The sequence below is a fragment of the Sphaerisporangium flaviroseum genome (assembly GCF_039537005.1).
Classification (GTDB): Bacteria; Actinomycetota; Actinomycetes; order Streptosporangiales; family Streptosporangiaceae; genus Sphaerisporangium; species Sphaerisporangium flaviroseum.
In genome coordinates, this window is sequence record NZ_BAAAZR010000001.1 from 830461 (window position 1) to 1056042 (window position 225582).

Below are 225582 nucleotides of genomic sequence, written 5' to 3' on the forward strand. Positions count from 1 at the left end.
TAGTCGTTGCTGTAGGTCTTGATGCCGCCGGCGCGCATCGGCACGTAGTAGCACTGGAAGCCATGCGCGGAGGCGGGGTCCTGTGAGGCGAGGATGTGGTTGTACAACGCCCTCTCGTAGAAGTCCATCCGGTCGGCGCGGGAGGGATCGGTGAAGAACAGCTGCCGCGAGAGCTTGAGCATGTTGTAGGAGTTGCAGCACTCGCAGGTGGTGTCGGACAGCTCGGAGGCGATGCGGTCGGGACCCTTGAAGTACTCGCCGTTGGAGTTGCCGCCGATGGCGTAGCTGTGGTGGCGGGTGACGATGTCCCAGAACGCGGTGGCGATGTCGCGGTAGCGGGTGTTCCCGGTGGCGTGGTACTCGCGGATCGCGCCGATCGCCTTCGGGATCTGGGTGTTGGCGTGGTAGTTGTTCAACGCGTCGGTGCCGGCCGCCAGCGGGTCGAAGATCTCGGCGTGGTCGAAGTACTGCGCCGTGACGAGATGGCCGGCGTCGCCGGTGAGCTGGTAGAGGTTGGTGAGCACTTCGTTCATCCCGCCGAACTCGGTGTCGAGCATGTTCTGCCGCTGCGTGTAGCTGAGCCGGTCGTTACGCAGCTTCACCCAGGAGGCCATGCCGAGCAGGACGGTGAGGGCTTGGGCGTTGCCGGTGAGCAGGTGCGCGTCGAGCAACCCTGCCATGATCTTGTGGAGGGTGTAGTAGGGCGCCCAGACCGCCTGGCGGGCCTCGACCCGGTCGATGAAGCTCTCCGGGAACGCCGACAGGTACCCGGCGTTGAACCCGGCGGCGGTGGCGCGGGCCTGGCACTTGGCCAGTTCCGCCACCAGGTGGTCGCTTTTGGCCTTGAAGGACGCGGTGCCGGTGGCGAGGTACGCCTGCGACAGTGCGGAGAGCACGTGCCCGGTGGAGTGTCCGCGTAGTTCGGTGCTGGGCGACTCCCAGCCGCCGCAGGCGGTGGCGCTGGAGCCGAGTCCGACGTTGAGCCGGAAGGTGTGCAACAGGCGGTCCGCGTCCAGGAATGACAGGTAGCCGTGCGTGCGCGCCGTGTTCGCCGCGAACGGGCCGCTGAGCAGGCGTACCGCGTTGAGGGGGAAGGGGAAGACCGACACCCCGACGTCGGCACGGGCGGCGGCCGCGGTGGACAGGGTGGACACGCCGGACAGGCCGGCGCCCGCGGTGCCGGCGAGGGCGAGCCCGGCCGCACCGGCCCGCAGGATCGCTCTGCGGGAAAGGGCGGGTGATTCTGGCATGGCTGTCTCACCTCGGTGAAGAAGGGACGCGGATGGGGTGGCGGAGGAGGCTCGTGGCCTCCTCCGCCACGCGGCGGAAGCCGCTACGAGCCGTACGCCTTGACCTCGAGCAGCCCGACGGAGAAGCCGGTGGCACTCTGCAGCAGCACCCGTAGCCGGGTGGTGCTCACGGCGGTGAAGGTGACGGAGTTGTACTGGTTGCCGGCGACGGGATAGCCGCCGGCGCCGGGGACGTCCACATAGGCGCTCCCGTTCCAGTACTGCAACTTCCACGATGCGGGCAGGTCGATGCCCTCGTCATCGTCGAAGAAGTAGACCTGTGCCCTGTTGAGCGACACCGCCGACGGCCAGGTCAGCTCTCCCCACTGCTCGCCCTGGTCGGGCCAGGTGCCCCAGCGCGGGTTGACCGTGTCGTTGGAGGAGGGCGGGTCGATGCCGTCGTTGAGGGCGGCGACCGACTCCCAGTCCGAGGTGGAGGAGGCGGAGGGCGTCGCCGTCAGCGCCAGGTTCGAGTCGACCGGTGGGTTGGTCCCACCGCGGTTGTAGATCTTGATTTCGGTGAGGCCGCTCTTGGCGCCGGAGGCATTGGTCATCAGCACCCTGACCCGTTGTGCGGTGATCGGAGTGAATCGGACCAGGTTGTAGTTGCCACGCGGAGTGCTCGGCGTCTTCACCTGGGCGGCGGCGTTGGTCCAGGTGCTGCCGTTGAGGTACTGGATCTGGTAGGCCGACGGCGGCCGGTAGGTGGCACTGGCCGGACGGCTGTCCTTGAAGTAGAGCCGGACCTCGTCGAGTGTCCTTGCGGTGCCGAAGTTCACCTCGTACCAGTCCTGGGCGTTGGGTGAGCCGCCCGCGCCCCAGTAGGGCTCGTTGATGGGATACCCGTCGACGGCGGAGGCGGTGGTGGTGCCGGAGCCGGTGTGGGAGGCCGACACGGTGGCGCCCTGGGCGAGGTTGGTCAGGTTGGCGGTGAGATCGACCCCGGCCTTGGCGAGCGCGTCGACCACCCGCGAGTCGGACTGGACGACCTGCTGCGGCGCCTGCAGCCCGGGGACGGCGGTGTTGTAGGCGACGGTGCCGGTGGCGCCGGTGAAGGTGATCGCGCCGGTGGCCGGGTCCCAGATGAACGGCACGAGCTGGTTGACGGTCGCGACGCGGCTGCCGTTGATGAAGATGGAGTATCCCTGGGGGACGCCGCTGTACCTGACGACGCCGTCTGCGGGGTCGTCCCAGATGACGGACAGGTCGGCGTTGCGGTAGCGGATGTTGTTCACCGCGAAGTTGGGCCATCCGATGTTGATCGGTGAGAGCTCCACCTTGTTGTCGTTGCGGGGACGTAGCCCGGCCACGTCCTCGATCAGCGTCCAGTTGGAGCTGCCGAGGATGTTGTGGTGGATCCAGGATCGGTAGGTGATGGACGAGCCGTTCCAGTTCGCCCAGAACTCGTTGGCGTCGGGCCACTGCGTGTTGCCGCCGACGTACTGCGCCCAGGTGTTCCAGTAGAGAAGCTTCTTGTAGTCCTCGGTGGTGATGTAGGTGCTGGGGTAGTTGCGAAGGACCGAGGAGAAGAGCCGGAACTGCACGGTGGAGTTGATGGTGGAGAAGTTGTTGCTGCCGGGGTTGCCCGCCGCCGCGGCGGCCGCCTTGTCCCTCTGGTTGGCGGTGTAGAAGGGGAAGACCGGGTACTCGGCCGGGTCGGTGAACAGCCGCAGCGCCTCGCGGTAGGTGGCGGTGTTGGGCATCAGCCCGACCGCGTACGGGTAGAAGTTGTTGATCTCCTTCCACGGGACGAGGGCGTTGGTGGCCACGTGCCGGTGTTGCAGCACCCGCGCGGTGGGGTTCCACAGCACGTTGACGACGGCGTTCTGCACGCGGGTGGCGAGCGTGCGCATCTCGGCCGCCTTGGTGGTGTTGCCGATCGCGTCGTAGGCCTGCGCGGCGGCGCGGGCTCCGCTGTAGATGTAGGCGGACTCGGTGCGGTCGAGGTTGCCGCTGCGCCAGTGGAACGAGACCGCGTCGGCGTCGTTCCCGGTCAGGGCGCCCCAGTCGTACTCGATCAGGCCGTTGTTGTCGCGGTCGTAGAAGCTGAGCTGGCCCTTGGCGTCACCCTCGGCGTACTTGGCCAGGTTCGCCGCGATGGCCGGTTGGCCGCCGTGGATCTGGTAGCTGCGCCAGGCCGCCTCGCCGATGTACTGGGTGTAGCTGTTGGACCAGTTGGCCGGGTCTCCGGGGTTGTCCAGGAACCGGCCGCCCTTGGAGATCTGCCCGACCGAGAGCCAGTCACCGTAGGCGTACAGCGGAGTGCGCAGGTACTTCAGGTCGTCGATGTGCATCGGCTGGGTGAGCGCGATGGCGTTGTTGTAGCCCAGCGCGCCCTCCACCGAGGTGGGGAACTGGTAGGTCTGCCCAGGGATGTTGGCGTCCAGGTTGTTGAACCGCATCAGCCACCATCGGTAGTAGTAGTTCTTCTTGATGGCCGGCTCGGGGGAGTCGAAGTACGGGATGTTCTGCGCCCACCACAGGTTGTAGGCCCGCACATGCGTCGCGAACGCGGTGGCGTTGGAGTAGTCCTTGTAGGCGTTGTACTCGCTCAGCGACTCGGGGAGCTCGCTGGTGACGAAGCCCATCACCACCTTGGCGGTGACGGTGGCGCCGGCGGCGATGGTGGCGGAGCGGTTGAGCCCGCCGCTGGTGGCGGTGAATCCGTCGCCTGACAGGCGCGGGGAGAGGGTGGTGAGGTTGTTGAACGAGTTGACGGTGCCGGTCAGCTCGTTGCCGCTGCCGGAGGTGGCGTACGGCGAGGTGGCCCGCAGTTGCAGGGTGGTGGCCGCGGTCCCGGTGTTGGTGATCGCGAGGTTGGTCACGGCGACGTTGTTCTGGGTGATGAACTTGGTCTGCTCGATCCGGATGCCGCCACCGGTGTGCACGCTCTTGAAGTGGCTGGGCGCCTGCCAGCGCTGACTCACCTGCTCGGTGAAGGTCCCCGGTGTGACCGCCACGGTGAACGCGCTCTGGTTGCTGATGCTCTCGATGTAGGCGACGTTTCCGCCGAAACCGAGCGTGCCGGGGCTGTGGGTCTTCATGAACAGCGCACGGCCGCGTGTCATCAGGATGCCGCCGTCGGCGTCGGACGGATCGCTGCCGGGACGGCCGAGCAGCCGGTCGATCCAGAAGCTGGTACCGGAACTCTCGGCGTTGTAGATGGCCTGCATCATGTTGCCGGTGCTGTAGCCGACCGGTGGCGCGGGGACGGCGGGACCGGAGAAGGCGGGGTACCCGATGGTCTGATCCGCGGATGCGTCACTTCCGATGTTCATGAACGCGCTGGTGATCAGGCACAGCACCGCGGCTACGGTCAATGATCTCGGTCTGAGGCGGGCGAACGTCGGCATTACGTCACGTCCTTGGGGGGTGTGCGGATGGAGGTCTGGCGGAGGTCGGAGGCGGGGACCGTTCGATGGCCTGGCGCGGTCGGATGCCGCGTCTCAGTTCACAATCAACTCCGAAAAGGCTTTCGGCAACGTTAAGTTTCAGTAACGTGGGATCCGAGTACGGCCATTGATCGCCGGAACCACCCGACATAAGCTCAGGACCTGCGCGTGCTCAGCACCTACGGGCACCACGAAATTCTCTGAAAGGATTTCGGTGAGCCGACGTCGTTCTGAAACGGTGACCATCAGCGACGTCGCCGGACACGACGCTCAGCGGGTCTCCGGGAGCCAGACGCGCATGGTGGCGGGGCCGCGGTTGCCCCACCGGTAGTAGGGAATGAGCGAGAGGGGAAGTCGTTCGCCCACGCCGGACGCAGGACCGCCGTAGGGCCAGCCGTCGGGCTCGGTGGTGATCCGATGGGCCTCGACCTCAAGGTCGGCTCCGCGCTCGACGGGCTCGGTGGCGGTGCTGACCTCGATCTCCGACAGCGGCGGCGCATCGCCGGGTGACTCGGCGCAGTAGACCAGCGGTCCACGTTCCACGGCGACACATCCGCGTACGGCGTCGATGCGCGGGTCGGGACGGACCCAGCGCGGCGCCATGGGCAGGTCGACGCGGATCTCCTCGCCGGGCCGCCAGGAACGTTCCCACTCATGGGTGCCGCCTCCCGCCCACGCCGGGGTCCGCATGGTGATCCGGCGCGGGGCCTCGGGGGCCGCCTCCACGCGCAGCGTGACCTTCCCAGACCAGGGGTAGTCGGTGTCCATCCGCAACGACAGCCCGTCGTGGCTGATCGTGGCGGCGGTGATCTGGTGGACCTGGATCCCCTGATCGTCCCCGGTCGCGACGTACGCCGGCAGGCTGGCGAAGGTCCGGGCGATGTTGGTGGGACAGCACGAGACCTCACGCCAGGGGGCGCGCAGGCCGCCCTCGGCGCGAGGGCTGACTCCTTCCACGACCTCTCCCGCGACCCGCACTTGCAAGGGGTTGGTGTAGAAGAACGAGTGGCCGTCGAGCGCGGGCCCGGCGGCGACGACGTTGTAGAGCGTCCGCTCGATCTGGTCCGCGTAGCGGGGGTCGCCGGTGGCGAGCAGCAGGCGGTGGGCCAGCATCACGGAGGCGACCCCGGCGCAGGTCTCGTTGTAGGCGCGGTCGGGCGGCAGCTCGTAGTCGTCGCCGAAGGACTCGCCGGAGTGACGCGAACCCATTCCGCCGGTCAGGGAGGTGCGCCGGGCGACGGTCCGCTCCCACTGCCCCTCGGCCGTCTCCAGCAACTCCTTGTCGCCCATCTCCACGGCCAGGTCGACGACGGCGCAGGACAGGTACAGGGCTCGTACGACGTGCCCGCGCAGGACCTCGGCCTGCCGTACGGAGACGTCGTCCTGGAAGTAGGCGCGGCCAAGCTCGATGTCGGCGAGCGCGGGACCGCCCCGGCGCTCGACGAAACGGCGGGCCATCTCCAGGTAGCGTTCGGCGCCGGTCTGCCGGTAGAGCTCGACGAGGGCCATCTCGATCTCAGGATGGCCGCAGACCTCGTTGCCCTCCATGAACCGCGCGCACACATGGTCGGCGGCCCGGCAAACGACCTCGGACAGTTGGTCCTCGCCGTGGACACGCATGCGTGCGACCCCGGCCTGGATGAGGTGGCCGTAACAGTAGAGCTCGTGACCCCACTCAAGGTCGGTGTAACGGGCGGTGGGCCAGCGCGTGTTGAGATAGCCGTCCAGTTCCTGCGCGCGGGCGACGACCCTGGTCAGCTCCTCGACACGGGGGTCACCGGCCCAGGCCATGGCCTCCATCAGCTTGTAGACCTCGGAGTCGCTGAACTCCCGGCCGCGTCGCGGGCCACCTCCGAAGTTCGCGATCCAGCCGACTCGGTCCATCCACTCGTAGCAGTGATCAATGATCGTCTGTGTGGGCTGCGATCCCCAGAAACCGGGCGACAGGCGGACGCCGGACAGGCCGAGGGGGGAAAGGGCGCCGGAGGACGGGACGACGGGATTAGCCACGCAAGGCTCCTGACATGAATCCGCGGACATAGTGGCGCTGCAGGACGAGGAAGAGGACCAGGCAGGGGACGGCCATGACCATGACGCCGGCCTGGAGCATGCCGTAGTCGATCGCGCCGAAGGTCCGCTGCGTCATGCTGACGACGGCGACCGGCAGGGGAAAGCTGGACCCGTCGCTGAGCAGGATCAACGGCGCGAAGAAGTCGTTCCAGGAGGCCAGGAAGGCGAACAGCCCGACGGTGACCAGGCCGGGCCGTACGGCGGGCAGCAGGATGTGGGTCAGCGCGCGCAAGGTGCCGCATCCGTCCACCAGGGCCGACTCCTCGATCTCCCGGGGTATCGACTCGAAGGAGTTGCGCATCATGTAGATGGCGAACGGCAGCTGGAACATGACGAAGACCAGGGCCAGACCGACGAGCGAGTTCTGGAGTCCCACGTATCCGAGCAGGACGTACAGCGGGATGAGGATCGTCGGATAGGGCACCATGAGGATCGCGAGCGTGGCCAGGAACAGCACGTTCTTGCCGGGGAACTGGAACCGGGCGAACGCGTAGCCGCCGAGCGTGGCCACGGCGAGCGTCGCGGCCACGGCCATCGCCGAGACGGCCAGGCTGTTGCCGAGATACCGAGGCAGTCCTTCGCCGAAGCCGGCCATCTGGGCGTAGTTGTCGAGCGTGTAGCCGCCGGTCTGGTCGTGTACGGAGGACCAGCCGCTCCACAGCAGCGGGAACAGGAAGAGCACGGCCAGCGCCGAGCGTGACGAGTAGTACCTCATCTGAGGACCTTCAACTGGAGGGCGTTCAGCGCGACCAGCACGACGAGCAGCACGACGGAGAGCGCGGCCGCGCCGCCGAGGTCGAACCGGAAGAACGCGTTGCGGTAGATCACCATGACCATCGAGACCGTGCTGTTGTCGGGGCCGCCGTTGGTGAAGATGAAGAACTGGTCGAAGGCGAGCAGGGACCCGGTGATGCTGAGGATCAGCATCAGGGCGATCGTGGGGCGCAGCAGCGGCAGCGTGATGCGGGTGAATATCTGCCAGCGGGACGCGCCGTCGCTTCTCGCCGCCTCGTAGACCTCGACCGGGATGGCTTGCAGGCCGGTGAGCAGGATCAGCATGTTGAACCCGGCGAACCGCCACAGGACCAGCACGATCGTGGAGAACAGCGCCATGTTGGGCGTGCCGATCCACTTGACGCCGAGGAAGCCGAACGGCCCGACCTCGTTGTTGAGCAGGCCGTAGAACAGCAGGGCCGCCGCCGCGAACCCGACCGCCCCGGGCAGGAAGAAGGCCGTCCGGAAGAATCCGACGCCGGGCCTGCGCTCCTGCACCAGAAGCGCCAGGCCCAGGGCCAGGGCCGAGAGCAGCACCGTGATGAGCGCGGTGTACTTCAGCGTGAACAGCACCGAGTCGAGGAACAGCGGATCTTCGGTGATCTTGGCGTAGTTCTGCGGTGCGTTGAACGTCGGCGCGCCGAGCAGCGGCCACTTGTTCAGCGACATCACGCCGACGAGTACCAGTGGGGCGATGAAGAGCGTCACGACGATCACGGCGGTGGGCGTCGCGTACGCCAGCCCCGCGAAGCCGCGAAGGCTACGGCGCCGGGCCGCGGCGTGGTCGCCGCGGCCCGGACGGGCGGTCGTGATCTGGGTCATGCCGCCCGTCACTGCTGGAGGGACTGGTTGACGGCCTCGTTGAGTTGGACGACCTTGGAGGGATCTCCGAAGACCGCTTCACGAGCCAGCCGCAGCCACGGCCCCTGCGGGTCGTTGAAGGTCTGGCCGAACTTCAGGGCGTACGGCGTCTGCCCCTTGGCGACGAGCGAGTTGATCATCACGACGCGGGGGTCGGCGGAGGAGTACTTGTTGCCGGCCAGGTCGGTGCGCGCGACCACGTCCTTGTTCTTGGCCATGACCTCGACCTGCGCCTCGTCGGAGACGGTCCAGGCCAGGAAGTCCCAGGCCGCGTCCGGGTGCTCGGAGGTGGCGGAGATGCCGACGGAGTCGCCGCCGATGAACGTGGACTGGCCGCCGTCAGGGCCGGCGATGGGCGCCACACCGATCTTCATGTCGGCGGGCATGGACCCCAGCGTGGTGGAGGGCATCGGCATGACGCCGATCTGGCCCTTGGGGAAGAAGCCGGTCCAGGTCGGGCCCTGCTCCTCCTTGGCGGTGGGTCCGGTGATCCCCTTCTCGTACAGGCTGCGGTAGGTCGCGAAGACCTCGGTCATCGGCGACTTGTCGACGAGGGACTGTGTGCCCTCCGGGTTCATGACCTGGCCGCCCGCGGCCCAGACGGAGGGCCAGAACGTGAAGACGTAGCAGCCGCCGCAGTTGCCGCCGAAGAAGGTGCCGCTGACCTTGCCGTCCTTGCCCAGTTTGTTCTGGATCGTAGTGGCCTGCTCGGCGAACTCCTTGAGCGTGGCCGGGCCCTTTTCGGGGTCGAGCCCCGCCTTCTTGTAGAGATCCTTGTTCCAGAACCAGACCGAAAGGTCCAGCGTGTGCGGAAGCGTGTAGAGCTTGTCCTCGTACGTGCCGAGGCGCATGTGCGAGGGGGCCAGCGAAGCCTTGAACGGTAGCTGGTTGACGCGGTCGGTGACGTCGAGGAACAGGCCCTGGGAGGTGTAGTTCGGCACGAAGATGACGTCGGCGGCGAAGATGTCGGGCAGTTGCTTGGCCCCTGCCGCGGCCGCGATCCTCGGCTGGTAGTTGTCCGTGGGGATGACGGTCAGCTTGACCTGGTTCTTGTGCTTGGAGTTGTAGGCGTCGACCAGGCGCTGGCTCTGTGCCTGGGTGGCGGCGCGGGTCCACATGGTGACGGTGACCGGGCCACTGGCGGTGGTCTTCGCGGACGGGCCGGGCTCGCCGCCGCCACAGGCCGCGAGTGCGACGGCCAAGAGTGCGGCGGCCGCGACCGACGGCAATCTTCTCATCATCGGGGCTCCTTGTAAGGGGGGTGTGGCCATACTCGGCAGGCTGTGTGGTCTCTCCTCGCGCCGCCTGTAAGAGAGCACCTAAAAGGTTTTCGGAAACGTAATCGCAACGTACGCCCCTCGTCAATCGCCCTGGAAGGGCTTGCTCCATTACAAGTTGGCGACTATCTTCAGCAGGGCAGACCTCTTATAGAGAAAAGGTTTTCTCCTCGATGGCATCCCAACGACCCGTCACGATCACCGATGTGGCCGCACGCGCGGGGGTGTCCATCGCGACCGTCTCGAAGGCGCTCAACGGACGCGGGCAGGTGCGCGCGGAGACCCGGCAACGCGTCATGCGCGCCGCCGAGGAGCTGTCCTTCCAGCCCAACGCCCTGGCCCGCAGCCTGCTGTCCGGGCAGACCCGCACCGTGGGCCTGCTCACCAGCGACAGCGTGGGCCGGTTCGGCATCCCGGTGCTGCTCGGCGCGGAGGACGCCTTCGGCGCGGGGGAGATGGCCGTGCTGCTCTGCGACGCGCGAGGTGACTCCATCCGCGAGCAGCACCACATCCGCACCCTGCTGGCCCGCCGCGTCGACGGCCTGATCGTGGTGGGCGAGAGCACCGATGCCCGCCCGTCGATCACCCGTGATCTGACGGTGCCCGTCGTCTACGCGTACGCGCCGTCCGACGACCCCGCCGATGTGTCGTTCGTGCCCGATGACGTCGACGGCGCTGCGCAGGCGATCCGCCATCTGGTGACCCTGGGACGTCGCAGGATCGCCCATGTCACCGGTCCGACCTACTACCAGGCGTCGCGCGACCGCGCCGCGGGGGTGACCGCCGCGCTGGAGGAGGCCGGGCTCTCCTTGTCGGGTGGCCAGGTGCTGTACGGCGCGTGGTCGCAGCGCTGGGGCCGGCAGGCCGCCGAGGTGATCCTGCGCGCCGACCCCGAGACCGACGCGGTGGTGTGCGGCAGCGACCAGATCGCGGCGGGCATGGTGGAGGCCGCGCGGGAGCGGGGCCGCCGGGTGCCCGAGGACTTCGCGGTCATCGGCTACGACAACTGGGAAGTCCTGTCCACCGAGACCAGGCCCCCGCTCACCACGGTGGACATGAACCTGGAGGTGCTGGGCCGCACCGCCGCGCAGCACCTGTTCGCCGCCATCGACGGCCGTGCCACTCCCGGCGTCCACCGGATGCCCTGCCGGCTGATCATCCGCGACTCCACGGTCTGACCCGTCAGCGCGGAGAATTCATCGGTTTTCCAATTCCGAAAACCTTTCACTCCTTGGGTCATGGATCTCACCTGCGATGACAGGCCTCCCGATGGGACGCTGGGAAAAGTGGGCCTTGACGGGTTAAGCGTTTTCGCAAACACTCGGCCCAACCGAGTGAACGCTGCATGACGCTCATGTCACAGGCACCGTCAGAAGGCCGGATGTTAACGCTAACATTCATGCGGCCGTCGCAGCGGAGACCACACCCAAGGAGCGTTTCCATGAAACGACGACGATGGACCGCCGTCCTCGCCGGAGCCCTCGGGCTCGTGCTCGTCACCGGCGGTCCGGTGACCGCCGCGGCGCCGATCACCACCGCGATCTACACGGCCGACCCCGCGGCGCTGGTCGTCGGTGACACCCTCTACCTCTACACCGGCCACGACGAGGCGCCCGCCGGCGGCGGCAACTTCGTCATGCGCGACTGGCACGTGTTCACCTCCACCAACGCGACGACCTTCACCGACCAGGGCGCCAGGCTGTCGCTGGCGAACTTTCCCTGGGCAGGCGGGGACGCCTGGGCCGGAGAGGTCGAGCGCGGGGCCAACGGCAGGTACTACTGGTACGTCCCGGTCAACGGCAACGGCCCCGGCTGGATGGACATCGGCGTGGCCGTCGGCGACAGCCCCCTCGGCCCGTTCACCGACGCCAGAGGCGGGCCGCTGGTCAGCGACAGCACCCCGAACTCCTCCCCGCTCAACATCGACCCCACGGTCTTCACCGACGACGACGGCCAGGTCTACATGTACTGGGGTTCCTACTACGGCCTGCGCGCGGCCCGGCTCAACTCGAACATGACCTCGATCAACGGCTCGGTGATCACTCCGGCCGGCGTGTCGAACTTTTGGGAGGCGCCCTGGATGTTCAAGCGCAACGGCGTCTACTACCTGGCCTACGCCGCCAACGACTCCGCCTGCTCGTCCCCGGGCTACGCCTGCATCCGCTATGCCACCGCGAGCAACCCGCTCGGCCCCTGGACCCACCGCGGCGTCGTGCTCGACCAGGTCTCCTCCACCACCAACCACCCGGCGATCATCGAGTACAAGGGCCAGTGGTACATGGTCTACCACAACGCCGCGGCGCCAGGCGGTGGCAACTTCCGCAGGTCGGTCACCCTGGACAAGCTCTACTGGAACGCCGACGGAACCATGCAGAAGGTCGTCCAGACCACCGGCCCCATCACCCCTCCGCCCGGCGGCAACCTGGCGCTGACCGCCACGCCCTCGACCTCCTATGTCTCCCCCTGGGAGACCCTCGGTGCGATCAACGACGGGTTCACCCCCGCTAGTTCGGCCGACCACAGCCATGGCGCGTACGGCAACTGGGACCACCAGGGCACCGAGTGGATCGAGTACCGCTGGCCGGCCGCGCAGACCGTCGGCCGGGTCTCCACCTATTGGTTCGACGACAACCAGGGCATCGACCTTCCCGCCTCCTGCCAGGTGCAGTACTGGAACGGCAGCGCCTACGTGAACGTGCCGGGCCAGTCGGCCTGCGGAGTCGCGGGCAACACCGCCAACGTCACCACGTTCACCCCGGTGAGCACGACCCGGCTGCGACTGAACATGACGTCCAGAACCGGCTACTCCACCGGCGTATTGGAATGGACGGCCCACTCATGAGACGTGTCATGAAGCAGGTGATCCTCTCGGTCGTGCTCGTCGCCTCCGCGCTGGTCGCCGCGCCGGCCGCGCACGCCGCTCCCACCGTCCAGGTCGTCGACATGTTCGGCAGGACGGTCAACGACTACGGGATCAAGCTGGTCGACTGGGAGGGCTACCTGGCCAACCCCTACGTCGAGCTCACCGTCCGACCTCCGCAGGACGTGCCCTTCCCCGTCACCGTCGACCTCAAGGCCGAAGGCACCTCGCGCCTGATGATGGACCTGCCCAGCAGGCTCACCGCCACCGGCGCGACCAAGCGGCTGACCTTCGCCGGCGCGGCGGAGCAGAAGATCTTCCGGCTGGCCATCCACTCCAAGCGCGGCCCCGGTCCGGACGAGCAGTACACGCTCAGGCTCACCACGGTCGACGCCGGCAACCAGACCTACCAGCAATCCATACCGATCATGGTCCAGCAGGACCAGAAGACCGCGCTCGAGCCCACCGTTCCCATCTCCTTCGACTACCGCTACGACACGATCACCGGATACTTCTCGCAGCCGGCCTTCCGCACCGCGGCCGAGGAGGCGGTCAAGGACTGGTTCAGGTTCTTCGACCTGACGCCGTTCGACACGGTCGCGGCGGGGGCGGAGAACAACCACCTGCCGGGGAACGACTGGCAGAACACCATCAACGTCACCAACAACCAGGCGTACAACGGCATGCTGGTGTTCTTCCGCGGTATCCAGACCCCGTACTCCACCGGCTATCCCGCCAACAACGGGCGGTACCACACCCGGGGCGGCCAGCAGGTCGCCGGCCCGCTGCACCGCTCGACCGCGATGATCTTCGAGTACGACGAGGCGAACAAGCAGCTGTTCACCTCGCTGGCCGACGAGGACTGGTACCGGACCGAGATCCAGGGCCCGGTGCTGGACGTCCATGGCCTGGTCATGCACGAGTACGGCCACGCCGTCGCCTACCACAGCGACTGGGCCGGCATGCGTGCCTACGTGGGCTCCGGGGGTGCCAACGACCAGGAGGTCATCGACTACCAGGGTCACGCCGTTCCGCTGGACTCCAGCTACCACATTCCCGGTGACCAGCCGAACTGGGACCGCATCAGCGGCCAGAGCGGCGGCTGGACGCACCTGTTCCCCACTCGCCGCTGGATGCTCACCAAGCTCGCGCTGCTGGTGGCGGAGAACGCCGGATGGCGGCTGAACCGCAACCTCACCCCGTTCCTCAAGCCGTCGATCGTCACCACCACGTTGCCACAGCCCGTCCCTGGCCAGCCGTACCAGCAGACCTTGACCGCCAAGGGCGGCGTGCCCTTCTACGATTGGCGGATCACCAGCGGCAGCCTGCCGGCGGGACTCAGCTTGAACCGCTTCACCGGCGTCATCAGCGGGACCACGACCGCGACAGGTCCTGCGACCTTCACCGTGCAACTCCGCGACTACGACAGGCTGAGCACCCCGGTGACCAGGACCTTCACCCTCGGTGCCGGCACGGGCGGGAACCTGGCCGCGACCGCGACGGCGTCGGCCTCCTACACCTCCCCCTGGGAGACCGTCACCGCGATCAACGACGGCCTCGTGCCGAGTCCCCGCTGGGGCACCTGGCCGCAGACCGGAACGCAGTGGGCCGACCTGACCTGGTCATCGGCACAGACGATCAGCTCGGCGGAGGTCCACTTCTTCGACGACGGAGGCGGCGTGCGCGTGCCCGCGTCCTGGAAGCTGCAGTACTGGAACGGCGGTTCCTACGTCGACGTGGCCAACCCGAGCGGGTATCCGGTGGTCGTCAACGCGTCCAACAGGGTCACCTTCACCGGCGTGAGCACCACCCGACTCCGGGTCGTCCTGCAAAGCGGGCAGGGTTCGGTCGGGTTGCTGGAGTTCAGAGCCTTCGCCTAGCTCAACTGCAGAGATAGGGGGCTGCCCGAAAGGGGTGCCGAGCCGCTGAGCGGTCCGGCACCCCTTGGGCTGTGGTCGTGGGGGTTAGGCGCGTTCAATGACTCAGCTGGCCGGCATCAGCGGTCACCGTGTTCATCGTGCTGACGGAGGGCTTGAAACCCTTGACGATGAGTCGGCCGGCCAGGGCCAACTCCCAGGCGAACACCGGGACCGCGGCGACAGCCCCCCACACCGAGAGCTGCTCGTAGAGGCCGAACATCACGGCGATCGCCGACGCGAAGATCAGCGGGCCTCCGACAAGACCCAGCACGGCTATGAACCGCGGCACAAGGCCGGACCTGTGCAGCAGGTATGCCATCAGCATCGTGTTCATCCCCAGGACGAAGCAGGGCCCTAGCAGGAACGTCCAGTTGTGGACCGCCACGAGGGCCTTGCCAACGGTGACGAGCGAGGTCGCGTCGGCGCCCACGGCTCCCGCCACGTCCTGCCGCAACGTCACGATCGCAAGGAGGGTGACGATGCCGACGGTGATGATGGCGGCTTCAAGAGTACGAAGGCCGACATAGCCGAGAGCGACGCCTTCGTGCTGCTTCTTGACGACGGGGAACAGCGTGACAGCGGTGCCGACAATGGCGAGGGCGCAAATCCCTTCCAGGAACGCGCCCCAGAGCACGAGGGTGTCAGAGCCGGAGCCGATGATGTAGCCGGGATCGTTCAGAACCGAGTCGTACAGGATGAGGCCGGGGATCGACGTTACGTGGGTAACGAGGTAGAGCAGGCCCGCGACTGCCGCGATCTTACGTGTTGAGGCCACCGGGACTCCTTTCGTCAGTGAGGGTCCGACCTCGGGCGGCACTACCAAGGAAGCGCTCTCGTTGGTCATGGTTCGATCGTGACGATTTAGGTGTCCTGGTTCATCACTAGAACGGCTGGTTCTGAGACGGCCGATCGGCGAGCGACGAGTCGTACTTTCGGCGGTTGAGCCGTCGCGTGTGCATTGGCTTGGCCTGGTCTTGGTGGTGGAGGGCGCGGGGGCGGGGGGTTGTGTGGGATGGATATGGGCCCACCCGGCGCCCGTTTGATTGGGGTACCCGTGTGTTGCCCACCCGGGTTGTGACCTCGTTCCCGGCGGGGAGGTGTGCGTGGTGCCGGGGAAGGTATGCGTGGCGGTGGGGGCGAGTACGTGGCGGTGGGGGAGAGTTCACCGCGTGATGCCGTGGAGGTGACCGCGTGACGTTAGGGAGACATGGTTTCATGGCGGTCCATCCAGGTTGTGGCCTCGTTCTTGGTGGGAAGGTGTGCGTGGTGCCGTGGGACGGTGACCGCGTGACGTTAGGAGACACAGCTTCATGATCGACTAGGGTTTGTGGGCGGTCACTCGGTCGCTTGTGCCGGGGAACACCATGATCAGGATGTGCTGCGGCAGACCTCCGGCGTTCGCAGCGTGCGTACGGCGAGCAGGGTCAGCCAGGTGAATCCGATGCCGATGGCGAGGCGCTGGAACAGGCCGCCGGTCCCTGCCAGGCCGCCCGCTCCGGTGTCCGCGAAGGCACGCGTGGACAGCACGATCCCTGCAAGGAATCCGATCCCGGTGAGCGCCGAGTACACCGCCCAACCGATCTCGCGCCGTACCGCGAACCGGCGGGTGAACACGAAACAGGCGGCGGCCAGCCCGACGAAACCGGCGAGCGAGAGGAGGTCGTGCAGGCTGCCCGCGGTCGTGGGGGGGTCGGTCAGCAAAGGTGTGCCCGGGGGGTAGCCCGCGACCGGGTCGGTGACGAACACGCCCGCGCCCAGCAGGCCGACGCCCCAGACGCCCACGAGCAGCGGCCCCCAGAACGACCCGCCGAGCCCGCCCCGCGCGAGCCAGAGCCCTGCCGCGAAGGCCACGGTCAGCAGCCCTGTGACCAGGAAGTTGACGACCTGCGTCCAGCCCGAGTCGCCCAATGCGAGGGTACTGCCGGCGTGGCGTATCGGGTCGTAGCCGTCCCGCAGGGCCCCCGTGACCAGCAGCACGACCATGAACAGCGGCCCGGCGATCACGCCGCAGCCAAGCAGTAATCGGATCTTCAGTCCCATGCCGTCAACATAAGTTGACGCGACGGCGCATGTCAACCCTTGTTGACGAACTCGTCCTTGAAGGTGCCCCGCGACGGTAATCCGTGCTTGATCATTAATCCTGTGTCTCTGGTCAGGCGTGGGAGAAAAGCAGGGTGAACTCGGCAATCGGGGTATCACCGGCTACAGCATCGTTCGACCGCGACCGCGACCGCGACCGCGACCGCGACCGCGACCGCGACCGCGACCGCGACCGCAATCGCGATAGCGGGAGGGGTCTGCGAAGGGCGTTCCGTGGTTTTCGCCGGGATGTCCCTGGCCTTGGTGTTCGGGGGATGGCGCAGGGTGGGTGGGCGGCGGTCGGCATTGGGGGATCACCGGCTCAGCGTCGTTCGGGCGCATGGCGGGAGGGGTCCGCGAAGGAGGTTCCGTGGCTTTCGCTGGGATGTCCCCGGCTTTGGTGTTCGGGGGATGGCGCAGGGTGGGTGGGCGGCGGTCGGCATTGGGGGATCACCGGCTCAGCGTCGTTCGGGCGCATCGCGGGAGGGGTCTGCGAAGGGTGTTCCGTGGCTTTCGCCGGGATGTCCCCGGTCTTGGCGTTCGGGGGATGTCACAGGGTGGGTGGGAAGCAGATGAGTACCCAGGTCAAATGGGTGCCGGGAGGGCGAAGGAGTCGTTCGTCATTCGGTTGCGCGTATTGATGGTTGTGGTGCCTTGGCCGTCTGTGGGTTTCGGGGATGTGCTGCGGGGTTGGCTTGCTCCACCTGGGACGGTAGCCGTTGAGGTACGTGGTTTCGAAAGCCCTTGGTGTTAGCCAAGGGCTTTCGTGTGGCGGGGTTCGTGCTAGAAGTCGAACTCCCCCTTCTTGGCTCCGTCGATGAAGGCGTCCCAGACGCCGGCGCTGACCACGAAGGGTGCCTTGTCGGGGGCTTCGGTGTCTCGCACACCGACCCGGCCACCCGACAGCGGCGCGACCTCAAGGCAGTCGCCCCCGTTCGATCCGCTCTTGGTGGACTTGCGCCAGGCTGCGGTCTTCAGTTCATCACTCAGATCCATAGCTTCTCCGCCTCTCTAACCAACTCGATCGAAATAGGCTCGGACAACGCCTCAGCTCGGATGGTGTCGTACCTGCCGTGGACGGCCTTGACATCTTCTAACCGATTTGTCACGTGTCCGTGAGTCGCGGAGTCGATATATACCGTATCCGCACCTCCTGGAAGCTGCGCGATAACGAACCCACCGAGGAGTCCTGTCGTCGCTCCCAGCGCCAGAGGGATGACCTGAATACCGATTCGAGGAGACTCTGCAGCTTGCATGATTCGTTGGAGCTGGCGACGCATGACCTTCTTGCCGCCGATCGGTCGATGCAGAATGCCTTCGTCCAGCACCACTCGCAACATCGGTGGGGTGGTGCGAGCGAAGATTGTTTGTCGTTGCATCCGCGCTTCCACCAGCTTTTCGACTTGCTCATTGGTTAGTCCCGGTTCTCCCCGAATCACTAGTCGCGCGTACTCCTCGGTTTGCAGCAAGCCGGGAACGTACAGCGGTTGCCAGGTGTGCAGCGTGTGAGCTTCCTGTTCGATGTCCAGCCATCCCCGGAACCACCGAGGGCTTGCAGCGTGGGTGACCTGCGTCCATAGACGGACGAGCTCCCCGTTGGCCTTCAATGCATCGTCGCAGCGTTGCGCGAAGTTGCGGCTGGGTGTTCGTTGCCCTCTTTCGATGAAGCCCACCAGGCTCGGGCTGAATTGGGTGATCTCTGCTAGGCGCTCTTGGGAGATATTTGCCCTATTTCGGTACTCGCGGAGCTCTGCGCCGAAGAGGACGAAAGGCTTGACAGGTTGTGCTTGTTCGATTGGAACGGACATTTGACCTCCGTTCGTCCGGGGGGTCACTACACCCGCACACAAATAGCACAGGTCCACCACAAAGTGTCCTGGCAATGTGCGGGGGAACTCGATGCACAACGTAGCTGGTCAGAGGCACCCTGTGAAGAGCTTGGTGCAGGGTCAGGGCCGTAGGAGATGCCGTCGCATCCGTATAGGGGGTAGTTCTCCTTCGGCATGGCAAAAATCACCGGCTATGTCCGGATAAGACGGAGAAGAATGACCATTGAAAGGACGGAGCCGCGTGACTCAGGGGGACCTTTCCCGCATCCCTCGGATACGGGTTTGTCACCACTCAGTAAGCGCAGCTGGGCCGAACAGAGAGCGGCATGACGCCAGCGCGACGCCCAAGGCACCGGACGGTCCCCGGCTGGAGATCTCGTCCATCCACCGCGAGTCCATAAGGAATCCCAGAAACCCCGAGGAGCTCAACATGCCCCACACGTCGGACGGTCTACGTACCGTCTGCTGGGACCTGCCACACGACCTCTCGATGGTCGGCAGAACGCGCGCCATGGTCAGCCAGGTGCTCACCGCGTGGGCGCTCCATGACTTCGTGGACGACGTCGTCCTGGTCGTCGGGGAGTTGCTGGCCAATGCGATCGTCCATGGCGAGCCACCGGTCCGGCTCTCCCTATGGACGACAGGCGGCGAGTTGTGCGTCCGCGTCAGCGACCACGGCCCGGACCGGCCCCGCCATCTCCGCCTTGGGATCGAGGCGGTGCACGGCCGGGGCCTGACGATCGTGCACGCCCTCGCCGACGACTCCGGCGTCACCCCGCTACCCGTGGGCGTCGGCAAGACGGTCTGGGCCCGCTGGCGACTGCCCCCTCCCGCACCCCGAAGCGATCAGCCGCCGAAGAGTTGCGTGAGTCTCTGGAACAGCTCGTACACCCCGTAGGCGAAGGGGATGCCCACCCAGGCCCAGGTCAGGACCATCAGAGGCGTGCGCCGGCTCGTGTCACCGTCACGCGCGTGAGGCGCCACGTCGTCACGCGCGCGAGGCGCCACGTCGTCACCGGCGTGCGGCGCCACGTGGTCACCGGTGGCCGCCGGTGTGGGGTCGTCGGTCGAGGATGGCTCGCGGTCGTCCGGCATCACGCATCTCCCCCTCTGGTGACCAGCGGGTCTTTCCGGGTGGCCTCTCCGGCCGCAGGCTCGTGGTAGGCGGGACTCACCGGGCGGATCAACTCGTTGGCCAGGAAGCCCACGACCAGCAGCCCCATCATGATGTACAGGGACGTCGTGTACAGCGTGGGCCCGGACCGGCCCGCGGCCTTCCCCGCGTCGGCGATCGCGTTGATGATCAGGGGGCCGAGTACGCCGGCGGTCGACCAGGCGGTCAGCAACCGGCCGTGGATGGCCCCCACCTGGTACGTGCCGAACAGGTCCTTGAGATACGCAGGAACGGTGGCGAACCCTCCGCCGTAGAACGACAGGATGCCCAGCGCGCAGACGATGAACAGCAGCTTGGAGGCGTTCCCGGCGAGCGCGATGACCAGGTAGAACAGGGCGCCGACGCCGAGGTAGACGCGGTACATGTTCTTGCGGCCGATCAGGTCGGAGGTGGACGACCACACGATGCGCCCCGTCATGTTCGCCAGCGACAGCAGGGCGACGAACCCCGCCGCCGCCCCGACCGCGACCGGCGTGGCGGTGTTGACGAAGAAGTCGCGGATCATGGGCGCGGCCTTCTCCAGGATGCCGATGCCCGCGGTGACGTTGAAGCACAGGACGACCCACAGGAGCCAGAACTGCGGGGTGCGGATCGCGTTACGTGCCGAGACGTCGGCGGTGGTGACCAGCGGTCTGGCGGCGGCCTGCGAGGGGTCCCAGCCCCGTGGCCGCCAGCCGTCCGGCGGGACGCGGACCAGGAGCACGCCCATGGACATGAAGACCGCGTAGACCACTCCGTGCACCAGGAAGGTGGTGGCGATGCCGCCCGTGTCGGTGCCGAAGGCGTCCAGCATCTGCGTGGACCACGGCGAGGCGATGAGCGCCCCGCCGCCGAATCCCATGATGGCTATGCCCGTGGCCATTCCCGGCCGGTCGGGGAACCACTTGATCAGGGTGGAGACCGGCGAGATGTAACCGATGCCGAGCCCGATGCCGCCCACGAACCCGTACCCCAGGACGACCAGCCAGTACTGCCGGGTGGCCACCCCGAGGGCGGAGAGCAGGAATCCGGAGGAGAAGCAGGTCATCGACACGAACATGGCCCAGCGCGGGCCGTTGCGCTCGACCAGCGTCCCACCGAAGGCGGCGGACAGGCCGAGCATGACGATGCCGAGCTGGAACGGCAGGGCGCTGGCGGTGCCCGTCAGGCCGAGCGCCGACTCCAGAGGCGGCTTGAACACACTCCACGCGTAGGCCTGCCCGATCGCGAGGTGGACCGAGAGGGCGGCCGGGGGGATGAGCCACCGGCTCCAGTTCGGAGGGGCGACCGTACGTGAACGGCTCAGGAAACCCGGAGAGATCGGAAATTTCGTCCTATGCGGTTCTTCACCTGCCATGCGTCATACAGTATTTCGTAGCCTTTACCCCGTCGAGAGTGATCGATGAGGCGCTTGAACCCGAGGGGAAAGGTCGTCGCCGGATGTATCACCGGGTTCCAGTTCGATGGCCAGCGGAGCCGCGGTGAACATCGAGGAGTAGGTGCCGACGACGATGCCGATCAGCAGGGCGAGCGCGAAGTCGGTCAGCGACTCCCCGCCGAGCACGGTCAGCGCGGCGAGGATGAACACCGCACCCATGCCGGTGTTGACGGTGCGGGGAAGGGTCTGCAGGATCGCGGTGTTCGCCACGCGGGCGAAGGCGATCGTAGGCCCGCCGGCCCGCAACAGCTCGCGCACCCGGTCGAAGACCACCACCGAGTCGTTCACCGAGTAGCCGATCACGGTCAGCAGGGCGGCCAGGAACACCCCGTCGACGGGTTTACCCAGCCAGGCGAAGGTCCCGACGAGGATGAGCACGTCATGGGCCATCGCGATGACAGCGGCCACCCCGAAGGTCCAGCGGAACCGGATCGCGAGGTAGACCATCTGGGCGGCGAGGGCCACGCCCAGAGCGATCAAGGCGGCCCGGCGCAGTTCGTCGCCGAGGCTCGGCCCGATCAGTTCGTCGCGGACCGTTTCCGCGGAGCCCCCGAGCCTGCCGATGGCCGATGTGATCTGTGCCTCCTGGGCGTTGGACAGCCGGTCCGTACGAACCGTCAGGTTGCCGTCCCCGGAGGACTGCACGACCGCGCGGGGGAAACCCGCGTCGGCGAGGGCGGTTCGAGCGCGGTCGGGGTCGACGGGGGCGCTGGTGGCGTACTCGATGAGGCGGCCACCGGTGAACTCCACCCCGAAGTCCAGCCCGCGTACGGCGATCCCCGAGGTGGCGAGGACGACGGCGACGGCGGACGCGGCCAGCCAGCGCCGCGGGTGGCGCATCAGAGCCGGGTTCCGCCTGGTGAGCCATCTGTGGACCCTGCCCGTGTCCGCGATGCCGGTGAGCCGGGGGCGCACTCTGATCACGTGCCTGCCGACGGCGTAGTCCGCGAGCACGCGGGTGACGACCAGGGCGCTGAGCATGGAGGCCAGCACGCCGATGGACAACGTGACACCGAACCCCCGCACCGAACCGGAGGCGAAGAAGAACAGCAGTCCCGCGGCGAGAAGCGTGGTGATGTTCGAGTCGGCGATGGCGCTGAACGCCTTCCGGAAGCCCGAGGTCAGTGCCGTACGCAGGCTCTTGGAGTGCCGGGACGCGTACTCCTCGCGGGCCCGTTCGAAGACCAGCACGTTCGCGTCCACGGCCATGCCGATCGCCAGCACGAAACCGGCCAGTCCGGGCAGCGTGAGCGTGGCGCCGAGGGCGAGCATGGCGGCATAGGAGATGAGCCCGTAACAGGCCAGCGCCAGGGCGGCCATGCCCCCGAGCAGGCGGTAAACGGCCACGATGAACGCACAGGTCAGCGCGGTACCGATGATGGCGGCCTGCGCGCTTGCCGCTATGGCGTGGGCGCCGAGGCTGGGGCCGACGGAGCGCTGCTCGACCGTCTCGACCGGCACCGGCAGCGCGCCGCCGGTGATGAGCAGGGCGAGATCGCGTGCCTCTTCGTGGCCGAAGCCGCCCGTGATCTGGGCCGACCCGCCCAGCATTCCGGTACGGCACGCGATCGAGGGGTCGACCTGTGGTGAGGAGACCACCTTGTCGTCCAGGACGATCGCGATGCGGCGGGCGGGGTCACCAGGAGCGGCGCAGGCCGCCGCGCCTGTCACCCGCGCCCATGCCTGCTCCCCGCTCCCGCGCAGGTCGAGAGCGACGAACCAGCCCGGCCCGGCCTGCGGGTTGGTCCGGGCGTCGGCGTTCGCTACCTCCCCTCCGGTGAGCGCGGGCGGACCCAGACGCAGGAGTTCCCCGGATACGTCGGTGAGGACGCGTTCGCCGCCGTTGCTCGGACCGGGGTAAGGGCGCTCGGCGATGCCGAGAACGGGGTGGAAGGTGAGCTGGGCGGTACGGCCCAGGACGTCGGCGGCCTGGCGCGCGTTCTGGAGTCCGGGCAGCTCGACGATGATCCGGTTGTCTCCCGACCGGGTGAGGCTGGGCTCCGCGACCCCGAGCGCGTCCACCCGGCGGCGTAGCACCTCCAGGGTGCGGTCGGTGGCCGCGGCGTCGGCCTTGGCGGTTGGAGAGTCGCGGGTTTCGAGCACGATCTGCGTGCCGCCTCGCAGGTCGATGCCAAGGCGGATGGGCGTGGTAACGGTCAGGTACACCGATACGGCAACGATGGCGAGGGCGACCATCGCCCTGGCCCGGCCGGCGCGGGTGAGCCGGCTGCCATTCCCAGTGGTCGTCATGGTGAGGGGGTCCTTTTGATACGCAAGACGGAAGGCCGCGCCCAGCTCGCACGGCGAACTGGCGGGTGGGGTGGACCGGAGGCACTGGCTTCGGCCGTGGCGGCTCAGCCGCTCTGGTCGGCGGCTTGAGGCGTGTCAAAGGCGTCGGCGCGATCGCGCGTCATGGGAGCGGACGCGATGATGCGCTACCGCATGTCAGGACATTTCGGCATCGATGTCGTGTGCCTTGGAACGGCGTCACCCGTGATCAGCGCGGAAATGTCCCAAAAGCCGGGCTAAGCCAGGGGAGGACCGCGCGAGTCCGCAGGTCGCAGGGCGGCCTGCTGCGGAGTGAACGGCGCTTCCGGATCGCACCAGGCGACCCGCAACGGCGACTGCGTACCCGCCAGATCAAGGACCGGCAGGGAGAAGGGCAGGAAGCGGCTCGGCAGGGGGTCCGGCGCTCTGGTGAAGGCGGGTGGCACGGTCGACGACTGCTCGACCCACGCTTGCGGAGCCGAGGCGCCGGTGTGCCGCTGGGCGGAGTCGCCGCCGGACTCGACCGGAGCCGAAGCGATCAGCAGGAAGGCGGACAGCAGCAGGCCCACCACCGCTGACACGGCAGTGGACCGACCCGCGGCCCGCCGCGAACCCACCATGAGGCCGACCATAGCCCATGGCGAACACATGGACGTCTGCCTCATCAGCGTGCGGCGGGGCAGCGGAGCCGCAAAAGAGGTACTCAGGCTCGCTTGCGGGCGGTGAGGAGGAGGTACTCCCATTCCATGACCGCCTTCTCCTCGTCCTTGAGGTGGCGGCGGGCCAGTTCGGTGAGGGCGTGGTCCAGGGCGGCGACCCGGTCGGGGTCGCCGGCGATCGCCCGGTAGACGGCGACGGTCGGTCCGTAGTTGGCCTTGAAGTAGTCACGGAACGCGCTGGGGTCGGCGAACCGGTCGATCGTGACCATCTGCCGGCGCGCCGCCACATCGGTGACCGCGTCCCTGAACAGCGCGCGGACGTGGTCCTCGCTGCCCCACAGCGGAGGCGGTTGCGCGCCGGGCGGAGGTGCGGGGGCGTACGGTTTCATCGTCGCGAGCATCTGGCCGATGAACCCCTCCGGCGTCCAGCTCAGCGTGCCGATCGTGCCACCCGGACGGCAGACCCTGACCAGCTCGTCCGCGGCGGCCTGGTGGTGGGGAGCGAACATCACCCCGACGCACGACAGGACCGTGTCGAACTCTCCGTCGGCGAACGGCAGGGCCTCCGCGTCGGCCGGCCGCCACTCGACCTCGGCACCGCGCTTCGCGGCCAGGACCCGGCCCGCTTCCAGCAGTTCCGGGGTCAGGTCACTGGCCACCACGCTCGCCCCCGCCAGGGCCGCGGGAATGGCGGCGTTGCCGGACCCGGCGGCCACATCCAGCACACGGTCGCCGCGTCCCACTCCGCACGCCTCGACCAGGATCGCGCCCAGATCGGGGATGACCTCGGCGGCGACCGCGGGGTAGTCACCCAGCGCCCACATGTCGCGATGCTTGGCCTTCAGGGCGCGGTCAGCCTCGTTGTGTGCGTTCATTTCGCTTCTCCCTCTCCCTCATCGTCATCCGCGGTGGATTGGGATCGACGCTATGAAAGGAGGGGCTCGCCATCTAGTACACGATCTGTACCAGCGCTGGCAGTGACCCGATTGTGCATTCACTGGCATTTATGGAGGTCGTATCTAGACTTCGGGCATGGGCTCCTCGTATCACCAGTTCTGCCCGGTCGCCAAAGCCGTTGAACTGCTCGACGAACGCTGGACGCTGCTCGTCATCAGAGAGTTGGTGTGCGGGACCGAACGTTTCAACGAGCTGCGTCGCGGCCTGCCGCGCATGTCCCCCACGCTGCTGTCCCGACGGCTGCAGCAGCTCACCCATGCCGGCATCGTGGAGAGGCACGTCGAGGACAACGACGTGCGATACGTCCTGACCCAGGCCGGCCACGAGCTTCGACCGGTGGTCGAGGCGCTCGCCGCCTGGGGCATCCGCTGGATCGGAGAGCTGGGCGACGAGGACCTCGACCCCAAGTTGCTGCTGTGGGACATGCACCGCAACGTCGACCAGACCGCCGTTCCCGCCGGGCGTACGGTCATCGAGTTCCTCTTCCCGGACGTGCCGCCCACCAGCCGCCACTGGTGGCTCGTGATCACACGTGACGAGGTCGACGTCTGCGACACCGACCCCGGCCACGCCGTGAACGTGACGGTGACCGGCGGCCTACGCAGCATGGTCGAGGTCTGGCGCGGCGACCTGAGCTGGTCGGAGGCGGTGCGCGCCCGCGCGGTCGAGGTCCAGGGCCCCGAAGCGCTGCGCCGCGCCGTCCCCCGCTGGTTCACCCTCCCCAGCTGGGCCGCCGTCCCCCGCCCCGCCTAGTCCGCCGGGGTTCGACCAAGGCACAGGCAATCCGTGGAAAGGGAGAAGGTGAGTGACCGCGCGCAAGGCCGCCGGGCAGTACCCGCGGCGCGCTATCTCCAGGTCAGGAGCTCTTCGGGGTCCACTGGGTGGCTGCGGTGACGTAGGTTCGCAGGTTGTGGTTGTCCGGATGCTTGTCCACTCGGACGATCCAGAGGAGGACCACGTTCTTCTTGCTGGTCTCGACGCAGATGCCCGTGCCGCTTTTCAGGACGGAGTCATCCTGGATCCGCCTGATGGAGATCGGGTTGGGGATATCGGCTTCGCGGGCGGTGTTCCGGCATTCCGTGGGCGTGACATCCTGTCTGTCGGCCAAGCCCATGGTTCCTTGATTGTCGAGCAGCTTCAGGCCGCTGCCGGGGGCGGTGCCGTCCTTGCCGCAGTTCATGTACTCGAAGGTCTGGCCGCTGGCGAGGTAGCTGCCATGGATGAGGTCGGTGGTGACGGTCATGTCGTCCAGGTCGACGAACGTCGACGGAGCGGTCACGCAGTCGGCCAAACTGTTACCTTCGGCGGCCGGGGGACGAATGACCATCAGTTCGTTCGCCTTCCTGAGCCTCCAAGCGGCCTCCTGTTTCGGCGGGGGAAGTTGCGACGCCGAAGATCCGTCCGTCTTCGGGGACCAGGGACGCTGAATGGCCAGCACGATCGCGGCGGTCACCACGAGTGCCGTCGCGGCGGCGATGAGAGGCACCCATCGGCGCCTGCCGGGGGAGGACGGGGCCTCCTGCGGCGTGGTCGAGGTCCAGATCTCGCTCACGATCTGGGTCGCCGCCGCGATCTCGACCTTCTCGCCGCCCACGAGCCGGTCCAGGAGTTGCTGGGCGGTGGGCCGCCGAGCGGGGTCCTTGTCCAGCGTTCGCTCCACCAGGGGACGCAGGCGCTCGTCCAGGCCGTCGAGCTTGGGCGCGTGGTTGGCCACGCGGTAGAGCACCTCCGGCACGGCTCCAGAGCCGAACGGCGGGCGGCCGGTGCCCGCGTAGGTGATCACCGAGCCCCAGGCGAACACGTCGGCCGCCTGACCTACGGTGTCTCTGTTCGCGTGCTCAGGGGCCATGTACTGAGGTGTGCCGATCAGCGTGTCGGTCTTCGTGGCGAGGGTGTCGGCCAGCTGGGCGATGCCGAAATCGATCACGCGGGGTCCGACCGGACTGAGCAGGATGTTGGACGGCTTGAGGTCGCGGTGGACCACGTTCGCCCCATGGATGGCGGTCAGCGCCGCCGCGACCCCCACAGCGAGAGCTTCGAGGTTGGCGCCGTCCATCGGCCCCTGGGCGTCGATCACGGAGCCCAGATCGGGCCCGTCTACGTACTCGGTGACCAGATAGGCCACCTCGCCGTCCATTTCGGCGTCGAGCACGGGAGCGGTGCAGAATCGGGCCACCCGCTGCGCCGCCTGCGCTTCCTTGCGGAATCTCCGGCGGAAATCCTCGTGTGTGGCCAACTCGGGCCGCATCACTTTGAGCGCGACCCGGCTTCCGTTCGCAGCGTGGGCGAGGTAGACGATTCCCATGCCGCCTTCGCCCAGCCTGTGCGCAAGCGTGTACAGTCCGATCCGGCGTTTCTCTGCCACGCCCGCATTATCGCGATCTGTCCCACGCGCTGCCATGAACTCGGCATGACCGGCGCTGATCCACGTATCGCGGCACGGTGTCATCCGGATGGGGCCTCCCAGGGAGTAGGTGTCTGTGAGGCCTTGAGGATGGAGACATGCTCGCTGCCGACGGTGAAGACCCAGCTCGGCCGGGCGCTGAAACGCCTTCGCGTCGGCTCGCTGTTCCAGACGACGGGAGCGGAATGATGGGCTACACCGAACACGACCTTCGTGCGGCGCTCGCCGAGCGTGTCCAGGGCGGTCCGCCCGACGTGCGGGAGATCGTACGGCGGGGTCGTGCGCTCAGGCGGCGCAGGGCCGCGGCGGGCGTGACGCTGGCGGCGGCCCTCGCGACCGCCGTGGTGCTTCTCGTGCCGCGTCTGGTCGGCATCGGCTCGGTGGACAAGGTGCCGCCGATGGCGGCGACGGTCACCTTGCGACCTCACCCGACCCCTGTGCTCAGCGGGTCCGACAGGTCCAGGCCACTGATCAAGGAACATCGTTCGGACAGGCTGGGCGTGGCGACGACGATCACCTTCCAGCGGCTCAGTCATTACACCTCCTTCTGGGTAATCTGCGCCGATCCGAAGGCGTTCGTCGTGGTGGACCAGCGTGAAGGACGAAAAGGCCGAAGCGGGATGAGCGCCGGCCCGTGCGGCGTGGGGGGATTCGTCATCTCCGGCGGATCGCCGGCTTCTAGCCGGCTCGAGAGGCCGGGGAGCGTCAAGGTCTGGGTCCTTCCCCCCGACCCGCCGGTGGTGCGATCCGGGCGTGCCGACAATGAGTACCGCTGCAAGGCGCTGAGGAAGGATCTGGGCCTGTGTGACGGGATGTACCTGTCCGCGGAGCTGATCAGGCCCGGCGTCGTCGAGCGGCTGGCCGCTCTGATCGGTCCTGAGCGAGGACGCTGGAAGATCCAGATCCATGACCGGGTGGGCGCCACCGTGCCCTGGACCCCTGGCCCGGACGAGCCCGTGACCCTGGACTGAGCGAGCGACCGCGGACGAGGCGTGACCCAGCGGTGGTCACGCCTCGGGCGGTCGTGTGGCGGTGGTTACGCCTCGGGCGTCCGCGCGGCGTCCGCGATGTCCACCAGGTACGCAGGCTCCGGCCGCCACCGGCCCGCGGGCAGCCTGATCAGGCCCTGGATGACGGCGGCCGCTCCGGCGCCCGGGGCGACGAAATGTTCGGGAGAGAGGGTGGAAGGCGGGTCGACGAGGAGCCGGACGGACCCGGCGAGAAGCACCAGCCAGCCGACCATCATCACCAGCTGGCGTAGCAGGCCGGAGGTCTGTCTGAGCAGGCCGGTCGCGGCCCGGACGACGTTGGAGGCCTCCTCCAGCCTCCGCACCAGCCTGGGCCGTCTCGATCTGGCCACGCGATCCACCCCCCACCAAAAGGATCTTTAGTCCTTCTGGAAGGGCTCGCTAGCGCAAGCAGTATCAACTTCTCGGGACCCTCGCAACCGAACCCACGCATCGTGGGCAACTCTTCGAAGACGCGTTCGAATTTGTTGCGGTGTCCAGTGCGAGTCCATCCTGTCGGCTCGCCTTCCAGCACCAGATCGTCGGGCGGTCGCCTGCGGTGCGACACCGCCGTCTCGGGGCAAGCGTGACCGCGGCGCGGCGGGCGGCGTCGGTGTCAGGCTCCGGGGAGCCGCATGGCTGGCGCTTGTACGAAAAACGTGTCGATGTTATGCATTTGCTACCTCTGTCAGGTGATGTCGGGGATGCTGTTGAGTCGAACTGCGAGCACGTCCGATCGCGTCCTCCGGGAGTGACGATGTCCCAGCGGTCCAGGCCTGTGGTGAAGTCCGGCGGGTGTGTCGTCACCCTCCTGGCGCTTCTGTCCTTCTTCCTGGTGGCGCCGTCGGCTTCGGCCACCGGTAGCCCTGACCTCGCCGGGTCCTCGGGCACGGTCACCGCGCCGGTCCCCCCGGATGGCGGTCCGGCCACCGCCGAGGACGTCTACCGGTACCTGGAAGATCCGCAGATGGTGGGCGAGGGGCAGGAGCCGCCGCACACCCTGCTGCGCCCGTACGCCGACGCGCGCGGCGCGGCCGGAGACATCGCCCAGCACAGTGCGCGCTCCCCGTGGATCGCCTCCCTCGACGGCGACTGGCGGCTCAAAATCGCCGACCGGCCGGAGGAGGTGCCCGAGGGCTTCCACACCGCCGGATTCGACGTCTCACGCTGGCCGAAGGCCACGGTGCCGCACACTTGGCAGTCGGACTTCATCGACCACCCGATGTTCCGGAACATCCCGGAGGAGATCTGGCCGGACGACCCGCCCAAGATTCCCCGTGACGTCAACCCCACCGGGGCCTACGTGCGCGATTTCGACGTGGCGAGGACGTGGTCCGGCCAGCGGGTGTTCCTGCGCTTCGAAGGCGTCACCAGCGGCTACTTCGTCTGGATCAACGGCCGCTACATCGGGTACGACCAGGGCGGGTACACGCCTGCGGAGTTCGACGTGACCGACGCGGTGCGCGAGGGGTCGAACCGGGTGGCCGTCCAGGTGCACCGCTGGGGCTCGGGCTCCTACCTGGAGGACGTCGACCAGTGGCGCTACAGCGGGATCTTCCGCGAGGTCTGGCTGTACGCCACCCCGCAGACGCGGCTGAGCGACGCCTACGTCACCACCGACCTGGACGCCCGGTACGAGAACGCGACGCTGACCGCGCGGGTGGACCTCGCGCGCGCCGCCGCCGACGCGCCCGGCCGCTACACCGTCCGCGGCACGCTGATGGACGCGCGAGGGACGAAGGTCACCACCGTCTCCGAGCAGGTCGAGGTCACCGGCGCGACCGCGCGTGCGACGCTCACCACCCAGGTGGCCGGCCCGGCGAAATGGAGCGCGGACGCCCCCAACCTGTACGCCCTGGTGCTCGAACTGCTCGGCCCGGACGGCAAGGTGCTGCACACCACGGCGGAGGCGGTCGGCTTCCGCGAGGTCGAGGTACGCGACCGGCAGATCCTCGTCAACGGGGCACGGATCCTGATCAAGGGCACCAACAGGGCCGAGACCGACCCCGACACCGGCCGGCACCTGACGCGCGACGCTCAGCGCCGCGACGTGGAGTTGATGAAGAGCCTGCACATCAACGCCGTCCGCACGTCGCACTACCCGTCCGACCCGTACTTGTACGACCTGGCGGACCGGCAGGGGCTGTGGATCGCCGACGAGGTCGACATCGAGACCCACGCCCACGAGTCGTGCCCGCGCGTGTGCCTGGCCGACAAGCCGGAATGGCAGGCCGCCTTCGCCGATCGGTTCGGCGCGATGGTGGCCCGCGACAGGAACCACCCGAGCGTCATCATCTGGGACACCGGCAACGAGGCGGGCCTGGGCGCCGCGCACTACGCGATGGCGACGTGGGCCGACGCCAACGAGCCGACCAGGCTGCTCTACCACCAGTCCAACAGCCCCAACGGCGACGCGCCCTACGCGGACGTGTGGGGCCCTCGCTACCCGACGCCGGGCTACGTGGAGTCCATCGGTACGACCACGAACCGCCCGGTCGTGTTCGGCGAGTACGCCCACGCGATGGGCAACGGCCTCGGCAACTTCGACCGGTTCTGGGATCTGATCCGCCGCTACCCGGCGCTGCAGGGCGGCTTCATCTGGGACTGGGCGGAGGCGAACCTGCGCCAGCCGCTGGTGTTCACCCCTGACTCCTCCCGCAACCACGTCCAGGCGTTCCTCGTGGGCAAGCCGGGTACCGCGCAGGGCCGTCGCGGCCAGGCCGTGGACCTGTCCAGCCTCGACGACTTCGTCAACGTGTTCAGGGACCGCAGGCTGGACATCACCGGCACCGCCGTGACCCTGGACGCCTGGGTCCAGCCGGGCCGGTGGGCCGGCAGCTTCCCCATCGTCACCAAGGGGCGCGGCTACGCGCTGCAGATGCGCGACGAGCGGACGCTGGAGTTCGGCGTCACCGCGGACGGCGGCTGGGCGGCGACCGGCGCGCCCGTTCCGGACGACTGGTACGGCTCCTGGCACCGGGTCACCGGCGTCTACGACGGCGCCGCGCTGCGGCTGTTCATCGACGGCTCGCAGGTCGCCACCGCGGCGCGGTCCGGCGCGCTGGATCCCGGCCTCTACGAGGTGAACATCGGGCGCAACGCCGAGACCCAGCAGGACAACTACGGGGGTGGCCGCCTCGGCCGCGGCGTGGTCGACGACGTGCGGGTGTACGCGACCGCATTGCCCGCCGACACGCTGGCGGCCGGCGCCGACCCCGCGCGCGAGGCGGTGCTGGCGCTGGACTTCGACCGCTTCGAGCGGCGCGGTGACTTCCTCAGCCTCGGGCTGAGCCTGTCCGGGACGGACGGGCTGGTCGGCTCGGACCGCTACCTGCAGCCGGAGACGGTCGAGATGGCCTGGGCGCACGCCCCCGTACGCTTCACCTCCGCCGATCCGGCGACCGGCAGGGTGCGGGTGACCAACGAGCAGCCGGCCGGGGCGCTGGAGGTGAAGGTGCGCTGGTCCCTGGAGGAGGCCGGGCGCACGCTGCGATCGGGGACCCGTGAGCTGCGACTCGGCCCGTCCGAGAGCGTGGACCTGGACCTCGGGGCCGCACCCGCGAACCCTCAGGACCGCCAGCGGTGGCTGAGGGTCGAGGCGCTTCCCGTCAAGCCGTCGGCGTGGGCGCCCAAGGGCTGGCGCTACGGCTGGAACCAGTTCGCCGTCGGAGGGCGGGTCGTACCCGGCGTCCTGCCGCCGGCCGGCGACGACGCGGCCCCGAGCTCGCGTCGCGACGGTGACGTCGTCGTCGTGTCGGGCAAGGGATGGACCTACCGGTTCGACACCAAGGCCGGAACGCTCACGTCGATGGACTCCGGCGGGCGCAAGCTGCTGCACGCCGGTCCCCGGCTGGACGCCTACCGCCCGCCCACCAGCAACGAGACCTACGACTGGGGCACCGCCGACCGTGTGATCTGGCACCGGCTTGGCCTCGACCGCCTGCGCACCGAGGTGACCGGCGTGGAGACCTCCACCTCTGGCGGTGCCGTGGTCGTCGAGGTCCGCAGCACGGTCGCCGGTCAGGGAACCGCCGACCGGCTGTCGTTCGAGCAGACCATGACCTACGGCGTCGACGCCCAGGGCACGATCACGTTGCGGCACCGGGTCGTGCCGCACGGCTCGGGGCTGGGCGCCCTGCCCTACCTGCCTCGCATGGGCGTGCAGCTCCAGGTGCCCGGCTCCATGCGGCAGCTCGCCTGGTACGGGCGCGGTCCCCACGAGACGTACAACGACCGGCACAGCGGCGCCTTCACCGGTGTCTGGCGCAGCGACGTCGATAAGGAGTACGTCCGGTACTCGCGCCCGCAGGCGTACGGCAACCACACCGGCGCCCGCTGGGCGACGATGAACGACGGCCGCGACGCGGGGCTGCTCGTCGGGCGCACCGACGGCGACCTCGACGTCAGCGTCACGCCGTACGACGAGCTCGACCGTGCCGAGTACGACTTCCAGCTACCGCTGGTGCGCAACGACGGCTGGGTCACCCTGCACGCGGCGGTGGGCGAGACGGGCATGGGCGAGACGCCCAACTCCGTGCTCGACGAGTTCCGCGTCCCGGCCACGCGGGCCCACGACTACACGCTCACCCTTCGGCCGCTCACCGGCAAGGAGATCCGCGCGGGTGGCGTCCCCGACTCGCAGGCGGCGGCGCCGTGCCCGCCGGACGTGACGGTGACCGGCGACGGGAGCGTCGAGCCCGGTCGGCCCGAGCAGGTGACCGTCACCGTCTCCGCCCGCTGCGCGGACGGGCTGCGGGACGCGAAGGCCGTACTGGCGGCGCCGCCGGGCTGGACCGTGACCCCGGCCACCGCCGACCTCGGTCCCGTGGCCCAGGGCACGCCGGTCGAGGCGGTCTTCTCCGTCACCCCGCCGGCGGACACGGACTACGGCGACTACGACCTCACCGCCACGGTCACCGCGACCTCGGCGGGCCACCCGGTCAGCGTCCGGGCCGTGACATCGGTGCGCGCGCCGTTGCCGGCGGGCGACCGGTGGGTCAGCGACCTGGAGTTCACCGCGACGGAGAACGGCTGGGGACCGGTGGAACGCGACCAGAGCAACGGCGAGCAGGCCGCCGGTGACGGCAGGAGGCTGAGCATCGGCGGCACGACCTACGAGAAGGGCATCGGCGCGCACGCGACGTCGCGGGTGGCCGTCGGACTCGGTAGCCGGTGCACGTCGTTCCGCGCGGACGTGGGCGTCGACGACGAGATGGGCGCGAGCGGCTCCGTCGCCTTCGAGGTGTGGGTCGACGGGGAGAGACGCGCCTCGACGGGAGTGCTCACCGGCGCCGGGGGCGCGCAGTCGCTGTCGGTGAACGTCACGGGTGGCGAGCTGCTGGAGTTGAAGGTCACCGACGGAGGCGACGGCATCGGAGCCGACCACGGTGACTGGGGCGGCGCCCGCCTGGCCTGCTCCTCATGAGACCTCTCGGCCTGCCGGCGGAGGCCCGTGGTGTCTCTTGTACGACATCCTCGGCATCGGCCAGGGAGCCGAGGAGCCGGTACGCGAGATCGGGCGAGCACGCCTGGCCGGCCGGTGGGCCGGTCGCTCAGGCGGCGGCGCGCTCGGACACCTGGGGGAGGGCACGCCGCCTGCGGGTGACGACCGGGCGGGCACGCTCGCGCAGGATGGTCTTGAGCACGCGCCAGCCGTCCCGTACGGCGTGCAGGTTGCTGGTGCCGTGAATGCGACAGCGCTCGTGGCTGGGGATCTCGTGGATGATCAGGCCGGCCTGGGCGGCCCGGATGTTCATCAGGGTCTCGACCTCGAAACCGTCGCAGTCGAGGGCGAGAGCGTCGAGGTGACGGGACCAGAACGCGTTGTACCCGTAGCAGAGGTCGGTGTAGCGGGTGCCGTACAGCAGGTTGGTCAGCGTGGTCAGCACCGTGTTGCCCAGCGAGCGGGTGACGCTGATGTCGTCGGAGCCGGCGCCGGAGGAGAAACGCGAGCCCTTGGCGAAGTCCGCACCGCCGACCAGCGCGGACACGAAGCGGATGATCTCACGCCCGTCCGTGGAGCCGTCGGCGTCGATCATGACGATGATGTCGCCGGTCGCGGCGGCGAAGCCCTCCGAGAGCGCGTTGCCCTTGCCCCGGCCGGTCTGCGTGACGACGCGCAGTCCTGGGCGCAGCGACCTGGCGACGGACACCGTCTCGTCGGTGGAGTTGCCGTCGACCAGGACAACCTCGTCCACCCAGTACGGGAGGGTGGCGAACACGTGGGGCAGGTTCTCCGCCTCGTTCATGGCGGGAACCACGACGCTGACCGTGGCCCCGATGGCCAGGTCGTCATTGACCCGAGTGAACTTGCCCTTGGGCGCGATGATTCCGTACGTCGTCATGCTCCCATCTTGGTCAACCCTGCCTGCAAGCCACTTGAAAGCTCCTTGCACGCTCTAGATCATTCGGTCTGGTCGGAGGCATGACGCCTGGTGGACCCGGCTTGGGGGGTGGGTGCGGTGGCTCGTCGGGGTGGGTGGGGTCGGGGCGGGGTTGGAGTGGTTGATCAACCTGTGTTGGCCCTCCCGGCACCCGTTTGATTGGGGTGCCCGGTTGATGCCCACCCGGGTGGGGGTCGATTTGGAGGCGGGAGTGGGGGGCTTCCGGAGCAAGGGGGGCCTGGTTTCACGGGTGGAGGAGTCCTGCGCGGTCATGGACAGGGACTGTGTTTTCGGGTCGGAGAAGTTCTGCGCGGTCATGGGGGAGGAGCGGTGCCGTCGCGGAGGGTTGTGCTGTCGTAGGTGGAGGTGTTCTGCGTGCTGGATGGGGATTGGTGCCATGGCTCGTGGGGGTGGTTTCGGGGCAGGGTTGGAGTGGTTGATCGATCGGTGGACGCCCTCCCGGCACCCGTTTGATCGGGGTACCCGGTTGATGCCCACCCGGGTGGGGGTCGATTTGGAGGCGGGAGTGGGGGGCTTCCGGAGCAAGGGGAGGCCGAGTCTTCGCGGGCGGAGTAGTCCCGCGCTGTCACGGACAAGGACTGCGTCTTTGGGACAAAGCAAATTTGCGCCCTCACGGACCGGGACTGCGATTGATCCCAACCGGGGTGGGCGACACCCGGGTACCCCGATCAAATGGGTGCCGGGAGGGCCTCTCGCTGTTCGATCAAACACTCAGACCATGCTCCGATGCCACCCACCCCAGGCGCCAAAACATCGATCCTCACCCTAAGAAAGCCCGCCAGAGCCCCCTCGTCCAGGAAGGTCCACAGCATGCCTGGTCCACCGGCGACCCCGGTTTGCCTAACCACCGGCAACCCCGGCTTGCCTCTTTCGCCGGCGACCTCGGCCCGCCTAACCACCGGCGACTTGCCTCTTCGCCGGTGACCCCGGCTTGCCTCTTCACCGGCGACCCCGGGCTGCCTGACCACCGGTGGGCCTGGCTTCCCCCGTTCGCCGGTGACCCCGACGTGCCTGGTCGTAGATGGTCCTTGACCCGGGTGGGCGTCAACCGGGTACCCGGATCAAACGGGTGCCGGGAGGGCCTCCACAGATAGATCAACACCCGGACGTGCCTCGGTCACCACCGCGCCGGATCAGCACCGATGCCACCCAGCAGAAACCACCATGACTCACCGTCCCACGCTCCCACTCGGGTGGTTCCCTCCCAGCAGACCACAGCCAGCGGGGTCCCAGCCGATCGAAGACGTCGTCCGCAGGAAGCCGATCGAAGACGTCGTCCACAGGGAGCCGATCAGAGATGTCGTCCGCAGGAAGCCAAAGATGCCAAAGATGCCAAAGATGTCGTCCATAGCAAGCTGATCGAAGACGTCGTCCACAGGAAGGGGTCTCGGCGTTCCGCTCCCACGGTGCGGGTCTACGCTGCGGGGCATGCGTGACTCCCGGCCCCTCCCCACCGTCGACACGCGGGCGTTCACCCCCCGGCTCATGAGCGCCGAGATCATCGTCGTCTTCGCCGTGTCCCTCGGGGCGAGTGCCCTGCGGTCGCTCGTCTCTCTTGTTGGCTCGCTGACCGCTCCCAAGGCGCTGAGTGGTCAGCACGCGGTTCTCGTCGGCTCGATGTCGCCCGGGCGGCCCTGGCTCGATCTCACGTATCAGGTGGTCGATCTGGCGGTCGGCGTGGCGCCCGTCGCCTTGGTGGCCTACCTCCTCGCCAGATCCGGCGAGTCGATGCGCACCATCGGTGTCGATGTGCGCCGGCCGGGGCCTGACCTGCTGCGAGGGGCGCTGCTCGCAGCCGTGGTGGGGGGCACCGGGCTGGCCTTCTATCTCGCGGCTTTCCAGGCGGGCGTCAACCTCGACGTCGTTCCCGACCGGCTTCCCGACACGTGGTGGCGGGTTCCCGTCCTGCTCCTGTCCGCCTTGCAGAACGGCGTGCTGGAAGAGGTGATCGTCAGCGGCTATCTCCTGCACCGGCTGGGCCAGCTGGGCTGGACGCCGTGGCGGGCGGTGGTCATGTCGGCGCAGCTCCGTGGTTCCTACCACCTGTACCAGGGTTTCGGCGGTTTCATCGGCAACGTGGTGATGGGCCTGCTGTTCGGGCGCCTCTACCAGCGGTGGGGCCGCGCGATGCCGCTGGTCGTCGCACACACGCTGATCGACGCCGTCGCCTTCGTCGGGTACGGAATGCTGCGTGGCCGGGTGACGTGGCTGCCATGACGGGTTCTTCCGCTGATTCCGGATGGTTACCCTCATCGCCCCCTGTCGGTCCCTCAAACAGGCGAGACCGATGGGTACCGTAGGATCGTGGAGGAAAGCGAGGCTGGCCGCCGCCGGGCGCTGTGGGCTCTGGGGGCTTTGACGCTCGCGTCCTTGGTGGCGGGTGACACCGTCCGCTCCTTGCGGGCGCCGGTCGGCACACCGGTGGCCCGGGCCCGTACGGTGGTCCGTCCACCTGTCGCCGAACCGCCGGCCCCGCGGGCCACGGCTCCGCGGGCCACGGCTCCGCTGAAGGCCAAGCACCAGCCCGTGCAGAGCCTGCGCGACCTGGCTCCCGCCGCTCCGGGGAACGCCATCGCGCTCACCATCGACGACGGCCCGCATCCCGAGTGGACGCCGAAGATGCTCGACCTTCTCGCGGAGCACGAGGTGCGGGCGACGTTCTCCGTGATCGGCGTGCATGTGCAGCGGTTCCCCCGGCTGGCCGAGCGCATCGTGCAGGCCGGTCACCAGCTGTGCAACCACACGATGCACCATCCGATCCCCTTCAACCGGCTGCCCGCCAAGCGGATCCTCACAGAGATCGTGGAGGCGCAGGAGCGCATCGCCGACGCGACCGGCGTGGCCGCCAGGTTCTTCCGGTCACCCGGCGGCTCATGGTCGCGCCGGGTGGTCCACACGGCCGACGACCACGACCTGATCCCCATCGACTGGGATGTCGATCCGCGCGACTGGTCCCGTCCCGGCACCCGCCGCATCGCCGAGAGCATGCTGGCGTGCCGGCCGGGCGCCATCCTGTTGTGCCACGACGGCGGCGGCGACCGTTCGGAGACCCTCAAGGCCCTGCGCACGGTGATCCCCCGCCTGAAGCACCGAGGGCTGACCTTCGTCTCCCTCTGAGGCCCGCCGCCGGTGACGGGGTGTCTTGCCGCTGGTCAGGTCCAAGATTGACAAAGGCCGGGGCTAGCATGAGAGGTGATTCCAGACGGCGTCGAAGGGGAAGCGGGCCGCCCGCTTCCCGCCGCCAACGGGGTGCGGTAGCAGGACACCGCCGCGGCGTGGACGCCAACCCACCGGAGGAGGAATCGCATGGCTCAGGAACTTCAAGGCCGGAAGATCGCCATCCTGGCGACGGACGGCGTCGAGCGAGTAGAGCTGGAACAGCCGCGAGGAGCGCTCTACGGGGCGGGCGCTCGCACCGAACTTCTGTCGATACACCCGGGTGAGATCCAGGCCCGCCAGTGGGACCTGAACGCCGCGGGGACGTTCCCCGTCGACCGGCTGGTCTCCGATGCCTCGGCCGACGACTACGACGCTCTGCTCCTGCCCGGCGGGACCATGAACCCCGACCAGCTCCGCATGAACCGGGACGCCGTCAACTTCGTCAAATCCTTCGTGGCGTCGGGCAAGCCCATTGCGGCGATCTGCCACGGTCCGTGGACGCTGGTGGAGGCCGACGCGGTGCGAGGGCGGCGGCTCACCTCCTGGCCGAGTATCCGCACGGATCTTCGCAACGCCGGGGCGGAGGTCGTCGACGAGGAGGTCGTGACCGACGGCTCGTTCATGACCAGCCGTTCGCCCGCCGACCTGCCGGCCTTCTGCAGGGCGATCGTGGAGCACTTCGCCAGGTCCGAGCGCCGAGTCCCGGGCTGATCCCGGCGTCAATGTGTCACGTTGGCCGACGCGCCGGTCGTGGTCGCGGGCGGGGTCGAGTCGCGCGAGCACATGCCCTACCGCGCCGGACCTCACGGAGGCAGCGGGGGAGCCTTCCTGGCCGAGCCCCGGTAGAGGTCGGCGTCGTAGCGGCGCCCGTTCTCGTCCAGCTTGGCGTTCGCGGCCGCCAGCACGTCCACGCCGAGCACGTCGGCGAGACGGACCAGGTAGTTCGTCACGTCGGCGAGTTCGGACCGGACACGGGCGAGCGTCTCGTCGTCCAGGCTCGCCGACTCGCCGGGCGTGAGCCACTGGAACTCGGCGACCAGCTCGCCCACCTCGCCCGCCAGTGCCATCGCCAGGTTCTTCGGCGTGTGGAACTGCTCCCAGTCTCGCTCGCGAGCGAAGTCTCTCAGCCGGGCCGCGAGCCGCTCCACCGTCTCCGTCACGTCTCAGCACCCTACAGGCGCGGTCCCGGGCTCCCGGGTGCTGAGCTCTCCCCTTTCCGCATCGGGACACGCCCGCCTGTGGCAGTGTCAATCAAGAGATTTATGGGGATTGATAAACCGAGTCATCACCCGTACATGCCCGGGAGGCGGCGCTGAGCACGCGCGGGACGGTTGCCGCGGTGGTGGGAGCCATGTTGATCGTCTCCCTGGCCGCCCGTGGCAACACTCACAGCCCTACGCAGGTCGTCCAGAGAGCCAGCCCCCTGGAGAACCCAGACGGGACGAAGCCCGGTCTGGTCTCCATCACCTCGCACAGGGACAGGGTGGCGGCCGTCAAGCTGATCAAGAAGGTGCGGGTCGGGAGCCGTGGCTCCGCATGGGGCTACACCCGGTCCCGGTTCGGCGAGAACTGGGCGGACTCCGCCAGGAACACCCCCTACGCGCGCAACGGCTGCCGTACGCGGGACGACCTGCTGGCCCGGGACGGCGAGGATCTGAGATATCGCAGAGGGTCGAACTGCGTCGTGGTCGCGATGACCCTGGAGGATCCGTACACAGGCAAGACGATCCGCTGGCGCAAGGGCGACGCGGACCGTGTGCAGGTCGACCACGTGGTGCCACTGTCCTACGAGTGGCAGATGGGCGCCTCGCGGTGGAGCAAGGCCAAGCGCGTGCGCATCGCCAACGACCCGCTCAACCTGATGCCGGTCTACGGTCCCGTCAACGAGGCCAAGGGCGGTGCGGGGCCGGCGTCCTGGCTGCCCCCGGTACGGAGGGTCCGCTGCGCCTACGTGGCCCGCTTCGCACAGGTCGTCGTGAAGTACGACCTGCCGGTCACCAGGGCCGACAAGGCGGCGATGCTCGCCCAGTGCCGCTGAGCCGACCACCGGCCGCGGCCGACGGGACACTCCTTTCGGCTGCCGCCACCCACCTCATGGAGGAGGCACGGCGTCTCCATCGGCCGATGCGGCCGGAGCCGGGTACGCCTGACGATCCCCTGGGACACGACCCGTTCCGCGGTGTAGGCGCGACGTGCTGCCATGGGTCCATGGTGTCGAAACCGATTGTTGGCGGCAATGACACAGATATGACGATTTCTGCCATCAAATGGACTTAGAAGCTGCGGCCAAGCCCGGGAAGGACCAGGCCGGCCGCCATGCCGTGACCAGGATCAGCCCCGGGCTCCCACGGCCTCACGGGGGTACTGGGGATCCATCTGGGCCTGGTCGTGGCGGGGCGACTCCTGCGCCTGCGCTGCCTGCCGCGGGGCCCCGCTCGCGATGCGCCGTACGGCTTCCTCAAGCTCTTCGGCCGTCTCCCCCTCGGCGAGCTGAACACCGCCCGGCACGGCGGTCCGGGGCATCGCCCAGAAGCGCCGGGTGTGCTGGCCATACCAGACCGCCCAACCGGGCAACCGTGCAGCCAGCTCGCGCGCTATGGTCTTGCCTTCGGTGACCTCGTTCGTCATCAGGACCTTCTTCCCGTGCTTCAAACCCGTCATGATCGGCCGGGACGGAAGCCCTCGCCTGAGTACGCCCAGGTTATGGCTACCTGCTTCCCTTTCGGGACGGTTGATCGGCCAGCTCGAACCAGACCGCACTGCCCGCGAGATCGCGGAGGAAACCCCCGGGCTCCCACGGTACGGGACGAAACCGATATTTGGTCACGAACGCACGTGACAAAGAGACGCGGATACTTTGGCGTCCGCCACCGACCCGTAGCGACCCCTATAGCGCGAGCTTCTGGTTCCCTCGTCTCCGGCGCCCACTCATGATGAGTCCAGTCGACGATCTCAGGAGTGCCGATGAGAACCGCGCACCGGACCTGTCCCCTCTGCGATGCCGTCTGTGGCCTGCGGCTCACTCTCGACGACGCCGGGCACGTCACGTCGGTCAAGGGTGACCCGGACGACCCGTTCTCCAAGGGGTACATCTGCCCGAAGGGCGCGAGCCTCGGCCATGTGGACGAGGATCCCGACAGGTTGAGCGTCCCCATGGTGCGCGGCGAGGACGACGAGTGGCACGAGGTCACCTGGGACGAGGCCTTCGAAGCGGTCGAGCGCGGGCTCAAGCGCGTCACCGACGACCACGGCCGTGACGCCGTCGCCCTCTACCTCGGCAACCCCACCTTCCACACCATGGGCGGCATCCTCTACCGGGGAGCGCTGGGCCAGACACTCGGCACGCGCAACATCTACTCCGCCAGCACGATCGACCAGATGCCGAAGCAGGTCGCCTGCGGCTACATGTATGGCAACCCCATGGCGATCGCGGTCCCCGACCTGGACCGCACCGACTACCTGCTGATCCTCGGCGCCAACCCGGTGGAGTCGAACGGCTCGCTCTGCGCCGCGCCGGACTTCCCCGGCCGCCTCAAGGCGCTGCGCAAGCGCGGGGGCAAGCTCGTGGTCGTCGACCCGCGCCGCACCCGTACCGCCGCCCTCGCCGACGAGCACCTGTTCGTACGGCCCGGTACGGACGCCTTCCTGCTGTTCGGCATCGTCCACACCCTCCTCGCGGAGGACCTGGCCACGATCGGGGTCGAGGCGGAGGGACTGGAGGAGATCCGGCGGCTGGCGGAGGGCTTCGCCCCGCACATCGTCGCGCCGGTGTGCGGAGTCCCCGCCGAGGACATCATGCGGCTGGCACGTGAGCTGGCCGCGGCGCGCACGGCCGCCGTCTACTCGCGCATCGGCGCCTGTACCGTCGAGTTCGGGACCGCGGCGCAGTGGCTGGTCGACGTGATCAACGTGCTGACCGGCAACCTCGACCGGCCCGGCGGGGTCATGTTCACCAGGCCCGCCACCGTCGACCTGCTCCGCCCGACCGAGCCCTACTCGACGGGCCACTGGCACAGCCGTGTACGCGGGCTGCCGGAATCCCTCGGCGAGCTGCCGGTGGCCACCCTGGCGGACGAGATCGAGACCCCGGGCGAGGGGCAGGTCAGGGCGCTGGTGGCGGTGGCGGGCAACCCGGTGCTCTCGGCACCCGGCGGGCCGCGGCTGGAGCGCGCCCTCCAGGACCTGGACTTCATGGTCTGCGTGGATCCCTACCTGAACGAGACCACCCGGCACGCGCACGTGATCCTGCCGCCGCCGCGCATCCTGCAGATGCCGCACTACGACTTCCTGCTGCTGACGGTCACGGTGCGCAACTACACCCGGTTCTCCCCGCCGATCCACCCGCTGGAGCCGGGACAGCTCTCCGAAGCCGAGATCATGGCACGCCTGGCGTTGATCGCCTCGGGGCAGGGAGCCGGCGCCGACCCGGCGGCGTTCGACGAGATGATGCTCGCGCAGGTGCTCGGCGGGGCCACGCAGGCGCCGGGCTCGCCGTTCGAGGGCATGGACGTGGCGGAGGTGCGCGCCTCGCTGGAGGGCGCGAGCGGCCCCGAACTGATGCTGGACGCCTTCCTCAAGCTCGGCTCCTACGGGCTGTCGCTGGCCGACCTGCTGGAGAACCCGCACGGCATCGACCTCGGCGCGCTGTCGCCCCGCCTGGCGGAGCTGCTGTGCACGGCCTCGGGCAAGGTGGAGCTCGCCCCGCCGAGGCTGGTGGAGGAGGCGGCACGGCTGCGCGAACGGGTGACCGCGCCGGCCCCGGAGATGGTGCTGATCGGGCGGCGCCAGCTGCGCTCCCTCAACAGCTGGCTGCACAACGTGCCCACGCTGGCCGGCGGGACCAACCGGTGCACCCTGCAGATGCACCCGGACGACGTCACGCGGCTCGGGCTCGGCGAGCAGGCGATCGTACGGTCGGCAAGCGGGGAGCTCGTCGTGCCGGTCGAGCCCACCGACACGATCATGCCGGGTGTGGTGAGCCTGCCCCACGGGTGGGGACACGCGGGGACCCCGCAGCGAGTCGCGGCGGCGCAGGCGGGGGTCAACGCCAACGCCCTGACGGACGAGTCGGTGGTCGACGTCCCGTCCGGGAACGCGGTGTTCAACGGCGTCCCCGTCACGGTCAGCCCGGTCGTGCCCGCGGACCTCGACCTCGAACGGCTGAGCGTGACGTCGTCCGCCCCGGCCTGACCCGCAACGGCCACGCGCAGATCGGCGCCGGCCGGAGTCAGGTGGTAGCTGTGCCGGATCCGCGAGCCGGGGTCGCGGTAAGGCCGCTTCTCGAGCACGCCCGCGGACGGACAGGCCTGCCAGATCCAAGTCAGCGATCCGCCAGCCGGTACACGCGGTGGGCGTTCTCGACGCCCACAAGGTGCGCGATCCGGTCGGCGTCGTGCTCGGTCCACGCCCCGTCGTCGAGCCCGGACCGCAGGAAGTCCGAAAGGCCATGGCGGAACAGCAGGGACCCGAGATGGTAGAGCTCCGCCAGCCCGAACGCGTCCGAGGAGAACAGGAACTTGCCGAACGGCGCCAGCTCCAGCGTCTCCGCGACCAGCGCCCGTGCCCTGTTCCCCACGTTGTGGATGGCGAGGCCGACGTCGACGTAGACGTCCGGGAACACCTGGGCGAGGTAACCCGCCTGCCGGTGGTACGGATAGTTGTGCAGCAACATCACCGGCGTGCCGGTCGGCGCCAGCGCGCGCAGCAGGTCGGTCAGCAGCAGCGGGTCGCACCGGTGCAGATCGACGTCCGAGTCGCCGTACCCCACATGGAACTGGATCGGCAGCCCGCGGTCCACGCCGCACCACACGAGGAAGGACTGGAGGGTCACATCGGCGAGGCGGGGCGGGGCGCCCTTCTCGATCGACGCGAGCCAGCGCCCGGCCGCGGCCGTGACCTCGGGGTCACCCGGCCGCTCGCCCGGCAGCGCCAGCCCGACCCGGTAGGCGGCGATCGACTTCAGCCCCACCGCGCCGGTTGTGAGCCCGTCGAGCCGGGTGCGGAAGGCGTCGGCGAAGCCCTCCGCGCCCGTCCCGCTCACCGCCACCTGCTCCGCCACCTGCTCCAGTCGCACGATCTCGTACGCCTTGGCGCCGGCGAGGGCGCCCATCTCGGCGGGTGGCAGGACGGAACCGGCCCCGAAACCGGTGTCCAGACAGAGCGCCGAGGCCCCGGCCGCCTGGAGGAACCGCCGGTTCACCTCGTCGGCTCCGAGATCGGCCCGACGTGCCAGGTAGTCCTCGGCACGCGTGTGAGCGGGCAGGTCCAGGACCGGCGCGCACCAGCGGCGCACGGCGAAGCCGATCTGCGAGTCGAACAGCGTGACACCCGCGGGAGGGGCGTCCGCCTCGGTGAGCATGGACTCGAACTCGTTCCGGTCGAGATCGCGGCGCACCACCCCGTGGCAGTGGTGGTCGACGAGGCGCAGCGACTCTACGCAGGGCAGCAGATCAGGCACGCGGTCGATCGTCCTTTCGGCTCGGCTCGGCTCGGCTCGGTTGGTTCGTTCGGTTGCTTGTCAGTGAGCGTCGCTCAAGGACGGCCACGTTGGCGGGCGGGAAGGCTAGTGGAACCGCGCGGCCGGTGGACGATACGGTGCCCTGGGGTTGATGCCGGCGGCAGGTGGATCGGGCCGCAGGCCGACCATATCGACCGGCGCTGGGGGATCGGAATGGACCAGCAAGAGCGTGCGCGGCGAGTCGCGGTCGCGCGGAAGGTGGCCGGTGACCTCGCCTCGGCAGACCTGACCGGCATCGCCGTCACGTGGGTGGACACCAGCGGCGTCACCCGGGTCAAGGCGGTGCCGCTCACGCGCCTGGAGCACGCGGCGGCCTGGGGCATCGGCGCCTCACCGGTGTTCGACGCCTTCCTCCTCGACGACTCCATCGTCAGTGGCCGCTTCGCGGGCGGACCCGTCGGCGACCTGCGCCTGTATCCGGACCTCGGCCGTGTGGCCGTGCTCGACGCCCTTCCGGGCTGGGCCTGGGCGCCCGCCGACAGATACGACCAGGAAGGCGCGCCCCATCCCCTGGACGCCCGCTATCTGGCCCGCCGCGAGACCGACCGGCTGGCCGCCGAAGGCCTGTCCGTCCGGGCGTCGTTCGAGGTCGAGTGGGCCGCCTCCATCGGCGGCGGCGATGAGTTCGTCCCCGCGTGCACCGGCCCCGCCTACGGCATGACCCGGCTCACCGAACGGTCCGGGTACCTGCGTGACGTCGTCCTGGCGCTGTCGGCGGCGGGCGTCGATGTGGAGCAGATCCACCCCGAGTACGCGGCCGGCCAGTACGAGGTCTCGGTCGCGGCCGAGGACCCGGTCGGCGCCGCGGACACCACCGTCCTGGTTCGCGAGACCATCCGCGCGGTGAGCCTGAACCACGACCTGCGTGCCACGTTCTCCCCCAAGGTGCTCGCCGACAGCGTCGGCAACGGCGCGCACGTCCACCTGAGCCTCTGGCGCGATGGCGTCAACCTGATGGCGGACGGCGACGGCCGCTACGGCCTGACCGCCACCGGTGAGGCGTTCACCGCGGGCATCCTGTCCCGGCTGCCCGCCCTGCTGGCGGTGGGCGCCCCGTCCGTCGCCAGCTACCTGCGGCTCATCCCCTCCCACTGGGCGGGCGCGTTCGCCTGCTGGGGGCTGGAGAACCGCGAGGCGGCCCTGCGGTTCGTCACCGGATCGACCGGCGACCGGCCCCGGGCGGCCAACCTCGAGGTCAAGTGCTTCGACGCGGCGGCGAACCCGTATCTCGCCATGGCGGCCCTCCTCGCCGCGGGGCGGGCGGGTCTCGCCGGCGGCGACACGCTTCCCGACCCCGTCGAGGTCGACCCGGCCTCCCTCGGTGACCAGATCCCCCCGCTGCCGTCCTCCCTGGGGGTGGCACTGGACGCCTTCGAGGCCGACGCGGTGCTGAGGGACGCGCTGGGCGAGGGAATGATCGACACGATCGCCGCCGTACGCCGAGGCGAGATCGCCCTCTTCGAGAACGCGACCCCAGAGGAAATCGCCGCCCACACCCGCTGGAAGCACTGACCGACAGCCCCAGGCCGGGGTTGCCCGATCGCGCACCGCGGCAGGTCGGGGTTGCCTGGTCGTCCGCCCCGGTGGCGGGTCGGGGTGTCTGGCCGTGCACTGTGGCGGGTCGGAGTGTCTGGCTGTCCGCTGTGGCGGGTCGGGGTTGCCTGGTCATCCGCCCCGGTGGCGGGTCGGGGTTGCCTGGTCATCCGCCGCTGCGGCAGGTCGGGATTGTCCGGCCGCCCGCCCTGTCCGTCGTGCTCTGTTGGGGAGGACGGGGGCCCGCGTTACCCCTGCATTTTTGCGGATTTTACGTGATCTTTACAGATATATTCCTGCTTATGCTCACCGCCGCTCCGCAGGTCGTCGAGTCACCGGCCATGCCGGCGGGCCGGCAACGGCTGCGGATCCTCGACCTGCTCCGATTCTGCGCGGCGTTCGCGGTGGTGCTCTTCCACTTCGGGGACACCAGGGCATGGGGAGGCCCCAACGCTTTCCCCACCCTGAGCGCGGTCACCATGTTCGGCGTGTACGGCGTCCGCATGTTCTTCGTGATCAGCGGGTTCGTGATCCTCATGAGCGCATGGGGGCGCAGCCCCGGCGACTTCGCCTCCTCGCGCATCGCCCGGCTCTACCCGGCGTACTGGGCCAGCGTGATCATTCTCGGCGCGCTCGCGCTCGTGGGTCTGACCACCGACCACCGGCCCACCCTGAGCGAGTTGCTCGCCAACCTCACCATGCTGCAGCACGGGCTGCGGATCCGCGATCTGGAGATCGTGTACTGGACGCTCTGGCAGGAACTGGTCTTCTACGTGCTCATCGCGGTGTTCGCGGCGATCGGCATCACCTACCGCCGGTGCCTTGCCTTCCTCGCCGGCTGGCTCTTCCTGCTCGCCATCGCCGAGCGTGTGAACGCCGATCTGCTCCAAGCGGTCCTCATCCCGTTCAGCGCGCCCTACTTCATCGCGGGGATGGCCCTGTATCTGATCCACCGCTTCGGAGGCTCACTGCTGCCCTGGTTGCTGGTGGGCGCCGGGTGGGCGCTGGCCCTCGTCCAGGTGCTGGGAGAAAATCCTCCGGCCGTCCAGAGGTTCGGTGAGGCACTCGGATCCGCCCTCGTCGTCGGCGTGATCTCGCTCATCTTCGTGGTCATGATCCTGGTCGCGCTCGGCAGGCTCGATGGCATCGACTGGCGCCTGCTGACGGTGCTGGGTGCGCTGAGCTACCCGCTGTATCTGTTCCACCATCACATCGGATTCCTGCTCATCGGCAGGCTCCACGCGCCGCTAGGGAAAATGATCACCCTGCCGCTGGTCGTCGTCCTGGTCCTCGCCCTCGCGTACGCCGTGTACCGGCTGGTGGAGGTACCCCTGCAGCCGCGGCTGCGGGCCGCGCTCGACCGTTCGATCCGCGCCGACGCCGGCTACTTGGACGGGCGAGGGTAGATCTCCCCGCCCTGCAACTCCCGGCCCTGCAGCAGGGTCGTCACGGTGACGAAGCGGTAGTTCTGCTTCTCCAGCGCCTTCAGTACGGCCGGCATGGCCTTGACCGTCTCCGGGACGATGTCGTGCAGCAGGATGACCCCGTTGCGCTTGGCCAGCTTCAGCGTCCGCTTGGCGATGACGTTCACGTCACGGGCCTGCCAGTCGAGGGTCGAACCGGTCCACAGGATCTGCGGAAGGCCAAGCTCGATCATCACCTCGCCGACCCTGGCGTTGGTGGCGCCGTTCGGCGGGCGCATCATCGTGGGCGCCCTGCCGACGGTCCGGTCGATGACGTCGGAGGTCCGCGTCATCTCGTCCAGGATCTCTTCGTTGGACAGAGTGGTCAGATCGGGATGGTTCCAGGTGTGGTTGCCGATCTCGTGGCCCTCGGCCACGATGCGCTGCGTCAGCTCGCCGCGGCTCTCCACCTTCCGGCCGAGGAGGAAGAACGTGGCCTTGGCCTTGTGCTTCTTCAGCGTGTCGAGCAGGGCCGGGGTGTAGGGCCACGGGCCGTCGTCGAAAGTGAGCGCGATGCACTTGTAGCGGGCGCAGTACGGCGTGGGCGCCGCGTACACCCTCTTCGCCCTGCCTGCGGCCGGCCGCGTCCCCGCGGTCACCTTCGTCCCGGCGGCCGTCTCACTTGTGGTCGTGGCCGTGCTGGCGCCTGGATGGGTCGTGGCCGCATCGGCGTCTGGAATGCTCACCCTGGACCCCGCGGCCGTCTCGGTCACCCGCGTGCCGGCGGCCGCCAGGTGCTCCCTGCTCGTCCCGACGGCGGTGGGGATGGCGAGCAGCCCCACCGTGCAGACACCGGCGACCATGATTCTGGCTTTCGACCACATGTCGCCGCATTGTAGTCAGGACACCGGCCGAAGGTGATCAGCCGGGCAGATCGCTCATGTCCCGGAAGCGGCGTTCACTCGCGGGCCTGGGACGGACCCCGGGCCGCCCGGCGTACCCGCGTGATCGGCACGACGACGATCAGCGCCGCGTGCCACCAGAAGAGGCCGTCGAACACGACCTTCGGCCAGTCGACCGTTTGTTCCAGGCCTTCCGGGCTGGACTTCATCGCTTCGATGGCGGCCATGCTGTCGGCGGTGGCGTCGCTGTCCAGCCAGCCCCACGGGTACCCCAGCCCGCGGTGGTAGCCGAACATGCAGCAGACGTCCTCGCGTGACACGAGCAGGCTGAGGAACAGGCCCGCGAGGCCCAGCATGCCGGTGGCCAGCCACCCGATGCGGCCGATCGGGCGCGCCGTGACGCCGGCCCACACGAGCAGCGCACCGCCCAGGCAGAGAGCCGCGCCGAAGGCGAGATAGTGACTCTGCCCCCCGGACGCGAGCAGCGCAAGTGCACCGAGAGCCACGCTAAGCGTGCCACCGACCGCCGGTGCCGTGGTGTGCCGGATGACAGGCGACATACCGCTCATCCTGCCATCAGGCATGGCGGGCTCGATCAGGTTCCGTGGTTCACGGCCTCCACGTTGTGGCCCTCCAGGTCACGCAAGAACACGGCGTAGTAGCCCGGGTGCTACTCAGGCCACTAACGGGGGGCGTGCAGCACCGGTGCCAGGTCGGCCCTTGGCCGCCGTGCGTGGTCCACGCCTCCGCGATCTCAATGTGCGGTACGTCACACCTGGACCTTGTCAAACCGTTCATGACGGATCATGCTCGAGATCGGTAATCGGTGCGCTCGGGGGAACGTCGCCCAGGAGGCACCTATGGCGAAGGAAGTCACCAACTCCTTTCCGCTCGGAGTCAGCCGCCCCGATCTCGCGGTCGAAGACCTGCCTGAACCCGAGGAGGTCTTCGGAGTCCGGAAGATCGGTCCGAAGGAAGTCATCAAGTTCGCGATCGGGCCAAGCCTCATCGCCCTGGGAATCTCGATCGGAAGCGGCGAATGGCTGCTCGGCCCGCAGGCTGTGGGGCAGTACGGCTTCGTCGGTGTCGGATGGGTGATCCTCATCTCGGCGTTGCTCCAGACCTTCTACAACGTCGAATGCTCCCGCTACGTCATGGCGACGGGTGAGACCCCGGTCGTCGGCTGGGGCCGTGTGCCGCCCGGATTTCTGCTGTGGGTGCCCCTTTCCGTCTTCGTGGTGATATTCGCCTTCATCGCGGGCGGTTGGGCTGCCTCCGCCGGGCAGGGCGTCTACGCGCTCGTCCACGGCGAGGTGGCGCCGGCCGGAGCAGAGGAGCCGCGTATCTGGGCCATCGCGCTGCTCGTACTGGTGTTCCTCATCACGGCGGCCGCCCGCCGCATCAGCCGAACGCTGGAACTGGCCAATTGGGTCATGGTCGGCGCGATCCTGATCGCCCTGGTCCTCATCGACCTGTTCGTCGTCCCCTTCAGCCAGTGGTGGGAGGGCATCCGTGGCTTCATCACGCCCGCCGCTCCACCGGCGGGCATCACCGCCACCCAGCTCGGCGCGCTCGCCGGATTCACCGCGCTCGCATCCGGCTTGAACTGGTATGTCATGGGCCATTACCGGGACAAGGGGTATGGCATGGGCTACCGCGTCGGCTACATCTCGGGCCTGCGCGGCACACGCACGAAGGTGCTGGCGAGCGGCGTGACCTTCCCTGATGATCCGGCCAATGCCACGCGGTGGCGCCGGTGGTACCGCCTGCTGCTCATCGACATGTGGGGCGTGTTCTTCGTCGGCGCCATCCTCGGCATGCTCCTGCCCACCATCCTGATGGCACATGCGGTGAAGCTCAGCGGCGAGGAGCCGACGCAGGCGAACGTGCCGACCTTCGTGGCATCCGTCTTAGAGCGGGAATACGGCACCGCGATGTTCTACGTAGCCCTGATCTTGGGCGTGCTGATCCTCTTCTCCACCCAGCTCGGCATCTTCGAGGCCATGGTCCGGGTGACGACCGACGCGGCACACGCCACCAGCCCTCGGCTGCGGGCACTGGTGGAGGAGGATCCTCGGCGGTTCTACTACCCCTTCATGCTGACGCTGCTGGTGATCATCGCGATCATCCTGCATCTCGCGCTGCCCATCAGCCTGGTGCAGTGGTCGGCCAACATGTCCAACCTCGGCGCGCTCTTCTATCCCTTCCTCCTGATCTACCTCAACAGCAAACTGCCCCGCCCCGCCAGACCACGCTGGTGGCACTACGCGATCCTGGTACTCAACTTCCTCTTCTTCGGCTTCTTCTTCATCAACTTCATCGCCGACTTCGTAGGAGACCCCCTGGTGACCTTCTGACCGGTCAGAAGGGCTATGTGCTCAACGGCCGGGTACGCGGGCGGGGCCGCACCGGGCACCGCCACCGGCCGCGGCGATCGTCCAACTGTCGTACGTGCTCGACTACGTGGGGTCTCGGACACCGCCGCCATCGGCGGCATCACCGCCGTGATGTCGTTGGCCACCGCGATCGGCGCGGCCCTATTCGCGGCCGCCGCGCGGTGCGGCGCCAAGGTGCTGCTCGTCGGTGAGTTCGCGGCACCGGCATCTGGACCGCCTTGATCCAGATCCGGGGCTCAGCGGTACAGCAGCGATTCTCAGCGGTACAGCAGCGATCCCGTCTGCCGTCGACCTCGCGCGCCCAATCGTCCGAAAGTATGGCCCGAACCGGTGCGAGCCGTGCTTTGGGTCGATGCCCGCACCGGCCCGGGACCGCAGGATGTGCCTATGCCACATCAAGATTGTTTCCGCCCCGATCGGAAAGACGAACATCCCGTGAGGTATGTGATTAAGCCAGAAGGCGCGGCCATGCAGTGCATCCGGCGTGGCGGCCTGGTTGCCCTCGCCGGACTGCTCGCCCTCGTGGCCTCCACCTCCGGCGCATCCGCGGCTGTCACCCCCGCACCTGCCTCTGCCGACCGTTCGGCCACGCCGAGCAGCACCCCGTACCTGCCCAAGCCGACCGGTCCCCACCCGGTCGGTACCACCTCCCTGTATCTCAAGGACCTCTCCCGCCCCGACCCATGGGTGCCCGGGGAGAAGGCGAGGGAGCTTATGGTCTCCCTGTGGTACCCGGCGAAGTCGCCGGGAAAGCGGCGGGCGCGGTACATGACGCCGAAGGAGTCCGAGCTCATCCTGAAAGGAACAGGGATGACCGGCGTGCCGTCCGATGCACTGAGCAAGACGCGCACCAACGCGTTCAGCGACGCGAAACCGACGGGCGGTAGGCGCGACCTGCCCCTGGTGGTGCTCTCTCCCGGCTTCACCTGGCCTAGGAGTTCGCTGACGGCCCTGGCCGAGGAACTCGCGAGCAGAGGCTATGTGGTGGCCGGAATCGACCACACGTACGAGACCTTCGCCACGACCTTCCCCGACGGGCGGGTCACCATCTGCGCCGCATGCGAGCTCCAAACCGATGACTTCGGTAAGAAGGCGGTGGAGAGCCGGGCAGCCGACACCTCCTTCGTGCTCGACGAGCTGACCGGGTCACACCCGAAGTGGAGGGGCGGCACCCTGATCGACCCGTCCCGGATCGCGATGGCGGGCAGCTCCCTCGGAGGCGCCAGCGCCGGCGAAACCATGCTGAAGGACTCCCGGGTGCGCGCCGGGATCAACATGGACGGCCACATGTTCGCCCCGATCCCCACAAGCGGGCTGGCGCGGCCGTTCCTGTTTCTGGGCGTGCAGGGATCTCACAGTCCGGGAAGCAGCGAGGACACCACGTGGGATCGTGACTGGAAACACCTGACCGGCTGGAAGCGCTGGCTCGTGGTGGCCGGGTCGGTGCACGCGTCCTTCACCGACTACGACATGCTGGCCAAGCAGATCGGCGTCGACCTCGGCGGCGACCTCTCCGGAACCCGCTCCGTGGAGATCACCCGCAGGTACGCCCGAGCCTTCTTCGACCTGCACCTGCGCAAGAAGCCGCAACCCCTGCTCGAAAAGCCGTCGGCGCGCTACCCCGAGGTCAAGTTCTGCTCTCCGGAAACGAAGACCTGCGAGTAGGGCATCAACCGCTACTCGACCTCGCTCCTGGATGAAGTCGGGGTCGGGTTAGCGGCGTTGCAGCCATTGGCACTGAGATTCAACGTACGTGCCACCGTGGTGGCGGGGTCGGAGATGTTCGGGCGACTTCGTGCCTGCTCTGATCGACCTCTACGCCAACCCCGCCGAGCACTGGCAGCATCTGCGCACCACCAACCCGATCGAGTCCACCTTCGCCACGGTCCGGCACCGCACCAAGGTCCCAACGGACCTAGGTCCCGAGCCGCCGGCTTCAAACTCATCGAGTCCGCCCAGGCCCGCAGGCGCGCGGTCAACGCACCCCACCTCGTCGCCCTCGTCCGCGCCGGAGCCCGCTTCGAACGAGGCGTCCTCGTCGAACGCGAGCCGGCGAGCGCAGCTTGACGTGCGGTGCTAAACAGAGACACCGTGAGAGAGGCAGCAATGGACCAAGGCACCCGCGGCGAGCTCATCAGTCGGCTGGCCGAGGCGATCAGATCCGTCCCGACCGCGCACCCGCTGCGGGTCGCCATCGACGGGCCGCCCGCCGCCGGCAAGACCACGCTGGCCGACGAGCTCGCCGTCGTCCTTCGCGCGCAGGACCGCGACGTCATCCGCGCGACCATCGATGACTTCCTCTTCCCCCGTGCACAGCGCTACCGACGCGGCCAGTACTCGGCCGAAGGCTGCTACTTCGACGCCCACGACCACGCCGCGCTGTGCCGGGTCCTGCTCGATCCGCTGGGCCCAGGCGGAGATCGAAGTTTCCAACACGCGGTCTACGACAGAGACACCGACACCCCCTCGTCCCCGCCGGCCACGACCGCCCCCGCAGACGCCGTACTGCTCTTCGACGGCGTCTTCCTCCTGCGCCCAGAACTCGTCGACCGGTGGGACCTGCGCATCTTCGTGTCCGTCCGATTCGAGCAGACGGTAGATCGCGCCCGGGACCGAGGCACAGCGCTGGCCGGATCCACCGCCGACACCGCCGAAATCGAACGGTCCTGGCGCAACCGCTATATCCCCTCCCAACAGCTCTACTTCGCCACAGCCCGCCCAACCGACCACGCGGACATCATCGTGTACAACGATCAGCTTCAACGGCCGACCTGGGAAGTCCGACCACACTCATCGATACACAGGACCGGTGTCGGGTTTGCGGATGCCCTCGATGCCTGACAGTGCGTAGCCGTCGACGGCAGGCCGTTTGACCAGGTGGTCGACGGCTTTGCGGCCAAGTCGATGCTCTGCGGCGAATTCCTGCGCCCACAGCAGGAAGGCGGCGTCCAGAAAAGGATTCGTGGCGAATCTGCCACGTACGGCGGCAGATCACACCATCGCTGAACGTTTCATCACAGAGCCGGTCTCGCCGGTGCGAGCGGATGCCCCGTAAGGGCTGATGAAGGCCCGCCGGGGGGCGGGAGCGCGGGGGAAAGGGCCATGGGCCGTGCCTTGACGCGGATCGGCCACATCGTATTGGCTCCGCGCACCACCACCTCCCGCCAGAGAGAAACGGAGCAGTCCGCCAACGGACTTCTTGTGAGCGCTAACAGCAATCGTGGCCCCGCGTGTACGTCTGGGCCGAACCCCCCGGCACACCACCCGCGGGGGCACAGGACGACGCCGAGCCACGCCTCCCTCTCATCCGGGATCGGCCACTGGAACCGGCTCGATCACGGATCTTTGCCGTGGAAATTTCAGTGTTGACGTGGAATGTTTCACGGCCGCCCGGCGACGCCTCGCCGCGGTGGCACGGGTCCCGCACACCACCGGGCGCGCATGCCGCAGCCGGGCGCCGACGCGCCCCGGCCGACCGTGGGACACCGGGCGCCCAAGCCCTGGGCCTGCTCCCTCACGAGGATGGAGCGCCGCGTCAAGTTAGCGCTCACAGGCGAGTCCAGCGTGTCCAGCTCCGCCGTGACCGCCCGCGACGCCTCCTACGACTGCTCGCTCGCCCGGCATCCTCCACGACCTTCGGCTTCACCGCGAACGGCAACGCCGCCACCCATCACCACCACCTGCACCAGTCCCTGACAGCGGCTGGACGAAAAGATGAGGAGCACACACATGCGCCTGCCCTGGCGAACGCGGACACCGCGCCGCTCCGCCGTCACACCGACGGCGTCGTTCCGATCAACCGTGCGCCGCGGCTTCGCGATCACCGCGATCCCGATTCTGCTGGCGGCGGCCGGACTGCTGGCCACGCAGCCCGCGCAGGCGGCCGTCGCCTGCCGGGTCGACTACACCGTCAGTTCGAGCTGGCAGGGAGGCTTCGGCGCCAGCATCACCATCAACAACCTCGGTGACGCGGTCAACGGCTGGCGGCTGACCTGGTCCTTCGGCTCGGGCCAGCAGATCACCCAGATCTGGAACGCCACCCACACCCAGTCGGGCTCGTCGGTCACCGCCACCAACGTCGGCTACAACGCCGTCATCCCCTCCGGCGGCAGCACCAACTTCGGGTTCAACGGCTCCTGGAACGGCAGCAATCCCGCACCTACATCGTTCTCCCTGAACGGCGTGGTCTGCACCGGCGCCCCCGGCACCCCGAGCCCGACGCCGACCGTGACCCCGACACCCAACCCGACCCCGACTCCCACTCCCACGCCGACGCCGACCGGCGGCACGTGCTCTCTTCCGTCGTCGTACCGCTGGACTTCGACGGGTTCGCTGGCGAACCCCAAGTCGGGGTGGGTCTCGCTCAAGGACTTCACCGTCGTGCCCTACAACGGCAGGCATCTGGTCTATGCCACGACGCACGACACCGGAACCAGGTGGGGTTCGATGAACTTCAGCCTGTTCACCAACTGGTCGGAGATGGCCTCGGCCAGCCAGAACACCATGTCCGCCTCCACGGTCGCGCCCTCGCTGTTCTACTTCGCCCCCAAGAACATCTGGGTGCTCGCCTACCAGTGGGGCAGCACCGCGTTCTCCTACCGGACCTCCAGCGACCCCACCAACCCCAACGGCTGGTCAGCAGAGCAGCCGCTGTTCACCGGCAGCATCTCCGGCTCCGGAACAGGGCCCATCGACCAGGCGGTCATCGGTGACGGCACGAACATGTACCTGTTCTTCGCCGGGGACAACGGCAAGATCTACCGGGCGAGCATGCCCATCGGGAACTTCCCAGGCAACTTCGGCTCGAACTACACCACCATCATGAGCGACACCACCAACAACCTGTTCGAAGCCGTCCAGGTCTACAAGCTCCAGAACGAGAACCGCTACCTCATGCTCGTCGAGGCGATCGGCTCGCAGGGCCGCTACTTCCGCTCGTTCACCGCCACCAGCCTGGGCGGTTCGTGGACCCCGCAGGCCGCCAGCGAGAGCAACCCCTTCGCCGGCAAGGCCAACAGCGGCGCCACCTGGACCAACGACATCAGCCACGGCGAGTTGATCCGCACCAGCGCCGACCAGACCATGACCATCAACCCCTGCAACCTGCAGCTGCTCTACCAGGGCCGCAGCCCCAGCTCCGGCGGCGACTACGGCCTGCTGCCCTACCGGCCGGGCGTGCTGACACTGCAGCGCTAACGGCGTGACACAGGTCCGGCTCGGGTGTCCCTGACGTTCACGGCAAAGGCGTACGCCGAACCAGGTGAGCGTCATCACAGCACGACGAAGCTAGAGCGGCGGGCTCGGCGCAACGCCGAGCCCGCGCGGCAGAGCCACTATTTCCGTGCTCGGGTGTCCGAGCAGTTCGACCCTTTGAGGGCGGTTCTACATGCGTTGCGGGACCGCCTGACCCGAGGAACCGGCGGCTCTGCGCCGCAGGCACCCGTCACATCAGCTCGTCCAGCATGCCGTGCAGGTGGGCGGCGGCCACCTCGACGTCGGTGTACTTCCGCTGCGCGGCCCGGACCTCCGCCGCGATGACGCCGCACCGGTGCACGTTCTCGAAGTCACCGTAAGGGAATTTGTACCTCCCCTTGGTGTTCTCACCCATCTCGTCGTCCACGCCGAGATGCCACTTCCCGTACTCATCGAACCCGTGCTTCTCGATGAACTCGTTCTCCTGCGCGGCCAAGGGCCGATGCTCACTCCAGTCGTCCATCACATCGAGCACGACCCGCTTCTCCTTGACCCGGCTCTTAGCGTTGTCGAACCCCCGCTGGTTCAGCTTCACCGCCATGGCTCTTCCCCCTGTCTGCAGTGCTGAACACCCGCCTCTTCACTACCCATCGGATCGCCGCGGTCCCGCCCGCACCGGCCACCCGGCCGAGTTCGTGCGCAGGGGGCTGAACCACCGCCGCGATCCTCTTCCTGCAGGAAGGAGTGGGTTCGGCCCGCCCGTGCCGAACGACAGCCGCCTACGTGATTCCCCGGGTACGGAGAGGTACTCTCAGGCGAGGAGGGGGCGATCGGGGATGCCCGGCGAACAAGCAGCTCAGATGGAGGTGCGTTTCGGCATCCTGGCGTCACCCGGCGCGGCCGCCGAGCTGGCCGCGACCTTTCCGCCCGAGCTGGCGGAAGAGCTTTCGGCGCTCCTGCCGGACCTTCGATGGAGCATCGAGGTCGTCGAGGAGCGGCTCGTCGACCCGCCGGTCCAGCTCAGCGAGCTGATCGCCGCCGGGCGCAGAGCCGTGCTCGATCGCGGATGGCACCTCGCGGTCTGTGTCACCGATCTTCCGCTGCAGACGGCCAGGCGACCCGTGATCGCCCATGCCAGCGCCGCGCACGGCGTGGCGGTGCTGTCCCTGCCCGCGCTCGGCCCGGTGGGGGTCCGTCGGCGTGCCATATCCGCCAGCGTGCGGCTGGTCGAAGCCATGCTCGGAGGAGCCAGCGCGGCGGACGGCAAGGAGCCGGACGGCGGTACGGCAGGACGGCAGCGGTCCGCCGCCGTGCTCCGGCGGGCACGGGAGCTCGCCGATCAAGTAGAAATCGACGACCGAGGTGTGCTTCTCGCGGCCCGGGTGATCACCGGCAACCTGTGGCTGTTGCTGGGCATGTTGCGTGCCAACAGGCCCTGGCGGCTCGCGATACGACTCTCACGCGTGCTGGTGGCCGCGGCGGCGGCGGTGGCCGCGGCGCTGGTCACCAGCGACATCTGGTCGCTCGCCGACCACCTCGGACTTGTGCGGCTGAGCGTGCTCACCGTCGGATCGGTGCTCGCCATGACCCTCACCATCGTCATAGGCGCGAACCTCTGGGAACGGCATCCCAATGCGAATGTGCGCGAGCAGGTCATGTTGTTCAACATCGTCACGGTGATCACAGTGATCATAGGGGTGGTGGTCTTCTACATCGCGCTCTTCCTGATCGCGCTTGCCGGGACGGCGGTGCTCGTACCGGAGAAGTTCTTCGCGAGCGTGCTCAGCCATCCGGTCGACTTCTCGGACTACCTCCTTCTCGCCTGGCTGGCGGCTTCGATCGCGACCGTCGGTGGCGCGCTGGGCGCCGGGCTGGAGAGCGACGACGCCGTGCGCGAGGCGGCTTACACCTACCACCCGGACACCCCGCTCACCAGGAGCACGTGATTCCACGCTCGTGCCTTCTCCGCACGCCGAATATGCGCAGCTCGTCGACAGGTTCGGCAGGTCACGGTGCGTCGGCCGGTGGGAACCCGCGTCAGTCGTCGATCGCGGCGAGGCGCCATGTCCTCTTGTGCTCTTCCCATCTGCGCTCGATCAGATGAAGGACGACATCGTAGCCCTCTTCGACATCCTGCTGCGCCTGGATGACCCGGATGGTCGTGTTGCTGATCTCCCGGCCGGTCGGCGCGAGCTGGTGAATATGAACGATCTCGTGGCAGGTGTCGGCGCGAACCACCTGGACGAAACGGCCGTGCCACCGGCACAGGTGCATGATCACGAAGAAGGCGATATGGCAGCGGCGATCCACCTCGCAGCGCGCCCTGAGCAGGTCGCCCTCGGGCAGCGGCCACACCCAGGCGTACTCCTCGGTCTCCTCCGGTGGAGGCGGATACCACCGGCCCCTCACCTGCAGCTCGGCAGAGGGATGGTAGGTAACCCGGTTCTGAATGCTCACAGGCCATCCGCTCAATCTCGACGTGGTGCAAGTCCTACCCCGCGTGGTTATCCTCGCGTGGCCGGACAGAAAAGACCCGGTCAAGATTCAACGGCTCGCCGCACGTCAAGGGCTCAGGGTGCGTACGGGGCCCTGCCCGGCGCACGCGCGGTCGCCTGGGCGGTCCGCGCGGGTGGCGGCGGCCGCGGGAAACTGAGCCTGCCGTCCGCGCGTGCGGAGCACGACATGCGAGCACGGACGCCCCTGCGGCTGCCACGCTGGGCACGAACCCGGCGAGGACCGGTTAGGTCAGCCGATCTGTCCGGACTGCTACGACACTCAGTCCATGCTCGTAGGTGTGGAGGTTGTCCCAGTGGCCTGACTCGTATTACGACTGGCCTTCGGGTTGCCCGCGTGTAGATCTGTCGGCCCTGCCCTGGAGCGGCTCGGGAAGACACTGGACGGCTCGTAAGGGCTCGCTGCTGTACGGAGATCAAAAAGGCCACTTGCGGTGATCGCAAGTGGCCTTCTAGCTGGGTCGGGGTGGCGGGATTTGAACCCACGGCCTCTTCGTCCCGAAGCAATCCATTGGAGATCGTGAGGTGCGGCGAAACTGGTTCTGACCTGCTCTGATGATGTCTCGGGGTTCATGGTCGTCCGTGGTTGTGCGGAGCCGTTGTCACTCAGTTCGTCACCCGGCTGGACTGCCTTTGGTCGGCTCACGCGGTTGGTTGCCGTAACCGCCGCCGAACACGCTGGATGCGAGCCGCGCCTTCCTTCTCATCCGCGATTCCTCGATCCACACGCCTGGCGATCTTGTACTGAACGATGTCTCCCAATGGCGCGTCACGGTACTTCTGCCACGACTTCGGTCGCTTCCTCAGAAGGCGCTCCTCTACGGCCCCCTCGGCGACTTCGTCCACGGTGCCCTTGGCGGCTTCCAGAACCTGGGTCACACGATGTCGGTTGGCGTGGTGCGGCGCCTTCTTGTTCCGGGGGATGCTCTTCCGGGAGCTCTTGTCGTTCTCGCCATAGTCATTGCGGCGATCCTTGGCATAGCTGAGTAGCTTCTTCTCCTGGGGCGTCCTGCGCTTCATGATCGCTCTCAGAAAGGTGTGCTCATCGTTATAAGCACAGTACTGAGCCGGGAAGGTGTCGGGCGAGTCAAATAACCCACACAAGCATCACGCTGCTTAGATGCATGCATCAGTACGAGGAGGAAGGGCATCCGCCGAGAGGCTAGGGCAGCCCAGTTCAGCTATCTTGCTGCCGCGAGGGCATAGCGCAAGGTCACGGCGTGCGGCGCGCCTCGACTGCCGAGTTCCCCGGCGGTCTCGGCGAGTTCCTTGACCGCATGGCGGTTGAGTTGGACGGCGTCGGTCACGACGGGCAATGCCGTGCTCAGGCTCGCCTCGGCGTCTCCGGCCTTCGCGTATGCGCGAGCCAGGCATGAGGCGTACCAGGCGCGGTCGCGCCCATAGGACTCCGGTAGCCGGGCGAGTCCGGAGGCGAGGAGTTCAACCGCCTGTCCCCAGTTACTCAGGTGCAGTTCGGCCATGCCGCGCTGGAGCGTGAACCACGTCTCGTCGTAGAAGTACATCCATGCGGGCTCGTCTTCACTGTGCTCGGCTGCTCCGCTGATCAGGGTCTCGGCCTCGTCCAACAGGGCGTGCGCCTGGTCGGCGGTGCCGACGAGTGCATGTCCTCGCGCGGCCATCTGCGCGGCCATCCCTCGTACACCCGGCGTGACCTGGCCGCTGTGGGAGCGGGCGGCCTCAGCCAGGCCAACGCAACGACGGGCGTTGCCCGCGCTCCATGCCTGGTGAGCCTTCATGCTCAAGGTCGTGATGGCCATGTTGGCGTCGCCGATCTCCAGTGCCCAGTCATGTGCGCGGTCGTACCAGGCCAGGGCGGCGGGCTGGTCGTCGATGTCCAGGGACATCCACGCGATGAACTGGGCGTACTGGGCGGCGAGATCCACGACGCGTTCCGCCAGGGGGCCTCTCGCGCTGTTGGCGAAGTCGGCCACCACGCCGAGTTGCTGACGCACCACGCCGATCAGGGGCCGGCTACCAATGCTGTCCTCGACCTTGCGGTGTTCGGCAAGGCAGGTCGCGAGCCAATCAAGGGTTACAGCGTCCACACGGGCCGGCTGCGCAACCGCCTTGGTGATCCGCTGGAACAGGTCCGGGTCGGGAGCTATGGACGCCAGCGGGAATGCGGGGACCGGAACAACGGTGGCCTGCTCTGGTGGGAACAGGTCGGCTTCCGTCGTCTCCAGCGCTTGGGCGCATAGCAGACGGTAACGCTCGCTGGGGTAGTGGTCACCACGCTCCCACCCTCGGATGGTCCGCGTGATGTCGGCGAGCGTCGGGAGTTGCATACCCTGCTCCTGGGCGATGGTCCGCAGTCTCCGAGCCATGTCCGCGACGCTCCCAACGCGGGCCTTGCGCTCGGCACGCAGGTTCGCGGCCCACTCGGGCGTACTTGCTGCGGTGCTCATCGGCTACCCCCGGACATTCGCGGATACGACCGTGCCTGCTGCTATCCCCAATTCTCATCCTGCGTCCGCCGATCGCGAGGGGTTAGCTGAATGTGACACGCATCAGTTACCAACCGTGTACGGAGAGGAACCGGCAACCATGGCCGTCAGCCGAGGCGCCGCCCGCATCGAGAAGCACAGCGCACAGCTCGGCGAGCTGGCACGCCACCTCCGGGAGCGTGGTGTGCCCAACCTGGTGAGCAAGCGCATCACGCTCAAGGTCCACACAACGCCTCATGGCACGAGATCTTCGGTGGACTACGACTCTCCCGAACTGGCCGTATGGTCCGGGGACGGCACAACCGTCGCCATCGTCGTGGTCGATGACGGCCAGAAGGAAACGGCCTTCTCACTGCGTCCCCCTGGGCAGGCTGCCCAAGTGCTGTGCTCTGTGGATGCTCCCGACGAAGGAGCCGCGATCATCGCGGGGATGGTCCACCTTGACCCCAGTGGGCCGTCATGATCTATCCCCACTGTGATCCCGCAGACTTACCAGACGACCAGCGCCATGCGAATCACGAAACGACCAAACGCGTTCTTGCGGCAGTTGCCGACATTCTGGAGAGCGAGCGCCGGCGATGCCAGGCCGCAGGACTGATCCAGTCGTGGCAGCTATCCCGGGCCGACCTCGATAGGGCCGCTGCTTCCTTGGGCCTCCCGCCGATCTCGGATGAGGAATGTAGCGCCACCCAGGCGACACACCACAACGCGCCTGACGCCACGCTCCCCGATCACGTCGCGCCGGACGGGCGAGGGACATAGGCAGTCCGGCGCGACGGAGTCCCCACGGGGAGGCGAATTCCAGGGGTCGTCGCAACACAGTGATCAATTACTGGCGGCGACAAGCATAGCGAGATGCTTGGCTGGGCACCCCAGCCAAGCGTTTTCGCTGTTTGGCAGACATCCAGGCCTTGGGATCGCGAGCGGTTAACCGTCAGGCCTGGTCTGTGAGGTGCCCATGGGGTTCCAGCGGCCTGCCATCGACCTTGCCAGGCTGGGCCTGGGAGAGCGATTCGTCGAGGTGGCCCGACTCCCGCAGCAGCGCGCCGGAGTCCGGACGGCTTCCGCGGGCCCCACCTGCTCGTCCGTAGCCGGAGTCTTACTCGTGAGGGAGCAGGTAACGCCACGAGAGCGCGATGTGCTCGCCGGTTGAGGTGCGATAGACGTGCCAGGATCCGTCTCTTGGTATCAGCCGGGCGATCGTGTGCGCCTTGTTGCCCTTGTAGTCCTTGCGCCCCGAGTGCGCCTGCGTCTCGGGTGGTAGGGGGACGCCCTCCGGCAAGGGCCTGGCGGTCGTCGCAGGGGCCGTGACCTGCTCGGCGGACAGCCGTACGCGGTCGGTGGAGTAGTTCCGGCCCTGTGCGGCGACGCGGTCGGCCAGGTGGACGAGGCGGTCGCGGGCGGTGACGAGCGCGGCGTCGTAGCGGGCTGCGCCGTGTTCCAGATACGGCAGGTGCACCTCGCGCATCCCGCCGCCGCTGTCGACGCCGAGGACCGTGGTGGGCGCGTCATAGATCCTCGGCGATCCCGGCTGGGGCGAGGCGGTGGCGGGTTGCCCGGCCAGGTCGTGATCCAGGGCCTCGACCAGGGCTTTGATCTCGGTGGGTGGAAGGTGCAGTTCGTGCGCGGCGTCGGCGATGACCCGGCCGTCGGCGTAGACCACCAGCATCGGAGGTCGGGCGGCGGCGAGGCCGGGCGCCACCAAACCACCCACACGCAGCCATTCGGCGACAAGGTGTCGCGCAGGTCCGGCTGAGGCCGGCTCAGGGACCGGCCGACCAGTCTGCTTCAGACTCGGTATGGTCTCGCCGGTCTTTTGAACTCCTGTGCCGCTACACGCCGTGAGCACCAACACCAGAGCGACGACCCAACTCCATCTCATACCCCTAAGACGATCACCTTCGGCGCGCGGTTCAGGCGTGGTGTCACGACGCCGTACTCCCGACATCCCAACTTGCGCGCTGGAGTGCTCAATTGGCCATGCCAGCCCGAGAATCGCGGCGATGGCCGCGTCCAGCTTGATCGTCGTCATTCGAGGCACGCTGGCCGACAATGCTGCTGCCCTTCACCGGCGTAATCAGCGAGCCTAGTTGCTGGCGGTGAGCAGCATGGCGAGACGCTCCGCTGGGGTGTCCCAGTCGAGCGTCTTTCGTGGTCTGGCGTTGAGTTCGGCGGCGACGGCGTCGAACTCCTCGCGGGGGTGGACGGACGGGTCGGTGCCCTTGGGGAAGTACTGGCGCAGCAGGCCGTTGGTGTTCTCGTTGGAGCCGCGCTGCCATGGGCTGGCCGGGTCACAGAAGTAGACGGGTATGTCGGTGGCGACGGTGAACTCGTGGTGGCGGCCCATCTCGCTGCCCTGGTCCCAGGTGAGGGAGCGCTTGAGGTGGGCGGGCAGTGTGGCCATGGTCTCCACCAGGGCGTCGCGCATGCGCTCGGCGCTGCGGTCGATGGGCAGGTGGAGGAGCATCACGTAGCGGGTGGTGCGCTCGACTAGGGTGCCGATGGCCGAGCCGCCGTTCTTGCCGATGATGCAGTCACCTTCCCAATGGCCGGGCACGGCCCGGTCATCGGCCTCGGCGAGCCGCTCGCTGATCATCACCATGGGCGCGCTGTAGCGGGGCTGGCGCTGCTGGGCCAGACGGCGCGGCTTGCGCATCGTGCGGCCGGTGCGCAGCGCCCGAGTCAGTTCGCGACGCAGCTCGCCGCGGCCCTGGACATAGAGCGCCTGGTAGATGGTCTCGTGGCACACATGCATCTCCGCCCGCTCGGGGAAGCTCCTGCGCAGGCTCTGGCAGATCTGCTCGGGGCTCCAGCGCTGGTGCAAGTGGTCTTGAATGTATGCCCGTAACTCCGGATGCTGGGCGATCTTGCTCGGCTTGGGACGCGGCCGGCGCGCGTCGGCTCGGGCCTGAGCGGCGTGCGGCCGGTACTGACCGTTGCCAGGGTGCCGGTTGCGGCGCACCTCCCGGCTTATGGTCGAGGGCGCGCGGTCGAGCTCGCGCGCGATCTCGCGGATCGAGACCTGCGCACCCTCGCCCTGGCCAGGCGGTGCCTGGACGCGCTACAGCGGCAGCGAGAGCAACAGGAACGGGAGAGGCAGGCCGCAGGGGCGAAGTGGCAGGAGAACGGCCTCGTGTTCGCCTCCAAGGTCGGCACCCCGCTCGATCCCGTCACACGTCCGGCGCGACTTCCGCAACGCCATCAGAGACGCGCAGGGCCTCGATCCGTCGCAGTGGACGCCACGAGAACTTCGCCACAGCTTCGTCTCATTGCTCTCGGACAACGGCATCCCCTTAGAGGAGATCTCCCGGCTTGTAGGGCATAGCAGTACGGCGGTTACGGAGGCGGTGTACCGCAAGCAGATCCGGCCGGTGCTTCAGGCGGGCGCCGTCGCTATGGATCAGATCTTCGGGGAGCAGTAGCGCGCCGGTGAGCTGGGTGCGGTAGTCACTCAGTTAGTCACCCAGCAACGCAGAAGGCCGGGTCCGATGATCGGAACCGGCCTCTGAGCTGGTACTTCTGGGTCGGGGTGGCGGGATTTGAACCCACGGCCTCTTCGTCCCGAACGAAGCGCGCTGCCAAGCTGCGCTACACCCCGGTGCACAGGCACTTGCTTGTGCTCGCATGAGTCTAGCGGACTTTGGTGGTGCTCGCGTCATGCCTTTAGGGCGGCAGGGGGCGCGGGGCCGGCGCGGTAGGGGTTGCGGAGCCTGCCGTTCAGCCGGATCCCATACACCAGAGACGTACTCACAGGCGTACGTCAGGGCACCCCTCAGAGGCTTCCGTCAGAGGGGTCCGTCAGGGGCCGTCCGCAGGGCGGGGAGGGCGGCGGGGGACGAGGGTGAGAAGGGTGGCCTCGGGCGGGCAGGAGAAGCGGGCTGGGGCGTAGGGGGAGGTGCCGAGGCCGGCGGAGACGTGGAGCCAGGCGGACTCGTGGCGGTGCAGGCCCTTCACACGGGCACGGTCGATCCCACAGTTGGTCACCAGGGCGCCGTAGAACGGTATGCAGAGCTGGCCGCCGTGAGTGTGGCCTGCCAGGAGCAGTTGGTAGCCGTCGGCGGCGAAACGCGACATGTTGCTGGGCTCAGGGGAGTGCATGACCCCCAGCCGCAGGTCGGCCTCGGTGGGGGCGGGGCCGGCGATCTCGTCGTACCTGTCGCGGTTGATGTGGGAGTCGTGGATGCCGCCCACGAAGACGTCGAGATCTCCGACCTTGATCCTCGCCGTGGTGTTGTTCATGTCGAGCCAGCCGGCGGCGGTCATGCTGTCGCCGAGCTCGTTCCACGGAAGGTTCGGGATGTGCTGGCGCCGGTCGCTCTTCGACGAACGCCAGAGGTAGCGGGCGGGGTTCTTGGGCCTGGGCGCGTACAGGTCGTTCGATCCGTAGACGAACAGCCCCGGACGGGACAGCAAGGGCTCGACCGCGTGCATGTAGGCGGGCACCGCGTCCGGATGGGCCAGCGTGTCGCCGGTGTTGACCACCAGGTCGGGCTCGAGGGCCTCAAGTGAGCGAACCCAGTTGATCAGGCGGGTGCGCCCTGGAGTGAGGTGCAGGTCGGAGATCTGCAGGATGCGCACCGGCCGCTGCCCGGGCTCCAGCACCGGCACGTCGAAGCGGCGCAGCCGGAACCAGTTGCGCTCGACGACCGAGGCGTAGCCGATCCCGGCAACGCCGAGACCCAGCAGGGACAGGGGTATCGCAGCAGCTTTCCTCACCCATTCATGATGCCTGAGGGAGCGGCATGCTGCCTCCTAACAAGGAGGGCATCTGCGATGCGTCACCCCACGGCCCCCGGCCTGCCGGTGCCGTCATGAGGCTGCCAAGGGGGGGCATCTGCGATGTGTCACCCGCGGCCGCCGGGTCCGTCAGGTACCAGCCATAAGGCTGCTTAACCGGGTAAAGGCCGGCAAAGGTTGGGTGGGGTCCGATGCCGGTCGGGGAGAAATGCAGGCGATCGGGCTGTGGCGGCACGGCAAGATGGTGACCATGAGTGCTTTGAAGGACAAGCTGAAGGCCGACCTCACGACGTCGATGAAGGCGCGTGACGAGATTCGGACCCGAACGCTGCGTATGGCCCTGGCGGCCGTCAGCACCGAGGAGGTGGCGGGCAAGTCGGCTCGCGAGCTCACCGATGACGAGATCGTCAAGGTGCTGACGAAGGAAGCGAAGAAGCGCCGCGAGGCATCCGAGGCGTTCGCCGGCGCCGGGCGCGCCGAGCAGGCGCAGGCGGAGCAGGACGAACACGCCGTGCTGGAGGAGTACCTCCCGGCGCAGCTGAGCGACGAGGAGCTGGAGCGGCTCGTCGATGAGGCCATCGCGGAGAGCGGCGCCGAGGGCCCGAGGGCGATGGGCCAGGTCATGAAGGTCCTCAACCCCAAGGTCGCCGGCCGCGCCGAGGGTGGCCGGGTCGCCCAGATCGTCCGCGCCCGCCTCGCTGGCTGACCGAGCTTTCGTCGTCCTTGTTTGGTCTCGGGTCGGACAAGACGCCGTCCCCGGTCCACGCAGGCGTATGCGTCCATGAAGGAGGTCGTCACCCTCCTGCCCCGTCTGTTGGGTAAGGCGTAGCCGTTCATGAATTAGATCGCCGCGGTTCAGGAGCTTGTCCGAGGCGTCCCGTCCAGTCGGTTGGTAACGCGGAAGTGCCCTCCACAGTGGACTGTGGAGGGCACTTCCGGGTGGTCAGTCGCGGGTGTTGGGGATCACGGGGACCTGGTCGGTGCCGGTGTCGGGCCTGCCGGGCTTGTTGGGCCGGTCGGGGCCGTTGCCGTTGCCGTCCGGCAGGGTGAACGGGTTGCCGTCGTTTTCGATCGGGTTCTTCGGGGGACGCTTGGGCGCGCAGCCGCCGCTGCAGCCACCGAAGCGGCCCATGTTCGGCGCGGTGAAAGATGAGGGCTCGATGTTCTGCAAGGCGCTGAGCATCGTGGCCTTCCAGATCTCGCCGGAGATCGTGGCTCCGAAGATCTCCCTGTAGCGAGTGCCGCCGATGACCACGTTGCGCAGGGGGTGGGTGTAGGAGCCGCGCGGGTCGCCGAGGCTGACGGCCGCGGCGAGATCCGGGGTGTAGCCGGCGAACCAGGCGGTCATGGAGCCGTCGGTGGTGCCGGTCTTGCCCGCGGCGTCCCGGTAGATGCCGCCGACCTCCCTCATCGTGCCCTTGGTGAACACCCCGGAGAGGATGGCGCTCACCGCGTCGGCGACCTCCTCGTCGAGGCTCTGCTTGCAGTTGGGCTTGAAGTTGGTCGTCTTGCCGTAGCGGTCGGTGATCGCGGTGATGGCCATCGGCTTGCAGTACTTGCCGCGGGCGGCGAACGTGGCGTAGGCGCTGGCCACGGTCACGGGGTCCATCTCGTTGACGCCGAGGGTGAAGGTCTCGACCTCCTGCAGCTTCCCGCCGTCGGCGCGCTTGATGCCGAGGTCCTTGGCGGTCTTGACGACGTCGCAGAGCCCGACCTTCTTCTCAAGGGCCAGGAAGAAGGTGTTGACCGATCCCCAGGTGCCGGTCTGGAGGGTCTTGAAGCCCTCGCTGCTCTCGGAGGAGTTGTGGGCGACGTGCGTCGGGTCGCCGACGTTCTCGCCCTTGCAGTTCTTGAAGTCGCCGTAGCCGCCCGCCTGGAAGGTGGCGGGGGAGTTGAGCCCGTCGTTGAACTTCATGCCCTCCTTCAGCGCCGTGGCGAGCGTGAAGGCCTTGAAGGTCGAACCCGCCTGGAAGCCCGTGCCGCCACCGTGGGCGACGTCGGCGACCAGGTTGTAGTTGGACTCGTTCTTCTTCTTGCTGTTGCCGAACTTGCGGCTGGCGGCCATGGCCTTGATGGCGCCGGTGCCCGGCTCGACCAGCGCCTCCGAGGCGACGGGCTTGTCGGACTTGCGGACCCACTTCTTGATGGCCTTGTCGGCGGCCTTCTGCATCTTGGTGTCGAGCGTGGTCTTGATGACCAGGCCGCCGCGGTTGAGGAACTCCTTGCGGACCTTCTCGGTCTTGCCGAACTGCTTGTCGTTCAGGATCTCGTGCTGGACGTACAGGCAGAAGTACGGGTAGTCGCTCTGCTCGCAGCCGCCGGGGATCGCCTTGTCCTTGTAGACCAGCTTCTTGGCCTTCGCCGCCGCCGCCTGGTCAGGCGTGATCTTGTGCAGCTCGGCCATGCGGTCGAGGACGATGTTGCGCCGGGCCAGGAGCAGGGCCTTGTGCTGCTTGCCGAGGTTCGGGTCGGTGGCGTTGGGGTTCTGTACGGCACCCGCGAGCGTGGCCGCCTCTTCGAGGTTCAGCTTGGAGGCGGGCTTGTTGAAGAACCGCTTGGACGCCGACTGGATCCCGTACGCGCTGGCGCCGAAGTAGGCGATGTTCAGATAGCGCTCGAGGATGTCGTCCTTGGTGTACTTCTCCTCGATGGCCATGGCGTACCGGAGCTCGTTGAGCTTGCGAGGGACCGTCGGCGCGATGGCCGCCATCTTCTCCTCTTCGGTCTCGGCCTTGTTGAGGAGCACCTGCTTGACGTACTGCTGGGTGATCGACGATCCACCCTGCGCGACGGCGCCCGACTGGAAGTTCTTCATCAACGCGCGCAGGGAGCCTTCGAGGTCGAGGGCGCCGTGCTCGTAGTAGCGGAAGTCCTCGATGGAGATGATCGCGTCCCGCATGATCGGGGCCACCTTCTCCAGCGGCACAGACTCACGGTTCTGGTAGTAGAACTGTGCGACCAGCTTGCCGCTGGAGTCACGGATCTCCGTCTTCTCCGGCAGCGGGGGTTCTTTGAGGTCTTCGGGCTTCAGGTTGAGGACGTCGGTGGCACTCTTGACACCCACGCCGGCGCCGCCCACGGCGGGCAGGGCGATGGCAGCAGCCAGCACGCCTGCGGCGACAGCGGCTCCGACCAGGCGGAGGAGGTTGCCGATGACCGACCAGGGAGCTTTGCCTTGAGCTTGCACGAGTCCAAGACTATGCCGAATCCCTGACTCAATAGGTCCCCAAAGTCCATTTCGCATTGACTCGCCGGCTACCCGAGGAGGGGAGGACTAGTCATTCCCGGCCACATGGCCTGACATGACCATGTGGGAAATTGACCCGCCCGGGGTCTGTCGGTCCGAACGTCTGGTTGCGTACGTTCTCCTCTGCGGCAACTGAATAAGGAGGCTCGACGCCCGCGCCCGTCGGCCGCCAAGTGACGACTGACCACCTATAGGGGAGTGGGGTCGAAATGTGGATCACGGATTGGACCTCCCGTGCCGCCTGTCGGGGCGCGGATCCTGACGCGTTGTTCGTCCAGGGTGCCGCCCAGAACAGGGCGAAGCTCATCTGCCGAGGATGCCCGGTCCGTACCGAATGCCTCGCGGATGCACTGGACAACCGCATCGAGTTCGGGGTCTGGGGCGGTATGACCGAGCGTGAGCGGCGTGCGCTGCTCAGGCGTCGGCCGGATGTGACCTCCTGGCGTGACCTGCTGGAGATCGCGAAAGAAGAGTACGAGCGGACCAACGAGCTGATTGCCGGCTGAGTTCAGGGGCGGGGGCGGAAGGCCGCCTCGCGCCCACGCCACGACGCGAGGGGCTGGACTTCAGCCCCTCTCCTGCGTCCCAATGGTCATGAAGCGAGGAGTTCGCCGATCTTGCGCAGGCCCGCGAGATCGTGCACATCCTCCGGCATCGCCAGCACTTGAGAGATCGGCACCGTGGGGTGAGCCGATGCGAAGTGCTCCTGTTCACGATGCTCGCGCGCGGCGAGCTGCATACGGTCGGCGTGTAGTCGCAACACGGCGGCCGTAAGTTCGTGTTCACCACGCGATTCCAGGTCCTCGGCGGCCGCCGCACTACAGGCGGCCGAGAGGGCCGGCGCCGGTGAGCGATGCACCCGGTTGACCACCAGGCCGGCCAGGGGCATGCTCTCGTCGGCCAGTCGCTCGACGAAGTACGAGGCCTCCCGCATCGCGTCCCGTTCCGGCGCGGCGACGACGAGAAACGCGGTGCCGGGAGCCTGGAGCAGCCGGTAGGTCTGTTCCGCCCGCTGCCTGAACCCGCCGAACACGGCGTCGAGGGCCGCGACGAAGGTCTGGATGTCCCTCAGGAACTGCGCGCCCAAGATCTTGGTCATCGCGCCCGCCACCAGGCCGAAACCGGCGTTGAGCAGCTTGAACGCGCTCCTGCCTCCGGCCTTGGCGGGTGCCATCAGGATCCGGATGAGCCGCCCGTCGAGGAAGCGGCCCAGCCGCTCTGGCGCGTCGAGGAAGTCGAGCGCCGACCGGGACGGCGGAGTGTCGACGATGATGAGATCCCATTCGTCCGAGCGGCGGAGCTGGCCGAGCTTCTCCATGGCCATGTACTCCTGCGTCCCGGAGAAGCTGGACGACAGTGACTCGTAGAACGGGTTGGTCAGGATCTGCTGGGCGCGTTCCGGGTCGGCGTGCGCCTCGATGATCTCGTCGAACGTCCGCTTCATGTCGAGCATCATCGCGTGCAGCTCGCCGGGTCCCTCGACCCCGGCGACCAGGCGCGGGGTGTTGTCGAGCTCGCTCAGCCCCATCGACTGGGCGAGGCGCCGCGCGGGGTCGACGGTCAGCACGACCACGCGCCGACCCCGTTCGGCCGCCCGCAGCCCGAGGGCCGCCGCTGTGGTGGTCTTGCCCACGCCACCCGAGCCACAGCACACCACGATGCGCGTGTGCGCGTCGTCGAGCACGGCGTCCATGTCGAGGACCGGGGAGACCCGGCGTGCGCCCTCGGCGGGGAAACCGCCGGCCCGGCCGGTGTCCCTGGTGGACGAGGGGCGGGGGGCGTCCCCCGTGCGAGGTTTCACGCTGCTCCCTGGGCGCAGATCGTTTCCGCCAGCTCGTACAGACCGGCCAGGTCGGCGCCGTCGGCGAGCAACGGCAGCTCGTAGCGGGGAGCCTTCGCCTCCTCGAGCGCCTGCTTCTCCCGCTGCTCCAGCCGGGTGCGCTGTGCGTGCTCGGTGATCTCCTCGGTGAGCGCCTCGGCGATCGACGACGCGTCGGCCGCCCCGTCGGCGAGACCGGCGGCCTTCAGGCCCAGGGCCAGCTCGGCGGGGTCGAAGGTGTCCTTCATGGCGGCGTCGAGAGTGGCCGCCGGCAGCAGCGAGGGGCGGACCATGTTGACGAAGATGCCGCCCACGGGAAGCTTGGCGGCGCGCAGGTTCTCGACGCCGTCCAGCGTCTCCTGCACCGGCATCTCCTCCAGGAGGGTGACGAAGTGCACGGCCGTCTCCGGTGAGGCGACCACGCCGCGGACCAGGTCGGCGTGGTGCTTGATCGGGCCGATACGGGCCAGACCGGCCACTTCCGACGTGACGTTGAGGAACCTGGTGATCCGGCCCGTGGGGGGCGCGTCCATGACGACGGCGTCGTACACCCGCCTGCCGGACTTGTCGCGCCGTCGTACGGCTTCGCTGGTCTTGCCGGTGACGAGCACGTCGCGCAGGCCGGGAGCGATGGTCGTCGCGAAGTCCACGAGTCCGATCTTGTTGAGGGCCTTGCCGGCTCGCTTCATCCCGTAGAACATCTCGACGTACTCGAGCATGGCCTCTTCGGGGTCGACGGCGAGCGCGTACACGTCGCCGCCGCCCGGCGCCACGGCGATCTTCCGTTCCTCGTACGGCAGGGGCGGGATGTCGAAGACCTGGGCGATGCCCTGGCGGCCTTCCACCTCCACGAGCAGCACCTTCCGGCCGCCCGCGGCCAGGGCGAGGGCCAGCGCGGCGGCCACCGTCGTCTTACCGGTGCCACCCTTGCCGGTCACGACATGGAGTCGTACGCCGTCCCAATCGGTGTCACGAGCGCTCACGTCCCGAAGGCTACCCAACGGTTACATCGTGATTCGCCCTACCTGCCCATCGGGGCCCGCTTGCGACACACCTCACACTCCTGGCGATCGGCGGCGGGCCGCCGGTAGATCGACCCCCCCGGCAATGAAGATCTTGCCTGCCCGGCCTCTCGGTCGCGTTCGGGCTGTCGTACGAGGAGCGCGGCCCGGCGCCTGGGCGCCGGCCGCCCTGTCCGCCGTCCGTGATCACGGTGATCGCCCTCATCGTCGATCCCCGGCAAAAGGTCGATATGGGGATCAGGGCGATCGCGACCCATGAGGCGGACGGGAACAGGGGTAGCACCTCCACCTCACGACGTGTCTCCCGTCTAAAGTGCCACCATGAAGCGCTACGAATATTCGACGGTTCCTCTGTTGACCCATGCCACCAAGCAGATCCTCGACAACTGGGGCCAAGACGGCTGGGAGCTTGTCACGGTCATCCCCGGCCCGAACCCCGAGCAGCTCGTCGCCTACATGAAGCGGGAGAAGGCATGAGCACGCCCGAGGAGCGGCTGGCGGAGCTGGGGCTGACCCTTCCCGAGGTCGTCAAGCCCCTGGCGGCGTACGTGCCCGCCGTACGCACCGGGAACCTCATCTACTCCTCCGGCCAGGTCCCGATGGTCGACGGCAAGCTGGGCGTCACCGGCAAGGTGGGCGCCGAGGTCGACGCCGACCAGGCCAAGGAACTGGCCCGCGTCTGCGCGCTCAACGCGCTGGCCGCGGTGGCGTCCGCGGCCGGCGGCCTCTCGGAGATCGTCCGCATCGTCAAGGTCGTGGGTTTCGTGGCGAGCGCGCCCGACTTCACCGGCCAGCCGCAGGTCATCAACGGCGCGAGCGAGCTGTTCGGCGAGGTCTTCGGGGACGCGGGCCGCCATGCCCGCAGCGCCGTCGGCGTCGCCGTCCTTCCCCTGGACGCGCCCGTCGAGGTCGAGGTCATCGCCGAAGTGCGCTGACCCGCCCGTGGACGCCCCCACCGAGGTCATCGCCCGCGTGCGCTGATCCACGGGCCGCGTCCGTACAGGCCCGGCTCATCGCCGAAGCGCGGCCATCCGTGACACCATGGTCCAGCCGAGCTTCGTTCGGTTGGATCATGGAGGTGGCATGAACGGTATCCCGCTGCCTGGCGAGTTCGGCGAGCGCGCCCGTGCGATCATCGCCGGCGAGATCACCCCCGTGCCCGCCAGAGATGCCGCGACCGTGGCGCTGCTGCGCCGGACCCGGCCGCAGGGGACCCATGGCGACGCCCCCGCCCTCGAGGTATACATGCTGCGGCGCAAGGCCAGCATGGCGTTCGCGGCGGGCGCGTACGTCTTCCCCGGCGGCTCGGTCGATCCGCGCGACGCCGACCTGGCGCTCGCCTGGGCCGGACCGGCGCCCGAGACCTGGGGCCGCGTCTTCGGCGCCGACGCGAGAACGGCCCGTGGCCTCGTCTGCGCGGCCGTACGCGAGACGTTCGAGGAGTCCGGGGTCCTGCTGGCGGGGCCGAGCGGGGACACGGTCGTCGCGGACACCACGGGCGACGACTGGGAGGACGACCGCGAGGCGCTGATCGACCGGCGCCTGTCGCTGGCGGAGTTCCTGACCAAGCGCGGGCTGGTCCTCCGGGCCGACCTGCTCAGGCCCTGGTCGCACTGGATCACCCCCGAGGTCGAGCACAAGCGGTTCGACACCCGGTTCTTCGTGGCCGCCATGCCGCCGGGCCAGCGCACACGCGACGTGGGCGGCGAGGCCGACGAGGTCGCGTGGCTCCGCCCCGCGCAGGCTCTCGACCGCGCGAAGGACGGGCAGATCGTCCTGATGCCCCCGACGTTCCGCACCTTGACCGAGCTGACGGCGTTCGACGACGTCGAGGACGTGCTGGCGTGCGACCGGGAGATCGTGACCTTCCAGCCGCACGCCGCCGAGGTCGACGGTGAGATGTGGCTGGTCATCCCGGACGAGGATTATCGGATGCCATGAGCGGTCTGCGCATTCCCCTGGAGGGGCCAGACGGGTCCGGCACGGATCGGGCGACCGGCCTGCTGGCGCCGAACGCCTCGCCCATGACCCTGGACGGCACGAACACCTGGGTCATCGGCGAGCCTGGCTCCCAAGCCGTACTGGTCGTGGACCCCGGCCCCGACGACCAGGAGCACCTTCGGCGGGTGGCCGGCCACCTCGCCGGGCGGCGGGTCGAGGCGATCCTCCTCACGCACGGGCACCCCGATCACAGCGGCGGGGCCAGGGAGTTCGCCGAGATGACCGGTGCGCGGGTACGGGCCCTCGATCCCCGGCACGTGCTCGGGGACGAAGGGCTGAAGGATGGTGACGTCGTCACGGTGGGCGACCTGGAGCTCAGGGTCGTCGGCACGCCGGGCCACTCGTTCGACTCCCTGTGCTTCTGGCTGCCGAGCGACAGGGCAATGCTGACCGGGGACACGATCCTCGGCCGTGGCACGACGGTGATCGCGCCCGACGGAGACCTCGCGGACTACCTGCGCAGCCTCGACCGGCTTCGGGCGAGCGCCGAGATCGTGGAGGCCAGGGCACTGCTGCCAGGACACGGGCCGGTGCTACCCGAGCCGATCGCGGCGCTGGACGGGTACATCGCCCACCGGCGCGAGCGACTCGACCAGATCAGGAAGGCCCAGCGAGAGGGAGCCGGCACGCCGCGGGAGATCGTGGAGGTCGTCTACGTGGGCCTGGCGGAGGAACTGCTGCCCGCCGCGGAGATGTCCGTACGGGCGCAGCTCGCCTATCTCGAACGCGCGTAGGCCACCGGGCCGGTGCCTACCGGGACCGGTTGTAGAGGCGGTCCGCGTCCATGATGACCACGGCCTTGGCCTCGATGCGCAGCCATCCGCGCTGGGCGAAGTCGGCGAGGGCCTTGTTGACGGTCTCCCGGGAGGCGCCGACGTACTGGGCCAGCTCCTCCTGCGTGAGGTCGTGATGGACCCGCAGCCCCTCTTCGGTCCGCTGCCCGAAGCGCTCGGCGAGGTCGAGCAGGGCCTTGCCCACCCGCCCGGGCACGTCGGTGAAGACCAGGTCGGCCATCACGTCGTTGGTACGGCGCAGCCGCTGGGCCAGGGCCCGCAGGAGATGCAGGGCCACCTCGGGACGTCCGGTCAGCCAGGGCCGCAGGTCGTCGTGGCCCAATCCGGCCAGGAGCACGTCGGTGAGCGCGATCGCGCTCGCCGTGCGCGGCCGGGGGTCGAACAGGGACAGCTCGCCGAACATCTCGCTCGGGCCGAGCACGCTGAGCAGGTTCTCGCGGCCGTCGGGCGCGGTGCGGATCAGCTTGATCTTTCCGTCCAGCACTACGTAAAGCCTGTCGCCCGTTTCGCCCTCGCTGAAGAGTGTCTGCCCCTTGTGGAGCTCCACTTCGGAGATGCTTGTACGGAGCGCCGCCGCGCTCTCACGGTCGAGCGCGGAGAACAAAGGGGCCTTACCCAGCACATCGTCGGTATTCACGGTGCCTCCTTGCTCCTGTGGGCGTGGTGGCATGACTGCGCCGCCACGCCGGGAATCGCGCTCGCTGCTAGACATTGTGACCTACCGCACCAAGCGGGTCTCAGGGAGCCCTTCCGCGTAGGCTGTCGGGGTGCCCCGCAAAGTAACCTCCGCTGGGGAGTCCCGGCTCGCTCTGGTGCGCCGAGCTCGGCGAATGACCCGAATCCTGGCGGAAACGTATCCTGACGCTCATTGTGAGCTCGACTTCGGCAACCCACTGGAGCTGCTGGTCGCAACGATCCTCTCCGCGCAGTGTACGGACAAAAGGGTCAACCTTGTTACTCCGGTACTTTTTGCCAAATACCGGACACCTGCTGACTATGCAGGCGCCGACCGGGCCGAGATCGAGGAGATCATCCGCTCGACCGGGTTCTTCCGGGCCAAGGCCACCAGCATCATGGGCATGGCCCAGGCCTTGTGCGACCGCTACGGCGGCGAGGTGCCCGGCAAGCTCAAGGATCTGGTCACCCTGCCCGGAGTCGGCAGGAAGACCGCCAACGTCGTCCTCGGCAACGCGTTCGACGTGCCCGGCATCACGGTGGACACCCACTTCCAGCGGCTCACCCGTCGCTTCGGGTGGACGACCGAGACCGACCCGGTCAAGATCGAGCACGCCGTGGGCGACCTGATCCCCAAGAGCGAGTGGACACAGATGTCCCACTACATGATCTGGCACGGGCGGCGCATCTGCCACGCCCGCCGGCCCGCGTGTGGTGTGTGCCCGCTGGCGAGCCTGTGCCCCTCGTACGGCGAAGGCCCGACAGATCCCAAGGTGGCCGCCAAACTCGTCAGGCCCGGCCCGTTCTCGTGACGGTCAGGACGCGACGGCCCGCCTGCCGGACCCCGCGCGCCGGATCGCGGCGCGCGAGATCCTGACAGGCCGGATCTCCTGACAGGCCGGATCTCCTGAGAGGCCGGACTCCGCGGCGGTCGTGGGGAAGCAGCCGGATACCGCTGATGTTGCTCCCCGCAGGAGGTATCGCATGACTGCTCCCGTGCCCGGCTGGCTGAACGATCTCGCGGCGAACGCCCCCGACCATCCCGTGCCCCCCTCGCTTCGGCCTCCGGCCGGCCGCGGTCGCCCGGCCGCCGTTCTGCTGTTGTTCGGCGAGTCGCCCGAGGGACCGGACATCCTGCTCATCCAGCGCAGTGCGCGGGGCCGCAACCACGCCGGGCAGCCCGCGTTCCCCGGCGGAGGGGTGGATCCGGACGACGGAGGGCCAGTGGGAGCCGCTCTGCGCGAGGCCGAGGAGGAGACCGGCCTGGACCCCCGCGGAGTCCACGTGGCCGGCACGCTGCCCGAGATGTACATCTGGCGCAGCGACAACCGGGTGACGCCGGTGCTCGGGTGGTGGCACACGCCGTGCGCGGTACACGCCGCCTCCCCTGACGAGGTGGAGGCGGTGGCACGCGTCCCGATCGCCGAACTGGTCGACCCCCGCAACCGGCTGCGGCTGCGCTTCCCCGGCGGCCATGCGGCCGGGCCGGCCTTCCGGGTACGGGGCATGCTCGTCTGGGGCTTCACCGCGGGCGTGCTCGCCGACGTACTGGCGGTTACGGGCTTCCAGCGCCCCTGGGACGACGAGCGGATCGAGGACGTACCACCTGATGTCCTGCGGCTGGCGAGGCGCTGACGATCGATTTGAGCCGTTCCGCGAGCTCCCGCGGCCGTGACGGCCTGCCGGCCCGCCGCCCGTGCTCCCATGGCCGTGACGGCCTGCCGGCCCGCCGCCCGAGCTCCCATGGCCGAGACCGCCTGCCAGGCCGCCGGTGCGACGGCCCTCTAGGGAAGGATCAGGCCGAGTGCCGCCCAGTCGGCCACGTCGTCGTCGGGATCCTTGGCCAGCCTCCTGAGCGCCGCGAGCCCGGCCGGATCGGCCGGACGGCCGAGGACGTGGGAAAGGGCGTAGGCCGCGCCGTACCGCACCGTCGGATCGGGGTGCGTGGCAAGCTCGATCACCGAGGGCAGGGCCCTTGGGTCACGCAGGTGCCCGAACGCGATCAGCACCGCGTGAAGCACCCGCACGTCGTCGTCGCCGGCCGCCAGGTAGCGGAGCACGGAGAGGGTCTTGTCGACGAAGGGGGGCCGCGGCGCACCGAGCTCCCCGAGGATGTCGACCCCGAGCACCCGCTCGACCCGCGAATCGCTCGCGCACAGCCTCCTGGCCTCGGTGAAGGTCTCCAGATCGCCCCGCGCGTGAAGGACGCCCACCGCCTTCCACCTCACCAGGCCGTCCGGGTCCTCGTCGGCCAGCGCGATGGCCAGAAGCTCGCCGACGGTGCACCCGCTCAGATCGCTCATATGCGTCCTGCGCGGGGCTTCCGGGTCGCGCGCTTCTCCGGGACGAGAACCGCGCGCTTCTCCGGGACGCGAGTCGCGCGCTTCGCCCGGATGGGCGTCGGGCGCCTTGCCCGGACGCCGGTCTTGTGCCCGGTCTAACGCCGCTTCCCTTGTGTTCTGCGTCGGTTCGAGCACGTTTTCCCGACTCTGTGGGCTTCCCTCACCGGCTCCGCGGCCCGTGCCGGCGCCCTCTTGGAGGCGGCCGTCGGCACGTGTGCCCATGCCAGAGCGCCTATCGGTACCCGCCTCGCTCGACCCCCCGATCGATACCATCCCGCAACGATATCGAGCCAACGGGTGCGCGGTGTGTGGCCGCGCTGGATACCGTTGAAGCGTGAGCGGCGATCTCCTCGATTTGATCCTGATTGTTCTCGTGATTGCCTTTGCCGTTTCCGGTTACCGGCAGGGGTTCATCATCGGGGCCTTCAGCTTTCTCGGATTCGTCGGGGGAGGTTTTCTCGGGGTCCTCATCGCGCCACCGATCGCCCATGCCGTGGTCACCGGCTCCACGGAGCAGGCGCTCCTCGCCATCGTGATCGTGTTCCTCGCGGCGGTCATCGGCCAGTTCGCGTCCTCCACGATCGGCGCCGTCGTGCGCAGCCACGTCACCTGGGAGCCGGCGCGTACGGTCGACGCGGTCGGAGGCACGTTCACCAGCGCCCTTTCCGTCCTGGTCATCGCCTGGCTGATCGGTTCGCTGCTCTCCGTCGCCCCCTTTCCGTGGCTGCGCCAGCAGACCAACGGGTCGCTGCTCCTGCAGACGGTCGACGCGGCGATGCCCGAGCAGGCCAAGAACTGGCGGCTCGACTTCAAGAAGTTCGTGGACGACTCGGAGTTCCCGCAGGTGTTCAGCGCCATCGGCGGCGGCGGCATCGTCGACGTCCCGCCGCCGGACGCGAGCATCGTCAAGGGCCCCCAACTCCAGAAGGCCCGGCGGGCCATCGTGAAGGTCCAGGGCACCGCGCCGGCGTGCCGCAAGCGCATCGAGGGCACGGGCTTCGTCTTCGCCCCGCATCGCATCATGACCAACGCCCACGTGGTCGCCGGGGTCACCCAGGAGCTCAGGGTCATCGACGAGGACCGCGTCGGGCACGACGCCCAAGTCGTGCTCTACAACCCCGACAGGGACATCGCCGTCCTGTACGTCCCTGACCTCGACGTGACGCCGCTGAAGTTCGACTACACCGCCGAAGGGCAGGACGACGCGATCATCGCGGGGTTCCCCCGCGGCAAGGGCTTCACCACCAGGCCCGCCAGGATCCGTATCAAGCAGAACGCCAAGGCGTCCGACATCTACTTCCGCAAGACCGTCACCCGGCAGATCTACGCGATCCGCGGTCTGGTGCAGGCCGGCAACTCGGGCGGGCCTCTGCTCACCACCAACGGCCAGGTGTACGGCGTGATCTTCGCCGCGGCGACGGACCAGCCGGACACCGGTTACGCGCTCACCGCCTCGGAGGTACGGCCCGACGCCGACGACGGCAGCGGCGCCATCGCCCGCGTCGACACCCAGGACTGCGACTAGGCGAAGGCGTTTCGAGGAGAACGGCTCAGACAGGCCGGCCGGCGGCCTTGAGGACGTCCGCCACACGGGTAATCGCGGCGGCGGCGTCGGCCGCGGGGTGCTCGGCGAGGTCACGGGCGACACGCACCGTCTCGTCGAAGCCGAATCGGGCGATCCGGTCCGCGCCCCGGTTGAGCAGGGTCGTCGCCCCCCTGATGTTGCCCCGCTGGATGTGGGTCAGGCCGACACAGATCTGCGCGAGGCCCTGCCAGAGCTCACGCTCCTGCGGCGGACCGGTCTTCCACCGGGCCTCCAGCACCTCGTGGGCGTGGAACGGCCGGCCCTCCGACAGGTAGCGGACCGCGTCGTCCAGAGCCTGCTCCGCCCCGGGCACGTAGTCGTCGGGAACGCGCTCGACACCGGTCGCCCCCTTGGGCAGGGGACGGCCGAGCGCGTCCCGTGGCCGGGCGTTGCGTGGCCGCCCGGCGGGATCTCTGTCCCGGCTCACCGGATCTTCGCTCACTGGCCCTCCCGTGCTCACTCGTCATCCTTGGCCGTCAACGCGCCTTCCCGCGGCCCGCCCGTCAGCGGTCGGGCTCGGAGTCGGCGAGCCAGCCCAGCAACTCGGCGTCGAACTGCTCGGGACGTTCCTCGTGCGGGAAGTGCCCGGCGCCCTCGATGAGCCTCCAGCGGTACGGCGCGGCGACGTACCTGCTCGACCCTTGAGCCGTACGCGGCAGGGTGCAGGAGTCGAGTGAGCCGTGCATCTGCAAGGTCGGCATCTCCATCTCCGTGCGCATCAGCTTGCGGTACCGCCTGCCGTCCGGCCGGAACTGCGAGCGTAGGAACCAGCGGTGGTACTCCAGCGCGCAGTGGGCGACTGTCGGGATGCGGAAGACGTCACGGTAGGTGGCGGCGACGTCCTCCTCCGGCCACTCGGGCCCGGACCAGGCGTCCAGCAGCTCGCCGACGCGCGCGGCGGCGTTCTTGGTCAGCCGCCGCTCGGGAAGCAGGGGAAGCTGGTAGCCGAAAAGGTGTCCACTGGCCTTGAGCTGCCCGAACGGCTCGGTCAGCATGGCCTGCCTCAATCGCAGCGGATGGGGGGCCGACACGGTGACCAGCCGGCGTACCGCCTTGGGGTCCATCGCGCCCATCGTCCACCCGACCAGGCCACCCCAGTCGTGGCCGACCACGACCGCGCACGTCTCGCCCAGCGCGCGGATCAGCCCGGCCATGTTGCCCGCCACCGCCGGCAGGTCGTAGCCCCGCGGCGGCTTGTCGCTCGCGCCGTACCCGCGAAGGTCGACCGCCACGGCCCGGTAACCGGCCTCGGGGAGCGAGACGAGCTGGCGGCGCCAGGTCCACCAGAATTGCGGGAAGCCGTGCAGCAGCAGCACCAGCGGCCCGTCTCCGGCCTCCGCGATGTGGAACATGCTGTTTCCCGCGTGCACGGAGCGATGGGTCCAGGGCCCGGGGATCCGGGCCAGCGACTCGTCGGGGCGTCTGCTCATGACGTGGCTCACGGGCGGGGGCTCGTATGCCCAGGATCGAGGTCGGCCGATCCAATCTCGGTGGTCACCGGCACACGATGGTGGCCGACTTGTCCCGCCGTCGGGCCCCGGTAGGGCTCAGGCGTCATGCCCGAGGCCACCAGAGCCGGCTCGTCTTCGGGCTTGGCGACGCCCTTGAGGCTCTTCAGGCTGCGGGTGGTGCGTTTCATCCCGGCCAAACCCTTGAGGCGGCGGTAGCCGACGAAGGCGAGCAACAGGGCCACCACCAGGTAGAAGACGGTCACGATCGTGAACGCCAGCCACGGCATCATGCCGAGCTGCACCAGCCCGTAGGCGATCGCGAACGAGCCCAGGATCAGGCACAGGTGGAGCATGAACGCGGCCACGCCGAAGAGCCCGGCCGCCGTACCGACCCTTTTCGCGTCGAACTTCAGCTCGGCCTTCGCCAGCTCGATCTCCGAGCGGACCAGGGTGGAAACGTGGTGACTCGCCTGGGCGACGAGGGCGCCGAGCGAATCCTCCTCAGATGGAGCGGCCATGTCTGCTCTCCTATCGCAATTTCCTGACACATTCATCTTGGGTGATGGTGTTCATCGTGCCGCCTCCGGCTCCGCCGCGCGTTCGGACGCGCCATCCGGGCCCACGACCGTAACGATCTCGTGGCGAACCACGCCGGCCGCGGCACGCGCCGTCGAACCTGCCCGAGGTGCGAGAAACGCGTACGGGCGCGCCGGTCCCGGGCGTGCGGAAGGCGCGGACCCGGCCACGGATCCGCGCCTTCCGGTGGCCGGCGTGGTCAGTCCTCGCTGGAGGCCGAGGGCAGCTTCTCGGAGATCAGGTTCATCACCGAACTGTCGGCCAGGGTGGTGACGTCGCCGATGCTGCGATTCTCGGCCACGTCACGGAGCAGGCGTCGCATGATCTTGCCCGAGCGGGTCTTGGGAAGCTCGGGCACGACGAGGATCTGACGCGGCTTGGCGATCGGCCCGAGCGCCTTGGAGACGTGGTCGCGGAGTTCCTTGGCGATGTCCGCGCCCTCTTCGGCGCTGCCGCGCAGGATGACGAACGCCACGATGGCCTGGCCGGTGATCGGGTCGGTCGCGCCCACGACCGCGGCCTCGGCGACCTTGCGTTGAGACACCAGCGCCGACTCCACCTCGGTGGTGGAGATGTTGTGACCGGACACGAGCATGACGTCGTCGACCCGGCCGAGCAGCCACAGATCGCCGTCCTGGTCACGCTTGGCGCCGTCGCCGGGGAAGTACATCCCGTCGAAACGCGACCAGTAGGTGTCGGTGTATCGCTTGTCGTCGCCCCAGATGCCGCGCAGCATCGCCGGCCACGGCTCGCGGATGACCAGGAAGCCACCGCCGCCGTCGGGCACGGACTCGGCCTGGTCGTCCACGACGTCGGCGATGATGCCGGGCAGCGGCCGCATGGCGGCGCCGGGCTTGGCGGCCGTCACGCCGGGGAGCGGGCTGATCATGATGGCGCCCGTCTCGGTCTGCCACCAGGTGTCCACGACCGGGCAGCGCTCCCCGCCGATGTGCTCGCGATACCAGACGTACGCCTCGGGGTTGATGGGCTCGCCCACGGACCCGAGGACGCGGAGCGACGACATGTCGTACTTCGCGGGGATGTCGTCGCCCCACTTCATGAACGTGCGGATCGCCGTGGGCGCGGTGTACAGCAGGGTCACGCCGTACTTCTGCACGATCTCCCAGAAGCGTCCCCGGTGGGGGGTGTCGGGCGTGCCCTCGTAGATGACGCTCGTGGCCCCGTTCGCGAGAGGGCCGTAGACGATGTAGGAGTGCCCGGTGACCCAGCCGATGTCGGCGGTGCACCAGTAGATGTCGGACTCCGGCTTGAGGTCGAACACCGCGTGGTGCGTCCAGGCGACCTGCGTGAGGTAACCGCCGGTGGTGTGCAGGATGCCCTTGGGCTTACCGGTCGTGCCGCTGGTGTAGAGGATGTAGAGAGGGTCCTCGGCGTCGTGCTGCACGGCCTCGTGGCGCTCGCTCTGCCGGTCGACGACGTCGTGCCACCAGACGTCCTTGCCGGTGGCCTGGACCTCCTGGCCGGTCCTGCGTACGACCAGCACGTGCTCGATGCCCGGGCACTGGGCGACGGCCTCGTCCACGGTCGGCTTGAGGGCGCTGGGCGCGCCTCTCCGGTAGCCGCCGTCCGCGGTGATCACGAGCTTGGCGTCCGCGTCCTGGATGCGCCCGCTGAGCGCGGTGGCGGAGAAACCGCCGAAGACGACCGAGTGGATCGCGCCGATGCGGGCGCACGCCAGCATCGCGATCGGCAGCTCGGGGATCATCGGCATGTAGATCGCGACCCGGTCGCCCTTGCCGACGCCGAGCTCCGTCAGGGCGTTGGCGGCCTTGCTGACCTCGCGCAGCAGGTCGGAGTAGGTGAGGGTGCGGCTGTCGCCTTCGGGCTCGCCCTCCCAGTAGTACGCCACCTTGTCGCCGTGTCCCGCCTCGACGTGACGGTCGACGCAGTTGTAGGCGACGTTCAGCGTGCCGCCCAGGAACCATTTGGCGAAGGGTGGGTTCCACTCAAGAGTGGTGTCCCAGCGCCGCCCCCAACTCAGCCGGTCGGCCGCCCGCTCCCAGAAACCGAGACGATCGTTGGCCGCCTCGTCGTAGGCGTCGGCCGTGATGTTCGCGGCCGCCGCCAGGTCTGCCGGGGGTGCGAAGCGCCGGGTCTCGTTCAACAGGTTCGACAGAGTCTCCTGGGTCTCGCGACCAGGGGTATCCGGGGCCACAACGTACTCCTTCACATGGCCTGGCTTCGATTGGGCTGGGTCCCACTTCACCAGGCTGGGGGCGGCGGGGACAAGGGGTCACAACCGGCGGAACCGGTCGGTGATCGCTTCTGAAGTCGTTCACAAGTGACTTGACACGCAGTCACAAAAGCTGCCGATTCGTTGCGGGAATGATATCTAACAATAAATGCGACAACTACTCGAGCGGGTTTCTCCCACCCCTCGTTGAACGGTGTCAACGGAGCGCCGAACGGTCTTGTGCTTTCCGTCGGTGCATGTCCCATGGGCAACTCTTGACGCTTCGCTGAACCGCTTACAACTCGAGTTGTGCCCCCCTGAAACTCACTTGACCCAACGTTGACCTGTAGCACTACCCGCTCGTACCCTACTCGCCGGTAGGGGCGCGTACATCCCGCCGTGCGATCTCGGGGTGGCCGCGCGGGACCGGGCCCTACCCGCGGGTAGGGTCAGGAGGCGTGAGCGACCCACTGGCTGTGATCTCCGAGCTTCCCGGCGTTCCAGAGGCCGTCCAAGACGCCCGCACGGCGGTCGATCGACTCTACGGGCACCGCATGCTTCGCCGCCGAGGGCCCGAGGTGTCGGCCGAATCCGCCCTCCGAGGCGCACGGGCCTCGGCGGCCCTCGAAGGCGCCGACATCCCGCTCGAGTCCCTACGGTCAGGAGAGGCGGAGTCCCCGGTCGCGCAAGGGGCCCTTCGCGCGTCTTCCGAGGTGGGAAGGCTGGGCAAGACCTGGCGTACGGCTCCGCGACAGGTGCTCGCCCGGCTGCACGCTCTGGCCGCCGCGGACCTGGCCGACGAGGACCTGCTGGGACGGCCGCGAACCGGACCCGCCGCGTCCGACCTGCTCGGCCTCGGCCCAGGGCCTGGAGCGGAGGCCGCTGCGGCGCGCATCGCCTCGCTGGTGACGCTCGTGGCCACGCCTTCGAAGGCTCCTGCCCTGGTGCTCGCCGCCATCGTCCACGCCGAGCTGATCGTGCTCCGGCCGTTCGGAGTCGCCGACGGCCTGGTGGCCAGGGCCGCCGAGCGGCTCACCCTCGTCGAGTTCGGGCTGGACCCGAAGTCCCTCGTCGCGATCGAGGTCGGCCATGTCGACCTGGGGCCGGCGTACGTGGAAGGCCTTCGCGGGTATCTGAAGGGGACCGGCGAGGGTGTCGCCGGCTGGGTACGACACTGCGCGGCCGCCGTCGAACTGGGAGCCCGCGAGTCGACTGCCATCTGCGAGGCTCTCCAGCGAGGCTGACTTCAGCCTGATCACTTTGCGATCATGGCGGGGGCGATATGTGCCGGAGTCGGCCGCGGCCTGTCGACGGATACGGGTTGCTTTGCAGGTGGTTCACCAGCCTTTGTCGGCGGTTCACGGTGTCGGGCAGTCTTGGCACGCCTGTTCGAAAGGGGATCTGCTGGGCGGGTGCCTTCGCGTGGAGGCCTTTCGCGTGGAGGCCTTCCGCAGGGAAGCCTTTGCGTGGAGGCCTATGCGTGGAGGCCTTTGCGCGGAGGCCTTCTGGCGGGCCGGATGGCACGACGGGTGAGGAGCGTCGGCCGGAGGAACACGTGGGATCGCCGGGTGGAACGGCCTGAGGGCGGGGGCGGCGTCCTTGGTAAGAACCGAGGTCTTTTCGGTTAGGACCTGGACGGCTCGGACACGAGCATGTCCTCCGGCGAACCGCAGTCCCTACAAGGAAATCTACGGATCTTCCACGTGCTCGGGCGAATATCTTCGCTTAGCCTGCCCTGATAGACGAAAAGTTGTCACTTGAGGGTGACAGGTGCGAAACCCCTCAGACACCAGCGAACGGCGTCCCTGGTCTGGGACGCCGTCGCCAGTACGCCACGCCGGGTTACCAAGCGTGCACCTCAATTCGTCGGAGCGGGTCAAGCCCGTCTCGACGCGCCTCCCGCGGCTGGTCGCGCGTGGGTGCCCGGCGGCCGTACTCGGACACTTGGTCCGTGACACCTTTCTACGTCGGATCCGCCCTGATGGGAACCCCCTGGAGCAAGACCTTTACTGAGTCGGGGAAGGGCTCGATCACGCCACGAGGGCGACCTGCAGGCGAGCCGCGCGCAAAGCCGTTCCCCTTCTGGCTGACGTTCCTGACATCAGATGTGAAACGTCGCTCATCACCCAGGGTGATCGGGCTCCCGTCAGGTGTATTCCGCACACTTCGAGTAGCCGATCCGCTACGGCGAAAAAAAACTGGTGAAAATCAGAGATTGCTTCTCGACGAAACTTGAGTTCATCGGGCACCATACGTTGGTGTCCACATGACACTGTGGCGATCGGGCTTGGGATACTTTTGACACTCCCTTGCCGATCCGCGGCCACACGATGAAAGCTTTCTTCTAAAACGGGACCGGCTCTACCCCCCCGGAGCCGGACCGGTTGGCGACCCCCGCTCTCCCCCCCCGGCGGGGGTCGCCCCTTTTCCCAGGCGCCCCGACGACCCTCCCGGCTCCGCCCTTCTCCTCCGGCAGAGCCTTCCGGGACAGCGTCATCCCCGCCGTACGAACGCACCGGTACGCCGCTAGGCCGGCACCCCGGAGCGGTGGAACAACACCGCAGCTACTGGACGGGCCTCGGCTTGCGGTTATCCACAGAATCCCGCTCGGGTCCATGAAAGTGGTGCGAGTTTTCGGATGGTGGTCCCCCGACGAGAGGGAGGCCGTCCCATGCACCGCCCCTTGGTGATCACCGAAGACCAGGACCTGCTCGACGATCTTCTCCGGGTCGCGGCAGCCGCCGGTGTGGAGATCGACGTCGCACACGCGGCCACCCATGCCCGGCCCTATTGGAAGCGAGCCCCGCTGATCGTCGTCGGCGTCGACGCGGCGGATGCGTTGGCGGCCACCGGTCCGCCACCACGGCAGGGGGTGCTCCTGGTGACGCGCGCTCCCGAGGACCCCGCGGTCTGGCGAAGATGCGTGGCCGTCGGAGGGCAAGCCGTCCTGGAACTGCCGGCAGCGGAAAGGCAACTCGTCGACGAGTTCGCCGAGGCCTCCGAGCCCGTGGTCAGAGCCGGTCACACGGTCTGTGTCATCGGCGGGAGAGGCGGCGCGGGCGCGAGCGTGCTCGCCACGTGCCTCGCGCTCATGGGCTCCCGCCGCGGTCTGCGGACTCTGCTCGTGGACGCCGACCCCCTCGGTGGCGGCATCGATGTCGTCCTCGGCCAAGAGCAGGCGACCGGAGCTCGATGGCCCGATGTCGTCGAAAGGGAAGGCCGGGTGAGCTTCGCCGCCCTTCAGGAGGCCCTGCCGACGATCGGCGAGCTCACCGTGCTGTCATGGCACCGTGGCGAGTCCCCGCCCATCCCCGCGGAGGCGATGCGGTCGGTGCTGGAGGCGGCGCACAGGGGATGCGATCTCGTCGTTGTCGATCTCCCCCGTTATGTGGGTCCGGCCGCAGCTGAGGCTCTGTCCCGGGCGGCCTCGACCTTGCTCGTCGTGCCGGCGGACGTCAGGGGAGTGCTGGCCGCGTCTCAGGTCTTGATCGAGGTCCGCCGGCACACCGCCGCGCTGGGAGTGGTGGTCCGGAGCGGGGTGCTCCACCCTGACGTGATAGCCACGTCCCTCGATGTGCCGTGTACCGGAGTCGTGACTGATCAGCGCGGCCTTAGTGAGGCGCTCAATCGCGGAGACGCCCCGCCGCTCGGCGACCGCACTCCCCTCGGTCGTTTCTGTGCCTCGTTCCTCGGCACGCTGGAGGCCCGGTGAGCCGTCCGGTGGTGTCACCAGAGCTCTTAGAGGCCGTCCGGGTGCGTCTGGCTCGCGTGGGAGCGGAGCCTTCGGCGTCCCAGGTGGCCGCCGCCCTCCGGGCGGAACGGGCGGTGCTCGGCGACGCCGAGATCCTCGCGGTCGCCCGTGCGCTACGTGCCGACCTGATCGGTGCCGGGCCGCTGGAGCCGTTGCTCGCCGAGCCGGAGGTCACCGATGTGCTCGTCAACGGTGCCCGCGAGGTGTGGGTCGACGATGGGCAGGGGTTACGGCGAACTTCGGTGATCTTCACCGACGACGACGAGGTCCGCCGGCTCGCCCAGAGGCTGGCCGCGGCGGCGGGCAGACGGCTCGATGACGCCTGCCCCTATGTCGACGCGAGGCTGTCCGGTGGTGTGCGCCTTCACGCCGTCCTGCCACCTGTCGCTCCCGAGGGCACCTGCCTGTCTCTCAGGCTTCCCCCACGCAGGTCGTTCACGCTGGAGGAGTTGGTTCCCGGCCAGGGTGCCGCCGCGGTCCACGCGATGATCACTGCTCGCCTGGCGTTCCTGGTCACAGGCGGCACCGGCACCGGGAAGACGACCTTGTTGTCCGCGCTGCTGTCGCTGGCCGATCCCGGCGAGCGGTTGCTTCTCGTGGAAGATTCCTCCGAGCTCCGCCCGCTCCACCCGCACGTCGTCAGACTGGAGACCAGGCCATCCAACCTCGAAGGTGCGGGCGGAGTGAGCTTACGCGATCTCGTCCGGCAGGCGCTGCGCATGCGGCCCGACCGGCTCGTCGTGGGAGAGGTGCGGGGAGCAGAGGTGGTAGATCTGCTGGCCGCGCTGAACACCGGCCACGACGGCGGATGCGGCACCCTGCACGCGAACAATCCCGCTGACGTGCCCGCTCGTCTAGAAGCGCTGGCTTGCGCCGCCGGGCTGACCCGCGAGGCCGTCCACAGCCAGATCGCGGCGGCTTTGGATGCCGTGATCCATGTGGTGCGCGACCCGAGAGGCGGGCGGCGCAGGGTCTCGGAGATCTGCCTCATGGAGCGCGATCCGTCTGGCCTCGTCCGGGTGATCCCGGCACTCACCTTCCCCACCAAAGGCGCCCCCTTACCCGGCCCCGCACTCCCATCCCTCCTGACCAGAGCCCCCGGAGCCATCAAGTAGCACCCAGCCCCGATGCGCGGGATCGAGACGGTCGCGCGGGCGGGGTGAGGGGCCATGGCGGCGTGGGGTGGAGGGCAGATGGGGTGACCGCTGAGGCCGTGGAAGGTGTGGTGGAGGGGATGGACGGAGTTGTCTCGTGCTGGTCGTGGCCGTGCTGCTTGTCGTGACCGCGGCACTCGTATGGCTGGGGCCCGACCGGGCAACGGTCCGGCTCTTGTCGCTGGTCCAACATCATGATGATCGACGCTGGCGATGTATCGATCGTCTTCTTCGGTACCTCTCCCGGCCTACTCAAACGCGCCAGGCCGTCGCCTGGCGCATGGCCTCGATCGAGTTGTGCCAGGGCATCGTCGCTGAACTCGCCACCGGTCGCACACCCGGCGAGGCCCTGGCGCGGGCTGCCTCTTGCCTCGACCTTCCCGATCCCGACGTGCTACGACCGGTGGTGGCCACCGCCCGCGACGGCGGGGACGTGGCCACCGCCTTGGAAAGGGTCGCCCGCGACCACGGAAGTGAAGGGCTGTCGCGGCTCGCGGCCTGCTGGCGGGTCAGCCTCACCGTCGGTGGAGGGCTGGCCGCGTTGGTCGAGCGGGTCGGCCGCTCTCTCCGGGAAGCGGAAGCCCACCGGGCAGAGGTCGCGTCCCAACTGGCCGGTCCTCGCTCCACGGCACGGCTGCTCGCGGGTCTCCCGGTGCTGGGCTTGCTGCTAGCGGCAGGTCTCGGCCTTCGGCCCTTTGCGTTCCTGTTCGGCAGCCCACCGGGGTTCGCCTGCATCGGCATGGGTGTGCTGCTGGACGTGGCAGGCGTGTGGTGGACCAACCGTCTGGTGGCTCACGCACAGCAGGCAGGTACGTAACCCAATGCCCGCCAGACGATCACCGTGCCATCCCAGCGATCAGAACAGACGCCCGCTGATGAACGATCGGATGAGATATGAGTGTTCTGCTCGCTGTAGTGCTTGCGGCGCTTGCCACCTGGTTGTGGTCGACCCCCTGGCATCCCACGGAGCGTCTGGCGCAACTGGGCGTACGCCGGTCCTCTCATGATCGGCCGAATCTTCCTGGGCACACTGAAACCGGGGTCCTTGCGGATCAGTCGGCTGCTCAATTACCTTCTCGGGCCGGTCAGTCGGCCAGGAGGCTGAGTGACGACCGTGCGAGTCCCGGTGCCGGCCGCCTGGCGTTGGACGGTCCGGATCAGCCTGCATCCACTTCTCACGACCGACCCGTTCTTGAGGGGACTGCGAATCCCGGCCGGGCGACGCCCCGCTCCGCGTCTTCCTGTCCACCCGATCGGTCAGGCAGGGACACGAAGGACGAGCGAGGCCGACGTGTGCTTCGTGAGGCTCTTTCCGCATTCCTGGCCGCGCTGGGTGGCCTTCTCATCGTGGGAGGGCTGCCGGGTTTCGTCACGGGAGCCGGGATGGGCATCGTCATCGCGGCGGTCGGCCGTCGCCGGGAACCGGCCGAAGTGCGCCGCCGGCAGGCGCGCATCGCCGCCGATCTTCCGTTCGCGCTTGACCTCATGGTGTCCTGCCTCCGTGCGGGCCAACCCGTCAGCGGTGCGGTGGAGACAGCCGCAGAGGCGATGGGAGGCCCCCTCGGCGAGCGTCTGGCATGGGTGAACATGCAGTTACGGCTTGGCGCACGCCCTGAGCAGGCCTGGTCGGCCCTGGAGGCCGACCGTCCCCTCGCCGCCATGGCGCGAGGCATGACCCGTGCTGCCCTCAGCGGCGCGCCTGTCGCGGACGTCCTGCTGAGACTTGCCGATGACGCCCGGCAGGAGGCCAGAGCCGCCTCGTCCGCTGCCGCGCGACGGGTCGGCGTCCAGGTGGTCGCACCCCTCGGGCTCTGCTTCCTCCCGGCCTTCGTGTTCTTGGGGATCATTCCGGTCGTGGCCGGCCTCGCCGGTCAGGTCTTCGGTGACTGAATGCGCCTACGTCGCCGAGCGAGGAGCTCTTGTCCACAGGCCTCCAGGAAGGTGCGGTGACTGTCCACAGAACTGGGTTCGGCTCTAAATCGGACGCCTCCCCTGAGCCACCCTGATGTCACCTGTCAGGGCCGGTGCGGATCATCCACACGGCCGCGATGACGACTCAAGGGGAGGTCCGATGCGCAGGTGGATCGGTAGGCGGGGTCGCTGGACACTGGCATCAGAGCTGGTCAGGAGGAGCCTTGTGGTGGAACATCGGCTGCTCGAGTGGATGTACCGCTTTCGCGTATCGACGAGCAAACTCGCCACACTCGCTCGTACGCGATCGGAGGCGGGCATGTCCACAGCCGAGTACGCGGTGGGCACCATCGCCGCCTGCGCGTTCGCGGGACTCCTGTTCAAGATCGTGAGTAGTCCCGACGTACGAAAGATGCTCTCGGACCTGATCAGCCGAGCCCTGAAACTCGCCGGATAAAGCTATGGATCCATCAATCAACCGACAGCCAGGACTGAGACCTTGCCGGCGACCCCGCTCCTGACCCGCGCGCCGAGAGCTGGATTCTCAATTCTCACCGGTGTGATGACGGCCAACGGCCACCGGCCAACGGCCACCTCATCCGAGGCCAAGCTCGAAGTCGGCCGCCCTCAGAGAGCTGCAGCTGGTCACCAGAAGTAGACACGCATGGCGGTGGAGAAGGCCACAGCTCCACCGCCATGCAGGCCCAGATCGAACCACGACGCCGGGGGTGCAGCGATCGAGCCTCCACCGCCGCGGGGCAGCGATCGAGCTTCCACCGCCGGGGTGCGGCGATCGAGCTTCCACCGCCGGGGTGCGGCGATCGAGCTTCCACCGCCGTGGGGCAGCGATCGAGCTTCCACCGCCGTGGGGCAGCGATCGAGCTTCCACCGCCGTGGGGCAGCGATCGAGCTTCCACCGCCTGGGGTGCCCTCATCGGCCTCCACCGCCGTGCGTGCCCTGATCGAGCCACGACGCCGGGGTGCAGCGATCGAGCCTCCACCGCCGTGCGTGCCTTGATCAGCCTCCGCCGCCGGTGTCTGCTCGAGCCTTCGCTGTCTGGCGGTAGGGGTGCACGCTGCTCTGCGCGGTGTGGGTCGCGGACGCGGAGGCCGCCTCCTCGTCCAGAACCACCATTCGGTGAGATCTGGTGCAAGCGGGATCCCGGTTTTCGAGGTGGCTGTGGGCGTGACCGCCTGCGCCCAGGTGTGTGAAGCGTGGCGAGACCGAGTTGGGCCGGCGGCGGCCTGAAGTTCACGCGTCAGCCCATGAATTCGTCAGTCCACGAAAGAGCGGATCGATCTCGAGGGGGAGCGTCAAGATCATGGAATTCTGGAGACTCTGTCCGCGCGCTCCGTGGGCTGGTCGGCCTTTGCGTGCCCCTTGGAAGCGAATTCGGCCTTGGCGCGGCGTCCGGGAACGACTTCGGTCTTTGCATGGCGCCTGGGAGCGAGTTCGGCCTTGGCGGGGTGCCTGGGAGCGAGTTCGACGGGGGCATGGTGCTTGGGAGCGACTTCGATCTGGGCATGGTGCCTGGAAGCGAGTTCGGTCTTGGCGTCGTGCCTGGGCGCGATCTGACACAGGTTCGGTCACGGCAGAGATAGCGGTGGGGCTTCCATCGCTGACGCTGGTGCTCGGAGCCGCGCTGTGGGGGGTCGCTGCCGTGTCGGCCCAACTGCAGTGCGTCGACGCCGCCCGGTCGGGGGCCAGAGCCGCTGCTAGGGGCGAGCTGCTCGAAGCGGTACGAGAGGCGGCGAGTCGCGCAGCGCCTATTGGATCCGCCGTCTCAGTGGCACGAGATTCCAAGCTCAGCCGGGTGACTGTCTCGGCCTCGATCCGGCCGGACTGGATGATCGCAGTGCCAGCGGTCGCGGTGAGCGCCTCGGCGATATCCGCCACAGAGCCTGGAGCAGACAGTTCTTCCCTCAAGGAAACCACCGACTTACTTCTCGATGATCAGAATTCGAGACGCACTTCCGATAGAGGGTGACCCGAAAGCCGGAATTACAAGCTGAGAAATGAGGAGCGACGCACCCTCTGCTGTCTGGTAGCTGCTCCCATTCAGTACGGGGACTAGAGGCCGGTAGGAGCGGTTGTGCTGGTGGGCGTCGGTTTCCGGGAGTCCTGGTTGGGCTGGTTGAGGTGTGGATTGGGGGTGAAGATATGTCGGAAGATCGCGGGTCAGGGACGATTTGGGTTCTCGCGTTCATGGGATTGATCTGGTTCCTGGCGATAACCCTGCTGTTCGCGGGATCGGCTCGAGTAGCGCGTCATCGTGCTCAATCGGCCGCCGACCTCAGCGCTCTGGCGGCCGCTGCTCTGGCATTCGCCGCTCCAGAGAAAGCGTGCCGGCGCGCGCATGACCTGGCTGAAGCCAATCACGCCTCGCTCACAAGTTGTGAAGTTCACGAGGGAGTTGTCGATGTTCGCGTCACCGTCCACTGGGCGCTTCCTGGGTTGGGCAGGCGTTCCGCCCTCGCTAAGGCTCGTGCCGGTCCTAGGTAGGTACCCGCCGCTCAGGCTCGTGCCGGTCTGGTAAGTAGCCTCGCTCAGGCTCGCTGGTCCTCGGTAACTACCCGCGGTCAGGATCGTGCCGGTCCTGGGTAACTAGAAGTCTCGCCGATGGGTCGGGTGTCAGAGCTGCCCTGTTGGGGCTGATGAACCCGTACTGCCGGTGGCTGTTTGAGTAGCTCGCCATAGATGTGTTCAACACGAGTGTTATCGGTTGGGGCTTGATCAAACGGGAGGGCCTGTGGTGTAAGGGAGGTGCCCAGGGAGCCCCCCGTTGTGTTCGGAGGCGATCCGGTCAAAGTGGTAACAGCGGGAAGTATGGGGCAAGGTCGCGATCGAATTACGACTCGTTGGACTAGATGTCCAAGAGTGTCGGTCATCACATAAGGTGCCGCTTACTTGGTTCACGCGTACTTGCACACCAGATCTAGGTAATCCGGCCTGTGGGCCGGCGGGCTTCTGAGAACCTGCCAGGGGCGCCTCCGCTCACGGTCGTTGAACGAGGGCCGAGCCGGTGCCCCATCGGTTCGGAAACACTCGGGGGACTGGCACGTCAGGTCATCGGGAGCTACCCGCCATGAGCGGGTGCCTGCCGGTTCTCGACGAAAGGGAGCGTCGTGACGACGGTTCGCAGGCTGGTGACCGTGGTGGCGATCACGCCGCTCGTGATCGGATTCGCGGTGCTCGCCACCTCGACCCCCGCGAGCGCTCGCGCCGACGAGGGGATCATCTCGCCTTCGGACGGTCAGGTGGTCACCGATAAGTCGGTGCCGGTCTCGGCGCGGACGGGGCTTCTCCAGCTCGACATGGGCTTGTACGTCGAAAGCGCAGCAGGGCGCGAGCGGATAGCCCAGGGCGGAGCCAACCAGACGCTTACCGGATCATTCAATGCCGACACAGCGCCGAACGGCACCTACAAGGTGGTCCTCGTCGGTGAGATCAGCAACAGGACGTACGAGACTCGCACCTTCCAGTTGAAGGTGCCGCCGTCGGCGCCCTCTGGCGTCACGGCGAACCTCCAAGGGGCGGGCAAGGTCCAGGTCTCGTGGGCGAAGGGATCCGAGCCTGACCTGCAGTCGTACGAGATCTCCACGAGCCAGACCGGCAAGGTGGGTTCGCTGCCTGTGGACACCGCGTGCTCCGGGACGATGTGCCAGGCGTCACTGGCCGTTCCCGCCAACGCGGCCGGTCAGCGGGTGGGCTTCACGGTCCGCGCGTTCCGGGGAGACGGTTCCGGCGGCAGCCTCGCGTCCGGCGACTCCGGTGCCGCTTTCGTCGCCGTTCCCGCGGCGGCCAAGCCGAAGGCGACCGCGACCCGGCAACCGAAGCCCACGTCCACCAAGCAGGACTCCCAGGGCGTGCAGTCGTTGCCGCAGTTGCCGTCCGGCAAGCGGACTAGCCCGCCTGCGACCAAGGCGCCTCGTGCACAGAACTTCACCGGAGTTCCGACGGCCGTGCCGAAGCTGCCCGCCATCCCTAAGAGCGGCACGAAAGGGGACGGTTCGCTGGCGCTGCCGCCGCTCGACACCAGTACCCAGGCTCCGGGCGATGAGGGGTCCGAGTCCTCTCGATCCCAGCCGGAGGCGCTCCCGTCGACCACCGAGGTGACCACCCAGGCGGCGAACGGCCCGTTCGGGGGCGTGAACTACGGCATCTTGATCGCGGTTGGCCTGATCCTTCTTCTGGTCGGCGCTCAAATGGGCGCTTGGATGCGCAGGCGGGGTGTTGCGCTCGCCGGCGCGGGGAGTACGCCAGTTGGAAGCGCCAGTGCCAAAGCGGCGGCGGCCGTCACCGAGACGGCCCGCGCCGGTGTGGCCACGGTCGGACTGGCCGCGATCACCGCGCCGACAGCAAACGCTTCTAAGCGGACTGGCGCGGCGTTTTCGACAGGTTCGACCAAGCGGACGGATGCCGCACCCTCAATGGACACGACTCCACGGGCCGGTACGGCGCGCGCCGCTATGAGCACCGGGACTGGCGCGTCACCTCGAACCGGCGCGCCACTATCAGCCGGTGAGCCGTCACTACGGACTGAGGCGCCACCTCGGACGGATGCCACGGCACGAACCGCAGAGGCAGCCGGGCGGACCGGAGAGGCCGGGCGAACAGCAGAAGCGGGGCGCACCGCCGAGGCTCGGACCGGAGCCGCGCGGACTGGAGAAGCCGGCCGGACAGTAAGGGCCGGGCGGACCGCAGAGGCGGGGCGGACCGGTGAGGCGGGGCGGCCGGCGCCTGGTGTGGCGAGCGCGGCAGCCTCTGTATCTGCGGCTTCTTCAGCCTCTCCGAGCAGGGTGCGGCGGCCGGCGGTGATCCTCGCCGTGGCAAAACCCCGTCCGGCGCAGGAGGTCACCGACAAGCCGGATTCGTCGACTTCACCTACTCCATCGTCCCGACCTACTCCGTCGTCGTCTCTTACTCCATCATCTTCGCTTACTTCACCGTCTTTACCTGCTTCATCGTCTTCCGTTACGCCGTCGGCTTCGCTCAGTGGTGGTCGGGAGCCGGTCGACTCCGTTGAGGAGATGCAGGAGTCTTCTGAGGTCGCTCAGAAGGTCGTTTCCGCTCGTGTCGAGCCTGTGCGGGAGCCCGTACGGTTGGCGCTTCCGCGCGTGCGGCCGGAGTCAGAGATCGCCATCGTGTCCTCGGTCGTCGTGCGAACGGGAGACCGCTGGGACGACTACCTGCCTTCTCAGCCCCGATCAATGGAGGACAGCGGCTTCTGGCAGCGACCCCTGCCGGGTGCGAAGGACTTCTGGGGCGAGGACGATGACGACTACACCGGCCCGCGTGGCCGTAACGGCGCCTGACAGTCACGTCGGTCCTGAGCCTGACCGCCATGTCGGTCCTGAGCCTGACCGCCATGTCGGTCCTGAGCCTGACCGCCATGTCGGTCCTGAGCCTGACCGCCATGTCGGTCCTAAGCATGACCGCCGTTCCGAACTGGGCGGCGACCGACTTTCCCGTCGCCTGAGATCAGTCGGTACGCCACACAGAAGCACTGCCCCATCAGCGGGCCGGGGCGAGGGTCGTAGGAGGGTCAGGGGGTGGTCAGGAGGATGTTCAGGAGGTGGATGGCGCCTCGTTTGTCGAGGGGCTCGTTGCCGTTGCCGCACTTGGGGGACTGGATGCATGAGGGGCAGCCGCGTTCGCACTCGCAGGCGGCGATGGCCTCACGCGTGGCGGTGAGCCAGTCGAGGGCGCGCGCGTAGCCGCGTTCGGCGAATCCGGCTCCTCCCTCGTGACCGTCGTACACGAACACAGTCAGCAGGCCGGTGTCGGGATGCAGCTCGGTGGAGACCCCGCCGATGTCCCAGCGATCGCAGGTGGCGAATAGCGGGAGCAGACCGATGGAGGCGTGCTCCGCCGCGTGTGCCGCGCCGCCGAGGTCCAGGCCCTCGGCGAGGAGGGGGGCCACGGCGGCATCGGGCAGGGTCCACCACACGGCCCGGGTGCGCAGGGTGCGAGGCGGCAGGTCCAGGGGCTCCTCCCCAAGGACCTCGCCGCTCTGGACCCGGCGTTTCAGGAACGAGACGACCTGCCGGGTCACCTCCACGGTCCCGAAGTGCAGCTCACCCGGCCCGAAGGGGTGGGACCGCAGGGACTCCAGGACCGAGATGTCCGTGACGTCTCTGGCGAAGGTGGAGTAGTCGGGATCGGCGCCGCAGACCAGGGCGACGCCGGCGTCCAGGTCCAACAACTCGACAAGGTAGGTGTCGCCCTGGTGAAGATGGACGGCGCCGGTGTGCACGGACGTGTGGGCGGAGGGCTCGTCGACGGTGCCGAGCAGCCGCCCGGTGGAGGACTCCACGACCTGTACGGGTGCGCCGCCGGATCCCCTGATGTCGGCCAGGTTCGCGGCGCGTTCGCGGCGGGTCCAGAACCATCCCTGGGGGCGCCGCCGCAGCATGCCCTGCCGTACGAGGTCGTCGAGGACCTCTTCGGAAGTGGGGCCGAACACGGGAAGGTCCGCCTCGGTCAGGGGGATCTCGGCCGCCGCCGCGCACAGGTGAGGCCCGAGGACGTATGGGTTGTCCGGGTCGAGCACGATCGCCTCCACCGGCCGGCCGAAGAGGGCCTCCGGGTGGTGGACGAGATACGTGTCCAGCGGGTCGTCACGGGCGATCAGCACCGCGAGGGCGTCCTGGCCGTCACGCCCGGCCCGCCCGGCCTGCTGCCACAGGGATGCGCGGGTGCCCGGCCATCCGGCGATGAGCACGGCGTCCAGGCCGGACACGTCGATGCCCAGTTCGAGGGCGTTGGTGGTGGCCAGTCCCACGATCGCGCCCGATCTGAGCGCCTTCTCCAGCACGCGCCTGTCTTCGGCCAGGTATCCGGCACGGTAGGCGGCCACCCGGCCAGGAAGCTCGGGAGAGATCTCCTCCAGATTACCGCGAGCGATCAACGAGACGGACTCGGCGGCACGGCGGGACCGGACGAAGGCGAGCGTCCTGACATCGTCGACCACCAGGTCGGACAGCAGGTCGGCCGTCTCGGCCGTCACCGTGCGCCTGACCGGGGCGCCGCCCTCGCCCCGCAGGTCCGTCAGAGGCGGTTCCCACAGCGCGAAGGTGGTCGAACCCCGGGGAGAGGCGTCCGTCGTCACCTCGGCCATCTCAAGGCCCGTCAGGCGCATCGCCGCAGTCGCGGGGTCGCTGACAGTGGCGGAGACGAGGATGAACACCGGGTGGGAGCCGTATTTGCCGCAGATGCGGCGCAGGCGGCGCACGATCTGGGCGACGTGGGAGCCGAACACCCCGCGGTACCCGTGGCACTCGTCGATGACCACCACCTTCAGCCGCCGCCAGAAGGAGGACCACGCCGAGTGGTGGGGCAGCATCGACCGGTGGAGCATGTCGGGGTTGGTCAACACGTAGTTGGCGTGCCGGCGAACCCAGAGACGTTCATCGGGCGGGGTGTCCCCGTCGTAGGTGGCGGCCCGCACCTGTGCGAGCTTGAGATCTCTCACCGCTCGCAGCTGATCGGCCGCGAGCGCCTTGGTGGGCGTCAGGTAGAGGACCGAACCCCCGGAGAGTATCTCCGAGACGGCCGGCACCAGGTAGGCGAGAGATTTTCCCGAGGCGGTCCCTGTGGCAATGATCACGTTTTGGCCACGATGAGCCAGCTCGGCGGCGGCCGCCTGGTGCTCCCAGAGGCCCTCGACGCCCTGATTTCGCAGACGGCTGATAAGGAGCTCGCCGACCCAGTCGGGCCACTCGCCCGCACCCGCCTGACGTGCGGGGACGTATTCTACGTGGGTGACACGTTCACGGCGTGCGGGCACGGCGAGCAGGCGAGCGAGGATCGGACCGGCTCGCCGTGAGGGTGATGTAGTCGGAGTCACTGGTTTCCAGTTTGGCATCTTGGGGGAGAGTCGCCCGGAGTCGTGATTTCGTATAGACACGAAGACGGGGCGTGGTTGAATGCCGCGCGTCAGGGTATTGCGCGCTGGGACTTGGGGTCCCAGCATGTCAGACCCCTCGTCGTGGACTCGGCAGGCAAGGCGCTGGAGGATCTGTGGATCTGAAGTTGGACCACCACACTGAAGACCGACTCACCATCGTGGAAGTCGAGGGTGAGATCGATGTCTATACCGCGCCGAGGCTGCGTGAGCTGCTGATCGACCTGGTCAACAAGGGTAACTTCCACCTGCTCGTGAACATGGAGAAGGTGGACTTCCTGGATTCAACTGGACTTGGTGTCCTGGTCGGCGGGCTCAAGCGCGTTCGTGCGCACGACGGCTCCCTGGAGCTCGTCTGTACGCAGGAGCGCATTCTGAAGATCTTCCGGATCACCGGTCTTACGAAGGTCTTCGGGATTTACGCCTCGGTCGAAGAGGCCAAGGAAGCTCACGGCCGAGACAAGTAGTCATGGCCACCGTCGAGCTGACGTTCAGCGCACTGCCGGCTCACGTGCGCACGGCGCGTTTGGTCGCCACGGCCATCGCCCGTCGCACAGGGGTCGCGGAGGCGTTGCTGGACGAAGTACGGCTCGCTGTGGGTGAGGCCTGCTCGCGGGCAGTGGAGGCACATCGCGTTCACTGCCCCGGCGAGCCCATTCGCATCGAGTTGTGCGACGAGTCGGGACGCTTCGAGGTCACGGTCACCGACTCGGCACCGAGTGACGATCTGGATCAGGCATACAACGATGAGGAGGGGCCGCCGGCGGCCGTCAACGGCACTGCGTTGGCCAGCCTGCTCCCCGCCGACACGCTGATGTCCGGGTTCGGCATCGCCGTCATCGCCGCACTGGCGGATGACGTCGAGGTGTATCCGAGTGCCAAAGGTCTGCGGATCAGGATGAGCTGGCCCGCGGCCGCCACCGGTTTCGCCACCGCCTGAAGCGGCCACCCGAAGGGTCGCATGGGGGAGATCGCTCAACCTTGGGTTGGAACTCGACCTTGGGGAGATGACTCATCCCTGGGTGGACCTTGGGGTGCTGACTCATTCCCTTGGTGATGGTTCAGCCTCGTGGTGATCTCTCGTCAGGCGCCTCACGGGCACCTCGGGCTCGCCTGAAGTGACCCCATCGGTCAGGCTGCTTGAAAGCGGTCGGACGCCCGACCGACCAGCTCGGGCCATTACCCGAGCCAGGTCGGGCGCCCCCCGGCGCCTCTGCGCATCCCCAGGCAGGCCCCCCGGCGCCTCTGTACATCCCCAGGCAGGTCGGGTGGATCCCGGTACCTTCGCCGGATCTCCGAGCCCGGCCGGGGCCTTTGACGCCTCTGTGGTTCCTCAGCCAGGTCTCAGCCAGGTTGGCACCCAAGGCAGGTCGGACACCTCCCGGCACCTCTGCGGATTCCCTAGCCGCATAGGACACCCCTGGCGCCTAAGCAGGTCGGGTGCCCCCAGCGCCTCTGTTGACGGGGTCGCCATCGCCGCCGTCCGTACAGGTGCGCCGTGACTCCAGGCATCCCGTGCGACGCCGTCGCCCACCCCCATCAGCCCCCTCGTGGGGCTTTCCGGCGTGGCCGAAGGAATAACGGACCTAATAATTTGGCAATAGATGCCTGTCCGTAATTCGGACGTCTTGCCGCTCTGGCCTGGGAAAACCGCGTTGATGCAGGGCAAAGCCTCACGGCTTACTGGACGGATCCCCAATTGGCTGGCGGAAGAGGCTTCATATCTTCCGCGTGCCTGCGTAGACTCCCGGGACCGGCCAAGGTTTTGTCCCCGCAGATCGACGGCGCCCTGCGGGAAGGTCTGCGGACGATTACCGGAAGCGGCACTGCCAATCCAGCTCGGATGCGCGCCGCCCCCCGACTGACTTCGCAGCGCGTTCCGAGCGTGGACCTACCCGTCTGGCCGAGGAGGACGGATGTCTAGGCTCTATCTAGCCGCTGACGATGCCGCAGCGGTATCCCTTAGTGGTTCCCATCTCACCATCGTGATCGTGGTCGCCGCTGTGGCGTTGCTCGCGCTCGCCGTCGCAGGTGGCCTCGTACGCGAGGTTCTCGCTGCCGATCAGGGCACCGAGCGCATGCAGAACATCGCCCGCGCCGTGCAAGAAGGCGCGGCCGCGTATCTCACGCGGCAGTTCAGGACACTTGCTGTCTTTGTCGTACTCATTCCTTTCCTGCTGTTCCTACTTCCCGCCGCGTCGACCAGCGTGGCCATCGGCCGCTCGGCCTTCTTCGTGGTCGGTGCGCTGTTCTCCGCATTGACCGGTTTCATCGGCATGTGGCTGGCCGTGCGTGGAAACGTGCGTGTCGCCGCCGCCGCCCGTGAGGCGGGGGAGAAGGTCGCGATGCGGATCGCCTTCCGCACCGGTGGTGTGGCGGGCATGTTCACCGTCGGGCTCGGCCTGCTGGGTGCCGCGGTCGTCGTGTTCATCTACAAGGGCGACGCTCCGAGCGTCCTCGAAGGTTTCGGCTTCGGCGCCGCGCTCCTCGCGATGTTCATGCGAGTCGGCGGAGGCATCTTCACCAAGGCCGCAGACGTGGGCGCCGACCTGGTCGGCAAGGTCGAGCAGGGCATCCCCGAGGACGACCCCCGCAACGCCGCCACCATCGCCGACAACGTGGGCGACAACGTGGGCGACTGCGCCGGCATGGCGGCCGACCTGTTCGAGTCGTACGCGGTCATGCTGGTCGCGAGCCTCATCCTGGGCAAGGTCGCCTTCGGCACCGAGGGCCTGGTGTTCCCGCTGATCGTTCCCATGATCGGTGTGCTCACCGCCATCATCGGCATCTTCACCACCGCTCCCCGGAGCGGCGACCGCAACGGCATGGCGGCCATCAACCGCGGGTTCTTCATCTCCGCGGCGATCTCCGCCGTCCTGGTGGCGGTGGCGGCGTTCGCCTACCTGCCCAGCTCGTTCTCGCAGCTCACCGGGGTCAGCCCGGCCATCGCCGGACTGGGCTCCGACCCGCGCCTCATCGCGATCGGCGCGGTGCTCATCGGCCTGGTGCTGGCGAGCGCCATCCAGGTGCTCACCGGCTACTTCACCGAGACCAACCGCCGCCCGGTCAGGGACATCGGCGAGAGCTCGCTGACCGGCCCCGCCACCGTCATCCTGTCCGGCATCGCCGTCGGCCTGGAGTCCGCGGTGTATTCCGCGCTGCTCATCGGTGGTGCGGTGTACGGGGCGTTCCTGCTGGGCTTCGGCAACGTCACCGTGGCGCTGTTCGCGGTCGCCCTGGCAGGCACCGGCCTTCTCACGACGGTCGGCGTGATCGTGTCCATGGACACGTTCGGCCCGGTCTCCGACAACGCCCAGGGCATCGCCGAGATGTCCGGAGACGTCGAGGGTGAGGGTGCCCGCATCCTGACCTCGCTGGACGCGGTGGGCAACACCACCAAGGCGATCACCAAGGGCATCGCGATCGCGACGGCGGTGCTGGCGGCCACCGCGCTGTTCGGCGCCTTCCGTACGGCGGTCGAGCTGGAGCTCGCCCAGGCGAGCGCCGGGGTGAAGGCGGCCCTGGGCTCGTTCAGCTCGTTCAGCCTCAGCGTGGACGCTCCGAACGTGCTCGTCGGCCTGATCATCGGTGCGGCGGTCGTGTTCCTGTTCTCCGGGCTCGCGATCAGCGCGGTGGGCCGGGCGGCGGGACGGGTCGTCTTCGAGGTCCGCGAGCAGTTCCGCACCAAGCCGGGCATCATGGCCGGCACCGAGCTGCCCGACTACGGCCGCGTGGTGGACATCTGCACCCGTGACTCGCTGCGGGAGCTGGCCACGCCCGGCCTGCTGGCCGTCATGACGCCGATCGCGGTCGGCTTCGCCTTCGGGTACGCGCCCCTCGGGGCCTACCTGGCGGGCGCCATCGCCGCCGGCACGCTGATGGCGGTGTTCCTGGCCAACTCCGGTGGCGCCTGGGACAACGCCAAGAAGCTGGTCGAGGACGGCCACCACGGAGGCAAGGGTTCGCCCGCGCACGAGGCCACGATCATCGGTGACACCGTCGGTGACCCGTTCAAGGACACCGCCGGCCCGGCGATCAACCCGCTGATCAAGGTCATGAACCTCGTGGCCCTGCTCATCGCCCCCGCCGTGGTGACGTACGCCGACAACGCCGCGCTGCGCATCGGTGTGGTGATCGTCACGGTGGCGATCATCGTGGGCGCCATCGTCATCTCCAAGCGGCGCTCGACGAGCATCGCCCCGGCGAACGGTGACACCAGCGAGAAGGTCGAGACCGAGAAGGTGTCGAGCTAGCCGTCGGCCGGAAGGCGAAGACCGGCAAGAAGGTCAAGAAAGTCAAGAACGTACGGCTACCGTCCGGGGAGGGCGGTAGCCGTACGCGCGTAATGGGATAGTTGGGGGAGTGAACACGCTCATCCTCCTGAGACATGCCAAGGCCGCCCACGTGCCCGGCCTGGCCGACAGGGAACGTCCCCTGACCGATCGCGGCGAGCAGGACGCCGGACGGGCCGGTCAGGCCCTCAAACGGATGGGCCTGTCTCCCGACCTCGTGCTGTGCTCGCCCTCCATGAGGACCAGGCAGACCGCCGAGCTGGCCCTCGCCGCCCTCGCCCCGCAGGCTCCGGTGCACCTCGACAGCGAGATCTACGAGGCCTACCCCGACGAGCTGCTCGAGCTCATCGGCAGGACCGACGACGAGGTGTCGACGCTGCTGCTCGTCGGCCACAACCCCGGCGTGCACGAGCTGGTCATGAACCTCAGCCTGACGAGCGACGAGGCCTTCCCGCCCGGGGCGTTCGCCGTGCTCGAGACAGGCGCCTGGGCCGACCTGGGCCCTGGTGACGGGCGTCTGGTGAGCCGCTGGAACCCCAAGGTGGACTGAGCGCCCGGGACGATCAGGCCGGGGGCGTGTCCAGGCTTCTCGGCACCAGGCCGTCCTCGGCGTCGGCGGCCTCGACCTCGTCGCGCGAGATCCCGAGCAAGTACAGGATCGCGTCGAGGTAGGGGACGTTCAGCGCCGTGTCGGCGGCCTGACGTACGACCGGCTTGGCGTTGAAGGCGATGCCCAGCCCGGCGGCGGCGAGCATGTCGAGGTCGTTGGCGCCGTCGCCGATGGCCACGGTCTGGCTGATCGGGATGCCGGCCTGCTCGGCGAACCGCTCCAGCGCCCGCGCCTTGCCGGGACGGTCGACGATCTCCCCCACCACGCGGCCGGTGAGCTTGCCGTCGGCCACTTCGAGGGTGTTGGCGGCGGAGTAGTCGATGCCGAGCTCTGCGACCAGTGAGTCGGTGATCTGGGTGAAGCCGCCGCTGACGATGGCGAAGCGGTAGTCGAGCCGCTTGAGTGTGCGCACGAGGGTGCGGGCGCCCGGGGTGAGCACCACCTCATTGCGGACGCGCTCGAAGACGCTTTCGGGGAGCCCTTCGAGCAGCGCGACCCGCTCGTGCAGGGATGCCGCGAAGTCGAGCTCGCCTCGCATCGCGGCGGTGGTGATCTTCTCGACCTCGTCCATGCAGCCCGCGTGGTGGGCCAGCAACTCGATGACCTCGCCCTGGATGAGCGTGGAGTCGACGTCCATGACGATCAGCCGCTTGGCCCTGCGGTGGATGCCGGAGCGCTGCACCGCGACGTCTACCTGCTGGAGCACGGCCTCGGCGGTCAGCGCGCTGCGAAGGGCGGCGGGGTCGGCCCCGGAGATGGCGAGCTCGATGCAGGTGATCGGCAGGTGCGCCAGCCGTTCGATGCGGTCGATGTTGGCTCCCGCCGCGGCGATGCGGCCCGCGATCCCCGCCAGGGCGGCGGGTTGCAGGGGATTGCCGAGGACGGTCACATGGAGGCGCCCTCTGCGGCGCTTCTCCTTCAGGTCGGAACCGGTGGTCAGCTCGACCTCCATGCCGAGGTCCTCCGCCACGCGCTCCACGGCGGCCCACATGGCGCCGAGGGTGCCGCCGGTGCCGGTGGGAGGCCCGCCGGCGTACGCGACGAGGACGCCGAGGATCAGCCGGCCGCGGATCACGACCTGCTCGACATCGGCGACGTTGACGGGGAAGGACGCGAGCACGGTGAACAACCGGGAGGTCACTCCAGGCCGGTCGGGCCCCGTCAGCGTGATCAAAAGCGTGCGCTGCTTCATCGCGGACAACGCTACCGACCGCTCAGAGTGAGCGTGCAAGCGGTTCACCATACGGACGGGAGATAGCCATCTGTCCATGTCTTCATGGGTTGTGGCAGAGGCCGGGCCGGTCGGACCGGCTCTACTCCGACGGGGAGTTCGACCTGTCGGCGCTGGCGGGCATCCGGGGCGGGATGGTGTACGCCGCGTGAGGCCGCACGCCGGATCGCAGAGGCCTGGAGACGGCGGAGCGGCCACCGCGCAGGCGATGGCCGCTCCGTGCGGCCCCCGTGAGGTCCGCCGTCGATTCGATCAGCGCAGGATCTTGGTCTTGAACGCGTGGAACTTCACGTCGTCCTGGAGGTCGAGCTTCTCGAGCTCCTCCTCGTTGGTGACGTCGACGCCCTCAGGGACGTCCACCGAGATGCTGGCGAACTCGGCCACGGCGGTGCCCTTGGTGCTCCGCTTCAGCCACACCTTGACCTTCAGGCTGGTCGAGCGGTTCGGCTTGATCGTGTCGAACAGGCAGAACAGGTCGCGGCCGCTGATGTCGCAGAACGTCGACGACGCCTTCGAGACCACGCGCATCTTGCTGGCGCCCTTGGGCAGGGTGCCGAACATGGCGGCGAGGTCCGTGGGCCATTCGCCCTTGTTGGTGCTCTTGAGCGAGTACGTGATCGTGCCGCCGCGGCGGACGGTCCGGTTCCATTGGACGACGGTCTTGAGCGGGGACTGTGGGGCGGCGACAGTCCGGGTGGCGCTCGCGGGGGCGGGGGTGGCCGCCGTGGCGGGCATGGCGAGCGATGCGCCCGCCAGGGATCCGGCGAGGGTGAGGGCAGCGAGGGTGGAGAGGTGCCGTCGCATGGGTGATCTCCCGTAGAAGTGACAGAGTGACGTGGTCCCGCATCGATGTATCGAATTGGAACGTCCTTGTGCATCACTTTATGCGGATTTGGCATTACGCGATCATGTGGAGGTCCCCGAATTCGTGCCACAGATAGCCTTCGCGGAGCGCCTCTTCGTACGACCGGGAAAGAAGGTCCTCGCCGGCGATGGCCGAGAGCATCATCAGATGGCTGGAACGGGGCTCGTGCAGGCCGGTGATCAACCCGTCCACCGCGCGCACCCCGTGGGCCGGGGTGACGATGTGGGAGGTCCAGCCCTCTGACGCACGCACCTCGCCGGTGCCGTGCAGCGCCGCCGTCTCCAGCGCCCGCACGACCGTCGTGCCCACGGCGATGACCCTGCCCTCCGCCTGGTTCACCAGCCGGGCCGTCTGCGGTGACACGGCGAAGCGCTCCGGGTAGGGCGGCTCGTCCTTCTCCGGCGAGGCGACACCGGTGTGCAGGGTGATCGGGGCGATGACGATGCCCCGGCTGACCAGCGCGGTCACCAGCTCATGGCTGAACGGGCGCCCCGCGCTCGGCATCTCGGCGCTGCCCTGCCGTACGCCGAAGACGGTCTGGTAAGCCGACAGCGGCCAGTCGTGCTCCACGTAGGAGTACCGGATCGGGGCCCCGTACTCCCGCAGGTAGCCCGGGATGTCCCGGTCGACGGACGCCCGCCACAACCGCGGCGTCTCGCGCCCCAGCAGGCGCAGCGTGGCGCCTCCGGGGAGCGGCAGCCACTCGCCGGGCTCGCCCCCGGCGTACGGCCCGGTGGTGCCGGCCGTACGGCGCCGCAGTTCCACGAGCCAGGTGCCGTCCTCCCGCTCGGTGGAGAAGTGGACGGCGAGCCGGTCCAGGCGCACGGCCGCGGGCAGGGTCGCCGAGTCGTTGACCACCAGCAGGTCGCCGGGGCGGAGCAGGGTGGGCAGATCGGTGAAGGTGTGGTGGGTGACGGCCCCGGAGTCCTTGGCGGTCACCATCAGGCGTACGGCGTCGCGCGCCAGCCCGCGTGCCTCCGGCGGCTCGTGGGCCTCGCGCACCCGGGGAAGGTCGAAGGTGATCACCGGGTCACCCGGCCGCTGGCGGGCCGCCTCTTGATCAGGTCGACCAGGAACGGGGCCACCGCCTCCGGGTCGGACGCGCTCGCCGCCTCCTGCTCGCCGAGGGCGTCCACCAGCATGCGCGTGCGCATCTCCCCGGGATCCACCCACCAGACCGCGAGGTCCGGTTCCTCGACGGCGAGCACGTGGGAGAGCTGGTCGAGCGCCGCCTTGGTCAGGCCGTAGCCGCCCCAGCCCTCGTACGCCTCCACCGCCGCGTCGGACGAGATGTTGATCACGGCGCCCCTCCGCTCGCGCAGCCCGCGGATCGTCGCCTGGATCAGCGCCAGCGGCGCGACCACGTTGGTACGCAGCAGGTCGGTGAGCGTGTCGAGGGGGTAGGCCGCCAGCGAGGGCAGCGGCACGGCGCCGAGCCCTCCGGCGTTGTTGACCAGCAGGTCCAGGCCGCCGAGCTCGGACGCCGCCTGGGCCAGGCGGGCGAGGTGTTCCGGATCGGCCACGTCCCCGGCGAGCGCCGTCGCGCCGGTCTGCCGTGCGGCCTCCTCCAGACCGGGGGCGCCACGTGCGGTGATGATCAGTTGCCAGCCGTCGGCGGCCAGGGCGCGAGCCAGGGCGAGGCCGAGGCCGCGGGAGGCCCCGGTGACCAGGGCCGTGGGGCGTGAGGGCGGAGCGCCCGGGGTGAGCCTCGTCGCCGCGTCTGTTCGTGAGGAAAGGATCTCTTCTGTCATGCCCTCGACGCTAGGAGCGGGGCGGCCTCACCACATCGGGCGTGCGGCCGCTAAGGCATGGGCTGATGGGCTTAGGACCATCGGCGGAGCCGTGCCGTGCCCATCGCGTTTACAGTGAGGGCGTGACGGCGGATCCGGTGGTGGAGCGCGATGCGGTGCTGCACGCGGTCAGCTCCGCGGTGCTCGCCGTGACCCGGCACCTTTCCGTCCGCGAGGTGCTCCAGGTGATCGTGCGCTCCGCGCGGGCGCTGCTCGACGCCCGCTACGCCGCGCTGGGCGTGCCGGACGACGACGGCTCGTTCGCGGAGTTCGTCGCCGAGGGCATCACCGACAAGCAGTGGGACGCCATCGGCCCCCTCCCTCGCCAGCACGGCATGCTGGCCGCGATGCTGCGGGACGCCGACCCGGTGCGCCTGCCGGACATCCGCCAGGACCCCCGGTTCGGCTGGTGGCCGAGCGCGCACCCTGTGCTCAAGGATTTCATCGGGGTGCCGATCCGCGACGCCGACCAGGTCCTCGGGATCATCTTCCTGTCCAACAAGCGCGCGCCCGGCGGGTTCACGCAGGAGGACCAGGACCTGCTCACCCTCTTCGCCGCGCACGCGGCGATCGCGCTGACCAACGCCCGGCTGTACGAGCGGGGCCGCGAGCTGACGATCGTCGAGGAGCGCAACCGCATGGCGCGCGAGCTGCACGACGCCGTGACCCAGAAGCTGTTCTCCCTGCGGCTCACCGCCCAGGCGGCGGCCTCGCTGGTCACCTCCGACCCCGAGCGGGCCATGAGCGAGATCGACCGGGTCCAGCGGCTGGCGGGAGAGGCGCTGGCCGAGCTCAGGGCCGTGATCGTCGAGCTGCGCCCGGCGGACCTCGACCGGCACGGGCTGGCCGAGACCCTGCGCAAGCACGTCGGCCTGCTCGACCGCCTCAATCCCGTGACGATCTCCTTCGCGGCCGATCCGCTCTGCGACCTGCCTCCGGCGACGGAGGTGGCCGTGCTGCGTGTGGCGCAGGAGGCCCTGCACAACGCGCTCAGGCACGCCAACGCCTCGTCCATAGAGGTGCGCCTGGAGACCACCGGATCATGTCTCAGGCTCCAGGTGAGGGACGACGGGGACGGGTTCGGCACCGAGCCGCCCACCTCCCATGGCCTGGGACTCCTCTCGATGAAAGACCGGGCGGAGGCGGCCGGCGGTTCGCTGCTGGTGTCCTCCTGCCCCGGCCGCGGGACGACCGTCCTGCTGGAGGTGCCCGCGTGACTCGTACGGTCGCCGGGCGCGTACGGGTGTGGCCATGATCCGGGTGCTGATCGCCGACGACCATCCCGTCGTACGCCAGGGCCTGCACACCTTCCTCGAGCTGCAGGACGACCTGGAGATCGTGGGTGAGGCGGCGGACGGGGCCGAGGCCGTGTCCCTGGTGGCGTCGCTGGCCCCCGACGTGCTGCTGCTCGACCTCACCATGCCCGTGCTGGACGGCCTCGGAGCCCTGCGCGAGCTGTCCGAGCGCGGTCTCCGCGTACGGGTCATCGTGCTCACCTCGGTGAGCGACAGGGGCGACGTGGCGCCCGCCATGCGGTCGGGGGCGTCGGGGTTCCTGTACAAGGACGTGGACCCGGGGGCGCTCGTGCAGGCCATCCGTTCGGTGCACGAAGGTCAGGTGCTGCTGGCGCCCGAGGCGGCCGAGGCCATGCTCGACGGCCCGTCCAAGGCGCCGGAGGGTGCTCCCTCCATCGCCGTGCTGACCGAGCGCGAGCGGGAGGTGCTCGCGCTGATCGCCTCCGGCCGGTCGAACCGCGAGATCGCCAGAGAGCTCGCGGTCGCCGAGAAGACGGTCAAGACCCACGTCTCGAACGTGCTGATGAAGCTCGGCGTCCAAGATCGCACGCAGGCGGCACTGTACGCCGTACGTAACGGGCTCGCGTGAGGCGCCTACACACCCCGGGGCTGGGCGCTGTCGGGCCGGGACCGGCGGTCGCCCGGAGGGGCGCCGAAGGCGTTCGCCGGGCGATGCGGCTCGATGATCGCGTTGTGCGCGGCCACGCGTGCCCGTCGTACGGCGCGGTCGAGGTCGCGCAGGGCCTGGTTGCGCACGGCGATCTGGTCGGAGGTGAGCCCACGCTCGTCGGCGAGGCGCAGCACCGCGGCCAGCCTGGCCGTGAGGGCGGCGACCCGGTGCGCGCGGGCGGGGTACCCGGGAGCCAGGCCCTCGTCGGCCGTGTGGATCGAGGGCTGGCCTCTTCCTGGGCCGTCGACCGAGAGCAGCGCGTCGGTGGCCGAGCGCATGACCGTGGTCAGCATGTGCTCCGCGTCGGCGAGACCGGGGACGTCCGGGGTGGCGGTGCCGGCCTCCATCAGGGTCCAGCGGATCCCGGAGTAGGACGACCCTCGGCGGTCGATGGACGGGATGAGGCCCAGACATCTGCCGGGGAGCACGGCCGTCGCGGCCTGCCCGGCGTCGACGGCGGCCACGGTGAACGGGGGAGGGCCGGTCAGGCCGAGCGGGTCGCCCGCGGCGGGCAGGGCCAGGCGCAGGGCGGTCATGCCCTCGACCCGCAGGTCGGCGAGGAATCCGCGCAGGGGGACCTCGGTCACCTCACTGGAGACGACCTGCGGTCCCGACGCACGCTCCAGCCGGTCGACGGCCTCATCGAGGCCGACATGTCCGGCAAGCCAAGCGTTGCCCCATGCGACCAAGGTGGCGGAGATCGGTGAATCGGGGTGCACCGATCCACGATATGCGCTGATGCTGCAATAGGTTTGGTCCGGAGGGACACTGGGCGGGGCGACTCGCCCAGTGGAGCCGGGTTGACCCGGATGAACCGGGTTGATCTGCATGAACATGTAGGAGGTATTCGGGATGGGTGGTCAGGTGCTTCGGCTCCAGGACGTCGCCGTCCGCAGAGATGGCGCGGCCCTGCTGCGGGGCATCGACTGGACCGTCGAGGAGGACGAGCGCTGGGTCGTGATCGGCCCCAACGGTGCGGGGAAGACGACGCTGCTGCAGGTGGCGGCGGCCCTTCTGTACCCCAGCGACGGCTCGGTGGAGATCCTCGGCGAGCGGCTCGGCCAGACCGACGTCTTCGACCTGCGGCCTCGCATCGGCCTCGCCAGCGCGGCGCTGGCCGAGAAGGTGCCGCCGGAGGAGAAGGTCATCGACCTCGTGCTCACCGCCTCGTACGCCATCCTCGGCCGGTGGAACGAGGAGTACGACTCCGGTGACGTCACCCGTGCGGTGGAGCTCATCGACCAGCTCGGTTGCGCGCATTTGATCAGGCGGAAGTTCGGCACCCTGTCGGAGGGCGAGCGCAAGCGCGTGCAGATCGCGCGGGCGCTGATGCCCGATCCCGAGCTCCTGCTGCTCGACGAGCCCGCGGCCGGGCTCGACCTCGGCGGCCGTGAGGACCTCGTCCGCCGCCTGGCCGCGCTCGCCTACGACGCGAAGGCCCCGACCCTGGTGCTGGTCACCCACCACGTCGAGGAGGTGCCGAGCGGGTTCACCCACGTGCTGCTGCTCCGGCACGGATCCGTGGTCGCCCAGGGGCCGATCGAGTACGTCATGACCGCCGACAACCTCTCCCGCACGTTCGGGGTGCCCCTCAGCCTCGAACGCAGCACCGACGGCCGGTGGTACGCCCGGGCGCTGCCCGGCTGATGGGGAAACCGTCGGGGTGGCGGGCGATCCCTGATCCGTGCGATCCACCTGCGCGGTTCACGACCACGTAAAGGGAAAACCAAATATCATTCCGGCCCGGGGCTCATCGAATTCGTCGGGTCGGAGTGGGTCATGACTCAGCTTGTCGTCGCCATGGTCGTGGTGGCCATCGCTGGTTTCGCGTTATACCGCACCATTCGCATCGTTCCGCAGGCGCAGGCGTTCATCATCGAGCGGCTGGGGCGTTACCACCGCACGCTCACCCCGGGCCTCAACATCGTCGTGCCGTTCATCGACGGGGTGAAGACCACCGTCGACCTGCGGGAACAGGTCGTGTCCTTTCCTCCGCAGCCGGTGATCACCTCCGACAACCTGGTCGTGTCGATCGACACGGTGATCTACTTCCAGGTGACCGACCCCAAGGCGGCCACGTACGAGATCGCCAACTTCCTCACCGGTGTCGAGCAACTGACGGTCACCACGTTGCGCAACGTGGTGGGCGGCATGGATCTGGAGCGCACGCTGACCTCCCGCGAGGAGATCAACTCCGAGCTTCGTGGGGTGCTCGACGATGCCACCGGCAAGTGGGGCATCCGGGTCAACCGGGTGGAGCTGAAGGCCATCGACCCCCCGGCCTCCATCCAGGACTCCATGGAGAAGCAGATGCGGGCCGACCGCGACAAGCGGGCCTCCATCCTGTCGGCCGAGGGCTCGAAGCAGTCGGCCATCCTCACGGCGGAGGGCGAGCGGCAGGCCGCCGTCCTGAAGGCGCGTGGTGAGGCGGAGGCGGCCGTGCTGCGCGCCCAGGCCGACGCGGAGGCCCAGGCGATGCGGGCCAAGGGCCAGGCGGACGCCATCGCGATGGTGTTCCGGGCCATCCACGAGGGAAACCCCGACCAGCGGCTGCTCGCCTACCAATATCTGCAGACCCTTCCCGAGATCGCCAAAGGCGACTCCAACAAGCTGTGGATCATCCCGTCCGAGATGGGCAAGGTCCTCGAAGGCCTGGGCGGACTGTTCCCCCAGCCAAAGGATGGTCCTCCCGCGCGGTGAGCTCCGCGTTCCCGGGTACGGTTGCCGCCTAATATCGGGCGCAGCCGTACGAAAGGTGGCATGTTGACACCGTGGGAGGTGGTCGCGATCCTCGCGGCCGGGGTCGCGGCAGGGGGGATCAACGCCGTTGTCGGATCGGGCTCGCTGATCACGTTTCCGACACTGCTCGCACTGGGGTACCCGCCGATCGTCGCGAACGTGTCCAACAACGTCGGGCTCGTGGCGGGTGGCGTGACCGGCGTGCTCGGCTACCGCAACGAGCTCAAGGGCCAGCGCGAGCGGCTGCTGAGGCTCGGCGCCGGTTCGGTACTCGGCTCCTTGGTGGGAGGACTGCTGCTGCTCTCCCTGCCGGAGAAGGCCTTCCAGGTGATCGTTCCCATCCTGATCGCGCTCGCCTGCGTGCTGGTCATCGCGCAGCCCCGGCTCAACGCGTGGCTGTCCAAGCAGCACCGGCCGCATCCCCACGGCGGGCCGTGGCTGTGGCTGGGGGTGCTCGCCGCCGGGGCCTACGGCGGCTACTTCGGCGCCGCGCAGGGGGTCGTGCTGATCGGCCTGCTCGGCATCTTCCTCGACGACCACCTGCAACGGATCAACGCGGCAAAGAACGTGCTGTCGCTGCTGGTGAACTCCACGGCGGCGATCCTGTTCGCGCTGATCGCCCCGGTCGACTGGTGGGCCGTGCTGTTCGTCTCGCTGGGCTCCCTGGTCGGCGGTTTCCTCGGCGCGCGGGTCGGACGCAGGCTACCGGCCGGAGCGCTGCGTGTGCTGATCGTGTGCGTCGGGATCGTCGCGATTATCAAACTGGTGTACGGCTAACCGAACCCACTAGTGGGTATTTATCTGGATATGAAGGGTGACCGGGTCGAGATCGTCATAGACGCGGGCGGTACTCCGCGCACGTACGAAATGGTGGCGACGAAGGCCGGGCGCCGGGTCGACATCGCGAACCGCAGAGGCCTCGTCGAGGTCAGCGAGGTGACCAGAAGCGGCACGGCTGTGCGTACGGCCCGCTTCATGGCGAGCCGCATTCTGGCACTGGTGGAGCACCCCGCCGCGGACCGCGCCGACGAGTGACCCCTCGCCTTTCCAGTCCTCGGTCCCGCTCGGGCAGACCGCCGTCAGGCCTGGCGGGGACGGACCTGGACGATGCCGTCACCGCGTACGTTGACCTCGAACGATGGCTGCGGCGCGGTCGCGGGGCCGTGGACCACCGCGCCGTCCTCCAGCCGGAACGTGCTGCCGTGCCACGGGCAGACGACGCACGCCTCGTCGTTCTCCAGTTGCAGCCGGCCCTGGTGCAGCGGGCCGGCCAGGTGCGAGCAGCGGTCGGTGAGGACCTTGACCTGGGCCCCGTGGCGCAGGACGAACAGGTTGATGTATCCCAGCCGGCGGGACACCGGACGCCCGTCGGGCAGGTCCCACAGCCGGCACAGGTCGTGCCAGCCGAGGGGGACCAGGTGCGTCGTCTGCTCGGCGTGGCTTGGCCCGGCCGCCATACGGTAGGCCAGGTGCCCGCCGAGATAGCCCCCCAGCCCCGCGGCGCTCAGACCGGCGAACGCGAGCGCGCGGCCCGCCTGGTGCCTGCCGGACATCCGTAGCGCGAGCGACCCGGAGTAGAGCCCGAGCGCGGCGATGTTGACCAGCGCGTGGACGAATCCCACCCGTTGCTGCTCCAGGTGCAGCACCGACCAGTCGGTGATCCCGGCGGCGGCGGCCGGGATGGCCCCGGCGATCCCCGTGGCCAGCACGGCGCGGGTCGCCCGGGGGTCCACGTCGATGAGGTCCAGTACCGCCGTCGCCGTGAAGCAGCCCAGGCTGATGGTCGCCAGCGGAGGGTGGAGGGGATGTCCCGTGGGCACCCCGTGCAGCATGTCCCTGATCGGGCTCCCCGACGGCAGCTTCCGGCGGATCGCCTTGGCCACAGGGAGGACCACCTTGTCGATCGCCTTCATGTGCTCAAGGCGGTCGGTGAGGCCCACCGGCAGCGACATACGACCGAGGCCCAGGGAGTCCCTGAGCGTGCGGCGTCGCGAGTTGATGGCCTTCGAAGTTTCCTCCACTTTCGCCCCCTCTCGCCCTAGGGGACCTACCCCCCAGAGCCGAAGAGAACACCGCAAAGAGGACTAAGCACGGCCCCGGCTCAGGTGACCCCGCGCCACCGACAGCTCGATGATCTCGGTGGCGTAGGCGCCCAGGGCCGGTGAGCCCTCCCGGATGATCTCGACTTTCTCCTTCACCTGATCGGCCGTGACCCCGTGGCGCACCCAGCTTCCGCCCTCGTTGTGGTGGTTGGCCATCATCGGGGCCAGCCGGTCGAGAGCCTTCGCGAACCTGGCCTCGGGAGTCGCACGCTCCTCGAACTCGTCCCAGAGGGCTCGTAGCGTGATGGTCTGATCCTGCGGGAGCAGCCCGAAGATGCGGTCGGCCGCCGCCCGCTCGGCCTTCTCCTGGACCTCGATCGCCGCCAGGTCGTAGACGAAGGTGTCCCCCGCGTCGATCTCGACGATGTCGTGCACAAGCAGCATCGCCGTGACACGGTCGAGGTCGGTGCCGGGCGGCGCGTGCTCCGCGAGGACCATGGCGAGCATCCCGACGTACCACGAATGTTCGGCGTCGTTCTCCCTGCGGGAGCCGTCCATCAAGGTGTTGCGGCGGAGCACACGCTTCAACTTGTCGATTTCAACGGCGAAACCGACCTGGGCCAGCAGACGTTCCTTATCGGGCACGGTGGTCACCCGCCACAGCCTATTACCGGAAGCGCCCGGATTTGCCCAGGCCGGGCGCCCCGGCTTGCGATCAGGCCGGTGAGAGCGTCACCGGGACGCCGTTCAACACCGCGTTCCCGGACAGCGGATCGACGATCGACTCGTCGGTCAGCGCGTTGGCGTTCACCCCGGCGTTCTTGGCGGCGACGAGCTGTGACGTGCCGGCGTGCCCCCAGCCGTGCGGGAGGCTCACCACCCCTCGCATGATGGTGTCCGTGTGCTCGAGTTGTACGGTCAGCTCGCCGGTCGCAGAACGGATCACCGCCTGTTCGGCCAGGCCGAGCTCGGCGGCGTCCCGCGGGTTGATCTGGAGCGTGCAGCGGTTGGTGCCGCCCACCAGGGGGGCCACGTTGTGCATCCAGCTGTTGTTGGAGCGCAGGTGCCGCCGCCCGATGAGCACGAAGCCGCCCGCTTGCCTGCCCAGCGCCTCGCGAAGCCGTACGACGTCGGCCAGGATCGGCTCGGGGGCGAGCTCGATGGCTCCTGAGGCGGTGCTGAGGATCCCGGGAAGGCGGGGCTTGAGGGGCCCGAGATCGATGCCGTGCGGACTCTCCAGCAACCGCGCCAGCGACAACCCATCCCCGGTCAGGCCCGCGTCTCCGGGCAGGTTCGCGAGGCTAGGGTCCCCCGTCAGGCCCGCGTCACCGTCGGCACCCGCGTGTCCGTTCGAGGAGGCGGTCCCATCCGGCCCGGCCTCGCCAGCCGCCGGCTCCCCGCCCGCCTGCTCGCCGTACGGCTGACGCCCGCCCCACGCGCCGTACGGGCCAAGGCGCAGCATCGCGTCCAGCCGCAGCTCGGCGCCGGTGGACCCGGTGAGCAGGGCGCGCAGTTCCGCCGGGTCCCGGCCCTCGACGGGTGACCCGGGCGTGTCCGTCGCCTTGCGCAGCATCTGGTCGAGGATGAGCTCGTCGAGCGCCGCGGGATCCGCGCTCGCGCCCTGACCCGACGCGATCATGGCCAGCCGCGCGAGGATCGCCCCCTCCGAGGGCCGTCCCGGTTCGAGGGCGAGCACCGGCGGCGAGTAGCGCGTGTAGTCGCGCACGGCGAAGCCGGTGAGCGCGAAGTCGTAGTGCACCGCCTCCATGACCCGGGGCGGCGGAAGGATGACGTGCGCGTGCTTGGTCGTCTCGTTGAGATACGGGTCGACGCTGACCATGAACTCCAGCCGGGACAGGGCCTGGTCGAGCCGTGAGCCGTTCGGCGCCGACAGCACCGGGTTGCCGGCGACCGTGATCAGCGCCCGGATCTGCTCGTCGCCGGGCGTCTCGATCTCGTCGGCCAGCGTCGCCACCGGCAGCTCGCCGTTGGCCTCGGGCAGGTCCCGCACGCGGCTGTGCCAGCGCCCCCTGGCGTACGGCTTGCTCCGCCGCGGGCCCTCGGTGGCGGGACGGGCGAACATGGCGCCACCGGGACGGTCCAGATTGCCGGTCAGCGCGTTGATCACGTCGACCATCCACTGCGCGATCGTGCCGAACTCGACCGTGCACGTGCCGATGCGGGCGTACACGGCGGACGTGGGGGCCGCGGCCAGCTCGCGTGCCAGCCGTACGATCTGCTCCGACGGGACCCCGCACGCGGCCGCGCAGGCCTCGGGCGTGAAGTCCGCCACCGCCTCCTCGACCTCGGCCAGCCCGTTCACCGGCACGCGGACGTTGGTCAGCTTCTCGGCGAAGAGGGTGTGGGCGATGCCCATCAGCAGGTAGGCGTCCGTGCCGGGGCGGACGAAGACGTGCTCGTCCGCCAGGGCGGCGGTGCGCGTACGGCGCGGGTCGACGACCACCAGGCGCCCGCCGCGCTTGCGCAGCGCCTTGAGGCGGCCGGGGAAGTCGGGGGCGGTGCAGAGGGAGCCGTTCGACTCCAGCGGGTTCGCGCCGAGCATGAGCAGGTAGTCGGTGCGGTCGAGATCGGGCACCGGGATCGTGAGCGGGTGGCCGAACATCAGGCCCGCCGACACGTGCTTGGGCATCTGGTCGGCGGTGCTCGCGGAGTAGATCTGCCGGGTGCCGAGGCTACGGATCAGCGGTGCCGCGTACAGAGCTCCCGCCATCGTGTGAGCGCTGGGATTGCCGAGATAGACCCCGCGTGCCGGCCCAGGAACGGCGGCGAGCCCTCGCTCGACGACCGCGAAGGCCTCCTCCCAGCTCGCCTTCCGCCACTCACCGCCCTCGCGGATCAGCGGTTCGCGTAGCCGGTCCGGATCCTCGTCCAGCCTTCCGAGGCTCGCGCCCTTGGGGCAGATGAACCCCTTGCTGAAGGGATCGGCGTCGTCCCCGCGCACGCCGGTCACACGGTCGTCATCGTCCAGGGTGATCGTCAGGCCGCAGACAGCCTCACAGAGCGGGCATGTTCGATGCGCGGTACGCACGGATGGGCCTCCTGAGTTCGAGGGGTGAACTCATCTTTACCGGCCCCGAGGGTCCCATGGAAGGACTTCGCCAGCGATTACCTCAGACGTCACGAAATACCACGCTCCACGACACAGCCCACAAGCAGGGAAAGAGCGCTTCGTAACCTTTGACCTCCATACGGCCGCCTCCATTCGCGGCCCTCGCCTCCGCGCGCTGGGCGCGTCGAGAACCACATGGTCGGACCGATGGGAGGTCGGGCACCAGCGTGGTCAGACCGAATGAGGAGGCTGTGGCCACAAATCCTGAGAATCCGGGACCGGGTTGGTACGGTGGTGGCGCGATCAAAGACGCCCTTTGATGGTTCCGAGATGTGAGTATCTCGACCCCGCCGGGCCGCGAGGTGGCAGCCTTCGGCCCGGCTCTTCCCCCGCGCCAGCCTTCGGCCCGGCTCTTCCCCAGGCGTCGTCGCGCTCCAGAACTGCAATCTTGCAAGATCCGCCCTCCGCGCTCATTGTTGAAAGACTTTCACGTATACCTGAGAAGGAGTGCGGATGGCATCCTCAGTGGACCTGTCTGGCGTCACCTGGAGGAAGAGCACCCACAGCTCCGTCGGCAACTGCGTCGAGGTAGCCCACCTCCCCAAAGCCCAAATAGCCCTCCGCGACAGCAGACAGCACTCGGGCCCCATCGTCATCGTCTCCCAGGGGCAATGGGCCGTTTTTGTCGCAGGAGTCAAAGAAAAGGGTTGGGCGGACTAGCACAGCGCACCTGAGGCGGGCACCTCACCGGTGGCCGGTGATCATGCGCTCGGGGTCTGGCAGCGCTTCGAGCAAATCCCGACCGGCAGAGGACAGCGCCGTCTCTCATCCGCAGGGGTCGGGGATCGAGAGGGCTGCTGGACACCTTGCTTGGTGTGAAGGACGTGTGGAGGAACGGCCATTCCATGCGATGTGGTGACTAGCCGCACTAGAAGTGCGCCAGAACTGCTTTCGTCCTCCTTTAGCGTGGCGGGCGCCGCCACCAGACCGATGAGCGGCCCGAACCCCGGGCAGTCATGCGCGCGGAACGTCGCCAGCCGCAGCGATAGGCCGCGGCAAGCTGCCCGTTGTCTCCGTGTGCGAACGTGGGGTCCCACCTACTCGATCTTGCGGAAACCCCCAGATGTCCCTTGGCACGCCTCTAGTTCTGCACCTCTTGGCCACGAATTAATAATGATCTCCTCGGTACGCTGCAATTGCCAATGTAACTTGCACTAGTATGTTGATGCTGGTGGAGACCATGATTGCTGCGTGGACCACCTGACGTCTCGACGAGGAGGCCGGGTTGTCTGAGCGTGGTAGTCCTTCTCTGCGTCGAACACGTCTAGGCCGAGAGCTCCGGCGGTTACGTGAGAGCGTCGGCTTGCTCGGTGACGATGTGGCGGCGAGGTTGAAATGGTCGGCCGCCAAGGTGAGCCGCATCGAGAACGCCAAGACGTTCCCCACAGAGAAGGACGTCGAGGATCTTCTGAGGCTGTACAGCGCCGATCGCAATGTGCGGCAGCAGTTGCTCGAACTTCGCCGGGGTGCGCTCCAAAAAGGTTGGTGGGAGGAGTACCGCGGTGCCTTACCGCCGACGGTTTTAGATCTGGTGGACCGGGAGGCGGAGGCTAGCCTGGTGCGCAACTGGGAGCCTCAGGTGATACCCGGCCTCCTGCAGACGCGCGACTACGCGTACGCCTTGATGGCGGCCATGCAACCGATCGTGCAGATCCCGCGCATATGGGTCGAGCAGCGGGTGGTGGCGCGGATGGCTCGGCAGCAGCACCTGCTGAACGGCTCGCAACCGCTCCACTTGATCACGGTGATCGAAGAGTCGGTGTTACGACGCCAGTTCGGAGACACCCATGTTATGCGGGAGCAGCTTGACCACCTTGTTAAGGTCTCGAAGCTCGAGCACGTCGAGTTGAGGATTCTGGCCCAGGACACCCCTCTTCCGATACCCACGGGCCCGTTTCTACATCTCAAATTTCCCGACTTCCCCGACACGGTGTACTTAGAAGAGTTCTTCGGAGCGCGGTTTGTCGAGGACGTTGAGCAGGTGTACGCGTACGAACGCGCATTTGATCATCTTCTGAGGATTTCACTTGACGAGGCGGCGTCGCAGCAACTAATACGGACAATTTCGGAACGCTGGCAGTAACGGTCGCTTCATCGGGAGCGCGGTGCGATGCCGGCGTCATGCCATAAAGGAAAGATCATGATGAAAACTACGGATAGTAGCGGTCATGTCTGGCGCAAGAGTCGTTGGAGCGCGAACGGAAACTGTGTGGAGGTGGCATCCATAGGCGGGGACCAGGTGGGAGTCCGAGACAGCAAGGCTCTTGACCTGCCTCTCCTCCGCGTTCCCCGTCGGGAATGGCTGGCGTTCATCGATCACATTAAGTGATGACTGTCCCACTAGGTCAGCCCTAGCCTTGCATCCCATGTGACCGGCCTTCATGATGAAAGTACTCCTGTTGCTGTCTTTGGGGGTGGAGGTCACGTATGTCCGTTACGGACAACAGGCGCGGGCTCTGGCGGAGAAGTTCTCACAGCGTGAACGGAAACTGCGTGGAGGTCAGATTCGACCCCGTCCAGGCTCTTGTGCGTGACAGCAAGAAGCCTGGCGGCCCCATCCTCGCTTTCCCAATAGCCGAGTGGAAAGTGTTCACCAGTACCTTGAACAAGACTCGGTCGAGCGGTTGAGTTATGGACTTCGGGGCCCCATCCGTAAATGGATGGGGCCCCGATATGTGCGTGACCAGTGAACTAGTGGCACAAACGTGCTACATGAGGCCTGCGTGAAAATTGTCCAGACCTATGCCTATTTAGGGCATATAAACATCATTATCCCCTATGGGTGATCAGCTAGCGCCTCTCGCGGGATCATTCACCGTGCAAGCATCATCACAAGCTATGTGGGTATAAACGGTGTCAAGTACACTGCAAATTCAGATGCAAGTTACACCTGCACGGTGGATCCCAGGGGATGTCGATGACGCAGAAGCCCCCCTCGCGAGCGTCGGTCAGTCGCTCCTTCGGGTTAGTCCTGCCCGGTCACAGTCTGATCGAGCGGTACCTGAACTGGATCAAGAACAACCTGATCGCGTCGGGCTTCACCTCGGTCCAGGTGGATGCGGGTGGGCTCCGTACCGAGGACCCGTCCTCTGACCGTGTCGTTCTCTCCATCGATCGCGGCTTCTTGCGCTCGCATGTGCGCTACGAGGTGTACGGCCCCGAAGCGGAGGAGTACCGGTTGAAGCTGCTGGCGTGGCACTACGAGTTCGAAGGCAGTGTGGCCGCGAGAGGGACCTGGTGGCACATGCTGCTCTATCTCGTGAAGTGGCTGGTCATGGTGAGCGTTCCACTGGTGGCGACGGTGGCGGCTTGGTACATCACCCATCGGTGAGGGGTGTGAACGTCCATCGGGGGGACGCCTCGATCGGCCACCTGAAAGCCGTACGGCCCGCGCTTCCTAGAGGGAAGGGCGGGCCGTGGTGGGTGTGGAGGGGATCAGGTGAGGCCGAGGCCGGTGGCTACGTGGTCGCCTAGGGTTTTGTGGACGTTGGTCCAGTACTCCACGACGCGCTTCTTCATCTCGCCGGTGACCTCCGGGGAGGAGGCGTGGCCGACGATGTTGCCGACCAGGTGGGCGCGGTCGATGTCGGACAGGACGTTCTCCCAGAGGGCGCGCGGCTGGACGAAGTCGTCGTCCTCCGCGTGCTTCTGGTAGGCGCTGCGGATGATCTCGCCCGCGATCTGGTAGTTCTCGCCCGCGAAGATGGCCGGGTCGGCCGCGGGGCCGCCGGCGGTGTTCGGCGCGTACACCGGGTCGCCGGGGTTGCTGTAGCGCATCGCGCCGTCCTTGTTGTAGCTGTGGACGGGCGACTTCGGCTGGTTCACCGGGAGCTGCAGGTAATTGGCCCCGATGCGGTAGCGGTGGCTGTCGGGGTAGGAGAACAGCCGGCCCTGGAGCATCTTGTCCGGGGAGGCGCCGATGCCCGGGACGAGGTTGGCGGGCTCGAAGGCGGCCTGCTCCACCTCGGCGAAGTAGTTCACCGGGTTGCGGTTGAGGGTGAACTTCCCGATCGTGATCTCGGGGTAGTCGCCGTGTGGCCACACCTTGGTCACGTCGAACGGGTTGAAGCGGTAGTCCGCCGCCTCTTCGAACGGCATGATCTGCACGTTGACCGTCCACGACGGGTGGTCGCCGTTCTTGATCGCGGTGTGCAGGTCGCGGATGTGGTGGTCGGCGTCCTGCGCGATCACGGCGCCCGCCTCGGCGTCGGTGAAGTTCGCGACGCCCTGGTCGGTCTTGAAGTGGTACTTCACCCAGTACTTCTCGCCGGCCGCGTTGTACCAGAGGAACGTATGCGAGCCGAAGCCGTGCATGTGCCGCCAACTGCTCGGCGTGCCACGGTCGGTCATGAGGAACGTGACCTGGTGGGCCGACTCGGGGGACATGGTCCAGAAGTCCCACTGCATGTTGTGGTCGCGCAGGTTGGTGTCCGCGCGCCGCTTCTGGCTGTGGATGAAGTCCGAGAACTTCGAGGGGTCCCGGATGAAGAAGATCGGCGTGTTGTTGCCGACGATGTCGTAGTTGCCCTCGTCGGTGTAGAACTTGATCGCGAAACCGCGGGGGTCGCGCTGGGTGTCCGGGCTGCCGAGCTCGCCCGCGACCGAGGAGAAGCGCAGGAAGAGGTCGGTCTCCTTGCCCTTCTGGAACAGGCCGGCCTTGGTGTACTGGCTGACATCCTCGGTGATCTGGAGGATGCCGTGCGCGCCGCCGCCCTTGGCGTGCACCACGCGCTCGGGGACTCGCTCACGGTTGAACTGCGCCATCTTCTGGATGACGTAGTGGTCCTGCAGCAGCAGGGGGCCGTTGGGTCCAACGGAGAGCGAGAACTCGTCGCTCGGTGCGGCAATGCCCGCATCCGTGGTCGTTATGGGCCGATCGGTCATCGCGCGGTCCTCCGGGGTCGTCGTTGACGGAGTACGGCCGGCGCGGCCTTGACTCCGTGAAGTTGCGGAATGTCAGGTCAGCTCAAGGAGTGACAGCCGGGGCAGATGCCCCAATAGATCACGTCGGCCTCTTCGACGATGAATCCGGCGGCGTCCACGGGATCCAGGCAGGGGGCGGCCCCGGTCGCGCAGTCGACGTCGGTCACGATGCCGCACCTGCGGCAGACAAGGTGGTGGTGGTTGTCGCCCACCCTGGCCTCATAGCGTGTCGGACTGCCCATCGGCTCGATCTTCCGGAGAAGCCCGGCTCGGTTCAGGGCGTGCAGCCCGTCGTAGATGGCCTGGAGGGACACGTGGCCGACTCGCCCGCGCACACTGCGATAGATGGAGTCCACGTCGAGGTGGTCTCCCTCTCGAACGGTGTGCATGATGGCGACCCGAGCCGCGGTCACCCGCAACCCGGCACCACGAAGCCGGTCGACATCCCCCACGACCTGCACATTAGACGGTAAACCTGAATCATTCAAGTAAAGGAATCATCCAGGTCGGCCGATTGTCGATCGATCTGTGGTGGTGGTGTCCATGTGCGGGAGGAAGATGGCATGCTCTTGGAGCGATGAGAAGCCACTCCGTCACCCCTGCCCGTCCCCACTCGACGAAGATCTCTACCGCCGGTTCACATGGCCGGCATGTCATTGCCGCCGTCCTGGCGATCTTGTTCGCGGCCGTGCCGGCGTGCTCCGCCGCGGAGTCGTCCGCGCCGGCGGCCAAGGGCACCGGCTCGACCGGCTCGGCCTCCGCGCCGGCGACAACGCAGGCGAAGCCGCAGCGCAAGCCGTTCACGATCTCCTTCGGCGGAGACGTCCACTTCGAGGGCCAGCTCAGGAACCGCCTCGCCGCGCCCCGCACCGCCTTCGGCCCGATCTCCTCGGTGCTGCGGCGGTCCGATCTGGCGATGGTCAACCTGGAGACCGCCATCACCCAGGGCGGCACTCCGGCCCCGGGCAAGCAGTTCACCTTCCGCGCGCCCCCGACCGCGCTGACCGCGCTCAAAGCGGCGGGCATCGACGTCGCCTCCATGGCCAACAACCACGGCATGGACTACATGGAGAGCGGGTTGCGCGACTCCCTGGCGGCGATCCGCCGGTCGAGGTTCCCGATCGTCGGCATCGGCAAGAACGCCGCTGAGGCGTACAAACCATTCCGCAAGACCGTCAACAACAACCGGGTGGCGATCATCGGCGCGACCCAGGTGCTCGACGCCGAGTTCATCCAGTCCTGGACCGCCACCGACAGCAAGGGCGGGCTGGCCTCCGCGAAGAACCAGCAGCGGCTCATCCAGGCCGTGCGGCAGGCGCGGAAGACCTCCGACACCGTCATCGTGCATCTCCACTGGGGCACCGAGCTGCAGAAGTGCCCGAACGCCGCGCAGCTCGACCTCGCGCCCAAGCTGATCGCGGCGGGCGCCGACGTGATCGTCGGCGGGCACGCCCACATCCTGCTCGGCAGCGGCTATCTCAAGGGCCGCTACGTCAACTACGGCATGGGCAACTTCGTCTTCTACAACTCCGGCCCGGAGACCGGCTCGACCGGCGTGCTGACGCTCACGATCAACGGCCGGAAGGTGCTCAAGGACCAGTGGACCCCGGCACGGATCAACGGGGGCATCCCGGTTCCCGTGACGGGCACCGCCCGGCAGCAGGCCCTGGCGAGCTGGAAGGCCCTGCGGGGCTGCGCCGGGCTGCGTGCCAAGCCCTGACCCGTTGGCGACCCTTTCCGGAACCAGGTCGGCGTCCTATATTTGGACAGATTGTCCAATAGCCTTCCAGGGTGTGGAGTGGGACGTATGCGGTTCATCGACGCGGGCGACGTACGGCTGGCGCTCATCGAGCAGGGTGACCCGGCGAGGCCCACACTGCTGCTGATCCATGGCTACCCCGACACCCATCGAGTGTGGGACGAGGTCGCCGACCTGCTCGTTTCGGACTTCCACGTCGTCCGGTACGACGTCAGGGGAGCGGGCCGGTCCTCCGCTCCGAGTGAGGGGCATGCGTACACCCTCGATCACCTGGTGGACGACCTCGCGGCCGTGCTCGACGCGATCGGCAAGGACACGGTGCACCTCGTCGGTCATGATTGGGGATCCATCCAGGGATGGGAGGCCGTGCGGAGGCTCCCGCGGCGGTTCGCCTCGTTCACCTCCCTCGGTGGTCCCGGTCTGGACCAGGCGTCGTACTTCATGAAGCACGCGGACAAGCGGGACGCCGCCGGGCAGGCCATGCGGTCCTGGTACATAGCGGCGTTCCAGGCGCCGGGAGCCCCCGAGCTCGCCTGGCGCACCGTGGTGCCCCGGACGCTCACCCGGCTCATGCGGCTGTCGGAGGGCATCCAGCCCCGGGACGGCCACCCGGCCGACACCCTCATCCAGGACGGGACGAACGGGGTCAACCTCTACCGGGCCAACATGTTCGCCCCCCGGGATGCCGCGAATGAGCCGTACGTCGAGGTGCCCGTGCAGCTCATCGAGGCCGAGAAGGACATCTTCGTCTCGCCGAAGCTGCTCGCCTCCTTGCACCAGTGGGTGCCGCGCATGTGGCACCGGAAGATCCCCGCGGGGCACTGGGCCCAGCGCAGCCACCCCGGCCCGGTCGCCCGCATGATCGGCGAGTTCGCCCGCCACATTGAGGACGGCGCCGAACCCTCCCGAGAGCTCCTGCGCGCGCGGGTCGCCGAAGGGCGCAAGCCGTACGACCAGCGCCTCGTCGTGGTCACCGGAGCGGGAAGCGGCATCGGCCGCGCCACGGCCCGAGCCTTCGCCTCCCACGGGGCCGAGGTGATCTGCGCGGACATCGACCTCGACGCCGCCCGCCGTACCGCCCGGGAGATCGGCCGCCTCTACGGGACCGCCCACGCCTGTCAGGTCGACGTCTCCGCCGCCGATGAAATGGAGCGGTTCGCCGCCTACGTACGGGACGAGCACGGCACGCCCGACGTCGTGGTCAACAACGCCGGCATCGCCGTCGCCGGGCCCTTCCTGGACCACGAGGTGGCCGACTGGAAGCGCATCCTCGACGTCAACCTCTGGAGCGTCATCCACGGATGCCGGCTCTTCGGGCGGCAGATGGTGGAGCGTGGCGAGGGCGGGCACATCGTCAACATCGCCTCGCTGGCCGCCTTCGCCCCGTCACGGGCGCTGCCCGCCTACTCGACGTCCAAGGCGGCGGTGAAGATGCTCAGCGATTGCCTGCGCGCGGAACTGGCCGGCAAGGGCATCGGTGTGACCGCGATCTGCCCGGGTTTCACCTCCACCGCGATCGCCGGCAACGCCACCTACCTCGGAGGCGACCGGTCCATGGCCGAGGAGGCGCTCCGCCGGCGCGGCTACCCCCCGGAGCGGGTCGCGGCCCACATCCTGCGTGCGGTCCATCACAACACCGCCGTCGTCCCGGTGAACACCGAGGGCAAGGTCGGGTACGCGCTGTCGCGGATCTCCCCGGGGCTGCTGCGGAGCATCGCCCGGCTGACCGATTCCGATATGGGACGACTGGCCGGTAAGGACTGACCGCAGGGCGCCGAAGGGGCAAGATGAACTTGTGTCCGGCATGCCCACTGACCACTGCGACGACGAACAGGCACCGCTGCGCCGCAGACCATCGCAACGACGCAGCGCGCGCCGCGTCGAGCGCATGCTCGACGCCTGCGCCGAACTGCTCGACGAGATCGGTTACGAGTCCCTGTCCACGACGCGGATCGCCGAGCGGGCCGACGTCGCGATCGGATCGGTCTACCAGTTCTTCCCCGACAAAAGAGCGATCACCCTGGCGCTGACCAGGAGAAACGTTGAGCTGTTCATCGCCAGGGTCGGCCGGCGCTTCATGACGGAGGACTACACCGGCTGGTGGCACGCCGTGGACGCCATCATCGACGAGTACGTCGACATGCATAGGACCGTTCCAGGGTTCCGGTCGCTGCGATTCGGCGACGCGGTCGATCTCAACCTGCTTGACTCGGTCTCGGAGAACAACACCGTGATCGCGGGGAGGTTACGCGGGCTGATCCTCGAGGAGTTCGGCATGGCCGACAGCGAGGAGCTCGACCTCAGCCTCACCGTCGCGGTCGAGGCGGGGGGCGCGGTGCTCGCGCTGGCGTTCCGCCGCGACGCGATGGGCTGGCCGCCGCTGGTCGAGGAGGCCAAGCGGCTGATCCGCGAATACCTGTCGAGCCAGCTCCGCGCCCAGCGTGCCGCCCGCCCCGACGGCCCTGAGCCCTCAGGCCGGGGTCGTGACCACCCTCTCCGGGCGTGACCTGCGGCGGAACCTGCCCGGGGCGGTGCCGTACTCCCGCTTGAACGCATTGGCGAACGCGAACTCCGAGGAGTAGCCCACTCGTTCGGCCACCGCGTTGAGCGGCGCGTCGGAGTCGCGGAGCAGGCGCGCGGCGGTGGTCATGCGCCACCAGGTCAGGTAGGTGAGCGGCGGCCGGCCGGTCAGCGCCGCGAACCGGCGGGCGAAGGCGGCGCGTGACAGCCCGGCCCGCGCGCCCAGTTCCTCGACGGTCCACGGATGTGCCGGGTCGCTGTGGATGTCGTGCAGCGCCACGCTGATCGCCGGATCGCTGAGCGCCGCCGCCCAGCCGGTCGCGGTGCCATGGTGGGGCTGCCGGTCGAACCACGCTCGCAGGATGTAGAGCAGCAGCATGTCGAGCAGCGCGGGCACGATCGCGTCCGCTCCCGGGCGGGGGTCGGCGAGCTCTCCACCGAGCAGGTCGACGGCGGCGCGCAACTCGGGGTGCAGGCCCATACGGGTCGGCAGGTGGATGATCTCGGGCAGCTCGCCGAGCAGCGGATGCGCCCGGGCGCGGTCGAGCTGGTACGCCCCGCAGAGGGTGACCGCCACAGCGCCGGAACCGTCCTCCCGGAGGCGGCCGGCGGGCGGGGCCCCGTAGCGCCGCTCGAAGCCGGAGTCGTCGCGCGGCTCGCAGGCGGCCTCGTTCAGCGGGGTGGAGGGGCTGTCGGCCAGGCCGTGCCAGTGCTCGCTGGACAGCAGCACCACGTCGCCAGGACTCAGCGCCATCGGGGCGCCGTCCTGCGGGATCAGCCAGCAGGTGCCCTGGAGGACCACCCGGAAGCCCGCGCCCGGAACGGGCGGGTAGCGCTGCCCCCAGGGGGCGTGCCACTCGACGAGCGCGGAGCGGGGCTCGCCGGTGCGCATGGTGGCGATCACGTCGCTCAGCACGTCCATGCGGCGAGCATATCCCCGGATGCGCGACCGGAGACGATGGCGTATGAACGCGAGATTCACACGCATTGGATGTCTTCCCCGGTAGCCGTACGGTCGATTACGAACCGAACGATCAACTTCTCCCCCTCCGTGTGTGCCGCCTGTTCTCGGCATGTCCGAAACCGGATGGGACCGATGGGACCCGCACGCGAAGCGACCCAGACGACCCGTCCTCCCGGCGGCCACTCGACGATCTCAAGGAGCACGACATGACAACGGAAACCCGCACGCCCCAGCCCATCGCCGGCGCCCCCTCGGCCTGGCGCGTCAGGGCGATCGCCGTCGCCGGAGCGGTGGCGGCCACCAGCCTGCTGTGGCTGGTCGCCCGGATCCTCGGGATCGACCTGTGGGTCGACCCGCACAACGGCCAGCCCGCCGGTCCCGTCAGCCTGACCGCGGTCCTCGCATTCACTCTGGTGTTCTCCCTGCTCGGCTGGGGTGTGCTGGCCGCCCTGGAGCGGTTCACCCGCCGCGCTCACACCATCTGGACGATCCTCGCCCTGGCCATGCTGGCCGTGTCCTTCGTCCCCCTCGTCTACGTGGAGGCGACGCCAGGCACCAAGATCATTCTGACCCTGATGCACCTGGCCGTGGCCTGCGTCCTGGTCCCGCTCCTGCGACGGAGCGGAACGAAGGCCGTGGCCTGACCCACCGAATCGGGTACTGATCCCGCGGGGGGAAGTCGATGAGCGACATGACGAGTGGTCTGGTGGCGGTTCCCGGGGCGCGGATCCACTACGAGGTGCGCGGAACGGGGCCGGTCCTGCTGGTGCTCCAGGGCGGCGAGGGGGATGCGGGGCGTACCGGCGGGCTGGTGAACGGGCTGGTGGACGAGTACACGGTGGTGACCTATGACCGCCGGGGGCTGTCACGCAGCACGGTCGACGATCCGTCGGCGGAGCTGACCATGGAGACGCATGCCGACGACGTCCATCGCCTGCTGGCGGCGGTGACCGCCGGCCCCGCGATCCTGCTCGGCTCCAGTCTCGGCGGTCTCATCGGGCTGTCGGTGGCCATCCGTCATCCCGATCAGGTCGGCACGCTGGTCACTCACGAGCCGCCCGCGGTACGGCTGCTGCCCGAGCCCGCGAGGGCCCTGTCGGAGCGCGTCTTCGACGGGCTGGAGGAGACCTACCGCACCGAAGGGTGGGGCGCCGCCTTCACGAAGCTGGCGGAGATCACCGGAGGCGCCACGGAAGACCGGGAGCCCGATGCCGAGCTGCCCGCGCCCCTGTCCAGGGAACGCATCGCGAACATGCACTTCTTCTTCACGCACGACATCCCCGCGATACGCCGCTGCCGGCTGGAGGCCGCGGACGTCATCGCCCTGAAGGCCGCCTCCGTGCGCGTGGTGCCCGCGGCGGGACGCGCCTCCCGGCGCGGGTTCTTCGACTACCGGTGCGCCGAGGAGCTGGCGCGGCTCCTCGGCGTCGCCATGGTGGAGTTCCCGGGCGGGCACAACGGCCTGACGACCCATCCGAAGGCCTTCGCCGTACGGCTGCGTGAGGTCCTGCGCGCGCCCCGGGACTATTCCTGATCCGGTGGCGGCAGGCCGGAGCCGGGATCGAAATCGGGTGGGATGCCGCCGGTCCGCCCGTAGTCCGCGGACCGTTCCGACTTGGCCTGGGGAGGTGCCCGGTGTATCCCGGTCTCGGGCGACAGCAAGGCGTCCGACTCGGAGGCCGGCGAAGCGCCGGAGCCGGTGCCCCTGGCGTCCAGCTTGCACGGCGCCGACACCTGGCTGATCGTCTGCCGCGCCGACTGCAGCTCGCCTCGCAACCGGATCAGCTCCTGCCGTTGCTGGTGGGCCGTTTCGAGCCGGGCCGTGGTGTACCCGAGGGTCCCGGGAACGAGAACGGCGAACACCGCCGCGCAGGCAAGGGCGAAGGTCGTCTGCCAGGACATGCCCATCGCAGCTCCTTCGAACGGCGTGTATGACCTTCGAGGCGAGGCGAATATGCCCGCTCGTCTCGCACGACACACGGACCGTAGTCAAACATGTGCGAATCAGTGCCGAAGCAATGCCTGCTGTTGTTCGCGCATAGTGGAGCGCGGCTCGGTAACCTCGTCTTGTGGCACATGTGACACGTGATCAGCTAGATCGACTGCTTGAACAGGTGCTCCTGCACGACGATCACGGGGCTCTGGCAGGGCGACTCGATGATCTGGCGCGCGCCTACGCGTCAGGAGAGGTGTCCCGTGCCGCGATCCTCGTGCTCGCCGCGGAGGAGTGGCGGCAGGCGGGCCAGCCGGCGCGAGCCCTCGAATGCTTCCAGCGAGCGCTCGACGACGGGGGCGAGGTGAACGTGGATCCACGGGCCGGTATCGCGGACACCCTGTTCGAGCTCGACCGTCCCGACGAGGCCAAGCAGCTTGTCGACTCGATCAGAGCCGACGGCCGGGTGGACCCGAGCACCGCGCTGAACGTCGCCGAGACCCTGCTCGCCTATGGCGACCCCCATGGAGCGCACGAGTGGGCCACCGAGGGGGTCCTCGCCAGCGACGGCGCGGGCAGCACGCGCGAGGCGCTGTTGCGTACGCGCTATCGCATCCGCGTCGACCTCGGCCTCCCGGAGGACGACCTGGACGCGCTCCTCGACGTCTCCTGCTGATCCGCACACCTGACAGGGCCGTGCGGGCCGCGACCCCCAAGTCTCACGGCCCGCACGGTGAACGGTGGCGTCTCGCTCGTCAGCGGACGCGCACGCCGGTCAGGGTCGTGTCGACGGAGGGAAGCTTCTGGACGTCGGCGGTGACCGCGTCGCTCGGCTTCGCGGGCTCCGCGGCCGGGGCGGGGACGGCATGGGCGTCGACGGAGGCGCTGGGGATCACCGGTGCCGCGTCGAGAGCGGGGGCGTCCGGGACATCCGAATAGGCGGCACCCCTGGGAGCGGGCCGGTCGTCGTACCGCATGACGCCGCCGTGCGTGACGGGGTAGTCGTTCACCAAGTACGGCAGATCGGTGCTGTACTCGATGGCGGGAAGGTCGGCCAGGCCGATCACGGTGGTGGTGTTCGACGGCAGCCCGGAGGAGCGCCCGATGTGCTCGATGCCGATGAGCGGGTCGCCGCCGCTGTAACGGCCATGTCCGGGGGCGTACGGAGCCGGGAGGTCGGCGAGCTCCTCACAGGCGTACGGCGCGCCCACCGACCCCAGCGTGGCCGGCGGTCCGCTCTGGCAGGGCGCCTCGGCGACCGCGCTGCCCGTTCCGAGCCAGCTCGCGCCGGCCGCGACCACGGCGACCGCGAGGGCTCCCCGGATATTGAGTGAAGTACGCATGAAGACTCCCTGACTACTTTCGGTGCTTGGACGAGCACTGAAGGTAGCCAGGGAGGTTCGTCGTCGGCGGGTCGTTAACCCAATGCTGGGGAAATCCTTACCGGGAGGCCTGGACCGTCAAGGTGTCCCCGGCCTCGTCCAGATCGACGGTGACCTCGTCGCCGTCGTGCACGTCGCCCGCCAGCAGGCTCTTGGCCAGCTTGTCGCCGATCGCCGACTGCACGAGCCTGCGCAGCGGCCGCGCGCCGTACAGCGGGTCGTATCCGGTGAGCGCGAGCCAGTCGCGCGCCGCGGGCGTGACGGTCAGCGTCAGCAGCCGGTCGGACAGCCGTCGTGCGAGCCTCGCCACCTGCAGATCGACGATCTGGGACAGCTCCTCCGAGCCGAGGGCGTCGAACAGGATCACGTCGTCGAGCCGGTTCAGGAACTCCGGCTTGAACGAGGTCCTGACGGCGTGCATGACCTTGTCGCGCTTGGTCGAGCTGTCCAGCAGGGGATCGACGAGGTACTGCGACCCGATGTTGGAGGTCAGGATCAGGATCGTGTTGCGGAAGTCGACCGTGCGGCCCTGCCCGTCGGTGAGCCGCCCGTCGTCGAGCACCTGGAGCAGGATGTCGAAGACCTCGGGGTGGGCCTTCTCGATCTCGTCCAGCAGCACCACGGTGTACGGCCGGCGGCGTACCGCCTCGGTGAGCTGGCCGCCCTCCTCGTAGCCGATGTAGCCGGGCGGGGCGCCGACCAGGCGGGCCACGCTGTGCTTCTCGCCGTACTCGCTCATGTCGATGCGGGTCATCGCGCGCTCGTCGTCGAAGAGGAAGTCCGCGAGGGCCTTGGCCAGCTCGGTCTTGCCGACACCGGTCGGGCCGAGGAACAGGAACGAGCCGGTCGGGCGGTCGGGGTCGGCCACGCCCGCACGGGCTCGCCGGACGGCGTCCGAGACGGCCTGCACGGCCTCGCGCTGGCCGACGAGCCTGCGCCCGAGCTCGTCCTCCATGCGGAGCAGCTTGGCGGTCTCGCCCTCCAGGAGGCGCCCGGCGGGGATGCCGGTCCACGCGGAGATCACCTGGGCGATGTCGTCGGCCCCGACCTCCTCCTTGACCATGGGATCCTCGGGCTGCGCCTGGGCGCTGGCCTCTTCGAGCTCCTTCTCAAGGCGCGGCACGTCGCCGTACATCATGCGGGACGCGGCCTCGAAGTCGCCGTCGCGCTGGGCGCGCTCGGCCGCCGACCGTGCCTCGTCGAGCTGCTTCTTCAGCTCGCCGACCCGGTTCAGCCCGGCCTTCTCCTTCTGCCAGCGGACCACGAGGGCGTCGAGGTCCTCCTGTCGGTCGCCGAGCTCCTTGTGGAGCTTCTCGAGGCGCTGGATGCTGCCCTCGTCGGTCTCCTTGGCGAGCGCGAGCTCCTCCATCTTGAGCCGGTCGACGGCCCGCTGCAGCTCGTCGATCTCGACGGGGCGCGAGTCGATCTCCATGCGAAGGCGGCTGGCGGCCTCGTCGACGAGGTCGATGGCCTTGTCGGGAAGGAAGCGCGCGGTGATGTAGCGGTCGGAGAGGGTGGCGGCGGCCACCAGAGCGCTGTCGGAGATCTGCACCTTGTGGTGCGCCTCGTAGCGGCCCTTGAGCCCGCGCAGGATGGCGATGGTGTCCTCGACCGTGGGCTCGCCGACGTAGATCTGCTGGAACCGCCGCTCAAGCGCCGGGTCCTTCTCGATGCGCTCGCGGTACTCGTCGAGGGTGGTCGCGCCGATCATGCGCAGCTCGCCCCTGGCGAGCATGGGCTTGAGCATGTTGCCGGCGTCCATCGCGCCCTCGGCCGCGCCCGCGCCGACCATCGTGTGCAACTCGTCGATGAAGGTGACGACCTGGCCGTCGCTCTCCTTGATCTCGTTGAGCACGGCCTTGAGCCGCTCCTCGAACTCGCCGCGGAACTTGGCCCCCGCCACCATCGCGCCGAGGTCGAGCGAGACCAGGCGCTTGTCGCGCAGGCTCTCGGGGACGTCGCCGGCCACGATGCGCTGGGCCAGGCCGTCGACCACGGCGGTCTTGCCGACGCCGGGCTCGCCGATCAGCACGGGATTGTTCTTGGTGCGGCGGCTGAGCACCTGGACGACGCGGCGGATCTCGTTGTCGCGGCCGATGACCGGGTCGAGCTTGCCGGCGCGCGCCAGCTCGGTCAGGTCGACTCCGTACTTCTCCAGCGCGCGGTAGGTGTCCTCCGGGCTCTCGCTGGTGACCCGGGCGTGGCCGCGGACCTTCTCGAAGGCGTCGAGCAGGGCGTTCGGGCCCGCGCCCTGCGACTTGAGCAGCTGCGCGATCGGGCCGCCGTCGGTGGCGAGGCCGACCAGCAGGTGCTCGGTCGAGACGTACTCGTCCTCCAGCTGCTTGGCCCGGGCCGCCGCGGTGTTGATCGCGACCAGGAGCTGGCGGGAGGAGGACGGCGCGCTGACCGTCGCGCCCTGCGCCTTGGGCAGGCTCTCGAGCTGCTGCTCGGCCTCGGTGCGCAGCTTCTTCCAGTCGGCTCCGACCGCCTCCAGAAGGTGCACCGCGGTGCCGTCCGTCTGGGCGAGCAGGCTGGTGAACAGGTGGGCCGGGGCGATCTCGGGGTGGCCCTCCGCGGCGGCGCGGCGCATGGCCCCCGACAGGGCGTCCTGGCTCTTTCGCGTCAGCTTGTAGTCCACGTTTGCCTTGCCTCTCTCGCATGTCGGCTCGCCAGGGGCCGGCCAGGCCGGCGGTGGTGCGCCGCTTCGCTATATGTGCGCCGGAGACCTGGACGCGGTCCGCGCCCGCAGGCCCGGCGTGGGTGCGCCGTGCGACCTGCCGCGGTGGGCGCCGCAGGTCGCGGCGGGATGTGGGCCGTCGCGCTCACGCCGGGGGAAGTTGGTACTGGATGAGCGCGCGGATCATCGCCATCTCGCCCCTGAGACGGTTGATCTCCTCCCGCATGCGGAGGTTCTCGTTCTCGAGCAGCAGGATGCGCTTGATGCCCGCCAGGTTGATGCCCTCCTCCTGGGAGAGCCGCTGGACCTCGCGGAGCATCACGATGTCGCGGGTGGAGTAGAGCCTGCCCCGGCCGGCCGTGCGGCCCGGGCTGACCAGGCCGAGCCTGTCGTACTGCCGGAGGGTCTGCGGGTGCAGCCCGGAGAGCTGGGCGGCGACCGAGATGACGTACACGGGTGTGTCGTCGGAGAGGTCGAAGTAGTTGGCGTCCATCGGCGTCGCCTCCCTTCGGGCTACTCGCTTCTCGCCTGTTTGAGCAGTTCGGCACGGGGGTCGGCCTCGTCGGAGACCGAGCGGTACTCCTCCAGCGCCGACCGCTCCTTGTCGCCGAGGTGCTGCGGCACCTCGACCTCCACGGTGACGAGCAGATCACCCTTGGTGCCGTCCTTGCGGGTGACACCCCGGCCGCGCACGCGGAACGTGCGACCGTTCGGTGTGCCCTCGGGGATCCTCAGGGTCACCGGCAGACCTTGCAGGATCGGCACCCTGATCTCGGCGCCGAGGGCCGCTTCGGTGAAGGTGACCGGCACCGTGATGGTCAGGTTGTCACCCGACCGGCCGAAGATCGTATGAGGTTTCACGTGGATCTGGACATAGAGGTCGCCGGCCGGACCGCCGTTCTCGCCGGGCGCGCCCTTGGCCTTGAGCCGGATGCGCTGGCCGTCGGCCACCCCGGCGGGGATGCGCGCCTGGAGCGTTCGGGTGCTCTTGCCGCGCCCGCTGCCCTCGCACACCGGGCAGGGATCGTCGACGAGCAGCCCACGGCCCTTGCAGTCGCGGCACGGCTCGGAGAAGGCGAAGTTGCCGAGGTTGCGGCTGGCCGCCCCGGTGCCCTCACAGGTCGGGCAGACCCGCGGGGTGGTGCCGGCCTTCGCGCCCGTGCCGTTGCACCCCTGGCAGGCCGAGGAACTGGTCAGCCGGAGTGCCACCGTGGTGCCGTCGACGGCTTCGGTGAACGACAGGGTGACCTCGGACTCGATGTCCTGCCCCCGGCGGGGACGGCTCGTGGTCGTGGTCGTGGTTCGCCCGCCTCGGTTGAACAGGCCGCCGAACAGGTCGCCGATGCGCTCGCCGGTGCCCCCGCCCTGCGCGGTGCCGCCGAAGAGGTCGCCGAACTCGAACGGGAACCCGCCACCGCCACCGCCGCGGGGGGCGCCGCCCCCCGCGTACCCACCGAGACCCGACCCGAACAGCGCGCGCGCCTCGTCGTACTCCTTGCGGCGCTTGGTGTCGGACAGGACGTCATAAGCCTCCGAGACCTGCTTGAACATCGCCTCGGTCTCGGTGTTGCCCTGGTTGGCGTCCGGGTGATACTTCCTGGCCAGTCTCCGGTACGCCTTCTTGATCTCTTCGGCGGTGGCGGTCTTCGACACACCAAGGACCGCGTAATAGTCCTTTTCCAGGTAGTCCTTGGTGCTCATCTATCTCTTCCTTCGCGAGCCAAAGGGGTAGTCGCTCAATTGTCCTCGGGGTCGGCCGTGGCCTCTCCCGCCTCGCCCGGCTCGGACGCGGAGCGATCCGGGCCGGCCGCCGGCTCTTCGGGCTCGGCGACCGCCACCCGCGCGGGGCGCAGGATGCGGTCACCGATCTGGTAGCCGGGCTGGAGGATCTCCACGCAGGTGGGCTCGGTGACCTCCGAGGAGTAGCTGTGCATCAGCGCCTCGTGCACGGTCGGGTCGAACGGGTCGCCCTTGGCGCCGAAGGTCGTGAGGCCCAGCTTGCCGACCGAGCTCTCGAGCGCCTCGCTCACCTTGGCGAACCCGCCGGTGAGCTCGCCGTGGTCGCGCGCGCGGCCGATGTCGTCGAGCACCGGGAGCAGCTCGTTGAGCACGTTGGCGACCGCCTGCTCACGGACCACCACCCGGTCGCGCTCGACGCGCTTGCGGTAGTTGGAGTACTCGGCCTGGAGCCGCTGGAGATCGGCCGTGCGCTCGGCGAGCTGCGCGGCCAGGTCGGCGGCCAGACCGTCGTCCGGCGCAGGCGCCCCGGCGGAGGGAGCGGGGGCCGGCTCCTCGGCGGTCTTACCGACCCCCGGGCGCACCTCCCCGGTCTCCGGGTCGATGCGCCGGTTGTCGCGGATCACCAGGCCTTCGTGCTCGCTCCCAGAGTTCGGGGACGTCACGCGGCACCGCCCTCCCGCTTCGGCTCGTCGTCGACGATCTCGGCCTCGACGACGTCGTCGTCGGCCTTGGTGCCGGCGTCCGTCGGGCCGGTGGCGCCGGTGGCGTCGGCCGGGCCATCGGATCCGGAGGCCTGCGACTGGGCGTAGATCGCCGAGCCCATCTTCTGGCTGACGGTGGCGAGCTTCTCCGCGGAGGCGCGGATGGCGGCGGCGTCGGTGCCCTCCAGCGTCTTCTTCAGCTCGGAGAGTGCCTCCTCGACCTCGGTCTTGACCTCGGCCGGGACCTTCTCGTCGTTCTCGCGGAGGAACTTCTCCGTCTGGTAGGCGAGGGCGTCGGCGTTGTTGCGCGTCTCGGCCTCGTCGCGGCGCTGCTTGTCCTCCTCGGCGTAGGACTCGGCCTCGCGCATCATGCGCTCGATGTCGTCCTTCGGCAGCGCGGAGCCGCCGGTGATCGTCATCGACTGCTCCTTGCCGGTGCCGAGGTCCTTGGCGCCGACGTTGACGATGCCGTTGGCGTCGATGTCGAAGGTGACCTCGATCTGCGGGATGCCGCGCGGCGCCGGGGCGATGCCGGTCAGCTCGAAGGTGGCCAGCTTCTTGTTGTACGCCGCGATCTCGCGCTCGCCCTGGAACACCTGGATCTGCACCGACGGCTGGTTGTCCTCAGCGGTGGTGAAGACCTCCGACCGCTTGGTCGGGATCGTGGTGTTGCGCTCGATGATCTTGGTGAAGATGCCGCCCTTGGTCTCGATGCCGAGGCTCAGCGGGGTGACGTCGAGGAGCAGGACGTCCTTGACCTCGCCCTTGAGCACGCCGGCCTGGAGCGCGGCGCCGATGGCGACGACCTCGTCGGGGTTGACGCCCTTGTTGGGCTCCTTGCCGCCGGTCAGGTCCTTCACCAGCTCGCTGACGGCCGGCATGCGGGTGGACCCGCCGACGAGCACCACGTGGGCGATGTCGGCGACCTTGATGCCGGCGTCCTTGATGACCTGGTGGAACGGGCCCTTGCAGCGGTCGAGCAGGTCGGCGGTGATGCGCTGGAACTCCGAGCGGGTCAGCTTCTCCTCGAGGTGGAGCGGGCCCTCCGCCGAGGCGGTGATGTAAGGCAGGTTGACCGAGGACTCCGTCTGGGACGACAGCTCGATCTTGGCCTTCTCCGCGGCCTCGCGCAGGCGCTGGAGCGCCATCTTGTCCTTGGAGAGGTCGACGCCGTGGGCGTTCTTGAAGCGGGTCACCAGCTCGTCGACGACGCGCTGGTCCCAGTCGTCGCCACCGAGGTGGTTGTCACCGCTGGTGGCCTTGACCTCGACGAAGCCGTGGCCGTCCTCCTGGCCGACGTCGAGCAGGGACACGTCGAAGGTGCCGCCGCCGAGGTCGAAGACCAGGATGGTCTGGTCCTTGTCCTTGTCGAGCCCGTAGGCCAGGGCGGCCGAGGTGGGCTCGTTGATGATGCGAAGCACATTGAGACCCGCGATGGTGCCGGCCTCCTTGGTGGCCTGGCGCTGCGAGTCGTTGAAGTACGCGGGAACGGTGATCACCGCGTCGGTGATCTTCTCGCCGAGATAGGCCTCGGCGTCCGTCTTCAGCTTCTGCAGCACGAAGGCACTGATCTGCTGGGGCGAGAACTTCTTGCCGTCGATCTCGACCGACCAGGAGGAGCCCATCTCCCGCTTGACCGAGCGGATGGTCCGGTCGACGTTGGTGACGGCCTGGCGCTTGGCGACCTCGCCGACCAGGACCTCGCCGTTCTTCGCGAAAGCGACCACGGACGGCGTGGTCCGCGAGCCCTGCGCGTTGGCGATGACCGTGGGCTCACCGCCCTCGAGAATCGAGACGACGGAGTTGGTCGTCCCCAGGTCGATACCTACCGCACGTGCCATGAGTACGTCCTTGTAGTCAAAGTTGAGTCTGTATGACTCAATGCTGGATACCGCTCGGCTGTTTGTCAAGCGACTTGAGTCTAACCGGCTCAACCCTACGCGGCCCGCGCCCATTCCGTGAGCTCCGGGGTAGGAAAAGGCCCCTCATTGTCCGGACACACCGGTACCGCCGGTGCCCGCGGGGGAGTGCTCCTCGGCGCCTCAGGTCAACGCCGGGCACCGTCGACGATCTTGCGCTTGCCGAGGGGCGCCTTGAGCTTGACCGTCGTCGTCTTCTGGATCGCGATCTGTATGCACGCGACGTCCCGCGACCCCCGCGCCCGGCCCTCGTACAGGGTGACGGTCACGGTCTTGGCGGTCTCCCGCACCTTCACGCGGTCGAGCACATTGCAGGGCTCGACGCCCGACCACCACACGATCTTCAGCCTCCGCCCGTCGCGCGAGGGCTTGGCCTTCTCCCACCGCACCTTGCGCGGGGTGATCGTGTGGCCCTTCGGCTTGGTCGGGGAGGGGGCGGCCGCCGGGGTGGTGGCGCCGGTGGAGTTCGCGCTCGTCACCACAGGCCGCTCGGCGGCGGGGTTCGTGGCCGTGGCACTCGGAGCGTTGCCGCAGCCGAGAGCCAGCAGCAGGGATCCGGTCGCCAGTGTCGCCGTCATCATCCGCATATCCCTTTGACGTACCCGATCTCGCGTGGGTTCGGAACGCCGTCCGTGCGGCCGTACACGAAAGGCCTCCGACCCGGTGATCGGGTCGGAGGCCTTCGCGGGGGGTGCGGGCTCAGCGCCTCATCGGGGCCGAGCGTATGGAGGGGTCAGCGCTCGCCGGGCACCCAGTCGTCCTCGGACGTGGGCGCGGAACGCAGGGTCGCCGCGGGCGGAACCGGGTCGGCGAACGGCGCGCAGTGCACGTCCGGGCCGGGCAGGCTCGCGGGCAGCGTCCCGTCGGTCAGGTAGGCCTTCCAGATGTCGTCGATGCAGGCGTTGCCGCGGCCGGTGAGACCGTGGTTGCCGCCACCGTCCATGACCACGAGGCGCGAGGCCGGGAAGCGCTTGTGCATCTCCACGCCACCGGGGTACGGGGTCGCCGCGTCCTTGGTGTCCTGGAAGAGCAGGGCGTTCTGGATGGCCTTGCCGTTGATGCGCGGGGGGTTGTGCCCGCGGACCGGCCACGACTGGCACTGCGCGTTGTACCAGGCGTTGCCCCAGGACAGGAACGGCGCGGTGCGGTAGGACTCCCACCAGTCGCGGTGCCAGGTGCCCCAGTCGCGCGGCCAGCGGGCGTCGGTGCACTCGACGGCGGAGTAGACCGCGAAGCCGTTGTCGTCGCCGCTGGAGTCGCCGTAGGTGCCGTACGCGGCGACCAGGGGAGCGGTCTCGCCCGCGGTCACGTACTTCGACAGGGCGTTGGCCAGAAGCGGCCAGCGGCTCTTCAGATAGCCGCCCGCCAGGTAGGTGTCGTCAAGCTCGTCCGGGCCGACCCTGCCCTCGGCGGGCGTCGCCTTGAGCTTGGCCCGGGTCGCGTAGAACGCCTTCTCCACGTCGGCGCCGGCGGTGCCGAGGTGGTACGTGGCGTCGTACTTGGCGATCCAGGCGAAGAAGTCCTTGGCGCGGACCTCGAAGGCGTGGTTCTGGTCGATGTTGGCCTCGTACCAGACACGCTCGGGGTTGACGATGCTGTCCAGGACCAGGCGGCGGACCTTGGAGGGGAACATGGTCGCGTAGGTGGCGCCCAGGTAGGTCCCGTAGGAGTAGCCGACGTAGCTGATCTGCTTCTGGCCGAGGGCCTTGCGGATCTCGTCCATGTCCTTGGCGGCGTCCACCGTGGTCATGTTCGCCAGCAGGTCACCGTGGGCGGCGTCACAGGCCTTGGAGTAGCCCTGCATCCTCTTCACCCAGGCCGCCTCCTCGGCCCAGTTGGCGGGGACGTAGTCGGGGCGCACGGGGTTGAAGAAGTTCGGGTCGCAGCTCAGCCGGGGCTCGCTGGATCCGACGCCACGCGGGTCGAAGCCGATCAGGTCGTACTGCGCGGCCAGGGGAGCGCCGAGACGGGTCCGCATGACCGCGGGGTAGGGCAGGCCGCTGCCACCGGGTCCACCCGGGTTGAACAGGATGGCGCCCTGGTAGTGGGCCGTGTCGGTCGCCTTCAGACGGGAGACCGCGATCTTGATCTTCTTGCCCCACGGGCGGTCGTAGTCGAGCGGGACGGCGATCGAGGCGCACTCGACGCCTTCCGGAAGGCCGGCGCACTGCGCCCACTGCGGGGCGGGAACCGTGTGGCCAGGTGCCTGCTGAGTACCGGCCGTCGCAGGTGAGGCGACCAACGCTCCGCTCAGACCCAGGCCGGCGGTGGCCAGCGCTATGAGGATCTTCTTCACATGTACCCCTTCGACGCCACGGCTCCGTCGTTGGAACCGACTTATGGCACCATCGGGTAGATCATGCGTATAAAGGGCCCATAAGGCGACGCGTATCTTCAGTTGGTTGTCAAACCGCAACATGGGCTCAGGCTCCGGTGATCGACGCCTGAAGCACCGTAGGGTAGGCAGGTCTCCCCACTCGCCGTCGTGCCGGAAGGGTGCCAATCGTGTTGCGTGAGGTTCTGCTGGCTGCTTCGAGCAGCGACCGCGTCGAGAACGTGGTCAGGACGGCGGGGGTGACCCGCAAGCTGACGGCCCGTTACGTCGCGGGGGACAGCGTGGAGGACGCCGCCTCGGTGGCCGCGGGCCTGGTCGCGGACGGCCTGCTGGTGAGCCTCGACCACCTGGGAGAGGAGAGCCGGAACGCCGACGAGGCCGCCCGCGCGGTCAAGACGTCCCTCGCGCTGCTCGACGCCCTCGCCCAGCGCGGTATCGCCAAGGGGGCCGACCTTTCTGTGCGGCTCACCTCCGTGGGCCTGCACATCGACGAGAATCTCGCCAGGGACAACGCCGCGCGCCTGTGCCACGCCGCCGGCGAGGTCGGGGCCACGGTCACGCTCGACACCGAGGACGCGGCGATGGCCGAGTCCGCCTTCGCGGTCCACGCGGCGCTGCTGCAGGACCACCCCACCACCGGCGTCACCGTCCAGTCGAGCCTGTGCCGCGCCGAGCATCACTGCCGGTCGCTCGCCTCCGCCCGCGTGCGGCTGTGCCGGGGCGTCATCGACGCGGCGGCCTCGGTGGCCTACAGCGAGGTCGGCGACATCAACCGCTCCTACGTCCGCTGCCTCAAGGTGCTCATGTCCGGCCAGGGGTACCCGATGGTCGCCGTCCACGACCGGCGGCTCATCGAGGTCGCCGCGGCGCTCGCGGTGCTCAACGAGCGCGAGCCCGGCAGCTTCGAGTACCAGATGGCGTACGGCGTGCGGCGGCAGGAGCAGCGCAGGCTCACCGATCTCGGCGCCCAGGTGCGCGTCCGCGTTCCTTACGGGGCCGGCTGGTACGGCCACCTCACACGCCGCCTCGCGGGGCGCCCCGCCAATCTCGGGCTCCTCGCGCGCTCGCTGGTGGGCCGTTAGCCGTACGCCCGGTCGACCAGGCTCGGACCCGTGGGGAGTCGGTAGGCTGCGAGCGTTTCCAACTCCTACGCGAGGTGTCTTGAGATGATCGCGATTCTCGGAACCGGCAAGATGGGCGAGGCCCTTCTGTCCGGGCTGCTGCGCGCGGGGGTCGAGCCGGGCGAGATCATGGTCACCGCGCGGCGTGAGGAGCGGGCCCAGGCGCTTCGCGACCGTTACGCCGTGCGGGTCGTGTCCAACATCGAGGCCGCCCAGACCGCCGACACCCTGATCCTCGCGGTCAAGCCGCAGGACATGGGCACCCTGCTCGCCGAGGTCGGATCCCAGGTGCCCGCGGGCAGGCTGGTCATCTCGGTGGCGGCCGGCATCACCACGTCCTTCGTGGAGTCCCGGCTGAGCGACGAGGTGCCGGTCGTGCGGGTCATGTCCAACACCCCGGTGCTGGTCGACGAGGCCATGAGCGTGATCTCCGCGGGTGCCCACGCGTCCGAGATCCACCTCAAGCAGGCCGAGGACCTGCTGAAGCCGGTCGGCAAGGTGCTGCGCATCCCGGAGTCCCAGCAGGACGCCGCGACGGCGCTCTCCGGCAGCGGCCCGGCCTACTTCTTCTACCTGGTAGAGGCCATGGTCGACGCGGGAATCCTCCTGGGCATGCCGCGAGCGGCCGCGCTAGACATGGTGACGCAGTCGATCGTCGGCGCGGCCATCATGCTGCGCGACTCCGGCGAGCACCCCGTCATCCTGCGCGAGGCGGTCACCTCGCCCGCCGGCACCACGATCTCCGCCATCGCCGAGTTGGAGCGCCACAGCGTCCGGGCCGCGTTCCTCGCCGCCATCGAGGCCGCGCGCGACCGGAGCCGCGAGCTCGCCTCCGGCTGACCGGGCGGCCGCCGGCTCGATCGCCGGCCTGTCAGCGGTCGGGAGAGGTCACCCGGAGGAACTCCTCGAAGGACAGCCGTCCGTCACCGTCGGCCGTCGGCGTTGCCGTCCAGCGCTCCGATCGCCTCGGCGGGGAGGTGCGGGAAGTGCTCGGTGAACTCCGCGTGGGTGATGAAGCCGTCACCGTCGCTGTCGATCGTGTCGAACTGACGCTTGAGCTGCGCCCATCGCTGATCCGCGGGTACTGCCGACAAGGAGATCTGCCTCCGGCGCGAGAAGGTACGTGGTCCGGCGAACACCATAGTTCGGACATATAGCCAAGACGACCTCGGGTAATCATTTATCGGTACATGTCAGCGGTGATGGCCCCGTCGCGGCCGGTCTGACCTTGGACGGCCCGGCGGACGGTTAGGAAACTTTCTCATTACGAGGCATCATGGCCGCGGCGTAACGGCGGACATGGGGGCATCGTGGTGGAAGCCGCACAGGCGACGGAGCAGGCGAGAGATCGGCCGGCGGGGCGCGCGGTCTGGACCAGGGACTTCCGGCTGTTCTTCACCGCCAGGTCGGTCTCGATGCTCGGCACGGGCATGGTGCCGGTGGCGATGTCGCTCGGTGTCCTCCAGGCCGGGTACGGAGCCAGTGGGGTCGGCTTCACCCTCGCGGCCTCGATCACGCCCATGGCCCTCCTCGTTCTCTTCGGCGGGGTGTTCGCCGACCGGTTCACGCCGCGCAGGATGATGGTCGGGGCGGACCTGGTCCGCGTGGTCGCGCAGACCATCACGGCGGTCCTCTTCCTCACCGGGTCGCCCGCCCTCTGGCAGCTCATGGTCATCTCGGCCGTCAACGGCACGGCCGCCGCGATGTTCCAGCCCGGCCTGGCGAGCCTGGTCCCCCAGATCGCCGCCGACGTGCAGCGCGCGGTGGCGACCCAGCGCACCTCCGAGTCGCTGATGCTGCTCATCGGGCCCTCCATCGCGGGTCTCCTGGTCGCGTTCGCCGACGTCGGCGTGGTGTTCCTGATCGACGCCTCCGGCTTCGGCGTCAGCGCGCTCTGCCTCATGCTGCTGCGGCTGAGGGGCCGGCCGCCGGCGGCTGTCGAGGGCTCCATGTGGGCCAACCTCAAGGAGGGATGGCGGGAGTTCCGCTCCCGTACATGGATGTGGGGCGTGATCCTCATCTGGGCGGTCATGGGGATCACCGTCTTCGGCCCCGTGCTCCCGCTCGGCGCGACCCTGATCAGCGCCTCCCACCACGCGACCGGGTACGGCTTCGTCACCTCCGCCTTCGGCGCGGGCACGATCCTCGGCGGCCTCGTCGCCATGAGGGTCAAGCCCTACCGGCCGCTGGCCGCCGGAGCCACGGCGATGTTCCTCTTCACGCTCCAGCCGCTCTCGATAGCGCTCGGCCTTCCCCTCGCGGTGATGGCCGCGTGCCACCTCCTCGCCGGAACGGGGTACGCCTTCTGGGGCGTCATGTGGATGACCAGCGTGCAGACCCAGGTGGCGCCCGAGGTGCTGAACCGCGTCCACGCCTACGAGGTCGCCGGCTCGGTCATGGCCATCCCCATCGGCCAGGCCCTCTGCGGCCCCGTCGCGTCGCTGGTGGGGGCCAAGGAGGTGCTGACGGTCTCGTCGGTGGTCGCCGTCGCCGGGTGCGCGGTCATGCTGTCGGTGCCCGCGATCCGCCGCCTGCGCCGCGTCTCCCCGACGCCCTAGACCGGTCACGCCGCCCGTACGAACCGCGTAGGCGTACGGATGCGCAGGTCGCGCCCGTACCGGATCAAACGGGTACCAGGCGCCAAGCGGGGGGACGAGTGTCCCTCCTACGATGGGCCGGGTGACGATTCGTCGCGGTATCCCCCCGCTTCTCATTGGCCTCACGCTGCTTGTCTCATCGTGCTCCCAGGACGAGGCGCCCAAGGTGCAGATCGCCGAGGCCGAACGCGCTCCGGTCAGCGAGGTCGTCGAGGCCCCGGCCACCGTCGGCGCCCGCGCCACGGCCACGCTGCGCTCTCCGGCGGCGGGTACCGTCGCCAAGTTGTACGTGCACGACGGTGAGGCGGTCGACAAGGGAGAGATCCTTGCCAAGATCAGCTCTCCGCAGGCCGAGGACCAGCTCAAACAGGCTCGCCAGGCCGAACGGCAGGCGTCCAGGCCGGTGCGGCTGGGGGGCGGGATCGCGGCGCCCGCCATCCGTCCCGCCGGCCTCAACCTCACCTCCTCCCTGGACCGGAAGGCGGCGCGGGGCTTCGCCAGGGCCCGCACGGCGGCGAGGAAGATCAAGGACACCCAGGTGAGGGCGCAACTGCTCGCCGCGATCGACTCCGCGCAGACACAGCATCGGGCCCAGCGCGCGGCGCTGAACGAGATCACCCAGAATCTGACGCGTTCGGTGAACCAGGTGCTCTCCCAGGTGAGCGGCCAGATCGGAGCGGGGCTGGGCGGGCTGGCCTCGTCCATGTCCTCTCTCCAGGCCGCTTCCCGCACCCAGGCCAAGGCGGCGGTGAAGGTCGCGAAGAGCACCGTCAAGGGGCTCGTGATCAAGGCCCCCTTCGACGGGATCGTCACGCTGGGCGGGCCGTCGGGCGGCGGTTCGCCCGACCTCGGCTCGCTGCTCGGCCGGCTCCCCGCGGGCCTCGCCGGCCAGACGGGTTCGGCCACGGGACCCTCCGGCGGCGCGGGCGCGTCGACGTCCGCAGGAACGGTCGCCACCGGAGTGCCGGTGGCGGCCGGCGACGCCATCGCGACCGTGACGGACGTCTCCAAGCTCACGCTCTCCGCGGACGTGGACGAGACCGACGTGCTGCTCGTCACGCCAGGGGTCAAGGCCGAGATCGAGCTCGACGCCGTCTCCGGGGCCACCTACCGGGCGAAGGTCACCGGAGTGGGCGTGACGCCCAAGGAGGGCACCACGGGCGGGGTCAGCTATCCCGTACGGCTCACGCTCGGCCAGGGAACCTTCGAAGACGGAGGTGAAGCGCCCGTACCGAAACCCGGCATGAGCGCGGTCGTGCGTCTCACCGTGCGCGAGTCACCGGACGCTGTGGCGGTGCCGGCGTCGAGCATCGTCACGAGCGGCAGGGACACCGTGGTGTGGGTGGTCCGCGGCGACGGCTCGGCCGAGCGCAGGGTCGTCAAGCTCGGTGCCCAGGGCGATGCCTCGGTCGAGATCGCGCGGGGTCTCACGGCCGGGGAACGGGTCGTCGTCAAGGGCGCCGACACCGTACGGCCGGGGCAGAAGCTCACGTGAGGGACCCCGCGGGCACGCGGCGCCTCCGCGTCAGGAGCACGGTGGGCCACCGGGGAGGCCGGGGATGAGCGAGCCCGCCTTCGAGGCCATCGACCTCGCCCGGTCCTACCGGCTGGAGGGGGTGTCGGTCGACGCGCTGCGCGGGGTGAGCCTCCGCATCGGCCAAGGGGAGTTCGTGGCCATCCTCGGCCCGTCCGGATCGGGGAAGTCGACGCTCATGCACCTGCTGGGCTGCCTGGACCGGCCCACCTCCGGCACGCTGCGGGTCAACGGCGTCGACGTCGCGACGCTGGACGACACCGGCCTGGCCGAGCTCCGCAACCAGTCCGTGGGATTCGTCTTCCAGTCCTTCCACCTGCTCGGACGCACCTCGGCGCTGGAGAACGTGGCACTGCCCCTGGTGTACCGGGGCGTGGGCAAGGCCGAGCGGCGTGAGCGGGCCAGGCAGGCGCTGGAGTCGGTGGGCCTCGCGCACCGGCTGGACCACCGGCCGTCCCAGATGTCCGGAGGCGAGCAGCAGCGGGTGGCGATCGCCCGCGCGCTGGTCGGCGACCCCAAGGTGGTGCTGGCCGACGAGCCGACCGGCAACCTGGACTCGAAGAACGGCCAGGAGGTGATGGGCATCCTCGCGGGCCTCAACGCCGAGCGCGGCGTGGCCGTGGTGCTGGTCACCCACGAGCGCGAGGTGGCCGACCTCGCCCGGCGGCGCATCCACGTCCGCGACGGGCTGATCGAGCTCGACACCGCGCAGCAGCCCGTTGCCGCAGACGGTGACCCGGATGCCCGGTCCGCCGGACGGGACGCCTCGTGAGGACCGCCGAGGCCTTGCGGATGGCGCTGGAGGCGCTGAGGGTCAACCGGCTGCGCAGCGCGCTGACGATGTTCGGCGTCGTGATCGGGGTGTCGGCCGTGGTGATCCTTGTCGCGATCGGCACCGGCGCCAAGGAGGCGGTCGAGAGGGAGATCGCCGGGCTGGGCAGCAACATCATCCTGGTGGTGCCCGGCCAGGTGGGACTCGGCGCCGCGCCCACGCAGAGCCGTCTCAACCTCGCGGACGTCGCGTTCGTCCGTCGCGTGGTCGGCGACCCCGCGAAGGTGACGGTCGCGGTCAACTCGGGTGAGTCCGTACGGGTGGGCCGCACCGAGGTGTTCGCCACCATCACCGGCACCGACGAGAACCTGCCGAACATCTTCGACCGGCCGCTGCGCCGTGGCCGGTATCTCAGCGCCACGGACGTGGACACGCGACGGCGGGTCGCGGTCCTCGGCTCGGAGGTGGGGGTCAAGCTCTTCGGGGACGTGGACCCGATCGGCAGGCAGGTCACGATCTCGGGTGTGCGGTTCCGGGTGATCGGCCTGTACGAGCCGGTGGGCGCGACCTTCGGCGTGGCCCGGGACCAGGAGGTCCACGTGCCCGTCACGACCGCCCAGCGGCTGATCGGGCTGTCGCGGATCAACGGCATCGCGGTGGGGGCGTCGGGCCCGGACGAGATCGAGCCGCTACGGCAGCGGGTCGTCGCAGGGCTCGCCGACCGCTACCCGGGGGAGCGGTTCAGCGCCGTGACCCAGACCCAGCTCCTTGGGACCATCGGGAGCGTGCTCGGCATGCTCACGGGCGTCCTGGCCGCCATCGCGGGCATCTCCCTGCTCGTCGGGGGAGTCGGGGTCTCCAACATCATGCTGGTGAGCGTGCGGGAGCGCACTCGCGAGATCGGGCTGCGCAAGGCACTCGGCGCCAGGCAGCGGGACGTACTGGGGCAGTTCCTCATCGAGGCCGTGCTGCTCACCACGATCGGCGGTGTGATCGGCATCCTGATCGGCGTGGGCGGCTCCCTGCTGATCCAGGCGGTCTCACCGGTGCCCGCCGCGATCACCTGGTGGTCGATCGCGCTGGCCTTCGGCGTGTCTGCGTCCGTCGGCGTCTTCTTCGGCGTCGCCCCGGCGCGCCGGGCGGCCCGGCTCGATCCGGTCATCGCCCTCCGCGCCGAGTGACGGCCGTCGGTGGTCGATCGTTTGGCGTGCGGTACGGTCGGTTTCATGAGCGTGCGCGGTGAGCTTGTGAGCCCGCGCCCTCGGTGTGGCCGATCCTTTACCTTCGGCCGTGGCCGATCCGTGGTGCGCGAGGTGGTGGCGTGAGCCGGTCCGTGCGGGTCGTCTGGGACGACGAGCTGGTGTCGTACGACTTCGGGCCAGGCCATCCCCTGGCGCCCGTCAGGGTGGAGCTCACCATGGAGCTGGCCCGTGAGCTCGGGGTGCTCGACAAGGTGGAGCTGGTCGGATGCGCTCCCGCGAGCGACGACGAGCTGGCGCTGGTGCACAAGCGCGATTACATCGAGGCGGTCAAGCGGGTGTCGGCCGACGGCGAGCCCGACCTGTCGTGCGGCCTCGGCACGCCCGACAACCCGGCCTTCCCGGGCGTGCACGAGGCCTCGGCGCTCGTCGCGGGTGCGACGCTCACCGCCGCCCGGGCCGTGTGGGCGGGCGAGGCGGAGCACGCCCTCAACGTCGCCGGCGGCCTGCACCACGCCATGCCGGGGACGGCCAGCGGCTTCTGCGTGTACAACGACCCGGCCGTGGGCATCGCGTGGATGCTCTCGCAGGGCGCCAGGCGCATCGCCTATGTCGACGTCGACGTGCACCACGGTGACGGCGTCCAGGCCATGTTCTACGACGACCCGAGGGTTCTGACGATCAGCCTGCACGAGAGCCCTCGCACGCTCTTCCCCGGCACCGGTTTCCCCTCCGAGACCGGAGCCGAGGGCACGGCCGTCAACGTCGCGCTCCCGGCCGGCTGCGGGGACACCGGGTGGCTGAGGGCGTTCCACGCGGTGGTCCCGCCGCTGCTGCGGGCGTTTGAGCCCGAAGTGCTCGTCACACAGCACGGCTGTGACAGCCACGCCCTCGATCCCCTGGCCCATCTCATGCTGAGCCTCGACGGCCAGCGGCAGGCCTACGCCGCCCTGCACGCGCTGGCGCACGAGACGGCGGGAGGGAGATGGCTGGCGACAGGGGGCGGCGGTTACGAGCTGGTCCAGGTGGTCCCGCGCGCGTGGAGTCACCTGATCGCCGAGGCGGCGGGCGAGCCTGTCGATCCGGGCACGCCGACGCCGCAGAACTGGCGTGAGTTCGTCAGGGGGCGGACGGGCGAGGTCCCGCCGCTCACGATGACCGATGGCCGCAGCCCGGAATTTCAGGATTTCTCCGGTGGTTACGACCCTGGGGACGCAATCGACCGAGCGATCATGGCGACACGGAAAGCGATCTTCCCCTTTCACGGGCTGGATCCCCAGCCCTGATCCCGCCCGTATGGCGGCGGCCGGCTGACGATCGCCGAGGGCGGACGACTTTGGCGAGTGGACGGAGTGAACGATGGACACCGCGACTGCTCCTTCGCGGGAAGAGCTGAGAGAGCAACTGATCCGGACCAAAATCGCCGGAGACGTCGCCACCAGCCGGGAGAACAACCTCGACCACTACCGCTCACTCGCTGTACGTGACCCCCACTACATGTTCGGGCTCACGATGGACGGCGACTGGACCTATCGCGACATCCTCGCTCTGATGGCGAAGTCGGCCGGGGTCATCGCCGACCCCGAGTTCCGGTCCGGGCGGGACACGATCGACCCGGATCGCACCATCGACGCACTCGACGCGATGGGCGACCGCATCGCCGCCACGCTCAAGCGAGGCGATGCCAAGGTGCTCATCGCCACCGGGCACCCGACCGGCCTCCTCACCACGCACCTCGCCCTGGCGCGACTGGCCAGGAAGCACGGTGCCACCCTGCTGACCCCCGGTGAGCAGCGCTCCTTCGCCAGCGGAGGGCTGGGCCGCAAGCGCCGTATCCGCTACCTGGACGACGTGGCCATGCTCGACGACGGCGGCGCGCTCGTCCACACCCACGACCCGGCCCCGATGCAGGCGATGCTGCTCGAGCTCGGCGGCGAGAAGCCCGATCTCGTGATCGCCGACCACGGCTGGGCCGGAGCGGCCGGCGAGGCCGGGGTGGAGACGGTCGGATTCGCCGACAGCAACGACCCGGGACTGTTCGTCGGGGAGGCGGAAGGCAAGATCGCCGTCACCGTGCCCCTCGATGACAATGTGCTACCCCGTCATTACGATCCGATGAACCGCTACCTGATCTCCAGGGTCGAGAGTGGCCTGTGAGGCGGGCGTCGCCAATCCGGTCCTGCCCTAACTGCCGTTACGCGCACGCATTCGCCGCCGGACGTAGACCGTTTGCCAACTTTTTTATGATTCCAGGCGACTCTAATGGGACACAGTTAGACCGTCTACAAGATCGGGATCAGGGCTCGGCCTGGCTGCTGGCCAGCGACTTTCTCCATTCTGGTGGCAGACGTCTCCACAGACTGATGGAATAGGGGGTTTGCGCGATCGGAGACGCGTTCTACGCTGACAGCAGTACACGTGCGTGAGCAATGGCACCAGTGGGGATAACCCGGAAACACGTGCGGAAGAGGCGTCCGATGGGTGCAGGCGAAAGACCTCTCAGCGAGGTGAAGTTCCTGACGGTGGCAGAAGTGGCCACCGTCATGCGGGTGTCCAAGATGACGGTGTACCGGCTCGTCCACTCGGGTGAATTACCGGCCATCCGGGTCGGGCGATCCTTCAGGGTGCCTGAGCAGGCGGTGCACGACTACCTGAGGGATGCGTTCATCGAAGCAGGTTGACTGAACCAGTAGCGACATCACGGGTCACTGGCTGAAACCGCTAGGTAACGAGCGCATGGTTTGCTAGGGGCGCGATCCTGACCGGGCACGGAGCGGGTGGCCGACCGCCCGCATCGTCGCCGGTCGGCGCGCGTCGCCCTTCGGCGGGCTACGCGGGTTCCCCCCGGGGAGCGATCGACAGCGAATCGCCGGTAGGCTGTTGAATCGGTGTGCTTCTTGCGAGGCGCCGATCAGGTTCCGGATGCGCCGTGGCAACGGCTTTTCCGCGATCAGGGTCGTCGTGCCACTCGCGAGGGGGTACACACCGATTCGACGAAAACCTACCTTCACCTGGGGGTCCCGTGGGCTCTGTGATCAAAAAGCGTCGTAAGCGCATGGCCAAGAAGAAGCACCGCAAGCTTCTCAAGAAGACCCGCATCCAGCGGCGTAACAAGAAGTAGTAGCGCGGACCGACGACGCAGAGCGGCGGGCCGGGGCGTGATAGATCATGAGCCCGGTCAGCACCCGAGCAAGCGCGACCCACGAAAGTGATTCTGCGAGGCGCCGATGACCCACACTGTGCTAGTCACCGGGGTCTCCCGACACATCGGTGCCCGGGTGGCGAGCGTTCTCGCGGCGGACCCGGACATCGACCGGGTCATCGGAGTGGACACCGTGCCGCCGCCCTCGCTCGCGCGAGGCGGCGGCGGCGTCGCGCTGGGCCGTACGGAGTTCGTCCGGGTTGATCTGCGCAGCCCGGACATCGCGCAGGTCATCGCCGCCGCCGACATCGACACCGTTGTGCACATGAGCCTGGTCAGCGCTCCCTCGAAGAGCGCCGGCCGTTCGTACATGAAAGAGCACAACGTCATCGGCACCATGCAACTGCTGGCAGCCTGCCAGCGGTCGGCAACGGTGCGCAGGGTCGTGGTCCGCTCCACGACCGCGGTGTACGGCTCGTCCTCGCACGATCCGGCGGTCTTCACCGAGGAGGCCGAGCCCATCGAGGTGGCGAACTCCGGCTATGCCAAGGACGCCACCGAGGTCGAGGCTTATATCCGTGGTTTTGCGCGTCGCCGGCCCGACGTCACCGTCTCGACGCTTCGTTTCGCGAACTTCATGGGTCCAGGCGTCGACTCGCCGCTCACCCGATATTTCACCCAGCCTGTCCTGCCGACGGTCTTCGGCTTCGACCCCCGACTGCAGTTCGTCCACGAGGACGACGGGGTCGAGGTGCTCAGGCGCATGGCGGTCGAGGACCACCCCGGCATCTACAACGTGGTCGGCGACGGCGTGATGCTGCTCTCCCAGTGCGTCCGCAGGAGCGGCCGGCCGACGGTGCCGGTCCCGTCCACCGCCTTCCGCGTCATCGGCGACGTGGCGCGCAGCGTCGGGCTGGTCGATTTCTCCCCCGAGCAGCTCGCCCTGATGAGCTACGGGCGTGCGGTCGACGCCGAGAGGCTCGCCGGGGAGCTCGACTGGCGGCCCAAGTTCTCCACCGCGTCGGCGTTCGATGATTTCCTCCACTCGCGTGGCTTGTTTGGCGGTATCCCACTCACTGTGATCGACTGGGTGACGACAGTGCTGGGTGGGAGCGTTGAACGGTGAAGCAAAAAGACATTCCGCATGACTTCGGTGATGAGGAGCCCGGGACCGCCCGGGTGATCCCCATCACCTCCGCGCGTCGTCGCTCAGATGGCCCCAAGGCCGACGCCGTCGAGGACCGCGTGGTGGAGTTCCTGGCCTTCCTGCGCCGGCGCCTCGCCGGGGAGTACGAGGTCGACGAGTTCGGGTTCGACCCCGAGCTCAACGACAAGGTGCTGCTCGAGCTGATCCGCCCGCTCTACCGGCACTGGTTCCGCGTGGAGACCATGGGCCTGGAGAACGTGCCCGACGAGGCGGGGGCGCTTGTGGTGGCCAACCACTCGGGCACCGTGCCGGTCGACGCGCTGATGCTCCAGGTCGCGCTGCACGACGAGCATCCCGCGCATCGCCCGCTCCGGCTCCTCGGCGCCGACCTGGTCTACCAGCTTCCCGTGCTCGGCCACCTGTCCCGCAAGTCGGGCCACACGCTGGCCTGCCACGAAGACGCCGACCGCCTCATGCGCAAGGGCGAGCTGGTCGGTGTGTTCCCCGAGGGGTTCAAGGGCGTGGGCAAGCCCTTCTCCGAGCGTTACAAGCTCCAGCGATTCGGCCGGGGCGGCTTCGTGGCCTCGGCGATCCGGGCGCAGGTGCCGATCATCCCGTGCTCCATCGTCGGCGCGGAGGAGATCTATCCCAAGATCGGCAACTTCCGGTCGCTCGCGCGGCTGTTGGGCCTGCCGTACATCCCGATCACGCCGCTCTTCCCCTGGCTCGGGCCGCTCGGGCTGCTCCCGCTGCCGTCCAAGTGGATGATCCAGTTCGGCGAGCCGGTTCGCACCGACCAGTACGACCCGGAGGAGGCCGACGACCCGATGCTGGTCTTCAACCTCACCGACCAGGTCCGCGAGCTGGTCCAGCAACAGCTCAACCGCCTCCGCCTCCAACGCGGCCACGCCTTCCCGCCTTTCTTCTGATCGTCCGGGAATCGCTCGGGCTGTATTTCCAGAGCTTCGCTCACCCGAGGTACTGGTCCGGGTTCAGGCCGCTGGAGCGCGGGGCGTCAGGCGAACCTCGACATCCGCGTCCAAGGCACGCGCGAGCCGCTCGAGAACAGGCAGTGTGGGGACCGTGCCGCCCGCCTCGAAGCGTGCCACTGCGGATTGCGTCATGCCGGCCTCGCGCGCCAGATCGTTCTGACTCCAACTGCGTGCTTCGCGCGCGCTCCTCCCGGTACTCCTGGCGCGCTTTCCCGAGGTTGGTCATTGAGAGGGCGAGCTCCGGAGTGCAGCGGATCCGCTTCGCGTAGCGAGGCCCATTGGTGACGTGGAAGCTCAACAGTAGTTCTCTGGCACCGAAAATCTGTAGTGGCCGAAGTAGACATCTGTGCTTGATGGGGCTAGAGTTCCTGACATCGCAAGAGACGGATCCACGAGGGCAGCGCAGGACGTAGGCATTACGACGAACTGCCCGGACGGGCGTGGACAGAGAAGACGATGCAGTAAAGAGGGGCAGAAGGTCGGACGTGCCAGGGCCGAAGCGGTTGAAGGGTCCCGGCCGTGGACGCGCTGCCACAGCAGTAGCGGTCACGCAGCGAGCAAGAGACAAAGTCGGACGTGCCAGGGCCAGCGCAGGTGAAGGGCCCCGGCCGTGGACTCGTGGCTGCGGTAGTGATGCATGAGGTAGAAGAAACAGAGATAGCGAAAGGAGTGTTGAACGCCATCAGGATCGCCCGTTGCCGGCTGATGTCGGCCCCACGGGTACCGCGGTTCCATGGATTGGACGGTGGTCTACGGTCACGCGTACGCGATCCCCGCATCCCCGCCCGCATCGGGCGGCAAATGCGGAAGAAACAGTTCGGCCTCAGGGCCGGTAGATGGTGTTGAACCTCGTGGGCCCCGGCGCATCATGGCGCCGGGGCCCCTGTTGGCATTGTGGGAAGGGTGTATGGATCAAACACCGATGGCGTCGGCCGTCCGCGCAGAGCCCAGGCTCCGCGACACCGCCGGCAAGGCCGAAACGGTCGGCAAGGCCGACCCCGTGGGAAGGGCCGATGGGCTCCCCGCCACGCCGAGTGACATCTCCGGTCACCGGTTCGACGATGAGGACTACCCCGCCTACAGCATGGGCCGGGCGGCGGAGATCCTCGGCGTCACCCCGGCGTTCCTGCGCAGCTTGGGCGCCGCAGAACTGATCGAGCCGCAGCGGTCCGAGGGCGGTCACCGCCGTTACTCGCGCTACCAGCTCCGCCTGGCCGCCCGCGCCCGCGAACTGGTCGACCAGGGCACCGCCCTGGAGTCCGCCTGCCGCATCATCATCCTCGAAGACCAGCTCGCCGAGGCTCTGCGCATCAACGCCGAACTTCAGCAGGCCCGCGACCCAGGATCCGACAGCACGGCCCGCCGCTCGGCATGAGAGACGACGACCTCGCCCCGGCATCCTCACCGCACAGTCAAGGACGCTAAACGCCGGGGTTGAGAGGGTGAGACATCCCGATCACGCCTCTGTTGAACAGACCCGCCCTGGCTAAGGCTTTGTCCGTTCCGTCGCCGCCGAAATGGGTCTCGCTTCGCTCGAGCTGTATTTTCAGAGCTTCGCCCATCCTCCGACCTGATGGTGGGTGATCTCCTGATGTGCCGGTGTCAGACCCTTCACAGCGGAGGAGGGGCGACGGGGCAGGTTCTCTCCCCGGCATCTCACGATCTGAGTAGCCGATCTGGTGGGCGATCTCGTCTTGTACAGCCAGTTCCATCACGAGGGCCACGGCGTCGCCTCGGGCGATGCTCGGGACCAGAACCAGACCGGCCGCGTGCTGATCCTCCGTCAGCGCTGATGAGCCCTCCGCCCGCGTTCATACCCCTATCGGGGCTAAGGGCGGCCGGATCACCGGACAGAGTCCGGCGGGAGTGCGTCTACTTGAGTATGGCGATTGTTGAAGTGGACATCTCGATGTCGGTGGACGGGTACATCACCGGGCCCGACCTGGACGAATGGCCCGGCCTGGGCAAGGGCGGCGATTCGCTGCACGGGTGGCTCCAGCACGACGAGGGGCGGCGGCTGAGCGCGGCGACGTTCGCCGCGTCCGGCGCCGTCGTGACGAGCCGGTCCGTGTACGAGTTGACCGATGGCTGGGGCGACGACGGCTTCTACCGGATGCCGGTCTTCGTGGTGACCCATCGGCCGCACGAGGAGGTCCGTAAGGGCGACACCACGTTCACCTTCGTGACCGGCGGGGTCGGCGCCGCGATCGAAGCGGCCGTGGCCGCCGCCGGCGACAAGCGGGTCCACGTGATGGGTGGCGCGTCGATCGTCCAGCAGGCGCTGCGGACCGGCCTGGTCGACCGTCTGCGGCTGCATATCGCGCCGCTCCTGCTGGGGTCCGGCACCGTCCTGTTCGACGGTTCCGGACCGGAGCTGGAACATCTGGACACGGTGGACACCCCGGAGGCCACCCACGTGACGTACCGGGTCGGGCCGGTCAGCCCCTGACCGGCCAGGCCGAGGGCTGCGCGGCCCCAGACCGACTGCCGCGCCGGCCAAGGGGTGCGGCGCGGTCGACGGAGGCGGCCCGAGCGGTTCAGGCGGAGCGGTAGTACTTCCGGAGGGCTATGGCCGCCGCGACGCCGCCCGCCACCGCGCCGGCGCCGGCGGCGATCGGGAGGCCGATCATGGTGGCCTTGCGGCCGGTGCGGAAGTCCTTGACCAGCCAGTCGTTCTTCCTGGAGTGCTCCAGCAGCTCGCTGTCGGGGTTGATCGCGCAGGGATGGCCCACGAGCTGGAGCAGGGGAAGGTCGTTGGCCGAGTCGCTGTACGCCGTGCAGCGCGCCAGGTCGAGGCCCTCGCGCCGGGCCAGCGCCTTCACGGCCTCCGCCTTCGCCGGGCCGTGCAGCAGGTCGCCCACCAGGCGCCCGGTGTAGACCCCGTCCTCGGTCTCGGCGACCGTGCCGAGCGCGCCGGTCAGTCCGAGGCGCTGGGCGATCACGCGGGAGAGCTCGACGGGGGTGGCGGTCACCAGCCACACGCGCTGGCCGGCGTCCAGGTGGCTCTGGGCGAGCGCGCGGGTGCCGGCCCAGATGCGGTCGGCCATCACCTCGTCGTAGATCTCCTCGCCGAGGTGGACGACATCGTCGACCTTGAGCCCCACGACGAAGGCGAGCGCCGTTTCCTTGGCCCGCGCGATGTGCTCGGGGTTCTCGTTGCCGCGGACGCGGAAGAGCGCCTGGCCCATGGCGAACCTCACCAGGTCCTTGGTGGTGAACAACCCGCGGGAGGCGAGACCGCGGGCGAAGTGGTAGATGGAGGCGCCGCGCATCATCGTGTTGTCGACGTCGAAGAACGCCGCCGCGGTGGGGTCGGGGGCGGCGATGGGAGCGGCTACGGCCGCTGCGGCCGCGACCTCTCCGGCCAATTCCGCCTCGGTGTGCCGTCGCAATAACCGCCTCATAGCACCTCAGCTTAACGGGACGGAGGGGGCGGAGTCGGTGTACGTCGCGTTAGCGTGGCGTGACGTCTGGCGCACGTCACGGGGTGGTTCACGAAAGACGGCGAGGCCCGGGACGGCCCTGGGCACAGGGAATGGGGCCCGGAAACGGGACAGAAGGCGGTTCTCAGAGGCGGCCGGCGAGCTCGTGCCGGAGGGGTCAGGGGGTCAGGTCCTCGATCATGTCGAGGTAGGCGCTGGCCTTCATACGATCATCGTCGCCGAGCTGAGGGATCATCGGTGCCACCACGTCGCGCTGTTCCTCGGAGAAGCGCTTCAACGCCGGGGCGTGTGCGCCCTCACGCTTCACGTGGCCCAGGGCGGAGAGGGCCGAGCGGGTGGTCGAGGTCATCTCGTCCAGGGTCGGCCCGATCAGCTGCGAGCGCCGGGCGTCGGGGTAGCCGAGCAGGGTGGCGGCCTCCGTGGCCCGGGAGTGGGCGGCGGTCAGCTCACGCTGGGCGCGCTGCACGTCGTCGGTGGTCAGGCTGAGCAGGGTGGCCTCCGCGGCCCGCTTGATCGGGTAGAGGCCGTCACCGGGCACCGAGGCGTAGGTCCGCACGCTCGTGAAAAGCGTCAGGCACGCCAGGGACACGATGAGCACGCCTGAACGTGACCGCGGCAGATACGGGGAGCGCCGCCTGTGCCGGGCGGGTTTGGGCGCGGCCTCGGGGCCGGCGGCGTGGGCGGCGAGCAACTCCTCGCGGAGACGGGCGCGGAAGTCGGGCCGGGGTCCGTTGCCGGGCTCGGCGCCGATCTCGTTGAGCCTGGTCACGAAGTGGGCAGGGGGCGGCTCGCGCAGCGTGAAGGCAGCCCAACGCTTGAGCAGCCACCGCGAAGGCCCCGCCTTGCCCATGAAAGCTCCCTGCCGCACGCACTACGATGATCCATAGGTGCTACTTGCCCAACGATGCGGGGAGCCTTCAGGTTACGGCCGCCCGGGTCACTAGAGGTGCCTCATGAGCGCACCATAGATCAACTCAGGTCTTCCGGGAGTGCCCTGGCCAGGGCACGGATCGCGCGGAACTGTAAGGCCTTGATCGCGCCGCTCTTCTTTCCCATGATCAGCGCCGTCTCGGCCAGCGACATCCCGTGCAGGAACCTCAGCACGACGCACTCCTGCTGCTCGGCGCCGAGGTCACGCACCGCACGCAGGACGCGTTCGTTCACCATGGTCGTGACGACCGCGTTCTCCGGGATGTGCGGGCCGTCCAGCGGGGTGTCCAGCACCTCGGCGGTGGACACCTCCATGCGGTAGCGGCCGGACTTGTAGTGGTCGGTCACCAGATTCCTGGCGATGGTCACCAGCCACGCGCCGAAGTCCCGTCCCTGCCAGGTGAAATCGGCGATGCGCCGGAGCGCGCGCAGAAACGTCTCGCTGGTGAGATCCTCCGCCAGGGCGTGGCAGCCGACCCGGAAGTAGACATAGCGATAAACAAGATCGACATACCGGTCGTACAGCGCCGCGAAGGCGTCGGCGTCGCCGGTCTTGGCGCGCAGCACGACTCTCCGGAGTTCGTCTATGTCCGGGGAGGGGCGCTCCCGCTGGTCAGCGGCGGCGCGCGTGTAGTTCACAATGTCGGCCGATCCTGGAGGGGAAAGCCCGGCGACCGACCAAGAGTTCGACATCCGGTATCCCTGGGGAGGAAAGGGAAGGGCGCGTGCGTGCTCGAACACTCTAGAAATCATCGGGAAATTACACAATCCACTTTGCCTCAGTAACTACCACGCGTAACAGGAGCCATGTGGCACTTCGGGCATCAGCTACCGGTTTGGAGGTAATGTCCGGCAGAGTTGGGGCATCATGGGAGTCCTCGTTGCCGTCACCGCCTTCGCCGGTGCTCTGTTCGCCGCCATCACCACCGGCATCCTGGTCGGACGTCTCCGCGACGAACGGAGCGGCTGGCTTTTCGCCTGGACCGTCACGACCTCGGCACTCTGCCTCGCCCTCGGCGCCGTCGGCATAGGCCATCTCGTCGGGTTCGGGCCCGCCACGTTCCGCATCTACCAGATCACCGGAGCGTTCCTGGCCCCGTTCTGGCTCGCCATCGGCATGATCCAGTTGCTGGCCGAGAAGGCGGCGGGGAAGTTCGCCGCCTGGCTGTTCGGGATCGCCCTCACGTTGATCACCACAGTGATCCTCGTGCTGGACCCGATCAGCCAGCCTGAGAAGTTCGGCCAGACCCTGCCGCTGGGCGACACGCACTGGACCATCATCCCGACGGCCCTGCTGAACGCCGCGCACGCCCTGACCTACCTGATCCTGATCGGCTGCCTCATCGTGGCGGTGCTGCGCTGGCGCGGCGGCGACGACCTCGACGCCGACAACATGCACGCCGGCGTCGTCCTCGCGCCGGCCGGGCTCGCCCTGGTGGGCGCCGTGCGCTTCGCGATCCCGGGTGTCTTCTCGGCGCTGGTGATCACCCTCATGGTCGGCGCCGTCTGGTACGCCGTCGCGCGTCCCCTCGCGCCGTACGACGAGGAGCGGGACGGCCCCGACGAGGACTGGGACGACGAGCGACCGCCGCCCCGCCGCCGGCCCGAGCCCGAGGCCGCGTACGAGTCGGGACCACTGCCGGTCACCCCCGGCCCCGCCACCCAGGCGATGCCCTCGCCGCGCCGGTCCGGCCTCGGTGACCTGGTGGCGGAGTACCGTGCGGGCGACCAAGGAGAGGTGGACTTCGCCGCGCGCATGCAGCCGTCCGGCGGCTTCAACGCCTTCGGCGGGCCGAGGACGGGAGAGGTGATCGGGCCCGAGGCCGGCGGCCTCCCCGGCCAAGGCCTCCCTGGGCAGGGCCTCCCCGGCCAAGGCCTCCCTGGGCAGGGGCTTCAGGGGCAAGGGCTTCAGGGGCAGGGCCGGCCCGGGCCGGGAGGGCCGCTCGGCTCCAACATGCCGGGCCAGCCCGCCCCCTGGGACCAGCAGGCGCAGAACCCGCCCGGCACACCGGGGCACACCGGCCAGTACGGCGTTCCCAGCCCGCTCGACCCGAACGCGGCCGGCTACCTCGGGCAGAACGGGTCGCACCGTGGGCAGCCGGAGTTCTCCATGCCCGCCACGGGAGCCATGTTCCCCGGAAACGAGATCAAGCAGCCCTTCGGCAATCCGGACCAGGTGGTGGCCTCCGGGCGTCGTGCCGACATGCCGCTCGCCTCGTCCGGATCGGTAAGGCCCTCGCCGAGCATCTACGGGCTGCTCACCGTCTTCACCCTGATGGACGGGGCCGGCGAGGCGTTCGACCGCCTGGCGGAGGAGACGGTCGAGGCGGTACGCCGCAGCGAGCCCGACACCCTGGTCTTCATCTGCCACGCGGTCAAGTCGGCGCCCCTGCAGCGCATCGTCTACGAGCTCTACCGTGACGAGGTGGCGTTCACCGAACACCAGCGGCAGGCGCACATGGAGCGCTTCGCCCGCGAGCGGGTGGCGCACGTGCTGGCGGCCAACGTGATCGAGCTGAACGTCAACGCGGCCAAGGTGGTGCCGTTGCCCACGGCGTTCCGCGTGTGACGGCGAGCCGAAGGAGCCTGAGCGGTGAGCCGGTTGAGCCTGAGCGGTGAGCCCCGCGAGCCCCGCGATTGAGCCTGAGCGGTGAGCCCTGTGAGCCGTGTGAGCCCCGTGAGCCGGTTGAGCCTGAGCGGTGAGCCCTGTGAGCCGCCCTGGGTCGCCTACGCGGTCAGGGCGGACCGGAGGCGGGCCTCGTCGACGCGCCAGAAGTCGTGCTGGACGCCGTCGATCAGCGTGACGGGGATCATCTCCCAGTAGGCCTCCTGGTCTTTTTCGGAGGCGGTGATGTCGCGCTCCTCCCAGGAGACCCCTAGGTCGTCGGCCACGCGCCGGATGACGGTCCTCGCGTCGTCGCAGAGGTGGCAGCCGGGCTTGCCCAGCAGTGTGATCGTGTGATCTCGCGGAGCCATGTGCCCAGCCTAACGGCGCCCGCGGCCGTGTCGCGGCTCACAGTTGGTGGGCCGGATGCCGGACCGACACCCTTACCTGCGATGGTTGTGACCCGAGAGTCACGCTGGCACTTTGTGCATAGCTTCACAAAGGTACTAACCTGGAAGCCTGCGCCCTCTCCTCGACATCCGTCGCAACCGCGAGCGCGGCCGGGGCGCACCGGCCGCCCATCTCCTGGAGTTCCGGCCAAAGTGATCCGCCGCATGTCTCAAGCGCGTGAACGGGGCATCCCCGATGCGACCGTCGCGCGCCTGCCGCTCTACCTGCGCGCACTGAACGGACTCGCGGAACGGGGCACCGCCACGGTCAGCTCGGAGGACCTCGCGGTCGCGGCCGGGGTCAACTCGGCGAAGCTGCGCAAGGACCTGTCGCACCTCGGGTCGTACGGAACGCGTGGCGTCGGCTACGACGTGCAGTACCTGATCTACCAGATCTCCCGGGAACTCGGCCTCACCCAGGACTGGGCCGTGGCCATCGTCGGGGTCGGCAACCTCGGCCGGGCGCTGGCGAACTACGGCGGTTTCGTCTCTCGCGGCTTCCGGGTGGCCGCGCTGTTCGACGCCGACACGGCCGTGGTGGGCGAGCGCCTCGTCGGGATGGCCGTGGACCACATCGACCAGCTGGAAAGCGTGATCGACAAGCGCGGGGTCTCCATCGTGGTGATCGCGACGCCCGCAGCGGCGGCACAGCAGGTGGCCGACCGGGTCATCGCCGCCGGGGTCACGAGCATCTTGAACTTCGCCCCCGCCGTGCTGACGGTGCCCGGCGGAGTGGATGTCCGCAAGGTCGATCTATCGACCGAACTGCAGATTCTTGCGTTCCATGAGCAGCGCAAAGCGGATCGTGAAACAGGGAGCCCCATGATGGCCGGAGACTGGGCCGAGGCGATGGACGTATGAGCCTTCTCACGGTTGGCGTCAGCCACAAGACGGCGCCGGTAGCCCTGCTGGAGCGTCTGGCGGTGACCGGCGACGCCCTGGTCAAGCTGCTGCACGACATCCAGAGTGACGCGCACGTGTCCGAGGCGATGATCGTCTCCACGTGCAACCGGATCGAGGTCTACACCGAGGTCGACCGGTTCCACGGCGGTGTGACCGCGGTGACCGACCTGCTCAGCCTCCACTCCGGCATCCCCCAGGATCAGCTCACCCGCCACCTGTACGTCCACTACGAGGACCGGGCGGTCGAGCACCTCTTCACCGTGATCTGCGGCCTCGACTCGATGGTCGTCGGCGAGGGCCAGATCCTCGGCCAGATGCGCCAGTCGCTCAAGCTGGCCCAGGAGCAGGGCACCGCGGGCCCCACGCTGAACGAGCTCGCCCAGCAGGCGCTGCGCGTCGGCAAGCGCGCCCACACCGAGACCGGCATCGACCGGGCGGGCGCCTCCCTGGTGGGGGTGGGCCTCACCCTGGCCGAGCGGGTGCTCGGCCCGATCGACGGCAAGCGGGCCCTCGTGGTCGGCGCGGGCTCGATGAGCGCGCTGTCCGCGGCCACGCTCAGCCGGGCCGGGGTCACCGACATCGTGATCGCCAACCGCACCTTCGAGCGCGCCGCGCGGCTGGCGCAGACCGTCGGAGGCCGCGCGGTCGAGTTCGCCGACGTCCGATATGAGCTCGCGGGCGCTGACCTGGTCATATCGTGCACAGGAGCAGGTAGCGTGGTCATCGGCACCGATATGGTGGCGGCGGCCGTACGAGACAGGCCTCTGTTCCTTCTCGACCTCGCGCTTCCGCACGACGTGGATCCCGGCGTCCGCACGCTTCCGGGCGTCACCCTCGTCGACCTCGAGTCGATGCAGGAGGCCGGGCTCGGCGCGCAGGGCGCGGACGGCGGCTCCGACGACGTGGTCGCGGTCCGGTCCATCGTGGCGGCCGAGGTGTGCGAGTACCTCAGGGCCGAGCGCGCGGCCAAGGTCACGCCGACCGTGGTCGCGCTCAGGGCCAAGGCCGCGGACGTGGTGGAGGCCGAGCTGGGACGTCTTGTCACGCGGGTGCCCGAGATCGACGGGCGGCTGCGGGGGGAGATCGCCCAGACCGTGCGCCGGGTCGTGGACAAGCTGCTCCACGAGCCGACTGTGCGTGTCAAGCGGTTGGCGGCGTCCCCGGCGGGCGATCATTATGCTGAGGCGCTGCGCGAGCTGTTCGACCTGAATCCGAAGGTGCCCGAGGCGGTGGCCAGAGCCGACCTTGCCGAGGTGGAGGCCGACTTGACCGATCTGACCGGTCGAGCCGGCGAGGAGGAGGCATGACCGAGGGCCTGGGACCGGACGGGGGCCATGGCGCCCTCCGGCTGGGCACGCGCCGGAGCCTGATGGCGACCACGCAGTCGCAGCAGGTGGCCGACCGGCTGACCGAGCTTACGGGGCGACCCGTGCAGCTCGTGGGCGTGACCACCTTCGGCGATGTCACCAAGGCTCACCTGGCGCAGCTCGGCGGCACCGGGGTCTTCGTCAGCGCCCTTCGCGACAAGCTCATCGAGGGCGCGATCGACTTCGCGGTCCACTCCCTCAAGGACCTGCCCACCAAGCCTGATCCCCATGTGGTCGTCGCGGCCATCCCGCCGCGCGACGACGTCAGGGACGCGCTGGTCGGCCCGGTCAAGCTCTCCGACCTGGAGCCCGGCGCCAAGGTCGGCACCGGCTCGCCGCGTCGCGTCGCCCAGCTGCGCATGCTGCGGCCCGACCTCGACTACGTCCCGATCCGCGGCAACGCCGACACCCGCATCGGCAAGGTGACCTCCGGCGAGCTGCAGGCGGTCGTCCTGGCCGCCGCGGGCCTCGAACGCATCGGCCGTGACGCCGAGATCGCCCAGCTGTTCGACGTCGAGGACATGCTTCCCGCGCCGGGCCAGGGGGCGCTCGCCCTGGAGTGCCGGGCCGGCGACGCGGACCTGATCGGCCTGCTCGGCGTGCTCGACGACGTACGTACGCGTACGGCGGTGACGGCGGAGCGCGCCGTGCTCGCCACACTCGAAGCCGGCTGCAGCGCGCCCGTAGGTGCGTTCGCGGCCGATGACGGGCACATTCTCAACCTGACCGCCACCGTGGTCGCCTTCGATGGCACCCGGTCGGTGCGCAAGTCCACCGCCGGTGATCCTTCGGCTTCCATGGAGCTCGGCCGCGAACTCGCGACCGCCATGATCGCTGAAGGAGCCGGCATGTTGATGGGGGAGCGGACCCATTGAGCTCCGGAAGCCAGACCAGCAAGCCCGCCGAGACCGGCAAGGCGGCCGACACCACGACGTCCGGATGCGGATACGACGTGGAGAGTAGGCCGACCGGGACCGAGGCGACCGGCCAGGAGGGCGGCCGCCGGCCTCACGCCGGGTTCGTCGCCTTCGTGGGCGCCGGACCGGGTGACGAGAACCTTCTCACCCTGCGCGGTGCCGATCTGCTGTCACGGGCCGACGTCGTCGTCCTCGACAGGGAGTCCTATGGTGCCCTGCTGCGCCACTGCTCCGAGAAGGTCAGGGTCGTCGACGTCGCCGACGACCTGGGCGCGGTGTCGCTGAAGGCCATGCAGGAGGCCAAGGCAGGGTGCCGCGTCGTGCGCCTGTGCGCGGGGGACCCCGGGTTCTTCTCCTCGGTGACCGAGGAGGTGGCGGCCTGCGCCAAGGCGGAGGTCGACTTCGAGATCGTGCCCGGGGTGCCGCCGGCGACGGCGGTGCTCACCTACGCGGGCATCGCGCCGGCCGTGGCGGTGCCGGAGTTCCGCGTCGTGGACGCGACGCTGGTCGACGACTGGTCGGTCCACGCCGCCTCCGCGGGCACGGTGGTGATCTACAACGGCATCGCCGACGCGGTCGCGATCGGCAAGGCGCTCGTCGCGGCGGGCAAGCCCGACACCACCCCGGTGGCCGTCACACAGAGCGGTACCACCACCGAGCAGTACACCGTGGTGTCCTCCCTCGGCCGGCTCGCCGCCGATCTCAAGCACGCCGGCTTCGCCGAGCCCGCGCTGATCGTCGTCGGCGACGCGGTGGCCGCGCGCGACCGGTTGTCGTGGTTCGAGAACAAGCCGCTGTTCGGCTGGCGGGTGCTGGTTCCCCGTACGAAGGAGCAGTCGGCCGGGCTGTCCGAGCAGCTCCGGTCGTACGGCGCGGTGCCGGAGGAGGTGCCGACGATCTCGGTGGAGCCGCCGCGCACCCCGCAGCAGATGGACCGCGCCATCAAGGGCCTGGTGACCGGCCGCTACGAGTGGGTGGCCTTCACCTCGGCCAACGCGGTCAAGGCGATCAGGGAGAAGTTCGACGAGTACGGCCTGGACGCGCGGGCGTTCGCCGGCCTGAAGGTGGCCGCCGTCGGCGAGGCGACCGCGAGGGCGCTGGTCGAGTTCGGCGTGAAGCCCGACCTGGTGCCCGTGGGGGAGCATTCCTCCGAGGGGCTGCTCGCCGAGTGGCCGCCGTACGACTCGATGCTCGACCCCATCAACCGGGTCCTGCTGCCGCGCGCCGACATCGCGACCGAGACGCTCATCGCCGGGCTCACCGAGCTGGGCTGGGAGTGTGACGACGTCACGGCCTACCGGACCGTCCGGGCGGCCCCGCCGCCCGCTCCGATCCGTGAGGCGATCAAGGGCGGTGGTTTCGACGCCGTGCTGTTCACCTCATCGAGCACTGTCAGGAACCTCGTCGGCATCGCCGGCAAGCCGCACAACGTCACGGTGATCGCGGTCATCGGGCCGCAGACGGCCAAGACCGCGGAGGAGTTCGGGCTGCGGGTCGACATCATGGCCGACAGCCCGTCGGCTTCCGCACTGGCGTCCGCTCTGGCGGAGTACGGTGCCAAGCAGCGCCAGGCCGCCCTCGCGGCCGGAGACATTCCCCGGCGGCCCTCGCAGACGCGCAGGGGCGCTCGCCGCCGGGCCAAGTAACGATGTAGCCGACACCCCCATCGTCGCGTCTCGCGTGTACACGCGGTCCGGGACAGTCCGGGGAGGGAGACACGATGAGCAACGCAGAGTTTCCGGTGGCGCGGCCCCGGAGGCTGCGCCGCACCGCGCCGATCCGCCGCATGGTGGCGGGCACCCGCCTGCATCCGGCCGATCTGGTGCTGCCGATGTTCGTCAAGGAGGGCGTGAGCGACCCGCAACCGGTCGCCTCGATGCCCGGGGTGAAGCAGCACACGCGCGACTCGCTCCGCAAGGCCGCCCACGCCGCCGCCGAGGCGGGCGTCGGCGGGCTGATCCTGTTCGGGATCCCGGCCGTCAAGGACGCCAGGGGCTCGGCGGGCGACGACCCCGAGGGCATCGTCCAGCAGGGCCTGGCCGACCTGCGGGCCGACCTCGGTGACACCCTCGTGGTGATCAGCGACACCTGTCTCGACGAGTTCACCGATCACGGTCACTGCGGCATCCTCACCCCCGACGGTGAGGTCGACAACGACGCGACGCTGGAGCGCTACGCCTCGGTGGCCGTGGCGCAGGCGGCCGCCGGCTCCCAGGTGATCGCCCCCAGCGGCATGATGGACGGCCAGGTGGCCGCCATACGCGCCGCTCTGGACTCCAACGGCTTCTCGCACATCCCGATCCTGGCGTACTCCGCCAAGTACGCCTCGGGGTTCTACGGGCCGTTCAGGGAGGCCGCCGAGTGCGCGCCGCAGTTCGGCGACCGCAGCGGCTACCAGCAGGACCCCGCGGGGCCCGTGGGGGAGGCGCTCCGCGAAGTGCGCCTCGACCTCGCCGAGGGCGCGGACGCCGTCATGGTGAAGCCCGCCCTGGCCTACCTCGACATCCTGCGGCAGGTCCGCGACAGCGTCGAGGTGCCGGTGGCGGCCTACCAGGTCAGCGGAGAGTACGCCATGGTCGAGGCCGCGGCGGCCAACGGCTGGATCGACCGCGACCGCGTCATCATGGAGTCGCTGATCGCCATCCGGCGCGCCGGGGCGGACATGATCCTCACCTATTGGGCTACTGAAGTGGCCAGGAGACTATCCTGACGGGCCATTTCCGGGGGTCGGGTCACCTGACGTGACCGCGATCAGGCATCATCGGGGAAAGGCAGGGTGGGGGAGGAAACACGATGGTGGGGGTACCACTGGCGGCCCGCCGGGCGAAACGGCGAAGTCGTGCGCACGGCAGAGCGCATACGATCACCTCGGTGCTCGAGTACGCCGAGTTGGGCTGGGCAAGCTGTCTGGGCGCACATCCGCTCCGCGAGGGAAGGCGCGCGTGTTCGTGTGACCGCGTGGGGTGTCCCGACCCGGGTGCCCATCCGCTGTCGCCGGCCTGGCAGATGATGGCGACCACGGACACCGCGCTGCTGACGCGGTGGTGGGAGCAGAATCCCGAGGCGAACGTGGTCCTCCCCACGGGCAGGGTCTTCGACGTGTTCGACGTACCCGCGGCGGCGGGGCAGACGACCCTCGCCGCGATGGAGGCCTCTGGCTTCGCTACGGGCCCGGTTGCCGCAGGCGGCGACCGGGTCCTTTTTTACGTCGCCACGCGCGGGGCTCCCGAGGACGAGGACGAGTGGTGGTCCTGCCACCTCGACTACGGCCCCGAGACCATCGACGCGACCCCCGGGCTGCGCTGGCACTGCCGCGACAGCTACGTCCTGGCCCCGCCTTCGTCGCTCATCGACGGCACCCAGGCCCGCTGGCTGAGGCCGCCCGACGGGCGTCCCCTCCCCGATCCCCTGCACGTCCTCGACCGGCTCGCCGACGCCTGCGAGTGAGCGTCGCGCCCGCCTCCTCGACCGGCTCGGCCGGCCGAGCGACCCGGCGCCACGGGGACTAACCTTGACCCGTGAGCCGTACGAAGATCTCAGAGGACCTGTTCGAGCGCGCCCGTGCCGTTGTGCCCGGAGGCGTGAACTCCCCGGTGCGCGCCTTCGGCGCCGTCGGCGGGACCCCACGGTTCATGGAGTCGGGCCAAGGGCCCTACATCGTCGACGCCGACGGCAACCGCTACGTCGACCTGGTCTGCTCCTGGGGTCCGATGATCCTCGGTCACCGGCACCCCGCCGTGGTCGAGGCGCTGACCGAGGCCCTGTCCCGGGGCACGTCGTTCGGCACCGCCACGCCTGGTGAGGTCGAGCTAGCCGAGGAGATCGTCTCCCGGGTCGACCCGGTCGACATGGTCCGCCTGGTCAGCTCCGGCACCGAGGCCACCATGTCCGCCGTACGGCTGGCGCGTGGCTTCACCGGCCGCTCACGCGTGGTCAAGTTCGCCGGGTGCTATCACGGGCACGTGGACGCCCTGCTCGCCTCCGCCGGTTCCGGTGTCGTCACCTTCGGGCTGCCGGACACCCCGGGCGTGACGGGCGCGTCGGCGGCGGACACGATCGTGCTCCCGTACAACTCGCCCGAGGCGGTCACCGAGGCCTTCCAGGCGTACGGCGGTGACATCGCCTGCGTGATCACCGAGGCCTGCCCGGCGAACATGGGCGTGGTCCCGCCGAGCCCCGGCTTCAACGCGCTGCTGCGCGAACTGTGCACGACCAACGGCGCGCTGCTGATCATCGACGAGGTGCTCACCGGCTTCCGGGTCTCCGCCTCGGGGTGGTACGGCCTCGATCCGGTGGACGCCGATCTGATGACCTTCGGCAAGGTCATGGGCGGCGGCCTTCCGGCCGCGGCGTTCGGCGGGCGGGCCGACATCATGGGCCGGCTCGCGCCCGAGGGGCCGGTCTACCAGGCGGGCACGCTCTCGGGTAACCCCCTGGCCTGCGCCGCCGGTCTGGCCACGCTGCGGGCCTGCGACGACGAGGTATACGACCGGGTGGACGCCGCCGCGGTGATCGTCGGCAGGGCCGCGTCGGACGCGCTCGCCGCGGCGGGCGTCCCCCACCGGCTGCAGCGGGCGGGCAACCTGTTCTCGATCTTCTTCACCGCCGACCCGGTCACCGACTTCTCCGGCGCGCGGAGCCAGGACGCCGCGGCCTACCGCGCGTTCTTCCACTCCATGCTCGACCAGGGCGTCTACCTCCCGCCTTCGGCGTACGAGGCGTGGTTCCTGTCCGCGGCCCACGACGAGGAGGCGCTGACACGGGTCGTCGCGGCGCTGCCCGCCGCCGCGAAGGCCGCCGCCGGCGCCTCGGCGTCCTCCTGAGGGGCCGGGCCGGTGGGCTCCGGCCGGCAGGACCGGTGGCCTGACCTTTCAGCTCAGCGGGACTTGGAGTCACAAATCGTTTAGCATCGCTATATGTTGGATCTCCACCGCTTGAAGGCCCTGCACGCCGTCGCCGTGTACGGGTCGGTCGGCGCCGCCGCCGAGGCGCTCATGGTGACCCCGTCGGCCATCTCCCAGCAGATCGCCAAGCTGGAGCGCGAGACGGGCTCCACGCTGATCGAGCGCAACGGGCGCGGGGTGAAGCTGACCGACGCCGCCGGGCTGCTCGCCGAGCACGCCGAGCGCATTCTGGCGCTGGTCGAGGTGGCGGAGGCCGATTTCGAGGCCCTGCGGGGGACCGTCGTCGGGCGCCTGTCGATGGCCGCGTTCCCCACGGCCGCCCGGGGCCTGCTCCCCGGCGCGCTCAGGGAGCTCAAGCGGCGCCATCCGGAGCTCGATCTGGTGCTCTACGAGCGCGAGCCCGAGCGGCAGGTCCGCGAGGTGGCGCGGGGTGAGATCGACCTGGCTCTGGTCCAGGACTGGCTGAACCGGCCGATGGCCATTCCCGAAGGGCTCTCACGCGCCGTTCTGCTCGACGACGTCGCCGACGTGGTCCTGCCCGCGGACCATCCCCTGGCCGACCGGCGCGAGATCGACCTGGCCGAGCTGAACGACGAGCGGTGGATCAGCTCCTCACCCGGCACCGTCTGTCACGACTGGCTCGTCTTCACGCTGCGCACGGCGTCGCTGGAGCCGGAGTTCTTCTGCATGGCCGACGAGTACCCCACGCAGATCGCGCTGGTCGGCGCCGGTCACGGCTGTGCCATCGTGCCGCGCCTCGGCAGGGCCGCCCTGCCCCCGGACGTCAGGGCCGTGCCGATAAGGCCGCGGCCCACCCGCCGCATCTTCGCGCTCTGGCGGACCGACGCGGCCAGGCGCCCGGCGATCCGCGCGGCCGTCGAGGTGCTGCGGCAGATGAGCCCGCCCACCGAGTCGATCCCGGTCCCCGGCGATCTCGAGGTGACCGCCACGTCCCGTCACGCCGTGCCCCAGCTTGGCCAGTAGGCTGGTGTCCGTCATGACTGAAAGCACCGTTGTTCACCTGCTCCGCCATGGAGAGGTACACAATCCAAAGGGCCTGCTCTATGGCAGATTGCCCGGATATCACCTTTCGGAGAACGGCCGATCCATGGCCGAGATGGTGGGCAAGGCGCTGGCGAACCGCGACATCGTCGCGCTGTACAGCTCGCCGCTCGAGCGTGCCCAGGAGACGGCCGCCCCCATCGCCCAGACCTTCGATCTGCCGATCCAGACCGATGACAGGCTGATCGAGGCCGAGAACGTCTTCCAGGGCATGGTCATCGGCAGCATGTTCCGTACTCCCGGCAACTACCGGCACCTGTGGAACCCCAGGCGCCCGTCGTGGGGCGAGCCGTACATCCAGGTCGTCAGGCGGATGCGGTCGATGATCGACGACGCGCGTGCGGGAGCACGCGGGCACGAGGTCGTCCTGGTCAGCCACCAGCTTCCGATCTGGATCATCCGGCTGGCGGCCGAGGGCCGCAGGCTGACGCACGACCCGCGCCGCCGGCAGTGCGAGCTGGCGAGCCTGACCAGCTTCACCTTCGAGGGCGACCGGCTGACGAGCGTCGGTTACAGCGAACCGGCTGGTGCGCTCATCAAACCGCCTAAACTGCTCAAGCCAGTCAAACGGCGGTAGTCACCCGACACCGCCCCAGGCTCCGCCCCGATTTCGAGGGCGTGCCCGGAGCTGGGTAGGGTTTGAAGCTCTACCGGTTGTAGTGCAAGGAGACCCGACTCCGTGTCCGCGAAGTCACGAGCCCTCGTCACCATGGCCCTCGCCATGACGGTTCTCGCGGGCTGCGCGGGAAGCCAGGGATCAGAGCCGCAGTCCGGCGACACCCGCTTCGTCGCGGGTGACGGCGCCGTGCAGGTCTTCCCGGCCGCTCAGCGGCAGGCGGCCCCGGCGATCCAGGGCGAGACGCTGGAGGGCACCACCACGAGCCTCGCCGAGCACAAGGGCGACGTCGTGGTGCTCAACTTCTGGGCGTCGTGGTGCGCGCCCTGCCGCAGCGAGGCCCCGACGCTCAAGGACATCGCGGCCAAGACCAAGGACCGCGGCGTCCGGTTCGTCGGCGTCGACTTCAAGGACGACAAGGCGCAGGCCCTGGCCTTCCAGCGCACGCAGAAACCGGGGTATCCCAGCCTGTTCGACCAGCCCGGCAAGGTCGCGCTGGCGTTCCACGGCATGGTCAACCCCGCGGCGATCCCCTCCACGCTGGTACTCGACCGGCAGGGCAGGGTCGCCGCCCGCGCTCTCGGAGAGGTGAGGTACTCCGACCTTCTCGCCGCGGTCACCAAGGTCAGCGATGAGAAGTAGCGGCCACTTCCACTTCCTCGACGGTTCCGACGGGCCGGGCGCGCCGTGAGCGACCTCGCGGGCACGCTCGCGGCCGACTCGCTGCTCGTGGCCCTGCCCGTGGCGGTGGCCGCGGGGCTGGTGTCGTTCCTCTCGCCGTGCGTGCTGCCGCTGGTGCCCGGCTACCTGTCGTACGTCAGCGGCATGAGCGGCGATCCCCGGCGCGGGCGCATGGTCGCGGGCAGCGCCCTGTTCGTGCTGGGCTTCTCCCTGGTCTTCGTGCTGGGGGGCGCCCTGTTCGGGGGCCTGGGCGCGCTGCTGTTCGGCAACGCCGAGGTGATCACCCGCGTGCTCGGCGCGCTGACGATCGTGCTGGGCCTGGCCTTCCTCGGCCTGATCCCCGGGCTCCAGCGGGACGTGCGCGTCCACCGCTTCCCGGCAGCGGGCATGGCGGGCGCGCCCCTGCTGGGCGTGGTGTTCGGCCTCGGCTGGACGCCGTGCATCGGCCCGACGCTCTCCGCCGTGCTCACGCTCTCCCTCGACCAGGCCAGCGCGGTGCGCGGGGCGGTGCTGGCCTTCGCCTACGCGCTGGGCCTCGGGCTGCCGTTCATCCTCGCGGCGCTGGCCTATCGTAAGGCGCTCCACGCGTTCAAGGCGGTACGCCGCCACTCCCAGCTCATCACCCGGATCGGCGGGGCCATGCTGGTCCTGGTCGGCGTGCTGCTGGTGACCGGCCTCTGGGGCCAGATCATCGCGGGCATGCAGGGCTGGGTGGGCGGATTCGAGCCGGTGATCTGATGACGTTGACCGACGAAGTCCGAGCCGACCCGGTGCGCCCGGCCGGTTTCGGCCCCATGGGATGGCTGCGCTGGGCCTGGCGGCTGCTCACCTCCATGCGTACGGCGCTGATCCTGCTGTTCCTGTTCGCCCTGGCGTCGGTGCCCGGGTCGCTCTACCCGCAGCGGTCGATCAGCCCCGAGAAGGTCGCGCAGTACTTCAAGGACAGTCCCGGCCTGGCGGCGTGGCTCGACCGGCTGTGGCTCTTCGACGTCTTCACCTCGCCGTGGTTCGCGGCCACCTACCTGCTGCTGTTCATCTCCCTCGCCGGATGCGTCATCCCCCGCGCGAACGCCCACCTGCGCGAGCTCAGGCGCACGCCACCGGCGGCCCCGCGCAATCTGTCCCGGCTTCCCCAGCACGCGACCTTCGCCGCGCCGGGAGCCACGGTCGAGGTGCTCGCCGCGCGGCTGAGGAAGAAGCGGTTCCGCGTGGTCACCGGTCCCGGCTGGGTGGCCGCCGAGAAGGGCTACCTCCGCGAGACCGGAAACCTGCTCTTCCACGGCGCCCTGCTTGCCCTGCTGGTCGCGGTCGCCGCGGGGGGCTTGTACGGCTACCGCGGCAACGTGCTGCTCGTCGAGGGGAACGGCTTCGCCAACACGGTGGCCGCCTACGACAGGTACATTCCCGGGCAGAGGGTGCCGGCCGAGTCGCTGGAGCCCTTCTCCTTCACTCTGGAGGACTTCCAGGCCACCTACGTGGCCACGGGGGAGCGGCGCGGCCAGCCGCTCGACTTCTCCGCCAGGCTCAAGGTGGCCGACCGCCCGGGAGCGCCCGAGCGCCCGTACGACCTCAGGGTCAACGAGCCCCTGGACGTCGACGGCACCCAGACCTACCTCATCGGCCACGGGTACGCCCCCACGTTCAAGATCCTCGACGGGAAGGGCCAGGTGGCGTTCGAGGGCGCGGTCCCGTGCCTGACCGCCGACCAGGCGACCTACACCTCCGAGTGCGTGATCAAGGCTCCGGACGCCGAACCCGACCAGCTCGGGTTCCTGGTGCGTTTCCTGCCGACGACCGTGCGGGCCCAGGACGGTTCCTACCTCTCCGTCTTCCCGGGAGCGGCCAATCCCACCGCGCAGGTGTTCGCCTTCTCCGGCGATCTGGGGCTGAGGTCCGGGAAGCCGCAGTCGGTCTACCAGCTCGACACCAAGAACCTCAAGCCCCTGGTCATGGGGGTGAACACCAAGCCGCTCGGTGTCGGCGAGACCCTGCCGCTGCCCGGTGGGGCCGGGTCGATCCAGCTCACCGGCGTGCGCGAGTGGATCAGCCTCCAGATCGCCTACGACCCCGGCCGCGTCCCCGCACTGCTGGCCGCGGGCCTCTCCGTGCTCGGGCTGGTGCTGTCGCTCACCGTGCGGCGGCGCCGCATCTGGGTGCGGCTCAAGGAAGGCCAGGACGGGGCCCCCGCCGAGGTAGAGGTGGGCGGGCTGACGCGCACCGAGGGCGGCGCGGGTTTCACCGAGGAGTTCTCCCAGATCGTCACGGCCCTGCGTGGACCCGAGGCCGGCGAGACCGCATCGCGTCAAGGAGTAAAGGATGCCCACTGACGTCAACTTCGGGCTCGCCACGCTCAGCGACCAGCTGATCCTGGCGACCGTCCTGCTGTACGTCCTGGCCATGATCGGCTACGCCCTGGACCTCGGCTTCGGCCGTGTCCAGGCTGCCGCTCCGGCCCGCGAGCTCGTCACGGCCGGCGGTGGTACGCCTGTCGCCGAGGCGGGCGACGTCCAGACGCCCGGCGCCCGCGCGGACGGGTCAGGCACGGGGGCGGACGACGCCGTGGGCGTGCCGCCCGCCGTCCGGCAGCCGCCGGCCTGGGCCGCCCGAGCGGCCACCATCGCGGTCGCGCTGAGCTCACTGGGCTGGGCCACCAACCTCGGTGCGCTCATCGCCCGGGGCGTCTCGGCGGGCCGCTGGCCGTGGGGCAACATGTACGAGTTCGTGGTGGCGATCTGCTTCGCCGCCGTGACGGCCTTCCTGGTGATGCAGGCCCGCCAGCCCGTGCGGTTCCTCGGGGCCTTCGTGTCGGTCGCGGCGGCGCTCGGGCTGGGCTTCGCCGTCCGCTACCTGCATGTGCAGGCCGGGCCCGTCGTGCCCGCCCTCAACTCGTACTGGATCGCCATCCACGTCACCGCCGCCATCTTCGCCAGCGGCCTGTTCATCGTGGCCGGGGTCGCGGGGATCCTGTTCCTCACGCGCGGAGACGGGCCGTCACGGCTGCCCGGACGTGAGGAACTGGAGCGGGTCGCCCACCGGGCCATCGTGATCGCCTTCCCCATCTGGACGTTCGCCGTGATCGCGGGCGCCCTGTGGGCCGACAAGGCGTGGGGCCGCTACTGGGGCTGGGACCCCAAGGAGGTCTGGGCGTTCATCACCTGGGTCGCCTACGCGGCGTACCTGCACGCGCGGGCGACCGCCGGGTGGCGCGGCAGGGCGGCCGTGATCGTCCAGCTGATCGCCTTCGGCTGCCTGCTGTTCAACCTGATCGGTGTGAACATCTTCCTGTCCGGCCTGCATTCGTACGCCCAGGTGCCCTGAGCCCCTAAGCGTCCCCTGACCGCTCGGCACCTCCCTTAGGGACGCGCACAGCGCCCCCGTGGTCGCCCCTTTCGGGGGCCACGGGGGCGCTGTCGTTGTCCGCCGGGAACGCCCGCCGGAGGGTCAGTCGTCCTCCTTGCGGAGGCGCCGGTCTAGGTCGCGGAGGAAGTCGGGGTCGTCGTCGGGTCCACGGGGCATGACGGGCCGGGGGCGGCCGGTACGGCTCATGCGCTGCCGTTGTACGGCCTGCTCGCTCTGGGGACGTCCCAGCAGCAGCCACAGCAGGCCGCCGAGGTCGAGCAGGAGGACCACGATCAGAACCCACAGCAGCTTCGGTAGGTTACGAACGTCCTCCTCCGGGGTGGTGATCACATCGAACAGGCAGTAGAGCCAGAAGGCCAACAGCGCCAGGCCAAGAAGCACGCTAGGCATGTCCGCAGCGTAAGCCATCCGACGGGAGATCGTGTTTTCGGGGCGTTCCACGGCCCCCCGGATCCATCCCCATAGGACATTCCAGATGACTTCCCGCGCCGCCTCGTCGTACCGTGGACCGTGACCACGCTTCGCGGACGGGAGAGGTGCGTGCTGATGTTCGCGCTCGCTCGGACCCCCTGGCCCTCGCTTTGACGGCGTACTCCGGCGACAAGGGTCGCCATCGGAGAGGGCCACGCTGGCGGCAGAAGGCGCCGTACACCTTCCCCCATCGCGGAGAGATCTCCCGGGAGGGAGGCGCGGAGCCGCCGGACGGCAGGCGCCCGGAGGGCCCGGCGGAGCGCCGGGGTGACGCTTCCCGCGACGGCCGCACCGACGTGGGCCGGGTCGATCCGCGCGACCGTGGCGACTACCGCGACAGCGGGCGCAGGGCGAACCGCCGCGAGAGCCGGGCCGACGCCTTCTGGGAGGGCGAGCAGCCACGCGTGGACGCGATGCGGGCCGTGACCGCCCCCGTGGTCGACCGGCCGCAGTACATCTGGCGCGACTTCGAGCTGGACGACGAGCTGCCCCTGGCCCAGCCCAACTCCCCCGACACCCCGGACATCCGCGACGGGCTTCGGCACTGCGGCCCGCTGGAGCAGATCCTGTACCGCCAGTGGGACGCCGCGGACGGCCCGCCCTCGGCGGACGCGGTCCGCGCCGTCGACAGCCTGGCCCGGCTGCCGGAGCGCCTCAAGGCCCTTCTGGCGGTCACGCTCGACGGCATCTACGTCGGGCCCGGCGGCGTGCCCGATCTGGACGACATGGGCTATCTCCGGGGCGCGCCGCTCCCCTCGGGTAAGGCGACGTGGGACGTCTGCGCCGGCGCGTACGGCGATCGCAAGATCGTGGTGGGGGACCGGCCCTCGCCCACGCCCGACGTGATGATGCACGAGACGGGGCACGCCCTTGACGACATCGACGCTGCGCCTGGTCAATGGGTGTCCGACTCACCCGAATTCATCGCTCTGTATGACGAATGCGGACCCTTGTTCGCCTCGGCGTTCCACAAGCAGCCGGGTGGCCTCGGCCGCAAGGAGTTCTTCGCCGACGCCTTCGCCGCCATCGCCTCCCGGCAGCGGCCGGCCCTGGTCGACATGCTCAATGGAGACACGCGCGCCGCGCTCAATGTCATGCTCTTCTTCAACCGGCGCTACGGAATCTAGGTGATCCGCCATGTACGTCATCCGGCTCGAGGACGGCACGTTGCGGATACCGCATTCCCTCACCAGTGGCGACGGGCGTCTGATCGGCAACGCCTACGTGGAGCTCGCGCCGAGCGATCCCGACTACGAGCGCTGGCTGCCCGAGTCGATCACCGAGGAGCAGGAGGCCGAGCGGCGCAGGCGCTGGCAGGAGGAGAACGACGATCTGGAGCGCGAATTTCTGGCGTTCAAGGAGTCACAGGCCAACTCCGAACGCTGAGCGCCTCGTGAGCGGGCCCACGCCTCCGGATCACGGAAGCGGAGCCCCCCACAGGCTCGGCCGGCAGCGAAGATAGATCGCACCCGGAATGCCATTAAAGGACGGGCAAAAAAGAACAGTGACCCTGCGGCTTCCGGGGGCACGCAGGATCACCGGGTGGTGCATGGCGGCTTCGAGTTCGCCGTGCCCCTCGATGGTCGCCAGGGACGGCGCGCTCTCACCTGTACATCAGACACGCGGTGAGTCGCCGCTCGGCCGTTCGGCCGTGAGGACTTCCTCGCCGCGCAGGAGAGCGTGCACTTCCGACTCGCGGAAACGCCGGTGCCCTCCGGGGGTACGGATGCTGCTGATGCGGCCTGCCGCTGCCCAGCGTGTCACCGTTTTTGGATCGACCCGGAAGAGGGCGGCAACCTCTCCGGGGGTCAGCAGACGTTCGCTGCTACTCTCCACAATCTCTCCCCCTCGCATCCCGCATCCTGAAGCGGGCGGACAGGTATCCAGTTTGCCGAGCGAAATCTGATATATCCGTGATTTACAACGAAAGATCACGGGTTGTTATCAGCTGACTGCCCGTTTGTTATATGATAGAGCCTCTTTGGGGCGCTCGTGGGTGTTTCTTTACAAAAGCGCCGTGTTGGGAACACTAGCAGTGCTCGCTCCCGATGCGAAGTGAGCGGTGTAAAGCTCCACGGACGAAATCGATCTCCACCAGTGGTGGCCCGCAGACCGCTCCACCGGCCGGTGGCGTAGCCTCGACACGTGCGACCGTTTCTCGTTTACACCGCGTCACGACTTGGTCTGTTCGCCGTCACCTTCGGCGTGCTCTACCTGATCGGCCTCCACAACGCCTTCTGGCTTATCGCGATCAGCTTCGTGATCAGCGGCATAGCCAGCTACGTGCTGCTGTCGAAGCAGCGAGACGCGGTGAGTGAGCAGATCAGCAAGGGCCGCAGGTGACTAGGAGAGCGGGAACATGCCGACCCGGGCATGGTACTCGTGTCCGAGGTGCGTGGTGTCGCTTCCGACGAGAAGGCCGCCTTTGTGCGCGAGGAACGCTTTGACACCGATGCCCCGGACGCGAGTTGGGTTCCATGTGAGTGCTCTGCCGGTCGTGGGGTCGATCGCCCCAATGCCCGGACGCGCCACCGCGCCGCGGCCCGCCGAGTCCGAACCCCGGGGATTGTTCAGCCACCGCTGATGGCCGCCGACGTAGATCGCGGCACCGGTCACCGCCACCGAGTACAGCGAGTCGCCTCCGGTGAAGTTGACCCATGTGGGCTTGACGGTGTCGGCGCGCGAATAGGTCTCGAAGCGGGCGGCCGAATCGCACAGTTTGCGTGAGCCCTTGGCGCCCCCTGTCGTCACGACGACGAAATACTGCCCGTCGGGTGAGAAATCCAGCCCGCGAACGTAAGAGGGGAACACGTCCTTGCACCGGGCGGCGTAGGCCTCGGTGTGCCAGCCGGTCACCGAGGGCCGCGCGGCGCCGATGTCGATGAGGCCCACCTGGGGGCGGCGCAGCCCGTCCAGGGTGGTGAAGGAGCCGTCGACGGCGAGCCGGTCGCGGCCGGCGGCCATCGCGTAGACCTTGAGCGCGCCACCCAGTCCCCCGCCGGGGGTGACGGTGAAGGCCGGGTCGACCGCTCCGGTGCGGGGGTCGACGCGGGCGAGAGCCGTGCGGCGGGTGCGGCCGATGCCGGTGAAGTCGCCGCCGACGTACAGCTTGCCGCCGTGGAGCACGAGGCTGGAGACGTCGCCCCCCTGTACCGGCGCGGAGAACCCGGCGACCGGAGAGCCGTCGGCCAGCGAGAGGCGAGCGAGCCCGCGCCCGGTCCTGCTCCCGGGCCCGCCGGCGGAGAAGAAAGCGCCCCCCACGAGGACCGAGCCATCGGGCCCGGCGGCCAGCGCGTGGACCGGGCCGTCCGGTTCGGGCGCGAAGCGACGGTCGATCTTGCCGGTGGCGAGGTCGAAGGCGAACAGGTTGCTCCTAGAGAGCCGGGTCGATCTGCCCGCCTCGCGCACCTCGCTGAACGAACCTCCCACCACGACGGTGCCGCCGATGAGGGCGAAGGCGTTGACGATGCCGTCGAGGACGTGGGGCGTGGTGCCGACGGGGTCGGCGGAGACGACGCGCGCGTGCGCGACCTCACCCGCGGAGGCGGGGGCGAGGGGAAGGACGGCGAGCACCCCCGCGAACAGAGGCGCCGCCATGACGGTCGATATTCGGGTCGATTTACGGGAAAACATTTCCCAAGTCCTAGCATACGGATAGTAATAACGCCGCTACTTTGGGTCGATCAACGCATGCGCACTAAGCTTGTCGGTATGACGCGTGCATCCCTGGACAAACAGCCGCACGAGGTCGCGGCGATGTTCGACCGCACCGCCCGGCGCTATGACTTGGTAAACGATGTGCTCTCTCTGGGTCAGGATCGTTTCTGGCGCAGGGCCACCGCATCCGCGGTGGACGCCGGCCCCGGTGAGCTCGTCCTCGACCTCGCGGCCGGCACCGGCACCTCGACCGAGACCTTCACCGGCCTCGGAGCGCGGGCGATCGCGTGCGACTTCTCGCTCGGCATGCTGCGCACGGGCGCGCAGCGCCGGGGCGGTTCGGGCCTGCATGGAGGGGGAGTGCGCGGGGTCACGTTCATCGGTGGCGACGCGCTGAAACTTCCATTCGCCGACGACACCTTCGACGCCGTGACGATCTCGTTCGGGCTGCGCAACGTCAACGACACGGTGGCCGCGCTGCGCGAGATGCGGCGGGTCACCAAGCCCGGCGGGCGACTGGTGGTGTGCGAGTTCTCCAAGCCCACGGTGAAGCCGTTCGAGTTGGTCTACTCGCAATATCTCCTGAAGCTGCTGCCCCCGGTCACCCGCGCCGTCAGCTCAAATCCCGACTCCTACGAGTACCTCGCCGAGTCGATCCGCGCGTGGCCCGACCAGGCCGCTCTCGCCCGTCTTCTCCAGGAGGCGGGCTGGGAACGTGTCGAGTGGCGCAACCTCTCCCTCGGCATCGTGGCCCTCCATCGGGCTGGTAAACCGACAGGTGGCAAGTAGGTAAGCTCCATCTGACATCGGGCAGGGAAAAAGGGCTAGACTTCCGCCGACAAGTTTGTGAAGTAGTTCACAAAGGAACGAAGGCCCCAAACCCCAAGGCCCTCGACACCCAGGACAGGACAGGTCCCGTGAGCGAGTCAGCCCCCGCGGCGGACGCCGACGTCATCGTCGTCGGCGCCGGTCCCGCGGGTTCGACCACGGCCTTCTACCTCGCGCAGGCCGGCCTCGACGTGCTGCTGCTGGAGAAGACCCGATTTCCGCGCGAGAAGGTGTGCGGAGACGGGCTGACGCCGCGTGCCGTCAAAGAACTGATCGCGATGGGCGTCGACATCGACGCCCCCGGATGGATACGCAACAAGGGGCTCCGCGTCGTGGGCGGTGGCCTGCGCCTGGAGCTCGCCTGGCCGGAGCTGTCGAGCTATCCCGACTTCGGCCTGGTGCGCACGCGGCTCGACTTCGACCAGATCCTCGCGTCCAACGCCGAGCGCGGCGGCGTCACCCTGATGCAGGGCGTCAACGTCACCGGTCCCGTGCTCGACCCCCGCGGCGGTCACATCGTCGGCGTGTCCGCCAAGAAGGACGGTGAGCCGGTCACCTTCCGTTCGCGCCTGGTCGTGGCCGCCGACGGCAACTCCACGCGGCTGTCGCTGGCGATGGGGCTGCACAAGCGCGCCGACCGCCCGATGGGCGTCGCCGTGCGCACGTACTACACCAGCCCCCGGCACGACGACGACTGGCTGGAGTCGTGGCTGGAGCTGTGGGACACCGAGGAGGACGGCCGCTCGCGGCTCCTGCCCGGATACGGCTGGGTGTTCGGCGTCGGCGACGGCACCAGCAACGTCGGGCTCGGCCTGCTCAACACCAGCGAGGCCTTCCAGAACCTCGACTACCGCGACCTGCTGCGCCGCTGGGTCAAGAACATGCCCGCCGAGTGGGGGTTCTCCGAGGAGAGCATGACGGGCCCGATTCGCGGAGCGGCGCTGCCCATGGCCTTCAACCGGCAGCCGCACTACACCCGCGGCCTGGTGCTGGTCGGCGACGCGGGCGGCATGATCAACCCCTTCAACGGCGAGGGCATCGCCTACGCGATGGAGACCGGCCGCATCGCCGCCGACACCATCGTCTCGGCCCTGTCCGGCACCACCCCCGCTCAGCGGGAGCGCGTACTGCGCGCCTACCCGAAGACGCTCAAGGACGCCTACGGCGGCTACTTCACCCTCGGGCGGCTGTTCGTCGAGGCCATCGGCAAGCCCGGTGTGATGGGATTCCTCACGCGGCACGGCCTGCCACATCCCACTCTGATGCGGTTCGCTCTGAAACTCCTTGCTAATCTCACGGACCGGCAGGGCGATGCGTCAGACCGGATCATCAACGCCCTGTCCAAGGTCACGCCGCCGGCATGACACAGCACCCAGAACGAAGATCGATGATCGACCTGCCTAGACTCAGCAACCGACCGACCGACGCTTCAGCGCTCAGAGGGGACGCATAGCGATGGAACTGTATGTGCCTATCCTGGTGCTCGCGGTTCTCGCGGCGGGCTTCGCCGTCTTCTCCGTGGGAATCGCGCCTTTCACCGGCCCCAAGCGTTGGAACCGGGCCAAACTCGACGCCTACGAGTGTGGCATCGAGCCCACGCCGCAGCCCGTCGGCGGCGGTCGGTTCCCCCTGAAATACATGATCACCGCGATGCTCTTCATCGTGTTCGACATCGAGATCATCTTCCTTTACCCGTGGGCGGTCGCGTTCGACAACCTCGGAGTCTTCGGGCTGGTCGAGATGGTGCTGTTCATCGTCACCGTTCTGGTCGCATACGCCTACGTCTGGCGCCGTCGCGGCCTGGACTGGGACTGAGAGGCAGCGTGCCGGAGGCGCGCGAGAGGAAGCAGTGAGATGGGTCTCGAAGAGAAATTGCCCAGCGGGTTCGTCCTGTCCACGGTGGAGCAGGCGGCCGGTTGGGCGCGCAAGAACTCGGTCTGGCCGGCCACATTCGGCCTGGCCTGCTGCGCCATCGAGCTGATGGCCACCGGCGGTCCGAACCACGACCTCGCGAGGTTCGGCATGGAGCGCGCGTCCGCGTCTCCGCGCCAGGCCGACCTCATGATCGTGGCGGGCCGGCTCTCGCAGAAGATGGCGCCGGTGCTGCGGCAGATCTACGACCAGATGGCCGAGCCGAAGTGGGTCATCGCGATGGGCGTCTGCGCCTCCAGCGGTGGCATGTTCAACAACTACGCGATCGTGCAGGGCGTCGACCACGTCGTGCCCGTGGACATCTACCTGCCCGGCTGCCCGCCGCGCCCTGAGATGCTCATCGACGCGATCGTCAAACTCCACGACAAGATCCAGAACACGAAGTTCGGCGCTCACCGCGCCAAGCAGATCGACGAGCTGGAACTGCAGGCTCTGCGGTCGCTTCCGCTCATCGATCAGGGGACCTCGAAATGAGCACTGACAACCTTCCCGGAGTGCCGGAGGAGCCGGTCGCCCGCCTCGGCATGTTCGGCGCCGAGGACACCGGCGACACCTCCGGTTACGGCCGGCTCGTCGTACGCCGCCCGCCGAAGCTGTCGAGCGCCAAGCCCTACGGCGGCTACTTCGACGAGGTGGCCGACGGCCTGGAGCGGGCGACGGGGGACGCCTACACCGACATGGTCGAGCGCGTGGTCGTCGACCGCGGCGAGCTGACCCTCCATGTCGCGCGAGAGCGCGTGGTCGAGGTGATGAGCCACCTGCGCGACGACGCTGCGCTGCGCTTCGAGCTGTCGCTGGGCGTCTCGGGCGTGCACTACCCCGAGGAGACGGGCAGCGAGCTGCGGGCGGTCTACCACCTGTGCTCGATCACCCATAACCGGCGTGTCCGGGTCGAGGTCTCCTGTCCCGACGCGGATCCGCACATTCCCTCCACCGTTTCGGTCTACCCGACCCACGACTGGCACGAACGCGAGACCTACGACTTCTTCGGGATCGTGTTCGACGGTCATCCGGCGCTCACCCGCATCGAGATGCCCGATGACTGGGAAGGCCACCCGCAGCGTAAGGACTACCCGCTCGGCGGCATCCCGGTCGAGTACCGCGGCGCCACCATCCCCGCGCCGGACCAGAGGAGGTCGTACGCATGACCGCCATCCACGACGGTGAGACCGCTCACACCGAGCAGGACGCCACCGAGGGCAAGGTCTACAGCGTCAACGGTCGGGACTGGGACGAGGTCGTCGCCGCCGTCGCCGACTCGCCGGAAGAGCGCCTGGTCATCAACATGGGCCCGCAGCACCCCTCCACCCACGGTGTGCTCCGGCTCGTGCTGACCCTCGACGGCGAGAGCGTCACCGAGGCCCGTGTGGGGATCGGCTACCTGCACACCGGCATCGAGAAGAACATCGAGTACCGGACGTGGACCCAGGGGGTCACGTTCGTCACCCGCATGGACTACCTGTCGCCGATCTTCAACGAGGCGGCGTACTGCTTGGCGGTGGAGAAGCTGCTCGGCATCACCGACCGGATCCCGCTGCGCGCGCAGACCATCCGGGTCATGATGATGGAGCTCACCCGCATCTCCTCCCACCTGGTGGCCATCGCGACCTTCGGCCTGGAGCTCGGCGCCACCACGCCGATGCTGTTCGGCTTCCGCGAGCGCGAGATGGTGCTCGACCTGTTCGAGTACATCACCGGCCTGCGCATGAACATGGCGTACGTCCGGCCGGGCGGCGTCTCGGTCGACCTGCCCGCCGGCGCCGTCGACAAGATCGGCGAGTTCCTCAAGGTCATGCCCGGACGCATCAAGGAGATGCGCAAGCTCCTCGACGAGAACCCGGCCTACGTCCGCCGCACCAAGGACGTCGCCTACCTCGACCTCACCGGCTGCATGGCCCTCGGCGTCACCGGGCCCATGCTCAGGGCGGCGGGCCTGCCGTGGGACCTGCGCAAGTCGCAGCCCTACAGCGGCTACGAGACCTACGACTTCGAGGTGCCGACCGAGACCTCCTGCGACGTCTACGGCCGCTACCTGGTCCGGGTGGCCGAGATGGAGGAGTCGCTCAAGATCATCAGCCAGTGCCTCGACCGGCTCTCAGGCTCCGAGCTCAAGGGCAAGCCGGTCATGATCGAGGACAAGAAGATCGGCTGGCCCGCGCAGCTCGCGCTCGGCCCCGACGGTCTCGGCAACTCGCCCGACCACATCGCCCACATCATGAGCTCCTCGATGGAGGCCCTGATCCACCACTTCAAGCTGGTGACCGAGGGCTTCAGGGTTCCGGCCGGCCAGGTGTACGTCCCGGTCGAGTCGCCACGCGGGGAGCTGGGCGCGCACGTCGTCAGCGACGGGGGCACCCGTCCCTACCGCGTACACTTCCGCGACCCGTCGTTCACGAACCTGCAGGCGGTGCCCGCCACCTGCGAAGGCGGCATGCTTGCCGACGTCATCGCCGCGGTCGCATCGATCGACCCGGTCATGGGAGGTGTGGACCGGTGACGACCTACTCGCCGGAAGTCCGCGAGCGTCTCGAACGCGACGCGAAAGAGATCATCGGGCGCTACCCGAAGACCCGCTCGGCGTTGCTGCCGCTGCTGCACCTGGTGCAGTCGGAGGACGGCTACGTCTCCGACGCGGGCCAGGAGTTCTGCGCGGAGATGCTCGGCCTCACGAAGGCCGAGGTCACGGGCGTGTCGACGTTCTACACGATGTACAAGCGCAAGCCTGCTGGCGAGTATCACGTGGGCGTCTGCATCAACTCGCTGTGCGCGATCATGGGCGGCGACCAGATCTGGGAAGAGCTGTCCGAGCACGCCGGCCTCGCCAACGGCGAGACCAGCGCGGACGGCAAGATCTCGCTGGAGCGCATCGAGTGCAACGCCGCCTGCGACTTCGCGCCGGTCATGATGGTCAACTGGGAGTTCTTCGACAACCAGTCCCCCGACTCCGCCAAGCAGCTCGTCGACGACCTGCGCGCCGGCAAGGAGGTCACGCCGACCCGCGGCCCGCAGCGCCTGTGCTCGTTCAAGGAGGCCTCGCGCGTGCTCGCCGGCCTGCCTGACGGCCAGGCCGGCGAGGGCCCCTCGGCCGTGGGCCCCTCGATCGAGGGGCTGAAGATCGCCAAGGCGAACGGATGGACCGCACCGAAGGGGGCCTCGGAATGACGACTCTGACTCCGGTCCTCACCGCGAACTGGGATCGGGCGGACTCGTTCACCCTCCAGGGATACGGCGAGTACGAAGCCGTGAAGAAGGCGCTCGGGATGGAACCCGACGCCATCATCAAGGCGGTCAAGGACTCGGGCCTGCGCGGCCGTGGCGGCGCGGGGTTCCCGACCGGCATGAAGTGGGGGTTCATCCCGCAAGGCGACGGCAAGGCCCACTACCTCGTCGTCAACGCCGACGAGTCGGAGCCGGGCACCTGCAAGGACATCCCGCTCATGATGGCCAACCCCCACTCGCTGGTGGAGGGCTCCATCATCACGGCCTACGCGATCAGGGCCAACCAGGCGTTCATCTACATCCGCGGCGAGGTGCTCCACGTCGTGCGCCGCGTGCAGGCGGCCGTCCGCGAGGCGTACGAGAAGGGCTACCTCGGCACGGACATCCTCGGATCCGGCTACGACCTGGAGCTGGTCGTGCACACCGGCGCCGGCGCCTACATCTGTGGCGAGGAGACGGCGCTGCTCGACTCGCTGGAGGGCTACAGAGGTCAACCTCGGCTCAAGCCCCCCTTCCCGGCGGTCGCAGGTCTTTACGCCTGTCCCACTGTCATCAACAACGTCGAGTCGGTCGCCAGCGTTCCCAGCATCGTCAGCAACGGCGCCGACTGGTTCGCCTCGATGGGCACCGAGAAGTCCAAGGGCTTCGGCATCTTCTCCCTGAGCGGCCACGTCACCCGGCCCGGTCAGTACGAGGCGCCGCTCGGCATCACCCTGCGCGAGCTGCTCGACATGGCGGGCGGGGTCAGGGCCGGCCACCGGCTGAAGTTCTGGACGCCGGGCGGATCCTCCACCCCGATCTTCACCGACGAGCACCTCGACGTCCCGCTGGACTTCGAGTCGGTGGGAGCCAAGGGCTCGATGCTCGGCACCCGGGCCCTGCAGATCTTCGACGAGACGACGTGCGTCGTCCGCGCCGTGCTGCGGTGGACCGAGTTCTACGCCCACGAGTCCTGCGGCAAGTGCACCCCCTGCCGGGAGGGCACCTACTGGCTCAAGCAGGTACTCCGGCGGCTGGAGAAGGGTCAGGGCACCGAAGAGGACCTGACCACGATCACGGACATCGCGGACAACATCCTGGGCCGGTCGTTCTGCGCCCTCGGTGACGGCGCCACCAGCCCGATCCACTCGTCCGTGAAGCACTTCCGCGACGAGTACCTCAAGCACTTCGAGATCGGCGGATGTCCGTTCGATCACGCCGCGTCAACTGTGTGGGGCAAGGCATGACAGTACAGACAACCTCGGCGGGATCGGTCGAGCAGCCGGTGGACATGGTCACCCTCACCGTCGACGGCTTCCAGGTCAGCGTTCCGAAGGGAACGCTGATCATCCGGGCTGCCGAGCTGCTGGGCATCCAGATCCCGAGGTTCTGCGACCATCCGCTGCTCGAACCGGCGGCCAACTGCCGCCAGTGTCTGGTGGACATCACCGACGCCGGCAACGGCCGCGGCTTCCCGAAGCCGCAGCCGTCCTGCGCCATCGAGGTCGCCCAGGGCATGGTCGTGCAGACCCAGCTCACCTCGCCGGTCGCCGAGAAGGCCCAGCGCGGTGTCATGGAACTGCTGCTCATGAACCACCCGCTCGACTGCCCGGTCTGCGACAAGGGCGGCGAGTGCCCCCTGCAGAACCAGGCCATGTCGAACGGCCAGGGTGAGACGCGGTTCCAGGAGAGCAAGCGCACCTTCGAGAAGCCCATCCCGCTGTCCAGCGAGGTCCTGCTCGACCGCGAGCGCTGTGTCCAGTGCGCCCGCTGCATCCGGTTCTCCGATGAGATCGCCGGCGACCAGCTGATCGACTTCTTCGAGCGGGGCGCCGCCGAGCAGGTGGGCGTCGCGAACGGCGAGCCGTTCCAGTCGTACTTCTCCGGCAACACCATCCAGATCTGCCCGGTGGGCGCGCTCACCGGCGCCGCGTACCGCTTCCGCGCCCGGCCGTTCGACCTCGTGTCCACGCCGAGCGCCTGCGAGCACTGCGCGAGCGGCTGCGAGCTGCGCACCGACCACCGGCGCGGCAGGGTCACCCGGCGCCTCGCCGGTGACGACCCCCAGGTCAACGAGGAGTGGAACTGCGACAAGGGCCGCTGGGCGTTCGCCTACGCGACCCAGCCCGACCGCCTGCAGTCGCCGCTCGTCCGCGACGAGGAGGGCTACCTGCGGCCCGCCTCCTGGCCGGAGGCGCTCAGCGCCGCCGCCGAGGGGCTCGCCAGGGCACGCGGCAAGGCAGGCGTGCTGGTCGGCGGCCGGGTGACCGTCGAGGACGCCTACGCCTACTCCAAGTTCGCTCGCATCGCCCTTGGCACGAACGACGTCGACTTCCGCTCCCGCCCTCTGTCGGCCGAAGAGACCGCCTTCCTCGCCCACGCGGTGGCGGGCAAGGGCATCGAGGTCTCCTACACCGACCTTGAGAAGGCCCCGGCCGTGCTGCTGGCCGGGTTCGAGCCCGAGGAGGAGTCGCCGATCGTCTTCCTGCGGCTCCGCAAGGCGGCGCGCAAGCGCGGTCTGAAGGTCTTCGCGCTCGCGCCGTTCGCCACGGCCGGTCTGGCCAAGATGGGCGGCACGCTCATCCGCACCCTTCCCGGTGCGGAGGCCGAGGCGCTTGGCGAGCTGGTCGCCGGCTCGTCGGCGAGCGCCGCGGCGCTCAAGCAGCCCGGAGCGATCATCATGGTGGGCGAGCGGCTCGCCGCCTCCCCCGGCGCCCTGTCCGCCGTCCTGCGGCTCAGTGCCGCCTCGGGCGCGCGCCTCGCCTGGGTGCCCCGGCGTGCCGGTGAGCGCGGCGCCGTCGAGGCGGGCGCGCTGCCGAACCTCCTTCCGATCGGCCGCCCGGCCGGTGACCATACGGCCCGCGCCGAGGTCGCCCGCGCCTGGAACATCTCGGGCCTGCCCGAGACGCCCGGACGCGACACCTCCGGCATCCTGGCCGCCGCACTGGCAGGGGAGCTGGACGCTCTGGTGGTCGGTGGGGTCGACCCCTACGACCTGGCCGACCCCGAGGCCGCCCTGACCGCCCTGGAGAACACGCCGTTCATCGTCTCGCTCGAGATGCGCGCCAGCGCGGTCACCGACCGCGCCGACGTGGTGCTGCCCGTCGCGGCGGTCTCGGAGAAGAGCGGCACCTTCGTCGACTGGGAGGGCCGAGGCCGCTCGTTCGAGCAGGCCATCGAGGTGCCGGGCGTGCTGAGCGACCTGCGCGCGATCAGCGCGCTCAGCGACCACATGGACGTGCACCTGGGCCTGCCCGACGCCGCCGCCGCGCGCCGCGAGCTCGCCGCGCTGGGCGCCTGGCGCGGGTCCCGGCCGAACGCCCCCAGCGTGACCGGGGGCAGGCACGCCGACCCCGGCGCCGGCGAGGCCATCCTCGCGACCTGGCACCTGCTGCTCGACTCCGGCCGCCTGCAGGACGGCGAGCCCTACCTCGCCGGCACGGGCCGCGCCGTGGAGGCGCTGCTGTCGGAGTCGACGGCCGCCGAGATCGGCGCCCTCGATGGCGGTAAGGTCACGATCACCACGGAGGGCGGCACGGTCACGCTGCCCGCCCGGGTGGCGGAGCTGCCCGACCGCGTGGTCTGGGTGCCGACGAACTCGGCCGGTTGCTCGGTCACCCGCGACCTGCGCGCCGTGGCCGGTGACGTCGTCAAGATCGGGAGCGCTTCATGAGGCCACTGCTCGTCGCCGATCCGGCCGGGCCCACCCTGGCCGACTTCGGCAAGGATCCCTTGTGGATCTCCATCATCAAGGCCGTCTTCATCTTCGTCTTCCTGATGCTGGGCGTGCTGTTCGGCGTGTGGACCGAGCGCAAGCTCATCTCGCGCATGCAGCACCGCTACGGCCCCAACCGCGCGGGCAAGTTCGGCCTGCTGCAGTCGGTCGCCGACGGCATCAAGATGGGGCTGAAGGAGGACATCCTCCCGAGGACCGTCGACAAGCTGGTCTACATCCTCGCGCCGATCATCATCGCGGTGCCGGCGTTCCTGTCGTACTCGATCATCCCGTTCGGGCCGATGGTGTCGATGTTCGGGGTGCGGACGCCGCTGCAGCTCACCGACCTGCCGGTCGCGGTGCTGGTCGTCTTGGCCATGGCGTCGATCGGCGTCTACGGCATCGTGCTCGCCGGGTGGGGCTCGCGCTCGCCGTACGCCGTCCTGGGCGGCCTGCGCTCCACGGCCCAGGTCATCTCGTACGAGATCGCGATGGGTCTGTCGTTCGTGGCGGTGTTCCTGTTCGCGGGCACGCTGTCCACCTCCGAGATCGTGGCCAAGCAGGCGTCCGGCGGCTCCTGGTCCCTCGGCGGCCTCGACATCCCGCTGCCGTCCTGGTACGCGGTGCTGCTGATCCCGTCGTTCCTGATCTACATCATCACGATGCTCGGCGAGACGAACCGCGTGCCGTTCGACCTGCCCGAGGGCGAGGGCGAGCTGGTCGGCGGGTTCCACACCGAGTACTCCTCCTCGCTGAAGTTCGCGATGTTCATGCTGGCGGAGTACGCCAACGTGTTCACGGTGTCGGGCCTGTGCATCACGCTGTTCCTCGGCGGATGGCGTGCTCCCTGGCCCATATCGCTGTGGGACGGCGCGAACGTCGGCTGGTGGCCGATGCTCTGGTTCTTCATCAAGCTCGTGGTGGTGTTCGCCTTCTTCATCTGGGTGCGCGCCTCACTGCCCCGCATCAGGTACGACCAGCTGATGGCCTTCGGCTGGAAGGTCCTCATCCCGCTGAACCTGGCGTGGATCCTGCTGGTCGCCACCGTTCGCGCCACCCGGATCGCCGGGGACCAGAGGACTCTGGTGCTGGTCATCGCGGCGATCGTGGTCGTCGGAATCCTCGCGATCTACTTCCGCTTCGACACGGTCAACCAGCGCCGCAGGGAGACCAAGGCGGCGGAGGTGGAGGCCGACTACGAGCAGTTGCGCGCCGAGCCCACCGCCGGTGGCTTCCCTGTCCCGGCGCTGGACCTGCCGCACTACCACGGCGTCAACGGACGCAAGGAGGTCCCCAGTGGGACTAACTGATTTCCTGAACCCCGTAAAGGGCTTCGGCGTCACCTTCCACCACATGTTCAAGAAGCCGGTGACGGTGAACTACCCCGAGGAGAAGCGGCCGACCGCGCCTCGGTTCCACGGTCGCCACCAGCTGAACCGCTGGCCGGACGGCCTGGAGAAGTGCGTCGGGTGCGAGCTCTGCGCCTGGGCCTGCCCGGCGGACGCGATCTTCGTGGAGGGTGCCGACAACACCGACGAGGAGCGGTACTCCCCGGGCGAGCGGTATGGGCGGACCTACCAGATCAACTATCTGCGTTGCATCTTGTGCGGTCTGTGCATCGAGGCGTGCCCGACACGCGCGCTCACGATGACCAACGAGTACGAGCTCGCGGACACCAGTCGTGAGAGCCTCATCTACACCAAGGAGATGCTGCTCGCGCCGCTGGGTCCTGGCATGGAGTCGCCGCCGCACCCCATGCGCCTCGGCGAGACCGAAGAGGACTACTACCGGTTGGGCCGTAGCAATGGGTGAAACCATCACGTTCTGGGTGCTGGCGGTCGTCTCGGTGGCCGCAGCGTTCGGACTCGTCTTCAGCCGCAAGGCGGTGTACTCCGCGCTCATGCTGGGCGTGGTCATGCTGTCGCTGGCGGTGCTCTACGCCGTGCAGGACGCCCCGTTCCTCGCCGTGGTGCAGATCATCGTCTACACCGGCGCGGTCATGATGCTCTTCCTGTTCGTGCTGATGCTGGTCGGCGTCGACTCGTCCGACTCCCTGGTGGAGACGATCAAGGGTCAGCGCTTCTGGGCGCTCGTCGCGGGCCTCGGCTTCGCCGTGCTGCTGACGCTGGGCATCGGCAACGCGGTGATCGGCGCCCCGGTCGGCCTGGCCGGCGCGATCGCGGGTGAGCCGAACGTCCTCGCCCCGGGCAACGTGCCCGCCCTCGCCCGGCTGATCTTCACGCGGTACGTGTTCGCGTTCGAGGTCACCTCCGCGCTGCTCATCACCGCCGCGCTCGGCGCGATGGTGCTGGCGCACCGCGAGCGCAGCACGCCGAAGGCCACGCAGAAGGACATGTCCCGCGCCCGCTTCCGCACCGGTCACCCGGCCCCGCTTCCCGGTCCCGGCACCTACGCGCGGCACAACGCGATCGACATGCCCGCGTTGCTGCCGGACGGTTCGGTCTCCGAGCTCTCCGTCAACCGGGTCATCGCCCGGCACGACGTCGAGGGCGGCAGGCTGCCCGACAACCCGCGGCTCGCCCAGGCGATCAGGAACGTCGCGAAGGCCAACGTCCGCACGGAGCAGCCGAAGGTCGTCCAGGCCGTCGCCGAGGAGCCGGAAGCCCCCGTCCCGGCGGAGGGCAAGCCGAAGGTCCCCCAGACCGCCGGCAAGGCCGCAGAGGCCCCCGTCGAGGAGGAAGGCAAGTGACCACCCACTACCTGGTGCTCTCCGCGCTGCTGTTCGCCATCGGCGGTGTCGGCGTGCTCGTACGCCGTAACGCCATCGTCGTGTTCATGTGCGTGGAGCTGATGCTCAACGCGTGCAACCTGGCTTTCGTCACGTTCGCCCGGCAGCACGGCAACCTTGAGGGCCAGGTCATCGCGTTCTTCGTGATGATCGTGGCCGCCGCCGAGGTCGTCGTCGGTCTCGCGATCATTGTGACGATCTTCCGAACCCGCAGGTCCGCGTCGGTGGACGACGTCAACCTGCTGAAGTACTAAGAGGTGGCCGTGGAACCCGCTGAGATCGTCCAGCACTCCGGTGGAGTGATCGGCGTCTCCTGGCTGACGATCGTCCTGCCCCTGGTGGGCGCCGCGATCCTGCTGCTGGGCGGCCGCCGAACCGACCGCTGGGGCCACTACCTCGGCGTCGCCATGTCGCTGGCGTCGTTCGTGGTCGCGGTGCTCGTCTTCTTCGAGATGCTCGGCCTCGGGGCCGGCCAGCGCCGGCGGCTGGTGGAGCTGTACGACTTCCTCCCGTCCGGCTCGCTCGACGTCAAGATGGGGCTGCTGCTCGATCCGCTGTCGATCTCGTTCGCGCTGCTGATCACCGGTGTCGGAACGCTGATCCACATCTACTCGATCGGCTACATGTCGCACGACCCCGACCGCCGGCGGTTCTTCGCCTACCTGAACCTGTTCATCGCGGCGATGCTCCTGCTGGTCCTGGCCGACAACTACCTCGGCCTGTACATCGGCTGGGAAGGCGTCGGTCTCGCGTCCTACCTGCTGATCGGCTTCTGGCAGCACAAGCCGTCCGCCGCCGCGGCGGCCAAGAAGGCCTTCGTCGTCAACCGCGTCGGCGACATGGGCCTCGCGCTCGGCATCTTCGTGATCTTCACGACGTTCGGCACCGTGGCGTTCGGCCCGGTGTTCTCCCACGCCTCGCAGGCGTCGCAGGGCACGCTGACGTTGATCGGCCTCGCGCTGCTCCTCGGCGCGTGCGGCAAGTCGGCCCAGCTCCCGCTGCAGTCCTGGCTCCTGGACGCGATGGAGGGCCCGACCCCGGTCTCGGCCCTCATCCACGCGGCGACCATGGTCACCGCCGGCGTCTACCTCGTGGTCCGCTCCGGCGCGATCTTCGAGGGGGCTCCGACCGCGCAACTCGTCGTGACGATCGTCGGCGTGGCCACGCTGCTCGCCGGTGCGATCATCGGTACCGCCAAGGACGACATCAAGAAGGGCCTCGCGGGCTCGACGATGTCGCAGATCGGCTACATGATGCTCGCCGCCGGCCTCGGCCCGGTCGGCTACGCCTTCGCCATCGCCCACCTGATCGCGCACGGCTTCTTCAAGGCCTCCATGTTCCTCGGCGCCGGCTCGGTCATGCACGCGATGAACGACGAGGTCGACATGCGCAAGTACGGAGGCCTGGCCTCCGTCATGAAGATCACGTGGATCACCTTCGGGCTCGGCTACCTCGCGATCATCGGCTTCCCGCTGCTGTCCGGTTACTGGACCAAGGACGGCATCATCGAGACCGCGATGGAGCACAACGCCATCCTCGGCTGGCTCGCCGTGATCGGCGCGGGCATCACCGGCTTCTACATGTCGCGGATGTTCTTCATGACCTTCCACGGCACGCGCCGGTGGGACAAGGACGCCCACCCGCACGAGTCGCCGAGCGTGATGACCTGGCCGCTGATCATCCTGTCGATCGGCTCGGTCTTCGGCGGCGCGTTCCTCGTCGTGGACAACCGCTTCATGAAGTACCTCGCGCCGGCGGTCGGCCTCCCCGAGGAACTGCCGAGCTTCCACCCCTTCAGCGTCCCGGGTCTTGCGACCCTGGCGCTGGTGGCGGTCGGCGTCGCCTATGCCTGGATGCGTTACGGCAGGTCCGAGGTCCCGGCGGTCGCGCCGCGCGGATCCTTCCTCACCGTGTTCGCCCGTCGTGACCTGTACGGCGACGCCCTGAACGAGGCGCTGTTCATGCGTCCCGGACAGTGGCTGACCCGGCTCGCGGTGTTCTTCGACAACCGCGGCGTCGACGGCCTGGTCAACGGGCTGGCGGCCACGATCGGCGGCACATCCGGCCGTCTGCGCCGCGTCCAGACCGGCTTCGTCCGGTCGTACGCCTTGTCGATATTCTTCGGTGCCGCCCTGCTGGTCGGCGCATGGTTCGTCGTAGGGAACCTGTGATGCCCTGGCTCTCAATCCTGATGGGCGTGCCCGTGGTGGGCGCGCTGGCGGTCTCGGCGGTGCCCAAGGGCAACGACAAGCTCGCCAAGCAGCTCACGCTCGCGGTCTCGCTCGTCGTGCTGGCGCTCACGCTGGTCATGGCGTTCCAGTTCGACCCGTCCGGGCCTCGTGACCAGTTCAGCGAGGTCTACGACTGGATCCCGGCGTTCGGCGTGCACTACGCGGTCGCCCTCGACGGCATCGCGCTGGTGCTGGTCGCACTGGCGGTGGTGCTGGTGCCGATCGTCGTGCTGGCCTCCTGGCACGACGCCGACCGGCCCGAGGCCAAGCGGTCGGTCAAGACGTACTTCGCGCTGATCCTGGTGCTCGAAGCGATGATGATCGGCGTCTTCGCGGCGACCGACATCTTCCTCTTCTACGTCTTCTTCGAAGCGATGCTGATCCCGATGTACTTCATGATCGGGTCGTACGGCGGAGCGCAGCGGTCCTACGCGGCCGTGAAGTTCCTGCTGTACTCGCTGTTCGGCGGCCTGCTGATGCTGGTGGCCGTGATCGCGCTCTACACCGTCGCCGGCAAGGGCACCTTCATGCAGCCCGAGCTGATCGGCGTGATCAAGGACCCGACCACGCAGAAGTGGCTGTTCCTCGGCTTCTTCATCGCGTTCGCGGTGAAGGCGCCGCTGTGGCCGTTCCACACCTGGCTGCCCGACGCCGCCGCCCAGGCGCCCGCCGGAGCGGCCGTGCTGCTCGTCGGCGTGCTGGACAAGGTCGGCACGTACGGCATGCTGCGCTTCTGCCTGGAGCTCTTCCCGGACGCCGCGAAGTTCTTCACACCGTTGGTGATCACGCTCAGCGTGATCGGCATCGTGTACGGCGCGATCGTGGCCATCGGGCAGACCGACATGAAGCGGCTCATCGCCTACACGTCGATCTCGCACTTCGGCTTCATCACCATGGGCGTGTTCGCCATGACCTCGGATGCCGGGGCCGGTGCCACGCTGTACATGGTCAACCACGGGTTCTCGACCGGCGCGCTGTTCCTGCTCGCCGGATTCCTGATCAACCGCCGCGGCTCGCAGTTCATCGCGGACTACGGAGGCGTGCAGAAGGTCGCCCCCGTGCTGGCCGGCACCTTCCTGGTCGCCGGGCTGTCGTCGCTGTCCCTGCCGGGTCTGTCGACGTTCGTGAGCGAGTTCCTCGTCCTGATCGGCACGTACGAGCGGTATATCGTCCCGACCGTCATCGCCCTCTCGGGCATGGTCCTCGCGGCCGTCTACATCCTGTGGATGTACCAGCGGATGATGAACGGCCCGACGGCGGAGAAGGTCAAGGGGATGCCCGACCTGAACCTGCGCGAGAAATTCGTGGTGGCCCCGCTCATCGCGCTGCTCATCGGCTTCGGGTTCTTCCCCAAGCCGCTGCTCGACGTGATCAACCCGGCGGTGGAGCAGACCCTCACCAGCGTGCAGGCGCCACCGTTCGTCCCCGCCGTACCCGCGACCGCTGAGAAGAAGGGGGCAGGCCAGTGAGCCTCCTCGCCGCCGCGCCTATTCCGGCTCCGACGATCGAATACGGCCAGCTCGCGCCGATGCTCCTCGTCTTCGGTGCGGCGATCGTCGGTGTTCTCGTCGAGGCGTTCACGCCGCGCTACCTGCGCAAGTCGATCCAGATGCCGGTCACGGTGCTGTCCATGGCCGGGGCGTTCGCGCTGACCGTCTGGGAAGGCTTCCAGGGGGTCCGCAACGCCGCGGCCATGGGCGCCGTCGCCGTCGACGGGCCGTCCCTGTTCATCTGGGGCGCCATCCTGCTGATGGCGATCATCAGCGTGCTGCTGATCAACGACGACGACCAGTTCGTCGCGCAGGCCGCGGCGGTGCCCGGCAGCGCCGAGGAGGACCAGGCGATCTCCGAGGGCGGTGCCCACACCGAGATCTACCCGCTGGTGCTGTTCGCCGTCGGCGGCATGATGCTCTTCCCCGCCTCGAACGACCTGCTCATCATGTTCGTGGCCCTCGAGGTCATGTCGCTGCCGCTGTACCTGCTGTGCGGGCTGGCCCGCCGACGCCGCCTGCTCTCGCAGGAGGCGGCGATGAAGTACTTCCTGCTCGGCGCCTTCTCCTCCGCGTTCTTCCTGTACGGCACGGCCCTTCTGTACGGCTTCGCCGGATCGGTCGACCTCGCGGCCATCGAGAAGGCCCTCGCCACCGTGGGCGGCCAGGACAGCCTGCTGTTCATGGGCGCCGGGATGCTGGGCGTCGGCCTGCTGTTCAAGATCGGCGCGGCTCCGTTCCAGGCCTGGAAGCCGGACGTGTACCAGGGCTCGCCGACCCCGATCACCGCGCTGATGGCCTCCGGCACGCTGATCGCCGCGTTCGGCGCGCTGCTGCGGGTCTTCTGGGTCGCGCTCGGCAACCTCGACACCGAGTGGATCCGGGTGCTGTGGGCCGTCGCCATCCTCACGATGGTCGTCGGCGCGATCCTCGCGATCACGCAGACCGACATCAAGCGCATGCTGGCCTACTCCTCGATCGCCCACACCGGCTTCCTGCTCACCGCCGTGGTCGCCACCGGCAAGGAGGCGCAGAACGCCGGTGCGCTCGCGGGCATCCTGTTCTACCTGGTGGCCTACGGTTTCGCCACGGTCGGCGCGTTCGCGGTCGTCACGATGATCCGGGACCCCGGTGGCGAGGCCGGGCACCTGTCCCGCTGGGCGGGCCTCGGTAAGCGGTCACCCGTCCTCGCGGGCATCTTCGCGCTGTTCCTGCTCGCCTTCGCGGGCATCCCGCTGACGTCCGGCTTCTTCGGCAAGTACGCCGTGTTCTCCGCGGCGGTCTCCGGGGGCGCCGTCGCGCTGGTCATCGTGGGTGTGGTCACCTCGGCGATGGCGGCGTTCTTCTATGTCCGCGTGATCGTCCTGATGTTCTTCAGCGACCCGGCGCCCGAAGGCCCGACCATCGCCGTCCCCAGCATGGGTACCGCGGCTGTGGTCACGCTTTCGGCGGCGGCTACGGTAGTGCTCGGGATCTTCCCACAGCCGGTGCTCGACCTCGCGCACACGGCTGCGCAGTCGCTGTTCGTCCGTTAGGAGTAATGGTTCATGGCCGCGCCGCCCGTAGTCGACCTGCCTTTCATCGACGAAGGGCTGGCAGCGGATATCGCCGGCGGCCTCGACGCCGTCGAGAAGCTGCTCCGCTCCTCAGCCGACAGCGAGGACGCCTTCGTCGCGGAGGCGTCCAAGCACCTCATCGAGGCGGGGGGCAAGCGCTTCCGCGCGATGATCGTGCTCCTGGCGTCGCACTTCGGTGACTTCAGCGCCCCCGGCATCGTGCCGGGGGCGGTCGTCATCGAGCTCACCCACCTCGCGACGCTGTACCACGACGACGTCATGGACGAGGCCCACGTGCGCCGGGGCTCGCCGTCCGCCAACGCCCGGTGGGACAACACGGTCGCCATCCTGACCGGCGACTACCTGTTCGCCCAGGCCTCCGAGATCCTCGCCGACCTCGGGCCCGAACTGGTGCGCATCCAGGCGCAGACGTTCTCCCGGCTCGTACGCGGCCAGATCCGCGAGACGATCGGCCCGCGGCCCGGAGTGGACGCCGTCACCCACTACATCGAGGTGCTGGCCGACAAGACCGGCTCGCTGATCGCCACCTCCGGCCGGTTCGGGGCCCTGCTCGCCGGCGCGCCCACCGAGATCGTCGCCCGTCTCACCAGCGCCTGTGAGGCGATCGGCGTGGCCTGGCAGCTCGGGGACGACCTGCTGGACGTCGCCTCGTCGGCGGGGGAGAGCGGCAAGACCCCCGGCACCGACCTGCGCGAGGGCATCCGCACCCTGCCCGTGCTCTACGTGCTGCAGTCCACGGCGCCGGAGGACGCCCGGCTGCGGGAACTGCTCTCGGGTCCCGTGGCGGCCGACGACGTCGAGGAGGCCGTGGAGTTGCTGCGGGGCAACTCGGCGATGGTCCGCGCCCGGGCGGAGCTGATGTCCTGGGTCGAGCGGGCGCGCACCGACCTCGCGGCGCTGCCCGACATCCCCGCCCGCGCGGCGCTGCTGGCCCTCTGCGACTACGTGGCCGACCGTTCGGGCTGACCTTGGACCAGACGGCGTCCGGCAGTGTCGATCAGACGGTTTCGAGCGCGGGTGCCGCGCCGGCCGCGCGCCGCACCGTGCGGGCGTTGCGGAGCCCGTCCCAGCTGAAGACGGCGAGGGCCAGCCAGATGATCGCGAAACCGGCCCAGCGGCTGGGCGGCATGGTCTCGTGAACCACGAGCACGCCACAGAGGAACTGCAGAATGGGTGCGATGTACTGCAGCAGTCCGATCACCGTGAGCGGGACGCGGATCGCGGCGGCGGTGAAGCACATGAGCGGGATCGCGGTCACCACGCCGGCCCCCGCGAGCAGCGTGGCATGGCCGAGGCCCGCGCTACCGAAGGTGGCCGTCCCCTGGGCCTGCAGGAACGCCAGGTACCCCAGCGCGGGAAGCAGCAGCACGAGGGTCTCCACCGTCAGGCTCTCGGCCGCGCCGACGTTGGCGGACTTCTTGATCAGGCCGTACGTGCCGAAGCTCACCGCGAGGACGAGCGCGATCCACGGCGGCCGGCCGTAGTCCGCGGTGAGGACGACGACCGCCAGGGCGCCGAGACCGACGGCCACCCACTGCCACCGGCGCAACCGCTCCCGGAAGATCATCACACCGAACAGCACGCTCACAAGGGGGTTGATGAAGTACCCAAGCGCGCTCTCGACCACATGACCCGTGTTCACGGCGTAGATGTAGACGCCCCAGTTCACCGAAACGACGACGGCGGCCAGGGTGAGCAGGAGAAGCTTCCTCGGCTGCCTGGCGAGCTCGCGGAACCAGGACCAGTGGCGCCGTACGGCGAGCACCGCGATGACCGCCACCAGCGACCAGACCATGCGATGGGCGAGGATCTCCACCGCTCCGGAGGGCCTGAGCAGCGGCCAGTAGAGGGGGAAGAGTCCCCACATGGCATAGGCGGCAATGCCATACAGGACACCACGGCGCGATTCCGACATGGAGCCCATTTTTGCGGCTTGACAGCTTTACCACAAATAAGCAACCCTAAGCGGACTGTTAAGTGATGCTTACTTAAGGAACAATGCGGTCGTGCCCGTGGTTGGGCTGTCTGCAAGACCGACTGACGGAGGTGCGCGATGGGCTGGCTCTTCGGCCACAACAAGACTTCGATGGTTACCCCGGCGGAGGCGCTCCCCGGACGTACGGCGACGATGCCGGTGCCCGAGCGGCACGCGGTGCTGGGCGCCCCCCTCGCCCCGCCGTACCCGCAGGGGACCGAGATCGCCGAGTTCGGCCTCGGCTGCTTCTGGGGCGCCGAGCGGAAGTTCTGGCAGACCCCGGGCGTGATCTCCACTTCGGTCGGATACCAGGGCGGTCACACCCCGAACCCGACGTACGAGGAAGTGTGCAGCGGCCTGACCGGCCACACCGAGGCGGTCCGTGTCGTCTACGACCCCAGCCGGGTGTCGTACGAGGAGCTCCTGAAGGTCTTCTGGGAGGAGCACGACCCCACCCAGGGCATGCGCCAAGGCAACGACGTCGGCACGCAGTACCGCTCGGCCATCTTCACCCACGGCCCCGCGCAGGAGAAGTCCGCTCGGGCGTCCCGCGACGCCTACCAGCAGGTCCTCACCGCCGCCGGCCACGACCCCATCACCACAGAAATCACCGCGGCCCCGACGTTCTACTTCGCCGAGGACTACCACCAGCAGTACCTGTACAAGAACCCCAACGGCTACTGCGGCATCGGCGGCACGGGCGTCGCGTGTCCGATCGGCCTGACCACCGGCGAGGCCTGACCGACCGAACTGCGGGCCGCACCCCATCCGGGTGCGGCCCGCAGCCATGCGTACGGCTCCGCTCGGAAATGGCCCTCGCTCCGCTGGGACTGTCCCATTGGCGCTCCGCCCCGCACCCCGCCGAGACCGGATGGGGACAGCGCAGAGGGAACGGTCTGCCTACACTTGATGTATGAGCGTGATGCGTGAGGAGCTTCATCATCTGGTGGACCAGTTGCCTGAGGAGAAGGTAGCTCCCCTCCTTCGTCTCGACCGAGGTCAGCTCGAAGAGCGGCCTGTCGATCGTGACCTGCCGTTCATCGGATTGCTGGAGGCAGAGCCGGATTTCGCGGAACGCTCTGAGGAGATCCTGCGGGCGGAGGACAATCACTCTTTGTGATCGTCATTGACTCAGGCCCGCTGGTCGCCGCGGTGAACAGCCGAGACAAGCACCATGAGACCTGTGCTCGCCTCCTCCGGACTCATCCGGGACCTCTGCTCGTTCCTGTGACTGTGGTAACCAGGTGTGCCAGCTTGTCGAAAAGCGGCAGGGAAGCAAAGCCGAGGCGGCGTTCCTGCAGTCCTTCGAGTCAGGCCTGACCTTGATCGATCTGACCGATGAGGATCTCGTGCGTATGAGCACCCTGGTCGAGGCTTACGCAAGTCTTCCTCTCGGTGCCGTGGACGCCTCCGTGATCGCTGTCGCCGAACGATTGGGCATCGCTGAGGTAGCCACCCTCGATCGTCGCCACTTCACTGTCGTCCGCCCACGACACACCGGCGCCCTCACCTTGCTGCCCGAACGGCTCTAGCACACGTCCTCGAACACTCTCGACCTCGAATGATCGCCAGTGCCGTTCTATTGCGCTGGTGAGAGGACTACCACCAGCAGTACCTCTACAAGAACCCGAACGGCTACTGCGGCATCGGCGGCACCAACGTCAAGCTAGGTGACCCGTCCGAGTGGCTCGGCAATCGACACCTCCGGTCCGGCGCTTGCCGTTCTGTATAGTTCTCTATATATTTTCTGCATGACTGTTCTCCATGATGCGACCGAGCTCACGGTCACCGAGGCCGCCCAGCGCGGGGTGGCTCGTCTGGTGTCTGACGCGGAGCAGGGGACGGATCTGGTGGTGACCCGTCGGCATCAGCCGGTCGCAGCCGTCGTGAGCATGCGGCGTCTCAACGAGTTGGAGGAGGCCGCGGCCGATCTGCGTGACCTTGCGCTCGTTCTTGTACGGGCGGCGACCGACAGTGGGCGGCGGACGTCGATCGACGACGTCCTTTCCGCTTTCGGGCATACCCGTGAGTCGCTGGCCGCGCTCCCGGATGACGACGAGTAGCGGTGTCCGAGGTCGTATTCACCGACCCGGCCGTTGATGATCTTCGCAGGATCGGTCCGGATGCCGTACCCAAGGTTCTGAAAAAGATCCTCCTGCTGCTGGAGAACCCCGAGGCCGGCTACCCGCTCGGCGGGGAGCTGACCGGATTCCGCAAGCTTGTCGTCGGCCGGAACACCTGGCGGGTCGTCTACCGGATCACTGACGACAAGGCGGTTGAGATCTGCGAGATCTGGGCTGTCGGAGAAAGGGCCGACGCTGAGGTCTATGCCGAAGCCAAGGCGCGAGTCCGAGAGGCCGGCGGCTCGCGCCCCGATGTCGTCCGCCTTGGCGAGGTCATCGACCGGCTGGGAACCCTGACCGATCACATCCATGTCGAAAAGACATCTGTGCGAGAGCCGGTTCCTGACTGGCTCGCCGATCGGTTGATCTACACGGCAGGCATAGCCCGTGAGGAAGTGGCGGCACTCGATCTGGAGAAAGCCGTCGATCTATGGACGGAGTTCCGCTCGGGGCAGCGTTAGCCCGTCGTGGTCCCTCACGGGCTGGAATGCGTACGCCGGGAGCCATTCGATGCTGGGCCACTGCGGCATCGGTGGCACCAACGTCAAGCTAGGTGACCCATCGGCCTGGTGCCCCGCGGGCTGACGCGTCTAAGGAGTAGTCAGCGGATCGAGAGACCTCCCTCAGTGGAATGGTTCAGTTGAGTTCCAAGGCTCGCAAAAGATCAGCGGCGAGGAGGGATGTCGCCAAGGCAACCGTTTCGGGTTCGCCGATTCCCTCTTCTGTGCGTCCGGCCATCCTCGCGCCGAGCGCATCTGGACCGATCGCGAACAGTGTGCGCAGAAATTCGATGGCCTCATTCGTGACTTCAGTGCTGATGGGCTCGCGACGAAGGACGCTGAAAGTGGCGGCTAGTTCGGCGGTGTCGGCGTAGATCAAAATGCGGTACGCATCGTGCGCGTCCTTGTCGTTCAGCCGGTGAAGAGCAGAAACTCGTTCGCCGATCTTGTGGAGCTTGGCCACCAGCAGGGCGGCAGGTCCGGCAACTCTAACTCGGTATGTACGGGCGTCGTCCTGGTCAAGGGCGGCGACGTCCATGAACGTGTTGTCGATGACGGCGGCTTCGAGACCCCGGGCACGACGGGTAGCACGGCGATCATGCGGCGGGATACGGGCTCCTCGTGTGTTCTTGGAACCTGGTCCTGCGAGAGCTTCGGGGACCATAAGGTCCACGGGGATGCCTTCGGCATTCAGCCATGCGCCAGGCTGTCCATCGATAGGGTCACGGTAGAACCCCGCGCGCATCATGGACTCCTCGAGAAGTGGTTCGTCTTCCAGCACTCTTGGGTCGAGTGCAAGATCACTATCCTTCGTCGTTTCAGCCAGCGCGACAGGGCTTCCTGCAGTGCGAAGGTAGATCGCTTGTGCGCCGATCACGATCACAGCGTCGCGATGAGCATCCAGCGCAGCCATAGCATCAAGGAGCGCAGATCGAGAACGGACGAGGATGTCGTTACTATCCACGCCAGGAGGATTCATTCAGTGTCATCCATTCGATGAGTTCTTCGGCTTCGGAAGGGCTGCGTCCAGGACCCGTCATCAAGTCGACCGCGACCTGGGATGGTGCGGCGATTGTGAGGCCAGAAGCGTCGGCCAGGGTGCGAGTGAAGACGACGTCGGTCTCAGGCTCGGCCAACATCACATTGGCTCCAGCATCAGCAGGGCGAAGATCCCAGAGTTGCGCAGCATGCCCGGCATCCGCCGTGTAGATCATTGCGGAGCGAGTCGGCGCATAGGGTGCCCAGTTGGCAGCGGCCAAGGTCCCGGTCACGGCGTACTCAACACGACTGCCTGACGCCTGCTGTACAAGGCTCGAGAGACCTCGTGGCGCTATCCAGCGTGTGACGTGACTGTTCCGCACAAACCCGTAGTCCTCGCTCCAGCGCCTCAGCAGCGCAACCCAGTCGGGCACGATAACTGCGCCTGAACTGCTCCGCGTCGCTAGATTCTCGGTCTCCAAGAACTCGATCACTCGATAAACCGACCCAGTGGAAACACCGGCGACATCGACCAGTTCGCGGATCGCCCACGATTTGCCGTAGTCCAACAGCGTTCGCACGACCTTAGCCGCGGGAGCGCCCTTCAATGTTCCGCGTGGTCTTCCGGGACCGCGCCACGGGTCGCGGTCAGCCCCCCGGTCCCCTATGTATAGACCGGGCCGCGGCACGCTCAGGTGTATGTTTCCTGTCGCGTCTACGTAGGACAGGCCAGCATCAGAGAGTCGCTTACGCACGGGCGGCGAGAGGTATCTGGAGACCACAACCCCGCGGCTGCCAGGAATCTCTGCCGCGTAAGCGTCTAGCTGATGAAGCAGCGTGGCGGTGTCGCGTCTTTCGACCACGTGCTTGGATTCGACTATCAGCACGGCCGAGGTTCCGTCCGGTGCAGTCACCCTCCAGAGCGCGTCGAAGCCGGCATCGTGAACTCTGTGGCTGAGAGATTGGATGTTCCACCCAGTGGGCAACCGGTCGTCGAGCACAGCCATCCCGGCCGCCAGAACTTCAGTCTCGGTCCGAGGCTGTGGCCTCGCCTCCATCAGGTCTCCAGTCCCTCTAGGTGTTCGGCAAACACCTTACCTCCGTCGCGCGTGGAGAGCCGGTATTTCCCGAACGCTACGCCGGTCGTGTTGACGCTCCGCCATGGGGGCGGTGCCTCCGGGACCCTTGGTCGCCAGTTGCTGCCTGAAGCGAAGTGCTACCACCAGCAGTACTTGCACGAAGTCCCGAACGGCTACTGCGGCATCGGCGGCACCGGCGTCGCCTGCCCCGTCGGCCTCACCACCGGCGAAGCCTGACCCACCGGAACACGGGCCGTACCCGCATCGGAGTGTGCTCCGTTGTCATGTGCTCCGCCGGGAAATGGCCCTCGCTACTCCCGGAAGGGTCACCGCCGCCCGGGGAGCGGGAGCCAGGGGCGCCCGCCAGGACGGCGCCGATCATCCATCCGGCTCAGTTCACTGATCGCCGGGCGGAACGGATTCCGCCCGGCGATCAGCTCGTTCACGTGATGCTCATCGGACGGTGACCCGGTCGCCGGCCGGTGCGCTGACTGGCGAGTTCTTCACCAGATAGGTGGCCAAGGCCCCTCTGTCGTCCGGGCCACCGCGATAGACGCCGGTGGCTCCGGGCCATCGGGGGAAACCTTCGTGGCCGCCCACCAGGATGTAGTTGGCCGCGACTCTGATGACCTGGTCGTTGGTCACCGGAACGCCGTTCAACGTCATCTCGGTGACAACGCCGCCCTCCAGCGTGTAGCGGAGCGATGACGACGGCGTGAGCACCCAGCCCTGCGCATTCGGGTGGGCGAGGACGGACTTCAGCGCGGCGCCGGTGATCGCCCACACGTCCACCGCCAACCCGGCCGGAAGCGTCGCGAACACCTCCTCGTAGGTGACCGGGCCCGCGTCGAGGTCCAGGTGGAATCCGTACCTGCTGACCAGGGCGGCCTCCGCGCCCGACCGGGCCTGAACCGCGTCGAGGTTGGCATCGGCGACCAGTTCGGCCAACGGGCCGCCGCTGGGCGTCCGAACGATGGGCTCGGAGGTCTCGCCGAAGGTGTCGTCTGCGTCGGCCATGCCGCACTCGAAGTAGTAGAGCGTATTGGACATGAGACCGTCGGGCTGCCTGAGCTCGATCTGGACCGACGTCTGGCCTGATGTCGGTGTCTCGAAGTCCCATTCCCAGTCGAGCGTCGCCAGCAGGGCGGTGAAGCTGCCGTTGTGCTTGGTGGGGGATTTGAGGTTCTTCCATTGCTCGGTGCCGACGATGCGATATTGGATGAGTTGCAGGCCCGGAGGGAGCCCTTCGAAGGTCCCGTAGACCTTGAAGGTCACCGGGCACTTCGTCGCAGTGGTCCGCTCGAATGAAAGGGTGATTTTCTGCACCGGATTTTCGGCCGATGCGAGTGGGGCGGAGGCCGTAGTGGAAAAGGATCGCCGGGGTGCGGCTTGCGCGGCGGGAACGAAAGCACCGCACGCCAGGACCGCGACGCCCGCCAGCCCTCCGATCCGACGCCCCACCCTACTGGGTAATCCCACAGTCTTCCCATCTGTCGATGACGACAAGGACGAGCAGAGACTAGCGACGCCGACCGACAATTCCGCGCGCCGAATGGGTGGAACGTTCACGAGAGAAACCGGCCATGGCTACCGACGCTCCGACCAAATCCATCGCACCGTTCCTGTACGTCCCAGGACAAGCAGAAGCGGCGGGCTGAGGTCGAGTGGGGCGTATATCCGGTGATGGCTGGGAGCGGTCAGGTGGCGTGGGTGTGCCGGGGTACTACCGGCACCAGGGTTTCACCCCCACGGAGAGGTTCGACGTCGGCGGCTGGATCGGTCAGGTCTTCGAACAGCGCCTGACCGATCCCTCCCCCGGCGACACTCCCTGAGCGTCAGCTCCGCGGGATGTCGGTCGTGACCGCCAGCGCGCGCGCCGCGTCGATGTCCGACTTGAGGGTCTCGATCCGGGCGTCGGCGAAGCCGAGCGAGTCCGAGCCGAGGATCTGGTGCAGCGGTGCGGTTCCGGTGGTCGCCACGGTGATGATCGCGGTCGCGGCCTTGGCGGGATCGCCGAGCTGGGTGCCGGGCATCACCTTGTGCGCCTCGGTCATCTCGCGGATGCCGGGGTAGGCGTCGACCGTGGTGCTCGGCAGGCCGAGCGACTGCGGCGTGAGGAAATCCGTACGCATGTAGCCGGGCTCGATCAGGTTGACCTTGACGCCGAAGTCGGCGACCTCGGCGGCGAGGGATTCGGTCAGGCCCTCGAGCGCGTACTTGCCCGCGCAGTACAGGCCCCAGCCGGGGAAGGACGTCAGACCCAGGATGGACGAGATGTTGATGACGTGGCCGCCGCGGTTCTCGCGGAAGCCGGGCAGCACGGCGCGCAGCACGTTCCACACGCCGAAGATCTGCACATCGAACATCGCGCGCGCCTCGGCGTCGGTGACTTCCTCGACCGCGGCGAGGAAGCCGTAGCCCGCGTTGTTGACGACGACATCGAGGCCGCCGAAGCGGTCCTCCGTCGCGGCGACGGCCGCCCGCACCCGCGCCTCGTCGGCGAGGTTCAGCTCGAGCGGCAGCAGCCGGCTCGTGTCCGTCCCGTCGAGTGCGGTGGTGAGGCGGTCGACCGAGCGCGTCGTCGCGGCGACGTTGTCGCCGCGCCGCAGCAGCCGGGTGACCAGTTCGAGGCCGAGTCCTCGCGACGCGCCCGTGACGAACCACGTCGCAGGGCCGCTGGTGGGGTAGGCCATGTCTCCTCCTGCTTTCCTTAGACCTGCCGCCGGTTCAGGCCGGCAGATCCATGCTCGGGTCCGGCAGGCCCCCTCCCAGGGCTCATATCTGGCCCGGGCGTTCCTGGTCAGCGGGAACCTAGGACTCGGCGACCCAGGCGCCCGGCACCAGCGTTTGGGAACATGAGCAGATGACCGACCCACACCGGGAACTCGCGGACTTCCTGCGCCGCGCCCGAGCCGCGCGCGACCCGGAACGCGCCGGCCTGCCCGCCGACGGCCGCGTCCGCCGGGTGACGGGCCTCCGCCGCGAAGAAATCGCGCTGTTGGCGGGCGTCTCCACCGACTACTACACCCGGCTGGAGCAGGGCCGTCGCATCATCCCCTCCGCCCAGGTGCTCGACGCGATCGCCCGGGCACTGGACCTCGACGAGGCCGGCCGCACCCACCTGCGCGACCTCGCGGCCGCCGCCGGTGCGCCCCGCCCGCGGGCGCGTACGACCGTGCAGCGCGTCCGTCCCGGCCTCTACCAGCTTCTCGACACGCTCGAGACGCAGCCCGCGCTCGTCCTCGGACGTCGCACCGATGTCCTCGCGGCCAACCGCATGGCGCGGGCACTGTTCACCGATTTCGAGCGTCTGCCCGCCCGCGAACGCAACTACGCCCGCTGGATGCTCCTCTCCGAGGAGGCGCGGGCGCTGTTCCTCGACTGGGAGCAGCAGGCGCGCAACGCCGTGGAGAGCCTCCGCCTCGACGCCGGGCGGACACCGGATGACCCCGAGACCCACAAGCTCGTCGGAGAGCTCTCCCTCGCGAGCCCCGAGTTCCGGCAGTGGTGGTCCGAGCATCACGTCCACCAGCGGACCTTCGGCGCCAAGCGGCTCGACCATCCGATCGTCGGGGAGCTCACCGTCGACTACGAGACGCTCACCTTTCCCGGTGACGGTGAGCAGGCTCTGTACATCTACACGACGGCGCCCGGCTCACCGTCGCGCGAGGCCATGCACCTTCTCGCCACCTGGACCCAGCCGACCGCGAATCTCCCGGCCTAGCGCGGCTCGTGCGGGTGATCGGGTGCCCCGCTCGGTGATGAGGTGGATCTTCGACCCACTCTTGCCGCGATCGACAGGATTCGGACCTGTCAGGTCCCCCCTTTTGCTGCTCGGACGCTCACGGAGTCGATCGCGCACCGCGACCAGTCCAACTCTCCTCGCGAGCCGAGCTCGTCCAGCAGGATCCGGTACAGCTTGGCCCAGACTCGGGCGGCGCTCACTTGGCGAACCGGCGGTGCACCGTCTGCCAGGACGCTCCAAGGACTCTCGTACGGCCTTGGGGCTGTCCGGGGGTCTCGTTCGTTGCCACCCCGATTGGCGATCGTGGATGTGGCCCCGCTGAGGACTTTCCCTGGAGCTGTGGCTGAGCTGGCAGTGTCAGGGCCACTGGCCAGGAGATTGTTCATATAGCGGGAGGTGGGTACGAACATGCACGTTTGACCGACCTGGTCCCGGTCAGCAGCCAGATCGATCTGCCATCCGAGAGGAACCTCGATGACGACCGCTAATCAGGCCGGCCAGCGGCTGGAGGGTGCGGCCCGGCGAATGGCCGACCACCCCGTCCTGGGGAAGCTCGCCAAAATCGGATTCGCCGCCCGCGGCGTCCTGTACGCGATCATCGGGCTGGTCGCGCTCCAGATCGCCTTCGGCAGAAAGGGGGAAGCCGATAAGAGCAGCGCAATCCACATCGTGCGCGACGCGCCTCTGGGTGACATCGTGCTGTGGGTCATGGCCGTCGGCCTGGCCGCGCTGACGATCTGGCACATCTCCGAGGCCATCTGGGGCCGGCCCGAGGTCCATTACCGCGTCGAGTCCGTCGCCAAGGCCGCCGTCTACACCGCCCTTGTGTACTCGATGGTGGCCCTGCTCACCCAGAACAAGGCCGCCTCCTCGACCGACAGCCAATCGCAGGATGCCGCCGAGGCGCTGTTCGACCTGCCCGGTGGCCAGTTCCTGGTCGCCCTGATAGCGCTCGTCTTGATCGGCTTCGGCGTGTCCTGGATTCACGAGGGGTGGACCGGGAAGTTCATGCGGGACATGCATGTGGCCGAGCCGCGCGCCCACGGTCTCGTGGTTCGCATCGGCAAGGTCGGCTATGTCGCCCGCGGCGTCATCGCTCTCGCCGCTGGCGCGTTGATCGGCCAGGCGGCCCTCACCTACGACCCCGACAAGGCGGTCGGCATCGACGGCGCGCTCAAGTCGCTCGCCGACACCCCGATCGGTCCATGGCTGCTCGTCGTGACCGCGATCGGCTTGATGCTGTTCGCCGTTTACTGCTTCGCGGAGGCTCGCTGGCACCGGGTGTAAGCCGAATCGCGCCCCACGCTCAGTCCGGCTCCATGCTCACCGGGACACCGCCGCGACCATGGCTCCTTCGCTCTTGGGCCAGCGGGCGCGAGAGTGGAACTGCCGCGGCGAACCGGATCGGAGAGCAGGTGGCAGATCTCCGTCACCGGCGCTGGTGCCAGATCTCCGTCACCGCGAGCGACGGCACTACCAGCCTGCTCCAGTTTTGTGCGAGGAACCGTATTGATCCTTGTCGGCCCTGTTGAACGCTGCGACAAGGGGGCCTGTATCGCAGAGGATCACGCGGTGATCGCCCCACCCGGCTCTTCCTGGTGAGGAGAGGTGGGATAGCGGTCACGATGGACAGCAAGGTCTGCCGGCCCTTGTAGCGGCGCGCCGACCAGCGCGGCGAGGTGCCGGGGAAGCCGCAGCTCGTCGAGGGGCTCCTCGTTGTCGGCCAAGGCCTCGTTGTCGAAGTCCATGGCCCCGAGCGTAGACGCCGGCCTGTTTGGGACAGCGAAATCTCTTGGCTGCTGCTGTGGGCGGGAATGCCCATGGGGCGTTGACTTTGTCGCAAGGCATGACCCATCATGTTGCTACAAAGCTTGCGACAAAGGAGGCGCTATGGCCCGCGGACCATTACCAGACGCCGGCCCGCCGGCGCGTGCGGCCGATCTGCGGCTGGCGGGCGAGTGGCTGGCCCGGCACGACCTGGCCGGCGCGCGCCCGACCCAACTGCTGGCCAGCCGGTTGGCGGTCCGGCAACGCGCCCGCATCGCCACTGCGGTCATCTCGGCCGTGCTGATCCTCGCGAGCGCGCTCGCCGCCACTTTCGCCTTCGGCGGCTCCCAGCCGTATCGCCCGCTGCCGCTGCTGACCCTGACCGCGATGGTGGCCGGGCTGCTGCTGGCGCAGTCGCTGCTGGACCGGTGGGTGCGACGCGTCGACCAGTGGGTGGGCGCGACGCTGTCCCGCAGGGCCGCCCACCTGATACAGCCCGGCTGGCGGACCGTGCTCGGCCGGCCGTACGCCGTCTTCGCGGTCGCCACGTTCGCCGGCGCGATGGTGCTGACCGGGAGCGCCCTGGCCGTTCCCGACCCCACCGTCCGGCAGCTGGCCGTCGTCCTGCTGATCGGCCTGCTCGGGGTGACGGCCATTCTCGCCGTGCAGCTGCGCCACCTGCTCAGGCGCCCGGTCGTGGCGGAGGACGAGGAGTCGCTGACCGCCGACGTCATCATGCGCGTCGAGGACGCCCGCGAGCTCACCACCCCGAACGTGCAGTGGTCGCTGCCCATGGTGCTGCTGTTCGGCACCGCGCCCGGCTGGTGGAGCGCCGCTGCGGTCGTCTATCTGCTCCTGAGCCTGGTCGCGTTGGTCGTGCTCCATGCCAGGACGCCGTCGAGCGCGACGGTGGCCCGGCGGGCCATGAGCGTCCGATGATCGTCATCGACGTGGCCTCGCCGGTGCCGCCGTTCGAGCAGCTGCGGGCCCAGCTCGCCCGGCAGATCCAGGACCGCACGCTGGCCGTGGGCGCCCGGCTGCCGACCATCCGCCGCTTCGCGGCCGACCTCGGCCTGGCCGTCAACACGGTCGGCCGGGCCTACCGGGAGCTGGAGGAGGCGGGGTTGATCGAGACGCGCGGGCGGGCGGGCTCGTTCGTGTCGGCCGCCGGCGAGCAGGGCCTGGAGCGGGCCCGCCGGGCCGCCGCCGACTACGCGGCCGTGGTCGCCAGCGTCGGCATCGACACGGCCGAGGCGATCCGCATCGTGCAGGCGGCTCTGACGTCCCGCGGGGCAGCACCGGCCTCGTCATGACCGCGACCCGGCCGCGGGGGTCACGTCGCCGGGCGCGCGACGCCGGCGTAGCGGCCGATCAGGCGGCGTCCGAGCCGCTGCATCGGCTGCTCCAGAAATCCCGCACCAACTCCGCCGTGATCTCGATCTCGGTGTGGGTCATGCGGAGCAACAGTAGCCGGATGACGGCCGCCCATTCCGGTTGCCGGAAAGGGAACCGGCGCGTGAAAGGCGCGGGCGTCTGGACCGATCGATCCACCCGGGTGGCGGCTCGCCGTAGCTATAAGAGTTCAGGGCCGGAACGGTGGATGGCGGCAACTCCGCCCGCGTCGGCCCGCTGACGCCGCTGACCGTTCCACTGTCAATCAAGCCCCCTGACCTGCTGAGGTCGGTCAAATCACGGGTGACGGTGGCGACCAGCGGGCGTCATCTCCACCGGCCGCCAGGCGAGCGGGAATTCCATGGGATCGTCGTTTCCCGGCCGACTCTCATTAAGGCGGGGCTCCCATCAATGCGGGGCTCCGGATCGTTGGACGAAGGGCGTCATGGGCGGCGTCCGCCTGCTCGACTCCCACCGTGAACTACGGCCCCCGTTTCTGTGTGATTAAACGAAGGGTCTCGCGTACCCGGCAGTGCCGATTCATAGTCGTCGAGAAAGCATCTGTTCCTTTCGGAAAGGGGTATCGATGCGATTAAGTATGCGATCGTGTCTGACAGTGTTCGTCGCCGCGGCGACGGTGGCCACCGTGGCGGCAGGCGCGGCCACGCCGGCCGGGGCCCGGATCGGCACGCCGGAGTCGGAGGTGGCCGAAGCAGGGAGAGCGGCTCCGGTCTGGGGCGAGTGCCCGCCGGTGGAATCCGGTATCCCGCGCGATCCACGCCAGCAGTGCGGGACTTTACGGGTGCCGCTGGACTACCGCGCCCCGCGCGGGCGGAGCATCGAGATCGCGATCTCCCGGATCGGCACGGCGCGACCCGGGTCGCGTCGCGGGATCCTGCTGTCCAACCCGGGCGGCCCGGGCGACAGCGGCCTGGACCTGCCCAGCCGGCTGGCGGTCGTACTGCCACGCCAGGTCCTGGATCGCTACGACCTGATCGGCTTCGATCCGCGCGGGATCGGCCACAGCACCCCTATCACCTGTGGCCTCGATCTCATGAGGCAGTTCACGCTGCTGCTGCCCTACCCGGCGCCCGATGGCGGCATCGAGCGCAACATCGCCTTCGCACGAGACACCGCGGCCGCATGCGCCGAACATTCCGGCGATCTGCTTCCGTTCATCACCACGGCCAACACGGCACGGGACATGGACCGCATCCGAGCCGCGCTCGGTGAGCCGAAACTGTCCTACTTCGGCCTCTCCTACGGCACCTACCTGGGAGCCGTCTACATCTCTCTGTTCCCGGGGCGCAGCGACCGGATCGTGCTGGACAGCGCCGTCGATCCGGGCCTGGTGTGGCGGGACTTCCTGCGCACCTGGAACCAGGCGGTCGCGGTGCGCCTGCCCGACTTCCTCGGCTTCGCGGCCGAGCGGGACGCCGTCTACCACCTCGGCACGACGCCGGACGAGGTCAGGCGCACGTACGACCGGCTGACCGCGGCCCTCGACCGGCAGCCCGTGCCGAACCCCGGCGGCCCTGTGCTCGACGGCAACGCCCTGCGCGAGATCACCCGATCGTTGCTCTACTTCGACGGCTTCTTTCCGCTCCTGGCCGAGTTCTGGCAGGAGCTCGCGGCCGCCGTCTCAGGATCTCCCATGGACACCGCCACGGACGCCGACATCCTGGCGCGACTGGACCGGCTGGGCTTGGTCGATGGCGCCGGGGCGGTGCGGATACCAGCGGACAATCGCATCGCCGCGCTCTACGCGGTGTTCTGCGATGACGTCGCCTGGCCACGCAGCGTGGCGGCGTACGCCCGGCAGGTCGCGGCCGACCGGCGGGCGTGGCCGTTGACGGCCGGCATGCCGTCGAACGTCTTTCCGTGCGCGGCGTGGCCGACCCGGCCCGTGGAGCCGCCGGTCACCGTCACCGGTCACGGACCGCGCAACGTGCTGATCCTGCAGAACACCCGTGACCCGTCCACGTCTCTGGTGAGCGCACGCGGCCTGCGTGCCGCGCTCGGCCGGCGGGCCGCCATGATCACGGTCGACCAGGGCGGCCACGGCGTCACCGGGCTGGGCAGCTGCGCCGACGAGGTGATGCACTCCTTCCTGGCCACCGGTGCGCTGCCCGGGCGAGACCGCTTCTGCCCCGCCCCGTCACCGGCCGACGCCCTCGCCCGCGCCACGCCCTCGCCGTACATACCTTCTGTGGGGCCGCTGTAGGGCCGTTGCCCGTCCGCCGAGTGCAGTGCTGCCCAATGGCCCTCGCTCCGCTCGGACGGCTTCATCGGGGCTCCCGCCCCAAACCCCAAGGCAAGGGCTTCGTCTCGGACGCTCTGCGACGTCCAGCCGGTTCAGGCCAGGACGGTGACCGGGTCGCCGAGTCGTAGTTCGCCTCGGCCTCGGGGGACCAGGCGGATGCCGAACCAGGTCTTGCCGTCCCAGCGGCGGTGGCGGGCGAGGGTGCGCAGGGGTTCCTTGCCCTTCTGGAAGGTGACCGGATCGTAGGTGGTGACGGCACAGCGGTCGCAGCGTTCCGAGACGCGGAAGGCGAGCGGGCCGATGCGGATCTCGCGCCAGTCGTCCTCGGCGTACGGAGGTGCGCCGTCGATCACGAGGTTGGGGCGGAATCTGGCCATGTCCAGGGGGGCGGGCGGGTCGTCCTGGCGTTCCATGGCGCCTTCGAGGATCCAGTCGTCCAGGCGGCGCAGTGAGGAGCGGGAGGTGAGCAGGATGGGGGCGTCCCCGGCGAGGCTGACGACCTCGCCGGGCAGGCCGCCGTGAGAGGGCGGGACGGCGCGGCGGTTGGGGTCGTCGAGCCAGACCAGGCGGGCGGGTTTGCCGAGCAGGCGGGTGAACCAGCTGTGGGCTTCGGGGTGCGCGAGTATCGCGGAGTCCAGTTCCGGGAAATCGACAGGAACGTTTTCTCCGGTGGCCGGGGGGACCTTCAGCTGGGGCAGTCCCGGCGCGTCGAGCAGCAGTCCGTCCTCGTCCGTGACACTGGCGACGACGGACAGCAGCCGGGGATTCTCCCCGAGCCAGTGACCTTCTCCCCGCTCGTCCACGACGGCCCAGCGGCGGTCCCCCACCGGCCCCCAAGGCTCCACGACCGTCGAATCCACCACCAACCCTGAAACCGACTTAACCGGATATTTCCGGATCTCAGCTAGCTCCACGCCGACACCCTACGCTCCACGTCCGAGAGAGCGCTTTCACACCTGGGTAGACCCCTGCCCGGTTGCCGTTCGACTTTCGGATGGACCGTACGGCGTGCGCGGCCGGTAGCGGGTGAGCGCGATCAGGGGGTGGCGTTGCCGGTGTCCCAGGCCCAGGCGGCGATGCCGACGCGGTTCCGGGCCCCGAGCTTGCGCTGGATGCCGGCGATGTGGTTCTTGACCGTACCGGGCGAGATGAACAGGGCGGTGGCGATCTCGGCGTTGGTGTGCCCCTGGGCGACCAGGCGGGTGATCTGAAGTTCGCGATCGGTGAGTCGCGTGGAGCCGACGCGGCCGGACGTGGGCGGCGGTGGCGCGGTGAGATCGCGCAGGAGCCGTACGGTGATCTGCGGGCTGATAAGGGTGTCACCCGACATGGCGGCGCGGACGGCTTCGGCGAGGAGGGTGGGGCTGGAGCGTTTCAGCAGGAAGCCGCAGGCGCCGTTGCGCAGTGCGGTGTAGACGTAGTCGTCGAGGTCGAAGGTGGTGACGACCACGACACGGATCGGGTCGGCCACCTGTGGCCCGGCGAGCAGGCGGGTCACCTCGAGCCCGTCGATGCGGGGCATTCGGATGTCGGCGAGCACCACGTCCGGGCGCAGATGGCGGGCCTGTTCGACGGCGGTCGCCCCGCAGGCGGCCTCGGCGACGACGGTCATGTCCGGCTGGGCGTCAAGGATGATCCGGAATGCGCTGCGGATGTTCTCCTGATCGTCGGCGACCAGGACGCGGGTCGGCCTGCCGGTCATGCTGTCACCGGCCGGATGCCCTCGCCGTGGGACGAGGCGGCCAGCGGCATAGTGGCGGCGACCCGCCATCCGTGCGGAGCATACGGGCCGGCGGCCAGCTTGCCGCCGAGCGCTTCGACGCGTTCGGTCAGGCCGGCCAGGCCGAAACCGCCGCCGCGGCCCGCAGTGCCGAGCACGTGCCCGGCGGGCGCGAGTCCGGTTCGAGCGTCGTCCGTCACGGTGACCTCCAGGGCGTGCCCGGTGAGATCACCCACGGTACGGGTGCGGCGGACGGTCACCTCCACCCGGTTCGCCGTCACCGCGTGGCGGCGCACGTTGGTCAGTGCCTCCACGACGATCCGGTACGCCGTGGCGGCCACCTCCCGAGGCACGACGCCATTCGGGTCTTTGAGCCGCGCGTCGATGTCAAGGTGGACCACTGCGGTGCCGGAGAAGGAGAACCGATCGGCCAGCTCGCGAAGGTCCGCCAGTGCCGGGAGCGGCGTTCGGCCCGCCGCCTCCCCGGCCGCGAGATCGTCCGCGTCGTGCAGCATCCGCACGGTCCGGTCCATCGATGCCAGCGCCTGGAGCGCGGCCTGCTCGATGCGCTGGAACGCGGCCGCCGCCTGCTGCGGGTCCTGTTCGGCGAGGATTCGGCCGACCTGGGCTTGGGCGAGCATCCCGCTGACGTCGTGGGCGACGAAGTCGTGCAGGTCGCGGGCGAGCTGCGTGCGTTGCGCCTGGCGCGCCGCGCGTACCGAGCGGGCGCGATGGTCGTCCAGCGAGCGCAGGTAGAGCCCGACCGTGGCCGCGAGTGCCGCCGACATCCCCCAGACGGCGAATCCGGCCAGCGCCGCGAGGGTCGTACGAGGTCACCAGGATCGCCTGGTATTTCGGAATCCCGCTCGGCATCCCCGAGGACTTCGCGCGAATGATGCGGGAGACGCCCGGCATGCTGGAGGTGGGACTTGGATGCGCCATCGCGTCGATCTGCGGATGCGTCCTCACCCACGGCCTCGTCCACCGGTGGGGCGAGGTTTACCCACGCTGGGTCTGGTTCAAGGCGGGCGAACGAGTCCCGCCGGCGCTCGCCGTGATCCCCGCGTCCATCGTGGCGGTCGTCCTGATACCCGCCGGCCTGATGAACGTCCGGATGGGCGTCGATCTCGCCACGTGGGGCGCCAACGCGCCGAGCATGCTGTGGATCGTCTGGGGCGCCGCACTCGGCGCCGCCGCCTGCGCCTACGGCCTGCGCCGGCGCGGAACCTGCCGCTACTGCCAGGTGGCCGAGGGTTTCTACCGGCCTGCCGATTTGGTACCTAAGCTGTAGCTCCACGTCCGACGGATCTTGGCGTACGGCGCTGACCAGCATGTTCCTGGGCCGGACCGACGTTCGGCGGGGCGTGGATCCGGCGAGGCCTGGAGATGGTCAGGTTCCATCTCCGGGCGAGTCCGAACGAATCCCAGGCTCATCGGCTACCGCTGCATCGCGGCATGTTGGGTACGGGATGGGTGGGGGCGGTGACGTGGTCGGCCGGGGTGAAGCCCCAGCCTTCCCAGCTCTCCTTGCCTGGTTCCGAGCGATCTCCCCGGGTGTAGTACCAGGCCCTTCCTTCGCCGCCGGGCTCCCAGCAGACGAACCAGCTCTTCGGGGTGTCCAGGATCGCGATCTTCTCCGTGCTGTCCACGTCGAGGTAGAGCGGTGTGTCAGGCCGGTTGGCGCACACGAAGTCCCTGGTCCATACAACGCCGCCTTGTCTGGCGTCGACGTGCTCGACCCCGCCGCGGTCGGAGCAGGCATGCGTGCTTTCCGCGTCCGCCATGAACTCCGTGCCGGGGCGCCAGATGAGGACTCCGCCCAGGATCAGGACCGCCATTCCCGCCAGCGTCCACCACGTGCGTCCTTTACGCAGGACCGGCAGATACTCACGCGAGCCTTTCGCCGAGGGCGGGGTTTTCGGCAAGGGAGGGGGAGGCGCGTGCGGTGAGGTCGCGCGGCCGGTGGGCGGCTCGACAGGCTGTTCCGTGTTGAATCGCGCTTCGTGGAAGGTGTGCGCCCGTACCCACCGCTGGTGCAGTTCGATGATCTCCGCCTGGCTCGCCTGGCATTCCTTGGCGAACTGCTCCAAGAGGGTGAAGCGCGGCGGCACGCTGTCTCCGGAGCAATAGCGGTGGAGGGTGGATTTACCGACGCCGAACCGCTTGGCGAGGGCGTCGTAACTACGGCCGGTCTTGTTCTTCAAGTGCCGTAGATAGGTGGCTAGTTCCTCGACCGGAGACGGCTCCGACACCTTGGCTCCTCGAGTTCCGACCCGAGTTCGACACCCCGAAGGCTAACAGCAGAACCACCAGCATCTTTGGTATATCCCACCTTGTCCCAACGCGCTTGGGATTGCGCTGGTTAAAGCAGTCTCTTGTCCCATGGTCCCTAAGTTGTCCCAATCCTCTTGCTGTGGGACAGATGCCCAGTCACGGTGATGACCGTCAGACGAAGAAGATCACCAATTCGACTCGGCCCCCACCAAACGTACGGACCACTCGACCATCAGGAGATGCATGATCATGCGTCCGTTCATTTCCTCCCCCTCCCAGCAGCGAGGAACATGGCGCCCCGCGCGGATGAGAGCGGTGACCGCGGCGGCGCTCACCCTCCTCATCGGCGGTCTGCCGAACCTTCCGGCGCACGCGGCGGTCTCCATGGCAGCCCCCAACATCCAACTGCCCTTCCCCTGCGGTCAGCAGTGGCGGCTGGACACCTGGGGGCACGCCCCGGCGCTCGACATGGTCAAGGAACCGAACCAGCAGGGCACCGAGGGGGCCACGCTGATCGCGCCCGCTTCCGGAACGGTGAACAAGTCGTACTACCACGAGAACGCCGGCAACGTGATCCAGATCAATCACGGCGGCGGCTACTTCACCACGTACCTGCACCTGCAGTCCCGGGCCGTCGGCGTGGGCGCCAGGGTCGCGCAGGGTGCCCTCATCGGGAGAGTCGGCCGAACGGGGCCCACGTCCAACAACCATCCCCACCTCCACTTCGAGCTTGGTTACGACTCGAACGGCAACGGGGAGGCGTCCTGGGGGTACGCGGGCGCCGAGCGGGTCAGGCCCACGTTCAACGGCGTCACCTACGGCGGCGCCAACAACCAGACCAACAGGAACGTCGCCAGCGGCAACTGCGGCGGCTCTGCCGATCTGGGGGTACTGGACTTCCATCTGTCCGATGACCAGAACTCCAACGCCGCCACCCGGCCGGTCATCCAGTACGGCAACAGCCCGATGGTGCCGATCTCGGGTGACTGGGACGGTGACGGCAAGGACACCGTCAGCGCCTATGACCCGACCGCGGGCCGGTTCCTCATCAGCGACACTCCCGCCGGCGGCCAGGCCCAGTACGTCTTCCGGTATGGAAACGCCAACGCCGTCCCGTTCGTCGGGGACTGGGACGGTGACGGCAAGGACAACGTCGGTGTGCGTATGGGCAACGTGTTCTACATGCGTACCAGCCCCGTCACCACCGCCACCGAGACCACCGAGTCGGTGGCCTACGGTGACGCTCCCATGCTCCCGCTGGCGGGCGACTGGGACGGTGACGGCAAGGACACCGTCAGCGCCTACGATCCGGGCGCGGGCCGGTTCCTCATCAGCGACACTCCCGCCGGTGGCCAGGCCCAGTACGTCTTCCGGTATGGAAACGCCAACGCCGTCCCGTTCGTCGGGGACTGGGACGGTGACGGCAAGGACAACGTCGGTGTGCGTATGGGCAACGTGTTCTACATGCGTACCAGCCCCGTCACCACCGCCACCGAGACCACCCACTCGGTGGCCTACGGCGACGCCGGCGATCTGCCCGTGGTCGGCGACTGGGACGGCGACGGCAAAGACAGCCAGGGCATCGTCCGCTGACATGATCTTCAATCGCGTGCTACTCCGGCCTGTGACCGCAGCGCCGGAGTAGTACGTGCCGATAGCGTCCTACCGTGGACAGAATATTCACGGTCGAGGAGGCGCGGAGTCTCATGCCGCAAGTGCGCCGGCTCGTGGCCGAGCTCGTCGCCATCCGCGCCGACCTCGCCGAGCTCGGCCACGACCTCAGAGGCGGCGTGCGGTCTCCGCTCGGCGGCCTGCCCGAGGCCAAGGCCATGGAGGCGCACGTCGCCGAGATCCTCGGCTGGTTCGACGAGCAGGGGATCGAACTCAAGGGCATCGCGCCGGTGCTCGTCGACTTCCCGGCGGTTCTCGATGGGGTGTCCGTGCGGCTGTGCTGGATCGAGGGCGAGACCGAGCTCGGCTGGTACCACCGCGCCGACCTCGGCTTCCCAGGCCGGCGCCGCCTCCCGTGAACCATCGACCCTACGATTCACCAAGCCGCGGCGACGCGCGGCCGCCGAAGTCGACGGTGGTGGCGTCCTTCAGGTTCTGAGCCGCGTCCGCGGGCAGCAGATAGCCCTTCCGGAGGTTGTCCGCATCCGCTTTGGCGACGGCGGCGACGTACAGGGCCTGGAGACGGTAGAGCTGCTTGAGCCGGGTCTGGTCGAAGGGCACGTGCGTGCCGAACAGGCGGCAGAACGACTCGCCCGAGTTGTCGCCGGTGTTGAGGGCGGTGGGCGCCGCGACCTGGGAGAGCCGGATGCCCCCCTGGGCCAGGCCCAGCTCGTCGCGGACCTTCGTGCCATCGGGGTTGACCAGCAGCGGGGGAGCGGTCGGGGGCGCGACCCCGTGCTCGGCCCAGCGGGTCAGGTGCTCGTAGGCGGCGGCGAGCACGTGGCTCAACGGCACGCGGCTGAATGGCGGCTGGTCGCAGTTGTATTCGGGGGCGCTGCCGAGGTCGCGGACCAGCAGCGGGCGCCGGTACTCCTGGCCGGCCCAACCGGAGTGGGCCGCGCCGGCGACCTCCCAGCGGCGGAACCGGTCGCTGTCGGCGGGACGGACCGGTGATCGCACGTCGGTCTCCGACAACACCTGGAACACCGGCTCGCTGCCGGCACGGGTGGGTGCGGGTCCGACGATGGTGGCGAACCCGTCGAATACGCTCTCGATCTGGGGTAACACGGCGTCGTAGTAGACGGTCATCCGGCCCGCGGACTGCGAGGCGCCGATGGCCAACACCGTGTCCACCTTCAACCGGTCCAGGGGAGCCGTACCGCCCCGCGTCCGGATGGCCTTGGCGGCCTGGGAGAAGATGTCGTAGGAGAGCTCGTCGGCGGTGAAACGGCCGCCTCCCGTGACGTCGAGGTCGCCGTAGCGGGCCGGGCTCCATCCGCGGAGCTGGCCGACCCCGACCCTCTGCGCGGAGATGCCGACCCACGCGTATCCGGAACGGGTGATCTGGCTGGGGCTCCACAGCGCGTCCAGATCGTACCCGGCGGTCACGTTCTGCCACTCGGCCAGCACGGTGCCGTTGAAGGTGGCCTGGTGGGCGGGGCGGCGCACGATGATCCGGGTCCGGTAAGGGACGTCCGTGGCGAGCAGTCCGCCGGTCGCGTTGTAGGCGTCCGCCGTACCGGAGAGGTAGAACTCCTGCTCCACATACCCGCGGGCGGCCAGGTTCACGTTGGTGGACATCCAGGGGTAGGTGTCCCGCACGTCCGGAGAGGAAGGGTCGCCGGGGGCCGAGCCGGGAATGGGTCCCTCGACGGTTGGTACTGAGACGGGTGCCGGAGCCGATCGCGGTGTTCGTCGGGCATCGGCGTCGGCCGGTCCGGTCGCGAGCCCGGATACCACCAGGCCTGCGACCATGACCCTGGCCATTGTCACCAGCGAGACCATGTTCCACCCTCCTTCCGGCACGCCCGGGTGGACGGCCGCACCCAGGGATGGTCTCCGACGACAGACCGTTCGGCATCGGTGAAACCACCGGTTCACCGACGTGATCACCGCCCTGCCGCCGGTGGCAGGACCCCATTCGATGAGCCGTTCGTGTCGAACGGGTCAGCCTCTCCACTGGAGCAGGAGGGTGACGAAGCCCAGGATTCCGCGGTAGCCGTGCAGCCACATGTCGCGGTGCTCCAGGGCGGCCGCGCGGGCCGTTTCGGCGTCCGGGCCAGGGTTCTCGTTGGCCCAGCGCAGCAGCGTCCCCGTCCAGGACCACTCGTAGTCGTCCCATTCGGACAGGTCACTGGTGTACGCGTAGACCGTGTCGAAACCGGCGGACCCGGCGGCGGCGACGGTACCCGGAAGGTCGAGGTACTCCGACGGCTCGGCGCCGAGCCGGGTGAGCGCCTCCGGTGTCGGCTCGCGCTCCCAGAACGCCTCGCCGATCAGCGCCAACCCGTTCGGCCTCAGGTAGCGCCGTACGTGGTCGACGGTGGGACCGAGTCCGCCGAACGCGTGTGTCGCTCCGACGCAGATCACCAGGTCGTACCGCTCGGCCACCGGGAAGTCGGCGGCCGGCCTCTCGTGAAGCCGGAGGCGCTCCCAGACGCCCTGGATCTCCGCGTGCCCCTCGGCCGCCTTGAGCGCGTCGGCGGAGATGTCGACGCCGTCGGCGGTCGCGTCCTCGTAGAGCGCCAGCGCACGCAGCGTCCAGGCCGCCTCACCGCAGCCGAGATCGAGGATCCTCGCCCCCTCGGGCAGCCGAGCCCGGCGCAGCAGCCGGGTCACGTGCGCGCCGGAGACCGGTGCGGCGATGGGATGGTCGCGATGGGCGAGATGGCTGATGAGCTGGCGTTCCATGGAACCAATTTGTCCTATCTCCCACAGGCCACACCAGTCGTCGGGCCGTATGAGCCCTCTACGTGGCACTTGGCGTCACGGGAGGCTCTGAGCCGTCGCCTTCCTGAGAGGGCAGGCCGCGTCTCACGCTCTGCTGTACCAGGTGACGGCCGTTGCTGAAGGATCGCGTCCGGGTCGGGGTGAAGAGTGTGGTGTCCCGGCGCTCGGGCGAGGTGGGGCGGTCGTCGCCTGATGTGGCTCTAGACTTGGGGCAGTCGTTATCTTGAACAGTTCGCCTTTATGAGGATATTTTTAGCGCTGTGACCGCACCCAAGACTCCGTCCACCGCCGAGGAGTTACGCGGGGCAGGCCTGCGGGTGACGGCCGCCCGCGTCGCACTGCTCGAGACCGTCCGGCACGGTGACCACCTCGACGTCGAGGCGATCGCCTCCGGGGTGCGCGATCGCGTAGGCCATATCTCCCTTCAGGCCGTGTACGAGGCCCTCCACGCGCTGACCGCGGCGGGGCTCGTACGCCGCATCGAACCGGCCGGCAGCCCGGCCCGGTTCGAGGGACGCGTCGGGGACAATCACCACCACCTCGTATGCCGGTCGTGCGGTGTCGTCACCGACGTCGACTGCGCGGTCGGTGAGGCGCCCTGCCTGGCAGCGTCCGACGACCACGGCTTCTCGATCGACGAGGCCGAGGTCATTTACTGGGGCCTGTGCCTCGACTGTTCCACCGCCCGCAGTTCCTGAGCACTGTGATGTGCCTAGTTCAAAAGGATTCCCATGTCTGAAAACCATGATGCGATCGTCGTTGACGCGAAGACCGAAGGGGAAGGTGGTGGCTGCCCGGTCGAGCACGGGCGCGCCCCGCACCCGACCCAGGGCGGCGGAAACCGCCAGTGGTGGCACGAGCGGCTCAACCTGAGGATCCTCGCCAAGAACCCCGCCGTGGCCAACCCCCTCGGCGAGGACTTCAACTACGCCGAGGCCTTCAAGACCCTCGACCTCACGGCCGTCAAGCAGGACATCGCGGAGGTGCTGACGACCTCGCAGGACTGGTGGCCGGCCGACTTCGGCCACTACGGCCCGTTCATGATCCGGATGGCGTGGCACAGCGCGGGCACCTACCGGATCCACGACGGCCGCGGCGGCGCCGGGGCCGGCCAGCAGCGCTTCGCCCCCCTCAACAGCTGGCCGGACAACGGCAACCTCGACAAGGCCCGCCGCCTGCTGTGGCCGGTCAAGAAGAAGTACGGCCAGAAGATCTCGTGGGCCGACCTCATGATCCTCGCCGGCAACGTCGCCCTGGAGTCGATGGGCTTCACGACCTTCGGCTACGCCGGCGGTCGCCCGGACGTCTGGGAGTCGGAGGAGGACGTCTACTGGGGCCCGGAGTCCACCTGGCTCGGTGACGAGCGCTACACCGGCGACCGGGAGCTCGAGACCCCCCTCGCCGCGGTCCAGATGGGCCTCATCTACGTCAACCCGGAGGGCCCGAACGGCAACCCGGACCCGCTCGGCTCGGCCCGCGACATCCGTGAGACCTTCCGCCGGATGGGGATGAACGACGAGGAGACGGTCGCCCTGATCGCGGGCGGTCACACCTTCGGCAAGACCCACGGTGCCGGCCCGGCGGACCACGTCGGCGCCGACCCCGAGGCCGCCCCGATCGAGGACCAGGGCTTCGGCTGGAAGAACAGCTTCGGCACCGGCAAGGGCGGAGATACGATCACCAGCGGTCTCGAGGTCACCTGGACGCCCACCCCGACCAAGTGGGACAACAGCTTCTTCGAGATCCTGTTCGGCTACGAGTGGGAGCTGAGCAAGAGCCCCGCCGGTGCGCACCAGTGGAAGCCGAAGGACGGCGCCGGGGCGGGTACCGTCCCCGACGCCCACGACCCGTCGAAGAGCCACGCCCCGACGATGCTGACCAGCGACCTCGCGCTCCGCGTGGACCCGGTCTACGAGCAGATCTCGCGACGCTTCCTCGAGCACCCCGACGAGTTGTCGGACGCCTTCGCCCGGGCGTGGTTCAAGCTGACCCACCGCGACATGGGCCCGATCGCGCGCTACCTCGGCCCGGAGGTCCCGGCCGAGACGCTGCTGTGGCAGGACCCGCTCCCCGCGGTGACGCACGAGCTCGTCGACGCCGGGGACATCGCCTCCCTCAAGGACAAGGTCCTCGCCTCGGGCCTGTCGGTGTCCCAGCTGGTGTCCACCGCGTGGGCGTCGGCCTCGTCCTTCCGCGGCAGCGACAAGCGCGGCGGCGCCAACGGCGCGCGCATCCGCCTCCAGCCGCAGATCGGGTGGGAGGTCAACGATTCCGACCGGCTGGCGACGGTGCTGGGCACGCTGGAAGGGATCCAGCAGGACTTCAACGCCGCCCAGACCGGCGGCAAGCAGATCTCGCTCGCCGACCTGATCGTGCTCGCCGGCGCCGCGGCCGTCGAGCGGGCCGCCAAGGACGCCGGCTTCGACGTCCAGGTCCCCTTCACGCCGGGCCGCGCGGACGCGTCGCAGGAGCAGACCGACGTGGAGTCGTTCGCCGCGATGGAGCCGACCGCCGACGGGTTCCGCAACTACTACGGGAAGGGCAACCGGCTGCCGGCCGAGTACCTGCTGCTCGACCGGGCGAACCTGCTGACCCTGAGCGCCCCCGAGATGACGGTCCTCGTCGGTGGCCTGCGCGTCCTGGGCGCGACCTACCAGCAGTCGCCGGTCGGCGTGCTCACCACGACCCCCGGCACCCTGACCAACGACTTCTTCGTCAACCTGCTCGACATGGGCACGACGTGGAAGGCGACGTCCGGGGACACGAACACCTTCGAGGGGCGCGACGCCGCCACGGGCGAGGTCAAGTGGACCGGCAGCCGCGCCGACCTCGTGTTCGGGGCGAACTCCGAGCTGCGCGCGCTCGCGGAGGTCTACGCGAGCGATGACGCGAAGCGGAAGTTCGTGACCGACTTCGTCGCGGCGTGGGACAAGGTGATGAACCTCGACCGGTTCGACCTGGTGTGATCTGATGTCCGGGTCGGCCCGCACGGGCCGGCCCGGACGTCCCGGCGTGCCTGGGACCCATCGAGCCGATGACCTTCCTGCCACGTCACTGGGGAAATCGGCCTGAGAGGTCCCCGCTGCGCGTACGTTGGGAACGGTGAAGGATCAGGACGCAAAGATCGTATGGTCGCGGCCTCGCGGCCGGTTCCGCGGGAGGTTGCTGGTCGCCTCGCTCGTCGGCCTGGCGGTTTCGATCTCCGGATGCGCCGGCTCGCAGGGCGCCGCTTCGACGGCTGCTTCCCGGCAGACCGCGACACGGCCGGATCCAGCGCGGTCGGCGACGCCACCGGCGAAGGAAGCCGCACGTGAGGTGCCCGCTCCACCCGCCCCGGACGCGGCGATCCCCAAGGACCCCTCACGGCTGGCGGAGGCCCTGACGGGCACGACCGCACAGCTGCGACGCGCCATCGATGACTGGGTGCGCACCGGGGACTCCGCCAAGGGGCGCGCCTCCGAGCCGGTGGTCCTGCTGGCCCTGCACCAGCAGCGCGTCTACCGGTACCTGGCCCGCGACCCGAAGGTCGCTTCCCGCACCTACGCCAGGCTGCCCAAGGCCCTGGCCCGGCAGGCGGAAGACAATGTGACGGCCGTCCGCAATCTGCTCTCCCTTGCCCGGCCCATCAGCGGAGCCGCGAAATTCCGGGTCCGGCCTCCCCTGCCCGCGGATGTCCTGCTCGGCCACTTCCGGCGGGTCGAGCGGCGGTTCGGCGTCGAGTGGGAGGTGCTGGCCGCGGTGATGTTCGTCGAGACCAAGTTCGGCCGCGTGCGGTCACCGAGCCACACGGGCGCCCTTGGGCCGATGCAGTTCATGCCGGGGACGTGGAAGGCTTACGGGATGGGCGGTGACGTCCATGACACAGAGGACGCCCTGCTCGCCGCGGCGAACTACCTCCACGCGTCGGGAGCGCCGCGCGACTACCGGCGGGCGCTGTACGCCTACAACCACTCGCAGGCGTACGTCGACGCGGTGCTGCTGCACGCGCGCCAGATGAAGCGGGACATCAGGAACTACTACGGTTACTACAACTGGCAGGTGTACGTCATCACCACCCAAGGCGACCGCCGCCTCACCGGCCCTGGCCGATGACGATCGATCCTCGTGGACGAGGTCGGCGCGCGATGGCTCTTGCGGGACGCGGACAAGATCACGATGATCAGGGAGCTCAGGAAGGCGGCGACGAGCAGCGCGGCGATGAGGAGGGCCGCCTCGGCCGGCGCCGACGCGGTGAGGTGCAGGCTGAAGTCGGCGACGGCGGGTGGAGTATGACGGGACTGGGCGAGCGGGCGCGTGACCTGGGGATCACGATCGGCGATCGAGAGCCGGGAGAACACGACGCCATCACGGACGTGCCCGGCGTGCGTGTGGGACACCGCACCATCGTCCGCGAGCCCGGCATCCGTACCGGCGTGACCGCGATCGTTCCCGACGGCGTCGGCCCTCACGCGCCGCTGCCCGCGGGTCTGTTCACCGGTAACGGCCACGGCAAGCTGGTAGGCGCCACCCAGGTGGCCGAGCTCGGGCAGATCGAGTCGCCCATCGTGCTGACCTCGACGCTTTCGGCCTTCCGCGCGGCGGACGCGTTGGTGAGCTGGATGCTGGCACGACCCGACTGCGTGGACGTGCGGTCCTTCAACCCCGTGGTGGGGGAGTGCAACGACGGCTACCTGTCCGACATCCGGGTGCGCCCCGTCGGCGAGGCAGAGGTACTGGAAGCCATCGAGGACGCGGCGCGAGGACCGGTGGCGGAGGGATGCGTCGGGGCGGGTACGGGTACCGGTGCGCTGGGCTTCAAAGCGGGTATCGGCACGGCTTCCCGCACCCTCGACCTGGCGGGCGAGCCGGTCACCCTGGGCGTTCTGGTGCAGGCCAATTTCGGCGGCACGCTGCGAGTTCTCGGCACCACGGTCACACCTGCGCACTTCGGGATGGGCGAGTCGGCGGTCCAGGACGCGGGATCATGCATGATCGTCGCCGCGACCGACGCGCCCCTCGACGCACGGCAGCTCACCCGCCTCGCGCGGCGTACGGTCTTCGGGCTGGGGCGGGTCGGCGCCTCCTACAGCCATGGAAGCGGGGACTACGGCATCGCCTTCTCCGTTCGCCCGGACGGTAGGCCACCCCGTGACCAGGCGTTGAGCCCGCTGTTCGAGGCGGCGCTCGACGCCGTTGAGGAGGCCGTGCTGAACTCGCTGTTCACCGCGACCACCATGAGGGGCACGGGTGGGCGCGTTCTGCACGCGATACCGATTCCCGGCCTCATCGAGCTTCTGGGCCGGAGCGGGTCCTTCACGGGGGACGGAAAGTAGAGGGGGCACCGAGCCGGTCGGATCCCTCCAGTGGTGGCACGCCGGTTACGGTCCTCGTCGCCGGGCTTCGACGAGGGCACCCTCCGGGCCTATCGTGTGGCTCATGGCTGCTCTCGCGGCATGTCGGTCGTTGTATCGGTCAAGGGTCGTCAGGGGAGCGTTCGCGGGGCTGGGGGCGATGGCGGGAGTCCTCGTCCTTCTCGGGTCGGCCACCCGCGTCCCCGAGCTGGCTTGGCTCAGCCTTCCCTTGATGCCGGTCTACCTTCTCCTGGCGTTGCCGCTCGGCGCGCTCGCCGGTCGCCTCGCGCGGGTGCCCCGCCCTGGCCGAACGGCCTTCCACGGCTGGCTTCTCGCCCTGGTCGTCGGGGAGGTGCTCGCCTGGCTGCCTTCCGGCTACGACGGGGGCGCCAGGGCCGTCGTCGTGGGCCCCTTCCTGGCCCTGTTCGCCCTGCCGGTCATGCTCGCCGTCGTGGCCGGGCTGACGACCCGGGGCCGTGGTGACACCCGGGCCGTAAGAGATCCCTTGGACCCGCGATCCGGGCCATAGAAGATCGCCGGCAGTGCCTGACATAAGGGCTGTTATGCCGCCGGTAATAGTGCGGCCTCGTTTTGGTCTGTATGTGGATGGTTCGTTGTATCGATGCTCGTCTACTGACTACCTTCATAGTGTCCTGAACTGGGCTTTTAGCAAAGGAGGAGGAGTCGCTTTGGCAATCAGGCGAGCGTCGCTTCTTCCGGACACGCTGCTGGTACGCGCCACGCTGATGGACCTGGACACGATCGGGCGTTCACCTGCCCGGGGCCCCGTCGATCTCGTCATCGGGAGGCAGGAACCCGCATGGCGGATCTGACCGACGCCCAATTCGTTCCCGACCCGGGGATCGGTGCCACGGGCGCATGCCGGTGCGGTATCGATCCGGAGGGCTTGGTGGTGCCCGACGAGCAGGAGGTCACCGACAGCTTGACGGCCGCGTTCAACGCGCATGACGTGGAAGCCGCGACGAACCTCTTCCATCCCCGTGCCTGTTACGTCTGTCCGGGCGGCGTCGCCGAGGGGCGC

Annotated in this window: 210 protein-coding genes, 1 tRNA gene and 5 pseudogenes (2 of these 216 cut by a window edge); 133 read left to right on the forward strand and 83 right to left on the reverse strand. The window is 68.7% G+C overall.

Annotated features, from left to right (window positions below):
* The 6 genes from ABD810_RS03920 to ABD810_RS03945 form a co-directional block, all read right to left on the reverse strand.
* Window positions 1-1250 carry the beginning of a glycoside hydrolase family 127 protein gene (locus ABD810_RS03920; RefSeq protein ID WP_344934275.1) on the reverse strand. It extends 1252 nt beyond the left edge of the window, so only the first 1250 of its 2502 coding nucleotides appear in the window; its start codon is at window positions 1248-1250; its stop codon lies off the left edge, out of view.
* A gap of 83 nt (window positions 1251-1333) precedes the next feature.
* Window positions 1334-4609 carry a discoidin domain-containing protein gene (locus ABD810_RS03925; protein WP_344934278.1) on the reverse strand — a complete coding sequence of 1092 codons (3276 nt, stop codon included), beginning with the start codon at window positions 4607-4609 and terminating at the stop codon, window positions 1334-1336.
* Between the two features lie 342 nt (window positions 4610-4951).
* Window positions 4952-6691 (reverse strand): glycoside hydrolase family 127 protein, encoded by a 1740-nt coding sequence (locus tag ABD810_RS03930; protein ID WP_344934280.1) that lies wholly within the window; start codon window positions 6689-6691, stop codon window positions 4952-4954.
* Window positions 6684-7466, reverse strand: a complete 783-nt coding sequence (locus ABD810_RS03935) for a carbohydrate ABC transporter permease (RefSeq protein ID WP_344934282.1) — start codon at window positions 7464-7466, stop codon at window positions 6684-6686. Before ABD810_RS03935 ends, ABD810_RS03930 begins: the two co-directional genes overlap by 8 nt.
* Complete coding sequence (locus tag ABD810_RS03940) at window positions 7463-8347, reverse strand: carbohydrate ABC transporter permease (protein WP_344934285.1); 885 nt, start codon at window positions 8345-8347, stop codon at window positions 7463-7465. The genes ABD810_RS03935 and ABD810_RS03940 overlap by 4 nt, the downstream gene beginning before the upstream one ends.
* Window positions 8348-8355: 8 nt before the next feature.
* On the reverse strand, window positions 8356-9627 hold the full coding sequence (locus ABD810_RS03945) for an ABC transporter substrate-binding protein (RefSeq protein WP_344934288.1): 1272 nt from the start codon (window positions 9625-9627) through the stop codon (window positions 8356-8358).
* A gap of 209 nt (window positions 9628-9836) precedes the next feature.
* Here ABD810_RS03945 and ABD810_RS03950 point away from each other — a divergent pair, with 209 nt between their 5' ends.
* From ABD810_RS03950 to ABD810_RS03960, 3 genes are all read left to right on the forward strand, one after another.
* Window positions 9837-10841 (forward strand): LacI family DNA-binding transcriptional regulator, encoded by a 1005-nt coding sequence (locus tag ABD810_RS03950; protein WP_344934291.1) that lies wholly within the window; start codon window positions 9837-9839, stop codon window positions 10839-10841.
* Between the two features lie 263 nt (window positions 10842-11104).
* Complete coding sequence (locus tag ABD810_RS03955) at window positions 11105-12505, forward strand: glycoside hydrolase family 43 protein (protein ID WP_344934294.1); 1401 nt, start codon at window positions 11105-11107, stop codon at window positions 12503-12505.
* Between the two features lie 8 nt (window positions 12506-12513).
* On the forward strand, window positions 12514-14403 hold the full coding sequence (locus ABD810_RS03960) for an Ig domain-containing protein (RefSeq protein ID WP_344934298.1): 1890 nt from the start codon (window positions 12514-12516) through the stop codon (window positions 14401-14403).
* A 94-nt stretch (window positions 14404-14497) separates the two neighbouring features.
* Here ABD810_RS03960 and ABD810_RS03965 read toward each other — a convergent pair whose 3' ends face one another.
* From ABD810_RS03965 to ABD810_RS03980, 4 genes are all read right to left on the reverse strand, one after another.
* On the reverse strand, window positions 14498-15286 hold the full coding sequence (locus ABD810_RS03965; RefSeq protein ID WP_344934301.1) for a DUF4386 domain-containing protein: 789 nt from the start codon (window positions 15284-15286) through the stop codon (window positions 14498-14500).
* 524 nt (window positions 15287-15810) lie between these two features.
* On the reverse strand, window positions 15811-16482 hold the full coding sequence (locus ABD810_RS03970) for a DUF998 domain-containing protein (RefSeq protein ID WP_344934304.1): 672 nt from the start codon (window positions 16480-16482) through the stop codon (window positions 15811-15813).
* A gap of 822 nt (window positions 16483-17304) precedes the next feature.
* The gene (locus tag ABD810_RS03975; protein ID WP_344934307.1) at window positions 17305-17517 is read right to left on the reverse strand and encodes a DUF397 domain-containing protein; all 213 of its coding nucleotides are present in this window, start codon (window positions 17515-17517) and stop codon (window positions 17305-17307) included.
* Window positions 17508-18329 carry a helix-turn-helix domain-containing protein gene (locus ABD810_RS03980; RefSeq protein ID WP_344934310.1) on the reverse strand — a complete coding sequence of 274 codons (822 nt, stop codon included), beginning with the start codon at window positions 18327-18329 and terminating at the stop codon, window positions 17508-17510. Before ABD810_RS03980 ends, ABD810_RS03975 begins: the two co-directional genes overlap by 10 nt.
* Before the next feature lie 451 nt (window positions 18330-18780).
* Between ABD810_RS03980 and ABD810_RS03985 the strand changes: the two genes are divergently transcribed.
* The gene (locus ABD810_RS03985; protein ID WP_344934311.1) at window positions 18781-19248 is read left to right on the forward strand and encodes an ATP-binding protein; all 468 of its coding nucleotides are present in this window, start codon (window positions 18781-18783) and stop codon (window positions 19246-19248) included.
* Here ABD810_RS03985 and ABD810_RS03990 read toward each other — a convergent pair.
* The 5 genes from ABD810_RS03990 to ABD810_RS04010 form a co-directional block, all read right to left on the reverse strand.
* Entirely contained in the window at window positions 19197-19445 is a 249-nt protein-coding gene (locus ABD810_RS03990; RefSeq protein ID WP_344934312.1) for an MFS transporter small subunit, read from the reverse strand. The genes ABD810_RS03985 and ABD810_RS03990 overlap by 52 nt on opposite strands.
* Window positions 19445-20860, reverse strand: a complete 1416-nt coding sequence (locus tag ABD810_RS03995; protein ID WP_344934314.1) for an L-lactate MFS transporter — start codon at window positions 20858-20860, stop codon at window positions 19445-19447. Before ABD810_RS03995 ends, ABD810_RS03990 begins: the two co-directional genes overlap by 1 nt.
* A gap of 24 nt (window positions 20861-20884) precedes the next feature.
* Window positions 20885-23191: a protein translocase subunit SecD gene (gene secD, locus ABD810_RS04000; protein WP_344934316.1), complete on the reverse strand. Its 2307-nt coding sequence runs from the start codon at window positions 23189-23191 to the stop codon at window positions 20885-20887.
* A gap of 275 nt (window positions 23192-23466) precedes the next feature.
* Window positions 23467-23790, reverse strand: coding sequence for a hypothetical protein (locus tag ABD810_RS04005; RefSeq protein ID WP_344934318.1), 324 nt, complete (start codon window positions 23788-23790; stop codon window positions 23467-23469).
* A 122-nt stretch (window positions 23791-23912) separates the two neighbouring features.
* Window positions 23913-24743, reverse strand: a complete 831-nt coding sequence (locus tag ABD810_RS04010; RefSeq protein WP_344934321.1) for a class I SAM-dependent methyltransferase — start codon at window positions 24741-24743, stop codon at window positions 23913-23915.
* A gap of 157 nt (window positions 24744-24900) precedes the next feature.
* On the opposite strand from ABD810_RS04010, the gene ABD810_RS04015 reads away from it, so the two are divergent.
* On the forward strand, window positions 24901-25578 hold the full coding sequence (locus ABD810_RS04015; RefSeq protein ID WP_344934323.1) for a winged helix-turn-helix transcriptional regulator: 678 nt from the start codon (window positions 24901-24903) through the stop codon (window positions 25576-25578).
* A gap of 103 nt (window positions 25579-25681) precedes the next feature.
* Here the strand turns inward: ABD810_RS04015 and ABD810_RS04020 are convergent, their stop codons facing one another.
* Window positions 25682-27190 carry a serine/threonine-protein kinase gene (locus tag ABD810_RS04020; RefSeq protein ID WP_344934325.1) on the reverse strand — a complete coding sequence of 503 codons (1509 nt, stop codon included), beginning with the start codon at window positions 27188-27190 and terminating at the stop codon, window positions 25682-25684.
* 224 nt (window positions 27191-27414) lie between these two features.
* Here ABD810_RS04020 and ABD810_RS04025 point away from each other — a divergent pair, with 224 nt between their 5' ends.
* On the forward strand, window positions 27415-28200 hold the full coding sequence (locus tag ABD810_RS04025) for a hypothetical protein (RefSeq protein WP_344934327.1): 786 nt from the start codon (window positions 27415-27417) through the stop codon (window positions 28198-28200).
* Between the two features lie 65 nt (window positions 28201-28265).
* Here the strand turns inward: ABD810_RS04025 and ABD810_RS04030 are convergent, their stop codons facing one another.
* Window positions 28266-28589: a hypothetical protein gene (locus ABD810_RS04030; RefSeq protein WP_344934330.1), complete on the reverse strand. Its 324-nt coding sequence runs from the start codon at window positions 28587-28589 to the stop codon at window positions 28266-28268.
* A 404-nt stretch (window positions 28590-28993) separates the two neighbouring features.
* Here ABD810_RS04030 and ABD810_RS04035 point away from each other — a divergent pair, with 404 nt between their 5' ends.
* Window positions 28994-33661, forward strand: a complete 4668-nt coding sequence (locus ABD810_RS04035; RefSeq protein WP_344934333.1) for a glycoside hydrolase family 2 TIM barrel-domain containing protein — start codon at window positions 28994-28996, stop codon at window positions 33659-33661.
* A gap of 127 nt (window positions 33662-33788) precedes the next feature.
* Here the strand turns inward: ABD810_RS04035 and ABD810_RS04040 are convergent, their stop codons facing one another.
* Window positions 33789-34580, reverse strand: coding sequence for a glycosyltransferase family 2 protein (locus ABD810_RS04040; protein WP_344934336.1), 792 nt, complete (start codon window positions 34578-34580; stop codon window positions 33789-33791).
* A 1488-nt stretch (window positions 34581-36068) separates the two neighbouring features.
* Between ABD810_RS04040 and ABD810_RS04045 the strand changes: the two genes are divergently transcribed.
* From ABD810_RS04045 to ABD810_RS04055, 3 genes are all read left to right on the forward strand, one after another.
* Window positions 36069-36857: a CPBP family intramembrane glutamic endopeptidase gene (locus ABD810_RS04045; RefSeq protein ID WP_344934339.1), complete on the forward strand. Its 789-nt coding sequence runs from the start codon at window positions 36069-36071 to the stop codon at window positions 36855-36857.
* A gap of 87 nt (window positions 36858-36944) precedes the next feature.
* The gene (locus ABD810_RS04050) at window positions 36945-37757 is read left to right on the forward strand and encodes a polysaccharide deacetylase family protein (protein WP_344934341.1); all 813 of its coding nucleotides are present in this window, start codon (window positions 36945-36947) and stop codon (window positions 37755-37757) included.
* 189 nt (window positions 37758-37946) lie between these two features.
* A complete protein-coding gene (locus ABD810_RS04055) occupies window positions 37947-38510 on the forward strand; it encodes a type 1 glutamine amidotransferase domain-containing protein (protein WP_344934343.1) in 564 nt (187 codons plus the stop codon).
* 92 nt (window positions 38511-38602) lie between these two features.
* On the opposite strand, the gene ABD810_RS04060 is transcribed toward ABD810_RS04055, so the two are convergent.
* The gene (locus ABD810_RS04060) at window positions 38603-38959 is read right to left on the reverse strand and encodes a nucleotide pyrophosphohydrolase (protein WP_344934345.1); all 357 of its coding nucleotides are present in this window, start codon (window positions 38957-38959) and stop codon (window positions 38603-38605) included.
* Window positions 38960-39150: 191 nt separating this feature from the next.
* Here ABD810_RS04060 and ABD810_RS04065 point away from each other — a divergent pair, with 191 nt between their 5' ends.
* On the forward strand, window positions 39151-39837 hold the full coding sequence (locus ABD810_RS04065; RefSeq protein WP_344934346.1) for an HNH endonuclease family protein: 687 nt from the start codon (window positions 39151-39153) through the stop codon (window positions 39835-39837).
* A gap of 293 nt (window positions 39838-40130) precedes the next feature.
* Here the strand turns inward: ABD810_RS04065 and ABD810_RS04070 are convergent, their stop codons facing one another.
* The gene (locus ABD810_RS04070) at window positions 40131-40427 is read right to left on the reverse strand and encodes a hypothetical protein (RefSeq protein WP_344934347.1); all 297 of its coding nucleotides are present in this window, start codon (window positions 40425-40427) and stop codon (window positions 40131-40133) included.
* A gap of 336 nt (window positions 40428-40763) precedes the next feature.
* Between ABD810_RS04070 and ABD810_RS04075 the strand changes: the two genes are divergently transcribed.
* Window positions 40764-42989 carry a molybdopterin-dependent oxidoreductase gene (locus tag ABD810_RS04075; RefSeq protein WP_344934348.1) on the forward strand — a complete coding sequence of 742 codons (2226 nt, stop codon included), beginning with the start codon at window positions 40764-40766 and terminating at the stop codon, window positions 42987-42989.
* Between the two features lie 130 nt (window positions 42990-43119).
* Here the strand turns inward: ABD810_RS04075 and ABD810_RS04080 are convergent, their stop codons facing one another.
* Window positions 43120-44256, reverse strand: a complete 1137-nt coding sequence (locus ABD810_RS04080; RefSeq protein WP_344934350.1) for an amidohydrolase family protein — start codon at window positions 44254-44256, stop codon at window positions 43120-43122.
* A gap of 213 nt (window positions 44257-44469) precedes the next feature.
* Between ABD810_RS04080 and ABD810_RS04085 the strand changes: the two genes are divergently transcribed.
* Both ABD810_RS04085 and ABD810_RS04090 read left to right on the forward strand, forming a co-directional pair.
* The gene (locus ABD810_RS04085; RefSeq protein WP_344934352.1) at window positions 44470-45828 is read left to right on the forward strand and encodes a type I glutamate--ammonia ligase; all 1359 of its coding nucleotides are present in this window, start codon (window positions 44470-44472) and stop codon (window positions 45826-45828) included.
* Between the two features lie 296 nt (window positions 45829-46124).
* Window positions 46125-47255, forward strand: coding sequence for an acyltransferase family protein (locus ABD810_RS04090; protein ID WP_344934354.1), 1131 nt, complete (start codon window positions 46125-46127; stop codon window positions 47253-47255).
* On the opposite strand, the gene ABD810_RS04095 is transcribed toward ABD810_RS04090, so the two are convergent.
* Together ABD810_RS04095 and ABD810_RS04100 are read right to left on the reverse strand one after the other, a co-directional pair.
* Complete coding sequence (locus ABD810_RS04095) at window positions 47234-48136, reverse strand: polysaccharide deacetylase family protein (protein WP_344934356.1); 903 nt, start codon at window positions 48134-48136, stop codon at window positions 47234-47236. The genes ABD810_RS04090 and ABD810_RS04095 overlap by 22 nt on opposite strands.
* A gap of 74 nt (window positions 48137-48210) precedes the next feature.
* Window positions 48211-48714, reverse strand: a complete 504-nt coding sequence (locus tag ABD810_RS04100; protein WP_344934358.1) for a hypothetical protein — start codon at window positions 48712-48714, stop codon at window positions 48211-48213.
* A gap of 300 nt (window positions 48715-49014) precedes the next feature.
* Here ABD810_RS04100 and ABD810_RS04105 point away from each other — a divergent pair, with 300 nt between their 5' ends.
* The 5 genes and pseudogenes from ABD810_RS04105 to ABD810_RS04125 all read left to right on the forward strand — a co-directional run bounded on the left by ABD810_RS04105 (window position 49015) and on the right by ABD810_RS04125 (window position 55746).
* Window positions 49015-50511 carry an Nramp family divalent metal transporter gene (locus ABD810_RS04105; RefSeq protein WP_344934359.1) on the forward strand — a complete coding sequence of 499 codons (1497 nt, stop codon included), beginning with the start codon at window positions 49015-49017 and terminating at the stop codon, window positions 50509-50511.
* Window positions 50512-51018: 507 nt separating this feature from the next.
* Entirely contained in the window at window positions 51019-52215 is a 1197-nt protein-coding gene (locus tag ABD810_RS04110) for an alpha/beta hydrolase family protein (RefSeq protein WP_344934361.1), read from the forward strand.
* 151 nt (window positions 52216-52366) lie between these two features.
* Window positions 52367-52617 (forward strand): annotated as a pseudogene (locus ABD810_RS04115) (IS256 family transposase); the annotation flags it as partial.
* Between the two features lie 39 nt (window positions 52618-52656).
* Window positions 52657-53391 (forward strand): cytidylate kinase family protein, encoded by a 735-nt coding sequence (locus tag ABD810_RS04120; protein WP_344934363.1) that lies wholly within the window; start codon window positions 52657-52659, stop codon window positions 53389-53391.
* 888 nt (window positions 53392-54279) lie between these two features.
* A complete protein-coding gene (locus ABD810_RS04125) occupies window positions 54280-55746 on the forward strand; it encodes a glycoside hydrolase family 62 protein (RefSeq protein ID WP_344934366.1) in 1467 nt (488 codons plus the stop codon).
* A 247-nt stretch (window positions 55747-55993) separates the two neighbouring features.
* Here ABD810_RS04125 and ABD810_RS04130 read toward each other — a convergent pair whose 3' ends face one another.
* On the reverse strand, window positions 55994-56344 hold the full coding sequence (locus ABD810_RS04130) for a hypothetical protein (protein WP_344934370.1): 351 nt from the start codon (window positions 56342-56344) through the stop codon (window positions 55994-55996).
* A 259-nt stretch (window positions 56345-56603) separates the two neighbouring features.
* Between ABD810_RS04130 and ABD810_RS04135 the strand changes: the two genes are divergently transcribed.
* Window positions 56604-57689, forward strand: coding sequence for a hypothetical protein (locus ABD810_RS04135; RefSeq protein ID WP_344934373.1), 1086 nt, complete (start codon window positions 56604-56606; stop codon window positions 57687-57689).
* Window positions 57690-57780: 91 nt separating this feature from the next.
* Here the strand turns inward: ABD810_RS04135 and ABD810_RS04140 are convergent, their stop codons facing one another.
* The gene (locus ABD810_RS04140) at window positions 57781-58200 is read right to left on the reverse strand and encodes a DUF7718 family protein (RefSeq protein WP_344934375.1); all 420 of its coding nucleotides are present in this window, start codon (window positions 58198-58200) and stop codon (window positions 57781-57783) included.
* Between the two features lie 208 nt (window positions 58201-58408).
* Between ABD810_RS04140 and ABD810_RS04145 the strand changes: the two are divergent.
* Window positions 58409-58561: pseudogene (locus ABD810_RS04145) on the forward strand (replication initiator); the annotation flags it as partial.
* A gap of 337 nt (window positions 58562-58898) precedes the next feature.
* Here the strand turns inward: ABD810_RS04145 and ABD810_RS04150 are convergent.
* Both ABD810_RS04150 and ABD810_RS04155 read right to left on the reverse strand, forming a co-directional pair.
* Window positions 58899-59276 carry a hypothetical protein gene (locus tag ABD810_RS04150; protein ID WP_344934379.1) on the reverse strand — a complete coding sequence of 126 codons (378 nt, stop codon included), beginning with the start codon at window positions 59274-59276 and terminating at the stop codon, window positions 58899-58901.
* Between the two features lie 161 nt (window positions 59277-59437).
* The gene (locus ABD810_RS04155; protein WP_344934381.1) at window positions 59438-60682 is read right to left on the reverse strand and encodes an NsdA family TPR-like regulatory protein; all 1245 of its coding nucleotides are present in this window, start codon (window positions 60680-60682) and stop codon (window positions 59438-59440) included.
* Window positions 60683-60821: 139 nt separating this feature from the next.
* Here ABD810_RS04155 and ABD810_RS04160 point away from each other — a divergent pair, with 139 nt between their 5' ends.
* Window positions 60822-61184, forward strand: a complete 363-nt coding sequence (locus tag ABD810_RS04160; protein WP_344934384.1) for a hypothetical protein — start codon at window positions 60822-60824, stop codon at window positions 61182-61184.
* Between the two features lie 636 nt (window positions 61185-61820).
* Here ABD810_RS04160 and ABD810_RS04165 read toward each other — a convergent pair.
* Both ABD810_RS04165 and ABD810_RS04170 read right to left on the reverse strand, forming a co-directional pair.
* A complete protein-coding gene (locus ABD810_RS04165; protein WP_344934386.1) occupies window positions 61821-62423 on the reverse strand; it encodes a hypothetical protein in 603 nt (200 codons plus the stop codon).
* A gap of 384 nt (window positions 62424-62807) precedes the next feature.
* Window positions 62808-63749, reverse strand: a pseudogene (locus ABD810_RS04170) (IS30 family transposase); the annotation flags it as partial.
* Here ABD810_RS04170 and ABD810_RS04175 point away from each other — a divergent pair.
* Window positions 63694-64143, forward strand: a complete 450-nt coding sequence (locus ABD810_RS04175; protein ID WP_344935401.1) for a tyrosine-type recombinase/integrase — start codon at window positions 63694-63696, stop codon at window positions 64141-64143. The pseudogene ABD810_RS04170 and the gene ABD810_RS04175 sit on opposite strands and share 56 nt — an antisense overlap.
* 102 nt (window positions 64144-64245) lie before the next feature.
* Here the strand turns inward: ABD810_RS04175 and ABD810_RS04180 are convergent.
* Window positions 64246-64319: transfer RNA gene (locus ABD810_RS04180), tRNA-Pro, on the reverse strand.
* A gap of 200 nt (window positions 64320-64519) precedes the next feature.
* Window positions 64520-65437, reverse strand: coding sequence for a metallophosphoesterase (locus ABD810_RS04185; RefSeq protein WP_344934388.1), 918 nt, complete (start codon window positions 65435-65437; stop codon window positions 64520-64522).
* A gap of 271 nt (window positions 65438-65708) precedes the next feature.
* Between ABD810_RS04185 and ABD810_RS04190 the strand changes: the two genes are divergently transcribed.
* Entirely contained in the window at window positions 65709-66164 is a 456-nt protein-coding gene (locus ABD810_RS04190; protein WP_344934391.1) for a GatB/YqeY domain-containing protein, read from the forward strand.
* Window positions 66165-66401: 237 nt separating this feature from the next.
* Here ABD810_RS04190 and ABD810_RS04195 read toward each other — a convergent pair whose 3' ends face one another.
* Window positions 66402-68645, reverse strand: a complete 2244-nt coding sequence (locus ABD810_RS04195; RefSeq protein WP_344934393.1) for a transglycosylase domain-containing protein — start codon at window positions 68643-68645, stop codon at window positions 66402-66404.
* Between the two features lie 269 nt (window positions 68646-68914).
* Here ABD810_RS04195 and ABD810_RS04200 point away from each other — a divergent pair, with 269 nt between their 5' ends.
* Window positions 68915-69211 carry a WhiB family transcriptional regulator gene (locus ABD810_RS04200; RefSeq protein WP_344934397.1) on the forward strand — a complete coding sequence of 99 codons (297 nt, stop codon included), beginning with the start codon at window positions 68915-68917 and terminating at the stop codon, window positions 69209-69211.
* 86 nt (window positions 69212-69297) lie between these two features.
* On the opposite strand, the gene bagB is transcribed toward ABD810_RS04200, so the two are convergent.
* Window positions 69298-70398: an ATPase BagB gene (bagB, locus tag ABD810_RS04205; protein ID WP_344935403.1), complete on the reverse strand. Its 1101-nt coding sequence runs from the start codon at window positions 70396-70398 to the stop codon at window positions 69298-69300.
* A 104-nt stretch (window positions 70399-70502) separates the two neighbouring features.
* On the reverse strand, window positions 70503-71507 hold the full coding sequence (bagA, locus tag ABD810_RS04210) for an ATPase BagA (protein WP_344934400.1): 1005 nt from the start codon (window positions 71505-71507) through the stop codon (window positions 70503-70505).
* Between the two features lie 360 nt (window positions 71508-71867).
* On the opposite strand from bagA, the gene sp36 reads away from it, so the two are divergent.
* From sp36 to ABD810_RS04230, 4 genes are all read left to right on the forward strand, one after another.
* Window positions 71868-72023 carry a Sp36 family protein gene (gene sp36, locus ABD810_RS04215; protein ID WP_344934403.1) on the forward strand — a complete coding sequence of 52 codons (156 nt, stop codon included), beginning with the start codon at window positions 71868-71870 and terminating at the stop codon, window positions 72021-72023.
* Window positions 72020-72481 (forward strand): RidA family protein, encoded by a 462-nt coding sequence (locus tag ABD810_RS04220; protein WP_344934405.1) that lies wholly within the window; start codon window positions 72020-72022, stop codon window positions 72479-72481. The genes sp36 and ABD810_RS04220 overlap by 4 nt, the downstream gene beginning before the upstream one ends.
* A gap of 148 nt (window positions 72482-72629) precedes the next feature.
* Window positions 72630-73487 carry an NUDIX hydrolase gene (locus tag ABD810_RS04225; protein ID WP_344934407.1) on the forward strand — a complete coding sequence of 286 codons (858 nt, stop codon included), beginning with the start codon at window positions 72630-72632 and terminating at the stop codon, window positions 73485-73487.
* Window positions 73484-74281 carry an MBL fold metallo-hydrolase gene (locus ABD810_RS04230; protein WP_344934409.1) on the forward strand — a complete coding sequence of 266 codons (798 nt, stop codon included), beginning with the start codon at window positions 73484-73486 and terminating at the stop codon, window positions 74279-74281. The genes ABD810_RS04225 and ABD810_RS04230 overlap by 4 nt, the downstream gene beginning before the upstream one ends.
* Window positions 74282-74297: 16 nt before the next feature.
* Here the strand turns inward: ABD810_RS04230 and ABD810_RS04235 are convergent, their stop codons facing one another.
* Entirely contained in the window at window positions 74298-74978 is a 681-nt protein-coding gene (locus ABD810_RS04235) for a Crp/Fnr family transcriptional regulator (protein ID WP_344934412.1), read from the reverse strand.
* A gap of 193 nt (window positions 74979-75171) precedes the next feature.
* Here ABD810_RS04235 and nth point away from each other — a divergent pair, with 193 nt between their 5' ends.
* Window positions 75172-75828, forward strand: coding sequence for an endonuclease III (gene nth, locus ABD810_RS04240; RefSeq protein WP_344934416.1), 657 nt, complete (start codon window positions 75172-75174; stop codon window positions 75826-75828).
* A 172-nt stretch (window positions 75829-76000) separates the two neighbouring features.
* A complete protein-coding gene (locus ABD810_RS04245; protein ID WP_344934419.1) occupies window positions 76001-76651 on the forward strand; it encodes an NUDIX hydrolase in 651 nt (216 codons plus the stop codon).
* Window positions 76652-76800: 149 nt separating this feature from the next.
* Here ABD810_RS04245 and ABD810_RS04250 read toward each other — a convergent pair whose 3' ends face one another.
* Window positions 76801-77319, reverse strand: a complete 519-nt coding sequence (locus tag ABD810_RS04250) for a HEAT repeat domain-containing protein (protein ID WP_344934421.1) — start codon at window positions 77317-77319, stop codon at window positions 76801-76803.
* 373 nt (window positions 77320-77692) lie between these two features.
* Between ABD810_RS04250 and ABD810_RS04255 the strand changes: the two genes are divergently transcribed.
* The gene (locus tag ABD810_RS04255; protein ID WP_344934424.1) at window positions 77693-78883 is read left to right on the forward strand and encodes a MarP family serine protease; all 1191 of its coding nucleotides are present in this window, start codon (window positions 77693-77695) and stop codon (window positions 78881-78883) included.
* A gap of 25 nt (window positions 78884-78908) precedes the next feature.
* On the opposite strand, the gene ABD810_RS04260 is transcribed toward ABD810_RS04255, so the two are convergent.
* The 4 genes from ABD810_RS04260 to acs form a co-directional block, all read right to left on the reverse strand.
* A complete protein-coding gene (locus ABD810_RS04260; protein ID WP_344934426.1) occupies window positions 78909-79385 on the reverse strand; it encodes a DUF309 domain-containing protein in 477 nt (158 codons plus the stop codon).
* A 61-nt stretch (window positions 79386-79446) separates the two neighbouring features.
* The gene (locus ABD810_RS04265; protein WP_344934428.1) at window positions 79447-80373 is read right to left on the reverse strand and encodes an alpha/beta fold hydrolase; all 927 of its coding nucleotides are present in this window, start codon (window positions 80371-80373) and stop codon (window positions 79447-79449) included.
* 8 nt (window positions 80374-80381) lie between these two features.
* Complete coding sequence (locus ABD810_RS04270) at window positions 80382-80912, reverse strand: phage holin family protein (RefSeq protein ID WP_344934430.1); 531 nt, start codon at window positions 80910-80912, stop codon at window positions 80382-80384.
* A 257-nt stretch (window positions 80913-81169) separates the two neighbouring features.
* The gene (gene acs / locus ABD810_RS04275) at window positions 81170-83146 is read right to left on the reverse strand and encodes an acetate--CoA ligase (protein ID WP_344934432.1); all 1977 of its coding nucleotides are present in this window, start codon (window positions 83144-83146) and stop codon (window positions 81170-81172) included.
* A gap of 476 nt (window positions 83147-83622) precedes the next feature.
* On the opposite strand from acs, the gene ABD810_RS04280 reads away from it, so the two are divergent.
* The 10 genes from ABD810_RS04280 (at window position 83623) to ABD810_RS04325 (ending at window position 95460) form a co-directional block, all read left to right on the forward strand.
* Entirely contained in the window at window positions 83623-84408 is a 786-nt protein-coding gene (locus ABD810_RS04280) for a Fic family protein (protein ID WP_344934434.1), read from the forward strand.
* A gap of 1427 nt (window positions 84409-85835) precedes the next feature.
* A complete protein-coding gene (gene ssd, locus ABD810_RS04285) occupies window positions 85836-86876 on the forward strand; it encodes a septum site-determining protein Ssd (RefSeq protein ID WP_344934437.1) in 1041 nt (346 codons plus the stop codon).
* On the forward strand, window positions 86873-88030 hold the full coding sequence (locus ABD810_RS04290; protein WP_344934440.1) for a TadA family conjugal transfer-associated ATPase: 1158 nt from the start codon (window positions 86873-86875) through the stop codon (window positions 88028-88030). Before ssd ends, ABD810_RS04290 begins: the two co-directional genes overlap by 4 nt.
* Window positions 88031-88349: 319 nt before the next feature.
* On the forward strand, window positions 88350-88886 hold the full coding sequence (locus ABD810_RS04295) for a type II secretion system F family protein (protein WP_344934442.1): 537 nt from the start codon (window positions 88350-88352) through the stop codon (window positions 88884-88886).
* Window positions 88887-89362: 476 nt separating this feature from the next.
* Entirely contained in the window at window positions 89363-89959 is a 597-nt protein-coding gene (locus ABD810_RS04300) for a type II secretion system F family protein (protein ID WP_344934444.1), read from the forward strand.
* A 250-nt stretch (window positions 89960-90209) separates the two neighbouring features.
* Window positions 90210-90437 (forward strand): DUF4244 domain-containing protein, encoded by a 228-nt coding sequence (locus ABD810_RS04305; protein WP_344934447.1) that lies wholly within the window; start codon window positions 90210-90212, stop codon window positions 90435-90437.
* Window positions 90438-91302: 865 nt separating this feature from the next.
* Window positions 91303-91968: a TadE family type IV pilus minor pilin gene (locus ABD810_RS04310; RefSeq protein WP_344934449.1), complete on the forward strand. Its 666-nt coding sequence runs from the start codon at window positions 91303-91305 to the stop codon at window positions 91966-91968.
* A gap of 218 nt (window positions 91969-92186) precedes the next feature.
* Entirely contained in the window at window positions 92187-92483 is a 297-nt protein-coding gene (locus ABD810_RS40940; RefSeq protein ID WP_425566845.1) for an Rv3654c family TadE-like protein, read from the forward strand.
* Window positions 92484-93106: 623 nt separating this feature from the next.
* Window positions 93107-95296 (forward strand): phage tail protein, encoded by a 2190-nt coding sequence (locus tag ABD810_RS04320; RefSeq protein ID WP_344934453.1) that lies wholly within the window; start codon window positions 93107-93109, stop codon window positions 95294-95296.
* A gap of 29 nt (window positions 95297-95325) precedes the next feature.
* Entirely contained in the window at window positions 95326-95460 is a 135-nt protein-coding gene (locus ABD810_RS04325) for a hypothetical protein (RefSeq protein ID WP_344934455.1), read from the forward strand.
* A 66-nt stretch (window positions 95461-95526) separates the two neighbouring features.
* Here the strand turns inward: ABD810_RS04325 and ABD810_RS04330 are convergent, their stop codons facing one another.
* On the reverse strand, window positions 95527-97848 hold the full coding sequence (locus ABD810_RS04330) for a DEAD/DEAH box helicase (RefSeq protein WP_425566846.1): 2322 nt from the start codon (window positions 97846-97848) through the stop codon (window positions 95527-95529).
* Between the two features lie 155 nt (window positions 97849-98003).
* Between ABD810_RS04330 and ABD810_RS04335 the strand changes: the two genes are divergently transcribed.
* The 4 genes from ABD810_RS04335 (at window position 98004) to ABD810_RS04350 (ending at window position 102729) form a co-directional block, all read left to right on the forward strand.
* Window positions 98004-98354, forward strand: a complete 351-nt coding sequence (locus ABD810_RS04335; RefSeq protein WP_114029683.1) for an STAS domain-containing protein — start codon at window positions 98004-98006, stop codon at window positions 98352-98354.
* A 2-nt stretch (window positions 98355-98356) separates the two neighbouring features.
* The gene (locus ABD810_RS04340) at window positions 98357-98827 is read left to right on the forward strand and encodes an ATP-binding protein (RefSeq protein WP_344934460.1); all 471 of its coding nucleotides are present in this window, start codon (window positions 98357-98359) and stop codon (window positions 98825-98827) included.
* A gap of 976 nt (window positions 98828-99803) precedes the next feature.
* Window positions 99804-102140 (forward strand): sodium-translocating pyrophosphatase, encoded by a 2337-nt coding sequence (locus ABD810_RS04345; protein WP_344934461.1) that lies wholly within the window; start codon window positions 99804-99806, stop codon window positions 102138-102140.
* Between the two features lie 109 nt (window positions 102141-102249).
* Window positions 102250-102729, forward strand: coding sequence for a SixA phosphatase family protein (locus ABD810_RS04350; protein WP_344934463.1), 480 nt, complete (start codon window positions 102250-102252; stop codon window positions 102727-102729).
* A gap of 13 nt (window positions 102730-102742) precedes the next feature.
* Here ABD810_RS04350 and serB read toward each other — a convergent pair whose 3' ends face one another.
* The 4 genes from serB to ABD810_RS04370 all read right to left on the reverse strand — a co-directional run bounded on the left by serB (window position 102743) and on the right by ABD810_RS04370 (window position 106636).
* On the reverse strand, window positions 102743-103981 hold the full coding sequence (gene serB / locus ABD810_RS04355; RefSeq protein ID WP_344934465.1) for a phosphoserine phosphatase SerB: 1239 nt from the start codon (window positions 103979-103981) through the stop codon (window positions 102743-102745).
* Window positions 103982-104272: 291 nt separating this feature from the next.
* On the reverse strand, window positions 104273-104824 hold the full coding sequence (locus ABD810_RS04360; protein ID WP_344934467.1) for a hypothetical protein: 552 nt from the start codon (window positions 104822-104824) through the stop codon (window positions 104273-104275).
* Between the two features lie 94 nt (window positions 104825-104918).
* Window positions 104919-105911 (reverse strand): S-adenosylmethionine:tRNA ribosyltransferase-isomerase, encoded by a 993-nt coding sequence (locus ABD810_RS04365; protein ID WP_344934469.1) that lies wholly within the window; start codon window positions 105909-105911, stop codon window positions 104919-104921.
* Window positions 105908-106636: an SDR family NAD(P)-dependent oxidoreductase gene (locus ABD810_RS04370; protein ID WP_344934471.1), complete on the reverse strand. Its 729-nt coding sequence runs from the start codon at window positions 106634-106636 to the stop codon at window positions 105908-105910. Before ABD810_RS04370 ends, ABD810_RS04365 begins: the two co-directional genes overlap by 4 nt.
* Window positions 106637-106758: 122 nt before the next feature.
* Between ABD810_RS04370 and ABD810_RS04375 the strand changes: the two genes are divergently transcribed.
* Both ABD810_RS04375 and ABD810_RS04380 read left to right on the forward strand, forming a co-directional pair.
* Window positions 106759-107892 carry a GAF domain-containing sensor histidine kinase gene (locus ABD810_RS04375; protein ID WP_344934474.1) on the forward strand — a complete coding sequence of 378 codons (1134 nt, stop codon included), beginning with the start codon at window positions 106759-106761 and terminating at the stop codon, window positions 107890-107892.
* A gap of 34 nt (window positions 107893-107926) precedes the next feature.
* Complete coding sequence (locus ABD810_RS04380; protein WP_344934477.1) at window positions 107927-108559, forward strand: response regulator; 633 nt, start codon at window positions 107927-107929, stop codon at window positions 108557-108559.
* Between the two features lie 5 nt (window positions 108560-108564).
* Here the strand turns inward: ABD810_RS04380 and ABD810_RS04385 are convergent, their stop codons facing one another.
* Complete coding sequence (locus tag ABD810_RS04385; protein WP_344934479.1) at window positions 108565-109359, reverse strand: hypothetical protein; 795 nt, start codon at window positions 109357-109359, stop codon at window positions 108565-108567.
* A 133-nt stretch (window positions 109360-109492) separates the two neighbouring features.
* On the opposite strand from ABD810_RS04385, the gene ABD810_RS04390 reads away from it, so the two are divergent.
* From ABD810_RS04390 to ABD810_RS04405, 4 genes are all read left to right on the forward strand, one after another.
* The gene (locus ABD810_RS04390) at window positions 109493-110287 is read left to right on the forward strand and encodes an ABC transporter ATP-binding protein (RefSeq protein WP_344934481.1); all 795 of its coding nucleotides are present in this window, start codon (window positions 109493-109495) and stop codon (window positions 110285-110287) included.
* Window positions 110288-110419: 132 nt separating this feature from the next.
* The gene (locus ABD810_RS04395) at window positions 110420-111340 is read left to right on the forward strand and encodes an SPFH domain-containing protein (protein WP_344934484.1); all 921 of its coding nucleotides are present in this window, start codon (window positions 110420-110422) and stop codon (window positions 111338-111340) included.
* Window positions 111341-111400: 60 nt separating this feature from the next.
* Entirely contained in the window at window positions 111401-112156 is a 756-nt protein-coding gene (locus ABD810_RS04400; protein WP_425566847.1) for a sulfite exporter TauE/SafE family protein, read from the forward strand.
* Between the two features lie 30 nt (window positions 112157-112186).
* A complete protein-coding gene (locus ABD810_RS04405) occupies window positions 112187-112414 on the forward strand; it encodes a hypothetical protein (protein WP_344934487.1) in 228 nt (75 codons plus the stop codon).
* Window positions 112415-112458: 44 nt separating this feature from the next.
* On the opposite strand, the gene ABD810_RS04410 is transcribed toward ABD810_RS04405, so the two are convergent.
* From ABD810_RS04410 to ABD810_RS04420, 3 genes are all read right to left on the reverse strand, one after another.
* A complete protein-coding gene (locus ABD810_RS04410; RefSeq protein ID WP_344934489.1) occupies window positions 112459-113400 on the reverse strand; it encodes a Rieske (2Fe-2S) protein in 942 nt (313 codons plus the stop codon).
* Between the two features lie 63 nt (window positions 113401-113463).
* Window positions 113464-114075: an HD domain-containing protein gene (locus ABD810_RS04415; RefSeq protein WP_344934491.1), complete on the reverse strand. Its 612-nt coding sequence runs from the start codon at window positions 114073-114075 to the stop codon at window positions 113464-113466.
* A gap of 61 nt (window positions 114076-114136) precedes the next feature.
* Window positions 114137-116470, reverse strand: a complete 2334-nt coding sequence (locus ABD810_RS04420) for a molybdopterin-dependent oxidoreductase (RefSeq protein WP_344934494.1) — start codon at window positions 116468-116470, stop codon at window positions 114137-114139.
* Between the two features lie 534 nt (window positions 116471-117004).
* On the opposite strand from ABD810_RS04420, the gene ABD810_RS04425 reads away from it, so the two are divergent.
* The 5 genes from ABD810_RS04425 (at window position 117005) to ABD810_RS04445 (ending at window position 119882) form a co-directional block, all read left to right on the forward strand.
* Entirely contained in the window at window positions 117005-117211 is a 207-nt protein-coding gene (locus ABD810_RS04425; protein ID WP_344934497.1) for a DUF397 domain-containing protein, read from the forward strand.
* A 565-nt stretch (window positions 117212-117776) separates the two neighbouring features.
* Window positions 117777-118634 carry a helix-turn-helix domain-containing protein gene (locus ABD810_RS04430; protein ID WP_344934499.1) on the forward strand — a complete coding sequence of 286 codons (858 nt, stop codon included), beginning with the start codon at window positions 117777-117779 and terminating at the stop codon, window positions 118632-118634.
* A 60-nt stretch (window positions 118635-118694) separates the two neighbouring features.
* Window positions 118695-118880 (forward strand): DUF397 domain-containing protein, encoded by a 186-nt coding sequence (locus ABD810_RS04435; RefSeq protein WP_344935408.1) that lies wholly within the window; start codon window positions 118695-118697, stop codon window positions 118878-118880.
* A gap of 98 nt (window positions 118881-118978) precedes the next feature.
* Window positions 118979-119179, forward strand: a complete 201-nt coding sequence (locus ABD810_RS04440; RefSeq protein WP_344934501.1) for a DUF397 domain-containing protein — start codon at window positions 118979-118981, stop codon at window positions 119177-119179.
* Between the two features lie 289 nt (window positions 119180-119468).
* Entirely contained in the window at window positions 119469-119882 is a 414-nt protein-coding gene (locus tag ABD810_RS04445) for a hypothetical protein (RefSeq protein WP_344934503.1), read from the forward strand.
* Window positions 119883-119986: 104 nt separating this feature from the next.
* Here the strand turns inward: ABD810_RS04445 and ABD810_RS04450 are convergent, their stop codons facing one another.
* Both ABD810_RS04450 and ABD810_RS04455 read right to left on the reverse strand, forming a co-directional pair.
* Window positions 119987-121435, reverse strand: coding sequence for a catalase (locus ABD810_RS04450; RefSeq protein WP_344934506.1), 1449 nt, complete (start codon window positions 121433-121435; stop codon window positions 119987-119989).
* 77 nt (window positions 121436-121512) lie between these two features.
* Complete coding sequence (locus ABD810_RS04455) at window positions 121513-121926, reverse strand: Fur family transcriptional regulator (RefSeq protein WP_344934509.1); 414 nt, start codon at window positions 121924-121926, stop codon at window positions 121513-121515.
* Window positions 121927-122051: 125 nt separating this feature from the next.
* Between ABD810_RS04455 and ABD810_RS04460 the strand changes: the two genes are divergently transcribed.
* The 3 genes from ABD810_RS04460 to ABD810_RS04470 all read left to right on the forward strand — a co-directional run bounded on the left by ABD810_RS04460 (window position 122052) and on the right by ABD810_RS04470 (window position 125739).
* Window positions 122052-123194 carry a CapA family protein gene (locus ABD810_RS04460; RefSeq protein ID WP_344934511.1) on the forward strand — a complete coding sequence of 381 codons (1143 nt, stop codon included), beginning with the start codon at window positions 122052-122054 and terminating at the stop codon, window positions 123192-123194.
* A gap of 87 nt (window positions 123195-123281) precedes the next feature.
* The gene (locus tag ABD810_RS04465) at window positions 123282-124997 is read left to right on the forward strand and encodes an SDR family oxidoreductase (RefSeq protein WP_344934513.1); all 1716 of its coding nucleotides are present in this window, start codon (window positions 123282-123284) and stop codon (window positions 124995-124997) included.
* A gap of 40 nt (window positions 124998-125037) precedes the next feature.
* Complete coding sequence (locus tag ABD810_RS04470) at window positions 125038-125739, forward strand: TetR/AcrR family transcriptional regulator (protein WP_344934517.1); 702 nt, start codon at window positions 125038-125040, stop codon at window positions 125737-125739.
* Here the strand turns inward: ABD810_RS04470 and ABD810_RS04475 are convergent.
* Window positions 125704-126675, reverse strand: a complete 972-nt coding sequence (locus tag ABD810_RS04475) for an AraC family transcriptional regulator (protein ID WP_344934519.1) — start codon at window positions 126673-126675, stop codon at window positions 125704-125706. The two genes, ABD810_RS04470 and ABD810_RS04475, sit on opposite strands and share 36 nt — an antisense overlap.
* Before the next feature lie 248 nt (window positions 126676-126923).
* Between ABD810_RS04475 and ABD810_RS04480 the strand changes: the two genes are divergently transcribed.
* Both ABD810_RS04480 and ABD810_RS04485 read left to right on the forward strand, forming a co-directional pair.
* A complete protein-coding gene (locus tag ABD810_RS04480; RefSeq protein WP_344934521.1) occupies window positions 126924-127361 on the forward strand; it encodes a DUF6069 family protein in 438 nt (145 codons plus the stop codon).
* A 38-nt stretch (window positions 127362-127399) separates the two neighbouring features.
* Window positions 127400-128251, forward strand: coding sequence for an alpha/beta fold hydrolase (locus ABD810_RS04485; protein ID WP_344934523.1), 852 nt, complete (start codon window positions 127400-127402; stop codon window positions 128249-128251).
* On the opposite strand, the gene ABD810_RS04490 is transcribed toward ABD810_RS04485, so the two are convergent.
* Window positions 128242-128619: a hypothetical protein gene (locus ABD810_RS04490; protein WP_344934525.1), complete on the reverse strand. Its 378-nt coding sequence runs from the start codon at window positions 128617-128619 to the stop codon at window positions 128242-128244. The two genes, ABD810_RS04485 and ABD810_RS04490, sit on opposite strands and share 10 nt — an antisense overlap.
* Window positions 128620-128795: 176 nt before the next feature.
* On the opposite strand from ABD810_RS04490, the gene ABD810_RS04495 reads away from it, so the two are divergent.
* Window positions 128796-129326, forward strand: a complete 531-nt coding sequence (locus ABD810_RS04495) for a tetratricopeptide repeat protein (protein ID WP_344934528.1) — start codon at window positions 128796-128798, stop codon at window positions 129324-129326.
* A gap of 79 nt (window positions 129327-129405) precedes the next feature.
* On the opposite strand, the gene ABD810_RS04500 is transcribed toward ABD810_RS04495, so the two are convergent.
* The 8 genes and pseudogenes from ABD810_RS04500 to ABD810_RS04535 form a co-directional block, all read right to left on the reverse strand.
* The gene (locus ABD810_RS04500; protein WP_344934531.1) at window positions 129406-129993 is read right to left on the reverse strand and encodes a hypothetical protein; all 588 of its coding nucleotides are present in this window, start codon (window positions 129991-129993) and stop codon (window positions 129406-129408) included.
* 97 nt (window positions 129994-130090) lie between these two features.
* A complete protein-coding gene (gene clpB / locus ABD810_RS04505) occupies window positions 130091-132670 on the reverse strand; it encodes an ATP-dependent chaperone ClpB (RefSeq protein ID WP_344934534.1) in 2580 nt (859 codons plus the stop codon).
* A pseudogene (locus ABD810_RS40945) lies at window positions 132655-133202 on the reverse strand (heat shock protein transcriptional repressor HspR). The gene clpB and the pseudogene ABD810_RS40945 overlap by 16 nt, the downstream one beginning before the upstream one ends.
* A gap of 20 nt (window positions 133203-133222) precedes the next feature.
* Window positions 133223-134410 (reverse strand): molecular chaperone DnaJ, encoded by a 1188-nt coding sequence (gene dnaJ, locus ABD810_RS04515; protein WP_344934536.1) that lies wholly within the window; start codon window positions 134408-134410, stop codon window positions 133223-133225.
* 35 nt (window positions 134411-134445) lie between these two features.
* Window positions 134446-135111 carry a nucleotide exchange factor GrpE gene (gene grpE, locus ABD810_RS04520; protein WP_344934537.1) on the reverse strand — a complete coding sequence of 222 codons (666 nt, stop codon included), beginning with the start codon at window positions 135109-135111 and terminating at the stop codon, window positions 134446-134448.
* Window positions 135108-136991, reverse strand: coding sequence for a molecular chaperone DnaK (gene dnaK, locus ABD810_RS04525; RefSeq protein WP_344934540.1), 1884 nt, complete (start codon window positions 136989-136991; stop codon window positions 135108-135110). The genes grpE and dnaK overlap by 4 nt, the downstream gene beginning before the upstream one ends.
* Window positions 136992-137197: 206 nt before the next feature.
* A complete protein-coding gene (locus ABD810_RS04530; RefSeq protein ID WP_344934543.1) occupies window positions 137198-137650 on the reverse strand; it encodes a hypothetical protein in 453 nt (150 codons plus the stop codon).
* Window positions 137651-137802: 152 nt separating this feature from the next.
* A complete protein-coding gene (locus ABD810_RS04535) occupies window positions 137803-139365 on the reverse strand; it encodes an alpha/beta hydrolase (RefSeq protein WP_344934545.1) in 1563 nt (520 codons plus the stop codon).
* 209 nt (window positions 139366-139574) lie between these two features.
* Between ABD810_RS04535 and ABD810_RS04540 the strand changes: the two genes are divergently transcribed.
* Together ABD810_RS04540 and proC are read left to right on the forward strand one after the other, a co-directional pair.
* Window positions 139575-140486 (forward strand): proline dehydrogenase family protein, encoded by a 912-nt coding sequence (locus ABD810_RS04540; RefSeq protein ID WP_344934548.1) that lies wholly within the window; start codon window positions 139575-139577, stop codon window positions 140484-140486.
* Between the two features lie 84 nt (window positions 140487-140570).
* A complete protein-coding gene (proC, locus tag ABD810_RS04545) occupies window positions 140571-141365 on the forward strand; it encodes a pyrroline-5-carboxylate reductase (protein ID WP_344934551.1) in 795 nt (264 codons plus the stop codon).
* A gap of 83 nt (window positions 141366-141448) precedes the next feature.
* Here proC and ABD810_RS04550 read toward each other — a convergent pair whose 3' ends face one another.
* Complete coding sequence (locus ABD810_RS04550; RefSeq protein ID WP_344934555.1) at window positions 141449-141619, reverse strand: EF-hand domain-containing protein; 171 nt, start codon at window positions 141617-141619, stop codon at window positions 141449-141451.
* A 216-nt stretch (window positions 141620-141835) separates the two neighbouring features.
* Between ABD810_RS04550 and ABD810_RS04555 the strand changes: the two genes are divergently transcribed.
* The 10 genes from ABD810_RS04555 to ABD810_RS04600 all read left to right on the forward strand — a co-directional run bounded on the left by ABD810_RS04555 (window position 141836) and on the right by ABD810_RS04600 (window position 151845).
* The gene (locus ABD810_RS04555; protein WP_344934558.1) at window positions 141836-143083 is read left to right on the forward strand and encodes an MFS transporter; all 1248 of its coding nucleotides are present in this window, start codon (window positions 141836-141838) and stop codon (window positions 143081-143083) included.
* A gap of 121 nt (window positions 143084-143204) precedes the next feature.
* Entirely contained in the window at window positions 143205-144617 is a 1413-nt protein-coding gene (locus tag ABD810_RS04560; protein ID WP_344934561.1) for an efflux RND transporter periplasmic adaptor subunit, read from the forward strand.
* Between the two features lie 64 nt (window positions 144618-144681).
* Window positions 144682-145428 carry an ABC transporter ATP-binding protein gene (locus tag ABD810_RS04565; RefSeq protein WP_344934564.1) on the forward strand — a complete coding sequence of 249 codons (747 nt, stop codon included), beginning with the start codon at window positions 144682-144684 and terminating at the stop codon, window positions 145426-145428.
* A complete protein-coding gene (locus ABD810_RS04570; protein ID WP_344934567.1) occupies window positions 145425-146609 on the forward strand; it encodes an ABC transporter permease in 1185 nt (394 codons plus the stop codon). Before ABD810_RS04565 ends, ABD810_RS04570 begins: the two co-directional genes overlap by 4 nt.
* Before the next feature lie 140 nt (window positions 146610-146749).
* Window positions 146750-147913 (forward strand): acetoin utilization protein AcuC, encoded by a 1164-nt coding sequence (locus ABD810_RS04575; protein WP_344934570.1) that lies wholly within the window; start codon window positions 146750-146752, stop codon window positions 147911-147913.
* A gap of 73 nt (window positions 147914-147986) precedes the next feature.
* Window positions 147987-148784, forward strand: a complete 798-nt coding sequence (locus ABD810_RS04580; protein WP_344934573.1) for a phosphatase — start codon at window positions 147987-147989, stop codon at window positions 148782-148784.
* A 320-nt stretch (window positions 148785-149104) separates the two neighbouring features.
* A complete protein-coding gene (locus tag ABD810_RS04585) occupies window positions 149105-149308 on the forward strand; it encodes a helix-turn-helix domain-containing protein (protein ID WP_030456159.1) in 204 nt (67 codons plus the stop codon).
* 341 nt (window positions 149309-149649) lie between these two features.
* A complete protein-coding gene (locus tag ABD810_RS04590; protein WP_018654693.1) occupies window positions 149650-149748 on the forward strand; it encodes a 30S ribosomal protein bS22 in 99 nt (32 codons plus the stop codon).
* A 106-nt stretch (window positions 149749-149854) separates the two neighbouring features.
* Entirely contained in the window at window positions 149855-150895 is a 1041-nt protein-coding gene (locus tag ABD810_RS04595; RefSeq protein ID WP_344934576.1) for an NAD-dependent epimerase/dehydratase family protein, read from the forward strand.
* Complete coding sequence (locus tag ABD810_RS04600) at window positions 150892-151845, forward strand: lysophospholipid acyltransferase family protein (protein WP_425566848.1); 954 nt, start codon at window positions 150892-150894, stop codon at window positions 151843-151845. Before ABD810_RS04595 ends, ABD810_RS04600 begins: the two co-directional genes overlap by 4 nt.
* A 63-nt stretch (window positions 151846-151908) precedes the next feature.
* Here the strand turns inward: ABD810_RS04600 and ABD810_RS04605 are convergent, their stop codons facing one another.
* On the reverse strand, window positions 151909-152040 hold the full coding sequence (locus tag ABD810_RS04605) for a helix-turn-helix domain-containing protein (protein WP_425566849.1): 132 nt from the start codon (window positions 152038-152040) through the stop codon (window positions 151909-151911).
* A gap of 952 nt (window positions 152041-152992) precedes the next feature.
* Here ABD810_RS04605 and ABD810_RS04610 point away from each other — a divergent pair.
* Both ABD810_RS04610 and ABD810_RS04615 read left to right on the forward strand, forming a co-directional pair.
* Window positions 152993-153283: a MerR family transcriptional regulator gene (locus ABD810_RS04610; protein ID WP_344935413.1), complete on the forward strand. Its 291-nt coding sequence runs from the start codon at window positions 152993-152995 to the stop codon at window positions 153281-153283.
* A gap of 507 nt (window positions 153284-153790) precedes the next feature.
* On the forward strand, window positions 153791-154357 hold the full coding sequence (locus ABD810_RS04615) for a dihydrofolate reductase family protein (protein WP_344934578.1): 567 nt from the start codon (window positions 153791-153793) through the stop codon (window positions 154355-154357).
* Between the two features lie 88 nt (window positions 154358-154445).
* Here the strand turns inward: ABD810_RS04615 and ABD810_RS04620 are convergent, their stop codons facing one another.
* From ABD810_RS04620 to ABD810_RS04630, 3 genes are all read right to left on the reverse strand, one after another.
* Window positions 154446-155312 (reverse strand): HAD family hydrolase, encoded by an 867-nt coding sequence (locus ABD810_RS04620; RefSeq protein WP_344934580.1) that lies wholly within the window; start codon window positions 155310-155312, stop codon window positions 154446-154448.
* Window positions 155313-155508: 196 nt separating this feature from the next.
* Window positions 155509-156201 carry a DUF5667 domain-containing protein gene (locus ABD810_RS04625; RefSeq protein ID WP_344934582.1) on the reverse strand — a complete coding sequence of 231 codons (693 nt, stop codon included), beginning with the start codon at window positions 156199-156201 and terminating at the stop codon, window positions 155509-155511.
* 119 nt (window positions 156202-156320) lie between these two features.
* A complete protein-coding gene (locus ABD810_RS04630) occupies window positions 156321-156974 on the reverse strand; it encodes a sigma-70 family RNA polymerase sigma factor (RefSeq protein ID WP_344934584.1) in 654 nt (217 codons plus the stop codon).
* Window positions 156975-157149: 175 nt separating this feature from the next.
* Between ABD810_RS04630 and ABD810_RS04635 the strand changes: the two genes are divergently transcribed.
* A complete protein-coding gene (locus tag ABD810_RS04635; protein ID WP_344934586.1) occupies window positions 157150-158850 on the forward strand; it encodes an antibiotic biosynthesis monooxygenase in 1701 nt (566 codons plus the stop codon).
* 158 nt (window positions 158851-159008) lie between these two features.
* Here ABD810_RS04635 and ABD810_RS04640 read toward each other — a convergent pair whose 3' ends face one another.
* Window positions 159009-159257 carry a glutaredoxin family protein gene (locus ABD810_RS04640; protein WP_344934589.1) on the reverse strand — a complete coding sequence of 83 codons (249 nt, stop codon included), beginning with the start codon at window positions 159255-159257 and terminating at the stop codon, window positions 159009-159011.
* 243 nt (window positions 159258-159500) lie between these two features.
* Here ABD810_RS04640 and ABD810_RS04645 point away from each other — a divergent pair, with 243 nt between their 5' ends.
* The 13 genes from ABD810_RS04645 (at window position 159501) to ccsB (ending at window position 173103) form a co-directional block, all read left to right on the forward strand.
* A complete protein-coding gene (locus tag ABD810_RS04645; protein WP_344934592.1) occupies window positions 159501-160196 on the forward strand; it encodes a redox-sensing transcriptional repressor Rex in 696 nt (231 codons plus the stop codon).
* Entirely contained in the window at window positions 160193-161545 is a 1353-nt protein-coding gene (locus tag ABD810_RS04650) for a glutamyl-tRNA reductase (RefSeq protein WP_344934594.1), read from the forward strand. The genes ABD810_RS04645 and ABD810_RS04650 overlap by 4 nt, the downstream gene beginning before the upstream one ends.
* The gene (gene hemC, locus ABD810_RS04655) at window positions 161542-162480 is read left to right on the forward strand and encodes a hydroxymethylbilane synthase (protein ID WP_344934597.1); all 939 of its coding nucleotides are present in this window, start codon (window positions 161542-161544) and stop codon (window positions 162478-162480) included. Before ABD810_RS04650 ends, hemC begins: the two co-directional genes overlap by 4 nt.
* A gap of 155 nt (window positions 162481-162635) precedes the next feature.
* Window positions 162636-164168, forward strand: a complete 1533-nt coding sequence (locus tag ABD810_RS04660) for a bifunctional uroporphyrinogen-III C-methyltransferase/uroporphyrinogen-III synthase (RefSeq protein WP_344935416.1) — start codon at window positions 162636-162638, stop codon at window positions 164166-164168.
* A gap of 74 nt (window positions 164169-164242) precedes the next feature.
* A complete protein-coding gene (gene hemB, locus ABD810_RS04665) occupies window positions 164243-165232 on the forward strand; it encodes a porphobilinogen synthase (RefSeq protein ID WP_344934599.1) in 990 nt (329 codons plus the stop codon).
* An 83-nt stretch (window positions 165233-165315) separates the two neighbouring features.
* Window positions 165316-165969 carry a bifunctional DNA primase/polymerase gene (locus tag ABD810_RS04670; RefSeq protein ID WP_344934601.1) on the forward strand — a complete coding sequence of 218 codons (654 nt, stop codon included), beginning with the start codon at window positions 165316-165318 and terminating at the stop codon, window positions 165967-165969.
* Window positions 165970-166040: 71 nt separating this feature from the next.
* Entirely contained in the window at window positions 166041-167345 is a 1305-nt protein-coding gene (gene hemL, locus ABD810_RS04675; RefSeq protein ID WP_344934603.1) for a glutamate-1-semialdehyde 2,1-aminomutase, read from the forward strand.
* A 93-nt stretch (window positions 167346-167438) separates the two neighbouring features.
* The gene (locus ABD810_RS04680) at window positions 167439-168410 is read left to right on the forward strand and encodes a LysR family transcriptional regulator (RefSeq protein ID WP_344934605.1); all 972 of its coding nucleotides are present in this window, start codon (window positions 167439-167441) and stop codon (window positions 168408-168410) included.
* Window positions 168411-168423: 13 nt separating this feature from the next.
* Complete coding sequence (locus ABD810_RS04685) at window positions 168424-169065, forward strand: histidine phosphatase family protein (RefSeq protein WP_344934608.1); 642 nt, start codon at window positions 168424-168426, stop codon at window positions 169063-169065.
* Between the two features lie 102 nt (window positions 169066-169167).
* The gene (locus ABD810_RS04690) at window positions 169168-169746 is read left to right on the forward strand and encodes a TlpA family protein disulfide reductase (RefSeq protein WP_344934611.1); all 579 of its coding nucleotides are present in this window, start codon (window positions 169168-169170) and stop codon (window positions 169744-169746) included.
* Between the two features lie 45 nt (window positions 169747-169791).
* Window positions 169792-170523, forward strand: coding sequence for a cytochrome c biogenesis CcdA family protein (locus ABD810_RS04695; RefSeq protein WP_344934614.1), 732 nt, complete (start codon window positions 169792-169794; stop codon window positions 170521-170523).
* Window positions 170523-172112, forward strand: a complete 1590-nt coding sequence (resB, locus tag ABD810_RS04700; protein WP_344934617.1) for a cytochrome c biogenesis protein ResB — start codon at window positions 170523-170525, stop codon at window positions 172110-172112. The genes ABD810_RS04695 and resB overlap by 1 nt, the downstream gene beginning before the upstream one ends.
* A complete protein-coding gene (gene ccsB, locus ABD810_RS04705) occupies window positions 172102-173103 on the forward strand; it encodes a c-type cytochrome biogenesis protein CcsB (protein ID WP_344934620.1) in 1002 nt (333 codons plus the stop codon). The genes resB and ccsB overlap by 11 nt, the downstream gene beginning before the upstream one ends.
* Before the next feature lie 123 nt (window positions 173104-173226).
* Here ccsB and ABD810_RS04710 read toward each other — a convergent pair whose 3' ends face one another.
* Entirely contained in the window at window positions 173227-173535 is a 309-nt protein-coding gene (locus ABD810_RS04710; RefSeq protein WP_344934622.1) for a PLDc N-terminal domain-containing protein, read from the reverse strand.
* A 146-nt stretch (window positions 173536-173681) separates the two neighbouring features.
* Here ABD810_RS04710 and ABD810_RS04715 point away from each other — a divergent pair, with 146 nt between their 5' ends.
* Together ABD810_RS04715 and ABD810_RS04720 are read left to right on the forward strand one after the other, a co-directional pair.
* Window positions 173682-174743: a hypothetical protein gene (locus ABD810_RS04715; RefSeq protein ID WP_344934625.1), complete on the forward strand. Its 1062-nt coding sequence runs from the start codon at window positions 173682-173684 to the stop codon at window positions 174741-174743.
* A gap of 10 nt (window positions 174744-174753) precedes the next feature.
* The gene (locus ABD810_RS04720; protein WP_344934628.1) at window positions 174754-175002 is read left to right on the forward strand and encodes a hypothetical protein; all 249 of its coding nucleotides are present in this window, start codon (window positions 174754-174756) and stop codon (window positions 175000-175002) included.
* 228 nt (window positions 175003-175230) lie between these two features.
* On the opposite strand, the gene ABD810_RS04725 is transcribed toward ABD810_RS04720, so the two are convergent.
* Entirely contained in the window at window positions 175231-175470 is a 240-nt protein-coding gene (locus ABD810_RS04725) for a BldC family transcriptional regulator (protein WP_189165217.1), read from the reverse strand.
* Window positions 175471-175761: 291 nt separating this feature from the next.
* Between ABD810_RS04725 and ABD810_RS04730 the strand changes: the two genes are divergently transcribed.
* Window positions 175762-175959 carry a DUF4229 domain-containing protein gene (locus ABD810_RS04730; RefSeq protein WP_344934634.1) on the forward strand — a complete coding sequence of 66 codons (198 nt, stop codon included), beginning with the start codon at window positions 175762-175764 and terminating at the stop codon, window positions 175957-175959.
* Here the strand turns inward: ABD810_RS04730 and ABD810_RS04735 are convergent, their stop codons facing one another.
* Window positions 175960-177213: a Kelch repeat-containing protein gene (locus tag ABD810_RS04735; RefSeq protein WP_344934636.1), complete on the reverse strand. Its 1254-nt coding sequence runs from the start codon at window positions 177211-177213 to the stop codon at window positions 175960-175962.
* Between the two features lie 114 nt (window positions 177214-177327).
* Here ABD810_RS04735 and ABD810_RS04740 point away from each other — a divergent pair, with 114 nt between their 5' ends.
* The 17 genes from ABD810_RS04740 (at window position 177328) to ABD810_RS04820 (ending at window position 195959) form a co-directional block, all read left to right on the forward strand.
* The gene (locus tag ABD810_RS04740; RefSeq protein ID WP_344934638.1) at window positions 177328-178062 is read left to right on the forward strand and encodes a demethylmenaquinone methyltransferase; all 735 of its coding nucleotides are present in this window, start codon (window positions 177328-177330) and stop codon (window positions 178060-178062) included.
* A gap of 128 nt (window positions 178063-178190) precedes the next feature.
* Window positions 178191-179465, forward strand: a complete 1275-nt coding sequence (locus ABD810_RS04745) for a geranylgeranyl reductase family protein (protein ID WP_344934640.1) — start codon at window positions 178191-178193, stop codon at window positions 179463-179465.
* Between the two features lie 91 nt (window positions 179466-179556).
* Window positions 179557-179916, forward strand: a complete 360-nt coding sequence (locus ABD810_RS04750) for an NADH-quinone oxidoreductase subunit A (RefSeq protein WP_344934643.1) — start codon at window positions 179557-179559, stop codon at window positions 179914-179916.
* Window positions 179917-179955: 39 nt separating this feature from the next.
* A complete protein-coding gene (locus ABD810_RS04755) occupies window positions 179956-180507 on the forward strand; it encodes a NuoB/complex I 20 kDa subunit family protein (protein ID WP_344934646.1) in 552 nt (183 codons plus the stop codon).
* Window positions 180504-181181 carry an NADH-quinone oxidoreductase subunit C gene (locus tag ABD810_RS04760; RefSeq protein ID WP_344934649.1) on the forward strand — a complete coding sequence of 226 codons (678 nt, stop codon included), beginning with the start codon at window positions 180504-180506 and terminating at the stop codon, window positions 181179-181181. Before ABD810_RS04755 ends, ABD810_RS04760 begins: the two co-directional genes overlap by 4 nt.
* Window positions 181178-182530 carry an NADH-quinone oxidoreductase subunit D gene (locus ABD810_RS04765; protein WP_344934652.1) on the forward strand — a complete coding sequence of 451 codons (1353 nt, stop codon included), beginning with the start codon at window positions 181178-181180 and terminating at the stop codon, window positions 182528-182530. The genes ABD810_RS04760 and ABD810_RS04765 overlap by 4 nt, the downstream gene beginning before the upstream one ends.
* Window positions 182527-183195 (forward strand): NADH-quinone oxidoreductase subunit NuoE, encoded by a 669-nt coding sequence (nuoE, locus tag ABD810_RS04770; protein ID WP_344934654.1) that lies wholly within the window; start codon window positions 182527-182529, stop codon window positions 183193-183195. Before ABD810_RS04765 ends, nuoE begins: the two co-directional genes overlap by 4 nt.
* A complete protein-coding gene (gene nuoF, locus ABD810_RS04775; RefSeq protein ID WP_344934656.1) occupies window positions 183192-184478 on the forward strand; it encodes an NADH-quinone oxidoreductase subunit NuoF in 1287 nt (428 codons plus the stop codon). Before nuoE ends, nuoF begins: the two co-directional genes overlap by 4 nt.
* Window positions 184475-186904 (forward strand): NADH-quinone oxidoreductase subunit G, encoded by a 2430-nt coding sequence (locus ABD810_RS04780; protein ID WP_344934657.1) that lies wholly within the window; start codon window positions 184475-184477, stop codon window positions 186902-186904. The genes nuoF and ABD810_RS04780 overlap by 4 nt, the downstream gene beginning before the upstream one ends.
* Window positions 186901-188256, forward strand: coding sequence for an NADH-quinone oxidoreductase subunit NuoH (gene nuoH / locus ABD810_RS04785; protein ID WP_344934659.1), 1356 nt, complete (start codon window positions 186901-186903; stop codon window positions 188254-188256). The genes ABD810_RS04780 and nuoH overlap by 4 nt, the downstream gene beginning before the upstream one ends.
* Window positions 188243-188758, forward strand: a complete 516-nt coding sequence (gene nuoI, locus ABD810_RS04790) for an NADH-quinone oxidoreductase subunit NuoI (protein ID WP_344934661.1) — start codon at window positions 188243-188245, stop codon at window positions 188756-188758. Before nuoH ends, nuoI begins: the two co-directional genes overlap by 14 nt.
* A complete protein-coding gene (locus ABD810_RS04795; protein WP_344934663.1) occupies window positions 188751-189656 on the forward strand; it encodes an NADH-quinone oxidoreductase subunit J in 906 nt (301 codons plus the stop codon). Before nuoI ends, ABD810_RS04795 begins: the two co-directional genes overlap by 8 nt.
* Window positions 189653-189949 carry an NADH-quinone oxidoreductase subunit NuoK gene (gene nuoK, locus ABD810_RS04800; protein WP_184978609.1) on the forward strand — a complete coding sequence of 99 codons (297 nt, stop codon included), beginning with the start codon at window positions 189653-189655 and terminating at the stop codon, window positions 189947-189949. Before ABD810_RS04795 ends, nuoK begins: the two co-directional genes overlap by 4 nt.
* Window positions 189950-189958: 9 nt before the next feature.
* The gene (gene nuoL, locus ABD810_RS04805) at window positions 189959-191866 is read left to right on the forward strand and encodes an NADH-quinone oxidoreductase subunit L (RefSeq protein WP_425566850.1); all 1908 of its coding nucleotides are present in this window, start codon (window positions 189959-189961) and stop codon (window positions 191864-191866) included.
* Entirely contained in the window at window positions 191866-193395 is a 1530-nt protein-coding gene (locus tag ABD810_RS04810; protein WP_344934667.1) for an NADH-quinone oxidoreductase subunit M, read from the forward strand. The genes nuoL and ABD810_RS04810 overlap by 1 nt, the downstream gene beginning before the upstream one ends.
* Window positions 193392-194951, forward strand: a complete 1560-nt coding sequence (gene nuoN, locus ABD810_RS04815; RefSeq protein WP_344934670.1) for an NADH-quinone oxidoreductase subunit NuoN — start codon at window positions 193392-193394, stop codon at window positions 194949-194951. The genes ABD810_RS04810 and nuoN overlap by 4 nt, the downstream gene beginning before the upstream one ends.
* A gap of 12 nt (window positions 194952-194963) precedes the next feature.
* On the forward strand, window positions 194964-195959 hold the full coding sequence (locus tag ABD810_RS04820; RefSeq protein WP_344934673.1) for a polyprenyl synthetase family protein: 996 nt from the start codon (window positions 194964-194966) through the stop codon (window positions 195957-195959).
* Window positions 195960-195990: 31 nt separating this feature from the next.
* Here the strand turns inward: ABD810_RS04820 and rarD are convergent, their stop codons facing one another.
* Complete coding sequence (rarD, locus tag ABD810_RS04825) at window positions 195991-196908, reverse strand: EamA family transporter RarD (RefSeq protein ID WP_344934676.1); 918 nt, start codon at window positions 196906-196908, stop codon at window positions 195991-195993.
* A 138-nt stretch (window positions 196909-197046) separates the two neighbouring features.
* On the opposite strand from rarD, the gene msrA reads away from it, so the two are divergent.
* From msrA to ABD810_RS04850, 5 genes are all read left to right on the forward strand, one after another.
* Window positions 197047-197709, forward strand: a complete 663-nt coding sequence (gene msrA / locus ABD810_RS04830) for a peptide-methionine (S)-S-oxide reductase MsrA (RefSeq protein WP_344934679.1) — start codon at window positions 197047-197049, stop codon at window positions 197707-197709.
* Window positions 197710-197890: 181 nt separating this feature from the next.
* Window positions 197891-198088 carry a hypothetical protein gene (locus tag ABD810_RS04835; protein WP_344934681.1) on the forward strand — a complete coding sequence of 66 codons (198 nt, stop codon included), beginning with the start codon at window positions 197891-197893 and terminating at the stop codon, window positions 198086-198088.
* A 124-nt stretch (window positions 198089-198212) separates the two neighbouring features.
* A complete protein-coding gene (locus tag ABD810_RS04840; RefSeq protein WP_344934683.1) occupies window positions 198213-198500 on the forward strand; it encodes a type II toxin-antitoxin system VapC family toxin in 288 nt (95 codons plus the stop codon).
* A gap of 138 nt (window positions 198501-198638) precedes the next feature.
* On the forward strand, window positions 198639-199031 hold the full coding sequence (locus ABD810_RS04845; RefSeq protein WP_344934685.1) for a type II toxin-antitoxin system Phd/YefM family antitoxin: 393 nt from the start codon (window positions 198639-198641) through the stop codon (window positions 199029-199031).
* Between the two features lie 2 nt (window positions 199032-199033).
* Entirely contained in the window at window positions 199034-199552 is a 519-nt protein-coding gene (locus ABD810_RS04850) for a type II toxin-antitoxin system RelE family toxin (protein WP_344934687.1), read from the forward strand.
* A 175-nt stretch (window positions 199553-199727) separates the two neighbouring features.
* On the opposite strand, the gene ABD810_RS04855 is transcribed toward ABD810_RS04850, so the two are convergent.
* From ABD810_RS04855 to ABD810_RS04870, 3 genes are all read right to left on the reverse strand, one after another.
* Window positions 199728-200555 (reverse strand): hypothetical protein, encoded by an 828-nt coding sequence (locus ABD810_RS04855; protein WP_344934689.1) that lies wholly within the window; start codon window positions 200553-200555, stop codon window positions 199728-199730.
* Window positions 200548-201627 (reverse strand): hypothetical protein, encoded by a 1080-nt coding sequence (locus ABD810_RS04860; protein ID WP_344934691.1) that lies wholly within the window; start codon window positions 201625-201627, stop codon window positions 200548-200550. The genes ABD810_RS04855 and ABD810_RS04860 overlap by 8 nt, the downstream gene beginning before the upstream one ends.
* A gap of 474 nt (window positions 201628-202101) precedes the next feature.
* Complete coding sequence (locus ABD810_RS04870) at window positions 202102-202923, reverse strand: 5'-nucleotidase C-terminal domain-containing protein (protein ID WP_344934693.1); 822 nt, start codon at window positions 202921-202923, stop codon at window positions 202102-202104.
* Window positions 202924-203354: 431 nt separating this feature from the next.
* Between ABD810_RS04870 and ABD810_RS04875 the strand changes: the two genes are divergently transcribed.
* Window positions 203355-203480, forward strand: a complete 126-nt coding sequence (locus tag ABD810_RS04875; RefSeq protein WP_344934695.1) for a hypothetical protein — start codon at window positions 203355-203357, stop codon at window positions 203478-203480.
* Window positions 203481-203483: 3 nt separating this feature from the next.
* Here the strand turns inward: ABD810_RS04875 and ABD810_RS04880 are convergent, their stop codons facing one another.
* Window positions 203484-204341 carry an SDR family NAD(P)-dependent oxidoreductase gene (locus tag ABD810_RS04880; protein WP_344934698.1) on the reverse strand — a complete coding sequence of 286 codons (858 nt, stop codon included), beginning with the start codon at window positions 204339-204341 and terminating at the stop codon, window positions 203484-203486.
* Window positions 204342-204511: 170 nt separating this feature from the next.
* Between ABD810_RS04880 and ABD810_RS04885 the strand changes: the two genes are divergently transcribed.
* A complete protein-coding gene (locus tag ABD810_RS04885) occupies window positions 204512-205372 on the forward strand; it encodes a helix-turn-helix domain-containing protein (protein WP_344934701.1) in 861 nt (286 codons plus the stop codon).
* A gap of 30 nt (window positions 205373-205402) precedes the next feature.
* Here the strand turns inward: ABD810_RS04885 and ABD810_RS04890 are convergent.
* Window positions 205403-205551 (reverse strand): annotated as a pseudogene (locus tag ABD810_RS04890) (IS5/IS1182 family transposase); the annotation flags it as partial.
* 316 nt (window positions 205552-205867) lie between these two features.
* Here ABD810_RS04890 and ABD810_RS04895 point away from each other — a divergent pair.
* Window positions 205868-206680 carry a DUF1206 domain-containing protein gene (locus ABD810_RS04895; protein ID WP_344934703.1) on the forward strand — a complete coding sequence of 271 codons (813 nt, stop codon included), beginning with the start codon at window positions 205868-205870 and terminating at the stop codon, window positions 206678-206680.
* Window positions 206681-206958: 278 nt separating this feature from the next.
* Here the strand turns inward: ABD810_RS04895 and ABD810_RS04900 are convergent, their stop codons facing one another.
* Window positions 206959-207141 (reverse strand): hypothetical protein, encoded by a 183-nt coding sequence (locus ABD810_RS04900; protein ID WP_344934705.1) that lies wholly within the window; start codon window positions 207139-207141, stop codon window positions 206959-206961.
* Between the two features lie 142 nt (window positions 207142-207283).
* On the opposite strand from ABD810_RS04900, the gene ABD810_RS04905 reads away from it, so the two are divergent.
* From ABD810_RS04905 to ABD810_RS04915, 3 genes are all read left to right on the forward strand, one after another.
* Window positions 207284-208099 (forward strand): hypothetical protein, encoded by an 816-nt coding sequence (locus tag ABD810_RS04905; protein ID WP_344934708.1) that lies wholly within the window; start codon window positions 207284-207286, stop codon window positions 208097-208099.
* Window positions 208096-208473 (forward strand): GntR family transcriptional regulator, encoded by a 378-nt coding sequence (locus tag ABD810_RS04910; RefSeq protein ID WP_344934710.1) that lies wholly within the window; start codon window positions 208096-208098, stop codon window positions 208471-208473. The genes ABD810_RS04905 and ABD810_RS04910 overlap by 4 nt, the downstream gene beginning before the upstream one ends.
* Window positions 208474-209150: 677 nt before the next feature.
* The gene (locus tag ABD810_RS04915) at window positions 209151-210776 is read left to right on the forward strand and encodes an alpha/beta hydrolase (protein WP_344934713.1); all 1626 of its coding nucleotides are present in this window, start codon (window positions 209151-209153) and stop codon (window positions 210774-210776) included.
* A gap of 131 nt (window positions 210777-210907) precedes the next feature.
* Here the strand turns inward: ABD810_RS04915 and ABD810_RS04920 are convergent, their stop codons facing one another.
* The 3 genes from ABD810_RS04920 to ABD810_RS04930 form a co-directional block, all read right to left on the reverse strand.
* The gene (locus tag ABD810_RS04920) at window positions 210908-211729 is read right to left on the reverse strand and encodes an MOSC domain-containing protein (protein WP_344934716.1); all 822 of its coding nucleotides are present in this window, start codon (window positions 211727-211729) and stop codon (window positions 210908-210910) included.
* A 122-nt stretch (window positions 211730-211851) separates the two neighbouring features.
* Entirely contained in the window at window positions 211852-212517 is a 666-nt protein-coding gene (locus ABD810_RS04925; protein ID WP_344934718.1) for a response regulator, read from the reverse strand.
* Entirely contained in the window at window positions 212514-213323 is an 810-nt protein-coding gene (locus tag ABD810_RS04930) for a sensor histidine kinase (RefSeq protein WP_344934721.1), read from the reverse strand. Before ABD810_RS04930 ends, ABD810_RS04925 begins: the two co-directional genes overlap by 4 nt.
* A gap of 104 nt (window positions 213324-213427) precedes the next feature.
* On the opposite strand from ABD810_RS04930, the gene ABD810_RS04935 reads away from it, so the two are divergent.
* The gene (locus tag ABD810_RS04935) at window positions 213428-213826 is read left to right on the forward strand and encodes a hypothetical protein (RefSeq protein ID WP_344934723.1); all 399 of its coding nucleotides are present in this window, start codon (window positions 213428-213430) and stop codon (window positions 213824-213826) included.
* 139 nt (window positions 213827-213965) lie between these two features.
* On the opposite strand, the gene ABD810_RS04940 is transcribed toward ABD810_RS04935, so the two are convergent.
* Window positions 213966-214787 (reverse strand): helix-turn-helix domain-containing protein, encoded by an 822-nt coding sequence (locus ABD810_RS04940; protein WP_344934726.1) that lies wholly within the window; start codon window positions 214785-214787, stop codon window positions 213966-213968.
* 271 nt (window positions 214788-215058) lie between these two features.
* Between ABD810_RS04940 and ABD810_RS04945 the strand changes: the two genes are divergently transcribed.
* Window positions 215059-216402, forward strand: a complete 1344-nt coding sequence (locus ABD810_RS04945) for a M23 family metallopeptidase (RefSeq protein WP_344934728.1) — start codon at window positions 215059-215061, stop codon at window positions 216400-216402.
* Window positions 216403-216476: 74 nt separating this feature from the next.
* The gene (locus ABD810_RS04950) at window positions 216477-216839 is read left to right on the forward strand and encodes a DUF2203 domain-containing protein (RefSeq protein ID WP_344934730.1); all 363 of its coding nucleotides are present in this window, start codon (window positions 216477-216479) and stop codon (window positions 216837-216839) included.
* Window positions 216840-216849: 10 nt separating this feature from the next.
* On the opposite strand, the gene ABD810_RS04955 is transcribed toward ABD810_RS04950, so the two are convergent.
* On the reverse strand, window positions 216850-218265 hold the full coding sequence (locus ABD810_RS04955; RefSeq protein ID WP_344934732.1) for an alpha/beta hydrolase domain-containing protein: 1416 nt from the start codon (window positions 218263-218265) through the stop codon (window positions 216850-216852).
* A 162-nt stretch (window positions 218266-218427) separates the two neighbouring features.
* Complete coding sequence (locus tag ABD810_RS04960; protein ID WP_344934734.1) at window positions 218428-219171, reverse strand: SAM-dependent methyltransferase; 744 nt, start codon at window positions 219169-219171, stop codon at window positions 218428-218430.
* 299 nt (window positions 219172-219470) lie between these two features.
* On the opposite strand from ABD810_RS04960, the gene ABD810_RS04965 reads away from it, so the two are divergent.
* The 8 genes from ABD810_RS04965 to ABD810_RS05000 all read left to right on the forward strand — a co-directional run.
* A complete protein-coding gene (locus tag ABD810_RS04965) occupies window positions 219471-219908 on the forward strand; it encodes a Fur family transcriptional regulator (RefSeq protein ID WP_344934736.1) in 438 nt (145 codons plus the stop codon).
* A 33-nt stretch (window positions 219909-219941) separates the two neighbouring features.
* The gene (katG, locus tag ABD810_RS04970; protein WP_344934738.1) at window positions 219942-222176 is read left to right on the forward strand and encodes a catalase/peroxidase HPI; all 2235 of its coding nucleotides are present in this window, start codon (window positions 219942-219944) and stop codon (window positions 222174-222176) included.
* Between the two features lie 349 nt (window positions 222177-222525).
* Window positions 222526-223302: a lytic transglycosylase domain-containing protein gene (locus tag ABD810_RS04975; RefSeq protein ID WP_344934740.1), complete on the forward strand. Its 777-nt coding sequence runs from the start codon at window positions 222526-222528 to the stop codon at window positions 223300-223302.
* Window positions 223303-223314: 12 nt separating this feature from the next.
* Complete coding sequence (locus ABD810_RS04980; protein WP_344934743.1) at window positions 223315-223482, forward strand: hypothetical protein; 168 nt, start codon at window positions 223315-223317, stop codon at window positions 223480-223482.
* Window positions 223479-224522, forward strand: a complete 1044-nt coding sequence (locus ABD810_RS04985) for a P1 family peptidase (RefSeq protein ID WP_344934745.1) — start codon at window positions 223479-223481, stop codon at window positions 224520-224522. Before ABD810_RS04980 ends, ABD810_RS04985 begins: the two co-directional genes overlap by 4 nt.
* Before the next feature lie 178 nt (window positions 224523-224700).
* Window positions 224701-225069, forward strand: coding sequence for a hypothetical protein (locus ABD810_RS04990; RefSeq protein WP_344934747.1), 369 nt, complete (start codon window positions 224701-224703; stop codon window positions 225067-225069).
* A 160-nt stretch (window positions 225070-225229) separates the two neighbouring features.
* Window positions 225230-225373, forward strand: coding sequence for a hypothetical protein (locus ABD810_RS04995; RefSeq protein WP_344934750.1), 144 nt, complete (start codon window positions 225230-225232; stop codon window positions 225371-225373).
* On the forward strand, window positions 225361-225582 hold the beginning of the coding sequence (locus ABD810_RS05000) for an ester cyclase (protein WP_344934753.1). Its footprint extends 297 nt past the window's final position; the window shows 222 of its 519 coding nt (coding positions 1-222); its start codon is at window positions 225361-225363; its stop codon lies off the right edge, out of view. Before ABD810_RS04995 ends, ABD810_RS05000 begins: the two co-directional genes overlap by 13 nt.

What these genes read in the sequence shown, in the direction of transcription:
- ABD810_RS03935 (WP_344934282.1), bottom strand. Translation starts at nt 7,466, where the DNA reads ATGAGGTACTACTCGTCACGCTCGGCGCTGGCCGTGCTCTTCCTGTTC.
- ABD810_RS03940 (WP_344934285.1), bottom strand. Translation starts at nt 8,347, where the DNA reads ATGACCCAGATCACGACCGCCCGTCCGGGCCGCGGCGACCACGCCGCG.
- ABD810_RS03945 (WP_344934288.1), bottom strand. Translation starts at nt 9,627, where the DNA reads ATGATGAGAAGATTGCCGTCGGTCGCGGCCGCCGCACTCTTGGCCGTC.
- ABD810_RS03950 (WP_344934291.1), top strand. Translation starts at nt 9,837, where the DNA reads ATGGCATCCCAACGACCCGTCACGATCACCGATGTGGCCGCACGCGCG.
- ABD810_RS03955 (WP_344934294.1), top strand. Translation starts at nt 11,105, where the DNA reads ATGAAACGACGACGATGGACCGCCGTCCTCGCCGGAGCCCTCGGGCTC.
- ABD810_RS03960 (WP_344934298.1), top strand. Translation starts at nt 12,514, where the DNA reads ATGAAGCAGGTGATCCTCTCGGTCGTGCTCGTCGCCTCCGCGCTGGTC.
- ABD810_RS03965 (WP_344934301.1), bottom strand. Translation starts at nt 15,286, where the DNA reads ATGACCAACGAGAGCGCTTCCTTGGTAGTGCCGCCCGAGGTCGGACCC.
- ABD810_RS03970 (WP_344934304.1), bottom strand. Translation starts at nt 16,482, where the DNA reads ATGGGACTGAAGATCCGATTACTGCTTGGCTGCGGCGTGATCGCCGGG.
- ABD810_RS03975 (WP_344934307.1), bottom strand. Translation starts at nt 17,517, where the DNA reads ATGGATCTGAGTGATGAACTGAAGACCGCAGCCTGGCGCAAGTCCACC.
- ABD810_RS03980 (WP_344934310.1), bottom strand. Translation starts at nt 18,329, where the DNA reads ATGTCCGTTCCAATCGAACAAGCACAACCTGTCAAGCCTTTCGTCCTC.
- ABD810_RS03985 (WP_344934311.1), top strand. Translation starts at nt 18,781, where the DNA reads ATGCCCCACACGTCGGACGGTCTACGTACCGTCTGCTGGGACCTGCCA.
- ABD810_RS03990 (WP_344934312.1), bottom strand. Translation starts at nt 19,445, where the DNA reads ATGCCGGACGACCGCGAGCCATCCTCGACCGACGACCCCACACCGGCG.
- ABD810_RS03995 (WP_344934314.1), bottom strand. Translation starts at nt 20,860, where the DNA reads ATGGCAGGTGAAGAACCGCATAGGACGAAATTTCCGATCTCTCCGGGT.
- secD (WP_344934316.1), bottom strand. Translation starts at nt 23,191, where the DNA reads ATGACGACCACTGGGAATGGCAGCCGGCTCACCCGCGCCGGCCGGGCC.
- ABD810_RS04010 (WP_344934321.1), bottom strand. Translation starts at nt 24,743, where the DNA reads ATGAACGCACACAACGAGGCTGACCGCGCCCTGAAGGCCAAGCATCGC.
- ABD810_RS04015 (WP_344934323.1), top strand. Translation starts at nt 24,901, where the DNA reads ATGGGCTCCTCGTATCACCAGTTCTGCCCGGTCGCCAAAGCCGTTGAA.
- ABD810_RS04025 (WP_344934327.1), top strand. Translation starts at nt 27,415, where the DNA reads ATGATGGGCTACACCGAACACGACCTTCGTGCGGCGCTCGCCGAGCGT.
- ABD810_RS04035 (WP_344934333.1), top strand. Translation starts at nt 28,994, where the DNA reads ATGTCCCAGCGGTCCAGGCCTGTGGTGAAGTCCGGCGGGTGTGTCGTC.
- ABD810_RS04040 (WP_344934336.1), bottom strand. Translation starts at nt 34,580, where the DNA reads ATGACGACGTACGGAATCATCGCGCCCAAGGGCAAGTTCACTCGGGTC.
- ABD810_RS04045 (WP_344934339.1), top strand. Translation starts at nt 36,069, where the DNA reads ATGCGTGACTCCCGGCCCCTCCCCACCGTCGACACGCGGGCGTTCACC.
- ABD810_RS04055 (WP_344934343.1), top strand. Translation starts at nt 37,947, where the DNA reads ATGGCTCAGGAACTTCAAGGCCGGAAGATCGCCATCCTGGCGACGGAC.
- ABD810_RS04065 (WP_344934346.1), top strand. Translation starts at nt 39,151, where the DNA reads ATGTTGATCGTCTCCCTGGCCGCCCGTGGCAACACTCACAGCCCTACG.
- ABD810_RS04070 (WP_344934347.1), bottom strand. Translation starts at nt 40,427, where the DNA reads ATGACGAACGAGGTCACCGAAGGCAAGACCATAGCGCGCGAGCTGGCT.
- ABD810_RS04075 (WP_344934348.1), top strand. Translation starts at nt 40,764, where the DNA reads ATGAGAACCGCGCACCGGACCTGTCCCCTCTGCGATGCCGTCTGTGGC.
- ABD810_RS04085 (WP_344934352.1), top strand. Translation starts at nt 44,470, where the DNA reads ATGGACCAGCAAGAGCGTGCGCGGCGAGTCGCGGTCGCGCGGAAGGTG.
- ABD810_RS04095 (WP_344934356.1), bottom strand. Translation starts at nt 48,136, where the DNA reads ATGTGGTCGAAAGCCAGAATCATGGTCGCCGGTGTCTGCACGGTGGGG.
- ABD810_RS04100 (WP_344934358.1), bottom strand. Translation starts at nt 48,714, where the DNA reads ATGTCGCCTGTCATCCGGCACACCACGGCACCGGCGGTCGGTGGCACG.
- ABD810_RS04105 (WP_344934359.1), top strand. Translation starts at nt 49,015, where the DNA reads ATGGCGAAGGAAGTCACCAACTCCTTTCCGCTCGGAGTCAGCCGCCCC.
- ABD810_RS04110 (WP_344934361.1), top strand. Translation starts at nt 51,019, where the DNA reads ATGCAGTGCATCCGGCGTGGCGGCCTGGTTGCCCTCGCCGGACTGCTC.
- ABD810_RS04120 (WP_344934363.1), top strand. Translation starts at nt 52,657, where the DNA reads ATGGACCAAGGCACCCGCGGCGAGCTCATCAGTCGGCTGGCCGAGGCG.
- ABD810_RS04125 (WP_344934366.1), top strand. Translation starts at nt 54,280, where the DNA reads ATGCGCCTGCCCTGGCGAACGCGGACACCGCGCCGCTCCGCCGTCACA.
- ABD810_RS04130 (WP_344934370.1), bottom strand. Translation starts at nt 56,344, where the DNA reads ATGGCGGTGAAGCTGAACCAGCGGGGGTTCGACAACGCTAAGAGCCGG.
- ABD810_RS04135 (WP_344934373.1), top strand. Translation starts at nt 56,604, where the DNA reads ATGGAGGTGCGTTTCGGCATCCTGGCGTCACCCGGCGCGGCCGCCGAG.
- ABD810_RS04150 (WP_344934379.1), bottom strand. Translation starts at nt 59,276, where the DNA reads ATGAAGCGCAGGACGCCCCAGGAGAAGAAGCTACTCAGCTATGCCAAG.
- ABD810_RS04155 (WP_344934381.1), bottom strand. Translation starts at nt 60,682, where the DNA reads ATGAGCACCGCAGCAAGTACGCCCGAGTGGGCCGCGAACCTGCGTGCC.
- ABD810_RS04160 (WP_344934384.1), top strand. Translation starts at nt 60,822, where the DNA reads ATGGCCGTCAGCCGAGGCGCCGCCCGCATCGAGAAGCACAGCGCACAG.
- ABD810_RS04175 (WP_344935401.1), top strand. Translation starts at nt 63,694, where the DNA reads ATGGTCGAGGGCGCGCGGTCGAGCTCGCGCGCGATCTCGCGGATCGAG.
- ABD810_RS04190 (WP_344934391.1), top strand. Translation starts at nt 65,709, where the DNA reads ATGAGTGCTTTGAAGGACAAGCTGAAGGCCGACCTCACGACGTCGATG.
- ABD810_RS04200 (WP_344934397.1), top strand. Translation starts at nt 68,915, where the DNA reads ATGTGGATCACGGATTGGACCTCCCGTGCCGCCTGTCGGGGCGCGGAT.
- bagB (WP_344935403.1), bottom strand. Translation starts at nt 70,398, where the DNA reads ATGGACGCCGTGCTCGACGACGCGCACACGCGCATCGTGGTGTGCTGT.
- sp36 (WP_344934403.1), top strand. Translation starts at nt 71,868, where the DNA reads ATGAAGCGCTACGAATATTCGACGGTTCCTCTGTTGACCCATGCCACC.
- ABD810_RS04220 (WP_344934405.1), top strand. Translation starts at nt 72,020, where the DNA reads ATGAGCACGCCCGAGGAGCGGCTGGCGGAGCTGGGGCTGACCCTTCCC.
- ABD810_RS04225 (WP_344934407.1), top strand. Translation starts at nt 72,630, where the DNA reads ATGAACGGTATCCCGCTGCCTGGCGAGTTCGGCGAGCGCGCCCGTGCG.
- ABD810_RS04230 (WP_344934409.1), top strand. Translation starts at nt 73,484, where the DNA reads ATGAGCGGTCTGCGCATTCCCCTGGAGGGGCCAGACGGGTCCGGCACG.
- nth (WP_344934416.1), top strand. Translation starts at nt 75,172, where the DNA reads ATGACCCGAATCCTGGCGGAAACGTATCCTGACGCTCATTGTGAGCTC.
- ABD810_RS04245 (WP_344934419.1), top strand. Translation starts at nt 76,001, where the DNA reads ATGACTGCTCCCGTGCCCGGCTGGCTGAACGATCTCGCGGCGAACGCC.
- ABD810_RS04250 (WP_344934421.1), bottom strand. Translation starts at nt 77,319, where the DNA reads ATGAGCGATCTGAGCGGGTGCACCGTCGGCGAGCTTCTGGCCATCGCG.
- ABD810_RS04265 (WP_344934428.1), bottom strand. Translation starts at nt 80,373, where the DNA reads ATGAGCAGACGCCCCGACGAGTCGCTGGCCCGGATCCCCGGGCCCTGG.
- ABD810_RS04270 (WP_344934430.1), bottom strand. Translation starts at nt 80,912, where the DNA reads ATGGCCGCTCCATCTGAGGAGGATTCGCTCGGCGCCCTCGTCGCCCAG.
- ssd (WP_344934437.1), top strand. Translation starts at nt 85,836, where the DNA reads ATGCACCGCCCCTTGGTGATCACCGAAGACCAGGACCTGCTCGACGAT.
- ABD810_RS04295 (WP_344934442.1), top strand. Translation starts at nt 88,350, where the DNA reads ATGGCCTCGATCGAGTTGTGCCAGGGCATCGTCGCTGAACTCGCCACC.
- ABD810_RS04310 (WP_344934449.1), top strand. Translation starts at nt 91,303, where the DNA reads ATGGAATTCTGGAGACTCTGTCCGCGCGCTCCGTGGGCTGGTCGGCCT.
- ABD810_RS40940 (WP_425566845.1), top strand. Translation starts at nt 92,187, where the DNA reads ATGGGATTGATCTGGTTCCTGGCGATAACCCTGCTGTTCGCGGGATCG.
- ABD810_RS04325 (WP_344934455.1), top strand. Translation starts at nt 95,326, where the DNA reads ATGTCGGTCCTGAGCCTGACCGCCATGTCGGTCCTGAGCCTGACCGCC.
- ABD810_RS04330 (WP_425566846.1), bottom strand. Translation starts at nt 97,848, where the DNA reads ATGCCAAACTGGAAACCAGTGACTCCGACTACATCACCCTCACGGCGA.
- ABD810_RS04340 (WP_344934460.1), top strand. Translation starts at nt 98,357, where the DNA reads ATGGCCACCGTCGAGCTGACGTTCAGCGCACTGCCGGCTCACGTGCGC.
- ABD810_RS04345 (WP_344934461.1), top strand. Translation starts at nt 99,804, where the DNA reads ATGTCTAGGCTCTATCTAGCCGCTGACGATGCCGCAGCGGTATCCCTT.
- serB (WP_344934465.1), bottom strand. Translation starts at nt 103,981, where the DNA reads ATGAAGCAGCGCACGCTTTTGATCACGCTGACGGGGCCCGACCGGCCT.
- ABD810_RS04360 (WP_344934467.1), bottom strand. Translation starts at nt 104,824, where the DNA reads ATGCGACGGCACCTCTCCACCCTCGCTGCCCTCACCCTCGCCGGATCC.
- ABD810_RS04370 (WP_344934471.1), bottom strand. Translation starts at nt 106,636, where the DNA reads ATGACAGAAGAGATCCTTTCCTCACGAACAGACGCGGCGACGAGGCTC.
- ABD810_RS04380 (WP_344934477.1), top strand. Translation starts at nt 107,927, where the DNA reads ATGATCCGGGTGCTGATCGCCGACGACCATCCCGTCGTACGCCAGGGC.
- ABD810_RS04390 (WP_344934481.1), top strand. Translation starts at nt 109,493, where the DNA reads ATGGGTGGTCAGGTGCTTCGGCTCCAGGACGTCGCCGTCCGCAGAGAT.
- ABD810_RS04395 (WP_344934484.1), top strand. Translation starts at nt 110,420, where the DNA reads ATGACTCAGCTTGTCGTCGCCATGGTCGTGGTGGCCATCGCTGGTTTC.
- ABD810_RS04400 (WP_425566847.1), top strand. Translation starts at nt 111,401, where the DNA reads ATGTTGACACCGTGGGAGGTGGTCGCGATCCTCGCGGCCGGGGTCGCG.
- ABD810_RS04405 (WP_344934487.1), top strand. Translation starts at nt 112,187, where the DNA reads ATGAAGGGTGACCGGGTCGAGATCGTCATAGACGCGGGCGGTACTCCG.
- ABD810_RS04425 (WP_344934497.1), top strand. Translation starts at nt 117,005, where the DNA reads ATGGCATCCTCAGTGGACCTGTCTGGCGTCACCTGGAGGAAGAGCACC.
- ABD810_RS04435 (WP_344935408.1), top strand. Translation starts at nt 118,695, where the DNA reads ATGAAAACTACGGATAGTAGCGGTCATGTCTGGCGCAAGAGTCGTTGG.
- ABD810_RS04440 (WP_344934501.1), top strand. Translation starts at nt 118,979, where the DNA reads ATGTCCGTTACGGACAACAGGCGCGGGCTCTGGCGGAGAAGTTCTCAC.
- ABD810_RS04445 (WP_344934503.1), top strand. Translation starts at nt 119,469, where the DNA reads ATGACGCAGAAGCCCCCCTCGCGAGCGTCGGTCAGTCGCTCCTTCGGG.
- ABD810_RS04450 (WP_344934506.1), bottom strand. Translation starts at nt 121,435, where the DNA reads ATGACCGATCGGCCCATAACGACCACGGATGCGGGCATTGCCGCACCG.
- ABD810_RS04460 (WP_344934511.1), top strand. Translation starts at nt 122,052, where the DNA reads ATGAGAAGCCACTCCGTCACCCCTGCCCGTCCCCACTCGACGAAGATC.
- ABD810_RS04465 (WP_344934513.1), top strand. Translation starts at nt 123,282, where the DNA reads ATGCGGTTCATCGACGCGGGCGACGTACGGCTGGCGCTCATCGAGCAG.
- ABD810_RS04470 (WP_344934517.1), top strand. Translation starts at nt 125,038, where the DNA reads ATGCCCACTGACCACTGCGACGACGAACAGGCACCGCTGCGCCGCAGA.
- ABD810_RS04475 (WP_344934519.1), bottom strand. Translation starts at nt 126,675, where the DNA reads ATGGACGTGCTGAGCGACGTGATCGCCACCATGCGCACCGGCGAGCCC.
- ABD810_RS04480 (WP_344934521.1), top strand. Translation starts at nt 126,924, where the DNA reads ATGACAACGGAAACCCGCACGCCCCAGCCCATCGCCGGCGCCCCCTCG.
- ABD810_RS04485 (WP_344934523.1), top strand. Translation starts at nt 127,400, where the DNA reads ATGAGCGACATGACGAGTGGTCTGGTGGCGGTTCCCGGGGCGCGGATC.
- ABD810_RS04490 (WP_344934525.1), bottom strand. Translation starts at nt 128,619, where the DNA reads ATGTCCTGGCAGACGACCTTCGCCCTTGCCTGCGCGGCGGTGTTCGCC.
- ABD810_RS04500 (WP_344934531.1), bottom strand. Translation starts at nt 129,993, where the DNA reads ATGCGTACTTCACTCAATATCCGGGGAGCCCTCGCGGTCGCCGTGGTC.
- dnaJ (WP_344934536.1), bottom strand. Translation starts at nt 134,410, where the DNA reads ATGAGCACCAAGGACTACCTGGAAAAGGACTATTACGCGGTCCTTGGT.
- dnaK (WP_344934540.1), bottom strand. Translation starts at nt 136,991, where the DNA reads ATGGCACGTGCGGTAGGTATCGACCTGGGGACGACCAACTCCGTCGTC.
- ABD810_RS04530 (WP_344934543.1), bottom strand. Translation starts at nt 137,650, where the DNA reads ATGATGACGGCGACACTGGCGACCGGATCCCTGCTGCTGGCTCTCGGC.
- proC (WP_344934551.1), top strand. Translation starts at nt 140,571, where the DNA reads ATGATCGCGATTCTCGGAACCGGCAAGATGGGCGAGGCCCTTCTGTCC.
- ABD810_RS04565 (WP_344934564.1), top strand. Translation starts at nt 144,682, where the DNA reads ATGAGCGAGCCCGCCTTCGAGGCCATCGACCTCGCCCGGTCCTACCGG.
- ABD810_RS04580 (WP_344934573.1), top strand. Translation starts at nt 147,987, where the DNA reads ATGGACACCGCGACTGCTCCTTCGCGGGAAGAGCTGAGAGAGCAACTG.
- ABD810_RS04585 (WP_030456159.1), top strand. Translation starts at nt 149,105, where the DNA reads ATGGGTGCAGGCGAAAGACCTCTCAGCGAGGTGAAGTTCCTGACGGTG.
- ABD810_RS04595 (WP_344934576.1), top strand. Translation starts at nt 149,855, where the DNA reads ATGACCCACACTGTGCTAGTCACCGGGGTCTCCCGACACATCGGTGCC.
- ABD810_RS04605 (WP_425566849.1), bottom strand. Translation starts at nt 152,040, where the DNA reads ATGACGCAATCCGCAGTGGCACGCTTCGAGGCGGGCGGCACGGTCCCC.
- ABD810_RS04610 (WP_344935413.1), top strand. Translation starts at nt 152,993, where the DNA reads ATGGGCCGGGCGGCGGAGATCCTCGGCGTCACCCCGGCGTTCCTGCGC.
- ABD810_RS04615 (WP_344934578.1), top strand. Translation starts at nt 153,791, where the DNA reads ATGGCGATTGTTGAAGTGGACATCTCGATGTCGGTGGACGGGTACATC.
- ABD810_RS04620 (WP_344934580.1), bottom strand. Translation starts at nt 155,312, where the DNA reads ATGAGGCGGTTATTGCGACGGCACACCGAGGCGGAATTGGCCGGAGAG.
- ABD810_RS04625 (WP_344934582.1), bottom strand. Translation starts at nt 156,201, where the DNA reads ATGGGCAAGGCGGGGCCTTCGCGGTGGCTGCTCAAGCGTTGGGCTGCC.
- ABD810_RS04630 (WP_344934584.1), bottom strand. Translation starts at nt 156,974, where the DNA reads ATGTCGAACTCTTGGTCGGTCGCCGGGCTTTCCCCTCCAGGATCGGCC.
- ABD810_RS04635 (WP_344934586.1), top strand. Translation starts at nt 157,150, where the DNA reads ATGGGAGTCCTCGTTGCCGTCACCGCCTTCGCCGGTGCTCTGTTCGCC.
- ABD810_RS04640 (WP_344934589.1), bottom strand. Translation starts at nt 159,257, where the DNA reads ATGGCTCCGCGAGATCACACGATCACACTGCTGGGCAAGCCCGGCTGC.
- ABD810_RS04645 (WP_344934592.1), top strand. Translation starts at nt 159,501, where the DNA reads ATGTCTCAAGCGCGTGAACGGGGCATCCCCGATGCGACCGTCGCGCGC.
- ABD810_RS04650 (WP_344934594.1), top strand. Translation starts at nt 160,193, where the DNA reads ATGAGCCTTCTCACGGTTGGCGTCAGCCACAAGACGGCGCCGGTAGCC.
- hemC (WP_344934597.1), top strand. Translation starts at nt 161,542, where the DNA reads ATGACCGAGGGCCTGGGACCGGACGGGGGCCATGGCGCCCTCCGGCTG.
- hemB (WP_344934599.1), top strand. Translation starts at nt 164,243, where the DNA reads ATGAGCAACGCAGAGTTTCCGGTGGCGCGGCCCCGGAGGCTGCGCCGC.
- ABD810_RS04670 (WP_344934601.1), top strand. Translation starts at nt 165,316, where the DNA reads ATGGTGGGGGTACCACTGGCGGCCCGCCGGGCGAAACGGCGAAGTCGT.
- ABD810_RS04680 (WP_344934605.1), top strand. Translation starts at nt 167,439, where the DNA reads ATGTTGGATCTCCACCGCTTGAAGGCCCTGCACGCCGTCGCCGTGTAC.
- ABD810_RS04685 (WP_344934608.1), top strand. Translation starts at nt 168,424, where the DNA reads ATGACTGAAAGCACCGTTGTTCACCTGCTCCGCCATGGAGAGGTACAC.
- resB (WP_344934617.1), top strand. Translation starts at nt 170,523, where the DNA reads ATGACGTTGACCGACGAAGTCCGAGCCGACCCGGTGCGCCCGGCCGGT.
- ccsB (WP_344934620.1), top strand. Translation starts at nt 172,102, where the DNA reads ATGCCCACTGACGTCAACTTCGGGCTCGCCACGCTCAGCGACCAGCTG.
- ABD810_RS04710 (WP_344934622.1), bottom strand. Translation starts at nt 173,535, where the DNA reads ATGCCTAGCGTGCTTCTTGGCCTGGCGCTGTTGGCCTTCTGGCTCTAC.
- ABD810_RS04720 (WP_344934628.1), top strand. Translation starts at nt 174,754, where the DNA reads ATGTACGTCATCCGGCTCGAGGACGGCACGTTGCGGATACCGCATTCC.
- ABD810_RS04725 (WP_189165217.1), bottom strand. Translation starts at nt 175,470, where the DNA reads ATGCGAGGGGGAGAGATTGTGGAGAGTAGCAGCGAACGTCTGCTGACC.
- ABD810_RS04735 (WP_344934636.1), bottom strand. Translation starts at nt 177,213, where the DNA reads ATGGCGGCGCCTCTGTTCGCGGGGGTGCTCGCCGTCCTTCCCCTCGCC.
- ABD810_RS04740 (WP_344934638.1), top strand. Translation starts at nt 177,328, where the DNA reads ATGACGCGTGCATCCCTGGACAAACAGCCGCACGAGGTCGCGGCGATG.
- ABD810_RS04750 (WP_344934643.1), top strand. Translation starts at nt 179,557, where the DNA reads ATGGAACTGTATGTGCCTATCCTGGTGCTCGCGGTTCTCGCGGCGGGC.
- ABD810_RS04755 (WP_344934646.1), top strand. Translation starts at nt 179,956, where the DNA reads ATGGGTCTCGAAGAGAAATTGCCCAGCGGGTTCGTCCTGTCCACGGTG.
- ABD810_RS04760 (WP_344934649.1), top strand. Translation starts at nt 180,504, where the DNA reads ATGAGCACTGACAACCTTCCCGGAGTGCCGGAGGAGCCGGTCGCCCGC.
- ABD810_RS04765 (WP_344934652.1), top strand. Translation starts at nt 181,178, where the DNA reads ATGACCGCCATCCACGACGGTGAGACCGCTCACACCGAGCAGGACGCC.
- nuoF (WP_344934656.1), top strand. Translation starts at nt 183,192, where the DNA reads ATGACGACTCTGACTCCGGTCCTCACCGCGAACTGGGATCGGGCGGAC.
- ABD810_RS04780 (WP_344934657.1), top strand. Translation starts at nt 184,475, where the DNA reads ATGACAGTACAGACAACCTCGGCGGGATCGGTCGAGCAGCCGGTGGAC.
- nuoH (WP_344934659.1), top strand. Translation starts at nt 186,901, where the DNA reads ATGAGGCCACTGCTCGTCGCCGATCCGGCCGGGCCCACCCTGGCCGAC.
- ABD810_RS04795 (WP_344934663.1), top strand. Translation starts at nt 188,751, where the DNA reads ATGGGTGAAACCATCACGTTCTGGGTGCTGGCGGTCGTCTCGGTGGCC.
- ABD810_RS04810 (WP_344934667.1), top strand. Translation starts at nt 191,866, where the DNA reads ATGCCCTGGCTCTCAATCCTGATGGGCGTGCCCGTGGTGGGCGCGCTG.
- ABD810_RS04820 (WP_344934673.1), top strand. Translation starts at nt 194,964, where the DNA reads ATGGCCGCGCCGCCCGTAGTCGACCTGCCTTTCATCGACGAAGGGCTG.
- rarD (WP_344934676.1), bottom strand. Translation starts at nt 196,908, where the DNA reads ATGTCGGAATCGCGCCGTGGTGTCCTGTATGGCATTGCCGCCTATGCC.
- msrA (WP_344934679.1), top strand. Translation starts at nt 197,047, where the DNA reads ATGGGCTGGCTCTTCGGCCACAACAAGACTTCGATGGTTACCCCGGCG.
- ABD810_RS04835 (WP_344934681.1), top strand. Translation starts at nt 197,891, where the DNA reads ATGCGTGAGGAGCTTCATCATCTGGTGGACCAGTTGCCTGAGGAGAAG.
- ABD810_RS04860 (WP_344934691.1), bottom strand. Translation starts at nt 201,627, where the DNA reads ATGGAGGCGAGGCCACAGCCTCGGACCGAGACTGAAGTTCTGGCGGCC.
- ABD810_RS04880 (WP_344934698.1), bottom strand. Translation starts at nt 204,341, where the DNA reads ATGGCCTACCCCACCAGCGGCCCTGCGACGTGGTTCGTCACGGGCGCG.
- ABD810_RS04885 (WP_344934701.1), top strand. Translation starts at nt 204,512, where the DNA reads ATGACCGACCCACACCGGGAACTCGCGGACTTCCTGCGCCGCGCCCGA.
- ABD810_RS04895 (WP_344934703.1), top strand. Translation starts at nt 205,868, where the DNA reads ATGACGACCGCTAATCAGGCCGGCCAGCGGCTGGAGGGTGCGGCCCGG.
- ABD810_RS04900 (WP_344934705.1), bottom strand. Translation starts at nt 207,141, where the DNA reads ATGGACTTCGACAACGAGGCCTTGGCCGACAACGAGGAGCCCCTCGAC.
- ABD810_RS04905 (WP_344934708.1), top strand. Translation starts at nt 207,284, where the DNA reads ATGGCCCGCGGACCATTACCAGACGCCGGCCCGCCGGCGCGTGCGGCC.
- ABD810_RS04910 (WP_344934710.1), top strand. Translation starts at nt 208,096, where the DNA reads ATGATCGTCATCGACGTGGCCTCGCCGGTGCCGCCGTTCGAGCAGCTG.
- ABD810_RS04915 (WP_344934713.1), top strand. Translation starts at nt 209,151, where the DNA reads ATGCGATCGTGTCTGACAGTGTTCGTCGCCGCGGCGACGGTGGCCACC.
- ABD810_RS04925 (WP_344934718.1), bottom strand. Translation starts at nt 212,517, where the DNA reads ATGACCGGCAGGCCGACCCGCGTCCTGGTCGCCGACGATCAGGAGAAC.
- ABD810_RS04930 (WP_344934721.1), bottom strand. Translation starts at nt 213,323, where the DNA reads ATGTCGGCGGCACTCGCGGCCACGGTCGGGCTCTACCTGCGCTCGCTG.
- ABD810_RS04935 (WP_344934723.1), top strand. Translation starts at nt 213,428, where the DNA reads ATGATGCGGGAGACGCCCGGCATGCTGGAGGTGGGACTTGGATGCGCC.
- ABD810_RS04945 (WP_344934728.1), top strand. Translation starts at nt 215,059, where the DNA reads ATGCGTCCGTTCATTTCCTCCCCCTCCCAGCAGCGAGGAACATGGCGC.
- ABD810_RS04955 (WP_344934732.1), bottom strand. Translation starts at nt 218,265, where the DNA reads ATGGTCTCGCTGGTGACAATGGCCAGGGTCATGGTCGCAGGCCTGGTG.
- ABD810_RS04960 (WP_344934734.1), bottom strand. Translation starts at nt 219,171, where the DNA reads ATGGAACGCCAGCTCATCAGCCATCTCGCCCATCGCGACCATCCCATC.
- katG (WP_344934738.1), top strand. Translation starts at nt 219,942, where the DNA reads ATGTCTGAAAACCATGATGCGATCGTCGTTGACGCGAAGACCGAAGGG.
- ABD810_RS04985 (WP_344934745.1), top strand. Translation starts at nt 223,479, where the DNA reads ATGACGGGACTGGGCGAGCGGGCGCGTGACCTGGGGATCACGATCGGC.
- ABD810_RS04990 (WP_344934747.1), top strand. Translation starts at nt 224,701, where the DNA reads ATGGCGGGAGTCCTCGTCCTTCTCGGGTCGGCCACCCGCGTCCCCGAG.